Here is a 230,686-nt window from a genome sequence, read left to right as displayed (position 1 = left end):
TTGCCGACCTTGGAGATGTTGAAGATCTCCAGGATCGAAGCATTGCCCAGCATGGTTTCGCGCAAGGTCGGCGCGAGCAGACCGCTCATCGCCTTCTTCACGTCGTCCACGAGGTCGTAGATGATGTTGTAGTAGCGGATCTCGATGCCGTTGCGCTTGGCGGCCGCGGCAGCTTCCTTGTTCGCACGAACCGAGAAGCCGATGATCGCAGCGTTGAAGCCTTCCGCGAGCGTGACGTCGGACTCAGAGATGCCGCCGACGCCTGCATGCAGGATGCGGGCGGCGACTTCGTCGGTGCCGAGCTTCTCCAGCGAGCCGAGGATCGCTTCCAGCGAGCCCTGCACGTCGGCCTTGATGATCAGCGGGAATTCCTTGCGGCCCGCCGTCTTCAGCTGCGACATCATCTGCTCGAGCGAACCGCGCATGCCGGAGATCGAGGCTGCCGCGTTCTCGCGCTTCTGATGCGCGCGGTAGCTCGTGACCTGGCGGGCGCGGGCTTCGTTCTCGACGACGGCGAGGCGATCGCCGGCCTCCGGCGGTCCGTTGAAGCCGAGCACCTCGACCGGCACCGAGGGGCCTGCTTCCTGCACCGTCTCGCCCTGGTCCGAGATCAGCGCGCGGACGCGACCCATCTCGGCGCCGGCGACGATGATGTCGCCGACACGGAGCGTGCCGCGCTGGACCAGCACGGTCGCGACCGGACCACGGCCGCGATCGAGCTTGGCTTCGATCACGGTACCTTCGGCCGGACGCTCCGAATTGGTCTTCAGGTCGAGGATGTCGGCCTGCAGCGCGATCATCTCGAGCAGCTTGTCGAGATTGGTCTTGTTCTTGGCGGAGACTTCGACGTCGACGACGTCGCCGCCGAAGGATTCCACCTGCACTTCGTGCTGGAGCAGCTCGGTGCGGACGCGCTCGGGCTTGGCGTCGGGCTTGTCGATCTTGTTGATCGCAACGATGATCGGCACCCGCGCCGCCTTGGCGTGGTTGATGGCTTCAACCGTCTGCGGCATGACGCCGTCATCGGCCGCCACCACCAGCACGACGATATCGGTGACCTTGGCGCCGCGGGCGCGCATCGCGGTGAACGCGGCGTGGCCGGGCGTGTCGATGAAGGTGATCTTCTTGCCGCTCTCGGGCGACAGCACCTGATAGGCACCGATATGCTGGGTGATGCCGCCGGCTTCGCCGGACACCACGTTGGCATGGCGGAGGGCGTCGAGCAGCGAGGTCTTGCCGTGGTCGACGTGACCCATCACGGTCACCACAGGCGAGCGCGTCTCGGTGTCGGTGGAATCGTCGATGGCGTCGAACAGGCCTTCTTCAACGTCGGACGCGGCAACGCGCTTGACGGTGTGGCCGAGCTCTTCGGCGATCAGCTGCGCGGTGTCGGCATCGATCACGTCGGTGATCTTGTGCATCGCGCCCTGCTTCATCAGCATGCGGATGACATCGACCGCGCGCTCGGCCATGCGGTTGGCGAGTTCCTGGATGGTGATCGCTTCAGGAATGACCACCTCGCGGATCAGCTTCTCCTTCGGCTCGTTCGAGACGTGGCCCTTCAGGCGCTGGGTGCGGCGGCGGAACGAGGCGATCGAGCGCTCGCGCACTTCGTCGGCATTGAGCGCGGTGACGACGGTCAGTCGGCCGCGCTCCTTCTGCGGGCCAGGCTTGTGGGTCGGCTTGGGCGCCACCACAGGGCGCGCCGCGCCGCCGGGACCGCGACGGATCTGGCGCGGACCGTCGTCCTCGTCCGGTCCGGCCGCGACACCGGGGGCACGAGCCGCCGGGACACCCGGCCGCGGCGCGGTCGTTGCCGCGCGAGCGGTCGTCGTCGCTCCCGGTCGCGTCGTGGTCGGCGCGGGACGCGGAGCGCCGGTCGCCGGGGCGGCTGCCGCGGGACGCGCGGCCGATGCCGCCTGCTCGCCTTCACCAAAACGCTTCTTGGCTTCGGTCTCGGCCTTGCGCTTGGCCTCGTCCTCGTGACGGTGACGCTCTTCTTCGGCCTTGCGGCGGGATTCGGCAGCTTCGCGCTCGGCGCGTTCGGCGGCCTCGCGAACGGTGCGGCGCTGGGCCTCTTCCTCGGCCTGGCGGCGTTCCTCGACTTCGCGCACTTTGGCGTCGGCGAGCGCGCTGGCGCGAGCGGAACGTTCGTCCTCGGTCAGCGTCCGCAGCACGACGCCGGAGCCGGCGTTGCGCGGCGGCGCCGGGCGTGACGGGGCGGGCGCAGGTGCAGCGGGCGCCGGCTTCGCAACCACCGTGGGCGCCTGCGGCTCAGGGCTGCCGTCGATACGGCGCTTGCCGCGCTTCTCGACCACGACCTGCTTGCTGCGGCCATGGCTGAAGCTCTGGCGCACAGTGCCCGTTTCGACGCGCGGCTTGAGCGATAGCGTCTTGCTCGGAACGCTCAGCTTCTTGTCGTCAGGGGTCTTGGTATCAACCATTCAGCAGTCCTAATCCTGATTTGTCAGTGTTGTGCGTTGCCGCACCGTCTTATTGGGTCGTCGTTATCTTCAGAAATCCTGGCCGGGCTTTTCGGCAGTCTTGTCAGCGTCCGCCATCCGGTATCGGACCAGCATCTGGCTACGTGACAGGAATGACTTGCTCGCCGGGCCCGCGAGCAGGGCAGCATGTATCACATTTGACCGGGTAAGTGCCAAATCCAATTCTATCGATTTCAGGGCCGTGACGACGGGAATCGGCGGCTGGGAGCCGCGATTTCCGTCATTTTGACGCGCCAGCGTGTCCAATTTGCGGATTCCGTCCGCGGCCCCGTCGCTGGCATGGATCAGGACCTCGACCGTGCCTCCCCGCAGGGCGCTTTCGACCTTGCCGAAGCCGGCAACGATCTGGCCCGCCTTGGCGGCAATCCCAAGGGCTTCGGTCACGCTCCGAACCAGGAGCGCATCGATGTCGGTGGGAAGCGTCTGGGGAATGCGCAAGTCGCGCTTGAAGGCCTTGGTAAATTGGTGACGACGAACGGCTTCCGCAACCACCTGTCGCGATGCCGTGACCCACATGCCCCGGCCGGGCAGCTTGCGCTTGAGATCGGGAACTATGTCGCCTTGCGGCGATACGACGAAGCGGATCAGCTCGTCGATCGGCCGGATCTCGCGACTGACCGCGCACATGCGCATGGTGGCGGACCTTTCGGTCCGCGGCCCATGGTCAAGTTCGGGGTCAGTATCGGTGAGCATCCGGGCGACATTCTCCTTGCCCTTAAGCCGGCTGATCTTCGGTCGCTTCAGCCTCTTCGGGCTTGGCGAGGTCAGCCTCGGTGATCCAGCCGGCCTTGACGCGGGCCTGCATGATCATGGCTTCCGCATCGTCGCGGGAGACGCCGAGGCCGTCGAGCGCACCGGCGAATTTGGTCTGCTCGCCGCCTTCCTTGCGCTCGGTCCAGCCGACCAGATCGTCGGTGGCGCAGCCGGCGAGATCCTCGACCGACTTGATGTCGTTCTCGCCGAACTTCACCAGCATCTTCGAGGTCACGCCGGGCACGTCCTTCACGGCGTCCTCGACGCCGAGTTCCTTGCGGCGGGCCTCGATCTCGGCTTCCTGCTGATCGAGATATTCGCGGGCGCGGTTCTGGAGCTCCTGCGCTGTCTCTTCGTCGAAACCCTCGATCCCGGCGAGCTCCTTGAGGTCCACCATCGCGAGTTCCTCGACCGAGGTGAAGCCCTCGGACGCGAGCAGCTGGCCGACCACCTCGTCGACATTGAGCGATTCCATGAAGACGCGGGTGGAGTTCTCGAAGTCGGCCTGGCGGCGCTCCGATTCCTCCTGCTCGGTCAGGATGTCGATGTCCCAGCCGGTGAGCTGCGAGGCGAGACGGACGTTCTGGCCGCGCCGGCCGATCGCCAGCGAAAGCTGGTTATTGGTGTCGGGCACCACGACCTCGATGCGCTCGCGGTCTTCGTCGATGACGACCTTGGAGACTTCAGCCGGCGCCAGCGCGTTGACCACGAAGGTTGCAATGTCGGGCGACCAGGGAATGATGTCGATCTTCTCGCCCTGCAGTTCGTTCACGACGGCCTGCACGCGCGAGCCGCGCATACCGACGCAGGCGCCGACCGGATCGACCGAGGAATCGCGGGAAATCACGCCGATCTTCGCGCGCGAGCCCGGATCGCGGGCGACCGCCTTGATCTCGACGATGCCGTCATAGATCTCAGGCACTTCCTGGGCGAACAGCTTCGCCATGAACTGCGGATGGGTGCGGGACAGGAAGATCTGCGGACCGCGGGTCTCGCGGCGGACGTCGAAGATGTAGGCGCGGACGCGGTCGCCGTTGCGGAACACTTCGCGCGGCAGCATCTCGTCGCGGCGGATGATGGCTTCACCGCGGCCGAGATCGACGATCACGCTGCCATATTCGACGCGCTTGACGACGCCGTTGACGATGTCGCCGATGCGGTCCTTGAATTCCTGATATTGCCGGTCGCGCTCGGCCTCGCGCACCTTCTGCACGATCACCTGCTTGGCCGATTGCGCGGCGATGCGGCCGTATTCCAGCGGCGGCAGGGTGTCGGCGATGGTGTCGCCAACCTGGGCGCCGGGATTGGCGCGCTGCGCGTCGACCAGCGAAATCTGGTTGGAGTGGTTTTCGACCTTGTCGACGACCAGCATGTGGCGCGACAGCCGCAGCTCGCCCTTCTTCGGGTCGATCTCGGCGTGAACGTCAGTCTCGCTGCCGTAGCGGGCCCGCGCCGCCTTGGCGATGGCATCTTCCATCGCCGCGATGACGATGCCGCGGTCGATCGATTTCTCGCGGGCGACGGCGTCGGCGATCTGGAGCAATTCAAGTCGATTGGCGCTGACTGCCATGGCTAGTCTCCTTCGTCAGGCTCGATCTCGCCGCGCCGCGCACGTTCGGCAGCAAGGCGATGCTTCTTTGTATTGGTCGGGGCCGGCTTCTTTTGCGGCTTGGTGTTCTTGGTGGTCTTCGCGCTGATCTCCGCGTGCGGTGCCGGCGGCGGCGCGATGCCGAGATCGCGGCGCATCTGGCGCTCCTCGGCCTTGCCGCGGCGCATGGATTCCGCGATCAGCTCGTCGGTCAGGACCAGCCGCGCCTCGCCGATATCTTCCATGGTCAGGAGCACGTCGGCATCGGCGTCCGCCTTGGCATCGTCGCGATGCAGATGCACGCGATCACCTTCGACGGCACCGAGGGTGCCACGGAACCGCTTGCGCCCCTCATGGGCGACCGCCATGTCGATCTTCACCAGATGGCCGGAATAGCGCTCGAAATCGGAGCGGCGCACCAGCGGACGGTCGATCCCCGGCGATGAGATCTCCAGCCGATAGGCGCGATCGATGGGGTCGGCGACGTCGAGCACGGGCGACAGGGCTCGCGAGATCGCCTCGCAATCCTCGAGCTGCATCGAGCCGTCCGGCCGCTCGGCCATGATCTGCACGGTGCAGCCGGCGTCGCCGGAGATGCGGATCCGCACCAGCCGGTAACCCATGCCCTCGAGCACGGGAGCCGCGACCGCAGACACCCGCGCCGCCGCGCCCGGCTCGACCACGAGCCTCGGCTCGGCCAGCAACTCGGCCTCGGTGGAACCAGTGTTCGGTTCGGTCATATCAGGGGTCAAGGCGCTCGATAGTCTCGATGGTTAAGGCTTGGTCAAAACGTCGAAGCCCGCTTCGGAACTTTCCCGACGCTCAGTCGGGCCGCATCTTCCGCCAAGCCGCGTTCAGGTAATAAAAAAGAGCGGGTCCTTTCGGGCCCACTCTCACTACGCGGATCGTATGAGAAGATGAATTGGCGCTGATATAGCCCTTTCCGCCACTCCGGACAAGGCCCATCGCAGCCGGATGCGGGCTTTTTGCAGCCCGGCAGGCCCCCGGGAGCAACGCTTCTTTCACGAACCGGGCCTAAATTTCCCGGTTGTGGGGCGGCTTGAGGCTATGGCGCGCCCACGGCGTGCCAAATTCGAGTTGCGTTTCATGACCGTTGCCACGTCGCTCATTCCCGGACTGGACGATATCGTCAAACGCGGCGATCCCCGGCGTCGTGGCGAGATCGCGAGCGCCATTGCCGCGCTGTTCTTTCAGGACGCCTCAAAACTCCGTCCCGAGCTCGTCGATCTCTTCGACGATCTCCTGATCGATCTCGTCCCGCATGCGGAGCTTGCCTCGCGCGTCGATCTCGCCGAGCGCTTCTCGCGGCTGGATAATGCACCGCCTCATCTGGTCGGCCAGCTCGCGCGCGAAAACGAAATCCTGGTGGCGGGTCCGGTGTTGCGCCGTTCGCCCGTGCTCGATGAAGCCGCACTCGTCGAGATCGCCCGGCTGAAGGGCCAGGGCCATCTGCTGGCGATGACGGAACGGCCGACCCTGTCGACTGAGATCACCGACGTGCTGGTCGAGCGCGGCGATCGCGACGTGGTGCGTCGTGCCGCCGGCAATGCCGGTGCGTCCTTCTCAGCGGGCGGCTATTCGGAACTGATCAAGCGCGCGAGCCGGGATGGCGTGCTGACGCTCAAGATCGGCCAGCGCGACGATATCTCCGGCGAGCATCTTAAAGAACTCCTGGACGGCACGCTCGATGTCATTCGCCGTCGTCTCTCCAGCGTGGTCAATCCGACGCGCCAGGTCGAGATCAAACGCGCCATGGCCTCGATCGAGGACGCCGCGCTGCCGCCCGGCCCGCGGCGCGATTTCTCCGCCGCGCAACGTACGGTGCTTGATCTGCAGCGCGGCGGCCATCTCGGCGAAAGCGCGCTGCTTGGTTTTGCCAAGGCGCAGAAATACGAGGAATCGGTCGCCACGCTCTCGGCGATGGCTGGCGTCAGGCTATCGATGCTCGACCGCCTGATCGCAGGCGACCGCTACGATCCGATCCTGATCCTCGGCCGCGTCCTGAATCTCGGCTGGCCCACGGTGCGCGCGCTGATCCTGATGTGGTACGGGCCGCATCGCATGCCGGCCGATGCCGATCTCGAGCAGTCGCGGATCAATTTCACCCGCCTGATGCCGGCGACCGCCGAGCGCGTCGTGAATTTCTGGCGCAACCGGCGAGCGATCTAACGCCTGCGAAACCGCAAGTACGCCGCCTTGCGTCCCTCGCGCGCGGCCTTACGTCCATAGCGCGTCATGGTGTAGCCGGCCCAGGGCTGGCGAAAATCATCGGCGCGTTCCGCAAGCCACTGAAAATCCGGCGCGCGCGCAAGATGCGAGAGCGTCCAGGCGCAGTAATCGTCGATATCGCAGACGAAACGAAATTCACCGCCCGGCTTCAGCACGCGCGCCATGGCGACGATCGTCCGGTCCTGAACGAAGCGCCGCTTCCAGTGTCGCCGCTTCGGCCAGGGATCGGGATGGATCAGATCGATCCGCGACAGCGAGGCGTCCGGCAGCCAGGCCAGCAGTTCGGCGGCATCGCCGGCGAACAGGCGGATGTTGGTGATGTTGGCCGCCTCGATCTGCGCGAGGATTTTTGCCATGCCGTTGACATAGGGCTCGCAGCCGATGAAGCCCGTCGTCGTGAAGTTTTGCGCCTCCGCGGCGAGATGCTCGCCGCCACCGAAGCCGATCTCGAGCCGCAAGTCTTCGGCTGCGGGATCGAAGATCTCAGCGGCGCTCGCCGGCCTCTCGGTCGTGATGTCGAGCGCAAGATGCGGCAGCAGATGATCGACCAGCTCGGCCTGGTGCTGCCTGAGCTTATGTCCCTTGCGCCGTCCGAAGAAGGCACGCTCGCCGTCCGCGCGATCGGGATCTGATTTGCGTTCGCTCATCGCAGCGTCTGGTACAGGCGGTGGAGCAGCCGCGCGCGCGGCTCGAGCGAGGAGACGTAGAGCTGCTCATAATGGGTGTGTGCGCCCTTGCCGTCGACGCCGAGTCCGTCGAGCGTGCCGGTATGGGGCGCGGTGAAATTGCCGTCCGAGCCGCCGCCGGTGTGGGTGTCGATCAGCTCGAAACCGATCTCCGCGGCAATCGTCTTCGCGTGCTCGTACAGCGAGGCGCCGGCATTGCCTTTCTCGTAGGGAGGGCGATTGAGCTCGCCGGTGACGGTGACGGTGACGCCATCGGTCTTCGATGTCAGTCCGAGGATCTTGCCGACGAATTCTTCCGCATCGTTGAAGCCAGGCACGCGCAGATCGACTTCGGCATAGGCCTCCTCTGGCGTGACGTTGGGCCGCGTGCCGCCGCGCACCACGCCGACATTGACGGTGACGCCGCGCTTCAGGTCGTTCATCCCATCGAGCGTCTGGATGACGTTTGCGAGCTCGCGCACGGCGCTGCGGCCGTCTTCGGGGCGCGAGCCGGCATGTGCGGGCACGCCCTTGATGTAAATCTTGAAGCGCCCGACGCCCTTGCGCCCGGTGACGATCTTGCCGCCGTCGCGCGCCGGTTCCGTCACCAGCACGTATCTGGCCTTGCGCCCTTCGGCCTCGATGAGCGCGCGCGAGGTCGGGCTGCCGATCTCCTCGTCGGAGGTGAACATGTGGGTGATGCCGAGCGGCGGACGCTCGGGCGCAGCGCAAAGCTCTCGAAAGGCGTGATAGGCGATGTAGGCACCGCCCTTCATGTCGTAGATGCCGGGACCGAACGCGCTGTCGCCTTCGACCTTGAACGGCAGACGTTCGATGAAGCCCATGGGATGGACGGTATCGAGATGGCTGAGCACCAGGATACCGGGGCGGTCCTGACCCCAGGTCGAACGCACCACAAGATGATCGCCGCAGCCATCGACGCCGGCGACGCGGTCGAGCGTGACGGGCAGATCGCGGTAATGGTCGGCGACCACGGAGACCAGCCTGTTGACCTGGTCAGGCACCTCCGTCGGCGTCTCGATCTCCACCCAGCGGCGGATACCGGCGAGAATAGTTTGGGAATCGAACGAGTTGGAGTTCGCCATGAAAATATCTGTGCCTTCGAATCGCATCATCTCGGCGGAGGCGCGCTGAAGAGCGGCCGCAAATGACGACATAAGCCAGATTTGGCGCAGTCTCAAATCGGAATGAGTTGGCGCGTCAGCGCTTGTCAGGGCCTTCGCGGGCGGCGATCTGCTCGACGAGATCGACGATCGAACGGCGCAGCTTCGAATCGGTGATTCGGGTGAACGCCTTGGTCAGCGCGAGCCCTTCGGAGGTCGCGAGGAAGTCGGAGACATAAGAGGGCGATGCACCTTCCGCGAAGCCGTCGGGGCCGGCGACGCCGCTCGGTCCACCCTCGAACAGGAACGACACCGGCACCTGCAGAATCTCGGCGATCTGCTGGATTCGGCTTGCTCCAACGCGGTTCGTGCCCTTCTCGTACTTCTGAATCTGCTGGAAAGTCAGGCCCAAAGCTTCACCAAGCTTTTCCTGACTCATGCCCAACATGATGCGGCGCATGCGCACGCGACTGCCGACATATTTGTCAACAGGGTTGGGCGCTTTCGACATTTCCTCAGCCCTCCAAACACCACCGTCGGCGCAATGAAACTATTGCCTCGGGTGACAGCGACGTCAAAACTTCACCCTGATTGGGGAAACATTGCGGAGAAATTTAGCAATGCACCGCTGTCTTGTGCAGCGGGTGCAGAATGGGGAGCCCGCGAGCAGTATGTCAACCGTGGGACTGCGGTTGTCAAAAGTTTCCCGGCGCCTCGCCAGAAGCCGCTAGCTGCAGTGCGATCAGGGGTGCCGTTTGGCAACACGCCGTCGCACCGCCAAAATCACAGCCAGCGCGACCAGCATGGCTGCGGGGATGTCGCCGACTCTCGCATAGATGGTTGGCGGGATTGCGGTGGGCAGGGCTGCATCCAAAATGCCTTCGATTCCGAGACCGAGGCTCGCCACGGTGCGTCCCACCGGATCGATCACCGCCGAGATGCCGGTGTTTGCGGAGCGGACCAGCGGCAGTCCAAGCTCGATGGCGCGCATCCGCGCCTGCTCCAGATGCTGGTACGGACCGGTCGAGATGCCGAACCAGCCGTCATTGGTGAGATTTACCATCCAGCCCGGGCGCTCGTCACGCGTTCCGACCTCGCCGGGGAAAATCGCCTCGTAGCAGATCGACGGCAGCGCAGGCGGTGCGCCCGGCACCGGCAGCACGTGGCGCACCGTGCCGGCAATGAAGCCGCCGCGCATCCGCGTCAGTTGTTCGAAGCCGAGCTTCTCCATCAAATTCTGGTAGGGAAGAAACTCGCCGAACGGAACCAGATGCAGCTTGTCGTAGACCGCAAGCACGCTGCCGTCGTGATCGATCACGTAAATCGAATTGTAGGCCCGGGTGATCGGCGTGCCCGGCGGCAGATCGGGGGCGCGGACCGATCCTGTGATCAGCACCGTGCCCTTGGGCAGCAGCTCTGCGATTTGCGCCATCGCGTCCGCTTCGCGGGTCAGGAAAAACGGAAAGGCGGATTCCGGCCAGATCAAGATCGTGGCGGCGCTCACGCCGGTCGATTGCGGTCCGGAGGCGCGGTCCGACAGCGCGAGATATTTCTTCATCACCTCCGCCTTGGCGGAGTAGTTGAACTTTTGGTCTTGCTGCAGGTTCGGCTGCATCAGGCGCAGCTTCGCACCCGCAACCATCGTGGTCGGATGCAGCGCCATGCGGATGGCGCCGAAGATGCCCATCGCGACCAGCAGCGCAACGGCCCCGGCCGGCACGCGCCAGGCCGGGCGACGGTCGCGCGTGCGGTCGATCAGTACGGCGGGGCTCGCGAAGATCGCAACCGTGAGGAACGTCATGCCCCACTGACCGATCAGCGATGCGGTCTGCGCCAGCGCCAGCGGCTCCGACAGCGCATAGCCGAAAGCGTTCCATGGAAAGCCCGTGAGCACGTGCCCGCGCAACCATTCACTGACGGTGAGGCTCGCGGCGAGTGCGAGAACGCGGGTGGCATCCTTGGTCCAGAGCAGGCGGGCCAACGCGAAGCCGATCGCGGTGAAGATGGAGAGATAGGCCGGCAGGCCCAGCACGGCGAACGGCGTCAGCCAGGCGAACACATCCGCATCGACAAAGAAGGCGATGCCGATCCAGTAGAGGCCGGGGACGAAATAGCCGAGCCCGAACCAGTAGCCGGTCAGCGCTGCGGCAGGGACGCCGCGATAGCGTCCGGCCCCGGCGCCGTCGATCAGCCAGACCATGACGGGGAAGGTGATGAACAGCACCGGAAAGAAATTGAACGGGGCCAGCGCCAGCACCGACAGTGCACCGCACGCCATCGCAAGCAGCGCGCGCTTCCAACCCCAGGTCAGGATGATGGCAAGCGCAATCTGCCGAAGTCGCTGGAACGCGCTCACTGCGAGCCGGTCCCGTCGGCTGGCGGCGGGGTCGGCGTGTCGCCCGCAGGCGGCTGGCCACTCTCGGTCGGGGCCTCGCGGCGGCGGCTCTCGCGCTGGGTGCGCGGCGCGGGGCGTTCCTTTCGCGTCGAGATGCGCAGCCGCTTGACGCGGCGCGGATCGGCATCGAGCACCTCGACCTCGTAATTGCCGGGACCCGAGATCACCTCGCCGCGCACCGGAAGGCGCCCGACGAAGCTGACGAGATAGCCGCCGAGCGTCTCCACTTCCTCGCCGGCCTCGCCGGTGACGAAGTCCTCGCCGATCACGGTGCGCACGTCGTCGAGGCTGGCGCGGGCGTCGGCGATGAAGGCGTTGTCGGGCAGCCGCACGATCGACGGCGGCTCGTCGCTGTCGTGCTCGTCGTCGATTTCGCCGACGATCTGCTCGACGATATCTTCGAGCGAAACCAGCCCGTCGCTGCCGCCATATTCGTCGACGACGAGCGCCAGGTGAATGCGCGTCGCCTGCATCTGTGCGAGCAGGTCGATCGCCCGCATCGACGGCGGCACATAGAGCAGCTTGCGGATGATGCGGGCATCCCCGAGCGGCAGCGCCAGATCGACGGTGCGAAGGTCGAGCCCGGCCGGCAGCGGCTTCTTGCGCTTGGTCTTGGTGGCCTCCGACACGCGCGCACGCGCGGTCATGAAGGCGAGCAGGTCGCGGATGTGGACGATGCCGACGGGATCGTCGAGCGTCTCGTTGTAGACCACGAGGCGCGAATGGCCGGCGCTCTCGAAGCGATCCATCAATTCGCCGAGCGGGATGTCGCGTTTCACCGCGATGATGTCGGCACGATGCACCATGACATCGGCGATGCGGCGCTCGTGCAGGCCGAGGATGTTGCGCAGCATGGTGCGCTCGACCGCGGAGAAGCCGGTGTCGTCGGGCGTGCTCGCGTCGAGCACGACCTGGAGATCGTCGCGCACCGAGCCGGCCTTCCAGCCGAACAGCGTGCGGATGGCGCGCAGCAGCCAGCCATCCGCGGTCGGCCGCAGGACCTCGCCTGATGTCACCACGGCCGGGAGGTTGGCCGTGTTGCGCGGATTGTCGTGAGTAGGCTCTGAATCCGGCATCTCAGTGCGTCCCCGCGCGGTCTGCATAGGGATCGGGGATGCCGAGGTGAGCCAGGATCTCGGTTTCGAGCGCTTCCATCTCTTCCGCGTCGCCGTCGTTCTCGTGATCGTAGCCGATCAAGTGCAGGAAACCATGCACGGCGAGATGACTCAAATGATGATCGAACGGCTTGTGTTCCTCGTCCGCCTCGCGCCGCATGGTCTCGTAGGCGATCGCGATGTCGCCGAGCATGCGCGGTGCATCGCCCGGCTTCCATTCGCCCTCCGGCTGGAGTGCGGGAAACGACAGCACGTTGGTCGGCTTGTCGATGCCGCGCCAGTTGCCGTTGAGAGTGCGGATACCGGCGTCATCGGTCAGCATCACAGCCACTTCCGCCTCCGCGACATCTTCATCGACGGATTCGGCGGCGGCCGCAACGGCGCGCTGGATCACGGTTTCGGCGTCGGGCTCGCTTTGCCAGCAATCGGCGACGACGAGGACCTCGGTCATGGGAAGGTTGGGGTGTGACATGGTTTTGTTCGGGGCGAAAAGGCGCCGGATCCGCGCCCGTGTGGTCCCGCTGTTGTCTCGTCAGGATTTGTTGCCGGCGGGCGGCCGCTGCGGCTGCCCTTCGTAGGCGGAGACGATTCGTGCCACGAGCTCGTGGCGGATGACGTCCTCGGCTTTGAATTGAACTTGCGCAATGCCTTCGACTCCGCTCAGCAGACGCGTCGCCTCGGCCAGACCCGAGGTCTGGCCGTTCGGCAAGTCGATCTGCGAGGGATCGCCGGTTACGATCATGCGGCTATTCTCGCCGAGACGGGTCAGAAACATCTTCATCTGCATCGATGTCGTGTTCTGCGCCTCGTCCAGGATGATGGCTGCGTTGGTCAGCGTGCGGCCGCGCATGAAGGCGAGCGGCGCGATCTCGATCTCGCCGGTCTGCAGCGCGCGCTCGACGATGCGTGCATCCATCAGGTCGTAGAGCGCGTCGTAGATCGGACGCAGATACGGATCGACCTTCTCGCGGAGGTCGCCGGGCAGGAAGCCGAGTCGCTCGCCGGCTTCGACCGCCGGACGCGACAGGATGATCTTGTCGACCTCCTTGCGCTCGAACAATTGCGCGGCATGCGCGACCGCGAGCCAGGTCTTGCCGGTGCCGGCGGGGCCGATGCCGAACACCAGCTCATGGCGCTTCAGCGCGCGGATGTAAGAGTCTTGCGCAGCCGTGCGTGCGCGCACCGGGCGCTTGCGCAAGTTGATGCTGTCGAAGGCCGACTTCGCCGACTTGGCGTCGAACTCGAACAGCGACCCCTGTGCGATCACCGCGCGGATTGCGCCTTCGACCTCGCCCTGGTCGACTTCCTGCCCCTTCACGGCATGCTCATAGAGCGTCTCCAGCACCCGGCGTGCCGCGTCGCAGCCGTCGCGGGTGCCGCCGATGGTGATGTGGTTGCCCTTGGAGTCCACCACGACGCCGAGCCGCCGCTCGATCTGCGCCAGGTTCTGGCCGTAGGGGCCGACCAGCGCGGATGCGGCGCGGTTGTCGTCGAAGTCGATGACGACCTGGGTCTCGGGCGGAACTTGCATGTCGCGGTCAAATTTGCGGCTGGGAGCGATAGAAGACGAATCCGATGCGCTTTTTGGCAAGGGTTCAGGCTCCAGTGGCGATGGATGATAAAGCGGGCTCGCGCGTACGTGGCGTGGCGAGCTCGCCGAGGAAACTGTAGCGCTCGAGGCTGTCGATCCGTACCGGCAGGATTTGTCCGATGATGTCGGACGAGGCCATCACATGCGCAGGCTGGAGGAAGGCGGTGCGGCCGACGATCTGGCCGTCCTTGCGCGCCGGACGTTCGAACAGCACGTCGACCGTTGAGCCAATCGCAGCCTTGTTGAAGGCCGATTGCTGGCTGTCGATCAATTCCTGGAGCCGCTCCAATCGCTGGTCCATCTCGACGGGGGACACCGTCTCCTGCATATCCGCGGCCGGCGTTCCCGGCCGGGCGGAGTATTTGAACGAATATGCTGCAGCGTAGCCGATTTGCGTGACAAGCGCGAGTGTCGCGAGAAAATCTTGCTCGCTTTCCCCTGGGAAGCCCACGATGAAATCTGATGAAAAAGCAATGTCTTGGCGCGCGGACCGGAAACGGTCGATGACGCGCCGATAATCATCGGCGGTATGTTTCCGGTTCATGGCGGCCAGGATTCGGTCCGAACCCGACTGCACCGGCAGGTGCACGAACGGCATCAGCGCATCGAGATCGCGATGGGCTGCAATCAAGGTATCATCGACGTCGCGGGGGTGGCTGGTCGAGTAGCGCAGCCGTGCGATGCCGGGAATCTGCGCCAGGCGCTCCAGCAATTGGCCGAGCCCCCAGCTTTTTCCATCCGGTCCGTCGCCGTGATAGGCGTTGACGTTCTGGCCGATCAGCGTGAGCTCGCGCACGCCGTTGTCGGCGAGACGCTTCACGTCGTCGATGATCTTTGCGACGGGCCGCGAGACTTCGGCGCCGCGCGTGTAGGGCACGACGCAGAAGGTGCAGAACTTGTTGCAGCCTTCCTGCACGGTCACGAAAGCGGAAATACCGCGCGCGCGGATCGCCTCGGGCTTCGGCTGGGCAAGGAAGCCGAACTTGTCCGCGGCCGGAAACTCGGTCTCGATGGCGCGGCCTTCATGGCCGGCGCGCTTCAACAGCTCGGGCAGGTGATGATAGCTCTGTGGACCGACCACGACGTCGACCGCCGGTGCGCGGCGCACGATCTCCTCGCCTTCGGCCTGGGCGACGCAGCCTGCGACCGCGATCTGCATGGCGCGGCCCTCGCGCGCGGCCTCGTCCTTGGCGACGCGCAGGCGGCCGAGCTCGGAATAGACCTTTTCAGAGGCCTTTTCGCGGATGTGGCAGGTGTTGAGGATGACGAGATCGGCGTCCTCGGCGTTGGCCGTCTCCACGAATCCTTCCGGAGCCAGCGTGTCCACCATGCGCTGGGCATCGTAGACGTTCATCTGGCAGCCATATGATTTGATGTGCAGCTTGCGCGGCGGCTTCATGGAACCCGGAATTGAGGTGGAGGACGGCCCTCAGATATAGGCTGAGGGGCCGAAAATCCAGCGATTGGAGCCTGAAAGGGTCATTCCAGGGGTATGAAGCAGCCGCGAAGTGCGGAATCGAGAGGTTTGGCGCCGGATTCAGCCCGTCAGGGCGTCCGCTGCGATCCGCCGGACCAGTTCAGGCAATTGATGCATGTCCGAGAAGGTCAGGTCGGCACCGGCCTGGCGCAGGGTTTCGGCATGGCCGGCCCCGCAATGGCTGCCACCGTAAAAGCCGAACACTTTCATCCGGGCCGCCCGCGCACCGGCGATGCCGGCAAGGCTGTCCTCGATCACGACACAGCGCTCCGGCGGCACGCCCATTTCCTTCGCAGCAAACAGGAACAGGTCCGGTGCAGGCTTGCCGTTTGTCACCTGCGAGGACGAGAAGATGTTGGGGGCGAGGCGTTCATAGAGCCCAGTGCTTCCGAGACTCACCCGCATGCGCGGATGCGAACCGCTCGAGGCAACGCAGACCCGTTGCGTCACGACGTCGAGCACGTCGTGGATGCCGTGGATCGCTTCGAGATCGGCTTCGAACGCGCGAAACAGCTCGTCCTGCAGATCGCCGTGATAGGCCTCGGGCAGCTTGCGGCCGAGTTCGGCTTCGATCTCGAGATTGGCCTGTTTCGTCGAGCGGCCAAGGAAGCGCTCGGACACCTGCTCCGATGTGATCGGATAGCCGTGACGGGTCAGCACATCGGCATGCGCGCGACAGGAGATCGCCTCGCTGTCCACGAGCACGCCGTCGCAATCGAAGATGATGAGATCAACGGCCACGAGATCAGGACGTCGGCTTGTCGTCGTCGAGCGGGACGCAATAGAGCTCGAGCCGGTGATCGACCAGCTTGTAGCCGAGCTTGCGGGCGATCTCCGCCTGAAGCTTCTCGATCTCTTCGGAGGTGAACTCGATGACCTTGCCGTCGCGCAGATTGATGAGGTGGTCGTGATGGCTGTCGCGCATCGTCTCGTAGCGCGCGCGGCCCTCGCGGAAATCGTGACGCTCGATGATGCCGGCATCCTCGAACAGTTTGACGGTGCGATAGACGGTCGAGATCGAGATCTTGTCGTCGACGGCGACACAGCGCCGGTACAGTTCCTCGACGTCGGGATGATCGACCGCTTCCGCAAGCACGCGGGCGATGACGCGGCGTTGCTCGGTCATGCGCATGCCGGTGGCGGCACAGCGCGCCTCGATGCCGGACGCCTTGGATGCGGAAGAGGGTTTAAGTCCAGTCATGTGATGTCTGCCTGACGGGCGCTTTCTGCCATCGATACTACGACAAGTCACGTCGCATCAGAAGTGCGTTCAATTGTTCCCCGTTGGCCTGCTTATAGTAGCGTTCGCGGCGCCCGACCACCACGAATCCGCCTCGGTCATAGAGCCGTCGTGCCGGCTGATTGTTCTCCTCGACCTCCAGAAATATCGTGCGCACGCCTCGCCCCGCGAGGTGACCCAGATGGGTCATCAGCAGCGTTCGGGAGAGACCGCGGCCGCGATGGGACTGGTCGACCGCGACCGAGAGGATTTCGGCTTCGTCCGCGCCGATCCGCGATACGGCAAATCCGATGGTCTTGCGACCGAGCCGCAAGCGGTGGACGAGCGTGTTGCGCTCGCTGAGCATGACCTCGAACTCGCTTTCGCCCCAGCCGTGCGCGAAAGAGGCGGCGTGGAGCTGTGCCAACCGTGTCGCGTCGCGCACGGACGCCGGTTCGACGGCGGCGGTGCCGCCGCGCCACCATTCCGAAAACCATCTCATCATGACGTTGCGGCTTGAGCGGCGAGCAGGGGCTGGACCGCCGGCTTTGCATCGGGCGCCTTCAGATAGAACGGCCGCGCCGGATTGGTGTCGGCATTTGCCGCAGCGCCGAGCCAGGCGACCCAGCTGATGTCGGGTGCGGGCTGCGGGTCGACCGAAACAGGTTGCGACGCATCTTTCGGCCAGCGCTCGGCGAGAATCTTTGCGGCATTGCCGACCAGATGCGGCGCGCCGAATTGCGAGGCCGCGATCGCCTCGTCGACGGGAGCGACGGCCGGCCGCACCAGCAAACTGCCGTCGCCGGCGACGATCTGGAAATAGACGTGATCGTGCCGCGCATCGATCGCGGAGATCACCGGCACCGTTCCGCTCTGGCCGACAATGGCGGCTGCGTAGGCCGACAAGGTCGTCAGTCCGACGGCCGGCCGCTTGGCCGCGAGCGCGAGACCGCGGGCCGCCGAGATGCCGACGCGCAAGCCGGTGAAGCTGCCGGGGCCGACCGTGACCGCGATGCGGTCGAGCGCCGTGAAAGCGAGATCGGCCGACCGCATCACGCGCGCGATCATCGGCATCAGCGCCTCGGCATGGCCGCGCTTCATGAGCAGCAGCTCCTGCGCGAGGAGCTCACCGGCGTCGGTGTCGAGAACGGCAGCCGCACACGCTTCGAGCGCGGTATCGATGGCAAGGATCAGCATGAAAAAACGAGCAGTGAGTGGCGAACGGCGGACAGCTTAGCGAACCAGACGCCCATCCGCCATTCGTCATTCACTGTTCGTAGCCCCTGATATCGCCGCACTTCGTAGGGCGGGCAAAGGCGCTCTTGGGCCGTGCCCACCAGCTTTGCCTCTATGAAAGAAGGTGGTCACGCTTCGCTTTGCCCACCCTATGGCAGCTCGCTCACATCGGCCGGACTTCGACCACGTCAGGCACAAAGTGCTTCAGCAGATTCTGAATGCCGTGCTGGAGCGTCGCGGTCGATGACGGGCAGCCGGAGCAGGCGCCCTTCATGTTGAGATAGACGATACCGTCCTTGAAGCCGCGGAAAGTGATGTCGCCGCCGTCATTGGCGACCGCCGGCCGCACCCGCGTCTCGATCAGATCCTTGATCATGTCGACCGTCTCGGCATCGGACTCGTCGAAGAACTCGTCTTCGTCGTCGAGATCGACATCGGCTTGCGCAGCGCCGTCGGCGAGCAGCGGCGCGCCGGACATGTAGTGCTCCATGATGGCACCGAGGATCGCGGGCTTAAGCTGCTGCCATTCACCGTTCGCCTTGGTCACGGTGATGAAATCCGACCCATAGAACACGCCGGTGACGCCGGGCACCTCGAACAGCTTTTCCGCGAGCGGCGAACGCACAGCGGATTCGCGGCTAGCAAACTCCATCGGGCTGCCGTCGACGACGACGCGGCCGGGAATGAATTTCAACGTGGCGGGATTGGGGGTGGCTTCGGTTTGAATGAACATGGTTCTCTCCAGACGTCGCCGGTTCAAGGCCGGCGCGTGCTCCATCCAGTAGCAGATGGCGACGGGGAACGCACGGTCAAGGGGATAGACGGTCGTTTCGCTGTTATTTCAGCGGGTTAGGCCATTGCTTACCGTCCCATGGAGGGGTCGGAGCGGCTACGTCAGCGAATCCACGCTTTGATCGCTCAGCGCACCTGAAATGATGGTCACCGGCACCGGGAACGTGCCGAGTGCATGCGTGAGCAGCGCCACCCACGGTCCCGGCCCTTCCGCGCCGGGGCTGGCGGCGAGCACGAGCATGGCAATATCGGGGTCCTCGTCGATGACCGCGAGCAGCTGTTCCATCGCGGCGCCCTCGCGGATGAGCCGCTCCGGCGTGATCGCGGCAATGCCGTTGGCGCGGCCGGCGGCGCGGTCGAGCGCGGCTTCCGCCGCTTCATGGGCCTCGGCGCGCATAATGTCGGCGACACCCAGCCATTGCTGGTTCTGGTCCTCGATCTCGATGATGCGCAACATCACCACGCCGCCGCCGGCGCGGATCGCCCAGCGGCTGGCGTAATAGACCGCGCGATCCCATTCGGCGGTGTCGTCGACGATGACGAGGCATTTGGGCTTGTGACCCGGCTCGAAGCAAAGTCGCTTGCTGGTCATGCCTATCCCGGAATGTGCACGGGGAGCATGCTGCCACACTCGCTCGCGCTTGGGGAGAGGCGAAGCGGCCTGCGCCGCGGCGCAGGCCGGACTTCAGCGACGGCGAATGAAGCCGACGATGTCCTTGGAGAGGTTCATGGTCTCCTCGGCGATGGCGCGGGCCCGATCGGAACCATCGTTCAGGATGGCGTCGATATGGCTGGGCTCGGCCACCAGGCGCTTCATCTCGCCGGCGATCGGCGCGAGCTTGGTCACGCACAGCTCCGCCAGCGCGTTCTTGAAGCTGGAGAACTGGCCGCCGCCGAACTCGCCGAGCACGCTGGCCTTGGAACGGCCGGAGAGCGCGGCGAAAATGCCGACGAGATTGTCGGCCTCGGGACGTGCTTCCAAGCCCTTCTCTTCGCTCGGCAAGGGCTCCGGATCGGTCTTCGCCTTGCGGATCTTCTGCGCGATGGTGTCGGCGTCGTCGGTCAGATTGATGCGCGAATTGTCCGACGCATCTGATTTCGACATCTTCTTGGTGCCGTCGCGCAGGCTCATCACGCGCGTCGCCGGGCCCGTGATCAGGGGTTCCGGCAACGGGAAGAACAGGCCGTCATTGGTGCCATGGCTACGAATGGAATCGCCGAAATCATTGTTGAACTTCTGCGCGATGTCGCGCGAGAGCTCGAGATGCTGCTTCTGGTCCTCGCCGACCGGAACGTGGGTGGCGCGGTAAAGCAGAATGTCGGCGGCCATCAGCACGGGATAGTCGAACAGCCCGACCGAGGCGTTCTCGCGGTCCTTGCCGGCCTTCTCCTTGAACTGGGTCATGCGGCCGAGCCAGCCCATGCGCGCGACGCAGTTGAAGATCCAGGCGAGCTCGGCGTGGCCGGAGACCTGGCTCTGGTTGAACACGATGTGCTTCCTGGGATCGATGCCGCTTGCGATGAACGCCGCGGTCACCTCGCGGGTGTTGCGCGCGAGCTCGGCCGGGCCGCCCCAGACGTCCACGCCCTGCGTGATCGCGTGCATGTCGACGACGCAATAGATGCAGTTGTGGGTTTCCTGCATCTTCACGAAGTTGACAATCGCGCCGAGATAATTGCCGAGGTGCAGATTGCCCGTCGGCTGGACGCCCGAAAAAACCCGTTCAACGAATGGCATGGCAAGTGTTCCCAGAGGTATTCGGGCCGTCGTTTCCAACAGCGGCGCTGCCCCGTCAAGGGTAATTCGATCGACCCGCGTGGGCCGAGGTCGGTCAGGCGGGCCGCTTCAGGGCATTAACCGCCTCGCGCCAGGACGCCGCGCCGAGGATTTGCAGGAGCAGGCCATAGACGGCGATTCCGGCGCCAATCTGCAAGCCCAGCACAATGAAGCGGATGAGGCCGTGGGCCTCAACCGGCATCAGCCCCGTCGTCAGCCAGAGCAGGGCGCCCATGGCGGCGGCCGCAAGCACGATCCGCGGCAGCCGTTTTCGCGCGACAGCATCAACCGAGAAGCCGAATTCGCCGGTGCCTTTGCGAAGTAACGAGACGGCGCTGCTCCAGGCGCCGGCGGCGATGCTGGCCGCGATCCCGCTCGCGCCAAAGAAGTGCCCAAGCAGCACAGCGAGCGCGACCGCGACCACAAGGCCTTTGGCGGTGGCGAGCAGCGGCGTCATTGTGTCGCTGCGGGCAAAGAAGGCCGGCGACAGCGCCTTGATCAGCACGTGCGCCGGCAGGCCCAATGCCAGCCACATCAGCGCGTGTGCGGTCGCCGTACTGTCATCGGCGCCGAACGCGCCATGCTCGAACAAAAGCCGCACGATCGGTTCGGCCAGCACGGCAAGGCCGAGCGTGGCGGGCAGCGCCAGCCCGGTCGCGAGCTCCAGCGCGCGCGATTCCGCATGGGCCACCGCGTCGCGGTCGCCGCTCCCCACGGCGCGCGTCAGCTCCGGCACCAGCACCGTGCCCATGGCGACGCCGACAATGCCGAGCGGCAGCTCGATCAGGCGGTTGGCGAAATAGAGCCAGGACACGGCCGACGGCGTTGCGGAGGCGATGATCGCGCCGGCCACCATCAGCCATTGCGGGCCGGAGCTTGCGATCATGCCGGGGATCGCCTTGGCAAAGAAGCTGCGCATCTCCTTGTCTAAACTTGCGCGCAACGGTGTCGCGAGCTGCGCACCTCGCTGCGACACCAGCATCAGGAGTTGCAGCAGGCCGGCAATGCCGACGGTCGCCGCCAGCATCCATGCGGCGAGGGACGCATCGGCGTGCCAGACCAGCAGCATCGCGATCGTTGCAATCAACGCGATGTTGAACAGCAGCGGCGAGAACGCCGTGAGCGCAAATCTCCCTTGCGCATTCAGCAGCCCCATCAGCACCGTGACCGGGCCAGCAAAGGCCAGATAAGGCAGCATCAGCCGCGCGTTCTGAACGGCGAGATCGAGCGTGTGGCTGCCGACGAAGCCCGGCGCGATGATCGTGATGATCAGCGGCATCAACAGCGCGATCACGATGGAGATCACGATCAGGGCCGCGCTGACCGTGCCGAGCACGCGCCCCGCAAACGCGGAGGCGGCCACTTCCCCATCGCGCTCACGGACGCGCAGCCAGGCCGGAATCAGGGCCGCATTCAGCGCGCCTTCGCTGAGCAGGCGCCGTACCACGTTGACGAGCTGGAATGCGGCCAAAAACGCATCCGCCACGGCGCCGGTGCCGAGCAGCGCCGCGATCAGGGAATCGCGGGCAAAGCCCAGTAGCCGCGAGGCCAGTGTTCCCGTCGAAACTGTCAGGAAGGAGCGGATCATCGGACGTACATAATACCGTTGCTTGCCCGTAGAGGCCCGGTCGTGATAGGCCGCGAACCAGATTTCAGGCCGACAGGAAGCGGATTTCTCCGGCAATCGCAATCCGGCAAACAGGATCAAGGTGAATGGCTGACGTGAAATATGACGTTCTCGGCATCGGCAACGCGCTGTTCGACGTGCTGGTCCGGACCGATGAAGCCTTTTTGGTCAAGCACGGCATGACCAAGGGCGGCATGTCCCTGATCGACGAGGCGCGGGCTGCTGCGATCTATGCGGACATGGGTCCGGCGACGGAAGTCTCGGGCGGCTCGGCCGCCAACACGATCGTGGGCATCGGCAGCCTGGGCGCGCGTGCCGCTTATGTCGGCAAGGTCAAGGACGACCAGATCGGCAAGCTCTATGTCCACGACATCCGCGCCGCCGGCGTCGCCTTCAACACGCCGGCCGCGAAAGACGGCCCCGCGACCGGCTGCTCCTACATCCTGGTCACGGGCGACGGCGAGCGCACTATGAACACCTATCTCGGCGCGGCGCAGGATCTGTCGCCGGCTGACATCGATCCGGCCGAGATCGCGGCCGCCAAGATCGTCTATCTCGAAGGTTATCTTTGGGATCCGCCGGGCGCCAAGGAAGCCTTCCTGAAGGCCTCCAAGATTGCTCACGAGGCTGGCCGCAAGGTGGCGCTGACGCTGTCGGACTCCTTCTGCGTCGGCCGCTATCGCGACGAGTTTCTGGGGCTGATGCGGGGCGGCACCGCCGACATCGTGTTCGCCAACGAGTCCGAGCTGCACTCGCTCTACGAGACCTCCGACTTCGACACCGCGCTCAAGCAGCTGCGCAACGACGTCAAGCTCGGCGTGGTCACCCGCAGCGAGAAGGGCTGCGTGGTGGTGACGCCGACGGACGCCGTCGCCGCGCCGGCCTCGCCGATCACGCAGCTGGTGGACACCACCGGCGCCGGCGATCTGTTCGCGGCTGGCTTCCTGTACGGCCTCTCGCGCGATCTGTCGCACAAGCAGTGCGGCGAGCTCGGTGCGCTTGCCGCCGCCGAAGTGATCCAGCATATCGGCGCGCGCCCGCAGGTGTCGCTGAAGCAATTGGCGCAGCAGCGCGGGTTGACGGTTTAACTCCGCTCTCTCCCCGTCATTGCGAGGAGCGCAGCGACGAAGCAATCCAGATTCTCTCCGAGGAGGCAGTCTGGATTGCTTCGCTGCGCTCGCAATGACGGCGCGGGCTCACGCTGTCTTCGCCGCCTTCAGCCCCAGCCGCTGCTCGACCGCCTCTCGCATCACGAACTTCTGGATCTTTCCGGTCACGGTCATCGGAAATTCGTCGACGAACTCGACGTAGCGCGGGATCTTGTTGTGGGCGATCTGGCCATCGCAGAACGCGCGAACTTCCTCCGCCGTCAGCGTCTCGCCGGACCTGACGCGGACCCAGGCGCAGAGCTCCTCGCCACAGCGGGCGTCGGCTACGCCAAAAATCTGCACGTCCTGGATCTTCGGATGGCGGTAGAGAAACTCCTCGATCTCGCGCGGGTAAAGGTTCTCGCCGCCGCGGATCACCAGATCCTTGATGCGGCCGACGATGTTGCAATAGCCCTCGTCGTCGATGGTGGCGAGATCGCCGGTGTGCATCCAGCCGTTGGTATCCAGCACGTCGCCGGTCTTTTCCTTCTCCTCCCAATAGCCCAGCATGACGCTGTAGCCGCGGGTGCAGAGCTCGCCGCGTTCGCCGCGCCTGACGATCCTGCCTTCGAGATCGACGACCTTCACCTCGACATGCGGATGAATCCGGCCGACGGTGGAGACGCGTCGCTCGAGCGGGTCGTCCGTCGCGCTCTGGAAGCTGACCGGGCTGGTCTCGGTCATGCCATAGGCGATCGTGACCTCGCGCATGTTCATCTCGGTGTTGACGCGCTTCATCACCTCGATCGGGCAGGGCGCGCCCGCCATGATGCCGGTGCGCAATGATTTCAGATTGAACGTCGCGAACTCGGGATGGTCGAGCTCAGCGATGAACATGGTCGGTACGCCATACAGCGCGGTGCACTTTTCCTGCTCGATCGCGCGCAGCGTCGCGAGCGGATCAAAGCCCTCGCCGGGATAGACCATCGTGGTGCCGAGCGTGACGGAGGCGAGGTTGCCCATCACCATGCCGAAGCAATGATAGAGCGGTACCGGAATGCAGATGCGGTCCGCTTCCGTCAGGCGCATCGCACGCCCGGTGAAATAGCCGTTGTTGAGGATGTTGTGATGGGTCAGCGTCACCCCCTTGGGCGATCCAGTGGTGCCGCTGGTGAACTGGATGTTGACGGGATCGTCGAACTGAAGCGCCGCGCCGAGCGCCGCAAGCTGCTCGCGATGCTGGGCGCCGCCCATGCGCGCGACCTCCTCGAAGGGGATCGTGCCTGATGCGGCCGGGCCGCCGATCTGGATCACCATCCGCAGCGCGGGCAGCCGCGGCGCCTGCAGCTTCCCCGGCGTGGCGCTCGCCAATTCCGGCAGCAGCGTGTTGAGCATCTCCATATATTGGCTGGTCTTGAATGCCGTCGCGGTGACGATCGCCGCGCAGCCCACTTTCTTCAGCGCGAACTCGAGCTCGCTGAGCCGGTAGGCAGGATTGATCGTCACCAGGATCAGCCCGGCCTTGGCGGCGGCGAACTGGGTCAGCGTCCATTCCGGCCGGTTCAGCGACCAGATGCCGATCCGCTCACCGCGTTCGAGGCCGAGCGCGAGAAAGCCGGCAGCGAGCGCGTCGACGCGCTCCGAAAATTCCGTCCAGGTCCATCGTACGCCGTGGCTAGGCGAGACCAGTGCTTCACGACTGCCCCAGCGTCGCACGGCGTGGTCGAGACTGCGGCCAATGGTGTCGCCGAGCAGCGGCGTGTCCGAGATGCCGCAAACGTAACTGTCGCTCTTATCCGCCAAATCGGAATCCTCTCGTCAAAGATGATTGGCACGATGTCGTTTGGCCGTCATGCCCGGGCTTGACCCGTGCATCCACGATCTTTTTATTTTATGGCACCACGTGGTTGGCCGGGACAAGCCCGGCCATCCCGCTTGGTGCGAGTTGCGTGCGCTGCTAGGCCGCCTTCTTGCCGCTGCCCGCATCGAGCCCGGCATAGACGCCACGTTCGAATCCCGCGAACGCCTGCAGGCATTTCGCATCCGCAAACGGCAACAGCTGCATCAGGATCACGCCGGTGACGTCGCGCGCCGGGTCGATCCAATAGTAGGTGTTGGCGAGGCCGGCCCAGGCGAGACTGCCGGCGCTGCGACCCTCCGCGGTCTTGGCGGTGTTGATCATGAAGCTGAGGCCCCACTTCTTCACCTGATCCGGATAGAGATCAACGTCGTTGGTGTACATCGGCGCCGCGGTGGGCAGCCTGGTCATGTTGATATCGCCCATCTGGTTCTGGCTCATGCTGGCGATCGTCTCGGCCTTCAGCACCTGGTTGCCGTTGCCGCGGCCCTTGTTCAGGATCATCTGGGTGAACTTGATGTAGTCGGCCGCGGTCGAATAGAGGCCGCCGCCACCCATGTGGAATTCCGGATTCTGCTCGAGCTCGAACGGGATCGCGGCGAGCTGGCCGTCCTCGCCGCGGGCATGCATGCCGACCAGGCGCTTGCGCATGTCGTCGGTGATCTTGAAGCCGGTGTCGGACATGCCGAGTGGCGCGAAGAGATTGTCGCGCAGGTAAGCATCGAGACGCTTGCCGCTGACGGCTTCCACGGCTTTGCCGACGAAATCGATATTGGTGCCGTACTCCCAGCGCGTGCCGGGATCGGTCATGACAGGCGTCTTCAGCGCGGCATTCTGGCAGGTGGTGATCGCAGGGATGCCGGTCTTTTCCAGATAGACCGCGAGATCGCCGTTCCACATGTTGTAGGCGAAGCCGGCGGTGTGGGTCATCAGCTGGCGCAGCGTGATCGCGCTCGTCGCCGGCCGCAGTTTTGGTTCGCCCTTGGCGTCAAAGCCTTCCAGCACCTGCGGCTTGGCGAGATCGGGCAGCAGCGATCCGATCGGTGCATCGAGCGAGAGCTTGCCCTGCTCGACCAGCTGCATCGCGCCGGCACTCGTCACCGCCTTCGTCATCGAAGCGATCCAGAACACACTGTCCGCGGTCATCGCATCGGGCTTGGACAGATCGCGCTTGCCGAAGGCGCCCTGGTAAAGAACCTCGTTGCCGCTGGCGGCGATCGCAACAACGCCGGGAATCTCCTTGGCGTCGCTTGTCTTGCTCAGAATCCCGTCGATCTCAGCTTTGCTTTGCATACGCGTTTCCTCCGGTTTGATTATTGTTGGAAGCGATCGATTGTCCTCCCGCATCCGCTGCGCGGCAAGCGCGTCCGGATGTCCGCGTCGGTCGCGATGTCGTGACTTGACGGCCCAAGCCCTACGCGGGACGACTGATCTGCAACACTTCTTCACAATCTGCGGTGGATGGCCGCAACTCGCCGTGACCTTGGATGGGCTCAGGCGATATGTTTTGAGCGTTTGAAGCACTTGAAACATTTTGTGCGTTGCGGCGTTCAGCATCTGGCCCGATGGGCGGCTGACGTTAAGACTTGAAGCAATTTTGGCGGCCGCTTAACCGGCCGCGAGGGGACCTGAGATGATTTCGACCTGGAGCGAATGGAAGCGCTATCCCCGTCCCGGACGGGGCGACAATCTCGAAGCGCCGATCGCACCCGGGATTTACGAGGTCCGCATCGCCGGCACCGGCGCGCTCTATTCCTTCGGTGCGGTCGACAATCTGGCGCAGTCGCTGGCGCTGCTGCCGGTCGGCTCAAAATCCTGGTTCGGCCGCCGCGACACCTCCGATGCGCCCGATCTCGAATATCGGACGTGCGCAACCTCCTCGAAGGCCGACGCCAAGGCGGCCGCCGAGCGCATGATCGGCCGGCGCGAGACCTATCTGAGCGGCGCGGCGTAATCACGCTGGTCTTAGGTTAATTCCCATCAGCTGTGCGTTGCGGGACGGTGCATTGTGCGCCGTCTGTCCCTATATTCCGGGCCGATCGCCCCCAATGATCGTCCGAGGAGCAACGCCATGACGCCGACCGCCGCCGCACGCGCCCAGCACGCCACCGCCAACCTGCGTGACCGGTTGAAGGACCCCTCGCTCCTGAAGGAGGCCTGCTACATCGACGGCGCCTGGGTCGGCACGCCGGTCTTTGCCGTGAACAATCCCGCGACCGGTGTCGAGATCGCAAAGGTCCCGCAGCTTGGCGCGGACGACACCACCAAGGCGGTCGAAGCCGCTCAGCGCGCCTTCCCGGCCTGGGCCAAGCACACCGCCAAGCAGCGCTCCAACATCCTGCGTAAATGGTTCGAGCTGATCACCGCCAACCGCGAGGACCTCGCGCTGATTCTTACCTCCGAGCAGGGCAAGCCGCTGTCGGAGGCGCTCGGCGAGGTCGATATCGGCGCCGCCTATATCGAGTTCTTCGCGGAGGAAGCCCGCCGCGTCTATGGCGAGACTATTCCGTCACAGCGGCCCGATGCGCGGCTGCTCGCGATCAAGCAGCCGATCGGTGTCTGCGGCGCCATCACGCCGTGGAATTTTCCGAACTCGATGATCACACGCAAGGTGTCACCGGCGCTGGCCGCGGGCTGCACCGTGGTGCTGAAGCCCGCCAACGAGACGCCGCTGTCGGCGCTGGCGCTGGCCGTGCTCGCCGAGAAGGCCGGCATCCCCAAGGGCGTGCTCAACATCATCACCGGTGATGCGCCGCCGATCGGCAAGGTGCTGTGCGAGCATCCGGCGGTGCGCTTTGTCGGCTTCACCGGTTCGACCGCCGTCGGCAAGATTCTCTATCAGCAGGCTGCCGTCGGCGTGAAGCGGCTCGGCCTCGAGCTTGGTGGCAACGCGCCGTTCGTGGTGTTCGACGATGCTGACATCGACGCGGCCGTCGAGGGCGCGATCGTTTCGAAATACCGCAACATGGGCCAGACCTGCGTCTGCGCCAACCGCATCTATGCCCAGGACAAGATCTACGACGAGTTCGTCAAGAAGCTGTCGGCGAAGGTGGCGATCATGAAGATCGGCGATGGCACCGAAGCCGGCGTCACGCAGGGCCCGCTGATCAACATGAAGGCGATCGATAAGGTCGAGCGTCACATTGCGGACGCTGTCAAGCGCGGCGCCAAGGTCGTCACCGGCGGCAAGCGCAGCGAGCTCGGACGTTCCTTCTTCGAGCCGACCGTGCTTGCCGACGTCAAGCCGGACTCGCTGGTGTCGCAGGAAGAAACCTTCGGCCCGCTCGCGGCTGTGATCCGCTTCAAGGACGAGGCCGACGTGATCGCGATGTGCAACGCCTCGCCGTTCGGCCTTGCGTCCTACTTCTACTCCCGCGATCTCGGCCGCGTCTGGCGCGTCGCCGAGGCGCTGGAATCCGGCATGGTCGGCGTCAACACCGGCCTCATCACCACGGAAGTCGCGCCGTTCGGCGGCGTCAAGGAAAGCGGCTTGGGGCGCGAAGGCTCGCGTCACGGCATGGAAGAATATGTCGAGATCAAATACGTGATGATGGCGGGGGTGTGAGGCCGCCGTTATCCCTCGACGTCATTGCGAGCGAAGCGAAGCAATCCAGAATCTTTCCACGGAGACCGTCTGGATTGCTTCGTCGCAGCAGCACAAAATTGCTGCGCAATTTTGTCGCGGGCTCCTCGCAATGACGAAGGCCTCACCGTCGCAGCACCGCGATCGTCCTATTCGCAAATGCCAGCCGCTCCGCCATCACCGACACGAAATAAGTCAGCAGCTTCTGACTCAGCGCGGGGTCCTCTTCCCGGATCGCGTCGAACTGGAGCGTGTTCAGTACGTAGAGCACGCTGTCGACCTCGGCCTGGATGGTGGCGCTGCGCGGTGTCTGTGATACCAGGCCCATCTCGCCGATCGTGGTGTAGCGCCCCAGGCTGCGCACGCGCGTGGTGCGGTCGTCATCGGCGGGGACCATGATGCCGACGCGACCGTCGAGGATGAAGTGCATGGAATCGGCGGGATCGCCGGCCTGTACGATGACCTCGCCGGCCTCGACCTCGATGCGCTGGCAGCGGCGGATCAGCTCGTCGGCGTCATCCTCGCTGTCGAGAATGCTTGCGAACCAGTCGCGCAGGCTGGCCTCTTCCTGCGCTAGGCCCTGATGTTGCGAGATCAGCTCGTTCTCGCACCATTCCAGCGCATGATCGAGCTCGGGAATGATGGTGACGCTGTCGCCGACGAAATCGCTGGAGCGCAGCACCTTCTCGGCCGCCGCCGATAGATGCACCAGGATCAGTTCGACGCCGAGATCAGCTGCGCTGCGCTTGATCTGGGCGAAACTGTAGGCCGCGGAGGAATCGACGCCGGTGACGAGCTTGAAATCGAACAGCAGATAGCGGCATTCCGGGCGCTCACGAAGCAATTGCTTGACGTGCTGGTAGAGCCGGTTGGCGGAGCCGAAGAACAGATAGCTCTGCAGATTGAGCCCCTGGATCTTGCCGCCATGGGCCAGCAGCACCTCCTGGTCGTCGCGCGAGCGGTCGAGCGAGGAGCGATATTCGGAGCCGTCAAAACTGTACTTGATCGATTCGACCCGCGCCGCGCTGAACGCAAAGGTCGCACAGCCGATGATCACGCCGATCAGGATGCCCGGCACGAAACCCCAGGCCACGATGATGGCGATGATGGCGACCAGCGACAGATATTCGAGCTTCGAAAGCCGCTTGCGCGACTCGATGATCCATTTGTGCAGCTGGTCGGCGCCGAGATAGAGCAGCAAGCCGCCGAGCACGAATTTCGGAATGAAGCCGAGCAGCTCTGGCGCGATCGCGAGCATCAGCAGCGACAGCGCTGAGGCGGTGAGACCGGACAGCCGGCCGCGGCCGCCGCTGGAGAAATTGAGGATCGACCGGCTGATCGAGCTGCAGCCGGTATAGCCGCCGAGCACGCCGCTGAGAATGTTGGCCGCGCCGGTGACGTTCAGCTCACGCTCGAGATTGGCCTCGCGGTGTACCGCGACCTCGATGCCGGTGGTGTTGAACAGCGTGCTCGACGCGGCGACGAAGATGACGGCGACGAGATTGCCGAGCAGGTCCGGCACGGCAAACCAGGGATAGCGGGCGAGATCGTCGGTGTGCCAGGGCAGCATGAACGCGGCCTGCGGCGGCGGCTGAAACGTCCAACCGAGGGACCTGGCCTGGTCGAGCGAGACACCCGAGATCCAGAACGCCAGATGCGCCGTGATCACGCCGCCGACCAAGATGATCGGCAGCCCGAATGGATTCCGGGAGCGGTGCCAGGTCAGATACAGCACCAGCGCCATGGCGCAGGCTGCGCCGAGCTCCAGCAGTGTGGTGCCGTTGGCGAAGCGCGGCAGCGTCGCGAGCTGCAGCGGGGTGTTGGTGATGACCCTGATCGCACCGAGGGCGATGAGAAGTCCGGTGGCTCCGAGGAAGCCGCCGACAACGGGATAGGGCACGTAACGGATGGCGCGGCCCATCCGCGTCAGGCCCAGCCCGCACAGCACGACGCCGGTGAGCCCGGTCGACAGGCCGAGCGTGATCAGGACCGGCGAGAGCAGCGGTGCCGACAGACTGGCCGTTTCGATGTGCTCGACCAGCGAGGCCGCCAGAATTCCGGTCACGGCCACCGTCGAGCTGTCGGGGGCGGCGATCGCAAAGGGAAGCGAGCTACCGAGCCCGATGACGGCGGCCAGCACCGCCGAGCTGATGAAGGTCGCAGCGATGCCGTAGGACAGATAGGGCGAGAGCGGGCCGGCGAAAATCAGCAGCGAATAGGACAGCCCGAACGTCAAGGTGAGGATGCTCGCGGCACCTCCGCCCAGCATGTCATTCAGCGCGCGTTTGAAGGACGGGTTGACCGTCGTGACCGGATCGAAGCCAATTGCAGGATCTGTCACGCCGTGACACTCGCTCATGAAAATACCTGTCTGGAGAGGTAGACGAGTACGAGCCTAGCGCAACAGGATTCTTGCAAATATGAAGTATCCGACAGTTCTGCGGCGCTCCGCGTGTGAACGGTCAGCCATACGGCTGTGAGGAAAAGCCGAAATCGCCTGCACATACTCGGTGTCGGGCGGGCCCCTCCACGTCATTGCGAGCGCAGCGAAGCAATCCAGACTGTCTCGGCGGAAAGATTCTGGATTGCTTCGCTGCGCTCGCAATGACGGAGCGAGAGGTGATGTCGGCGCTAGAGCTTGAGTTCGCTGCCCGTCACGCGCCGATATGCTTCCAGATACCGCTTGCTGGTCGCCTCCACCACGCTCGGCGGCAGCGGCGGCGGCGGGGCGTCACCGTTCCAGCGGCCGGCGCGGCGCTCGACATCGAGATAGTCGCGTAGCGGCTGCTTGTCGAAGCTCGCCTGGGGCTGGCCGGGCTTGTAGGCATCGACCGCCCAGAACCGCGATGAATCCGGCGTCATGACTTCGTCGATCAGGATGATGCGGCCGTCCTTGTCGCGGCCGAACTCGAACTTGGTGTCGGCGATGATGATGCCCTGCTCGCGCGCCAGCTCCTCGCCGAGCGTGTAGATCGCGCGCGTCATGCTCTCGAGCGTGTAGGCGACGTCGTCGCCGACGACGGCGCGCATCCTGGCGATGGTGATGTTCTCGTCATGGCCGGTCTCGGCCTTGGTGGCGGGGCTGAAGATCGAGGGCTCGAGCTTCTCGCTCTCGACGAGGCCGGTCTTCAGTTTTTCGCCCGCAAGCGTGCCGTCCGACGCATATTCCTTCCAGGCCGAGCCCGACAGATAACCGCGGATCACGCATTCGATCGGGAACACTGTGGTGCGGCGGGACAGCATGGCGCGACCGAGGATCTCGGCGCGATGGGCTTTGAGCGCCGGCACGGCTGCAATGATCTCGTCGGTGTCGGCGCTGATCATGTGATGCGGCACCACGCCTTCGAGCTTGTTGAACCAGAACGCGCTGATCTGCGTCAGCACCGCGCCCTTCATCGGGATGGTCTCGCCCATCACGACGTCGAAGGCGCTGATGCGGTCGGTGGTCAGCAGCAGCAGGCGGTCGTCGTCGACGGCGTAGATATCGCGCACCTTGCCGCGGCCGATCTTGGTCAGCGGCAGGTCACTGGAGAGCATGGTGGTCATCGGCAGAGCCTTCAGGAAGTAAGTCCGGCCGCGCCTGATGGCGCGGCTGCAAACCCGATTAACCTATTCCGGCAGCGGAATGAACTCATGTTCCTGCGGAACCGCGGCGAAGCGGCCGGTTTTCCAGTCCTGCTTGGCCTGCTCGATCCGCTCCTTGCTGGAAGAGACGAAATTCCACCAGATGTGGCGCGGGCCCTCCAATGCGTCGCCGCCGAGAAACATCATCCGCGTGGCCCTGAGCGCCTTCACGGTGATGTGGTCGCCGGGGCGGAAGATCAGGAGCCGCGGCCCCTCATAGCGCTCGTTGGCGATCTCGACCTCGCCGTCGACCAGGTAGATCGCGCGCTCCTCGTGATCAGGGTCGAGCGGCACGGTCGCGCCCGCCACGGCCGTGACCTCGGTGTAGAACCACGGGGACACCATTTTCACCGGCGAGGTGATGCCGAAGGCGGATCCGGCGATCACCCGCGCGGTAAAATCGCGCTCGGAGATCATTGGCAGCTCGCCCGCCGCATAATGCTGGAACGAGGGGTCGATCTCTTCCGATCCGGCCGGCAGGGCGATCCAGCTTTGCAGGCCGAGCATCTGCTGCCCCGCTGCGCGCTGCGCGTCCGGCGTGCGCTCGGAATGCGCGATGCCGCGCCCGGCCGTCATCAGATTCATCGCGCCCGGCGCGATCTCCTGCACATTGCCCTCGCTGTCGCGATGCATGATCGACCCATCGAACAGATAGGTGACGGTGGCGAGCCCGATATGCGGATGCGGCCGCACGTCCATGCCCTTGCCGGACACGAATTGCACCGGACCGAAATGATCGAAGAAGATGAAGGGCCCGACCATCTGCCGCTTGCCATGCGGCAACGCGCGCCGCACCACGAATCCGTCGCCGAGATCGCGGGTGCGCGGCACAATGACGAGATCGAGCGCGTCGCAGGACATGGGATCGCCGAGCACGGGATCGTTGGAGGGTTGCCAGCTCATGGGGGTCTCCTTCTTTACACTCTCGAGATCGATGGTAGCAGGATTTTGCATTGCCGTCGCGATAATGGCCGGGCCACTGGTCCTTGAAAAAATGAGCGCAACGAACGATGTTCGGTCGACCTCAACCGTGATCGACCGCAGCATTCGATGACAACAGCCGCCCTCGACCTCGCCTTTCGCGCCGCCAGCGTCGCGCTGCTGCTGATGCTGGCGGTGTCGCTGTTACAGGACTTTCGCAACGTGCTCACAGCTCGTCTCGGCGTGGCCTTCGCACTGGGCTCGATCGCGCATGTGGTGAGCTACTCCATGGATGTCACGTCGCGGATTCCACTCTGGCATGCACCGCTGATCGCGTTGTCGACCGGCACCATCGTGGTGTTCTGGCTGTTCACCAGCGCCCTGTTCGACGACGAGTTTCGCCTCCGCTGGTGGCACGGTTTGATCTGGGCGTTGGTGGCGGCCTTCAGCTTCGCAGGCTGCGTCTGGATTGCACCCAGCGGCCATGTGCGGTTCTCGGTGACGATGGTCAACCTGATCGTGCTCGGTTTCATCGCCCTTGCGGTCGGGCAGATGATTGCCTCCTGGCCGGCCGACCTGGTCGAGCGCCGCCGCCGCGTTCGCGTCTTCATCGTCTGTGCAATCGCCCTTTACGGCGGGCTGAACGCGGTGCTCCAGATCGCCGTCGCCGGCCACCACGTCGGCGATGTCGCCGAAACCATCAATGCCGGCGTGCTCACCTGCACGGTCGCGGCGATCGTCTATGCCATGATGCGCGTCGATGGGGCGGATCTGTTTCCAGCCGCGGCGGAGCCCGCACCGCCGATTGTTTTCAGCCAGCCTGCGGCCGATGACGCCGCCGATCAAAAGCTCATCGACGCCTTGATGCGGCTGATGGCGGACGAGCGCATCTATCGCCAGGAGAATATCACCATTGGCGTGCTGGCGGGCCGGCTGAAGATTCCGGAATACCGCCTGCGCCGGCTGATCAACCAGCGGCTCGGCTATCGCAACTTCAATGTGTTCCTGAACAACCACCGGATCGAGGAGGCCAAGGCCGCGCTCGCCGATCCCACCCAGGCCGGGGTTCCCGTCATCACCATCGCGATGGACGCCGGCTTCCAGTCGCTGGGTCCGTTCAACCGCGCCTTCCGGGCTGTCACGGGCGTGACGCCGACGGAGTACCGGCGGCTCAAGGCCGATGTGGCCTAGATGTTAGGACTTTGAAATCACGTAAGAATTTCGGAATCGGCTAGTCCCGATCAGTTTCAACCAGATCGCTTTTCAAATCCGGCGAGCGCATGTCGCGCGCATCCGGCTTGTTCTCCGGCACTCGCCCCGAAGCCGGAGAAAGCCCGTGACCCGTCGCCGCAAGATCATCCTCGCTACCACCGCCATTGCCTGTGCCGGCCTCGCACTCAGCGCGGCGCGCGCCCGTGACGTGCCCAAGGTTGCCACCGGCTTCATCGCCCACACGCTCTGCTCGGAGACCTTCGTCTCCGGGCTCGATCCCAAACGCGACCTCGCCGAGACCACCGATGCAATGCCGGGAGCGGGTCTCCTGACCTGGGCAATGAATTTGCAGATCGATCGCGCGCGCAGGGATGTCACCGTGACGCTGTTCGGCATCGGCCGCAGCCATGCCGTCTATCGGGAGGGGCTCGGCTGCACGCTCGAGCACGGCCAGGGGGTCACCGGCGTGGCGCTGCCGCCCGTCGACAAGCAGCCAGCTTTGCTGCCCGAGATCGCTGGCCAGGGACTCGTGTCGCCGCAAAGCGAAAGCGAGGGCCTGTCCGCGGCGCTCGACCGCGCCTTCGCCGAGCCCGCGCAGCCGCCTTACCGCCGCACCCGCGCGATCGTCGTCATGAAGGCGGGCCGTATCATCGCCGAGCGCTATGCCGACGGCATCGGACCGGAGACGCAGCTGCTCGGCTTCTCCATGACGAAATCGGTGACCTCGGCGCTGACGGGCATCCTCGTGCGCCAGGGCAAGTTGAAAGTCGACGGGCCCGCGCCGGTTGCTGCCTGGCAAAATCCGGAAGATCCGCGCCACGCCATCACCGTCGACCAGCTGCTGCGGCATACCGCTGGCATCGCGCTCGGAAGTTCGTTGCAAGCCTCGCTCGGCTCCGTGCTCGAGCCGGTCAACGTCATGAAATACGTCGAGGACGACATGGCTAATTTTGCCGAGCGCGCGCCGCTCGCAACCGCGCCCGGCTCGGTCTGGAATTATCACGACGGCAACTTCATCATCCTCGCAGGGCTGATCCGCAACGCCGCCGGCGGTAAGCCCGCGGATGCGCTCGCCTTCGCGCGTCGCGAATTGTTCGCGCCGCTCGGCATGGTCAACGTCACGCTTCAGCCCGACGGCGCCGGCACGATCGAGGGCTCCGGCGAAATGATGGCGTCCGCACGCGACTGGGCGCGGTTTGGCCAGCTCTATCTCAATGACGGCGTCGCCGGCGGCAAGCGCATCCTGCCCGAAGGTTGGGTGAACTATTCCGCGTCGGCGACGCCACATGCGTGGGTTGGCATCGGTGCCGGTTTCTGGACCAACCAAGGCAACAGCTTTGGTGCGAAGTTTCGCATCGACCACGGCTGGCCGCGCGATGCGTTCTTCGCCAAGGGCACGATCGGGCAGTACACGATCGTGATCCCTTCGGAGCAGCTGGTGATCGTGCGCCTCGGCCGCTCGCCGAACGTCCCGCCGGAAGCGGACGGCGTGTTCGATCTCGTGCGCGATGTCGTTGCGACAACGCGGGAGAAGGGGAAGCTGGCGGGGGCGAATTGAGCGGCTACTGCCGTCCCAGTTCCGTCGCCTTCGCCACGCGGTCGAACCGCTCCAGCGTCATGATCGCATCGGCGAACTTGTCGGCTCGTGCGTTCAGCACGGGCCGCGCCAGCGTCAAAAACTTCTGCTGCATCGCTTGCGCATCCGGGAAGGATGTCGGCTCTCCGGACGGATCGGCGTAGAGGCGCTCGTGCACGCCGTCATCGGTGGTGATGCTGACGCGCGCGCCGAAGGGATGGGTGCGGCCGACCTCGAGCCGGTCGTCCTGCACCACGTCGAACTTGTTGGCGAGCGCGTCGATGGCGGCATCGCCGAGCCGGTTGTAGTCGTCCCAGCCGAACGAGCCCTGGTCGAGCGCGAGCGCCCCGGTGAAGAACATCGAGAACTGGCCCCCGACGATCGAGGTCGGATGCCGCTTGGTCGCGGCATCGCCGGTCAGCGTGATGCCGTTGCGATGCAGCCCGATCTCGACGCGCTTGACCTGGTCGGGCGTCAGATTGTGTTCGCGCCGCATCGCGATCAGCGCGTCGATCGCGGCATGGGTGTAGCGGCAGCTCGGATACGGCTTCACGCCGATCTTCATGGTCTCGTAGGTCTTGCCGAGCCCGGCGACCGCCTTGTCGGGATGCGCATCGTCGGTGTAGCCAGCGAGCAGGCCATGCTTGCCTTCGACCGATTCCGTCGCGCCGACGAAATCGTTGCGCGCCAGCGTCGCGGCGATCACGCCGTTCATTGCGGCAGCTCCAACCTGGTAGCGCTTGTTCCAGGCGCCGTTCATCAGGAATTGCAGCGATCCAGCCGCCTGGCTGCCGGCGACGCCGAAGGCGGCGATGAGCTGCGCCTCGGAGAGGCCGAACAGTTTTCCTGCGGCCGCCGCTGCGCCGTAGGTGCCGGCGGTCGCGGTCGGATGGAAGCCGCGCGCATAGTGCGAGGTCGGGTCGAGCGCGTTGCCGAGCCGGCAGCAGACCTCATAGCCCGCAACGATCGCCGTCAGCACGTCGCGCCCGGACGCACCGACCATTTCGCCGACGGCAAAGGCGGCCGGAACCACCGGCGCGCTCGGATGCAGCGAGGAATCCGCATGCGTGTCGTCGAAATCGAGGGAATGGCCGAGCGCCCCGTTGAGCAGGGCGGCCACCGCCGGTGTCCAGGTCTTGGCATCGCCGAACACGGTGGACTCGCCCTTGGTGTCGAGCGCGAGCGCTTCCAGCATCTTCAGGATCGACGGGGTCGATTCAGCCTCGCTTCTGGCGCGGATGGCGCTGCCGAGGAAATCCAGCGTCAGCACCTTGGCGCGATCCAGCACCTCCGCCGGAATATCCGCGAATTTCAGGTTGGCGACATAGGCGGCAAGCGTTGCGGTTTCGTGGGCCATCGTGTTTCCTCGTTTTGGCCGGCAAATTAGGCGGGCTGATTTGGCCTTTCAAGCGGCCTTGGAGCCGCGGGCATCAGCTATGCTTTTGGCTGGTTGTGAGGATCGGGACAGTCGACGATGGCATTCGCAGCAGAGCTGTTCGACCGGGTCTGGTCGCGAAAGACGCAATTGGGGCTCGCGGTCCGGGTCACGGTCGCGGCCACCGGCGCCTATGCGCTCGCGACCGCGCTGCACCTGTTGTTGCCGCTCTGGGCCGTCCTCACCTCGATCATCGTAACCCAGATGAGCGTCGGCCGCTCGCTGAAGGCGACGCGCGACTACATGCTCGGCACCATCGGCGGCGCGGTCTATGGCGGCGCGATTGCGATCCTGATCCCTTATTCCAGCGAACTGGGCCTGCTGGGTCTGCTGGTGCTGGCCGTGGCGCCGCTTGCCTTTGTCGCGTCGATCTATCCGAATTTGAGCTCTGCAACGGTGACCGCCGTGATCGTGCTCGTGCTTCCGTCGATGCATCACGCCGATCCCATGGCCTCGGCGATCGATCGCGTCAGCGAGGTCTCGGTCGGCGCGGTGACGGGGCTGCTCGTCTCCTTCCTGGTGCTGCCGTCGCGCGCGGTGCGCCAGATCCGCGCCAGCGCGGCAAAACTGCTCGAACTGATCGCCGACGCCTTCACCGAATTGCTCGCGGGCCTGACGCGCGGCCGCGACAACGATGCGTTGCATCGGATCCAGGACGGCATCGGCATCGCCATGGTGGGCATGAACACCATTGGTGCCGAAGCCGAGCGCGAGCGCTCGGCGCGATTGTCGGGCGGTCCGGACACAGGCCCGTTGTTGCGCACGATTCTACGGTTACGCCACGACGTTGTGATGATCGGTCGCGCCACCGTGGTACCGCTGCCGATAGAATTGCAGACGCGCCTCGCCGCGCCCTTGTCGGAGGTCGCGACTGCGATCGCCCTCTTCGTGCGCTCGGCGGCTAGCGCCTTGCGGGCGGGTGCCGGCGCCCCGACGATCCGCCCTGTGCATCTGGCGCTCGAGCGCTATGCCGATGAGGTCGCCGCCGTCCGCCGCGACGGCCTGATCCGCGGCCTGCCCGGCGAGATGGCGGAACGCTTCTACGCCATCGGCTTCTCGCTGGAGCAGATGCACCAGAATCTCTGCGACCTCGATCGCGTGGTCGGCGAATGGGCGGAATCTACGGCCGATAAGTCCGCGCGGATGGCGGAGTAATTATCGGGCCGGCTCCACGATGCGTCCCATCATGCCGCGCACGACGAGCTTGTGGAACGGGATGATCAGCGCGAGGTAGGTCCGCCCGAGGAGGTTGTTGGTCCGCACCAGCGTGGTCGAGGTGACGTGGCGCAGTGTTGCTTCGCCCGCGACGTCGACCACGAGGCGGAAGTCGAGATGGGAATCGTCGAAGCCGGCGATGAGCTGATCCGGCGTCTCGCTCAGCACTGGAAACAGGCCGATCAGGCCGCCGGGCGCGTAGGTGCCTTCGCCCGATTTTTTCAAGCCGAAGGGGGTCACCAGGATGTTGCGCAAGCGGGTCAGCGCATTGATCCAACGCGGCGCGTTCAGGACCATTCGGGTGCAGGCCTCGCGCGCACTCAATTGCGCCGCGCCGACCTCCACACGAAACGCGTCGATGAATTGCGCGCCTGATAGCACCGTGCCGGCATCGACGTTGGGGGTGATTTCGCGAACGGGTCCGATCATCCCGCCAGTTTGCGCGTCAGTATCCGGAATCGCAAGATCAAGAGTCCGGCATAGACGAATGATCCGATCGACAGTCCGATCCAGACACCGACCGCGCCGAAGCCGGCGTGGAAAGCGAGCGCCCAGGCAATGGGGAAGCCGACGCACCAATAGCCGATCGCCGCGAACACCAGTGTCATCCTCGTGTCATTGATGCCGCGCAGCGCGCCGCCCATGATGGTCTGCAGCGCATCGGCGATGAAGAAGGTGGCGCCGACCAAAAGCAGTGTTGCGGTCAGCTCGACGGTCGGCGCGCTGGTCTCGCTGCTGCCGAGGAATAGCCGCCCAAGCTCATAGCGGCCGAGGATGATGGCAATCGTCAAGGCTGCGACGAGTGCGACCCCGAGCACCGCTGCGACGAGGCCGGCGCGTCGGACGCCGGCCGGCTCGTTACGGCCAAAGGCATGGCCGACCCGCACCGTCGCGGCCATGCCGATGCCGAGCGGGACCATGAACAGCACGGCCGTGACCTGCAGCGCGATCTGGTGCGCGGCCAGCGCGGTGGTCGAGATCAGTCCCATCAACAGCGCGGCCGAAGAGAATAGGCCGTATTCGAGCAGGAGGGAGAACGAGATCGGTGCGCCGATCGCGATCAGCTGACGCATCAAAGGCCAGTCGATCCGCCACAGATGGGCCAGCAGATGACAGTCGGCGAACGGCTTGCGCCACGCCGCAATGGCGAGGGCCGCGATGAAGGTGCCGAGATTGACCAGCGTGGTCGCCAGTCCCGCGCCGAACAGGCCGAGCTCCGGCAGGCCGAGCAGGCCGTGGATCAGGCAGTAGACCAGCGCAAAATTCGCGGGGATCGCCGCGAGCGTGATCCACAGCGGCGCCTGCGGCCGGTTCACCGCGCTCATCATGCTGCGCAGCGCGATGAAGCCGAGCGCCGGCGCGATGCCCCAGGCCAGCCCGTTCAGGTAGCGCTGTGCGAGCGCGGCCGAATGCGGCGCCTGTCCGAGCGCAATCAGGATGTGCTCACCATAGAGCGGCGAAGCCATCATCGGCAGCGAGATCAGCAGCGCGACCCAGAGGCCGACGCGCAAGGAGAGGCGGATGCGTCTGACGTCGCCGGCGCCGAACGCTTGGGCTGCCAGCGGCGAGACCGCGGCCATCAATCCGAGTCCGAAGGTAAAGCTGACGAAATAGACGGTGTGCGCAAGTGCCGCAGCGGCGACGGCATCCTGGCCAAGCCTCCCGATCAGCGCGAGATCGCTCGTGATCATCGCGATCTGCCCGAGCTGCGTCAGCATCATCGGCACGGCCAGCCGCAGCGTCTCGACGAACTCCTGCGCGAGATGGCTTTGCACGCCCGCTTGCGGCTGCGATTGAGGTTCGACGGTGTCGAGCATGGCTATCCAATATCATCGCAGAGCGACGAAAACATGGCTCGGGCTTCTTACCCTCTCCCCTTGTGGGAGAGGGTGGCTCGCCGCGTAGCGGCGAGACGGGTGAGGGGTATCGCTCCGCGAACTCATTTGTGCGTGCGGAGAGAGACCCCTTGTCCGGCGCCAAAGCCGAAGCTTCGCGTCGGCGTTCCTGAGAACGGCGGCCGAAGGCCGCCTATGCCACCTTCTCCCACAAGGGGAGAAGGGAAGAAAGCAGCCTCAGCCCTTCCGTTCCGGCACGCGCCGGATCTTCGCCCCCAGCGCGTTCAGCCGTTCGTCGATGCGCTCGTAGCCGCGCTCGATCTGGTCGGCGTTGTTGATGGTGGAGGTCCCCTCGGCGCAGACGGCGGCGAGCAGCATCGCCATGCCGGCGCGGATGTCGGGCGAGCTCAGCGTCGCGCCATGCAGCCGGCTGGGGCCTGCGATGATGGCGCGATGCGGATCGCACAGCACGATGCGCGCGCCCATCCCGATCAGCTTGTCGACGAAGAACATTCGTGACTCGAACATCTTCTCGAACATCAGGATCACGCCTTCGCACTGCGTGGCGGTGACGATCGCGATCGACATCAGGTCGGCCGGGAAGGCCGGCCAGGGCTGGTCCTCCAGTTTCGGTACGTGGCCGCCAAAATCGTCCTGGATTTTCAGCGTCTGGTTCGACGGCACGATGAGATCGTCGCCCTCGACGCGGCAGACGATGCCGAGCCGCTCGAAGCCCATGCGGATCGAACGCAGATGCTCGACGCCGGCGCGCACGACCCGCAACGGCGAACGCGTCACGGCGGCGAGACCGATCAGCGAGCCGACCTCGATATGGTCGGGCTGGATCCGGTAGGTCGTTTCCCCCAGCGTCGCCGGACCATGCACGATCATGGTGTTGGTGCCGATGCCCTCGATCTTGGCGCCGAGCGCGACCAGGAAATTGGCGAGATCCTGCACATGCGGCTCGGACGCCACGTTGCGCAAATAGGTGACGCCGTCGGCCGCGACGGCGGCAATCAGCGCATTCTCGGTCGCGGTGACGCTCGGTTCGTCCAGGAACACGTCGGCGCCGGTGAGCTTTGGCGCGCGGAATTCGAGGCGGTCGGTCGCGGTGACCTTGGCGCCAAGCTGCTCCAGCGCGAGTACATGGGTGTCGAGCCTGCGCCGGCCGATGACGTCGCCGCCGGGCGGCGGCAGCATCACCTCACCGCAGCGCGCGAGCAGGGGGCCTGCGAGCAGGATCGAGGCACGGATGCGAACGCAGAGCTCGGGATCGAGATCGGCGGCGCGGATGCTCTTGGCGTGAATGTGAAGCGTGTTGCGGGCGGTCCATTCCGCGGCCGCGCCGACCGATCGGATCAGCTCGACCAGCGTCTCGGTGTCGCGGATCCGCGGCACGTTTTCCAGCGTCACCGGATGCTCGGTGAGCAGTGCGGCTGCGATGATCGGCAGCGCGGAATTCTTGTTGCCGGCCGGCTCGATCGAGCCCGAGAGCCGGTGACCGCCCTCGACGATGTATTGGATGGGCGCCACGGGTTCTCTCCGTCCTGTTGCGGTGGGGCGGGCTGCTTTGGAGGCGGAAACTATAGGGAATTGAGCGGGGTATCAATTCTGCACTTGCAGCTGCATGGAAGCGGTGAAGCTTCCGCAGCGTCATGGCCGGGCTTGTCCCGGCCGTCCACGCCTTCGTCGCGGCGCAAAGAGCGTAGATGCCCGGGACAAGCCCGGGCATGACGACCTGTTTTGGCGCCTCAGATATCGATCGTCGCGCTGAGCGAGTGTTCCTGGATGAAGTCGCGGCGTGGTTCGACCACGTCGCCCATCAGCTTGGTGAAGATGTCGTCGGCCTCGTCGACCTCCTTGACCTTCACCTGCAGCAGCGAACGCACGTCGGTGTCGAGCGTGGTTTCCCAGAGCTGCTCCGGGTTCATCTCGCCGAGACCTTTGTAGCGCTGCAGCGTGATGCCCTTGCGGCCGGCTTCGGTCACGGCCTCGAACAAATCGACCGGGCCGTGGACGGCGTGCTCGGTGTCCTTGCGCCGCAGCTTGCCGGAACGGGCATAGACGTCCTGCAGCTTGGTCGTGAATTCGTCGAGCTTGCGCGCCTCGGCCGAGCCGAGGAAGGCATCGTCGATCACAGCCGCTTCCTTGACGCCGCGGACCGTGCGCTCGAACAGGAAGCCCTGGCCCTCGACGAATTGCCCCACCCAGCCGCGCTCGACCTCCTCGGCCTGGTTGTCCAGCCGGCTCGCGATGTATTGCGCTGCCGCGGCCGCGTTCTCCGGATTACCGTAGATCGACTTGTTCAGCACGCCGGTGATGGCAGCTTGCTCGATCACCTTGCGATTATAGCGGCTGTGCAAATTGCGCAGGACGCTGCGGACCACGCGGGCGTCGTCGACCAGCTGGCGCAGGTCGCGGCCGGAGCGGTCGCCGCCAGTGCCGGGGATGTAGACGCAGTCATCGAGGCCGGCGTCGATCAGATAGTCTTCCAGCGCCCGCTCGTCCTTTAGGTACTGCTCGGACTTGCCTCTGGAGACCTTATAGAGCGGCGGCTGGGCGATATAGAGATAGCCGCCGTCGATGATGTCGCGCATCTGCCGGTAGAAGAAGGTCAGCAGCAGCGTGCGGATGTGGGCGCCGTCGACGTCGGCGTCCGTCATTACGATGATCTTGTGATAGCGCAGCTTCTCGACCGAAAATTCGTCGCCGATGCTCGTTCCGAGCGCGGTGATCAGCGTGCCGATCTGCTCGCTGCCCAGCATCTTGTCGGGGCGCACGCGCTCGACATTCAATATCTTGCCGCGGAGCGGCAAGACGGCCTGGAATTCGCGGTTGCGGCCCTGCTTGGCGCTGCCGCCTGCCGAGTCACCCTCGACGATGAAGAGTTCGGATTTGGCCGGATCCTTTTCCTGGCAGTCGGCGAGCTTGCCGGGCAGCGAGGAAACCGAGAGCGGGCTCTTGCGCGTCAGCTCGCGCGCCTTTCGCGCAGCTTCGCGCGCAGCCGCGGCCTGGATCACCTTGCCGACGATCATCTTGGCCTCGGCCGGATGCTCCTCGAACCAGGCCTGGAGCGCCTCGTTGAGGACGTTCTCGACCACGGGGCGCACTTCCGAGGACACCAGCTTGTCCTTGGTCTGCGACGAAAACTTCGGGTCCGGCACCTTCACCGACAGCACGGCCGTCAAGCCTTCGCGGCAGTCGTCGCCGGTCAGCGCGATCTTTTCCTTCTTGGCGTTGGCCTCGGCATAACCGTTGACCTGGCGCGTCAGCGCGCCGCGGAAACCGGCGAGATGGGTGCCGCCGTCGCGCTGCGGGATGTTGTTGGTGAAGCACAGCACGTTCTCGTGGTAGCTGTCGTTCCACCACAACGCGGCCTCGACGCCGATGCCGTTGGCTTCCGCGCGCACCATGATCGGTGCCGGCACGATCGCCTTCTTGTTGCGGTCGAGATATTTGACGAATTCCTCGACACCGCCGGAATAGTGCATCTCCTCGCGCTTCTCGACGGCGTGACGCATGTCGGAGAGAGCGATGTTGACACCGGAATTGAGGAAGGCGAGCTCGCGCAGCCGGTGCTCCAGCGTCGCGAAATCATACTCGATGTTCTTGAAGGTCTCGGGCGAGGCCTGGAATGTCACTTCGGTGCCGCGCTTGCCCGGCGCGTCGCCGACGACCGCCAGCGGAGCCACCGCGTCGCCATGGGCGAACTCGATGTAGTGTTCCTTGTTGTCGCGCCAGATGCGCAGGCCGAGCTTGCTCGACAGCGCGTTGACGACGGAGACGCCGACGCCATGCAGGCCGCCGGAAACCTTGTAGGAATTCTGGTCGAACTTTCCGCCGGCATGAAGCTGGGTCATGATGACCTCGGCCGCGGAAATGCCTTCGCCCTTGTGGATGTCGACGGGAATGCCGCGGCCGTCGTCGCGCACGGTGACGGAATTGTCGGCATTGAGCACGACGTCGACGCGCGAGGCGTGTCCTGCCAGCGCTTCGTCGATCGCGTTGTCGACGACCTCGTACACCATGTGGTGCAGGCCCGAGCCGTCATCGGTGTCGCCGATATACATGCCCGGACGCTTGCGGACGGCATCGAGCCCCTTGAGCACGCGGATCGATTCCGCCCCGTAATCGCTCGGATTTGAGGGCTCGTTTTCGGCAGGCGTCTGCCGAGCAGGTTCTGTCATGAGATGCCTTCGAGATGTCGCCCGAATCAGCCGCGCAAAAGGCGCTGATTTGCAGGCTATTTGTGCCATGAAAGACCGATCGCGCCTAGCGCAAAGTATCCTCCGGCAACCCTTTGATCAGATAGGATTTTTCAACGAGTTTTCAAGGCTTTTGAAGCCCGATTCGGAGCCTCGAAAAAAGTGCGATCGGGAGGGCTGTTTTGGGGCTCCGGAAGGCGTGGTTTTTGCGGGTCGGGGAGAGTGATTTTGGGTGCCTTGGACAGCATTCACAGGTGCCCGTCATGCCCGGGCTTGTCCCGGGCATCCACGTTCTTGGTGCTACGTGAGAGAAAGACGTGGATGGCCGGGACAAGCCCGGCCATGACGATGCGGAGGTAGCAGCGTCGTCAGAGCTCAATACATCTGCAGCGGGAGCACCTCGCCCGTTGGCCCCCACCGGTGGGAACCCGCGAGGTTCAAAAGGCTCAATAAAGCAAGAGCGGCGACCATTCCTCTCCGTCGCGTCCGACCGTGAGCTCCCAGGTGTCGCCGGCCGCGAAGTCCAGGACATGCGTGGTGGCGGGGTGGCCCGGTACGCTGACCGCGTAGGAATATTTGCCGGGCTGCAGATCCAGCGACACGGCGCGGGTGCCGGCGGCGCGCGTGATGGTCCGGTTATTGATCGTGAGCGCGGCTTCCGTCTCGCTGATGTTGGAGAACACCAGCTTGGCCTGGCCGGGTTCGGGCATGACATTCGCGTTGGCGGCGACAGACGCGTTCTTCTGCACGAGATTGACCGTGGTGCTGCTATCCCTGCGGTCGAGTGCCAGCATGCCGGGCCCAACCGGGGACACGAAGGCGAGCTGGGCGTGATCGGCCGAGACCACCGCACCATCGCGCTGTTCCTGCCAGCCGAGCTTTCCGAGCTCGGTGCGGTAGAAGGCGAGCACGTTGCCGAGCTCGGCCGGCACGGTCGCCTCCAGCCTGGTGCGGAGCGGCGTTTCAACGCCCTGCACGACGGTGGTGTGGATTCCCCTGTAGCTGTAACGGGTCGGCGCGGGCAGCTTGGCCTCGGGATCGGGTGTCAGCGCAGGCGAAATCAGCGTCGCGAGATGCGGCATCCAGACGCTGGCTGTGGCCGCGAGCATGCAGCTTGCGAGGAAGGCGAGGCCGCACGCAAACGCTCGCCATCGTGCCGGAACTTTCGCTCCGAGCCTTACCGTCCGCATGGTCACTCCTCAGGGACATCGCGCGCTGTGAGAGCGCCGCGATTGCAACGGCTGCGACACGGTCGGCGCGGCCTCAGGGAGCTAGTCGCGACGGGAAATAACCGGGTTCAACGACGGCCTCTATCGCCGGGCGGAAACGCGTCCGCTCTCGACGTCAAAGACTTCGCCGCCGGCGCCGATCTCGGCAAACGCGGCCGGGTCCGCGCCGGTCAGCCACACCTGCGCGCCGAGCTTGCGCAGCTCGTCGAACAGCGCGGCGCGCCGGTTCGGATCGAGGTGGGCGACGACCTCGTCGAGCAGCAGCAGCGGCACGATGCCGGTCATTTCGGCGACCAGCGTCGCATGCGCCAGCACGAGACCGATCAAGAGCGCCTTCTGCTCGCCGGTCGAGGCGTCGCGTGCGGGCATGCTCTTCGGCGCATAGATCACCTGCAGATCGGTCAGATGCGGGCCATCGGTGGTGCGGCCGGCAATCGCATCGCGCGGGCGGTTGTCGCGCAGGATCTGGCGGTAGCGGTCCTCGACCGAGGTCGCGGTCTCGGTCAGCAGCGCGTTCTCCATCCAGCCGTCGAGCGCGATCTGCGCTGAGGGAAATGCGGACTGCTGTGCGCGCGTGTTGAGCATGCCAGTGAGCCGCGCCGCGGTTTGGCCGCGCGTTGCGGCCACCGCGACCGCAAGCTCGGCGGTCTCGCGTTCGATCGCGTCACACCAATGGTCATCGTAATTGCGCGTCTCGAGCAGGCGGTTGCGCGAGCGCAGCGAACGTTCGAGCGCGTTGATGCGGCTGGAATGCTCGTTGTCGATCGCCAGCACCAGGCGGTCGAAGAAGCGCCGCCGCTCGGAAGCAGCGCCCATGAACAGCCCGTCCATCGCCGGCGTCAGCCACACCATGCGGATGTGGTCGCCGAAGGCGGCCGCCGAATTCACCGGCTCGCGGTCGATACGGACACGCCGGCTCACCGGGCTATCCGCGCGCGGTGCGTCGATGCCGGTGCCGAGCGTGGCGAGCCCCAGCGCGCCCTCGACCTGCGCGGACACCGCCCAGGAGCCGTCGCCCTGGTTGTCGGCGACGTCCTCCAGCGTGGCGCGCCTCAAGCCGCGTCCGGGCGACAGGAACGAGATCGCCTCGATGCAATTGGTCTTGCCCGCCCCGTTCGGCCCGACCAGCGCCACCATGTCGGCCGCCGTCTCGAGCCCCGCCGCCCGATAATTGCGAAAATGCGTCAACGTCAGGCGGTGAATGCGGGAGGGGGTCATGCGATATTCGTTATGGGCGCGCTTCTTCCCCTCTCCCCCTGTGGGAGAGGGTGGCGCCTCACGAAGTGAGGCGACGGGTGAGGGGTATCTTACCGCTGGGCAAGCTTTGCAAGGATATCCTCCAATACAGAAGCGGGCTGCTGTAGCACGTCGTTGTTCCAATAACGCGCTATCGAGAAACCTTCCGCGGAAATTGCGGCGTCCCTAGCTGCATCACGATGCGATTCCGCGTGCTGACTTCCGTCGATCTCGATCACGAGACGCTTGTCGAAACAGACGAAGTCGAGAATGTAGGTTTTGAACGGGACCTGCCGACGGAACTTGAAAGCGGAGAGTTGTCGATGCCTGAGCAGGCGCCACATCGCAGCTTCCGCATCCGTCGGTTTGTGCCGCATGTTCTTCGCGAATTGGCGGAGATGCTTGGAGACCGACCGATGGGACGGTTCTTGCGGCACTAACCCCTCACCCAAGTGAAGCCTTGGCCGATTGCGGAGATGCCCTCTCCCACAAGGGGAGAGGGCGCAACAATGCGCATCGCGCGTAGTTCAAGAAGGATTGCTTGGTGTCCGCGAGGGAGCACGCCCCTCACACCCGCATCGGCATCAGCACGTACAGCGCGCTCTTGTCGTCCTTGTCCTGCACCAGGGTGGGCGAGCCGGGGTCGGCGAGCTTGAGGGTGGCGACGTCGCCTTCGATCTGGGCGGCGATGTCGAGCAGATAGCGGGAGTTGAAGCCGATATCGAGCGCGTCGGAGGCGTACTCGACCTCGATCTCTTCGGTGGCGCTGCCGGAATCCGGATTGGTGACCGACAGCACCAGCTTGCCCGGCGACAGCGACAGCTTCACCGCGCGGCCGCGCTCGCTCGAGATCGTCGAGACGCGGTCGACCGCGTTCTCGAAGTCCTTCTTGTCGACCACCAGCTCCTTGTCATTGCCCTGCGGAATGACGCGGCCGTAATCCGGGAAGGTGCCGTCGATCAGTTTCGAGGTCAGCACCACATTGCCGATGGTGAAGCGGATTTTTGCCTGCGACAGCTCGATCGTGACCTCGGCCTCGTTGTCCTCGATCAGGCGCTGTACCTCGCCGACGGTTTTGCGCGGTACGATCACGCCGGGCATGCCCTCGGCGCCCTTGGGCTGGACCAGGTCGAGCTGGGCGAGGCGGTGGCCGTCGGTGGCAACGCCGCGCAAGGTCGCGGCGTTCGCCGTGCCGGCCGCATGCAGATAGATGCCGTTGAGATAATAGCGCGTCTCTTCCGTCGAGATCGCGAACTGGGTGCGGTCGATCAGCCGCTTGACGTCCTTGGCGGCGAGCGAGAACGAATGCGAGAGGTCACCGGTGGCGAGATCCGGGAAGTCGTTCTCCGGCAGGGTCTGCAGCGTGAAGCGCGAGCGGCCGGCGCGGATCGCCAGCACGGCGCGGTCGCCGTCGGCTTCCAGCACGATCTGCGAACCGTCGGGCAGCTTGCGCACGATGTCGTAGAACATGTGCGCCGGCACGGTGGTGGAACCGGCCGTGGCGGTTTCCGCCGGCAGCGTTTCGGTGACCTCGAGGTCGAGGTCGGTCGCCTTCAGCGACAATTTCGCATTCTCCGCGCGGACCAGCACGTTGCCCAGGATCGGAATCGTGTTGCGGCGCTCGACCACGCGGTGGACATGGCCCAGCGATTTCAGGAGTTGCGCGCGTTCGACCGTAACCTTCATTGCACTACTCGCCCGATCCCCAAAGATGGAAAAAGCCGGGCGGAGGAAAGCGCGCCGCGGCACCGAAGACCCCGGAAAGCCGGATCGTCCAGCCGATATGACCAAAGCCGTCAGGGTCGCGCAAGGTGGCGCGGATGGCCTCCGGATTCAAGGGATCGGGGCCAGTTCCCCACGATTTACCCGCAGAAACGCGACCGCCGCCCCGGGCGCGGCCGGGGCGGCGGGAGAATGGCAGGAGCGTCTTAGGCGTTTATTCCTGCAGCTGGCGCTTGAGCGACTCGACCTCCTCGGACAACGCATTGTCCTTGGACACCAGGGCCTCGATCTTGCGCACGGCGTGCAGCACCGTGGTGTGGTCGCGGCCTCCGAAGCGGCGGCCGATCTCGGGGAGCGAGCGCAGCGTCAGGGTCTTGGCGAGGTACATCGCCACCTGGCGCGGACGCACCACATTGGCGGTCCGGCGCGAGGACAGCAGGTCGGAGCGGCTGACATTATACTGCCGTGCCACCACGCGCTGGATGTCCTCGATCTTGATCCGCTTCGGCTCCTGCGGCCGGATCAGGTCGCGCACCTCGTGCTCGGCCATTTCCAGCGTCACCGGCCGGTTGTTCAACTTCGAGTGCGCCAACAGGCGGTTGATGGCGCCTTCGAGGTCGCGGCCGTTATGAGTGATGGTGCGGGCCAGATAAGTCAGCACCTCCTCCGGCACCTCGAATGTCGCATGATGGGCGCGGGCGGCTGCGACGCGCGACTTGAGAATGCCGTGGCGCAGCTCCTCGCCGAGCGAGGCCATCTCGACCACGAGACCCCCGGCCAGACGCGAGCGGACGCGGTCGTCCAGGCTTTCGAGATCGGACGGCGGACGGTCGGCCGCGATCACGACCTGACGGCCGGCATCGATCAGCGCGTTCAGCGTGTGACAGAACTCGGCCTGGGTCGACTTGCCCTGCAGGAACTGGAGATCGTCGATGACGAGCACGTCGATGCCGCGCAGCGCTTCCTTGAAGGCGAGCGCCGTCTGCGTCTTCAGCGCGGCGACGAAGCCGTACATGAATTTTTCCGCGGTGAGATAGAGCACCTTGCGCTCGTTGCCGGAATTGCCGGCCCAGGTCACCGCCTGCAGCAGATGCGTCTTGCCGAGGCCAACACCGGCATGGATGTAGAGCGGGTTGAACATCACGGGGTCGCCGCGGCGGCCTTCGGCGACCTGACGCGCGGCGGCATGCGCCAGCGTGTTGGAGCGGCCGACAACGAAGCTCGCAAAGGTCAGGCGCGGATCGAGCGGCGAGCCGCCGAGCGCATCGTGATTGGCCGAGACCGGAGCGGTCGCCGTCGAGCGCAGCTCAGGTGCCGGCGCACGGCGTGCTTCGACCTGCACCGGCGCTTCCTTCGGCTGCAGCACGGGGCGCACCGCGGAGCGAACGGTGAGATCGATGCGGTGCACTTCGGGCATCTCGGCCTGCCAGCACGACAGCACGCGCTCGGCATAATGGGCCTGGATCCAGCTCTTCAGGAAGCGGGTCGGCACCGAGAGACGCACGCTCTCTTCCTGCACGCCTTCGAGATCCATGCGCGCAAACCAGCTCGTATAAACGTCTTCGCCGACGTTCGAGCGCAGCCGGCTCTTCACGCGTGACCAGCGATCCTGTTCCGATGTCGTCATCATTTGAGAACTTTTCTTGAGAGATAAGGTTGCGTTGTGAGCGCCATGCAGAGTTCCTGGCATCAGGGTTTCTGCAATGACGCGACCTCAAGCGAGTCCATCGTCGGGCATAGCTCTGCCGATCGGCGCGAACGCCGCGGTCAGATCAGCGATGTCAGAGATGGAGTGTTCGCGAGGTCAGCGCGTACTCGGCGCCTCGTCACACGCGGGAGGCTGGATGTCCGGCAAATCCAGAACGGCATCGTTGGAAATGGAAATTGGTTTCAATACCGCGTTGAGTCCGTAAGACATGATACCTCCCCGTCCTGCCGTGATTGCTCACGGCAAGGTCCTGCGTGTCCTAGAAGACAACTGCGACTGAAGCCGCCGATGTCCCGCCCGTCTGCACTTTTCGTCCGCTCGGCTTCGCCATCACGCTTGTCGGGGCAGCTTCATGATGTCCCTCATTTGCGCCTGGCGCGAGCGAGACAAGAAAAAATCCCGCTTGGAGACATTCAGACAAAGAGCTACCGTCCCCACATTGCTGTGGGTGTTGATCCGACAATCGCTTGTTGAAGCGTCGCCTACGTGCACACCGCCGCCGATTTGCACGCTCGCCCCGTTTCCAAAACCGCGCTGGTCTCAAGATCGTGGGCGCCGCGAACGACTTAAGGAATACACCAAGCGGAAAGACTCGCAACGAAATTGATTCACACTTGAGGCGTTTAAAATCTTGACCAGCGTTAACGCCACGCACGAGTTGTTCACAGGCTTGAGACCAAGTTTTTGGATTCGTGCGCAGATTCGAAGACGCGGCGCGTCATGTGACAACAACTCCCCTGTCGCCAAAAAATTTTTACAAAAGCGTCACGCACGCACTGCGCGCATGAATTTTCCAAATGCTTGGCGCCGCTATGTCGATAAGTGATTAGCGAGACATCGTTTTTTGAGTCTCGTTTCACAGGGTAACCCCAGGGCGAAACCTATTCCGGTGAAACTACGGTGTGCAGAACTCTCGCGCGGGAGAATGCAACTTAGCCCCCGCAGAGGCTTTTCGCAGCGCAATGAAAGTTTCCGCTGTTGCCAAAGCACCGACTGGTAAAATCACGGACGCAGCATGGTGCACACGACCAAAGTCTTCCAACCAAAGATTGGTCGCCCAGCGACCGCGAGCGGGAATTGTGACAGGCAACAAAAAGCCCGGCGTGAGCCGGGCTGATTGAAAACGCGATATTCGAGGGCTTCGCCGATCGGACGAGACGATCGGGGCGCGTCGACGAGCTTACGTCGCGAACTTACTTGGCGAGATTACTTGGTAAGTCTACTTGGCGAGCTTGGCGATCTGCGCGGTGAGGCGCGAGACCTTGCGGCTGGCGTTGTTCTTGTGAACGATGTTGCGCTGCGCGGCCTGCATCAGGGCGGGCTCGGCGCTCGCCATCGCCTTCAGCGCGGCGGCGCGATCGCCGGTCGCGATGGCTTCCTCGACGTTACGCACGGCACCGCGCATCTGGGTGCGGCGCGACTTGTTGACGGCGGTGCGGCGGGCGATCTTGCGCGTCGCTTTCTTGGCGGAGGTGGTGTTGGCCATAGTCTCAATGTCCTTTGCGGGTACCGGTCGCGTCTTGGTCGGGTAGCGCCGGCAGCTTGACCGCGGAATCGACGCTCGGATTTAGGGTGTTCGGTTGCTGGGCCGTTCCAAGAACATGAGCGATAAGCCTTGCGGCCATCTCTGAGGCTCAAATCAAAAGAGCCTGCAACTGCTCAAAGAACAGCGGCGGCAGGATTGCGCCCGCCGCCAGTTGGCGCCCTTATAGAGGGGGTCTTTGGCACCGTCAACGCTTTAGGGGCTGGAAAAGCAGGCTCCAGGGTGTACCAAGGGGGCCGTAACGCCCTGATGAGGTTGAATTTCTGCCGTCTCCCGGCTATTGGCTGACGGCATTTCCAGGGGTCGTCCGATCGGGCGACCATAGAGGTAGGGCATGATCCGCGGCTTTTTCCGACTGATTGGCTTGTTGCTGCTCGCCGGCGGGTTCTTCTTCATGGTCTATGACGGCGCCCGCTGGGTCGCCGACCAGACCTTGCGCTTCACCCGGTTCGGCCAGTTCTGGAACGACATCAACCAGGCCAGCCAGTCCGCCGTCCGGACCTGGGTCGAGGCCAAGGCGCCCTGGCTCTGGACTTCGGTGATCCGCCTGGTGCTGGACCAGCCGGTTTTCGCGGTTCTCGGCTTGCTGGGCATTCTTCTGATGATCCTGTTCCGCCCGCGCAAACCGCTGATCGGCTATTCCCGGGACTGATGTTCCCGCCGGGACTGATCTTCAGTTCCCGCCGGGACCAAGCATCGCACCGGGCGCGGCGTAACAAACCTGCCCCTTCCTGCGTAAAGACCTATATTCCCACTCGATCGCGAGCACGCCGCCCGAGCACTTGGCTCGGGCGCGCGAGAGCTCGTTTTGCGGAGATCCATCATGGTGTTCATGCGCAAGACCACCGCACTGCCGAGTGCAGCTGACGCGCTGCCCGGCCGCGCGCAACCGATTCCGACCGCGAGCTTCCATTTCGTCAACGGCGAGAAGCTCGCGCCGCCTTATCCCGCAGGCCTCGAGCAGGCCGTGTTCGGGCTCGGCTGCTTCTGGGGCGCCGAGCGCAAATTCTGGGAGCTCGGCGATGGCATCTACGCGACCGCCGTCGGCTATGCCGGCGGTCACACGCCGAACCCGACCTATGAAGAGACCTGTTCGGGACGCACCGGCCACACCGAAGTGGTGCTGGTCGTGTTCGATCCGAAGAAGATCTCCTACGAGAAGCTTCTGAAGACGTTCTGGGAGAACCACAACCCGACGCAGGGCATGCGCCAGGGCAACGATGTCGGCACGCAGTACAGAAGCGCGATCTACACTTATTCGGATGCGCAGAAGAAAGCGGCCGACCAGTCGAAGGCACTCTATCAGAAGGCGCTCGCTGCAAAGGGCCTCGGCGCCATCACCACCGAGATCGCGCCAGCCGGCGAATTCTATTTCGCCGAGGACTATCATCAGCAATATCTGGCGAAGAATCCCGCCGGCTATTGCGGCTTAGGTGGCACGGGCGTGTCGTGTCCGATCGGTGTAGGGGTGAGCGCGTAAGTGCGCGTCTCTTACCTCCCCCTCCAAGGGAGGGTTGAGGTCCCCTCAACCCTTTATTAACCATAACGAGTGCATCACTGAAGCTGTCTCGTTTTCAGGGATGGTCCGGTGCCGGTTGCACGCGCGTTTCGATGGTCGATCTTGGCAGCGTCCGCCGCGCTGGCCCTGGGCGGCTGCATGCAGACCACCGGTCCCGTCGCGATGGTGCAGCCCCGCCCCGATCTCGACTCCATGGCCTATGGCCAGCCCTATGGCGCACCGCCGCCGGTCGTCGTTGCCGATAACGGCGGCGGCGCCATTGCCGCGCTCAGCAATTCCTTTGCGTCGGGTCCGGCTCCCGTGCCGGTGGCCTATGCAGCGCCGATGGTGGCTGCGCCCGTGCGCTACGACTCCTCCTATCACCTCGATGCCGGCGACAAGCTCCGCGTGGTGGTCTTCGGCCAGGAAGGGCTCACCAACAGCTACGCCATCGATGCCGGCGGATCCATCACCATGCCGCTGATCGGCGGAGTGCCGGCACGCGGCCGCACTCCGGCAGGGCTCGCCGGAGAAATCGCAGCGCGCCTGCGCAACGGCTTTATCCGCGATCCTTCAGTGGCGGTGGAGATCGAGTCCTACCGCCCGTTCTTCATTCTCGGCGAAGTCTCCGCGCCCGGCCAATATCCCTATGTGCCGAACATGACGGTCGAGAGCGCGGTCGCGATCGCCGGCGGTTTTTCGCCGCGCGCCAAACGCGATGTGGTCACCGTCACGCACACCGAAGCCGGCGGCTCGATGCGCGCCATCGTGCCGCTCGGCACGCCCGTCAGCCCCGGCGACACCGTGTTCGTCGGCGAGCGCTGGTTCTAGGAGCGTCGTCATTCCGGGTCCGCGCCTATCGGCGCGTCCCGGAATGACGGAGGAGCGCGACGTGCGCTACTTCGTCAAATGTTTCGCAAGAAACGCCATGCTGCGCGGCCAGGCGATGTCGGAGCTGGTCTTGTCATAGCTCGGCCGCTCGTCACAATGGAAGCCGTGCTGCGCGCCGGGATAGGTGAAGACCTCGACATCGGGCCGCTTCGTCTTGACGGTCTCGACATCGGTCAGCGGAATTCCGGCATCCTTTTCGCCGAAATGCAGTTGCGTCGGCACCTTCGGTTTCTCGTCGGCAAAGCGCACGACGGCACCGCCGTAATAGCCGATCGCGGCCTTCAGGCCGTTCAATCGCGTCGCCGCGACATAGGCAACGCTGCCGCCGAGGCAGAAGCCGATGATGCCGACCGGGCCGACGTTCGTCACCGCGTCGATCGCAGCCTGGGTGTCGCGCAGCATCGCGTCCCAATCGGGATTGGCGACGAATTTTCGCGCTTCGGCGATCTCATCGGGCGTATAGCCGGACTGGAAGCCCGGCGCGGTGCGGTCGAAGATCGACGGCGCGATCGCGACATAGCCTTCGCCGGCGAGGCGGTCGCAGACCGAGCGGATGTGATGATTGACGCCAAAAATCTCCTGGATCACCGCCACCGCGCCCTTCGGCGCGGCTGCGGGATCGGCGCGATAGGCGCCGAGCTGGAAATTATCCGACGCCGTCAGCTTGATGTCTTGTCCCACGCGGGTTGTCCTTCTTGCTTGTCGATCTGAAATTCAGCTCTCTCCCCTCATCCTGAGGAGCGCGTCAGCGCGTCTCGAAGGATGAAAGGGCGAGAAGCGAGAGCCGGGCCTTCATCCCTCGAGACGCTTGGGGAGACAGTGGCGCAGCCGCCCTCACTCCCACATCCAGTTCTCGCCGTAATCTTCCTTCCATCCTGCCAGCCGTCCATGACGGAATTGCAGGAACAGGCGGTGGCGGTAAGGGATCAGTCCGCTGCCGCCGACGTCGCGCAGCGCGAGATAGATCTCGTTGCCGGGACGCCCTTTGACGTATCGCAAGGGTTGTCCGAGGACGTGCGCGGCCTGCTCCGCATCCATCCCGAACGCCAGCGGCGTGTTGTTCGACAAGGTATCGACGAAGGGACGGCGCAGCGGCACTGTCCCGAACGGCTCGGCCTGCACGGACGTTGCCATCGAGAGAAGCGCTGCGCCCGCAGCCAAGATTGCCCGCTTCATTGCCGTGATCCCTGTATGACCGCCTATCCCGGCAAGTTCTTCAGGAAAGGCACCACGGCGTCAACAAAAGCCTTGGGCTGGTCGATGTTGACGGCGTGTCCGGCCGCGGGGATCACGACCTTTTGTGCGCCGGGGATTTTGGCCGCCATGTAGTCCGACGCCGCCAGGAACGGCGTGTCGTCGGCGCCGACCACGATCAGCGACGGCACCTTGATGTCGGGCAGCAGCTCCATCACCTTGGCATCGCGCTGGGTCAGCATGCCGCGCGCGGCTAGCGCCAGTCCCCTGGCGTTGCGATGGCTGGCGGTGGCGCGCTCGCGGGTGGCCGTTTTCAGCACGTCGAGGCCTTCACGATCGAGCTTGTCGGCGGTGGCGAGCGCACGCGCATTCCAGGCCTCGCGCGGCTCGTCCTTCTTGAAGCCGGGCCCGGTGTCGATGATCAGCAGCGCGCGAGCGGTTTGCGGATGGGCGCGATAGAATGCGAGCGACATGTAGCCGCCGAGCGAGAGCCCGCCGATGATGGCGCGCCTGGCATCGACCGCGTCGAGGATCGCCGCCATGTCGCCGACGGTCAGCGCTTCGCTGTAGGCTTTGGGATCATCGGGATAGTCGGACTGGCCGTGGCCGCGCATGTCCCACAGGATCAGCTTGTACTGCTTGGCGAGCGCCTCGACCTGCCCATGCCACATCGCCGAGGTCGAGGAATAGCCGTGGGTGAGCAGCAGCGGCGGTCCGTCGCCGTGAACTTCGTAATGGATCCCGACGCCGTCCCGATCGATCCTTGGCATTGTTTTCGCCCTTTGTTGTTCTTCATTCTAACCACGACACCGGTGCACCCTCGCCCCTTGCGGGAGAGGGTGGCTTCGCGAAGCGAAGCCGGGCTGTGTAGGAATTTTCTTCATTCCCTTTGTGATCAGGACTTTTTGCGCTGTGAGCCTGCTGGTGGGCCGGCAAGAAGGCAAAGCCAAAACGATCACGAGCCCGGGCATTCAGCAGCCGCGTTGCCTTTAGTCTAGGTGTCGAGCGACTCCTCCCACTCCGAGCCAAAGACCCAGGACAGCGCGGAAAGCTTGCCGCTTAGCAAACCCCACTCGAAGTCATCCCATCCCAAATTCTCCTTGCCGTATTTCCGCTCGATGCGTCGTGCCGCCTTGCGGGCAGTTGCCAGCATCGGCTTCTGAGCCTCAGTCAGGGTCTCTTCGCCGGTTTCGAGACGATAGAGCCAATTCTGGTGCCGATTCCACCAGACCTTTTCCCAGAACTCGTTGTAGGCGGCGAGGATCGCTTTATCCCCTCGGCGAAGGATCATCGGCCACAATTCGCCGTCGGTTTCATCCGACGGAATCCATTCGACTTTGTCGCCCTCTTTTGTGTATCCGATTTGGTGTCCGTTCGGTCCGGTCTCTCCTGGCTCGACCGGGTCGCGCACTTCCGCCTTGCTGCGCTTCTTCATTCCGAGCAATTCGTCGTAGCTCTTGAATTCGTCGATCGTTATCCCCTGCTGCTTATGTTGCCTGATGAGTTCGGTGATTTCTCGCGCCCGGTCGATTTTACCAGGGTGAGTGGGGGTGCCGGGCCGTAGCGCCCGAATTTGGCGCGTGAGGTCGCGAACAAGTATCCGCTTAAGCTCGGCCACGCTGGCAAACGACCCAACCAACGACTTTTTGTAAGTCGCCGCCTTGAATTTCTGGAGCTTAGCCGCTTGCTTGGGATCGACCTTGCCCTTCGCGGCTTTCCGTTGGGAGAAATAGAGCATGGCTGGCTTGCCCGCTGCGACGAAGCGGTCGATCTCTTCCACCGTCCCAGATGCAGCCACGCCAGTCGCCGTGCCAAGCTTTGTCCAGAACATTCCGATGAGAATATCGCAACGGTCGACGAGCTGATCGTTGATCGCCGACTGGGGTCTGACGCCTGACGTCGGCATTGCATGCGTTTCCCACATGACCGGCAACAACACCACGCTCTCAGCGTCTGCGTGCTGCGCGTTCCATTCGTTGACGGCAGCAGTCGCCGCTAGACGCTCTTCTGAGAGATCGGATGGAGAGCCGATCATCACGCGATAGACTTTGGAGCGGGTGGGCATGGATCGCCGGGGGCTGTTACATGTGTTTTTCTTCCGCATCCTGGCTCAATTGTCAAAGCAGCCGTTTCTCGTCCTGCCAGGCTTTGAGTGCAGGACCCGCCCCCGGCCTCACGATTACTTAGGGCGCAGATTCTTCGCGATCTGCGAGATACTCCCGGAATCCCTCCAAGGCGGAAGTCGCCTCGCGGTAGTCGCCCTCGGTGACGAAGTGTTCAGGTTCGAGTCCCGCTTCGTGCTTCATCGTGTTGACGCGTTGCCGCATAGGTTTTCGTCATCAGATCAATCCCGACGGATAGTGTCGTCATGTCGAGAAGCATCCGGTCGATATGAACGGTTGCCTCGCGTCCGTGCTCCAAAAGCTGTTGTTGAAGCGACAGATCACCGCGTTCTGCGGCAAGCAAATGTTGGCAAAATTCCGGAAATTCACGAGTTTGCGTCTCGTCGATCAACGGGCTTTGCGAGACCGCGGCGCGCCCTCCCAATCCGCAGATGTACTGCGTTCCCTTGAGTATCAGGACTTGGTTCGGATGCTGAGCAAGGATTCGGAGTCGGTCATAAATGCAGGCGAGCGTGTCTCCCTTGTAAGCCTCCATCGCGGCGTAGTCTGTTAGAATTACATAGTTGTCGATCGACGCCGAAAGATACGATCTTAATGCCTCGTCTTGCAGTTGGTTTGAGTCGACGACCTTTCTCGTTTTGCGAGGCTTGCCGGCGAAGAGTGAGTTGTACCAATCGGGAAGCAGCATGGAACGAAAGCAATCTTGCTTGCACTGAAGGGGAATCCAAACGGCAATAATCACAATAAAACCTTGGACCGAGAAATCCACGCCGGTCAATCGACAACGTCAGCGAAGCACGCGACAGGCAGATCGCGAAAGGAGGACCTGTAGGACAGTGCCGATAGGTCGCGTGATTGTCGCCCCGTCTATTAACATGCCAGCGTGACGCAATCACGAGCCGGAAGCAGCTGATAGGCAGATCCTTTCTATCATCGGGAATGAAATTTGCAGGCCGGCTGGTCCGAATGTCGGGCCTGGCGCACCGCTTTCATTTGATGAGGAAGCGGAAATGTCAGATCGCGCTTCAGTCTTAGCAGAGGTAGGAGGGCTTGAGGTGAAGGGAGCAGCGGCGCAAGCCGCCAAGTTACCTCGAAGAAACTGCCTCGCAGCGATCATATGCAGTCCCAACACGCTGCTTGTTGTGTCCAGTCGCTAACGTCAGCGCTGTTGTCGCAACGCACAACAATCAGATGCCGCGATAGTTTCGATCGATTCCAAATTGCATTTGCCACGACGCAGGAACCCGATCATTCTCCCGCGCAAGGCGGCCGCCGACCCGGTGGGTGTCCGCTACACAAGTTGCCGCCGTAAGCGGCTTCATTGCACCGGCAAGGGAAGACGCCTATGCCAACGCTCACCATCAACGGGCGGAGTATGTCCGTGGATGCGGCAAACGACACGCCGCTCCTTTGGGCCATCCGCGAACAATTGCAGATGACCGGCACGAAATTCGGCTGTGGTGCCGGCCTGTGCGGTGCCTGCACCGTGCACGTCAACGGCGAAGCCGTACGCTCGTGCCAGACCATGGTCGGCGACGTCGCCGGCAAGAAGATCACCACCATCGAAGGTCTTTCCGCCAAGGGTGATCACCCCCTGCAGAAGGCGTGGGTCGCCGAGCAGGTGCCGCAATGCGGCTACTGCCAGTCCGGGCAGATCATGCAGGCGGCTTCGCTGCTGGCGAAGAACGCCAATCCGACCAAGGAAGAGGTCGTGGCGCATATGGACGGCAATCTCTGCCGTTGCATGACCTATTCGCGGATCCAGAAAGCAATCATGCGCGCCGCCACCGAGATGCGCACTGCATCCGCCGCCGGCAACGAGCGGAGGCCCACATGAATCAGCACGTGAAGAACGTCACGTCAGAGACATCAGATCTCAGCCGCCGCTCCTTCCTGGTCGGCACCGCGGCCACCGGCCTGGTGCTCGGCTATGCCGGCGTGCCCGGTGTAGGCGAAGCGCTCGCTGCGGCTCCCGCCAATTTCGAGCCGAGCGTCTGGTACGCGATCTCGCCCGATGGCCTGGTCACCGTGACCTGCGGCAAGGCCGACATGGGCCAGCACATCGCCTCCACCATGGCGCAGATCGTCTGCGAGGAGCTGGGCGCGAAGTGGAGCGACATGCGGGTCAACCTCGCTTCCAACGATCCAAAGTTCAACGATCCCGTGCTGGGAGCGCAGATCACCGGCGGCAGCTGGTCGACCATGATGAACTTCGACGCGATGAGCCGGGCGGGTGCCGCCGGTCGCATGGCGTTGACCGAAGGTGCTGCCGCCGCGATGGGCGTGCCGGCAGGCGAGCTCGCAGTGCGCGATTCCATGATCGTGCATGCGAAGTCGAAGAAGCAGATGTCGTTCGCCGATGTCGTGAAGAGCGGCAAGGCGACAAAAACCTTCACGCCGGACGAGCTGAAGGCGATCAAGCTGAAGACGCAGGATCAATACACCATGATCGGTGTGTCGGTGCCGCAGCTCGACATCCCCTCCAAGACCAACGGCACGGCCAAATACGGCATCGACGTGATGATCCCGGGCATGGCCTATGGCGCGGTGGTGACGCCGCCGGTGCGCTACGGCGCCACGGTGAAATCGGTCGACGACTCCGCTGCGAAGAAGGTGCCGGGCTTCATCAAGGCCGTCACCCTCGACGACAAGACTCAGACCACGACCGGCTGGGTGGTTGCGGTCGCCAACACCTACGCCAACGCCAAGAAGGCGGCGGCGGCGCTGAAGGTCAGCTATGACGGCGGCCCGAATGCGAAAGTGTCGAGCGAGTCGCTGCTCGAGGAAGCCAAGCGGCTTCAGAAGCTGGACGATTCCGGCCAGTTCTTCGTCAAGGACGGCGATCCCGCGGCCGCACTCGGCACCGCGGCCAAGGTGCTGGAGGCGGAGTACACCACCAGCATCAACATCCACGCGCCGATGGAGCCGATGAACGCCACCGCGGAGTTCAAGGGCGACATCCTGCACATCTATTCCGGCAACCAGTTCGCGACGCGCTCCGGCGCGATTGCGGCCGGTGCTGCCGGGATCGATCCAAAGTTCGTGGTGATGCACCAGATGTGGCTCGGTGGCGGCTTCGGCCGCAGGCTCGACGCCGACATGATGGTGCCGGCGGTGCAGGCGGCCAAGGCCGTGGGCAAGCCGGTGAAGGTGATCTACACGCGCGAGAACGACATGACGATGGATTTCTCGCGTCCGCTTACCTACCAGAAAGTGAAAGCCGGCGTGGACGGCGACGGCAAGCTCGTCGCGCTCAGCCACGACGTGGTTTCGGCCTGGCCGACGCAGCGCTGGGGAATTCCTGATTTCCTCACGCCCTCGGTCGACAAGAAGGGTCCGCTCGACAGCTTCACGGTGAACGGATCGGACTTCTTCTACACGGTGCCCAACCATCACGTGCGGGCGATCAAGAACGAGATGGCGCACAACGCCACCCCGTCGGGTCAGCTCCGTTCGGTGGCGCCGGGTTGGACCTTCTGGGCGGTCGAAAGCATGATCGACGAGATCGCGGCTGCGGCCGGCAAGGATCCGGCGCAATACCGCATCTCGCTGCTCGACGGCGCCGGCAAGAACGACGGCGGCGCGCAGCGGCTGCGCAACACGCTGCTCGCGGCGATGGGCCTCGCCGGCTACGGCACCAAGAAACTCCCCAAGGGAGAAGGCATGGGCGTGGCCTGCGTGTCGTCGCAGGAACGTGCGACCGCAAGCTGGACCGCTTGCGTCGCGCATGTCGCCGTGGCGCCGTCAGGCGAAGTGACCGTGAAGAAGCTCACGGTCGCAACCGATGTCGGCACGCAGGTGCATCCCGACAACATCCGGGCCCAGGTCGAGGGTGCGGCGCTGTGGGGGCTGTCACTGGCGCTGTACGAGAAGGCGACGCTCAAGGATGGCGGCATCGAGCAGACCAACTTCGACAGCTACACGCCCCTGCGCATGAGCCAGGTGCCCGAGGTCGCCGTTGCCGTGATCGCCAATGGCGAGAAGGCCACCGGCGTCGGCGAGCCCGCGGTGACGGTGGTGGCGCCTGCCATCGGCAACGCCATCTTCAACGCCTCCGGCGCCCGCGTCCGGGCACTGCCGATCACGGCCGAAGCCGTGAAGGGGGCGATGAAGGCGTAAGGCCGGGCTTGCAAGTGCTGACCAGGATGATCCGCCGGAGGGCAGCCTCCGGCGGATTTTTTCTGGCTCAACAACCGCGCGCTTACGGCACCAGCGAATAGCTCGTACTGCGGCCACCGGCGGCGTCCCTCTGAAGGATGCCCTTGTCGATCAGGTCTTCGATGTCGCGGGCAGCGGTCGCTTGCGAGACCTTGACAAATTGGGCCCATTTCGAAGAGGTGAGCTTGCCCTCGAAGCCCTCGATCAAGCGGTTCAACATCAGCCGCTGGCGATCATTGAGGGAGCGCGTGCCATGGCGCTCCCAGAACCTTGCCTTGTCCAGCACGTTTCCCATGATCGTCTCGGCGCCGTCGAATGCGCGATCGAGGCAATCGAGAAACCATTGTAGCCAGTCGGTGATGTCGAGCGTTCCGCGCTGTGTCCTTTCGAGCATGTCGTAGTAGGCGTTGCGTTCTTTTCGGATCTGGGACGACATGCTGTAGAAGCGCTGCGTGGTCTCCTCCGAACGCGCCAGAGCGAGGTCCGCTATCACGCGCGCAATGCGGCCATTGCCGTCCTCGAACGGACGGATAGTCACAAACCAGAGATGCGCGACTGCTGCCTTGATGACAGGGTCCGCTTCCCGATCGGCGTTGAACCAGTCGAGGAATCTCCTCATTTCTTCGTCGAGTCGCTCGGCGGCTGGTGCTTCGAAATGAATATGTTCGCGGCCGACCGGCCCGGAGACGACCTGCATGGCGCCGGACTGTTCGGTGCGCCACCCGGCAACGACGATCTTCAACAGGCCGCTCCGGCCTGTCGGGAAGAGGGCGGCATGCCAGCCGAACAACCGCTCGGCGGTGATGGGTTGATCTGGTTTCTGGGTCGCGTCGAGCGTCATATCAACGACGCCCTCCACGTTTCTCTCTGCCGGCGTGAGTGCGCCAATATCGATGCCGAGCCGGCGGGCGATCGACGATCGAACCTGATTGCGATCGAGGGTTTCACCTTCGATCTCCCTCGATTTGACGACATCCTCGGTGAGCGCCTGAAGCGAGGCTTCCGCCCTCAAAGTGCAGCCAAGACTCTCCATTCGGCCAAGCAGGCGGCCCTGCTTGTGACGCACCTGGGCCAGTCGCGTCGCTAACCGGTCTGCGCTCCACTGAAAGGCCGGCCAGTCAGGCTTGTCGTGGATATAGATCATATTTTCTGCATTCTGTGACGAGAATATGGGGTCTGTTCTCGTTATGGTCAAGCCATTCTCGTCACTTTCCGACGAGAATGGCTTCTCCCGCCTACTGTGCATGGGGTTGTTTTCGCCTTTTGCTGGAACCGCCGCGGAGCACCCAGTCCGTAAAACTGTGCGCAATTCCGGCAGGTTCCGTTGAGCACGCCTCTTAAGGGCCGGAGAACCTGATCCGGCTTAGGCTGACGCCAAATACACTCCCGTGCTTTTGGGGAAGCCATGAACGCGCCAGCCAAATCCGCCGCCAAACGCCGGCTTCTGCTCGCCTCCGACCGGAGCGACGCCAGCACCGAGCTCGCCGGCATCTTGAAGGCGGTCGGCGATGTCTCGACGGTGACGACGCAGGAAATCCCCGAACAGCCGTCGCGCGATCTCTCCGGTCTCGTGGTCGACATCAACCTCCGCTCGCCCGAGAGTGTGCAGCGGGTGCGCAACAAGCTGCGCGCCGAGGGCTATCGTTCGATGCCGCGTTTGTTCGTGCTGGCGGATGCCCTGCACCACGGCACCATGCAGGCCTGGGCGCTCGGCGCCACCGACACCATCTCGCGGCCGCTGCAGCCCGAGGCGATCCTGCAGCGCATCCGCGCCGCGTTTCCCGATACGGCGAGCTATGACGCGACCGATCGCGGCAAGACGCTCAACCGCGGCGTCGAGGCGGCGCATGCGGTGCTGAAGAAGATGTTCGAGAAGCTGCCGCTCGGCGTGCCTCTGACCTTCGACGACGTCATCGCCGCCGAGAGCAGGATCTTGAAAGCGATCAAGCATTCCTCGCTGCGCGAATGGCTCACCACGGTCGGCTGCCACCATGTCGGCAGTTACCGTCACTGCCTGTTCGTGACCGGCTTCGCGGTGTCCTTTGCGCAGCATCTCGGCATGCGCGAGGACGATCAGCGCCGGTTGACCCGTGCCGCCCTGCTGCACGATGTCGGCAAGGCCTTCGTCCCCTCCGCGTTGCTCGACAAGCCCGGCAAGCTCACCGACGAGGAGATGGCCGAGGTCCGCCAGCATCCGCGCCGCGGCTACGACGCGCTCGCGGCGCAAGGCGGCTTCCCGCCGGAGATGCTGGATGTCGTGTTGCATCACCATGAATTCCTCGACGGCAGCGGCTATCCGAACGGGCTGTCGTCGAACCAGATCAGCGACATCGTGCGGCTGACGACCATCGTCGACATCTACGCCGCCCTGGTGGAGAAGCGCGCCTACCGCATGCCCTTCACCCACTCGCGTGCCTTCACGATGATGGAAGGCATGGGCGGCAAGCTGGATCAGCAGCTGCTGCAGGCGTTCCGGCCGGTGGCGCTCGGGTCATTCTGACGCGGCGCCGCTATCCCACCATCTTCCGCAACTCCGCTTTCGCCACCTTCTCCAGCGTCGAACGCGGCATGTCGTCGACAAGCCTGATCTCGCGCGGCACCTTGAAGTCGGCGAGACCCTTGCGGCAGGCCGCCATCACGCTGTCCTGCAGATCCGGCGCTGCGCCCGCGACACCGCCATGCGGGATGATGAAGACCACCGGCACCTCGTCCAGCATCGGATGCTTCTTCGCCACCACCGCGGCCTCGCGCACGCCGGGGACGATTGCGATCACCTGCTCGATCTCGGAGGCCGCGACGTTCTCGCCGCCGACCTTCAGCATGTCCTTGGCGCGGTCGCCGAACTTGATGAAGCCGTTCTCCAGCAGCGTGACTCGATCGCCGGTGATGAAGAAGCCGTGCTCGTCAAAGCTCTCGCGCGTGGCTTGCTCGTTGTGCAGATATTCGGCGAACAGCGACAGGCCGGGGATGCCCTTGATCGAGAGATTGCCGGTGTCGCCGACCGCGGTCGGCCGTCCATCATCTTCGGTGATTCGGATCTGATATTCCGGCGCGGCGCGGCCGATCGACATCGGGATGTTGGGCTGGTCGACCTCGCCGATGATGCCGTGGGTGATGGTCTCGGTCATGCCCCACCAGCCGATGATCTTGACGCCGAAGACGGCAAAGGGCGGCGGATCGTTCACCGCGGTGCCCCACAGGCGGAATTTGTGATCCCGCGGGATGTCCTGCTCGAGCAGTGCCTTCATGCAGAAGGGGATCGTCGAGGTCCAGGTCGAGCCGTGCTCGCGCGCGACGCCCCAGAACCGGCTCGCAGAGAAGCGCGGCTGGATCACGCAAGTCGCCCCGACCCACAGCGTCGCCAGCATGGAATAGGCCAGCGCATTGGTGTGGAACAGCGGCAGATAAGTCTGGTGCACGTCGCTGGCGTGAAGGTCCTCATGCGCGGCATTGATCTTGGCGCCCCAGAGCGCGTTGGCATGCGTCCAGAGCACCGCCTTCGGCCGCGATGTCGTGCCTGACGTGTACTGCACGCTGCAGGGCGCGAGCGGATCGGTCGTCCGCTTCGGCCGGTCGGCGCTGTCGGCGAACAGCTCCTCAAAACTGTCGCCGCGCGAGACAGCTTGCGCAGGCGGCGCGCCCGCATCGTGCGACGTCACCGCCATCCAGCGAATGTTGCGGCAGTTTCGGGCGACGATCTCCGCATAGGCCGGTTGCGTGATCGCAGCGACCGCGCCGCAATGACCGGCAAAGTATTCGATCTCCGCCGGCGCCGAGCGCGTGTTGGTGGTGACAGCGATGGCGCCGAGCTCCACGCAGGCAAACCAGGCCAGCAGCGCCTCGATGCAGTTATCGAGATGAATGAGCACGTACTCGCCCGGCTTCACGCCGCGCCTGGCGAGTCCCGCGGCGAGCGCGCCGACCCGCTCGTGAAACTCGCCATAGCTCCAGCGCCGCGCCGGGGCCTCGAACGGCGCCCAGATCAGGAACGGATGATCGCGGCGTACCTCGGCCCGCATCTTCAGCAGCCACGGCACGTCGAGCCCATCGAACGGGCCAACGATTCCGGCTGCAGTCTGTTGAATGGACATGGATCCTCCCGCGCAGCCTGCATCTTGATGGCGGCTGCTTTTTGATGATTGCGTCTTCCTGCCATCGGACGGCGTGGGGCGCAAATGGGCGGGAGGAAGCGCCGTGCGCCTACTAATCCTCGTACGACGAAATCTCGATCAGGCTGCCATCCGGATCCCGGCAATAGACCGAGCACAGCGTGCCGCGGGCGCCCTGCTTGGGAACCGGGCCTTCCTCGATCGCGACGCCGTGTGCCTTCAAATGCGCCACCACCTCGTCGGGCGTTGCGGAGGTGAGGAAGCACAGATCCTCGCTGCCCGCGGTCTGGTGGTCGGCGGTGAACCATTCCTCCTTGTCAGCATCGCGGGGCCGAACGTTGATCTTCTGTTGACCAAACCCTAGCGAGGTCCGCGGCGCTTTGCCGCCACCGGGGTCGAACACCTTGACTTCCATGCCGAGGATCTTGCGATACCACTCGGAGGTCACTGCGACGTCGGCGACGTTGATCACGAGGTGATCGAGGGCCTCGACCTTGACCGGCATGCCTTATCCTTTCGTCGCCATGAACGTTGCGTACTTTCCGCGCGTGGCAGGCTTTGTTACAACGCCGCTGACGCCACGATCAAGCTATCCGTCCCTTGAGAACAACGCCGCTTTTCAAGAACAACACTTGGGAGAACCCTTGAGATGATCACTCGCCGTTCCGCGCTCTGCCTGCTCGCCGCCACCCCGCTTGCAGCCAGCCCGCTGTCGAAGGCCTTTGCAGCGGATTATCCGTCCCGGCCGGTGAAATTCGTGGTCGGCTATCCGCCGGGCGGCGCCACCGACATCCTGGCGCGCCTGATCGGCCAGCGGCTGTCGGAGCGGCTCGGCCAGCAATTCGTGATCGAGAACAAGCCGGGCGCCGGCAACAATATCGGCACCGAATCCGTCGTGAACGCCGAGCCCGACGGCTACACCGTCTTCCTGGTCAATCCGGCGAACTACATCAACGCCACGCTCTATACCAATCTCAAGTTCAACTTCGTCCGCGACATCGCGCCGATCGCCGCGTTCCAGCGCGTGCCGAACGTGATGACCGTCAACAAGGACGTGCCGGCCAAGACCGTCGCCGAGTTCATCGAGTATGTGAAGGCCAATCCCGGCAAGGTGAACATGGCCTCCTCCGGCAACGGCACCTCGGTGCATCTGTCCGGCGAAATGTTCATGGCAATGACCGGCTGCAAGATGCAGCACGTGCCCTATCGGGGCGCGGCGCCGGCGATCACCGACATGCTCGGCGGACAGGTGCAGGTGATCTTCGACAACATGCCCTCGATCATCCAGCACATCCGCTCCGGCTCGCTTCGCGCGCTCGGCGTCACCACGGCGCAGCGCTCGCCGCAGCTGCCGGACGTGCCCGCGATCGGCGAGACCGTGAAGGACTACGAGGCGAGCGCGCTGTTCGGCATGGGTGCGCCGAAGAACATGCCTAAGGACATGATCGCCAAGCTCAACAACGAGATCAACACGCTCATGAAGGAGCCCGACATGACCAAGCGCCTGGTCGAGCTCGGCGGCGATCCGCTGGTCGAGACGCCGGAGGCGTTCGGCCAGGAGATCGGGGCCGAGACCGCGAAGTGGAAGAAGGTCGTCGAGTTCGCCGGCCTCAAGGTCGAGTAGCAACCTCCCGAATGACCGGACATGGAGCCCCGCCGCAAGGCGGGGCTTTTTTCTTGCGCGGTTCCCGCTTGACGGGACGGCGTCCACGTCTATACTAAACCTTATGGTTAAGTATCAAGACGAGACGCTTGATCGCACCTTTGCGGCGCTGTCCGATCCGACGCGGCGCGCGCTGCTCGCGCGTCTCGGCGAAAGGGACAGCCTGTCGGTGAGTGAGCTGGCAGCGCCGTTCTCGATCTCGCTGCCGGCGATCATGAAGCATCTCGACGTGCTCACGGATGCGGGCCTGATCGTGCGCGAGAAGACCGGGCGGACGGTCTCCTGCCGGCTCACCGCGCAGCCGATGGAACAGGCGATGAACTGGCTCAATCGCTACGCGCAATTCTGGTCCGAGAGTTTTGATCGCCTTGCCGCCTTTGTGGAGGACAAACCATGGTCAACGCAGCAGCCAACACCGCCGAACGCGCAACCGAAGGTCCAAGCCTCACGCTCACGCGCCGGCTCCGCGCGCGGCCGGAAAAGGTCTTCGCCGCCTGGACGCAAGCCGAGCAGCTAGTGCAATGGTTCGGGCCGCCGAATATGAAGCCGGCGACGTTGAGTGCCGAGCTCGACGTCCGCAGCGGTGGCCGCTACCGTATCTCTTTCACCCGCGAGGACGGCGAATATTTCGAGGCGGGCGGCCTCTATCGCGAGGTCGTGCCGAACGAGCGGCTGGTCTTCACCTGGGCCTGGCATTCAACGCCGGAGCGCGAATCGCTGGTGACGATCACGCTGAAGCCGGACAGCGCCGGCACGCTGATGGTCTTTCATCACGCCCAGTTCTTTGACGAGACCGCGCGCGACAACCATCAGCGTGGCTGGAATTCGTTCTTCGACAAGCTCGACACCTTCGTCGCCTGACCGCAAGGGGACCTCAAGGAGGACATCATGCAGCAACATCAGATCGTCTCGCGCGAGCAGTGGATCGCCGCCCGCAAAGCCCATCTGGCGCACGAGAAGGAGTTGAGCCAGGCCCGCGAGCGTCTTGCCGAGGAGCGCCGCGCATTGCCCTGGGTGAAGGTCGACAAGGGCTATGTGTTCGATGGCCCGAACGGCAAGGTCACGCTCGGCGATCTCTTCAAGGGTCGCCCGCAGCTCGTGGTGCAGCACGTGATGTTCTCGCCCGACTGGGAGGCTGCCTGCAAGAGCTGTTCGTTCTGGGCCGATGGTTTTGAGCGCATGGTGCCGCATCTGGCTGCGCGCGACACCACCATGGTCGCGATCTCGCTGGCATCCGTCGAAAAGCTCGAGGCGTTCAAGAAGCGCATGGGCTGGAGCTTTGACTGGGTGTCTTCAGGCCACAACGACTTCAACTATGATTACGAGGTCTCGTTCACACGCGAGCAGATCGATCGGGGCGTCCTGAGATACAATTTCGGCACCACGCCGTTCTATGGCCCGGAGCTACCCGGCATCAGCGTGTTTTATCGCAACGAGGCCGGCGAGATCTTTCACACCTATTCCTGCTTTGCCCGCGGCCTCGACATGATGAACGCAGCCTATCAATATCTCGACCTCACCCCGCTCGGCCGTCACGAGGAGGGGCTGCCGTATCCGATGGACTGGGTCCGCCTGCGCGACCAGTACGAGCCGCAGGCGAAAGGCGCTTGCTGCCACGGGTGAGGGAGCGCACAGGTATCGTCCTGGCGGAAAGCCAGGACGACGTCGGAGCGGGGCGGTACCGTCGAGGCCACCTCACTTCTTCGCGTCAGCCTCTTCCGTGCCTTTGCACGAGATCAGCATTGTATAGGCCCGCGCGTTGCCGGCGATCTCGGGGGTCTTTAGCTCACCCTTCGGCTCGGCCGTCTGGTACGGCACCACCGAATTGTCGAGGAAATCGCGCAGTGCGCCGGTCTTGATCGCGAAATTGATGTTTTCGGGAATGGTGCCGGTTGCCACGGCGACTCGCAATCCATCGAGCTTTCTCGTGACCACGCCGACGACCTGCCCGGTTGTGTCGAACAGCGGGCCGCCACTATTGCCGGGTTGTACCGGTGCGCTGATTTGCAGGAACCGCGTGTCGTTGCGCATGCCGCTGAGCGAGCTCACGATCCCGGTCGTCACGGTGAAGTCCGATGTGAGCAAGCCATGATAGGGAAATCCGATCGCGACGACGGAATCGCCGGAGTGGAACGAGCGATCGCGGATCCGGGCAAAGTCCTTGAATGTCGCCGTCGACGACGGCTGCAACAGGGCTAGATCGTTGTTCGCGTCGCTCGACACGACGCGCAACACCATCGCGGCCTCCCCGGTGAGATTGCCCTTGAGCTCGCTGCACCCGTCGATCACGTGGTTGTTGGTGACGATGTGTCCGCTGGCGCTGACCACGAAGCCGGTGCCAAAGCCGGAGCTGCTCTTGGCCCCTCTGCCGGGTTTGCTCGCTGGCGGTGCGCCTTGCTTGTCTGCCGTAGCTGCCGGCTTCGCGGCACCTTTGGTGAAATCGCCGGCCTTGTCGAGCCCGTCGGCTTTTACCTTCGTCACGCAATTCGCCAACGCTGCGATCACCGGCCCGGTCGAGGTCAGGTCGAAATTCAGGACGGCGCGGCCGGCCGTCGCGACCATCAGGCTCGCCTTCTGAAACGTACGCACGACATTGACCGGCATGATGGCCGTGAGCATGTTGGTCTGGTAGGCCGTCGCAAACAGCCTGGCTTGCTCCTGCCCGTCAAAGGTCACGTCAATCGCAGCGTTCTCGCCCTTGTTGAAGTGGTAGCTGGGACTCGCAAAGGCGAGTGACCATGTGCCGGCAGCATTTTGGCTCACGACGAGGATGACACCGTTCGCATAAGGCGTCGTTGCGGCGCAATGGGAGAAGGCGCCGGTCTGGTCGTTGCTAAAGGCGCCGCCGATCCAATTGCCGACATTGACGGAGCCGAACGGTCCTGCCGCATGCGACAGTCCGGCAAGATACAGCTGCAACAGAGACGCAACGACAAACGACTTTAACCACATAACTTTCCCCCGGAGCGCTTTGGCGGCATCTTATCTGTGCGGGCAGGTTTCGCGCAACCGACAGTTGTCCGATCGGGTCGCGTCCCCTGCGGACGACTTTCCGGCTTGCCTTTACTTTGTAGTGCGGTATGCTTTGCGTTACAAAGTGATCGGGCGGTGCCGGTCCGTGAGCTGGGTGGAGCGGAGTTTTGGCGTTGCCGATGCGCGATCTCGACAAGGCCCTGGCCGACATCGTGGCGATCCGCAGCCAGATCGCGGCCGGCACGGCGTTCCGTGGCTACGGTCCGGCGACGATGGCTGCGACCGGCGCGGTCGCGCTTGTCACTGCGATCCTGCAATTCTGGCTGCTCGGCGATCCCACCGGCGAGCCGCTCGGCTTCTTTCTCGGCTGGTTCGTTGCGGCTGCGCTGTCCGGCCTGATGATCTGGATCGAGATGCGCGCGCGTTCGCGCCGTCATCATTCGGGCCTCGCCGACGCCATGATCCATCAGGCGGTCGAGCAGTTCCTGCCCGCGGGCGTCGCCGGCATCCTGCTCGCGGTGGTGATGTGGAAGTTCGCAGCCGAGACGCTGTGGCTCCTGCCGGGGCTGTGGCAGATCCTGGTCTCGCTCGGCATTTTCGCGTCCGTTCGATCGCTGCCGCGCAGCGTGGCGTTCGCAGGGGCCTGGTACTTCATCTCGGGTTTTGCAGTGGTGGTGCTGGCGAGCCGGACTCACGTGCTGTCGCCTTGGACAATGGGACTGCCTTTCGTGTTCGGCCAGTCGATGATGGCGGCCATTCTGTATGTTGCGTCCGGAGAGAATGATGTCGAAGACTGACAGCGCGCCTTTCTCCTATGAAGGGCTCGACCGTGTGATCCACGAGAAGGCGAGGCTCGGGCTTCTGACCTCACTGATGGCGCACCCGAAGGGCCTTGCCTTCGCCGATCTCAAACAGCTCTGCGGCCTCACCGACGGCAATCTCAGCCGGCACCTCGCCGTGCTCCAGGAGGCTGGCCTCGTCGAGGTGACCAAGGGCTATGAGGGCAATCGCCCGCACACCACCTGCCGTCTGACCAAGACCGGACGCCGTCGCTTCCTCGACTATCTCGCCGTGCTCGAGCGTCTCGTGCGCGATGCCGCCAAGGCCGCCGGCCGCGAGGCACCGCCGCTTGGCCGCCTCGGCATTCTCCCGACCTGATCGTCCCCCCTTTTTGACTGGAGACTTTGCGATGCAAAGTGACGTCACGTCCCCCAACGAGAAACTTCATGTCGGTATCATCATGGACGGCAACGGACGATGGGCGACACGACGCGGCCTGTCGCGCGTGCGCGGCCATGAGGCCGGCGTCGAGGCGATCCGCCGCATCGTCGAGGTCGCGCCCAAACAGGGCGTCGGTACGCTGACGCTCTACGCGTTCTCGACCGACAATTGGCGCCGACCGAAGGCTGAGGTTGCAGCCCTGATGACGCTGCTGCGCTTCTATCTCGCCAATGAAGTGCAGAGCCTGGTGAAGAACGGCGTGCGGCTCACCGTGATCGGCCGTCGCGACCGCTTGCCGGACGGCATCGCCACGGCCATCGCGCGTGCGGAGGCGGCCACTGCCCGCGGCACCACGCTGCATCTGCGCATCGCCGTCGACTATTCCGCGCGCGACGCCATCCTCAATGCCGCGGCGAAGGCGGCCGCGCTGACCAGCCTCACCCGCGAAGCGTTCTCGCAATTGGTCACCGGGGAGGCCGGCTTGCGCGACGTCGATCTCATCATCCGCACGTCGGGCGAAAAGCGGCTGTCGGACTTCCTGCTCTGGGAAGGCGCCTATGCCGAGCTGCATTTCACCGAGCGGATGTGGCCCGAATTCGATGCCGGGGATCTGGCCGCGGCGCTCGCCTCGTTCCATGGCCGCGAGCGACGCTTCGGCGGCCTCCAGGCGATCATGCCTGAGGAGGTGCCTTCACTCTCTCGGGCGTGACGCAGAAGCGGAGCAGAAGAGTCTCCGCGGCAGTCACGCACGATGTCTTCGGGTTCAGTCGGGGGATTGGGCTTCTTCATAGAAGCGGGACGGACGATCACGCCAACCAAAGCGGGAGCGAAAGTCCATGCGTGTTCTTCTCGTCAACGTGCCTCATCCCTCGATCGGAAGCCGGATTCCGGACGATCATCTGCCGCCGCTCGGCTTGCTCGCGGTCGGCGGCCCACTGATCGACGACGGTCATACCGTGCGGCTGATCGATGCCGAGTTCGGACCAATGCCGGTCGCGGACATTGTTACCGAGACGAACCGCTTCGCTCCGGATGCCGTGTTGTTCGGCCATTCCGGCTCAACCTCCGGACATCCGGTTATTTCAGAAATTGCGCAGGCCCTGGTGAAAGCCATGCCGGGCGTGCTGATCGTCTATGGCGGCGTGTTCCCGACCTATCACTGGCGCGACGTCCTGCGCGATGAGCCCTATGTCAGCGCCATCGTCCGTGGCGAAGGCGAGGAGACTGCGCGGCGCCTGATGCGCGCGCTGGAAAATGGCCACGATCTCGGCGGTGTTGCCGGCATCGCGTTTCGCGATGCCACGGGTCCACGCGCGACCCTGCCTGCGCCCGTGATCGCGGACCTCGATGCCTATCGCATCGGCTGGGAACTGATCGATCACGCGCGCTACAGCTATTGGGGCGGCCTGCGCGCCGTGGTCGTACAGTTCTCGCGCGGCTGCCCGCATCTGTGCAACTATTGCGGCCAGCGCGGCTTCTGGACGCGATGGCGCCATCGCGATCCCGTCCGCTTCGCCAAAGAGCTGGCTCGCCTGCATCGTGAGCACGGTGTGAAGGTCATCAACTTCGCGGACGAAAATCCGACTGTATCCAAGAAGGCGTGGCGAGCCTTCCTCGACGCGCTGATCGCCGAGAATGTCGATCTCATCCTGGTGGGATCGACTCGCGCCGACGACATCGTGCGCGATGCCGACATCCTGCATCTCTACAAGCAGGCAGGCTGGCAGCGCTTCCTGCTCGGGCTGGAGAACACCGATGAGAAGACGCTGGAGCTGATCCGCAAGGGTGCGACGACCGCAACCGACCGCGAGGCCATTCGTCTGTTGCGGCAGCATGGCATCCTGTCGATGGCGACCTGGGTGGTCGGGTTCGAGGAAGAAACCGATCGCGACCACTGGCGTGGATTGAAGCAGCTGCTGGCCTACGATCCCGATCAGGTGCAGCTGCTCTACGTCACGCCGCATCGCTGGACACCGTACTTCCGGCTCGCTGCCGACCGCCGCGTGATCCAGCCGGATCGCCGCCGCTGGGATTACAAGCATGAGGTGCTGGCGACGCGCTACATGGCGCCGTGGCGCGTGCTGGTCTGGTTCAAATTCACGGAGATGGTGCTGCAATGTCGCCCCAAGGCGATCTGGCGCGTGCTGTTTCAGCGCGATGCCGGCCTACGGCACGCCATGCGCTGGTACACGCATATGGGCCGCAGGGTCTGGCCGCACGAGATCCTGGAATTCTTGCGCGCGCGACGGTTGAGATGGGGGCCCACGGTGCGGGAATTCTGGGGCGCGCCGCAGGACGCCGAAGAGCAGTCGATGACGGCAACACGGCCCGAACGGCATGTCGGCGCGCGCGAAGCTGCATGAGCGCGGCCCCCTTGTGATGTCCGGCACGGGACAACGCGCTGTTCGTTTCTGGCCGCAAGATTGGCAGCTCTGTCCAAGCGGCCAATGCGCGGCGTCGGTTAGATGTGCGGTTCACGCAATCTGCGGAGAGCTTCGCGCATGTCACAGCTATCTCTGGATGCCGCTGTCGAGCCGGATGAAACAAATGGTGCAGTCTGGATCAGGGCTGCCAATGCATCGGACGTGGAGAGCCTCTCGATCTATTTCACCGGCCTTTCCACGACAACGCGCGACAAGCGCTTTATGGGCGCGCGTGCCGATCTTGCCGTGGTCGCGGCCGAATGCGTCGCCAAGGTCAGCCATCCCGACTATTTCACTTTGCTTGCGGAGCTCAGGCTGGATCAAGGGCAAAGCACGATCATCGGCGAAGCGCGATACGCGTATGACGCGCTCGCCCGGCATGGCGATTTCGCTATCTCTGTTGCCGATGTCTTTCAGCGCAAGGGCGTCGGCCTGCAGATGATGACGGCGATGGAGCGACGCGCGAGCGGTCTCGGTCACGAGATGATCGCGGCCGAGACCGCACGAACCAATGCCGAGATGCGCTGCCTCGCGAAGAAGGCGGGGTTTGCGGATACCGGCCTTGGAGACTGGCAGTCGGTTCATCTCGCAAAACGGCTGTCGCGCTGAGCCCGGCCGCCAAAAGCCTGGGCAGGCCGGCGGCAGGGTCAAAAACCGCTGCATCTCCTTGCGGATCGTGCTCTACTATCTCCCAGGACGGGAGTATGCGGCCATGCGCGGGGTTCTGGATTATTGCACCGGTGGAACTGAGCGGCAGGTTGCGGCCGGCACGCATCTGGTGACCGAAGGCGGCGCCTCCGGCCATCTCTATGTGCTGATGAACGGCAAGCTCGAGGTGCTCAAGGGCGAGATGGTGGTCGCCACCATTGCCGAGCCCGGGGCGGTGCTGGGCGAGATGTCCGTGTTGCTGGGGCTGCCGCACACGGCGACAGTACGTGCCTGCTCCGACACGGTCGTCTACGAATTCCCAGATGCTGCCTCGCTCCTCAAGCGGGAGCCGGAGGTCGCGCTGCTGATCGCGCGCATGCTGGCGCAGCGGCTCAATGCCGCCAACACCTATCTCGCCGATCTCAAGCGGCAATATGCCGGTCACGGCACGCATCTCGCCATGGTCGGCGAGGTGCTCCAGAGCATGATCAACCTGCCACCGCTCGAGGTCTCGCCAGGTTCGGATCGGCAATCCGACCCAAGGATGTGAGCCAGTCCGGCGACTCCTCGATAGTGGATGCCGGCCGCTTCAGCGGCACACCGAGATCGATCCACTGCGCTTCGCCCGCCGCCAGCCAGAACGCCTTGTTCTCATCCAGGTCCAGCACGACGTGCGTCGGCGGCCGGCCGGGTTGCAGGCCGGCATTGAACACCCAGGTCTGGCCCAGCCGGTCGAACCACGAGCCGTCGGTGATGAAGGGGGATTGATGCACATGGCCCGAGATCACCATCGACGGCTGATACTGCATGATCCACTGCACCAGCTCGACATCGCCGAAGAACCGCTTGCCGCCCCAGCTCGTCGGTGAATTGGCCGGTGGTGCGTGATGCGCCCAGATCCATCGCCGCGAACGGTTGAGCGAGGCATCGCGCAGCTGATCGGCGATGCGCTGCTTGACCAGCGGTCCGTCCCACCACGGGCACACCGTGAACAGCGTGTCGCCGATGGTGAGATTGTCGCCGTCGCAGGCGATGCCCAACTCGCGCACCTCCGAGATCCAGCGCGAGATCTTCTCGCCCTCCGCATTGCGCTCGTCGAGGTCATGATTGCCGGAGCAGAGAATGACCCTCGCCTGCGCCGAGATCAGCGCGAGGTACTTCTTCACCACCACGATCTGGGCGCGGAAATCCACCGTCGATCCGATGTCCAGCGCATCGCCGGCGAAGATCACAAGGTCGAATTGCGGCGCAGCGCTGACCAGCCAGTCGAGCTGCGGCAGCGAGTAGTGCAGGTCGGCCACGACCAGGCAACGCATTGCGGATCCGCCGGAGAGAGTGCGAAAATGTCTGGGAATTCCAAATCGTTGTAAAGCAAGAAGCGGACCAGCGTAGCTGTGACAGGCGGGAGCGCGCAAGTGACGGTGCGTCGCAGGGCTGGACCGGATCGTCGGATTCTGGTGTCGTGGCGCGCCTTCAACGCGAGTGATCGCATGACCTCTTTCAAGACCATTCGTGCCCGTGCCGAGAAGCGCAAGGGCGGGCCCAAGGCGCTCGACAGACTGATGCCTGACACGCCCGACCTGAAGAGGCTTGCAAAACTCGGCGACGATCGCATCCTCGCCGAGATGACCAGGCGGGTGTTTTGCGCGGGCTTCGCCTGGAGCGTGATCGATGCGAAGTGGGATGGTTTTGAAGACGCTTTCCTTCGCTTCCAGCCGGCCAAGCTCGGCTTCCAGCCCGAAGATTATTGGGAAGCCCTGCTGCGCGATGCGCGGATCGTGCGCAATGGCGCCAAGATCATGTCGGTGCGCGATAACGCCGCCTTTGTGCAGGAGATCGCGAAAGAGCACGGCAGCTTCGGCAAGTTTCTGGCGAAATGGCCGCCGTCCAACGAGATCGGCCTGCTCGATCTCCTGACCAGACGCGGCTCTAGGCTGGGTGGCAACACGGGCCAGATGCTGCTGCGCTTCGTCGGCTGGGACGGCTTCGTCACGTCGAAGGATGTCGTCGCCTGCCTGCGCGATGCCGGCCTCGACATCGCCGAAGAGGTCAAGTCGAAGCGCGATCTCGCCAAGGTGCAGGCGCAGTTCAACGCCTGGGCGGAGGAGACGGGGCTGCCCTACACCTATCTGTCGCGCATCTGCGCGCTTTCGGTTGGCGAAAACCGGAGCGAGCACTAGCGCCGATCGATCAGATCGTGGACATCGTGTGGCGATCTCGCGCCGCCGGCGCGGCAGATGCGACGCGCGATCACGAAATACATTTTGCAGGAACATTTGTGCGCAGCACCCGTTCGGAAATTTGAGCCAGGCGACACAGGCGCAGGGAACACGCGCTCCGGCCAAACCTTGGTTCAAGCCATGAAACCAACACGACAGAACGGAGCAGCTCATGAAGCTCACATCCGAACAGGTGAAGCAGACCGTCAACCAGCTCGGCGCGCAGGTGCTGCCCGACGAGCATCCGGCCATGCCGCAGCTCAACAGCATGTTCGGGGAACACACCTTCTTCGTCGACGAGATGGGATTGAAAGTTCTTGAGCCAACGCCGTCGCTGAGTGCGGAACGTCAGACCGGTGAAGTCGTCAGCCTCGCCGACTGGAGCGATGCGGATCTGACGCGCCTGATGGCACACGAGCCCGAACCAACCGGCGTGATCGTGGTGTTCGAGCATGTCAGGCACTGAGATTGCGAGGACGAGAGCCGCGTACGGCCCCCGTCCGGATCGCAGTTGAGATCAGGGGCGGTTGAGCGGACGGCGAAGATCGCCGGCGCCGGCGAAGAGGTTGTGGAAGAGGTTGACAACACTGTCCCAGAAGCTGCCGCCGGCGATCGTCTCGAGCTCCGTCTCCGTCAATTCGCGAGCCTTGTTCTGCATGGCAGTCTCCTCATTTCAGTTCGCGCGGGCCGTTCCGCGCGATGCAGGAAGAATGATGCGAGCCGGCCGCGCGGCCGTGATGCGCGACACTGAAAAGAACAGCCGCCCTTCGGGGTACCGAAGGGTGGCTGGATCAGGCTTATGGTGCGTTGCTGATATCAGAGCCGGTCGTTGAGCAGGACGCCGGACAGCGAGGGGACGGGGAGTTCTGGTCGTTTGGCTATTCCGACCTTACGTCGCGACGACGGAGACGTTTCTGCTCGACCGGATAAATCCGACGTGGTTCATGTTCGTGGTCGCGACCGGCGGGTTGCATTTTCTCGCGCGATTTGGCGTGAGATCCTGAACCCGGCCTTCGGGCGGCGCCTGTTGGTGGGAAACCGCGTTCGGTATGCTCCGGCACGAAGAGGCGATGCCGCGGGACATTTCTGCGCAACGTCAATGAATGAGTAACCGTTTTTGTTAAGGCGAACGCGCGCTGCGAAGGTGCCGTGAGTTCATTAACGACAGCAGTGCTAATTGGCCTCTGCGGAAAGCCATCTATGATAAATTACGGGTATGAAGGCCCGTCGAGGCGTCTGGTAGCGGAATTCGACGTCATGGATCAGCATCTGCCGCGCCAAAAGCTGACCACGCACCCAACAGGCCGCTTCCCCTGAACGGCGAATTCGGGCGCGAGCTGTTCATGGACGTGATCAACCAGTTCGCTGGCAAGGAGAGATGAGATGCAGGTCGGATCCGCGCTTCAGATCAATTTGCATCCGCTGGACGTGCGCCATGCGGTCCACACACTTCCGCATCAGATCGACGTGTGGGGCGACCAGGTCGATCGTATCGTATTCACGGTTGACACCAGGCAGAGCAGGAGCGGCCGCTACAGCGGTCATGCTTACGAGGAGTACCGCGGACGCCTGTTTGCGCTCCTGGAGGCCATCGCGCTGAAGTCGCCGAAGGCGGAAATTTCCGAGGTCGACTATTCGCCGACGGCGCTCGAGTCCGTGCGGCAGCGTTATTTCTCGACAAGCCGCGCCTATCCGGAAAAGGCCTTCGATGGCGGACCGTTCCATGCCTATTTCTACGGCCTGCTGAAGGCGGACGCGGACTATGTGGTCCATATGGACAGCGACATGCTGTTCGGCGGTGGCAGCCAGGTCTGGCTGGAGGAGGCGATCGGCTGGCTGAGGGCGACGCCGGATGCGCTATTCGCCGGACCACTTCCTGGTCCGCCCCGCGCTGACGGCACACTCGCCGATCTACATGGAGGGTTCCCGGGTTTGACCGGCGTCCGGCCGCCCGAGCGGCTCGCCGCCGCCTACCCGGCTTACCGCTTTTGCAGCGTGAGCACGCGTATCTTCGTGCTCGATCAAAACAAGTTCGATGCATCGATCGGGGCGCTGGAGCTGGTGCGTCCGAATCTCCGGCGCCGGATCCGCGCCAGATTGTTTCGCCAGTCGCCGCTGACGATGCCGGCCGAGGAGATCATCTCGGCGGCCATGATGCGCAGGGGACTTTCCCGCATCGACTTTCTCGGTTCGGGAGCCGGGCTCTACTCGCTTCATCCACCGTATCGCACGGAAACATTCTATCGGGAATTGCCGCACCTGATCGCACGCATCGTGGCCGGTGCGATACCGGAAGCCCAGCGCGGCGAGTACGATGTCAATTCAAGCATGTTCGACTGGACGGAGGCACTGAGGCAGAAGACCACCGGTCGTCGTCTTGCCCGAGCCGCACGGGCGCTGTTGTCGAGCTAAGCATCGCGGTCGAAAGCTTGCGCAGACTAACAGGCCTTGCCGTTCGTAGCGGCCGCGGGTCTTGCTGAAGCGCACGACGACGCATATCGGGGACTTTTCGCCTTCACCCGGCGCGTCAGCAAGGCATCCCTTGCCGGCAGAAATTCGAGATCGTCGAGGCCAACGCAGCGCAGGCATGCCGGGCCGGGACTCTCCATCATCAGCAGGCCTCCGGTGCCGCCACACCGGTGGCATGTCCACTCCGCGTTCAATGGCCGGATAGCCACCAGCTCCGGGGCTCGGCTTGTCTTCTCCGACAGACGCTCACGCTTCTTTTCGGAAAGCGAAGGCGAGACCCGATGGGTGCGATATGACTCCTCGACAGCCGGATCTCCGCTGTGGCTGAAACGCAGGGTCTGGCGGTGCGGCGTACGTGCGACATACTCGGTCCGGCTTGCGAGCAATCCTTGCGCGGCCGACCAGGACAGGAAGGACCGCAGCGCGTCGGAGATTCGCGGCACGTCGATTCGGACGACTTCCTCCAGGCATTCGACTTGCCCGCGGCGCCAACGCTCCACCGCTTCAGGGTCAAGCCACCCAATCCCGACAAGGATGTCGACGGCGCTCACAAACTGCCTGGGGTCAAGCGCAGCTTCAGCCGCCCTGGCGACGCGATCGGCAAGCAGAACCTTATTCCTCCGGCCCATTGGCGCGCTCCGGAATTCTATCAACGCAAAAGACGGCAACCGAGGAGATCAACCAGCTCTCGATCGCTGGCCTTCCGATTGATCCGCGGTGTCGATGAAATGTGCCATAACAGGCCATCGCCGTCGAGGCAGGGAGCTTGCGACGACTTCCCTGGGCAGCCCCGCCATCTTTAGACCTTCACAGAAGCGATTGCGCTCCTGCCAGAATGCAGCGTTGCGCGAGGGGTCCCGATGCTCTCCGCCGCGACCGCGCAGGCGAAGGTCGGCCGCGTAGCGGCAAGGCCCACGCAATAGCGGAGCATTTTTCGGTTCTAGCGTACTGTGGCGAACAGCGGCGCACCATTCAGAACAAAGCCGCGAACTCATATATAATTGAAACTGCTATATAAATCCAAGCTCCTGGAAGAAGCGAAGCGCTGAAGGCCGCCACATCCCCCAACTGTTTCCGCCGAGCATATGATGGACGTGGTTTAGCGACCCGCGCAACGCCCGCGCTCAGGGCTGCCCAGCGCCAGAGCCAGCTGGGTTAGAGGCCAACTTCGAGACTGGCGTATGCCCAAGGGACGGCTCGTTGGCCGACCGCTAGGTAGCTTGTTCGCAGCTGTCCGCTTTTCCGGGAGAAGCGAAAGCGGACGCTAGCTCTGCTGGTTTACCGTGGGTAAGCTTATGCAATGAACGATGTCACCGCTCGAACGAACGCCGAAGCCTTGACCGAGAAAAGCCTCGCTCAAACAAAGACTCGAGAAAGCCCGCCACGCACGGATGTCGGGACGATAACGCTCCATTGGGCGACCGCGCTCGCTTTCGTCGTAAGCCTCGTTACCGGCATACGCATCGCAGCGGACGCGCTGCGCGCCCCTTTCTCGAAATGGCTTGCTCCGGTCCTGCCTCAGGGCGAGATCTTTTCCTGGCATTTCCTCGCGGGGCTCGCCGTCTTCTTCTGTGGGTCGGCCTACGTCGCCTACCTCGCGCGCAGCGGCCTCGTCGAGCGCAACACCCTCAAGAAGACGCGGATCCTCGCGATGCGCGCTCCGACTCGCCTCAAGTGGGGGGCCGTCAACATCATCCTGCACTGGTTCGTCTATGCGCTCGTGATCTTCCTCACGGGGACGGGCGTCATGATGTATCTCGGCTACGGCGGCTGGTGGGCTTATCTCCACTCGACCGCCGCCTTCGTCGCGCTCGTCTATATCTTCGCGCATGTCGTTGCGCATTATCTCTATGGTGGCTGGCTGCAGATTTTCCGCGTGTTTCGGCCGACGCCGCTCGCGATCACGAAGGCCGTGCGGCCGAGGCCTCTTCTCGTCGCCGCTGCAATCGGCGTGGCAGTCGCGTGCGGCGTTGCCGGGCTCGACTGGGCGACGCGCGATGCGCTCGTCGCCGCGCGGGTGAGCGACGCGCCCAAGCTGGACGGCGCCATGGGCGATCCCGCCTGGTCGCGCGCGCGCCCCGTCTTCATCCGCACGCAGCAGGGTGCCAATCTCGACGGATCGGGCGAATCGCTGGTGGAAGTGCGCGCCCTGCACGACGGGCAGAAGATCTATTTCGCCTTCCGGTGGGACGATCCCACGCGCTCCCTGCGCCGGATTCCGATCATTAAGAAGGAGGATGGCTGGCACGTTCTCGACGAGCGTGCGGGTCTGCAAGACGCCGTCGACTTCTATGAGGATAAACTGGCGGTCATTTTCTCCGATAATCCGTCGCTTGGCGGCGCAGGCGCGACGGATCTCGGCGCCAACCCGCTGCCCGGAAAACCGATCCCGATCAACGGCCGGGGCTTCCACTACACGACGGATGGCAGCTACATAGACATGTGGCAGTGGAAGGCGTCGCGCGGGGGCATGCTCGGGCGTGTCGATAGCCAATATATTGGTCCGCCCTACGCCCCGACCTTGGACGAGCAAAATTACGATGCCCGCTACCAGGGCGGCTATTGGAACAAGCCAGGTCGCTCTCTTTATTCGTATAACTTCAAGTTCATCCGTAGGGACGACAAAGGGCCCGTCACGGTTCTGCGGCTTCCCAAGGACTGGAAGGCGCAGGTCGCAGCCCTCGGCAAATTCGATCTCAATCCCAGCAGTAGCGATGACGAAAACGGCCGCTGGTACATGTTCGACCGGGAGAGCGAACCCTACACTCCAGAGGCCGACGCGAGGATTCCCGTTGGTACGATCCTGCCCGGCGTGATTATTGCCGGCGACAACGACGGAGAGCGGGCCAATGTCACTGGGGTTTCAAGATGGAGCAACGGACATTGGACGCTCGAGCTGACGCGCAACATGAAAAGCGATGGCAGATATGACAAAGCCTTCGTGCCAGGCCACGATCTCTACATGTGGGTCGCCGTCTTCGACCATGCACAGACGCGGCATGCGAGCCATAACCGCCCGGTGCTTGTCGTCATGCAGAAATAGGCATCTCACGGGCGGCGACGAGCTCGACCGGAGGCTACTACGGCGCGGCTGCGCCGAAGCATGCCTTCGCCCTCATCCGCGCATCGCATTCTGGCGCGGCGAGCAGCGGCCTGCTCGCAGAAATTCGCGGCGCCCAGAGGCCTCGCGATGAAGAGGCATTGTCGGCTCGTCCTCAATGGCAAGCTCGTCGAAGCCCGCGCCGGCGAAAGCCTGATCGACGCGGCGCTCGGCGGCTCGATCCTCATTCCACACGACTGCAGATCGGGACAATGTCAGAGCTGCCGCGTGACGGTCGTTTCGGGATCGGTCGATGACGGCGGCTCGGGCCATGGCCGCACTGTGCTCGCCTGCCAGGCCGCGGTCGCAGGCGATGCGGAGATCGAATTCGAAGAATTGCCGCTACCGATCAAGCGCGCGTGCGTCGTTACCGAGATCAACGAGCTCTCGCCAGAGATCGCCGAAGTCGTGCTGACGACCTCAGCGCCGCTCGAGTTTCGGCCGGGCCAATATGTGCGCGTCAAGTTTTCCGGCTATCCTGCGCGCGAGTTCAGCCCGACCTTCAGGCTCGATGGTTCCTTCAAGCAAGTCGAACTCGTCTTCCACATCCGGCGCCTGCCTGACGGCACCGTGTCGGGGCAGATCGCCAAGGCCATCAGGCCCGGCCATGCGGCGCATGTGCAAGGCCCCTTCGGACAAGCCTATCTACGACAGGGCCAGGGGCCGCTGGTGCTGGTCGCCGGCGGAGCAGGCTGGGCCCCGATCTGGGCGCTGGCCCGCTCGGCGCGCTCAACCCAGCGCAACCGCGAGATGGCGGTCGTCGCCGGCAGCCGGGATGCCGATAACCTCTATATGCTTCCCTCGTTGCAGTGGCTGATCGACGACGGTGTCCGCGACGTCATTGCGACGACAGAGGTCGGATCTACCCTGCCGATCAGGCCCGGGCGCCCATCGCACTACCTGCCCCTGCTCGGGCTGGAGGATACGGTTTACGTCGCCGGCCCCGTTGGTCTCGTCGATATCGTAAAGAACAAGGCGCGCTCGGCCAATGCGCAATGCTACGCCGATCCTTTCCTGCCGAGCTCTCAAACCTCATCGCTGATGGACAAGATCACCCATCTATGGCGAAGCCGGGAGCAGCCTCATCGCCCCGGTCCGTGAGCCGATGCCGAGCTCAGCAGCGCCGGCGGCTCACGGCTTGACGGGCAGACTACCGAGGCTAGTGATGACGTCGGCCGCCTTCTGCGTATCGGCAAAGCGTAGAAAGGCCAAGGCGTCCGGATCCTGCAACGTGTTCAAATAGATCAGCGCCAGCACCACGCTCGAGGGATAATCCGCGTCGGTCGGGTAGTGACCGTCCACGCGAAGCACTGTGAGCCCCTGTTCCAACGGCCGCGAGAAGGGACCGAAGCCGATCGCGCCTTGAACATCGCGAACCGTCTCGATCGCTTCCTGTGTTGTGGTTGCCGTCTTCGATTTCTCGGTGATCTCGAGATTATGCCAGCCGGGCATGCTGGCCCGTAGCACGGTGAGAGTGCTGTCCTGGTCCTCGCGCCGCACGACACGAATGCGCATATCGGCTCCGCCCAGCTCCTTCCAATTCGCGAGGCGGCCCGAATAGATCGCAACGAGCTGATCGCTTGTGACGGCACTCACTCCGCAGCCGGGATGGATGATGAAAGCCGAGGGCAGGCGGGCGATCGCCTTGTAGACGATTCCGGAGGCCGCTTCGGCGTCGGTTAGGCGGCGTGCGACGCGGCCCAGGATCGCTTTGCCGGATCCCACGGCCGCGATGCCTCCGCCAGAACCGATGCTCGGCGGGACCTCGACACGTGCCGATCCTTCCTGCTGCATGAAGCTCGCGGCGATGACACGGAGGACATCGATGCCGTCTCCGGTCCCGACGATGTCGAGCCGGCGTGTTTCGGCGCTGACGGCATTCACCCCCGCAATGCAGAGGCCCAAAATTGCTGCCGTGATCCTCGCAAATGCCATTGCAAACCCCTTCGAACCACGAGGTGGCCAATCTGGCAAAGAAACCTAAACCATCTGTTGTCGCAACACCGTGCCTTTGGAATTATCCGTGGCGGACGGAAAGCACAAAATTTGATGGTTTCGAAAAACCGTTTGCTAATTAGCCAGCCACAAATAGACGATAAATAGACGATATTGAATGGTTTGCTCGCCTAAGGTCGCCCTGGAACACGCTCAGTTGGGGGCCTCAGTGAGCGACATTGACCGGCCCCCGCAAGTTCAGGGTGCTGGCGGTGGTGGCAACTGACACGGATTCGGCAAAGGCATCGAGGGCGCCACCCCATTGGCGTCCTTGGCTCGTTCCGTCTGCGGTTCCGAGTTTCCCTTCGTCTATCGCCATGCGTCTTGTTGCCGTCGTGCTCGCGACCGGTGTCCTCGGGCTCGGCCTCATCGGTGGCTTGACGGCGCTGCGCCTGCAGCAGCAACTGAGCCAGCAGGCTGCGGCACTGGGTGAACTCTCGGAAGACCAGCTCGCTCATCGCCTTGATGGTGAGGCGCAGTTGGCGCGAGCGCGAATCGAGGTCCTGGGCGCGGAAACCGCATCTCGCCTGCGTCAGATCGCTCAGCGCGCCGATGTCGCCAAGGCGGTCGCCTCGAACAACGATGTGACTATCCGTGAGCTGCTCAGCATCGTTGCTTCGACCTCCGGATTCGAAAGGCTGATCGCCTTGGACGAAACCGGTCGCGTGATCGGCGCCAACACGTCCCTCGACCTCCTGGCGCTGAACCGGGCGCTCGAGGGTAGCGCCCTGTCTGGCAATCTCAGCGCGATCCTCAAGGACAACAGCCGCTCGCACCCGCAGGGTGAGGAAGGCACCTATGAACTCCAATTGCGTGAATTGTCGGCGCTCGGCCTGCCGCGGCGCCACACCATAGCGCACACCGCGATCGAGCCCGTGTTCGACGAGTTCGGCGATCTCATCGGCGCGCTTGCCGCCATCCGACCGCTCGGGCGCACGGAGCGGACTCTCGAGAACTTTACTTCGCTAGCCAATGCCGGCGTCGTCATCATCACGGGCGACAACGAGATCGTGTCCTCCGCGGGACCTGAAGGGGTGAGATTCAGCGGCACCAGGACGCGTTTGACCGGGCTGCAGCACTCGGCTGACGGCAACTACGTCGCGCGCTGTGTCGATTACGCGGCCACGCTCAAGGTGTGTACGTTCGCGAGCGCTTCGCTCGTGACGACGACACGTGATCAGATGTTCCAGATCGGTGCATCCCACACGCGTTCGCTGATGTGGCAGTTCCTGGCGTCCGCGGCGCTGGCGCTCGGTGCCTTGGTCGTCGCGCTATTGGCCGCCGTGAGGCACCTCACGAAAGGGCTCTCAGCGCTCGCCAAGACCGCCCAGGAAATCGCGGGTGGCAATCTCGACGTTCCGTTCCGCGCAACCGGCATCGGCGAGGTCAACAGCCTCGGCCTCGCATTCGAGCGAATGCTGACGCATTTGCGGGCCAGCACTCGAAAAATTCGTCAACTCGCGTTCTACGATACGGTGAGCCGCATTCCCAATCGGGAGAAGATGCGCATCGATGCGCCGGCGCTCATCGACGCAGAAGAGGGCGGAGCGCTGTTCTTCCTCGACCTCGATGGCTTCAAATCCATCAACGACACTTTCGGGCACAAGGCTGGCGACGAACTGCTCAGGATGGTTGCCGAGCGCTTGAGCAATTTGCTGACATCCAAGGGCGCTCCCGGCAAATGTCTGCTCGCCCGGGTCGGGGGCGACGAGTTCGTCGCCGTCATCGCTGGAGTGAAGACGGTCGAGGCCGCGAGCCTCAGTGCCCGCGAGATGATCGAGACGCTGCAGGTTTCCTTCAAGCTGCAGAGCAACCATGCGACCATCGGCGTCAGCATCGGAATCGCGATCTGTCCCACCCACGGCACAACCTACGACGATCTCCTGATCCGGGCCGACCTTGCGATGTACGCCGCGAAGAGCTCGGGACGCAATACCTACGCGTTCTTCACTCCGGATCTCGCAGAGGTCGCGCGAGCCCGCCATGCGCTCGAAACCGATCTTGCCTTGGCGATCCGCAATGAAGAGCTCTTTGTCCATTACCAGCCCAAGGTGTCCTGCGTGGATGGCCGCATCCTAGGTGTGGAGGCGCTGGCGCGCTGGCATCACCCGAAGGAGGGCGACATTCCTCCTCAGCGCTTCATCAAGATCGCGGAAGAGATCGGCCTCATCATGGAAATCGACCGCTTCGTGCTCCGGCGCGCGCTCGCCGAAATCGGGGGCCTGATCCGAGCCGGCGCGAACCTCGTGCTCGCTGTAAATGTCGCGGCGACGGAAATCGAGGACCCGCTGTTCATCAAGGATATCGTCACGGCCGTTCGCGAGGCCGACTTCCCGCCGCCACGCCTCGAGATCGAGGTCACAGAGTCGGTCGCGATGCGCAATCCAGATCTCGTGCGCGAGAGAATAAGCCTGCTCAGGCAGTTGGGCATACGCTTTGCAATGGACGATTTCGGAGCCGGCTATTCGAATCTTTCGACGATGGCGAGGCTCCCCTTCGACGCCGTGAAACTCGATCGCACGCTCGTGGCGGGTGTCGCGGAAGACCGCGAAAAGCAGACGATCCTTCGCCTGGCGCTCGGACTTGCGGACGAATTGGGGTTCGAAACGGTCGTAGAAGGCGTCGAAACGGCCGAAGACCTCCGGTTCGCGGCCGAAAACGGCGCGACCATGGCGCAAGGATATATTTTTTCTCCGCCACTATCGCTCGAAGAGTTCGCCGTCCTGCTCCAGCCGAGCCTTTTGGCTTCAGCTGTCGAGGTGGTGCCCAGGCGAGACGGAGCGGAGCGGCAGGCTGCGATCCGCTAACGCGTCGGCGACGACATCAACCTTTCCAATCAAGATCAAATAGGCACCGATCCATACGGGAGCCCTGCCGTAGTTCGCGGCTTTGTACTGAATGGTGGGAAAATGGCGCACCACACCGGGTGATGATGAGAACTATGTCTACGCCATAGCCCTATAAACGGAAAGCTGGGAATCGGTCATTAGCGACCAATGAGAGCCCTAGCAGATTTGCGGCTGTAGGGTGATAAATGGGCGACCAACTCGTCGCTGCTGAACGGCGGCTCGCGACCTCATTGCGGACGTTGGCGACAGTGCGACTAACACCGAAGAGCCGACTTTGACCGCGTTCATCGCGGCTCTTCCGGTATCTCTCAGGGATTAGGCGATACTGACGACAAGTGTTTGGCCGGATCAGAGCGACAGCCGGACCTGCAGGTCGTTAAGGAGCCACCGGCCGGCCGGGCCAGGTTCATGGTCCGCCATGCGGGCGGCGTAGATGGTCAGGGCGTCTGCCGGGTCACGGGCATCTTCGGCCAGTTCGAGCCGAACCAGATCGCTGGCTGCGAGATGATCGGCAATCAGATGCTCCGGCATCCGGCACCAGCCGAAGCCGGCCAGCAGGAAATCCAGTCTGCGGCCGAGGTCGACAAAGCGCCACCGCGTGGCGCTGGCCAGGCCGTAATTGTTCGCTTCCCGATCGACCGGATCGGACAGGACGAGCTGGATATGGCGCTCCAGGTCGTCGCGGGTTGCCGGACGACCAAGCGCTGCCAATGGGTGTTCGGCGCTGACCACGGGCGTCAGCGCCACGCGCAGCAGCGGCGAAGCCACGACGTCCTCAGGCACCACCGGCAGCAGCAGGCAGAAGGCCAGTGCGACGTCGCCGCTGCGCAAACGACGCAGCGCCCCGCCCAGGCCCTCGGTCGAGAAGCTGACGGCAAGATGCGGATAGGCCTGGTGCAACGCGCGCAGGCTTTCGATGAGCGGGGCGGTGGGCACCAGCGGATCTATGGCCAGGGCAAGCTCGGGCTCGACCCCGCCTCGCGCGCCGGTCGCGACGGCCTCGAAGCGTGCCGCGCTCGAAAGCACCAGCCGGGCTTGATCGACCAGAACCCGGCCCGTTTCAGTCAGGCGGGGGCGATGGGTGCTGCGGTCAAAGAGCTGGACGCCCTGCGCGGCTTCCAATGTCGCCACCGACTGGCTGATTGCCGATTGCGCACGGCGCAATTGCCGCCCGGCCGCCGAAAAGCTGCCTGCATCAGCAATGGTCACCAGGATGCGCAACTGGTCGAGGCTGAGACTGCCGATCATGATCCATCACATTAGTCGATAGATATGATCGCTTCATTATCGCTCCCGCCGCTAGATAGAAAGCCCTATATCGTCCGCATCTGTTCCGGCTGTTTAGCCCAAAACCTTGAGGACGCCATGCCCAACCTTCTCGTTGTCGAAACCAGCGCGCGCGGCGAGGCTTCGATTTCCCGTCAGCTGACCAAACGCCTTGTCGCCAATTGGCTCGAGGTGCACCCGGATGGCGCGGTCGTGCGGCGCGACCTGGCGGTGGATGCGCTGCCGCACGTGACCATGCCGTGGTTATCGGCCTATTTCACGCCACCGCATGCCCATACCTCGGACATGGCCGAGCAACTGCGTCTCTCGGACGCGCTGGTTGCCGAATTGCTGGCAACTGAGGAGCTTGTCATCGCCACGCCGGTCTACAACTACAATATCCCGGCCAGCCTCAAAGCCTGGATCGATCACATCGTGCGCAAGGGCGTAACGCTTGGCTTCGATGGCAAGGGACTGCTGATCGGCAAGAAAGCCACCGTGGTGCTGGCGTCCGGCGGCATCTATGGCGAGGCGTCGCCCATCGACCACCTCAATTTTGCCCCGCGATACCTCAAGGCCATTCTCAACGTCCTCGGCATCACCGACGTGAGGATTATCCATGGCGAAGGTGCCAAGGCCGTGGATATGGGTGAAGCAACGATGGACACGTTCATCGACGCCGTCGTTCCGAAACTCAATCGCGCTGCGGCAGCCTGATTGATCGGGAGTATGCGGCCCCCAGATGGAGCCCGCTTGCTTCCACCGAGTTCAGGTGTGCCGCAAGATCGCCGCTGCCCGTCGTCGCATCTTGCCTTCGGATCATTGTTCATGCCGAGAAGCAGAACATGGTCACGCTCGTCCGATTTGGCAGTCTTGCCTTGCAATAGCTGACCGTTCGCTTCCCACCCCCAAACAAGCTGCGCTCGCGGTACGTGCAGACCCCGACGAACCGGTCGCTCCCGACGCGCTCCAACACAAGAACGAGCTTCATGGCCCAGCAAGGCCGCATAGCTAGTCTTTGGCCCCCAACCCCCCGAAGATGAGCGCTATTATCCTCGCCGACTGAGAATCCCTTCCGGGATGGGACGGAAGCTGCCAAAGTACTCCAAGAAGCATCAAAACATCGTCGGCATTTGCACCGGTATCAATCGCACCCGCGGCCTCACATGCAGCGATGAGTGAACGCACCGCCAACACCATTTGCTCATAAGTCTCGCGTTTGTCATCCTCGGAAGTGGCCCCCTGCAGAAGCTTTGCCACGCCGCGTTTCATTGCACTGGAATTAGCCAGCTGGGCACACCAGAGACGAAACGCCTCCAGCGGCGGATGCTTCTGCAAAAGCGTGGATGCGAGAGCCGCAAGGGCGTTGATCTCCTCGCGATAAATGGCCAGGGCCAGAGCTTCCCGCGTCGGGAAGTGGCGATAGAGCGTGCCTTGCCCAACTCCGGCCGCCTTACCGATAGCGCTAAGCGGCGTTTCGGGATCGTGGGTCAGAGCCTTTCGTGCCACCTCAAGTATGCGGTCACGGTTGGCGCGGGCGTCCGCTCGCAATCCGTCCTCTTCTACAGCCATATCGCCTCTTGACTAAACGGACAATTGTCCGTTACTTAACTCTAAGCGGACATTTGTCCGAATATAGCGAATGTGGAGATGGACATGCAATATGCCAAGCTCGGCCGGACGGGCCTCGATATTTCGCCTATCTGTATTGGCTGCATGGGGTTCGGGGACCCGTCGCGAGGCTACCCTTCCTGGTCACTTGACGAGGAAGGAAGTCGACGCCTCATTCGCCACGCACTTGAGGCGGGCATCAATTTCTTCGATACCGCCAATCTGTATTCAAACGGTTCCAGCGAGGAGATCCTCGGGCGGGCACTGAAGGACTTCGCGCACCGTGAAAACGTCGTGATCGCCACCAAGCTCAGCGCACCAATGCGCGACGGACCCAATAGTATAGGGCTATCGCGCAAGGCGATCATGACCGAGGTCGATATGAGCCTCAAGCGCCTGGGCACGGACTATATCGATCTCTACCAGATCCACCGTCGTGACAGGACCACCCCTTGGGAAGAAACGCTCGAGGCCCTGAACGATGTCGTCAAGGCCGGCAAGGTCCGGTACCTCGGTGCATCGTCCATGATGGCCTGGGAATTCGGCAAGGCGCTACACCTGCAGAAATCCAACGGCTGGGCCCGCTTCGTGTCGATGCAGGATACTTACAATCTTCTCGACCGCGAAGAAGAGCGCGAGATGCATGCGCTTTGCATCGACGAAGGGGTGCAGACCATTATCTATAGCCCTCTCAACCGTGGTCGGCTGGCCCGACCGTGGGGAGCGACGACAGCAAGGGCGGAAACCGAAGCGGTCTACAATCTGGGTGCGGCCACTGCCGACAGCGACAAGCTGATTATCGATACGGTGGGGGCCATTGCGGAAGAACGGGGCGTCGGCCGGGCAATGATTGCGCTTGCCTGGTTGCGTCGCAATCCTGTGGTGGCTGCTCCGATCGTGGGTGCGCTGAAAGCAGAACATATTGACGACGCCGTGGCCTCCCTATCGACCAGCCTCACCGACGACGAAGCAGCAAGACTGGAAGCACCATATACGCCGCGGCTCGACCATCAGGGAGTGTCAGACCCGGCCAAGCTGCGTCGCGCAGCTGAAGCAGCCACAGGACACAGCATCAGCCGTCTTCCAGTCCGTGAGCTGAGCAAGGTGATATGAACCTTGCTAGTTCTGGCTACCTGCATGTCTATCGTCGAGGGCTGGTCTGCTTTCTGCATTTCACCGCCATGATGCGGCAGATCATGGCGCTGTTCGACGAATACCAGTCGAAGGAGAACGCCAAGCACGTCCTGCGCGCCATGAACGAAAACGCGCGGCAAGGCTTCTGGAATGGAGCACCGCCGCCGATCGGCTATCGCATTGTCGCGGCCGAGCAGCGCGGATCGAAGACCAAGAAGAAGCTGGAAATCGATCCCTTGCACGCCGACACCGTGCGGCTGATTTATCGGCTATTTCTTGAAGATGATGGCAATTCCGGCCCGTTGGGCGTCAAGGCCATCACCTGCCATCTCAACGAACGGCGCGGCGGCGCCATGACGCTCCGCACTGGAAGGGGAAGCGCAGGCGGGACATATCGCTATTACACCTGCTCGACGAAAGCCCGCCAAGGCAAGACCGGCTGCGAGGGCCGCATCTTCCCGATGGACAAGCTTGACGATTTGATCGCGAGCCATCTCGAAGAACGGTTGCTTCGACCCGATCGTTTAAAAACCATTCTTGCCAATCTCCTTGACCGTCGGGAGGAGCGCACAGAGCGCCGTCGTGAGCATCTGGCCGAACTCAATCGGCGAATCACGGAGACCGACCAGCGGCTCAACCGGCTTTACGATGCGATCGAAGCCGGGCTCGCGATGGATTGCGGCTTGAGGGCGGCGGCTATCGGCGGGATCACCTACGCGCTCTGGCGCAGCGCATAGAGGTCGCGGATAGCGAGGTTCGCATCATGGGATCGAAGTCGGAACTGCTGCGAACGCTCGTGGCCGCTTGGAGCGGGAAATCGGCGGTGTTTGGCGTTCATAGTTCTGTACTGAATGGCGCACCCGACACGATTCGAACGTGTGACCTTTGCCTTCGGAGGGCAACGCTCTATCCAGCTGAGCTACGGGTGCAGCGACGGTTGATGTAGCCGATTGGCGAGGGGCGGGCAACCGGTCTGGCCGCGACAATCGTCGCGCTTTAGGCCGATTTGCGCGGGGCCAGGCCAGGAACCCGACCACCAACCGGCATCGTGTCCCGGCGGAGGCCTGCGAATTCGGCCAGGATCCGCTCCGAGCAGACCACACGGTTGCGGCCGAGCCGTTTGGCCGCATAGAGCGCCTGGTCGGCCGCACCCAGCAGCCGGTCGGGGGCGCCGTCGGCTTCGCCGGGGATGTGACTGGCGACGCCGACACTGAGGGTGACGTGGTTGCCGGCCCCATGGGCGCCATGGGCGATGCGCAACGCCATGACGGCGCCGCGGATCTCCTCGGCGATGGCGCAGGCATCGTCGCAACTCGTCTCGGGCAGGATCAGCGCAAATTCCTCGCCGCCGTAGCGGCTGGCCAGGTCGAGCGGGCGCACCGCATGGCGGCTGACGACGCGCGCGACCTCGCGCAGGCATTCGTCGCCGGACTGATGGCCGTGCTCGTCGTTGAACAGCTTGAAGTGATCGACGTCTACGAACAGCAGCGCGAGCGGCTTCTGCGTCCGCTGCGCGCGCGTCCATTCGGTCATCAGCATCTGGTCGAAGGAGCGGCGGTTGGACAGCCCGGTCAGCCCGTCCTTGGTGGCGAGCTCCTTCAGCGCCATCTCGGCGCGCTTCTGGTCGGTGAGGTCGCGCAGCGTCTCCACCACCGCGATCAGGTTGCCAGCCTCGTCATGGATCGGACCGGCGTCGATCGCGAGATAAAGCTGGCTGCCGAGCTTTGGCATCACGCACCAGTTCTCCGCGCTGAAGCCAAGCCCGTTGTGGCCGCGTGCGGCATATTCCGAATAGAACTCCGGCAGTTGTTCGGGCTGGTCGAGCGCGACCAAATCGGCGAGGCAAGGGCGCCTGGTTTGGTAGAAGGCCTGCCAGTGCTTGCCGGTGCCGATCACCTCGGAGGCGGCAACGCCGGTCAGCCGCTCGCAGGCCCTGTTCCAGATCACGACGCGGCGCTTCGGGTCGATCACGAAGGTCGGCACCACCAAATGCTGCATCAGCCGCACCGCGTAGGAATCGGCAACGTCGACGGCTTTGGCGGGAGACTTGCTGAGCTTTGCCATATCAGGCCACCGCCGCCACAGGCATGGCATCGCCCGGGCCGAACAGCCCGCGCACCTCGGCCGCCGGTTTCGGCTTGCTGAACAGATAGCCCTGCATCTCCGTGCAGCCGAGCGCGCGCAGCATCTCGCGCTGGGCTTCGGTCTCGACGCCTTCGGCGACTGTCGTCATGTTGCTGGCGGAGGCGATGTTCACCACCGCCTGCACGATCACGGGCGACCCGCTGGAATCGGCGATGTCGACGACGAAGCAGCGGTCGATCTTGATCTTGTCGAACGGGAAGCGCTTCAGATAGCTCAGCGAGGAATAGCCGGTACCGAAATCGTCGAGCGCGATGCGTACGCCGATCGCGCGAAGCTGGTGCAGGATCGAGAGCGCCGCCTCGTCGTCGCGGATCAGCACGGCCTCGGTGATCTCGAGCTCGAGACGCCGCGGCTCGAGCCCGGAGGCGGCCAGCGCCCCCGCGATCCGCAGCGCCAGCGTGTCGCATTTGAGCTGCACCGGCGAGACGTTGACGGCGACGCGCACGTGGGCCGGCCAGGTCGCGGCCTCGTTGCAGGCCGTGCGCAGCACCCAGTCACCGAGCTCGTTGATCAGGCCGGTATCTTCGGCGATCGGAATGAATTCGACCGGCGAGACCATGCCGCGTTCGGGATGGCGCCAGCGCAGCAGCGCCTCGCAGCCGGAGACTTCGCCCGAGTGCAGATTGACCAGCGGCTGATAATGAATCTCGAAGCCGCCGTCGATCAGCGCCTGGCGCAGATCCTGCTCCAGGGTGAGGCGGGCCTTGGCGCTCGCATCCATCTCCGGCACGAAGAAGCGGTAGGTGCGCCGCCCTTCCGCCTTGGCGCCGTACATTGCGAGGTCGGCATTCTTGATGAGCTGGTCGAGGTCGGCACCGTCCTGCGGCGCCAGCGCGATGCCGATGCTGGCGTCGGTGGAGAGCTGGTGGCCGAGGCAGTGATAGGGGCGGCGGATCGCTTCATGGATCCGCGTCACGAAGGAGAGCACGTCGGCGGACGATTCGATTTTGGTCTGGATCACGGCGAACTCGTCGCCACCAAGCCGCGCGATCAGATCGCCCGGCTTGAGGCAGGCGCGGATGCGACCCGCGATCGCCTTCAGCAGCTCGTCGCCGACATGGTGGCCGAGTGAATCGTTGATGCCCTTGAACTCGTCGACGTCGATATAGAGCAGCGCGAACCGTTCGCCGCCGGCGACCTTCTCCAGCTCGCGCTCGATCTGCTCGCGGAATAGCGTGCGGTTGGGCAGGTCGGTCAGCGCATCGTAGTGCGCCATATGCGCGATCTTCTCGTCGGCGCGCCGCCGCTCGGTGACGTCATCGACGACATTGATGAGATAGCGCGGCTCGCCGGACTTGTCGCGGATCCCGATCCGGGTCGAGGTGATGTAGCGCAGCCCCATGGTCTGGCTCGGCCAGGCATGTTCGTCCTTGGACAATCCCTCGATCGTCTGCAGCGCTTTGCTGTCGTCTTCGGTGACGAGCTTCGCCGTGTCGATCGGGTAGATGTCGAACGGGGTCTTGCCGACGATGGCTTCGCGCGATTGCCCGAATTGCTCTGCGGCAGTGCTGTTGATCAGCAAATATTGCCGTGTCCGGGCGTCCTTCACCGTGATCTGCGACGGGATGTGATCGATGATCTCGCGGAGGAACGTGTAGTTGCGGTCGCGCTCCTGCTCCAGGTTGAGCCGCTCGGTGATCTCCTCGATCGTGGCGACCCATCCGCCCTGCGCGAGCGGGGTGTTGATGACCTGGAAGGCCCGGCCGTTGGGCAATTGATGTATCTTGGTGGCGACCTTGCCCTCGGCGACGCCCTTCATGACTCCGGCGCAAAACGCCTCGACGTCACCGCTGAACGCGTTGCGCTCCTTGCGATGGGCCATCGCCCCTGTGATGTGACAGCCGGGCTTGATGACGTCGTGGGAGAGGCCGAACATGTCGGCATAGCGGCGATTGCAGGTGACGATGTAGCCGTTGGCGTCGTACAGGATCAGCCCCTGCGACATGTTGTTCATGGCGGTGTCGAGCCGCTGCCGCTCCGCCTCGAGCCGCTGCTGGGCCTCGCGGTTCTGCCGGTTGATCTGGCGGATGATCATGAAGAGGATCAGCGCGATCACGGCCGCTGACAGCGTCGCTGTGGTGACCATGAAACCGGTCTGCTGCCGCCAGTCGGCAAGCGCGGCCGACGTGGTGTTGGTGGCGACGATGACCAGCGGGAAATGCGTGAGCGACGCAGCCGAGCCGAGCTTCTCCTCGCCGTCGACCGGGCTCTTGACCCGCAGCGTGTGCTGACCACCGCGGGTCAATACCTTCTGCATCAGCGGCGCGGTCTTGTAGCTGGTCCCGATCATCGATTCGACATTCGGGTAGCGCGCCAGCATCACGCCTTCGCGGTCGAACAGCGAGATGGCGGCGCCATCGGCCAGAGCGACCGAAGCGAAATAGCGCCGATAGCTGTCAGGATCGATCCGCCGGACCATCGCGCCGAGGAAAGTGCCGTCCGGCAGGGTCAGCCGGCGCGCCACGATCGTGGTCCATTTGCCGATCAGGTAGCTGCGCACGGATTCCAGCAGCACCGGCTCCGACATCGGATTCGATTTGAAGGTCTGGAAATAGGCGCGCGAGGAGACGTTGATCTTGGGGAGTGGCTCGGCGCGCGACCAGTTGATGATCTCGCCGTCGGCATCGTAGATCGCGATGTCGCCGAGATAGGACACGGCGCTGACCTTGCCCCGCAGCATCCGGTTCGCTTCGGGCCCCGACATGCGCTCGCGGAACATCTGCGGCGAGGTGATGTCCGACAGGTGCATCTGCCCGATCAGATCGGCAGCGACAACGTCGGAATCTTCAAATTGCTGATCGAAATGCCGAGCGATCAGCTGCACGGTGTTTTCCAGCTCGCGCTCGCGGTTGGTGAGTGTCTTCTCGCGAAACTCGCCGACGGCCATTGCGGTCACGGCGAAGATGCCGGCGACCAGCAACGCGCCCGAGAGCGTCAGCCACAGCACGGGGCCGCGCCGCATGGCAGCGTCCCAGCCGCTTTTCGTGGCCGAGAATATCGCAGCTGCCATCTGTACGAAAACCTGGCGCATCCCACTCCCCCGGAGGAACAGAATTACACCGGACAGGTGGCGCAATGCTTAGGAAAGCCGGTTACCCATGGCTTAAACCGGTTGCGGATTAATACGGATATCCACCCACGCGGGAACTGCGGGACATCGCGCCACGGTTGTACGCCGCCTGCACGGCGCGCTGCGCTGCATCGTTAATCGAAGCTTAATGCGAAGCGCCCGCGCTCTTGCCGCCGCCACCATTGCGCAGCCGTCCGACCACGCCGGTCGGGAAGAAATAGACGCTGGCAATGAAGAGCAGCCCGAGCCAGAGCAGCCAGCGGTCGGGATGGAGCAAGCCCGGCAGCAGCGGCAGGCCAGCCTCGGACGCTGCCTTGGAGGCAACGCCCATCAGCGATTGCAGATAGTTCTGCGCGAGGATGAAGATCGTCGCGCCGATGATCGCACCGTAGATCGTGCCCATGCCGCCGATCACCACCATCAGGAGAATGTCCAGCATGATGGAGAAGCTCAGCGAGGTGTCCGGGCCCGCGTAGCGCAGCCACAGCGCATTGAGGATGCCGGCGCCGGCGGCGACCAGCGCGGCGAGGCAGTTGGCATAGCTCAAATGGAACACGGTCCGGAAACCGAGAGCCTCGGCGCGAAAGCGGTTTTCGCGGATTGCCTGCAGCACGCGGCCGAACGGCGAGTTCACCACGCGCAACAGCGCGAGGATCATCAGGGCCGAGATGGCGAACACCAGGTAGAAGGTCAGGATGCGGCCGTTGATCTCGAAGCCGAACAGGTCTTTTGAGATCAGCACCGTGCCGGGGCGGAGCAGCTCGGGGAGCTGGAAACTGCGCCCGTCCTCGCCGCCGGTCAGCCATGAGAGTTGCGAGGCCAATACCTGGAAGGCGGAGGCGACCGCGAGCGTGATCATGGCGAAGAAGATCGCGGCGACCCGCAGCGAGAACAGGCCGATGGCGAGCGCGAGCAGCGCCGCCAGCGGCAGGCCGACGACGATGCCGGTTGCGACCGCGGCCCAGTTCGGGCCCATCCCGTACAGCGCAATCGCGATCGCGTAGCTGCCGATGCCGTAGAACATCGTGTGCGCGAACGACACCGAGCCGGTGTAGCCGAGCAGCAAATCGTAGGACGCCACCAGCGCGGCGAACACGCAGATCTTGGCCGCGACGTTCAGCGCTTTTGCCCCGGGGAACAGGAACGGCGTCGCCGCCAGCGCCAGGATGATGACGACGAGAACGAGCGTGAGTACGCGGCTCCGCGGCGGATCGCCCGACAGGATCATCATCGGCTGGTCACCGCATAGAGGCCGCGCGGCCGCCACATCAGAATGGCGACCATCAGCAGGATGTTGGAGACGAGGGCGAGTTTCGGCACCAGGAAGCCGCCGTAATTGGCGACCATCGCCACCAGGATCGCGCCGATGAAGCAGCCGCCGATCGAGCCCAATCCGCCGATGATGACGACGACGAAGATCAAGACCGTGAGCTCGTCGCTCATGGAGGCGTGGACCTGCTCGCGATAGAGCGCCCACATCACGCCGCCGAGGCCGGCCAGCGCCGAGCCCGTCATGAACACGCCGAGGAACAGCCGGCGGATGCGGTAACCGAGCGCCTCGACCATCTCGCGGTTCTCGACGCCGGCGCGGATCAGCAGGCCGAGCTTGGTGCGGTTGAGCACGAGCTGGATCGCGATGAAGACGGCAAGCCCGATCAGCGTCGCCAGCACGCGGTATTTGGCGATCGCGACGTCACCGAAGATGAAGGAGCCGCGCAGCGAGGTCGGCAGCGGCATCGGGATGATCTGCGGCCCCCACAGCGCATAGAGCGTCTGCTCGGCGACGATCAGGCCGCCAGTCGTCATCAGGATCTGCTTCAGATGCTGGCCGTACACGGGAAGGATCAGCACGCGCTCGACGACCAGGCCGAGGGCGCCTGATACCGCCATCGACAGCAGCGCTGCGGGCGCCAGCGCCGCAAGGTTCACCCACAGCGAATCCGCCTGCACGGAGGCTGCGAACGGCGCGAACACCAGCGTTGCAATGTAGGCGCCCACCGCGATGAAGGCGCCGTGGCCGAAATTCAGCACGTCCATCAGGCCGAACACCAGCGTCAAGCCAGAGGCCATGATGAAGATCATCATGCCCATCGCGAGGCTTGCCGCCGTCAGCGTCAGCCAGGTGCTGGGCGAGCCGATCAGGGGAATCGTGACAAGCGCGAGCGCGATTGGCAGCAGGATCGGCGCGATATCGCGCTTCGGCTTCGGCAGCGGATCGGTTGCGGCGAGGTCAGTCACTGATGCGCCTCCAGGCTCAGGCCGAGCAGCCGTTCCTGCAGCGGCACGTCAGAGGCCAAGGCCGCCATCTCGCCGCGGTGGACGATGGTGCCGTTGTCCATCACCAGCACGTTGTCGCCGAGCTCGCGGGCGGCAAAGAAATTCTGCTCGACCAGCAGGATCGTCGCGCCCTTGCGCTTGATCTCCTTCAGGCACTCGATCAGCGCCATGACGATGGCGGGCGCCAGTCCCTTGGTCGGTTCGTCGATCAGTAAGAGCTTGCGCGGCTCGATGATCGCGCGTGCGATCGACAACATCTGCTTCTGCCCGCCCGAGAGGCTTCCCGCGCGCGACAGCCAGAACCGGCGCAGCGCCGGGAAGTAACCAAAGATCCATTCCAGCTGCTTGTCGTCCATCGGACCGTCGCGGGCGGCGAGGACGAGATTCTCTTTCACCGTGAGGTCGGAAAACACCGCCATGCTCTCAGGCACATAGCCGACACCGCGTTGCGCGATATCTGGCGTGGCGCGACCCTCGATGCGTTCGCCGCCGAGCGTGATCTCGCCGGCAGAGGCCGGCCACAGACCCATGATCGTGCGCAGCGTCGTGGTCTTGCCGGCGCCGTTGCGGCCCAGCAGCATCGTGACCTGCCCCTGCGGCACGGCGAGGTCGATGCCCTGGAGAATGTGATAGCGGCCGATGTGGGTGTGCACGCCGGAGAGCTTCAGGAGATCGGTCATGCGGCCCCCTCTGCAATTGTCTTGGGTGCGACGCCGAGATAGGCTTCCTGCACGATCGGGGAGGCGATCACCTCGGCGGGCGGGCCATCTGCGACAAGCTGGCCGTTATGCAGCACGATGATGCGGTCGGCGAGCGAGCGCACCACGTCCATCTTGTGCTCGACCAGCAGGATGATCTTGCTCTTGTCCTGCTTGAGCTGCGCGATCAGGTTCAGCACGACCGGCACCTCATCGATGCTCATGCCGGCGGTCGGCTCGTCGAACATGAACACTTTCGGCTCCAGCGCGATCATCAGCGCCACCTCGAGCTTGCGCTGGTCGCCGTGCGACAGCGCGGTCGCGGCCACGCCGCGGCGGGTGCCGAGCGCGACCTGGTCGAGAATGGCGTCGGCGCGCGCGATCAGATCGCGGCGAACCATCCAGGGCCGCAGCATGTCGTAATGCGTGCCATTGGCCGCCTGCACCGCGAGGCGGACGTTCTCTTCCACTGACAGGTTCGGGAAGAGATTGGTGAGCTGGAACGCGCGTCCGAGACCCGCACGGGTCCGCAGCGGCGCGGAATGCTGGGTAATGTCGGTGCCGTCGAACAGGATGCTGCCGCTGGACGCGCGCAGCTGGCCCGAGATCAGGTTGAAATAGGTGGTCTTGCCGGCGCCGTTCGGCCCGACGATGGCGGTGAGCTCGCCCGGGCGGAACGTGCAGGTGACGTTGTTGACTGCGACATGGCCGCCGAAGCGGATGGTGAGGTCGCGGGTTTCGAGAGCGAGCGTCATTGAGAGTCTGATGAGTTTGGGATGTATCCGCGATCACGGAGCGCCCCCTCGCCCGCTTGCGGGGGAGGGTAGGGGAGAGGGTGCTTCCACGACGAAGACTCCCCGAGAGGTCAGAGCCCTCACCCGGCCTCTCCCGCAAGCGGGAGAGGTGAAGGAAGAAAGCTCAACGCTTGTTCTTGACCGGAACGTCCATGTCCTCGATCTTCAGCTCGCGCACCGGCTCGAGCACGGCCCAGGCGACGTTCGGATCGACCTTGACCTTGAAGTGATACATGCTCTGCAGCGCCTGGTGGTCTTCCTTGCGGAACACCATCTTGCCCTTCGGCGTGTCGAACTCCATGCCTTCCATCGCCGTGATCAGCTTCTCGGTGTCGGTCGACTTCGCCTTGGTGACGGCGGCGACGACGGACATCGCGGCCGCAAAGCCGCCCGCGGTGAAGAAGTCCGGCGGCGCGTTGAAGCGCTTCTTGTGCTCGGCGACGAGCCAGTCGTTCACCGGGTTCTTCGGGATGTCGTAGTAGTAATAGGTCGCGCCTTCCATGCCGGGCAGGCCTTTATAGGCCGCGAGTGCCGGCAGGATGTTGCCGCCGGTCGACAGCTCGATGCCGTAACGCTTCGGATCCATGTCCTGGAGTTTTGCCAGCGGATTGCCGGCGCCGGCCCAGATCACCCAGATCACCTTGCGGCCCGGCTTGTCCTTCAATGCGTCGAACAGGCGCTGGCCGACGGCGGTAAAATCAGTGGTGTTGGTCGGAGCATATTCTTCTGCGCCGAGCGTCGCGCCGGTCTTGGCCAGCGCCTCCTTGAAGGCGGCGACGCCGTCGCGGCCGAAGGCATAGTCCTGTGCCAGCGTAGCCACGGTGACGCCCTGCTTGCCGATCGCGACCGCGTTCGAGATCGCGTCCTGCGACGAATTGCGCGCCGTGCGGAAGATGTAGCGATTCCACTTCTCGCCGGTAATCTGGTCCGCGACCGCGGGCTCGACGATCAAAATCTTCTTGTTCTCCTCGGCGACGGGGAGAATGGCGAGCGCCGCAGCCGACGAGGTCGTGCCGATCGCGATGTCGGCCTTGTCGTCCTGATAGGCTTCGGCGAGCGCGGTCTTCGCAAGGTCCGGCTTGCCCTGGTCGTCCTTGGTGATGATGACGATCTTGCGGCCGTCGATCGTCATCGTGCCCTTGGTGGCGTATTCAAAGCCCATCTGCAGGCCGGTTTCGGTCTGCTTGGCATAGGCTTCGAGCGGGCCGGTCTTGCCGTAGATCAGCGCGACCTTGAGGTCATCGGCTCGCGCGGAGCTGCCCGCCGTCAAGCCGATGATGGCTGCTGTGAGAATGAGCGATCGACGCACGGTGTTCCTCCCAAAATATGGACTGCCTTGATCACAGCGATTTGCACACATGTGCAGACATTGCAATTCCACCTTACGGCGGAGCTAGCGTGAGATGCATGTGACAGCCTGTTGACGCGCGCGTGCCGGTATCGCGGTGTCAGGAATCCGAGACTTCGGACACGTCCAGTCTCGAAACTCAGACGGGCGGTGATCCCGAGGCCAGGCCGAACTTGGCGAGCTTCTTGTAGAAGGTCGCGCGCGAGATGCGCAGCATGCGCGCGGCTTCCGTGATCTGGCCGTTGCTGGCGGCGAGCGCATGTTCGAGCGTCTGCTTCTCGAATTCGGCCTCGGCTTCCGCATAGGGAACGACCGATCCCGTCATCCGCTGCGCCGCTGCGGGGTGCGCATCCGCGCCGACCGACAGGATGTGCACGAAATCGTCGCTCGTCAGGCGTCCGGAATCGCTCAGGATCAGCGCGCGCTCGAGGATGTTGCGGAGCTCGCGGACGTTGCCGGGCCAATCATAGCGCGCGAGCGCGGACAATCCGCTCGGCGTGATCCTGGCATTGACGAAATCTCCGGAGGCACCGATGTCCTCGATCAGCCGCGCGCAGATGTCCGGGAGGTCGTCGAGGCATTTGCGAAGCGGCGGCAGGTCGATCGACAGCACGTTGAGCCGGTAATAGAGATCGGCGCGGAATGCGCCGTCGCTGACGCGCTTGCGCAAATCGACATTGGTCGCCGCGATGACGCGCACATCGACCTTGGTGATCTTGTCCGAGCCGAGCGGCTCGATCTCGCGCTCCTGCAGCACGCGCAGCAGCTTGGCCTGCAATTGCAGCGGCATCTCGCCGATCTCGTCGAGGAACAACGTGCCGCCGTCGGCTAGGCGGAACTTGCCCTCGCGTCCCCTGCGGTCGACGCCGGTAGTGGCACCCGGCGCGGTACCGAAAAATTCGGACTCGATCAGCGTCTCCGGGATCGCCGCGACATTGACGCTGACGAACGGCTTTTCCGCGCGCGATGACGCGTTGTGGATGGCCTGCGCCAGCAGCTCCTTGCCGGTGCCGGTCTCGCCGGTGAGCAGCACGGTCACGCTCTGCCGCGCGGCGCGTTTGGCAAAATCCTTGGCTTGAGTGATTGCCGGCGTCGCGCCGACGAAATCGGCGAATGTGAATCGCGCCGCGCGGGCGTTGGACAATTGCCGCCGCGCCAGCCGCAGATCGCTCTCGAGCTGGGTGACGCGGGCAAGCAGGGGTTTCAGGCCTTCGACGTGGTCATAGAGCACGAAGCCGATCGCGCCGATGACGTTGCGCGTCTCGTCCTCGATCGGCATGCGCGTCACCACGAGCTGCTCGCCGCCGAGCTCCATGATGTCGAGCAGGATCGGCTCGCCGCTTTCGACGACATTCCGCATCAGGCTGTTCGGAATGATCTCCTCGATCGGGCGGCCGATTGCTTCCGCGGCCTGCTTGAGGCCGAGCGAGATGAGGTATTTCTCGTTGACGTAGATGACCTTCCCGCTGCGATCGATCGCGATCGCGCCCTCGCACAGATGCTCCAGCCGCTCGAACAGCGTCACCATTGCCCGTGCGCGGACATAGGCGGGATCGCTGACGTCGGAGGAAGCAGTGGACATAATGTGCCTCGGGGAGGTCCGCCTGCTTCTTACCAAAAGCGCAGCAATTTCAAAGGGAAATCGGTGTGACGGGGTTAACGCCGATGCCCGCTCGCGCGATCTATGTCCCCGTCACCCCTGCGCAACCGCGAAGCGGTTGTCGCTGGAGGTGGCCGCTTCTTCAGCGGCCCTCGAAGGGCGACGGCCCGGCTGGCAGCTCGGCCGTACATCCTTCGAGGCTCCCCATGCGTCGCGTTGCGCCGCACGGCTCGCACCTCAGGATGACGGCGCTATCTTGAATGCGGCGACGCAGATATTGGCGTCGCACTACCTTCGATACCCGTTCGCCCGCGAATAGCCCTGGCGGTTCTGCTGCATCGGGCGGGCTGAGACGCTGGCGCGGGACTCGCTCGAGGCGGGCGTGGCGAGCTTCAGCTCCTCCAGGAAGATCGGGCGAGCGAAATAATAGCCCTGTGCGTAGCGGATCTTGGTCGCGGCCTGGAGATAGGCGAGCTCCTCGAAGGATTCGAGGCCTTCGGCGATGACGGTCATACCGAGCGCTTCGCTCAGGGATTCGATCGCGCGCAGAATGCCCTGGCTGCGCGGGCGCTTATGGATGTCGGTGATGAAGGAGCGGTCGATCTTGATCTCGTCGGCGGTGATGTCGGCCAGCGCCGACAGCGACGAATAGCCGGTGCCGAAATCGTCGATCGAGATGCCGACACCGAGCTTGCGGAACATCGGCAGGATTTCCGACTGGAAGTGACTCTTGGCGACGAAGGCGTCTTCGGTCACCTCGATCATGAAGCGTTGGGGGAAGCCGGTATCGTCCAGCGCCTGCGCGAAGGTGCGCATGAATTCGGGATTGCCGGCCTGCTTGGCGGCGACGTTGATGCTGATGGTCGCTTCCGCGCCGAAAGTGTTGTTGATAAGGTCGATCGACTTGACGATCTCGGCCAGCACGAGATGGGTCAGCTCGTCGATCAGCCCGAGCTCGCCCGCCAGATTGATGAATGAGCCCGGCGCCTGGATCACGCCCTCGTCGTCGCGCAGGCGCACCAGCGCCTCGATGCCCGTCACGGTCTGGGTGCGGATGTCGACCTTGGACTGGAAAGCGCAGCAAAAGCGCTTTTCGAGGATGGCGAGCCGCAGCGACTGCTCGATCTTCATCCGCGCCAAGGCCTCGCGCTCCATGCCGGCGTCGAAGAACGCGGCCATTCCCTTGCCGTCATTCTTGATGCGGTACATCGCGATGTCGGCGTTCTGACGCAGTGTCTCGAAGCTGCGGCCGTGATCGGGGTAGAGGCTGATGCCGACCGAGGTAGAAGCGAAGACCTCCGAATTGTCGATGAAGAACGGTGCGGTCAGTCGCTCCAGCGTCGATTGCATGAATTCGGCGACTTCCTCCTGGCTCCGGATCGGCGAGAGCAGCAGCAGGAATTCGTCGCCGGAGATGCGCGACAACATGTCGGATTCGCGCAGGTCGCGGCCGAGCCGCTTCGACAGCTCGACCAGCAGCGCGTCGCCAGCGGTGTGGCCGTAATAATCGTTGATATGCTTGAAATTGTCGACATCGAGAAAGGCGAGTGCAAAACGCTCGCCGCCGCGGTCGCCTGCGAGCAGGCTGTTGACGCGATGTTCGATCACGCGCCGCGAGGGCAGTCCGGTCAGCTCGTCGAAATAGGCCGAGCGAAACAGCTGGTCCTCGAAATTCTTCTGCTCGGTGATATCCGCGGAGGCTGAGATCAGTAGCTCGCGGCCGTCGAGCTGGATCGGTCGATGGGTCGTCAGCAGCACCTGGCGTGCGGCGCCGTCCTGGAGCGCTTCTTCGGAGGTGACCGGCTGTCCGGCCCTCAGCGCGCGCTCGCAGGCCTCGCGGCGCTGCGCGAGGTCGGGCGACGGGCGGCTGCCGTCCATGCCGAGCTGCGCGGCCGCTACATCGTTAACCAGGAGAAGCTTGCCTTGCGCGTCCTGCACGGTCAGGCCGGCAGGCAGCATTCTAACGATTTCCTTGAGGAATCCGAGTTCGGCTTCGCTCGCGCTGCTATATGCATTGTCGTTCATAGAAGTCATGAATCTTGTTGTTTCAGCGCGCGTTTGCAATGCACGCGATCATGCGCAGTTCCCTCTTAGGTTTGGTTAAGGGGCCGGCAGAAATACGGGGGTGTCTTGCGAGAAACTTGTGGCGTTGCGAGGTGCGCCGCCGATCGTCATTAACAGAAGGTCAACAGCGCCTGCAAAAGCCCGAGCGGTGCGTGCGGTTCTGTTTCGCTTCTGGCACGACCAGTCGCAGCTCATTCGCTCTTGGGAATGCGACACTGCATGTTGCAATGCAGCCCGGTCTTCAAATAAGAGACTTCGGTCTTGCCGTCGAAGGCGGTTAGCGCCGACTTCAGCAGCTTGGTGCCGAAACCGGGCTCCGAGATCTTGTCGACGCTCGGGCCTTCGGTCTCATCCCAGGTGATGGCGAGACGATCGTCGCTGACGGTCCATGACACCTGCAGCAATCCGCGAGGTGAGGAGAACGCGCCGTATTTGCCGGCGTTGGTGGCGAGTTCGTGAAACATCAGTGACAGCGTCACCGCAAGCTTCGGCGGCAGGAACAGCCGGTCGCCGTTGAGGGTGAAGCGGACATGACCGTAAGGGCCGAGTTCGGAGATCAGCAGATCGCGAATGTCGCAGCCGGCTTTGTCGATCCGCGAAATCAGGTCGTCGGTCGCGGCCAGCGAGCGCAGCCGCGGGTCGATCCGGGCCCAGACGTGCGGCTGGTCGTGCAGCACCTGGTGCAGCACGGCGTGAACGGTCGACAGCTTGTTCTTCAGCCGGTGCTGGAGTTCGTCGACCAGGACCTTGCGATAGTCCTCTTCCTCGATCAGGCGCTTGGAGATCCGGCGCTGCTCCGCCAGCATGGTGCGATAATGCTCGACGCCCCAGATTGTCAGCGCGGAGACGCCCCAATAGAGCGTCAGCAGGGCGAACCGCGCGCGATCGGCGTAAGCATCGCCGAAATTCACGACGACGCCGAGCACGCCGCCGACCAGCGCAGTCACCACGCCGATCCGCAAGCCGCCGAAGGCGGCTGCGAAGAACACGGCCGGAAAGTACGGTGTGAAGAAGACGTCTGGGCGCACATGCGCGAGCCCCCAGCGCGCCACGGTCGCAACCAGCAGGCAGGCCAACGCGAACGCAATGCTGAGGCCGAGCGATGGCGGCGCCACGCCCTGCCAGGCTTTGCTGAATTCGTCGATCAGCTTCCTCATGCGCAGCCCGGTTGCGGTTCGAAAATCGAGAGACGGGACATGATGTTACGCATCTCGCATGCGCAAGCAAAGCTTGCCTTGTCGGGAGCCGGCGGGAATAGTGATTCCTGCGGCGCCGATTGTCGTCGTGACGTCATCGATCGGTGTCCGCCATTTGGCTTCAAATCAGTCGAAAACAGGGACATTCCATGGGCAGGCTTGACGGCAAAGTTGCGGTGATTACGGGGGCGACGAGCGGGATCGGGTTGCGTACCGCTGAAGTCTTCGTTGCCGAAGGTGCCAAAATTGTGATCGCAGGCCGGCGTATACCGGAAGGCGAGGCGCTGGCGAAGCAGCTCGGCGTTGCCTGCGTTTTCCGCCAGACAGATGTGACCGTCGAAGCGCAGATGCAGGCGCTGATCGCGCTCGCGGTGGAAAAATTCGGCCGGATTGACTGCCTCTTCAACAATGCCGGCGGCCCGGCGCAGACGGGCGGCATCGAAGGTCTCGAGGTCGAGCGCTTCGATACGGCGATGGCGACCCTGGTGCGCAGCGTCATGCTCGGCATGAAGCATGCTGCGCCCTATATGAAGAAGCAGGGGGCGGGCAGCATCATCAACAATGGCAGCATCGCCGGCCGTCTTGCCGGCTATTCTTCCTCGCTGGTTTACGGCGCGGCCAAAGCCGCTGTGATTCATCTGACGAAATGCGTGGCGATGGAGCTCGGGGAATCCAACGTGCGTGTTAACTCGATCTCGCCCGGCGCGATCGCGACCGGAATCTTCGGCAAGGCGTTGGGACTCTCGACCGATGCTGCCGAGCAGACCCCTGCCATGTTGCGCGACGTCTACAAGACCGCCCAACCGATCCCGCGCGCGGGTCTACCTGACGACATCGCCCACGCCGCGGTGTTCCTGGCAAGCGACGAATCCAGCTTCGTCAACGGCCACGATCTCGTCGTCGACGGCGCCGTCACCGGTGGCCGCAACTGGACCCAGCAGCAGCAGGGCCTGACGGCCCTGCGCAAGGCCTTCGATCAGGGCGCGTAGGCGCTCCGGCAGAGGTGCCGTAGGGTGGGCAAAGCGCAGCGTGCCCACGCAATTTCCGAGATCGAGACCGAGTTTCCGTCATTGCGAGGAGCGAAGCGACGAAGCAATCCAGACTGCTTCCGCGGAGACGGTCTGGATTGCTTCGCTTCGCTCGCAATGACGGCTGAGGCTCACGCCGCCTTCACCCTGACCTTCAGCCCATCCGTCGGCTTCGGGATCGGCCACATCTGCCAGTCCGGCTTGTAGCCGGGCTCCAGCGACACCTCGATGTTCTGCAGGAAGTGCCGGGCAAAGCATTTCGCCTGCATGTAGGCAAAGTGCAGGCCGAGGCACATATGCGCGCCGCCGCCGAACGGCACCCAGGCGAAGCGGTGGCGATTGCGCTGGGCTTCCTCGGTGAAGCGCAGGGGGTCGAAGCGATCCGGCTCGGGCCAGATGTCCTTCATGTGGTGGGTAAAGAGCGGATTGACGCCGACGGCCGTGCCGGCCGGGATCGTGTAGCCCTTGAAGGTGAAATCGCGCATCGCGCGGCGCGGCATCGAGGGCACCGGCGGCTTGATCCGCAGCGCTTCCTTGAAGGCCATCTCCGTCAGCGGCATTTTTTCGAGATCATCAAAACTGCTCGGCGCTCCGGGAGCGAGCCCGAGCGCGAGAACTTCCGCGCGCAGCCTGCTCTGCCAGTCGGGGTTGGCGGCGAGCTCTCCGATGAACGACGTCAGCGACGACGTCAGCGTATCGTGGGCGGCCATCATCAAAAAGCTCATGTGATCGATGATGTCCTGCTCGGAAAGCAGCGCGCCGTCCTCATGGGTGGCGCGGCAGAGCTGCGAGAACAGGTCGTCGCCGCCGTGGTTGCCGCGGCGGAGCGGAATCTGCTCGCGGAAATATGCGACGATGCGCTTGCGCCCGTTGACGCCGCGCGCCATCTGGGTGCCCGGCAGGGGCTTTCGGATCGGAGCAACGGCGGCCGCGACCATATCGACGAAAGCGCGGTTGATCTCGTCGACTTCCGGCCCGATATCGGCGCCGAGGAAAGACGCCGCAGCGAGATCGAGCGTGAGCTGCTTCATCGCCGGATAAAGCTGCATCTCGCCAGGCTTGGCCTTCCACTGCGCAACGCGCGCGGAGATGCCGCGATCGAGATCGCTCAGATAAGATTTCATCGGACCTGACTTGAACGCGACCGACAGCGCCTTGCGATGTAGCCGATGCTCGTCGAAATCGAGCAGCATCAATCCGCGCGGAAACAACAGGCCGAGCACATGGTTCCAGCCGTGCGTCGACGAAAACAGCTTTTGCTGGTCGAACATCACCAGCTCGTTGGCCTCGGGCCCGAGCAGCACAACATTGGTCTCGCCGAAAATGTGGGTGCGGTAAACCGGGCCGTATTTGGCGCCGCTTCGTTCGATGTGGCCCTTGGGATCGGCGAGCACCTGAAAGGTCTTGCCGATGATCGGCCAGCCTTCGTCACCGGGGATGTGCGTCAGCTGGTTGCGCTTGGGCGCGGTGTACTGAAGCGCAGGCGAGGCCACATTCTGCATCGACATGACGATTGCTCCGGTTGGCTGACCAGTCCAGCATAGCACAGGCCGAGATGTCTTGCCTGTGAACGTCGTTACAAGCGTGGCGCCAATAGGGCCTAGCGCTTGGCCGCTTCCTTCTGCAGATCTGGCGCATTGACGGCGGGAATCGCGACGCGGCCGGAGCCGGTCACCTTCAGCGCCTCGGCAGCCTTCTCGTTCTGCATGATCTTGGCCATCACGGCCTGACCGGCGCGCTCGAAAATCGCGCGGTTCTCGATCACGAACTTTTGCGACTTGCGGAGGCCGTCGATGTAGCCGTTGATCTCCGGCACGACGTAGCGCGCGACCATGTCCCAGCTCCGGCGCGTGGCTTCCGGATTGGCCCAGTCGTGCACGAAGCCGATGACGGCGCCGACGCCACCGGACACGTCCATCACGTTCTTGATGGTTTTGACGAGATCGTCGGGCGTGCCGATGGTGGACGCCGCGCCCTCGACGAAGGCGGTCTTGTCCACGGCCTCGTCGGGCGAGGAGAACGCCTCGAGGCCCGGCCGCTGCAGCGTGCCGACATTATATTCGTTGTGCCAGCGCATCAGCCCGGCGCCGGCTTCCTTGCGGGCCTGCTCGCGGCTCTCGGCGATGTGGAAGCTCAGCAGCACGCGCCAGTCGGCGCGGCTGACCGTGGTGCCGTGCGTCTTGGCGGCATCCTCGGCGAACTGCCATTGTTGTTGCAGCGACATCAGGCCCTGCGTCGTCATCGAGCCCAGCGAGATGATGCCGATGCCGTATTTGCCGGCGAGCGTCATGCCCGACGGTGAAATCTGCGACGCCACCACGAACGGCATTTCCTCCTGCAGCGGCAGGATCTGCAGCGCGGCGTCGTTCATGGTGAACCAGTCGCTCTTGGCGGTGACGCGCTCGCCGTTGAACAGCCGGCGGATCACGGCGATGGCTTCGTCCTGGCGGTCGCGCTGCGTCATCGGGTCGATGCCGAGCGTGTGCGCGTCCGACGCCAGCGCGCCGGGGCCGGAGCCGAAGATGGCGCGGCCGCCGGTCATGTGGTCGAGCTGCACCATGCGCTGGGCCACGTTGAAGGGATGATGATAGGGCAGCGACACCACGCCGGTGCCGAGCTTGATGCGCTTGGTGCGCTCGCCGGCCGCGGCCAGAAACATCTCGGGCGAGGCGATCATCTCCCAGCCGGAGGAGTGATGCTCGCCGCACCAGAATTCGTCATAGCCGAGCGCATCGAGCTGCTCGACCAGGTCGAGATCGCGCCGGAACTGAAGCATCGGATGCTCCCCGATCGGGTGATGCGGGGCAAGGAAGGCTCCAAACTTCAGGCGCGCCATGGCATTCTCTCCGGCTGTCATTTTCTGTTTGTTAGGTAGGCGGAGGCTACGTGGCAGACAGCACGAACGCAATCGCGCGATGTCCCGCAAGGCGGAATGCAGGCATGCGTTGAGACGGCGCGCTTTGGGACGGGCAAGCCCTACCTCCGAGGTAATCGCAGGGATAATGCCGATCTGCGAGTTTGAAGCGCAAATAAATCGCGGAAGGCTCGCGCGAAAATGCATCAAACCGTCACAAAGCCCGTCGATTCGACCCGCCGCTGGTGGGTGCTGGCGATCGTCGTCGCCGCGCAGTTCATGTTCGGCGTCGACGCCTTCATCGTGAACGTCGCGATTCCCACCATCGCGGTCGACCTGCACGCGACGCCGGCACAGATCGAATCCGTCATCGCGATCTATCTGATCGCCTATGCCACGCTGGTCGTCACCGGCGGTCGCCTCGGCGATATCCACGGCACGAAGAACGTCTTTCTTGCCGGCGTGCTCGGCTTCACCGCGACGTCGCTGTGGTGCGGGCTGGCGCAATCCGGTGCCGAGCTGATCATTGCCCGGCTGGCGCAGGGCGCGACTGCCGCGCTGATGGTGCCGCAGGTGCTGGCCACGCTGCATCTGCTGTTCACGGACGAGTCACGCAGCCGCGCTTTCGGTATCTACGGCATCGCGCTCGGGCTCGCGGGCGCGGCGGGCTTTGTGCTCGGCGGACTGTTGGTGACGATGGATATTGCCCATAGCGGCTGGCGTTCGGTATTTTTCGTCAACGTGCCCTGCGGCCTCGTCATTGCCGCGGCCGCCTGGCGTATCATGCCGTCGGTGCCGCGTCGGGCCGGCACCAGGCTCGACATCAAGGGCAGCGTGGTGCTGTTCGCGGGGTTGCTGTGCCTGATCGGCCCGTTGCTGTTCGGTCACGATGCCGGCTGGGCGCCGTGGCTGTGGGTGGTGATGCTGGGCGGCGGTGCGATCCTCGCAGGATTCCTGAAGCTCGAGCACGTCGTTGCGCGCGCGGGCATGCCGCTGATCGATCTGACGCTGCTGGCGGATGCCGTCTTCCTGCGCGGGCTCGGTGCGGCCTTCTTTTTCTTCGTCGCCAATCTCTCGTTCTATCTGGTGATGACGTTGTTCATGCAGCGCGGCCTGAAGATTGCGCCGCTCGCCGCCGGCTTCGCCCTCGTTCCGCTCGCACTCGCGTTCGTCGCGGCCTCGCGGCACAGCGCTGCGCGGGCGAAGCATCGCGGCACCAAGGTGTTGATCGAGGGCTGCGCGTTGCAGATCGGGGGTCTCGCCGCGCTCGCGCTTCTGGTCGGCTCTGTCGACATGCCGAGCCCGATCGCGCTTGCGTTCGTCATGCTCATCTTCGGCTACGGTCAGGGCATGGTGATGGCGCCGCTGTCGGGCGCGGTGCTCTCGACCGTCAAACCCGTCGCGGCAGGCTCGGCGTCGGGCATGTACGGCACCATTGCGCAGATCGGAAATGCGGCCGGAGTGGCCGCAATCGGCGCGGTGTTCTTCGCGATCGAAGCGCTGCAATCAACCCGCGCAGGATTTCTCGCCTCGCTCGCGCTGTTTGCGGCGTTAATCATGATCTGCGCCGCATTCCTGACGTGGATGCGCCACGCATCTGCACGAAGTTGAGGCAGTGCGGTCAATATGTGCGGAAATCCGCGGGATTTTGCGTGATTCCGGCATATCGACAGCACACGGTCTTTTCATTTTGCACTGCAGCAACTATCTGGTCTGGGTAAACGTTGAAAGCCGCCCACCAGGAATTTGCCGTGTCGTTAGCCCGTAATGTCGACCTCTTGAGACATCTGCCAAGGATGGATGGTCTGCGCTTGCCCGACTTTGGCGCAAGCGCTGATGCCTCCAGTCCGCTGCAGGAAGTCACCGGTTTCGGCGACAATCCCGGCAATCTGCGCATGTTCGCGTTCGTGCCCGCGCAATTGCAGAAGCCGCGCGCGCTCGTCGTCGTGCTGCACGGCTGCGGCCAGACGGCGGCTGGCTACGATCTCGGTGCGGGCTGGTCGACGCTCGCGCGCCACTATGGCTTCGCGCTGGCGATGCCGGAGCAGCAGCGCATCAACAACGGCAACACCTGCTTCAACTGGTTCAATTCGGAAGACACCGCGCGCGACGGCGGCGAGGCGCAATCGATCCGCGAGATGGTCGCGTATATGGTGCAGACGCACCGGATTGATCCCAGGCGGATCTACATCACCGGCCTGTCCGCCGGTGGCGGCATGACCTCGGTGATGCTCGCGACCTATCCGGAGGTGTTTTCAGCCGGCGCGATCATCGCAGGCCTTCCTTACGGCATCGCGTCGAATTTGCGCGAGGCGCTGGACGGCATGTTCCATTCCCCGGCGCGGCCTGAGCGTGAGCTCGGCGATTTCGTGCGGCGGGCGTCCAATCATCGCGGGCCCTGGCCGAAGGTGTCGGTCTGGCACGGCAGCGCCGACCGCACCGTCAACCCCGGCAATGCCAACGAGATCGTCAAGCAGTGGCTCGATTTGCACGATCTGCCGATGACGCCAATGGCCGAGACCAATGTCGATGGCTATCCGCGCCAGGCCTGGTGGAACAAGGACGGCGAGACGCTGGTCGAGTCCTACGCCATCACCGGCATGGCGCACGGAACGCCGCTGGGCCTTGCCGACAACGACCAGCGCTACGGCGTCGAAGGCGCGTTCCTGATCGAGGCCGGCATTTCGTCGTCCTACCACATCGCAAAGTTCTTTGGCCTCACCGGATGGATTCCGGATGCGGCCAAGAAGAAGGCCGAACCGAAATCACCGAAGCCTGCGCTGACCTCCGCCCCGCATCTCGCCCGCTCGATCCGGGCTGCGGTCGCCGACGAGCGGGCCGAGCCGAAGCGCGAGCATTCCCGCGGCTTCGATCTCGGCCAGGTCATCACGCGCGCGCTGACCGCCGCAGGTTTGATGAAGTAGGTCAGGCCGTCGCGCCGATCATCTCGATCGGCGTCACCGTCACCTCGCCGCCGGCCGCCACCTTCCGCGTCATCTCCGTATAGGCCTTGAAGAAGTCGCGCGATTGCAACGTCTTTTGCACGGTATCGTCCGTGACGCTGGCGAGATGGAAATAGTGGCCGTCGTCACGGTTCTTCAGGACGCGATAGCTGAGCCGCCCTTTCAGCTCGGGGTCACTGTCGATCGCCTTGATGAAGCGGCCGATCTCCTGGTGCCAGTCTTCCGTCGTGCCGTTCTTGAATTCGTACTTGATCACGAAGTGCTTCATGTGACGCTCCCGGTTCGCTGTGCACCATCATCTGCGGCTCGTGCGCCATCCTGCAAGTATGGACAAAATTGATAGTATGGACTTTTTCGGCGCTGCTCCTATCCTCCTCTTCACGGAGGAGACGACATGCCGAAGGCAGTTCCAGCACGCAGCTGTCCCGTCGCAGCCTTTCAAAAGATGATCAGCGGCAAGTACAAGCTGCGCATCGTCTGGGATCTGAAGGACGGCCCGCGCCGCTATGGCGAGATCAGGAGCGGCCTGTTGCGCGGTACATCAGGCAGCGCAGAGATCACGCCACGCGTGCTCAGCCGCGAATTGAAGGCGCTGACCGCGAGTGGCCTGATCGATCGCAAGGATTTCGGCGAGGTGCCGCCCAAGGTCGAGTATCGCCTGACGCGCAAGGGCAAGAGCTTCGTGCCGGTCGTTGCGGCCATCCGCGAATGGGGCGAGCGCAACCTTGCCGAGACGGCGGCGCTCGTCGACGCCGCCGAGTAATGCTCACATCTCGCCGGTGATGAACGGATTGGTCATCCGCTCCTGGCCGATGCTCGAGCCGGCGCCATGGCCGCAGATGAAGCCGACATCGTCGCCGAGCGGCAGCAGCTTTGTCATGATCGAGTTGATCAGCGTGGCGTGATTGCCGCCGGGCAAGTCCGTGCGCCCGACCGAGCCTGCGAACAAGACGTCGCCGACATGGGCAAAGCGCAAATCCTTGTTGAAGAACACCACGCTACCCGGCGAATGGCCGGGGCAATGGAAAATGTCGAACGTCAGACCGCCGATCGACACGGTGTCGCCTTCGTCGAGCCAGCGGTCCGGCTCGAAATTGCGCACCTCCGTCATGCCGAAGCGTGCGCCGCTCTCCACGACGTTGTCGAGTAGATGTTTGTCCGCGGCATGCGGGCCCTCGATCGGCACCTCGAGCGCATCGCGCAACTCGGCGGCGCCGCCGACATGGTCGATATGGCCGTGGGTCAGCCAGATCTTCTCGACCGTGACGCCGGTCTGCTTGATCGCCTCGAGGATCTTCGGCACGTCCCCGCCGGGGTCGATCACCACGGCCTTCTTGGAAGGTTCGTCCCAGATGATGGTGCAGTTCTGCTCGAACAGCGTCACGGGGACGATGATCGCGCCGGCCTTGGCCTGCGAGGATTGCTGGGTGTCGTTTTGCTCGGTCATGGCCTCACAATGCCGATTTTTGCTGCGCCGCCAAGCAAAATAGTCGTGGCCTGCAAGCGGAACAACCGTCCCCGCCGTCACACGGCCGTCCCAATTCGCGTGGCTGTTTGAACCGGGGCGTTGCTGCCGCGTTCTTTCGCGCAGGCAGATTTCCGGGTGGATCTCGAGATGGCTCAGGACGGCGAGAACTGGTGGCGCGACGGCATCTTCTATCAGATCTATCCACGCTCGTTTCAGGACAGTGACGGCGACGGCGTCGGCGATCTCGCCGGCATTTTGCGGCGTCTTCCTTACGTGAAATCGCTCGGCGTCGACGCGATCTGGCTGTCGCCGATCTTCCCTTCGCCGATGGCCGATTTCGGCTACGACATCTCCGACTATACCGGCATCGATCCGCTGTTCGGCACGATGGCGGATTTCGATGCGCTGCTCGCGGCCGCGCATGACCATGGCCTGAAGCTGATCCTCGATCTCGTCCCGAACCACACCTCCGATCAGCATCCCTGGTTCGTCGAGAGCCGCTCCTCGCGCGACAACCCCAAGCGCGACTGGTACATCTGGCGCGATCCGGCCGCCGATGGCGGCGTGCCGAACAATTGGCTGTCCGAATTCGGCGGCAGCGCATGGCAGGTCGACGCCGCGACCGGTCAATATTACTACCACGCCTTCCTCGCCCAGCAGCCGGACCTCAACTGGCGCAATCCCGAGGTCCGCGCCGCGATCTACGACGTGATGCGGTTCTGGCTGCACAAGGGCGTCGACGGCTTTCGCGTCGATGTCATCTGGCACCTGATCAAGGATGCCGAGTTTCGCGACAATCCGCCGAACCCGCATTATGTCGAGGGCCGGCCTCCGAACGAAAAGATCCTGACGCAATACTCCACCGACCAGCCGGAGGTGTTCGACGTTATCGCCGAGATGCGGCGTGTCACCGACGCCTTTGGTGCGCGGGTGCTGATCGGCGAGGTCTATCTGCCGCTGCATCGGTTGATGGCCTATTACGGCAACGATCTCACCGGCGCGCAAATGCCGTTCAATTTCGCGCTGCTCTCGACCTTCTGGAGCGCGCGTTCGATCGAGAATATCATCGACGACTATGAGAAGGCGCTGCCCAAGGGCGCGTGGCCGAACTGGGTGCTCGGCAATCACGATCGCCCGCGTGTCGCCAGCCGCGTCGGGCCCGAACAGGCCCGCGTTGCGGCGATGCTGCTGCTGACCCTGCGCGGCACGCCGACGCTTTATTACGGCGACGAGATCGGCATGCACCAGCTCGCGATCGCGCCGGAGGATGTGCGCGATCCCTTCGAGAAAAACGTGCCCGGCATCGGGGTGGGGCGCGACGGCTGCCGCACGCCGATGCAGTGGGATTCGTCCAATTTCTCCGGCTTCTCGCAAGCCAGGCCGTGGCTGCCGCTGCCGGAGGATCACGTGCACGAGAACGTCGTCAATCTCGACGCCGACACGCGCTCGATTCTCAGCCTGTACAAGCGCCTGATCGCGTTGCGCAAGAGCTGCCCGCCACTGGTCGCCGGCGACTATCATCCGATCGCCGCGCAGGGCGATCTGCTCGTCTATCGCCGCGAGGCCGAGGGCAGGGCGCTGATCGTCGTGCTCAATCTCGGGCCGGAGCCGATCGCGGTGACGACGAGCGCGATACGGTTTGGCAGCGAGATCTTGCTGTCGACATTCCTGGATCGCGCGGGCGAGCGGCTGGAGGGCGTGCTGGATCTGCGGGGGAATGAGGGCGTGGTGGTGCAGCCGCCCTCATAGCCGTAGTCGACATTCTGTCCCCGTCATTGCGAGCGTGGCGAAGCAATCCAGAATCGTTCCGCGGAGGCAGGCTGGATTGCTTCGCTGCGCTCGCAATGACGATCGTTGAAGCAGCGGAGCAGAGGCTGCATCGCTGACATCACCCCGGATGCTTGTTACCCGCGCTAGTCCCGCCGACATCACTCCGCTTCAGCAGATAATCCAACCCGCCGACGCGGTACCAGCGGTACCCATACGGCTCCAGCACGACGCGGTGCTGGCCGCGCTTGTCGGCGTGGCTGTGGTCCTCCGCGAGCAGATTGATCAGGTGCTCGCCGGCATCTCCGGGGAGCCCGGCCGAGAACGCCGTCTCGCGCGGCTTTTCGTCGAGATTATGCACGAACAGCACGGAATTGTTGCGCCAGTCATAGCGCATGATGAACACGGCGGGATCGCGGGTCGGTATCACTGCGAAATCGCCCCAGCCGATCTCGGGCACCTCCTTGCGCATGCGAATGATGCGTTCGGTCCAGTTCAGCATCGAATTGGGATCGCGCCGCTGTTTGGCGACGTTGACGTGCTCATAGCCGTATGGCCCCTTGTCGATGACGGGATTGGCCGGCTTGTTGTTCTTGGTGAAGCCGCCCTGCGGCTCGGTCGACCATTGCATCGGCGTCCGCGCGCAATTGCGCTCAGGCAGCGACAGATCGTCGCCCATCGCGATTTCGTCGCCGTAGCGGATCACGGGCGTTCCCGGCAGCGTGCACATCAAGCTGTAGGCAAGCTCGAGCCGCCTGCGGTCGCCGCCGAGCATCGGCGCAAGCCGGCGACGAATGCCGCGATCGTAGAGCTGCATGTCCTTGTCGGGGCCGAACGCTCCGAACACGGTGTCGCGCTGCGCCTTGGTCAGCCGTCCCAGATCGAGCTCGTCGTGATTGCGCAGGAACAGGCCCCATTGCGCCGAAGCTGGCCGCGGCTTGGTCGCCTTCAGCGCCTTGGCCAGCGGTCGCGAGTCGCTGGAGGCGAGCGCATAGAACAGATGCTGGTTGACGTGGAAGTTGAACATCATGTGCATGCGGTCGGCGTCCTTGCCGAAATATTCCAGGTCCGTTTCCGGCAGCACATTGGCTTCGGCCAGAATAATGGCGTCGCCCTCACGCCATTGCAGGAATTCGCGGAAGGTCCGCAGCATGTCGTATTGCTCGGTTGGCTTCTTCACCTTCGCGCCCTTGGTGGCGATGATGAAGGGCACGGCGTCCATGCGAAAGCCGGAGACGCCGAGCTGGATCCAGAAGCCCATGATCTTCAGAATCTCCGCCTGCACCTGCGGGTTCGAGGTGTTGAGATCGGGCTGGAAATCGTAAAAGCGGTGGAAGTAATACGCGCCGGCTTCCTTGTCGCGCGTCCAGGTCGATTTCTGCACGCCGGGAAACACCATGCCCTTGTTGGCGTTGGCCGGCTTCTTGTCCGACCAGACATACCAGTCGCGATAGGGTGAATTCTTGTCGCGTCGTGCCTCCTTGAACCAGCGATGCTGGTCGGAGGTGTGGTTCACGACGAGATCGATGATGACGCGGATGCCGCGCTGCTTGCAGCCATGGGCGAACTCAACGAAATCGCCGAGCGTGCCGTAGCGGGAATCGACACTGTAATAATCCGCGATGTCGTAGCCGTCATCGCGGCCCGGCGAGGTCTGGAACGGCATCAGCCAGATCGTGGTGATGCCCAGCCCGTGCAGATAGTCGAGCCGGCGCAACAGGCCCTTGAAGTCACCGACGCCGTCGCCATTGGCGTCCATATAGGTGCCGACGGAGAGACAATAGATGATGGCGTTCTTGTACCAGAGATCGTCGATCATGCGCGAACGCCCTCGATGCTCCCGCCGAGGTGCGGCGGCTGCGTGATAAGTGCGAGGTGGAGGGGAGGTTCCGCTTTCATCTTCGCCGGGACGACAGCGAGAATGGAATCGGCTATCCTCCTTTCCCATGGACAGCCCCGCCCGCATCGCCCTCGTGCCGCCGCCGGACCGCCGTCAATCCGAGACGGCGCTCGCGATCGCGCGCGGCACCGCGCGGCTGCTGCGGTCGCTCGGTTTTACCTGCATCAGCGAATTGCCGCTGCCGTCGGGCCGGCGCGCTGATCTCGTGGCGCTGAACGAGCGCGGCGAGATCTGGATCGTCGAGATCAAATCGTCGGTCGAGGATTTGCGTGCCGATCAGAAATGGCACGAGTACCGCGCCCATTGCGACCGGCTGTTCTTCGCCTTCACGCAGGATCTGCCGTGCGAGATTTTCCCCGAAGGCACCGGTCTGATCATCGCGGACGCCTATGGCGCGCACATGCATTGCGAAGCGCCCGAGCACAAGATCGCAGCCGCCACGCGCAAGCAGATGACGGTGCGGTTTGGAATGGCCGCTGCGTTGCGGATCAACCGCCTGGTCGATCCGCAAGGACATGCGGATTTTTGGGAATGAATTCGTAGTAGAGCGAAGCGAAACCCATCACTTTCAATGCAAACCGCGAAGATGGTGGGTTTCGCTTCGCTCTACCCACCCTACGCACCTTTACCTCGGCGCGCGCTTGGCCAGAATCCGCTGCAGCGTACGGCGGTGCATGTTCAGCCTCCGCGCCGTCTCCGAGACGTTGCGGTTGCACATTTCGTAGATGCGCTGGATGTGTTCCCAGCGGACGCGGTCGGCCGACATGGGGTTCGCCGGCAACTCGGATTTATCCGTGCTGGTCGAGAGCAGGGCTGCGACGACGTCGTCGGCATCCGCGGGCTTCGAGAGATAATCGATCGCGCCCATCTTCACCGCGGTGACGGCGGTGGCGATGTTGCCATAGCCGGTCAGCACGATGGCGCGCGCTTCGGGCCGCTTCTTCTTCAGCGCGGAGACGACGTCGAGACCGTTGCCATCACCGAGGCGAAGATCGACCACGGCGTAGGCCGGGGCGGACTTGCCGATCTGCGCAAGACCATCGGAGACCGTGTCACATGACGTCACCGCAAAGCCGCGTGTTTCCATGGCGCGCGACAGGCGCTCCAGGAACGGCTTGTCGTCCTCCACGATGAGAAGCGAGCGGTCGGTCTGTTCGTTCAGTTCGGCGATGGCGTTCAAGGTTTTGTCCTCTCTCCTGCACATCCACATATGGCGTCGCAATCAGGCGGTGCCAAGGCCGCCGATAGTCGATCGGCCCGCATGTGCGACGCAAGGTCGCGCCCTATCCTATTGTTTCTTCTAGGCTCTCGATAGCCTCAAAACGCTCCTTCGGCCACGCGATCTGTACCACTGCACCATGTTCCGGAAAGGTCCGATTGGTAAACGAGACCTTGGCGCCGGTGCGTTCGAGCAGCGTGCGGGCGATGAACACGCCGAGCCCCAGACCGCCGCCGGCATCCTGGGTGCGTCGCCGCGACAAATAAGGCTCGCCGATCCGGTTCATGAGATCGGGCGGAATGCCGGGGCCGTCGTCGGAGATCACGATCTCGATCGTCTCATTGTTCCACCACGCGTTGACCTCGACCGTGGAGTTGGCGAAGTCGACGGCGTTCTCGATGATGTTGCCGACGCCATAGAGCACCGCCGGATTGCGCGATCCGACCGGTTCGACCGTCGCGGCCACTGCGATCCGCACCTTGATGTCGACGCCGAAATCGCGGTGCGGCGCCACCACCTCTTCGATCAGCTCCGACAGCTTCATGCGGTCGAACGGTGCGCCGGTGGAGGACAGCTGGGTGATCTTGCTCAGAATGTCGCGGCAGCGTTGCGTCTGCTCGCGCAACGTCTTCAGGTCCGCCGCGAAGACCGGATCGGTCACGGTCTTTTCCAGCTCGCGCGAGATCAGGAAGATGGTCGCAAGCGGCGTGCCGAGCTCGTGCGCGGCGGCGGCGGCCAATCCGTCGAGCTGGGTCAGATGCTGCTCGCGCGTCAGCACCAGCTCGGTCGCGGCCAAGGCGTCGGCGAGCTTGCGCGCCTCCTCGGTCACCTGAAACGAGTAGAGGCTGGTGACGCCGATCGCGAGCACGATCGAAAGCCAGACGCCGAACAGATAGATCGGCGGCAGCACCACGGGATCTTCGGAGTCCCATGGCAGCGGGAAGTGAAAGAAGAACAGGATCGAGGCGCAGGCCACGGCCAGCAAGCCGAGAGCGAAGGTCAATCGGGCCGGCAGCGCGGTGGCCGAAATCAGGACAGGCGCGAGAAACAGGAACGAGAACGGGTTCTGCAATCCGCCGGTGAAGAACAACAGCCCGGCCAGTTCCACGATGTTCAATGCCAACAGCCCGGCCGCGTGAAGCGGCTCCAGCCGCTGCATCGGGTTGGCGGCGGTCTGCAGAGCCAGGTTGAGCGCCGCCGACAGGCCGATGATGCTGACACAGGGGACAATGGCGACATCGAACTCGAGTCCCTGCGCCACGATGAAGATCGCGGCCAGCTGGCCCAGCACGGCGAGCCAGCGCAGCCGCAGGATCGTGTCCAGGCGGATGTGTCGTTGCGACGGGCGAAAGTCGGAGGCGGCGGTCTCGGTCATGACAGGCCAATCTAGCGGTGCGCGTGTCCTATCACAAACACGCTGGCCCACTGCTTCCAACGAGTTACAAGCCTTTGGAGCTACAAGCCTTTGGAGTTACAAGCCTTGGAGTTACAAGCCTTGCACTCCACCGCGCAATGGCGGAAGAACGCCCTTAGCATGACTGAGAACTCGAAGGCTTCAAGTCGGCCGACTGTCGCGGACAGCACTTTGTCCGCGGCCATCGAGGTCGATCGCCTGGTCAAGCTCTACAAGCAGACCCGCGCGGTGGACGGCATCTCCTTCATGCTTCCTCGCGGCAGCATCACGGGGCTTTTGGGCGGCAACGGTGCCGGCAAGACCACCACCATCGCGATGATCATGGGATTGGTGCTGCCGACCTCCGGCCGTGTGCAGGTGCTTGGGCATCGGATGCCCGAGGAGAGCGCGGCCGTGCTTGGGCGGATGAACTTCGAGAGCCCCTATGTCGACATGCCGATGCGGCTCACGGTGCGGCAGAACCTCACCATTTTCGGCAAGCTTTATGCGGTCAAAAACCTCGCCGACCGCATCGCGAAGCTGGCCGATGATCTCGATCTCAACGATTTCATCGACCGCGCCAACGGCAAGCTCTCGGCCGGGCAGAAGACCCGCGTCGCGCTGGCGAAGGCGCTGATCAACGAGCCCGAGCTGTTGCTGCTGGACGAGCCGACCGCCTCGCTCGACCCCGACACGGCCGACTGGGTGCGCGCGCACCTGGAACGCTATCGCAAGGACAACAGAGCCACCATCCTGCTGGCGTCGCACAACATGCTCGAGGTCGAGCGGCTCTGTGACCGCGTCATCATCATGAAGCGCGGCCGCGTCGAGGACGACGACACGCCCGACGCCATCATGGCCCGCTATAACCGCACCACGCTGGAGGAGGTGTTTCTGGACGTCGCGCGCGGACGGACGAACGGTGCCAGAGAGGATGCGGCGCGATGAGCGAGCTTTTCCTCCACCGCGGCATCTCGGCGCAACGCATCGGCGCGATGATCCTGCGCTATTGGTATCTCCTGATGTCGTCCTGGCCGCGATTGCTGGAGCTGCTGTACTGGCCGGCGCTGCAGATCATCACCTGGGGCTTTCTTCAGCTCTACATCGCCCAGAACGCCAATTTCTTCGCGCGTGCCGGCGGCACGCTGATCGGCGCCGTCATCCTCTGGGACATCCTGTTCCGCGGCCAGCTCGGCTTCTCCATCTCCTTCCTGGAAGAGATGTGGGCGCGCAACCTCGGCAACCTCATGATGAGCCCGCTAAAGCCGATCGAGTTTCTGCTGTCGCTGATGGCGATGAGCCTGATCCGGCTGGCGATCGGCGTCATTCCGATGACGCTGCTCGCGATTGCGTTCTTTCACTTCAATGTCTACAGCCTCGGCCTGCCGCTGATCGCCTTCTTCTGCAACCTGATCTTCACCAGCTGGTCGGTCGGCATCTTCGTTTCCGGCCTGGTGCTGCGGAACGGCCTTGGCGCCGAGAGCATCGTCTGGACGTTGATGTTCGCGATCATGCCGCTCGCCTGCATCTATTATCCGGTCAGCGTGCTGCCCGCCTGGCTGCAATACGTCGCCTGGTCGCTGCCGCCGACCTACGTGTTCGAGGGGATGCGCGCGCTGTTGATCGAGAACACCTTCCGGACCGATTTGATGCTGGGCGCGTTGGCCATCAACGCAGGTCTTCTGGTTGCTTCCTTTTGGGCATTCCTTGCCCTTTTGCGCAGCGCCAAAAAGCACGGCTCGCTGCTCGCAGGCGGCGAATAACGTCACTTTCCCGTGGATTCAGGCGGATTTAACGGTCTACGCCACGTAGATGTACGGAAGCATGCATTGACGCAATATTACGCATTCGGCAGTATGCTGCGATGCGAAGAGGAATTTGATCATGCCGATTGGTGAGTTTGGCGGCGTACCGCTCCAGGCTAATGAAGGCAGCCCGGTCCTGACGACGCCGATGTACTGGATGTACGAGATGGCGCAGGCCTCTCTCAATCCGGCACGCGCCGTCACCGATGCGACCAAGCTGCTGTTTCAGAACCCGCTCAATCCCTGGGCGCGCACCGAGGTCGGCAAGTCGGTGGCTGCCGCCTGCGAACTGTTCGAGCGCACCACGCGCCGTTACGGCAAGCCGGAATGGGGTCTCAACGACACCGAGGTCAACGGCATCCGCGTCCCCGTCGAGGTCCGCCCGGTCTGGGAAAAGCCGTTCTGCAAGCTGCTCTATTTCGATCGCAAGTTCGCCCGTCCGCTGCGCAGCCCGCAGCCGCGCGTGCTGATCGTGGCGCCGATGTCCGGCCATTATGCGACGCTGCTCCGTGGCACGGTCGAGGCCTTCCTGCCGGCGCATGAGGTCTACATCACCGATTGGGCCGATGCCCGCATGGTGCCCTTGAGCGAAGGCCGCTTCGATCTCGACGATTACATCGACTACGTCATCGAGATGCTGCACGTCCTCGGCGGCAACACCCATGTGCTGGCGGTGTGCCAGCCCTCCGTGCCCGTGGTCGCCGGCGTCTCGATCATGGAAGCGCGCCGCGATCCTTTCGTGCCGACCTCGATGACGCTGATGGGTGGCCCGATCGACACCCGCCGCAATCCGACCGCGGTGAACCAGCTCGCGCAGGAACGCGGCATCGACTGGTTCCGCAACACCGTCATCACCAAGGTGCCGTTCCCGCATCCGGGCATGATGCGTGACGTCTATCCGGGCTTCCTGCAGCTGAACGGGTTCATCAGCATGAACCTCGACCGCCACATGGACGCTCACAAGCGCCTGTTCGCCAATCTGGTGAAGGGTGACGGCGACCTCGTCGACAAGCATCGCGACTTCTATGACGAATATCTCGCGGTCATGGACCTGTCGGCCGAGTACTACCTGCAGACGGTCGACACCGTGTTCGTGAAGCATTCGCTGCCGAAGGGCGAGATGATGCATCGTGGAACTCGGGTCGACCCCTCCAAGGTGACGCGCGTTGCGTTGATGACGGTCGAAGGCGAGAACGACGACATCTCGGGTCTCGGTCAGACCGAAGCAACGCACGGATTGTGCAGCTCGATTCCGGATCATCGCCGCGTTCATTACGTCCAGAAGGGCGTTGGACATTACGGCGTGTTCAACGGTTCGCGCTTCAAGTCGGAAATCGTGCCGCGCATCCATGATTTCATGGTCTCGGCAGCGACTCCGAACGCAACACAGGCGCTTGCGGCTGAATAGAGCTCCTCATTGTGAGGAGCGCGGAAGGCGCGTCTCGAACCATGAAGGCCGGGATCTCGCCTGTGGCCATCCTTCGAGACGCCCGCTGCGCGGGCTCCTCAGGATGAGGGCGGAGATAGCCGTTTTTCGGCTTTCCCGTCGAAAATTGAGGCCCTGCCGGAGGCTCCGGGAGGGCCTGGTTCCCCTCAGATTTGAGGTATTTAGGTAGTCTTATAGGAGTGAGTCACCCCTCACCCCTTGGGGGGGCCACATGCGTCCAGCGGGGGCGAAAAAAGCGGGTTCCAACCCCAGTCTGTAGGGTCTCCCGGACGCCAGACCCCTGTATATTGGGCAAATGATTTGTTTTTGCGCCGAGCGCTTTCCCTGGCGGCGGTTATGGCAGAATCCGGGCGAACTCTTGCCCCCCGGACTGACAGACATGGCCACACGCGCGCTCCTCTATCGTCGGCCCCACGAACCGAAGACCCTCGTCATCACTCATGGATCGCAATTCTTTGCGATTCGGCTGCGCAGGCACCGCCGAGCGCGCCGTTACACGCTCAGAATTCATCCGAGCGACCGCGAAGCGATCCTCACGATCCCGCCGCGCGGCACGCTCGCTGAAGCAAAAGACTTCGCGCAGCGTCACGGTGCGTGGATCGCGGCGCGTCTTGGTCGTTTGCCGAAAGCTGCACCGTTCCAGCCTGGCACAGTGATACCTCTCCGCGGCGTTTCCCATCGCATCGTGCATCGCGCCGGCACGCGCGGCACGGTGTGGACCGAAATTCGCGACAGCGGTGAACGCATTCTCTGCGTCGCCGGCGGCCTCGAGCATGTCGATCGCCGCGTCAGCGACTTCCTCAAGCGCGAGGCGCGCCACGATCTGCAGCGTTCAGCCCAGACCCACGCCGCCGAGCTCGGCGTCAAGGTGAAGCGGCTCTCGATCCGCGATCAGTCCAGCCGCTGGGGCTCGTGCACCTCGGCCGGCTCGCTGTCGTTCTCCTGGCGCCTGATCCTGGCGCCGCCCTACGTGCTCGACTACCTCGCCGCGCATGAAGTGGCGCATCTCGTCGAGATGAACCACTCCGCCCGCTTCTGGCGCGTCTGCGGCAAGATCTGCCCGTCGATGGAGCGCGCCAAGAAGTGGCTCGACACCTACGGCAACGATCTGCACCGGTACGGGGTCGAGGATTAGGGTGCGCCGTTGTTGCATTTGACGCTGGATCGCCCGCCTTGTGCGGGCGATTGCATTTTGCTCCATCACATCAAGGCTTTCGACCAATTCGCGACGCATCACGCCGCAACAGGCCGGCTACTGTGCATGGGGTTGTTTTCGCGTTTTTGAAATGAGGGCATCGGGACCTCGGGCCAAAGCTAGCGATTTCCGCCGAACAGCCGGTCCATCAGCCAGCCATCAAGCCCTGCGGCCGCTTCCGGCCGCGCATTGACGTTGGTGCGCGTCGGCGGTGGTGGGCGATAGCCGCCAGTGCCGACCGGCGCCGCTGCGGGGCCGGCTGCTGCCGTCTGTGTTGGCGGCGACACCTGCGAGGAGATCTGCACGAGGTTCGCCGGCCCCCAATTGCTTTGCAGGTTCGGCAGGGCGGCCACCTGCACGCCTTCGTGCGCGGTGCGCATGAAGCGGGTCCAGACTTCGACCGGCAAGCCGCCGCCGGTGGCCTTCTTGGTCGGCGAATTGTCGTCATTGCCGAGCCAGACGCCGGTGACGAGGTTCGACGTGTAGCCGATGAACCAGGCGTCGCGGTAATCCTGGCTGGTGCCGGTCTTGCCGGCCGCCTGCCAGCCCGGGATCTCGGCCTTCTTGGCCGTGCCGGAGATCAGCGTCTCCCGCATCATACTGTTCATCATGCCGACGTAACGCGGCTCGATCACCTGGTTATGTTCCTCGGGCTGGCGCATGTAGAGCAGCTTGCCGTCGAGTGTCCTGATCCGCGTCACCACATGCGGCGCGACGGCGAAGCCGCCATTGGCGAACGGCGCATAGGCGCCGACCAACTCGACCACGGAGACTTCCGAGGTGCCGAGCGCAATCGAGGCGTTGGGCTCGAGCTTCGAGGAAATGCCGAGCCGGTGCGCGGTGCGCACCACGTTCTTCGGCCCGACCTCGAGGCCGAGGCGGATGGCGACGGTATTGAGCGACATCGCCAGCGCCTGCGTCAGCGTCACCGCGCCGAAATATTCATGCGTGTAGTTCTCGGGCTTCCAGCCCTTGACCTCGATCGGCGCGTCCTGGCGGACGGTGTCCGGCGTCAGCCCCTGCTCCATCGCCGTCAGATAGACGAACGGCTTGAACGAGGAGCCCGGCTGGCGCTTCGCGGTCACCGCGCGGTTGTACTGGCTGTCGGAGTAGTTCCGGCCGCCGACCATGGCGCGCACCGCGCCGTCGGGCGTCATCGCCACCAGCGCGCCCTGGCTGACGTTGAACTTCACGCTCTTGGCCGCGAGCTCGTCGATGACGGCAGCCTCAGCCACGGCCTGGAGTTTCGGATCGATCGTGGTCTCGACCTTGATGCTGTCGTCGATCTGGCCGACGAGATCGTCCAGCACCTCGCCGATCCAATCGGCGACGTAGTTCACGGTGCCGGCGCCGACCGGCTTCACATTGTAGGAGGGATGGCCGATCGAAGCCTGGGCCTGCGCCTCGGTGATGAACTTGGCATCCGCCATTGCCGCGAGCACGATTTGCGCGCGCGCTTCCGCGCCTTCGGGATTGCGGTTCGGCGCAAGGCGCGAGGGCGATTTGACCAGGCCAGCCAGCATCGCGGCTTCCGCCACCGTCACGTTCTTGGCCGGCTTGCCGAAATATTTCTGCGCGGCGGCTTCGACGCCGTAGGCGCCGGAGCCGAAATAGACGCGGTTGAGATAGAGCTCCAGGATCTCGTTCTTGGAATGCTTGCGTTCCAGCCAGATCGCGAGCTCCGCCTCCTGCAGCTTGCGCGCCATGGTGCGTTCCTGGGTCAGGAACAGGTTTTTGGCGAGCTGCTGCGTTAGCGTCGAGCCGCCCTGCGACACGCCGCGATGGAGCACGTTGGTGACGAGGGCACGCAAAATGCCGACGGGGTCGATGCCGAAATGCGAATAGAAGCGGCGGTCTTCGATGGCGATGAACGCCTTGGGCAGGTAGGGCGGCAGGTCCTTCAGCGACACGTTGGCGCCGGCCATCTCGCCACGCTGCGCCAGCAGGCTGCCGTCCATGCCGACGATCTGGATCGTCGGCGGGCGTTTGGGAATTTCCAGCGACTGGATCGGCGGCAGATGGGCGCCGACCCAGATCACCACGCCGATCACGGCGATCACGCCCCACAGGCTCAGCACGGCGCCCCAATAGACGAGGCGGCCGAGGCCGGCGCTGAAGGATGATTTCGACCGGCGCTTGGCGCCGCTGCGGCTCGCTTGTGCCTTCCGCTCGCGCGGCGGCTCATCGTGGGACGTGTCGGCCTTGCGCTTGCCGGCGGACTTTTTCGGCTTGTCCTCGCCGCCGCCGGGAATGCGGTCCGCCGCCGTCAGGCGCAGATCGGCGAGCGCCGCGGGCAAGCCGAACAACGGCTCCTTCCGCCCACCCTTTTTCTTTCCCGACCCCATACGCAAACGCCTGGTCATCCCGCCCCGTCGCACGCTAGCGGTCGGGGTTTAAGGCCCCGTTACCCCGTGCTTAACGTCCGATTAGGAGGTGCGGCATTCCCAGGCCGCAGTTCCGCTCATTCCGCGACAGAGTTAGGATCGCGGCCATAAAAAAGAGGGAACTCGAATGAGCCACATCGATCCGACCAAGGAAATCTTCGCGCAATTCCGGGACAACAACCGCCCCGGCCCGATCCACATGCTCAACCTGGTGCGCTTGCGCAAAGAGGCGGCGTATCCCGACGGTCGGAAAGCTTCCGGCGCGGAGGCCTATGCGGCCTATGGTCGCGAAAGCGGCCCCGTGTTCGAGCGCCTCGGCGGCCGCATCGTCTGGCAAGGCAAGTTCGAGCTGATGCTGATCGGTCCGCAGGACGAGCGCTGGGACCACTGCTTCATCGCCGAATACCCCAGCGTCGCCGCCTTCGTCGAGATGATCCGCGACCCCGTCTATCGCGAGGCGGTCAAGCACCGCCAGGCCGCAGTGGAGGATTCGCGCCTGATCCGGCACGCGGTGCTGCCGGTCGGAAAAAACTTTGGGGAGATACCGACGTAGACGCTCCAAAAAAATCGGCGGCCCGCAGGCCGCCGATTGGATTTCAGAGCTCGGTGGCTAACCCGCCGGACCTGCGTCCTCCAGGATCGGCCCGAACAGCTCCCAGCGCTCGCCATTGAACTTCATCATCTGAAGCTGCTTGTTGACGCGGTAGTCGGTCGGCGAGGTGTTGGCCTTGATGCCGGGGAGCGCGGTGTCGCTGGTGACGTCCTTCAGCGAGGCCGCCTGCTTCATGACGTTCTCGCGGGTCAGGTCGTCGCCGCACTGCTTCAGCACATGCACCAGCAGCTGCGCCGTACTATAGCCGTAAGTGTTGAAGTTCGAGTCCCTGTCGCCATCAGGATAGTACTTGGCCATGAAGTCGAAATACTTCTTCAGACCGGCGTCGTCCTTCCAGGTCGGATCCAGCGGCTCCTTGCCGTAGTTGACGCTGATCAGGCCCTTGGCGGCATCGAGGCCTGCCGGCTTCAGCACCGCGCCGACGGAGGTGGCATTGATGTCGACGATCTGAACCGGATGCCAGCCCATCTCGGCGATCTTCTTGATCGCCTGCGCGGCCTGCTTCGGCGTCGTCGCGCTGAAGAACAGGTCGGCGCCGGCGTCCTTGATCTTGAGGATCTGCGAATCGACGGTCGGATCGGAGACTTCGTACGACGCTTCGGTCACGATCATCTTGGCGGCCTTGTCGCCGAGGCCGGCCTTGATGCCGTTCAGATAGTCCTTGCCGAGGTCGTCATTCTGATAGAGCACGCCGATCTTCGCGTTCGGATGCTCCTTCAGAATGTACTGGCCGTAGATGCGGCCCTCGACGAAGTAATTCGGATTGAAACCCATCGTCCACGGGAAGTTCTTCGGGTCGGTGAACCGCGAGGCGCCGGTGGCCGCGAACAGCTGCGGCACCTTCTTGGAGTTGAGATATTTCTGGACGGCCGCATTCACGGGCGTGCCGATGATCTGAAAGGTCAGCAGCACCTCGTCGCTCTCGACGAGCTTGCGGATCTGCTCCACGGCTTTCGGCGGCGAATAGGCGTCGTCATACTGGATCAGATTGATCTTGCGACCATTGACGCCGCCCTGGTCGTTGATCATCTTGAAATAGGCGGCCTGGGTCTTGCCGATCGACGAATAGGCCGACGCCGGTCCCGAAAACGGCATGGTCTGTCCGACCTTGATCTCGGTGTCGCTGGCGCCCGGATCATATTTCTTTTGGGCATTGGCCGCAGAGACCGACAGCGCCAGGGTCAGCGCCGTTGCCGTGGCCAGATGCAGAATTCCATTCCTCATTCGCAATTTCCTCGGTCTGTTATTGCAGATGGTCTGCCGGACGCACTGCGCGTCCGGTGCCGTCGCTGAGGGCGAGTGTGGCGGAGTGATTGTTGCAACGCAAGGCGGGGAAGCGCCCGCAGTTCGTAGGGGTGGGTTGGCGAACCCACCCCTACGAAGTTACTAACCTGCCGGCCCCGAGTCCTCGATGATCGGTCCGAACAGCTCCCAGCGTTCGCCGTTGAACTTCATCATCTGCATCTGCTTGTTGACGCGGTAGTCGTTCGGGCCGGTGTTGATCTTGATGCCGGGCAGTGCAAAGCTCGGGGTGAAGTCCTTGATGTTGGCGACCTGCTTCATCACGTTCTCTCGCGACAGGTCGTCGCCGCATTGCTTCAGGACCTGCACCAGCAGCTCGGCCACCGAGTAGCCATAGGTGTTTACAGTGTTGAGCTTGTCGCCCTCGGGGAAATACTTGTCCATGAAGGCGAAGAAGGCCTTCACGCCCGGGTCGTCCTTCCACTGCGGGTCGCTGGGCTCCTTGCCATATTGGGTCGAGATGATGCCCTTGGAGATGTCGAGGCCAGCCGGCTTCAACGTCGCCGAGATCGGGCTCGCATTGATGTCGACGATGTGCACCGGAGTCCAGCCGAGCTCGGCGACCTTCTTGATAGCCTGTGCCGCGAACTTCGGCGTCGAGGCATCGTAGAAAAGATCGGCACCCATCGTTTTCAGCTTGACCACCTGCGAGTCCACCGTCGGGTCGGTGACCTCGTAGGAAACTTCGCCGACAATCATGCTGGCGGCCTTGTCGCCGAGGCCGCTCTTCAGGCCGGCCAGATAGTCGCGGCCCATGTCGTCGTTCTGGTAGAGCACGCCGATCTTGGCGTTCGGATGCTCCTTGAGAATGTACTTGGCGTAGATGCGTCCCTCGGAGATGTAGTTGGGATTGTAGGCAATGGTCCAAGGGTAGTTCTGCGGATCGTTGAAGCGCGCTGCGCCAGTCGAGGCGAGGAGCTGCGGGATCTTCTTGCCGTTGAGATATTTTTGCACGGCAGCGTTGGCGGCCGTGCCGATGATCTGGAAGGTGAAGAGGACTTCGTCGCCTTCGACTAGCTTGCGCACCTGCTCGACGGTCTTCGGCGGCGAATAGGCGTCGTCGTATTGGATCAGGTTGATCTTGCGGCCGTTGATGCCGCCCTGATCGTTGATCATCTTGAAGTAGGCAGCCTGCGTCTTGCCGATATTGGCGTAGACGGAATAGGGGCCCGAGAACGGCACGGTCTGGCCGATCTTGATTTCGGTGTCGCTCGCGCCGGTGTCGTATTTCTTCTGGGCGAGAGCTTGGTTGGCGGAGAACACGAAGGCGAGCGCCGCCGTGGCAGCTATGAAGGCTCTGCGATTGCTCATGTTGGGTTGTTCCTCCTGACGGAATTTTCCGGTCGACGGTCTTTTCCCGTTGGTTGCAACGGTCGCCCTCGCTGCCGGAGAGTGTGGAGGAAGGGCAGGCGCCGCGCAAGGATCGCGGCGCCGCGCCGTAGCGTCTCAGGCTAAGGTCTTAGGCTTTCAGGCCAGGAACAATGCAGCCAGCGCGATCGCCGCCGGCAGCGCCTGCACGATCAGGATGCGCGTGCTGACGGTCGCCGCGCCATAGGCGCCGGCCACGATCACGCAGAGCAGAAAGAACACCTTGATCTGGAACGCGACGGCCGGATTGCCGTGGACGAGACCCCAGATCAGGCCGGCAGTGAGGAAGCCGTTATAGAGGCCCTGGTTGGCGGCCAGCACTTTCGTGATCTCGGCCTTCTCCGGCGTATTGCGGAAAACCTTCAAGCCCTGCGGCTTGTCCCAGAGGAACATCTCCAGGATCAGGAAATAGGCGTGCAGTGCGGCGACCAGCGCCACCAGGCTATTGGCGATCCAGATCAAGTTGAGCTCCCCGCCAAAAGCGTCAGCTTTCGGGTGGACGTTAGCATGGCCGGCATGGAAAGTGCGAAGCGTGTTCCGATGCAAGGTGACGCAATGGCCGCTCGATCAACCAGGACTCCCGAACGTTTCGGCCTCGATCGGCTGGCGACGCCGATCGGGATAGCGTTGCTTGTCACCGATGCCGACGGCGCGTTGCGCGCGCTCGACTGGGACGATTACGAGCACCGCATGCGCGAGCTCTTGCGCCTGCATCATGGCGCAGTGGACCTGGCGGATCAGGCTGCGCCGACGGCGATGAAGACGGCGCTGTCGGCTTATTTTGAGGGCGATCTCGGTCAACTCTCTCGCATCGCATGGCGGATCGCCGGCACGCCATTCCAGCAAAAGGTCTGGACCGCGCTGGCAAAAATCCCCGCCGGCACCACGATGAGCTACGGCGCGCTCGCGGCGAAGATCGGGATGCCCAAGGCCATTCGCGCCGTCGGCCACGCCAATGGCTCCAACCCGATCAGCGTGGTGCTGCCGTGCCACCGGCTGATCGGCGCTGATGGTTCGCTGGTGAAATATGGCGGCGGACTGGAGCGCAAACGCTGGCTGCTGCGGCATGAGGGCGTGGAGGTTTGAAAGATCTGATGGCAGCTCCGTAACAGAATCCCTCAGACTGTCGACGTCATCACTTTCTGCACGATCTTCCAGGTTCCGTTCACCCTTAAGCATGACAACAGGTCCGTGAAGGAACGCGGCGGAATGTGCAATTTCACCCTCAAGAGCGCGAGCTCTCCTTCAATGTCCATTGATAGGATCTGATCATTTCGCTCGAAGTCGTGTTGCTTCGGAGCTTTCATGTTACGGACCGCTGTTAGCCACGCCGCAATCGGCGTCACGCCCACATTGCCGTCCTCGGCGACCTTCGTCACCGAACTCAACGAGTGGAATATGGATGCAAATTTCTCAGCATCCATTTCATAGGCAGCATCGAAGTAGGTCTGCGCAAGCGAGCGCAAGGCGGGAACGTCTCTATCCATCGTCATCCTCAAGCTGTTACACCGAACTCATTCATGCAGCTCGGCCAGCCGTGCCGAGCGTCACCTGCTTGCCTATGGCTACGGCAAACTGGCTTATGAGACTAGACGTATTGCATGGCATGGGCTCATGAGCGATATTCATAAACGATGACAAATGAAATGAACGAACTCGCGACGTTTGCAGTCGTGGCCAGCGAACGAAGCTTTACACGCGCTGCGATAAAGCTGGGCGTGTCTCAGTCGGCCTTGAGCCACACGATCCGGAGGCTTGAACAACGGCTTGAGCTGCAGCTGCTCGCGCGAACAACCAAGAGCGTTGCACCAACCGCTGCGGGGGCGGCTCTTTTGGAAGACCTCTCTCCGGCGCTTGAGCAAATTCGGCATGCCCTCGACAAAGCCCGAAGCGTTCGGCACCGACCCGAAGGTCGCCTTCGAATTGTAATGTCGCGATCAGCTGCCGTGATGGTCTTGTTACCGCGGCTCAGAGCCTTCGCTGAGGCGTACCCTGACATCGTTTTGGATGTTGTCACCGTCACTGGCCCTGTGGACCTTGTTGCAGGCGAGTTCGATGCCGGTATTCAGCTTGGCGAGTACATTCAAAAGGACATGATCGCGGTTCGTGTCACGCCCGAACTGCGATTGGCGGTAGTAGGGTCGCCGCGCTATTTCGCTTCACGAGGCATCCCCGAGAAGCCAAAGGATCTCAACGATCATCGGTGCATTACCCTGCGTCTCGCAGGTGGTCCATATCGGTGGGAGTTTGAGCAGGGACGAAAGTCGGTCACGATCAACGTGAACGGCCCACTTATAATTGACGATACTCACCTGGTAATTCAGGCGGCGCTAGCTGGAGTTGGTATCGGACTCGCCTATGAAGAACAGGTCGCCGGAGATATTGCGAAGGGTCGCCTTGTTCGGGTGCTGGAGGATTGGACGCCGCCAATTCCTGGCTTCTTCATGTATTATCCCAGTCGCCAGCATCAACCAGCCGCGCTGTCTGCACTGGTGAGCGTGCTGCGACACTCCGAACAAAAGCCGGCGCGATGATGAGCAAGGCGGTCGCCGCAGGCGCGGAATGACGAAAGTCACGCCGCTGGAGCCGCAACCGCCTTGTCGCCGGCCATCACGTGGGTCAGCGCGCTCTTGATCGCCGCCTGGCGGGTCGGTGCGCTGATCTGCGCGCCGAGCAGATCGGTGACGTAGAACACGTCGCGGGCACGCTCGCCGAAGGTCGCGACATGGGCAGAGGCGATGTTGAGATTGAGCTTCGAGATCGCGGTGGTCAGCTCGTAGAGCAGGCCGGGGCGGTCGAGGCCGGAGACTTCGATCACGGTGTAGCGGTCGGACCATTGATTGTTGATGGTCACTTCCGGCTCGATCACGAAAGGCCGCGCCTTGCTGCGCACGGTGCGCCGCGCCACCACTTCGGGCAGGCGCAGCTTGCCTTCCAGCACGTCCTCGATCATCTCGCCGATGCGCGTGGCGCGCCGCCCCTCGTCCTCGTCGCGGTCGTATTCCCGGGAGATCGAGATCGTGTCGAGCGCGCGGCCGTCGGTCGTGGTGTAGATCTGGGCGTCGACGATGTTGGCGCCGGCCGAAGCGCAGGCGCCCGCAATGATCGACAGCAGCCAGGGATGGTCGGCGGCGAAGATGGTGAGCTCGGTGACGCCGCGCACCTCGTCGAAGCCGACATTGATCGCGAGCTTGTGGCCGGCCTGTTCGCTCGACCGCACGAAGCGGGCGTGGCGAATCTTGCGCGGCAGCTCGACCTTGAGCCAGTAGGCCGGGTAGTGCCGGCCGACATAGGCATCGAGCTCGTCGGCGGGCCATTCGGCGAAGGCATGCCGGAATTCGGCGTAGGCAGCCGTCAGGCGCTTGCCGCGGTCGACCTCCGAGAACCCGCCGGTCAGCACCGGTTCGGTCTCGTAATAAAGCGAGCGCAGCAGCTGCGCCTTCCAGCCGTTCCACACGCCCGGACCGACGCCACGGATGTCGGCGGTGGTCAGGATGGTGAGCAGCTTCATCTGCTCGACCGACTGCACCACGGCGGCGAAATTCTCGATGGTCTTGCGGTCGGAGAGGTCGCGCGACTGCGCGACCGTGGACATCGTGAGGTGCTCCTCGATCAGCCAGGCCACGAGCTCGGTGTCGGCGGCGCTGAAGCCGAGCCGCGGGCAGAGCCGGCGCGCGACCTTGGCGCCCGCGATCGAATGATCCTCGGGCCGTCCCTTGGCGATGTCGTGCAGCAGCGTCGTGATGTAGATCACCGAACGATGCTCGGGGCGAATCTTACGCATCAGGTCGCTGGCGAACGTGAACTCCTCGATGCCTCCGCGCTCGATGTCCTGGAGGAAGCCGACGCAGCGGATCAGATGTTCGTCGACCGTGTAGTGATGATACATGTTGAACTGCATCATCGAGACGATCTTGCCGAAGGCGCGGATGAAATGGCCGAGCACGCCGGTCTCGTTCATCCGACGCAGCACGATCTCGGCATTGTCGGAGGTCAGGATCTCCATGAACAGCCGGTTGGCCTCGGGATTCTCGCGCATCTGCGCGTTGATCAGGCCGAGCGAGCGCGTCACGTCGCGCATCGCGTCCGGATGGAAGGCGAGGTTGTTCTTCTGCGCCAGGCGGAAGATGCGGATCAGATTGACCGGATCGTGCTTGAAGACGTCGGGCGCGGCAACGTTGATGCGGTTGTTGTCGACGATGAAGTCGTCGCTGTCAGGCACGCGCCGCTTCACGGGCGTGGGGCGCAGCCGCGCCATCATTCGGCTCAGCACCGGTGCGGGCTTGGCCTGCTGGTCCTCGAGCTTGGCGCAGAGGATGGCGGTGAGATTGCCGACTTCCTTGGCGACCAGGAAGTAGTGCTTCATGAAGCGCTCGACGTCCTGCATGCCGGGATGCGAGGTGTAGCCGAGCCGGACCGCGATCTCGCGCTGGAGGTCGAAGGAGAGGCGCTCTTCGGCGCGGCCGGAGTAGAAATGCAGATTGCAGCGCACCGACCAGAGGAAGTCGGCGCAGCGGCGGAAGCTGCGATACTCCTGCGCGTCGAACACGCCGCGCTCGACCAGTTCGTCGGTGTCGCGGACGCGATAGACGTATTTCGCGATCCAGAACAGCGTGTGCAGGTCGCGTAGCGCGCCCTTGCCGTCCTTGACGTTGGGCTCGACCAGATAGCGCGACTGGCCGCCGCGGCGATGCCGCTCCTCGCGCTCGGCGAGTTTTGCGGTGACGAATTCGGACGCGGTGCCCTGCACCACTTCCTTGTCGAAACGTGCGACCAGTTCGTCATAGAGCGGCTGGTCGCCGGTGAGGAAGCGCGTCTCCAGGATCGCGGTGCGGATGGTCATGTCGCCGCGCGCCTGCCGGATCGATTCATCGACCGAGCGCGTGGCGTGGCCGACCTTCAGCCCCATGTCCCAGAGGCAATAGAGGATGGCTTCGGCGACCTGTTCGCCCCAGGCGGTCTGCTTGTAGGGCAGTATGAACAAGAGATCGATGTCGGACTCGGGTGCCATCAGGCCGCGGCCATAGCCGCCGGTCGCGACCACCGCCATGCGTTCCGCCCCGCTGGGGATCGGCGAGCGGTAGAGATGACGGGTCGCGGCTGAATAGAGGATGCGGATGATCTCATCCTGCACGTGGCACAGCCGCTCGGCGCAGCGGCGCCCGTGGCGGTCCTTCAGCAGGATTGCCTGTGCCGCGGCGCGCGCCGCAAGAAGCTCGGCCTTGAGCAATTGCGCGGTCGCGGTGCGGAACGTGTCCTCGCGGCCTTGATGCTTTTCGGCAAGCGCATCGACCGCGGCGGTGATCCGCGCGGTGTCGAAGCGATCATCCACCTGTGGCTTGTGCTCGGTCGCAACGCTGTCCATGTCTCACCGGATATAAGAGGTGACAGGCGCTGTCACCCGCCATTCTCTGGCAATAGTCGTTCCATGCTGGAAAAGGCCGGGATCGAGCAAAATTGTCCTCAGGCCGCACGCTTTCGAGGGTGGGATTTTCTCGTTGACCTCTAGATATAACTCATTGAAAAACAATGAAGTTTTGCAGGAGGCTGGGCATGACCAACTTGACACGACGTATTCTCTTGGCGGGGGCCGTCGCGCTCGCCGTGACCCCCGCGGCGCGGGCTGCCGATCCGCTCAAGGAAATCCGCATCGACTGGGCGACCTACAATCCAGTGTCGATGGTCCTGAAGCAGAAGGGGCTCTTGGAGAAGGAGTTTGCCAAGGACGGCATCACCATCACCTGGGTGCAGTCGGCCGGTTCGAACAAGGCGCTCGAATTCCTCAACGCCGGTTCGATCGATTTCGGCTCGACCGCGGGCTCGGCAGCGCTGGTCGCCCGCATCAACGGCAACCCGATCAAGTCGATCTATGTCTATTCGCGCCCCGAGTGGACCGCGCTCGTCACGGGCAAGGACTCCAAGATCGCAAGCGTCGCCGACCTCAAGGGCAAGCGCGTCGCGGTGACGCGCGGCACCGATCCGCACATCTTCCTGGTGCGCGCGCTGCTCGGCGCGGGCCTCACCGAAAAGGACATCACCCCGGTGCTGCTCCAGCACGCCGACGGCAAGACCGCGCTGATCCGCGGCGACGTCGATGCCTGGGCCGGTCTCGATCCCATGATGGCGCAGGCCGAGGTCGAGGAGGGCGCAAAGCTGTTCTATCGCAAGGCGGACGCCAACACCTGGGGCATCCTCAATGTGCGCGAGCAGTTCCTGAAGGACTATCCGGACGCCGTCCGCCGCGTGCTCGCGGTCTATGAAGAAGCGCGAAAATATTCGCTGGCGAATTACGACGAGCTGAAGAAGACCTTCATCGCGGTCACAAAACTTCCCGACGCCGTCGTCGACAAGCAGCTCAAGGAGCGCACCGAGCTCACCCACAGCCGCATCGGCGCCCCCCAGCGCGAGTCGATCCTTGCCGCGGGCCTTGCCCTGCAGCAGGCCGGCGTCGTCGATGCCAAGGTCGACGTGAAGGCGAACGTGGATGCCCTGATCGACGACCAGGTCCCGCTGCCGACGAATTGAGATGCTCTTACCTTCCCCTGGAGGGACCCTGCAGGGGAGGGTATGAGGCGCCCTTGCATTCCCCGGCCAGACGCGCTTCCTACCGGCCATGATCTCCGATGCTCCAGTCCTGCAGCAATCCTCGGAACCGGCCGAGCGCGCCGCCGCGCCCACGCGGCTGTCGCGTTATGCGCGACCGATGCTGGGGTTGTTGCTGCCGTTGGCGCTCGCGCTCGGCTGGGAGCTCGTGGTCTGGCGCGGCTGGTCCAACGGCCGGCTGGTGCCGCCGCCCTCGCGGGTTTTCGCCACCATCGCCGATCTCGCCCGCTCCGGTGAGCTGGTTCGCCACATCGCCGCGACGCTGTGGCGCGTCGGTCTTGGCTTCGCGTTCGGCGTGGTTGCAGGCACGGTGCTCGGCGCCATCTCCGGCTACTGGTCGCTGGCACGGCGGCTGCTCGATCCGACCGTGCAGGCCCTGCGTGCGATTCCGTCGCTGGCGTGGGTGCCGCTGTTCATCCTCTGGCTCGGCATTTTCGAGACGTCCAAGATCGCGCTGATCGCGGCCGGTGTGTTCTTCCCGGTCTATCTCGGCGTGATGGGCGCGATCCTCTCGGTCGATCGCAAGATCGTCGAGGTCGGCCGCACCTTCCGTCTCTCCGGGTTTGCGATGATCCGTCGCATCCTGCTGCCTGCGGTGCTGCCTGCTTACGTCGTGTCTCTGCGCGTCGGCCTCGGTCTCGGCTGGATGTTCGTGGTCGCGGCCGAGCTGATCGGTGCCTCCGAAGGCCTCGGCTATCTCCTGCTCGACGGCCAGCAGCTCGGCAAGCCCGCGCAGATCATGGCCGCGATCGTGATCTTCGCCATCCTCGGCAAGCTGACCGATTGGCTGATCGAACTTGCAGCGATGCCCTTCCTGCGCTGGCAGGACGCCTTCGGGCGCGCCAAAGAAACTTGATAAGGGAGCGTAACGCGATGCTGGCGCTCGACCGGGTCAGCAAGACCTATCCCAACGGCGTGCAGGCACTGGCGCGCTTCTCGGCCGAGATCAGCCAGGGCGAGATCCTCGCCATCATCGGCGGCTCCGGCTGCGGCAAATCAACATTGCTGCGCGCCATCGCCGGTCTTGACCGCGCCAGCTCCGGCACGGTGACGCTCGACAGTGAAGCGATCGCCTCGCCGCACGCCAAGATCGGCATCATCTTCCAGGAGCCGCGGCTGCTGCCCTGGCTCAGCGTCGCCGACAATATCGGCTTTGGGCTTGCGGACCTGCCTCCCGCTGAGCGACGCGAGAAGGTGGCGCGTGCGCTCGCCCGCGTCGGCCTCGCCGACAAGGCAGAGGCCTGGCCGCGCGAGCTCTCCGGCGGGCAGGCGCAGCGCGTCGCGATTGCGCGGGCGCTGGTGCCGCAGCCCGAGGTGCTCCTGCTCGACGAGCCGTTCTCGGCGCTCGACGCTTTCACCCGTCGCGACCTGCAGGATCATCTGCTCGACCTCTGGGCCGACACGCGGCCGACCTTGATCCTCGTCACACACGACGTCGACGAGGCCGTGGTGCTGGCCGATCGCGTGCTGGTGATGCGGCCGCGGCCGGGCCGGCTGTTCGACCAGATCGAGATCAATCTGGGCAGGCCGCGCGACCGCAATTCGCCGCTGTTCGAGAATTTCAAACGAAGTGTGCTGACGTCACTCGACCGTTCGCTCGACCGCAACGTGCCTGACCGTGACGCAACCCAGGGTCCCGGTCAGGCCATGTGGTGGTGACATTTTCTCTCCGAGCCGGTACATCGCAAGCAGGTACTTCGTGGAGACGATCTTTCCGGGAGAGAACAAGATGGACGCCGCAGAACTGCGCCAGATGCAGGCCCCGATCAAGGAACGCTACAAGACCGATCCCAAGACCGCGATGATCACGCTGAAGGCGAAGGGCTCGACCGACAGCGAAGGCATCGCCTGCAAGGTCGAGACCGGCCGCGCCATCGCGATGGCCGGCCTGCATCCGGCCACCGGCGGCTCCGGCCTCGAGCTCTGCTCGGGCGACATGCTCCTTGAGGCGCTGGTCGCCTGCGCCGGCGTTACGCTGAAGTCGGTCGCGACTGCGATCGAGATTCCGCTGAAGACCGGCAACATCTACGCCGAGGGCGATCTCGACTTCCGCGGCACGCTCGGCGTCGACAAGGAGACTCCGGTCGGCTTTGCCGAGATCCGCCTGCGCTTCGAAGTCGACACCGATGCGCCGCAGGACAAGCTTGATCTCCTGCTCAAACTCACCGAGCGTTATTGCGTGGTCTATCAGACCATCAAGAACGGCCCGAAGGTTTCGGTGTCGATGCAGCGGATGTGACTGCCACCTTCCCCCTTGAGGGGAAGGCAAGAAGAAAAAATGTCCGTCGACCTCTCTTACATCCTCTTCCTTCTTTTGCGCATGGCGGTTGCGGCGGCCTTCGTGGTGTCGGCATCTGTCATCACCGAGCGCTCCGGCCCGGTGATCGGCGCGCTGGTGGCGACCCTGCCGATCTCGGCGGGGCCTTCCTACGTCTTCCTCGCAATCGACCATGACGCCGCCTTCATCGCGCAGGGTGCGCTGTCGAGCCTTCCGGTCAACGCCGCGACGATCTTCCTGGGGCTGACCTACGTCGTGCTGGCGCAGCGGCACAGTTTTGCCGTGAGTGTCGGAAGCGCGGTCGGGGTGTGGATCGTGCTGGCGTCCATCATCCGTCTGTTCGACTGGACCCTGATGGCCGGGCTCGCCGTCAATCTGGTCGCCTTCGGGATCTGCATTCCGCTGCTTGCGCAGTACCGCCACGTAAAGATGCCGCTGGTGACGCGCCGCTGGTACGACATCCCGTTCCGTGCTTCGCTGGTCGCAACGCTCGTCGCGATCGTGATCTCGACCTCGGGCTGGGTCGGCCCGCGCGTCTCCGGCGTCATCGCGCTCTATCCGATCGTCTTCACCAGCATGATGGTCATCCTGCATCCGCGCATCGGCGGCCCGCCGACCGCCGCCGTGCTCGCCAACTCCGCCTGGGGCCTGCTCGGCTTCGGCATGGCGATTGCCGTGCTGCACGTCGCCGTCATGCAGTTCGGCTCGGCGATCGGCTTGAGTTGCGCACTCGCCACCTGCATCGGCTGGAACCTGACGCTGTGGTGGATGGGACGACGGAAGAGGGCGATGCATGAGCCGCGCCGCGCTTCGTAAGGTGAGGCACGCTTACGCTTGGGACCTCAGTCCTGCGTCAGGATAGTTAGTTACCGGGGCTGGCAGACCCGCTAAACTGGCAACAGAACAAGATCGGGGCGTGTGGTGGAGGGATTGTACAAGGTCGAATACGATATCAACGACGGCTCCGGCCGCAGCGTGCTGTACGCCCATGCCGGGAAAATGCTTGGCGGCAACACGGCCTTCGCCCACTTCGGCACCTACGAGATTGTGGACGGCGAAATCGTCGCCAGGCTCCGGACGAAGCGCCACAGCCGGTCGCCACAGCACAGGTCGCTGGTCAGTTCCGGCGCCGTTACAATCAGCATTCGCGGCCGACAGCAGGGCAAGCTCTACCGCTTCGAGGGAGAAGTGGTCGAGGACGTCTCGGTGTTTCGCGCCGTGATGACGCCGCTCGGCGACGATGACGTTCCCCCGCCCGGTGCGGTCGGCGAGGGCGGCATCGTCAGCGGACTCTATTCGATCGACATCCGGATGCTGGACGGAATTACCGGCGGCCATACCGGCGTGATGTTGCTGCGCGACGGCCGCATCCTCGGCGGCGATGCCTTCTTCTATTATCTCGGCGCCTATTCTTCGACGAACGGTCGCTGGAAAGGCGAATTCGTCAATCAGGAACACACGCCGGCGAAGAGCGAGCATCCCTTGTTCGGTGGCTATGCGGTGGGCATCGGCTTCTCCGGCCACTGCAATGACAAGGGCGCTGAAATGGAAGCGACCGCGCTAGCCGGCAAGCGCAGCATCCGCCTCGCCGCGACCTTGAAGCTGATCGAGCCGTTTGCCAGGGCGAGCCGCTGACGGCCGGTATGCCGGCGAACACGGCCATGCCGTCGCAATTCCGCTGCGGCACTCAGCCCGGCATCGCGGCGAAGGTTCGCTGGAACTACTTCGGTAGCCTGGCCTTCAACGCATACAGCGCATCGAGCGCCTCGCGCGGCGACATCTCGTCCGGGTGCAGCGCTTTCACGGCTTCCATGACCAGCTCGGCCTCGGTCGGCGGCGCGGCTTCGGCGGCGGCGCGCGAGGGCACCGCGAACAGCGGCAGATCGTCGGCGAGCGCGCGGGCGGTCTGGCCGCGGTCCTGGGCTTCGAGTTTTGCCAGCACGGATTTCGCGCGCGTGATCACGGCCGGCGGCAGGCCGGCGAGCTTGGCGACCTGGATGCCGTAGGAGCGGTCGGCCGAACCGGGCAGCACCTCGTGCAGGAACACGACATTGCCCTGCCACTCCTTCACCCGCACGGTCGCGTTGAACATACGCGGCAGTTTTGCCGAGAGTGCGGTCAGCTCGTGGTAATGCGTCGCGAACAGCGTGCGGCAGCGGTTGCTTTCGTGCAGATGCTCGATCGCGGCCCAGGCGATGGAAAGGCCGTCGAAGGTCGCGGTGCCGCGGCCGATCTCGTCGAGGATGACCAGCGCGCGCTCGCCAGCCTGGTTGAGGATCGCGGCGGTCTCGACCATCTCGACCATGAAGGTGGAGCGGCCGCGCGCGAGATCGTCGGCGGCGCCGACGCGCGAGAACAGGCGGTCGATGATGCCGATCCGCGCGCGGGTGGCCGGCACGAAACTTCCGATTTGAGCCAGCAGCGCAATCAGCGCGTTCTGGCGCAGGAAGGTCGATTTACCGGCCATGTTCGGGCCGGTCAGCAGCCAGAGCTGGCCGGATTTTTGCGCAGGACTTGGTGAGAGATCGCAGGCGTTGGCGATGAACGGCTCGCCATTGCGCTTCAGCGCCTGCTCGACCACGGGATGACGGCCGGCCTCGATGGCAAAGCCGAGGGAGCCATCGACCTCGGGCCGCACATAGTTCTCGTCGACCGCGAGCTTGGCCAGCGACGTCGCAACGTCGAGCAGCGCAAAGCCTTGCGCCGCCGCGCGCAGATCGTCGCTGATCTCGAGCGCCTTGGCGCAGAGCCGTTCGAAGATTTCGAGCTCGAGCCCGAGCGCGCGGTCGCCGGCGTTGGCGATCTTGGCTTCGATCTCTCCGAGCTCGGAGGTGGTGAAGCGCACCTGGCCCGCCAGCGTCTGGCGATGGATGAAGGTCGCGTTCAGCGGCGCCGACATCAGCTTGTCGCCGTGCTGCGCGGTAACCTCGACGAAATAGCCGAGCACGTTGTTGTGGCGGATCTTGAGACCCTTGACGGAGGTCGCGTCGGCGTAGCGCGCCTGCATCGAGGCGACTACGAGGCGCGAGGCGTCGCGCAGGTTTCGCGCTTCATCGAGGGCCGGCTCGTAGCCGGCACGAACGAAGCCGCCATCGCGCTTGATCAGCGGCAGCTGCTCGTCGAGCGCGCGGGCAAATTCGGCGGCAAGCTCGCGCGACGGACGCTGCAGGGCGGCCATCACTGCGGCGATCTCCAGCGGCGGCTGGTCGAGCTCGCCGAGCCGCGCCAGCACCTGGTCGGCCGCGACGATGCCGTCGCGCAAGCCGGCGAGGTCGCGCGGTCCGCCGCGGCCGACCGAGAGACGGGCGAGCGCGCGCGACATGTCGGGCGCACCGCGCAAGATGCTGCGGATGTCCTCGCGCGTGGCCGAATCCGCCACGAAGGCGCTGACGGCATCGAGCCGCCGCGCAATCGCGGGCGCATCGGTCAAGGGCGCCGCGAGCCGTTGCGCCAGCAGGCGCGAGCCGGCCGAGGTTACCGTGCAGTCGATGGCATCGAGCAGCGAGCCACGACGTTCGCCCGCGAGCGTCCGCGTCAGTTCAAGATTGGCGCGCGTGGCCGGATCGATCGCCATGGTCGCGCCGGAGGCTTCGCGTGCGGGCGGCGACAGCGGCGGGTGCTTGCCGACCTGGGTGCGATCGACATAGGTGACGGCGGCGGCCGCAGCCGTGGCCTCCAGCCGCGAGAGCTGTGCCAGCCCGTCCATGGTCGCGACGGCGAAATAATCGCACAGCCGCTTCTCGGCGGTGGCGCCGTCGAAGACGTCGCGGGTCACCGGCGTCACCGCCGGCAGCTCGCGAAAGGTCTGTCCGAGCTGGTTGTCGCCAAAAAGCGCGTCGGTGACGATCGCCTCGTTCGGATTGATGCGCGCCAGCGTCGCGGCGAGCTCGCCGTGAGAGCATTCCGTCACAGTGAATTCGGCGGTCGAGATATCGATCCAGGCAAGGCCGAAGCGGTCGCCGCCGGCCGACGAGCGCGCTCGCGCAATCGCCAGCAGATAGTTGTTGGCGCGCGCATCGAGCAGCGTGTCCTCGGTCAGCGTGCCTGGCGTGACCAGCCGCACCACGCCGCGGCGCACGACGCTCTTGTTGCCGCGCGCTTTCGCAGCGGCGGGATCCTCGGTCTGCTCGCACACGGCGACCCGGTGGCCGGCGCTGATCAGGCGATGCAGATAATCCTCGGAGCGTTCGACCGGCACGCCGCACATCGGGATGTCGTTGCCCTGATGCTTGCCGCGCTTGGTGAGCACGATGCCGAGCGTCTTCGAGGCGATCTCGGCGTCCTCGAAGAACAGCTCGTAGAAATCGCCCATCCGGTAGAACAGCAGCAGGCCCTGATGCGCCGCCTTGATCTCCAGGTACTGTTCCATCATCGGCGTGACGCGCGCGGCGGCCTCCGCCTGCGGCGCGGGCGTCGATTCAGGTTCTGGCGCGGGAATGGGCTGTTGCATGGTCATGGGCGGCGCAACCTACAAAATTTCGCCTGCTGCTCCTACCGGTTTGGCCAGAGGAGGCGGGTTTTCCACGTTGTCCGCACCGCGGCATGCGTTGGCAGCGTGCGCACCCCTCGGAACAAGCAAGAAACCGTCAATTGACCTGCCGCGGGCGCCCTCCTAAAACTCCGCCGACATTGAAGAATTTTCGCCGAACCGCGGCATTCAGGGAGAACAACGATGCGTGACGTCTTTATCTGCGATGCCGTGCGGACCCCGATCGGCCGTTTCGGCGGCTCGCTTGCCAAGGTGCGCGCCGACGACCTCGCGGCGGCCCCGATCAAGGCGCTGATGGCCAAGCACCCCAATCTCGACTGGGCGCAGGTCGACGAAGTGTTCTTCGGCTGCGCCAACCAGGCCGGCGAGGACAACCGCAATGTCGCGCGCATGGCGCTGCTGCTCGCCGGGCTCCCGGACTCGGTTCCCGGCCAGACCCTGAACCGGCTTTGTGCCTCCGGCCTCGATGCCGTTGGCGCGGCCGGTCGTGCCATCCGCTCCGGCGAGATCGAGCTTGCGATCGCCGGTGGCGTGGAATCCATGACCCGCGCGCCGTTCGTGATGGGCAAGGCGCAGGAGGCGTTCTCGCGCTCGGCCGAGATCTTCGACACCACGATCGGCTGGCGCTTCATCAATCCGCTGCTCAAGGCGCAATATGGCGTCGACGCGATGCCGGAGACCGGCGAAAACGTCGCCGAGGAATTCCAGGTCTCGCGCGCCGACCAGGATGCCTTCGCCATCCGCTCGCAGCAGCGCGCCGGTAAGGCGATCGCAGCCGGCTATTTCGCCGAAGAGATCATCCCGATCACCATTCCCGGCGGCAAGGCCGGCCCCGTTACCATCGACAAGGACGAGCATCCGCGTCCCGAGACCACGCTCGAAGCCCTGACGAAGCTGAGGCCGATCGTGCGCAATCCCGGCACGGTGACCGCAGGCAATGCGTCGGGCGTCAATGACGGCGCGGCTGCGATGATTCTGGCCTCGGAAGCCGCTGTGAAGAAGCATGGCCTCACGCCGCGCGCGCGCATCCTCGGCCTCGCCTCGGCCGGCGTGCCGCCGCGCATCATGGGCATCGGCCCGGTGCCGGCGACCCGCAAGCTGATGGAACGTCTGGGCAAGAAGATCACCGATTTCGACCTGATCGAGCTCAATGAAGCCTTCGCCTCGCAGGGCATCGCCTGCATGCGTCAGCTCGGCGTTGCCGACGATGCGGACTTCGTCAATCCGCATGGCGGCGCGATCGCGCTCGGCCATCCGCTCGGCATGAGCGGCGCGCGCCTCGCGCTCACCGCCGTCCACGGCATGGAGAAGCGCGGCGGCAAGCTCGCGCTCGCCACCATGTGCGTCGGCGTCGGCCAGGGCGTGGCGATGGCGATCGAGAAGCTGAATTAGGCTTTCTCCCTCTCCTCGCTTGCGGGGAGAGGGCCTTTAGGGGCCGTGCCATGATCATCGAGCGCGAGCAGGACGTCACGGCCGCCGCACTGGCGGTAATGGAGCGGACGTCCGATCCGCGGATGCGGCAGATCATGGTCTCGCTGGTCAAGCATCTGCACGGCTTCGTCCGTGACGTGCGCCTGACCGAGAAGGAGTTTCGCGACGCTACGGCTGTTATCGCCGAGCTTGGGAAGCTGACCACCGACACGCATAATGAAGTCGTGCTGATGGCGGGCTCGCTCGGCGTCTCGCCGCTGGTCTGCCTGCTCAACAACGGCGATCAGGGCAATACCGAAACCGACCAGTCGCTGCTCGGACCGTTCTGGCGGCTGAACTCGCCGCTTGTGGAGGAGGGCGGATCGATTGTCCGCTCCGAGACGCCGGGCGCGCCGTTGTTCGTCAACGGCCACGTCGTCGACAAAGACGGTCGGCCCATTGCCGGCGCGGAGGTCGATGTCTGGCATGCCTCGCCGGTCGGGCTCTATGAGAACCAGGACCCCGAGCAGGCCGACATGAACCTGCGCGGCAAGTTCACGACCGACCAGGATGGGCGTTTCTCGTTCCGCTCGGTGATGATGGTGGGCTATCCGATTCCGACCAATGGCGTGGTCGGCCGCCTCCTGGAGGCGCAGAGCCGCCATCCCTATCGTCCCGCGCATCTGCACGCCCTGATCTTCAAGCCGGGATTCAAGGTGCTGATCTCGCAGGTCTACGATCCCAACGACCCCCATATCGACAGCGACGTGCAGTTCGGCGTGACACAAGCGCTGATCGGCAAGTTCCTGCGCCACGAGACGCCGCATCCGACCGCGCGTGACGTTACGACGCCATGGTATTCGCTCGATCACACCTACCGGCTCGAGGCAGGCGAGGCTGTGCTGCCGCGTGCGCCGATCAAGTAAAGCTTGGTGACGGACGATGTCGGGTTGGCGGGAGCGCTAAACCCGCTTCCCTAGATTAGTTATATTCTATAATGATTGGCCGAAGCGTTGACCGGCTGGACCAAAATGGCCGGGGAGGAGTTCGCCAATGACATTCATCTATCCCACCGACAGCAACAAGGCGCATCCGCTGCCGCTGTCGCCCGAATACAAGAGCTCGATCAAGCGCGCGCCGAACAAGCCCTTGATCCCGATGCGCCACACGTTGTCGGAGCTGACCGGCCCGGTCTATGGCCACGAGACCGTGCGCGACGGCGACAGCGACCTCACCACCCAGCACACAGGCGAGCCGCTCGGCGAGCGCATCATCGTGCACGGCCATGTCCGTGACGAAGACGGCCGCGGCGTCCCGAACTCGCTGGTCGAGATCTGGCAGGCCAATGCCTGCGGTCGTTACGTCCATGTCCGCGACCAGCACCCGGCGCCGCTCGATCCGAATTTTACCGGAGCGGGCCGCACCCAGAGCGACGCCTCCGGCTACTATCGCTTCGTCACCATCAAGCCCGGCGCTTATCCCTGGGGCAATCACCACAATGCCTGGCGCCCTGCCCACATCCATCTCTCGGTGTTCGGCCATTCCTTCGTCACTCGCCTCGTGACGCAGATGTATTTCCCCGGCGACCCGCTGTTCCCGTTCGACCCGATCTTCAACTCGGTGCCGGACGAGAGGGCGCGGATGCGCATGGTCTCGTCGTTCGACCTTGAGAATACCAAGCCGGAATGGGCGCTGTGCTACCGCTTCGACATCGTGCTGCGCGGTAAGGATGCCACCCCCATGGAGAACCACTAACGTGCAGGACTCTGTGAAGCCCAACGGTATCACCCCGTCGCAGACCGTCGGCCCGTTCTTCAAATACGGCATGACTCCGACCGGCGAATACGCCTGGAATGACGCGTTCACCAATTCGACGCTGACGCCTGACGTCACGGGCGACCGTGTCCGCATCGAGGGCCGGGTGTTCGACGGCGACGGTGCCATCGTGCCTGACGCCATGCTGGAGATCTGGCAGGCGGACGCGCAGGGACGCTTCGCCGACCCGCAGGACAAGCGCGCGCTGCCGAACGCCAGCTTCCGCGGCTTTGCCCGCTGCGGCACGGACAAGGACGGCAATTATTCCTTCGACACCATCAAGCCGGGCGTCGTGCCCGATCCCGACGGCAAGCCGCAGGCGCCGCACATCGTCCTGGCGGTGTTCGCGCGCGGCATGCTGCGGCATCTCTATACCCGCATCTATTTCGGCGACGAGGCCGGCAACGCCGCCGATCCCGTGCTAGGACTGGTGCCGGCCGACCGCCGCGCCACGCTGATTGCGGTGCGCGAGGCCGGCAAGGCCGTCTATAAGCTCGACTTGCGCCTGCAGGGTGACACCGAAACGGTGTTCTTCGACGTCTGACGTCTCGCCGCCTTCCTGTGAAGGCGGCTGTCGCGCGCTGGCGCTTCCCCGAGTGTTCATGCAGTATGGCTGCGGCACCGGGGGGCGCGATTCATGACATCCTCACAATTGCCGGCGGTCGCTGAACCCGGGTACCTGACGGCTGCACTGCGCAAGGCCGGCGTGCTGGACGCCGGCGCCGTGCGCGAAGTGAAGGTGCTGCATGAGCGCGACACGTTGGTGTCGCACATCACGCGGCTCGGACTGCGTTATGTCGGGGAGTCCACGGGCGCACCGCAGACGCTGATCCTCAAGACGGCCCATGCCAATTTTGCCAAGACGCTTGCGCATGGCGGCCGGCACGAGGTGGCCTTCTACGCGAAGCTCGCGCCGAAAATGCCCTCGGGACTGGTGCCGCGCTGCTTCGACGGACGCTTCGACGAGGAAAGCCCCAGTTGGCATCTTCTGCTCGAGGATCTCACCGACAGCCATGAGGTCGCGACGCAGTGGCCCCTGCCGCCGTCGCGGGAACAGGCGATCGCGATCGTCACGACTCTCGCAAGCTGGCATGCGGCGTGGTGGGATCATCCCAGTCTCGGCGACACCGTCGGCACCTGGGTGAGCACCGAGGACAGTGCGCAGCACATGGAGACCTTCGCAGGCCACTACGATCGCTTCGCCGATCTGCTCGGCGACCGCCTCAGCGAGGAGCGTCGCATTATCTATCGCCGCCTGATCGACCAGTCGGCCCGGCTGTCCGAGCGCTACCACTCGCGGCGGCATCTCAGCATCACTCATGGCGACGCGCATAGCTGGAATTTCCTGCTGCCGCGTGCTGGCGTCGTCGACACCGTGCGCATTTTCGATTTCGACCAATGGCGCATCAACGTGCCGCCCACCGACCTCGCCTACATGATGGCGATCCAGTGGTATCCGGAGCGCCGGCAGGCGCTCGAACGTCAGTTGCTCAATCACTATCACGAGACGCTGCTCGCGCACGGGGTGGTCGGTTACACCCGCGGCGCGCTCGACCAGGACTATCGCCGGTCGGTGCTCTGGCACATCACCAAACCGGTCTGGCAATGGAGCATCAACATTCCGCCGCTGATCTGGTGGAACAATCTGGAGCGGGTGATGATGGCGGTCGATGATCTCGGCTGCGAGGAGCTGTTGTAGGGTGCTTGTGCTACAAGCCGTCATTGCGAGGAGCTCGCGACAAAATTGCGGAGCAATTTTGCGCTGATGCGACGAAGCAATCCAGACTGCCGCCGCGGAAAGATTCTGGATTGCTTCGCTGCGCTCGCAATGACGATGAGGCGCCGCCGCGTTGTTCGTCTTACTCCATCACCGCATGTTCCGGCGCTGCCGTCTGCTTGCGCAGCGTGGCCTTGGTCGAGCCGATCATCAGCGCCAGCGGGATGGTGCAGAGGATGAAGAACATCACCAGCTGGTAGTCGTGCGCGAAGGCGATGATCTGCGACTGCACGCCGACCATGCGGTCGGCCATGGCGCGGCCGGCGTCGGTGGAGAGGTCGATCATGCTGCGCACGTTCGGCATCTGGAGGGCGTGGTTGAAGGGGTTGATATACTCAGACAGGATCGCATAGGTCCCGCGCGTTCCCTGCGTCAGCTGGGCGATGACGATCGAGATGCCGACTGAGCTCGCGACGTTGCGCATCAGCGTCAGCATCGAGGTGCCGTCGGTGCGCAGATGGTTCGGCAGTGTCAGGAACGCCACCGTCGAGAGCGGCACGAAGACGAGGCCGAAGCCGAAGCCCTGGATCACGCTGACAACGACGATCTCCGGCACCTGGGTCTGGTCGGTCCAGCCGGTCATCTGGAACAGCGACGCGGCCGTCAGCGATAGGCCGCAGATGATCAGCGTGCGCGCCTCGATATAGCGCATGATGCGACCGACCATCATCATGGCAAAGAAGGTGCCGAAGCCGCGGCTTGCGAGCAGGCCGCCGGCGGTCATGATGGGATAGCCGATGACGTTTTGAAGGTAGGGCGAGGCCAGCGCCATGGTCGAATAGAGCACGAGGCCCATCACCGTCATGAAGATGCAGCCGGTGAGGAAGTTGCGATCCCGAAACAGCGCGAACTGGATGAAGGGGCGCGAGGTCGTGAACGAGTGGACGAAGAAGTAATAGAAGGCGATTCCCGAGACCACGAACTCGGTCACGATCTCGACCGATTCGAACCAGTCGAGTTGCTCGCCACGGTCAAGCGCGAGTTGCAGCGCGCCGATCCCGATCGCGAGCGCGGCAAAGCCGAACCAGTCGAACTTCAGGCTGAGATTCTTGTCCGTCTCGTCCATGAAGACGCCGAGCCCGAGCACGGTGATCGCGCCGAACGGCAGGTTGACGAAGAATACCCAGTGCCATGAATAGGTCTCGGTCAGCCAGGCGCCGAGCGACGGACCCATGATGGGGCCCATCATCACGCCCATGCCCCAGATCGACATGGCGGTGGCGCGTTCCTGCAGCGTGTAATAGTCGAGCATGACGGACTGCGACAGCGGCACCAGTGCGGCGCCGAACACGCCTTGCAGCAGGCGGAACAGCACCATCTGGTTGATGTCCTGCGCGAGGCCGCACAGCACGGAGGCGAACGTAAAGCCGGCGGCGCAGATGATGAAGATGCGCTTGCGGCCGTAGCGGTTGGAGATCCAACCGACCGGCGCGGTCATGATCGCGGCCGCAACGATGTAGGAGGTCAGCACCCAGTTGATCTGGTCCTGTGACGCCGACAGCGTGCCCTGCATGTAGGGCAGCGCGACGTTGGCGATCGTGGTGTCCAGCGCCTGCATGATGGTCGCCGTCATGGCGCAGATCGTCACCATGTTCCGGCGCAGGCCGGGGACCATCAGGGCGGGGTTGGACTCCGCCATCGGATCAGTCCTTGTCCTGGCCAGCCGTCGCCGACAGGCCGAGCAGGCCGGCGAGCGAGCGCTGGTGGCCGGTGTCGATGGTGGCATAGACGCTCATGCCGGCCTTCAGTTTCTTCACGTATTTGTCGCTCTCGTCGAAATAGATCCGGACCGGCACGCGCTGCACCACTTTGACGAAGTTGCCGGTAGCGTTCTGCGGCGGCAGGATCGCAAATTGCGCGCCGGTGCCGGGCGAGAGCGAACCGATCTTGCCCTTGAAGACATGGTTCGGGAACGCATCGACCTCGAGGGTAACAGGCTGGCCTTCGGTGACGTAGGTGAGGTCGCTCTCCTTCGGATTGGCGTCGACCCAGGGATGGGCGACGTCGATGATGGAGAACACCGGGGTGCCGGCGGTGACGTAGCGGCCGAGCTGGATCTGCTCGACCTGGGTTGCGATACCGCCCATCGATGCCCGCACCACGGAGTGGTCGAGATTGCGCTCGGCATTGTCGAGCTTGGACTTGGCCTCAACGTAGGGCGGGAATTTCTCCAGCGGCAGGTCGGTGTCGCCGAGCAGCTGCGTCTTGGCGGTCGAGATCTGCTGCTTGACGTATTGTGCGATCGAGCCCGACGTGACCAGCGCGTTCGAGGCGTTATCGAGATCGAGCTGCGAGCCGTAGCTGTTCTTCACCAGCGCCTGCTTGCGCTCGACGTCGCGCTGCTTCAGGTCGACGCCCTTCTGGGCGAGATCGAGCATGTCGCCGTAGATCTTGATGTTGGCGCGAAGATTGTCATAGGTCGTCTGCGCCTGCATCAGCTGCGCCTTGGCCTCGTCCACCGCGAGGCGAAACGGCACGGGATCGATCTCGAACAGTTCGTCGCCCTGCTTGACCAGCTGGCCCTCCTTGACGACGACCTTCTGGATCTTGCCGGAGATATCGGGCGTCACCAGCACCTTCTGCGCACCGACATAGGCGTCGTCGGTGCCGACATAGCGGCCGCCATTGAGATAGAAGGTCAGGCCGGCGATCACGGCCACGATCGGCAGCACCACCATCAGCAGGAAGCGGCGATAACGGCGCAGGCCTGCGACGAAGCGGCGGCGCGGATCGGTCCCGGCCTTCTTGGTCGGCTTGCCGCTGTCGATCTTCTGCTCGGGCTGGAATTTGAGGACCTGATCAGCCATAGCGCTGCTCCTTACGCGCTTGTTCCGCACCAGACGTCTGGATCGCGGTACGCACGTTTTCCTTGATGGTTTCGAGTTGGGTGAGGAGACGATGGGCGTCAGCCGGGCTGATCCCGTCGAGCGCGTTCGCCGTGAGTTCCGATTTCAGGCCGCTCATCTTGCCGAGCAGCGCACGGCCGGCCTTCTTCAGATAGAGGCGCTTGACGCGGCGGTCCGAGGCGTCGTTGCGGCGCTCGATCCAGTCGCTGTCGCAGAGCTTGTCGATCAGCCGCGTCAGCGTGATCGGCTGCATCTCCAGCAGCTCGGCGAGTTCCGACTGTTTCATGCCCTCGCTGCGCTCGACCTTGGCCAGCACCGCCCATTGCGCGCGGGTGATGCCGAAGCGCGAGGCCTCCTTGTCGGCATAGACCCGCAAGAGCCGGTAGAGCTCGCCGAGCGTGAACAGGAAGTTGTGGTCGACAGACCCGCGGGTCATGAGCTTCGCCTCCAATAAGCTTCCCTATAATAAGCAAGCTTATGATTATTTCATGGCGGATTGGCGCGATACTGTCCCGCAACAAAAGCATGGCTGACCGCCGCGGCGCCGGTCGTGCTTTGGGTTCCATGGCCGAAATGCTAGAAGGCGGGCCGAATGACCCTCGCAAAGCCGGCATTTCCGACGCCCGACCATGATCACGGCCGCTGCACCGCGGACGCGCTGGCGCATGCGGAAGCCGTTTGCGCGCAGCGGGCGCAGAAATTCACGCCGATACGCCGCCAGGTGCTGGGTGCGCTGCTGTCCAGCCATCGGCCGCTGGGCGCTTACGAGGTGATCGACGAACTGGCAAAATCGATGGCGCGGCCGGCGCCGATCACGGTCTACCGTGCCCTCGATTTTTTGATGGCGAACGGCCTCGTGCACCGCATCGAAAGCCGCAACGCCTATCTCGCCTGCGCCGCCCACGACCATGACGCGACCTCGGCAGTCGCGTTCCTGATCTGCGAGCGCTGCGGCCTTGTCGGCGAGATCCCGTCGGGGTCGTTTGCCAAGGAGCTGAATGCCGCGGCGCGCGCGTCAGGCTTCGCGCCAAAGCTGTCCGTGGTGGAGATCACGGGTGTCTGCACCCATTGTCAGAAAACGTCTTGAAGCAACAACGGCACAAAGCCGGATTCCAGGAAGAAATGTCCTCACCTCAAGCCAATCCGTCCGCCGCACGCCCCCTCAGTGCCGGCGCCATCGCCCTGATGCTCATGCTGTGCCTGACCTGGGCCTTCAACCAGATCGCGGTGAAGCTGGTGCTGCCGGATATTCCGCCGATGCTGCAGGCGATGATCCGCTCGATGGGCGCGCTGCCGGTGCTGTTCGTCATCGGCAGCTTGCGCGGCGTCAAATTCTTCGAGCGTGACGGCACGTGGAAGCCCGGCCTGATCGCCGGGCTGATGTTCGGCATCGAGTTCGTGCTGATCTTCCAGGGCCTGCGCCTGACCTCGGCATCCCGCGCGGTGGTGTTTCTCTACACCGCGCCGTTCTTCGTTGCGCTCGGCTCCTATCAAGTGCTCGGCGAACGCCTTGGCAGCACGCAATGGCTGGGACTTGCGATCAGCTTTGCCGGTGTGGCGCTCGCGATCGGCGTGCCGCAGGCCAATGTCGACTCACACGTCCTTCTCGGCGATCTCATGATCGTCGCCGGCGCTTCACTGTGGGCCGCGACCACGCTGGTCGCCAAGGGCACGCGGCTGCGCTTCGCCGCGCCTGAAAAGGCGCTCGGCTACCAGGTCGCGACCTCGATCCCCATCCTTGGCGCGGCTGCCTGGCTGTCCGGGGAGACCATCACCCACACCCCGTCGCCGCTCGCCCTCGGCCTGATGGCCTTCCAGGCGATCTGGGTGGTTGGAACCACGTTCACGCTTTGGTTCGCGCTGGTGAAGACCTATTCGGCCAGCAAATTGTCGGCTTTTACCTTCATCACCCCTTTGTTTGGCGTGGTGGGTAGCTATTTCATCATGCACGATCACCTGAGCCTGGCTTTTGGGGCGGCAGCCGTCCTTGTAATTGCTGGGCTTTTTCTGGTTAACCGTCCGAGCCAAACGGCCGCGGCGCCAGCTGATGCATTGCTGAACGTCACCAAAACCTGATATTTGGACCTCCATGAACAAGCTCGAAAACCCCATCGATTCCGATATCGCGGGCCCGGCGCCCCGGCATCAGACCACCCAGGTCAAGGTTGGCAACGTCGCCGTCGGCGGCGGTGCGCCGATCGTCGTTCAGTCGATGACCAACACCGACACGGCCGACATCGACGGCACCATCGCCCAGGTCGCAGCGCTGGCGCGCGCCGGCTCCGAAATGGTCCGCATCACCGTGGACCGCGAGGAAGCTGCTGCCGCCGTTCCGCACATCCGCGACGGCCTGGCCAAGCGTGGCATCACCACGCCGCTGATCGGCGATTTCCATTATATCGGCCACAAGCTGCTCGCGGCCTATCCGGCCTGCGCCGAAGCGCTCGCCAAGTACCGCATCAATCCCGGCAATGTCGGCTTCAAGGACAAGCGCGACACCCAGTTCGCCGACATCATCGAGATCGCGAACAAGAACAGCAAGCCGGTGCGCATCGGCGCCAATTGGGGTTCGCTCGACCAGGAGCTGCTGACCAGGCTGATGGACGAGAACGCCGCGTCCGCCGATCCGCGCGACGTGCGCGCGGTTACGCGCGAGGCGATGGTGCAGTCGGCGCTGCTCTCGGCTGCGCGCGCCGAAGAGCTCGGCATGCCCAAGGACCGCATCATCCTCTCCGCAAAGGTCTCGGCGGTGCAGGATCTCATCGCGGTCTATCAGGATCTCGCCAGCCGGTCCGACTACGCAATCCATCTTGGCCTCACCGAGGCCGGCATGGGCACCAAGGGCATCGTCGCATCCTCGGCCGCGCTCGGCATCCTGCTGCAGCAGGGTATCGGCGACACCATCCGCATCTCGCTGACGCCGGAGCCCGGCGGTGACCGCACCCGCGAAGTGCAGGTCGGCCAGGAGCTGCTTCAGACCATGGGCTTCCGCACCTTCGTGCCGCTGGTCGCGGCGTGCCCCGGCTGCGGCCGCACCACCTCGACCACATTCCAGGAGCTGGCCAGCTCGATCCAGAGTTTCATCCGCGACGAGATGCCGAACTGGAAGTCTAAATATCCGGGCGTCGAGGAGCTCAACGTTGCCGTCATGGGCTGCATCGTCAACGGCCCCGGCGAATCCAAGCATGCCAATATCGGCATCTCCTTGCCCGGCACCGGCGAGGCGCCGGCCGCGCCGGTGTTCGTCGACGGCAAGAAGTTCCGCACGCTGCGCGGCCCCACCATCTCCGCCGACTTCAAGGCGCTGGTGATCGACTACATCGACCAGCGCTACGGCCAGGGCGCCAAGGTGCCCGCGCCCGCGGCGGAGTAAACGTCTCTCAAATAGCAGAATCGTAGGGCGGATTAGCGAAGCGTAATCCGCCTTATTTTTTGCGGACGCGAAGTGGCGGGTTACGCTTCGCTAACCCGCCCTACATTGCTACCATGCTCCCAATCAAAACGATCGGGAGACACGCCATGAGCTCACTCGCCGGCAAGCAAGGCCCGCGTTACCGCCACATGGCGGAAGACGGCGCTCCTTACGAGACCATCGCGGTCGAGAAGCTCACGCCCATCATCGGCGCGGAGATCTCCGGCGTCGACATCGGCAAGCTGGTCTCCGACGATGCCCGTTCCAACCAGCAGATGGACGAGATCCACCGCGCGCTTGCCGAAAACCTCGTGATCTTCTTCCGCGACCAGACCATCACGCCGCAGCAACATCTCGCCTTCGGCCGCAAGTTCGGCGAGCTGCATTTTCATCCCGCCGCGCCGCATGAGGACGAAGATCCCGCGCTGATGAAGATCTATGCCGACAAGAACTCGCCGCGCGCCAACGGCGAGGGCTGGCATTCCGACGTCTCCTGCGATCTCGAGCCGCCGCTGGGGTCGATCCTCTACATCAAGCAATGTCCGCCGCGCGGCGGCGACACGCTGTTCGCCAACATGTACGCGGCTTACGAAGCGCTGTCAGACCGCATGAAGGCCTATCTCGACGGCGTGACCGCCCTGCACGACGGCGAGCCGATCTATCGCGGGCTCTACGCCAATTACGGCGTCGCCGATCGGCCGTCCTACCCGAACGCCGAGCACCCGGTGGTGCGCACCCATCCGGTCACGGGCAAGAAGGCGCTCTACGTCAACCGCGGCTTCACCCGCTGCATCAACGGCATCCCGCGCGACGAGAGCGACGCGATGCTCGCCTATCTCTACCAGCACGCGGAGAACCCGCTGTTCCAGTGCCGCTTCCGCTGGACCGAGAACGCCATCGCCTTCTGGGATAACCGCTGCACCCAGCACCGCGCGATGTGGGACTACTGGCCGCACACGCGCTCGGGCACGCGCGTGACCGTGAAGGGGGAACGGCCGGTGTGAAAATATCGTGGCGCATCACCGCCGCCATGGCCGTTTCGCTGATCCCGCTTTTGGTGCTGCCAGCTGACCATGGCGAGGCGGCCGGAGCGCGCAAGGCCGCGAGAGCCAGGATCAAGCCGCCTGCGCCCGAGCCATGCGAGCCGCGTAAATTCAGGATCATCCTCGATGTCGGACACACCTCGGAATCGCAAGGCGCGACCAGTGCGCGCAACGATGTGGAATTCGGCTTCAACCTGCATCTGGCGCGTCTGATCGGAGAGCGCCTGAAGTTGGCAGACTTTGCCGCGACCCGCGTGCTGGTGACCGAAGGCAAGGCGCGGGCAAGCCTGCTCAAGCGTGTCGGCACTGCCAACGCCGCACATGCCGATTTTTTCCTGTCGATCCACCACGATTCCGTGCCGGACAAGATGCTGGAGGATTGGGAGTTCGAAGGCGCCAGGAGCCATTTCAGCGATCGCTTCAGCGGCCATTCGCTGTTCGTGTCCGAGCGCAATCCGCGCTTCGCCGCCAGCCTCGCTTTCGCCCGGTTGCTGGGCCGGGAGCTGAAGGAAAAAGGCCTGCAATACGCGACCCAATACAGCCTGCCGCTGATGGGGCGCTACCGGCATCCCCTGCTCGACAAGGATGTCGGCGTTTACCGTTATGACGGGCTCGTCGTGCTCTCGCAGACCCGAAGCGCCGCGGTGCTGCTGGAGGCGGGCTCCATCATCAACCGCGACGAGGAGATGGCCGTGAATTCGCCGGAGCGGCAGGAGCTGGTTGCGACGGCCGTGGTGACGGCGATGCGGGCGTATTGCGAGAAGCGGTAGGTTGTCTTGCGGCCTCCGTCATTGCGAGCGCAGCGAAGCAATCCAGAATCGTTCAGCGGAGGCAGTCTGAATTGCTTCGTCGCTTCGCTCCTCGCAATGACGAGACGTTACAGCGGCGCCCCCTGATACTCCCGGTTCGCCAGGCTTGCCTCCTCCAGGTCCAGGTCGCGTTCGATCCTCCGTCGCGTTTCGTCGGTGATCTGACCGTCGCGCAAGAGGTCGTGGATGAACTTGCGCTCGGCGGCGATCAGCTCGCGGGTCAGTGCGGTGCCGGCGGCAGAGACGTCGTGGCGGGCGGGATCGAGTGAATCAGGAAGCTGGTTGACGCGGATCTCGTGGCGCGCGCGCAGGAGCCGCATCACTTCGTCCGAGACCTCTTTTTCTTCGGTCAATGCATCCAGCGATTTCAGCGCGGCGTCGAGCGCCTGGCGCCGTGCCGCGATCTCGGCCTCGTGCTCCGCGACATGTTCGTTGCGGCCGGCTTCCGCGATGCCGAGCCAGCGCACCACCGGCGGCAGCGTCAGGCCGACGCCGATCAGGGTGATGAAGATGACGCCGAAGGCCACGAACAGGATCAGGTCGCGATACGGGAAGGCAGCGCCATCGGGCAGCGTGAACGGGAGCGCCAGCGCGGCAGCCAGCGACACCGCGCCGCGCACGCCGGTGAAAGCGAGCGCGAACGGCCATTGCCAGGGCGGCGACGGATCGCGTTTGCGCAGCGATTTGCTGAGCATCCGCGGCAGATAGGTCGCGGGGTAGAGCCAGGCGAAGCGCGCCAGGACGATGATGACCATCACCACGGCGGTCGCGATCATGATGTCGTCGAGCGGGAACGCTTTCGATTTCTCGTAGAGCGCGCGCATCTGGAATCCGGTGAGCAGGAACAGCAAGCCCTCGATCAGATAGATGATGAGATCCCAGAAGAAGATGCCCTGCAGGCGCGTCGACGCCGAAATCAGCAGCGGTCCGTTCCAGCTCACATAGAGGCCGCAAGCGACGGTGGCGATCACGCCGGAGCCGCCGACATGCTCGGGCAGCCAGTAAGACACATAGGGCGTAATCAGCGACAGCGTCAGCTCGACCTGCGGATCGCAGGACCATTTGCGGAAGCGGAGGGAGAGCCAGCCGACGCCGATGCCGAAGGCGATTTCGCCCGCGACGATGACGGCAAATTCGCCGGCCGCCAGCGGCAGCGAGAAATGCCCGACCACGATCGCTGCGAGCGCGAAGCGGTAGAGGATCAGCGCGGTCGCGTCATTGGCGAGGCCCTCGCCCTCGAGGATGACCAGGAGCCGGCGCGGCATGTTCAGCCGGCGCGCAATCGCGAGCGGCGCCACCACGTCGGGCGGCGCGACGATGGCGCCCAGCAGGAAGCCGATGCTCCAGGGCAGACCGATCACGTAATGGGTGGCAGCCGCAACGAGCGCTGCCGTGAAGATCACGGCGCCGACCGCGAGCAGCACGATGGGGCGCAAATTGTTCCTGAACTCGCGCCAGCTCATCGCGACGCTCGCCGAGTAGATCAGCGGTGGCAGCACCATCAGCAGCACCAGTTCCGGCGGCAGTTCCACCGGCGGCATGCCTGGCACGAAAGCGAGGCCGACGCCGGAGAGCATCAGCAAAATGGCAGGCGCCATGTTGAAACGGCGGGCGACCAGCGCGGTGCCTGCCAGGACAGTGAGCAGGATGAGGAAGGTCTGGAATTTCGCTGCGATCATGGCCTGTCTTGGCCCGGAAGCGGCCAACAGGTCAATGCGAAGCGGCTTACACCAGTCGTTCGGCCACCATGCGCCCGATGCGGGCGAACGCCGCTTCGATCTGTGTTGGGTTCGGCGTGCCGCCCTGGGTGTAGGCCGCGATCAGGATTGGCGTATCCGGTTTGGCCCAGGCGACCGCGATATCGCCCGATGCATCCTTGCCGTTGTTGCCGGTCTTGTCGCCGATCTTCCAGCTGGCCGGCAGGCCGCCGCGCAGCCGGTTCGCGCCGGTCTTGCAGCCCACCATCCAGTCAGTGAGCCGGGTCCGTGAAGCCGGCGAGAGCGCTTCGCCCGTGACCAGCCGCTTCAGATTGCCGGCCATCGCCGCCGGCGTCGTGGTGTCATGGGGATCGCCGGGCGGCGAGCGGTTCAGCTCGGGCTCGTTGTGGTCGAGCCGCGAAATGGTGTCGCCGATCGACCGCCAGAACGCCGTGAGTGCGGCAGGGCCGCCGACCCGGGCGAGCAGCAGATTGGCGCAAGTGTTGTCGCTGAGCTCGACGATCGCCTTGCACATGTCGGCGACCGACATCGCGCCGGCCGAGAGGTTTTGCTTCGCGACCGGCGCGTACTCCAGCAGGTCGGTCTTGCCATAGGGAATCATCGCGGCCAGCTTCTCCTCGCCGCGATCGACCCGCGCCAGCACGCAAGCCGCGAGCGAAGCCTTGAAGGTCGAGCACATCACGAAGCGCTCGTCGGCCCGCCAGGTGAGCTTTGCGCCGGTGGCGAGATTCTCCGCATAGACCCCGATCCGTCCGCCGCTCTCGCGCTCATAGGATTGGAGCTCAGGCGGCGCGTCCACGGCGAGAGCGGGAGAAGCGGCCACCCAGCACAGAGAGGCGAGCAGGGAACGGCGGTCGAGCAGCATGGGGGGACCTTCGGGTGACACGGAGATGGAGAGAGATGTAATGGACGCGCTATCCGCGCCGTCATTGCGAGCGGAGCGAAGCAATCCAGAATCTCTCCGCGGAGGGACTCTGGATTGCGTCGTCGCAAGAGCTCCTCGCAATGACGTGTGGCTAGAGTTGGGCTCGCAACGACGGAGAATGGGGGCGAGTGCGCCCGATTTCGGGCAGTGGCACCCCTCACTCCTTCAGATCATACCGATAGGATTTCGACACGATCTGCCAGCCGTCGGCGAGCTTCATCGCCACCAGATAATCCGTGAAGAAGCGCGGCGGCAGCTGGCATTTGACCTTGATGAAGGCGGTCTTGTCATCCGAGCGGTCGATGGTGACGATGAAATCCTCGCGCGGTTTGCCCTCCGCCTTGGCCGAGGCCCGCTTGCGCACGCGGTCGAGCCAGTCGGGCACGGTGAGCACCTGCAGTTCGCCCTTTTCGACCCAGCGCAGATCGGCTGAGGGGTGGAAGATGGCACCGAGCTTTTCGGCGTCGCCCTCGTAAAGCCCGTCGAAATAGGATTGCACGACGGCATCGACGCTCGAACGATTTGGGCTCATGGGTCATCCCTTTGAATGATGGCGCGCCGCGAACTTAGTGGTACGCACCGGATTGCGCTATGGGTGTCTTCCGCCATTTGTGCGAGGGCACCGTCATGACCGGATCAGAGAAATCGAACGCTCGCATCCTTGCCGGCGAATGCTATTGCCGCGCCGTCCGCTACGAGGTGGCGGACGCGTTCTCCTATGCGCTGAACTGCCATTGTTCGAACTGCCGCCGGACCACCGGTTCCGCCTTCAAGCCGTTCGCGGGCATCGAATACAGCCGGCTTCGCCTCGTCAAGGGCGAGGAGCAGCGGATGATTTACGGGGACGACACCACCCATGACGCGCACTGCGCCCGTTGCGGTTCGCTGCTTTATTCGCGGGTCCGGGAAGGAAAATGGGTCCATGTCGCCATGGGAACCCTGGTCGATGCTCCTTCGATCCGCCCCCGCGCCCATATTTTCGTCGGCTCCAAGGCGCCGTGGCACGAGATCACGGACGATCTGCCGCAGCATCTGGGGCACATCGGGGGTGGCTAGGGAAAATCTGCCCGCGCGCTATCGGCAGCGAACCGCCAACGCGCTGGTGCGACTAACAAAAAGGGGGCCTTCGTCTGTTGTCGGCGCGGTCTTCGTGACCTCCATCACAGGCGTGAGCAGCCGATCTTGCTAAGGTCGTACCGAGGGTGTGAACTGCCACGAATTTTTGGAAAGCGTGTCATGCGCATTTTGTTCAGACTTTACCCGGTTCTCATCGCCGTCGCGCTGATGTTCGGCGCCGACCCCGCCTTCGCCGGAAAGCGCGTCGCGCTGGTGCTCGCCAACTCGGCCTATCAGCACGCGCCGCAGCTCACCAACCCCGTCAACGACGGTGCGGTGATGGCCAAGACGCTGAAGGATGCCGGCTTCGATGTCGTCGATTCCCGCCACGATCTGACCGCGCTCGATACGCGGCGGGTGCTGCGCGAGTTCGCCGACGCGACCCGCGATGCCGACATCGCCGTCGTCTACTATGCCGGCCACGGCATCGAGGTCGAAGGCTCCAACTATCTGATCCCGGTCGATGCCAAGCTCGAGCGCGACACCGACGTCTATGACGAGGCGCTCTCGCTCGATCGCGTCCTGGTCTCGGTCGAGCCGGCGAAGCAGCTTCGCCTGGTGATCCTCGATGCCTGCCGTGACAATCCGTTCGGCCGGACCATGAAGCGCACGCTCGCCTCGCGCGGCATCGGTCGTGGTCTGGCGCAGGTCGAGCCGGCCAGCTCAAACACGCTGATCGCCTATTCGGCCAAGGCCGGCTTTACGGCACAGGATGGCGACGGCGCCAACAGCCCGTTCACCATCGCGCTGTCGAAGCATCTGACGACGCCGGGCCTCGATGTCCGCCGCGCCTTCGGCTTCGTGCGCGACGACGTGCTCAAGTCGACCGGCAACAAGCAGGAGCCGTTCGTCTATGGTTCGCTTGGCGGCGAAGACGTGCCGCTGGTGCCGGTCAAGGCCGCGCCCGTGATCGCAGCGGCGGCGCCTGCGCCCGCGGTGAATCCGCAGGCCGACATGCGCCGCGACTATGAACTCGCGCTCCAGGTCGGTAACAAGCCGGCATGGGAAGCCTTCCTGGCCCAGCACCCCGACGGCTTCTATGCGAACCTTGCCAAGCTTCAGCTCGACAAGATCCAGGCCGAGCAGGTTCATGCGGCGGCGATCGAGAAGACGAAGCAGGCCGACGCCGAACGCGATCGTCTCGCTGCGGTCGGTGCGCAGAAGGACGCGCAGGCGAAGGCCGCGGCAGACGCGAAAGCGGCCGAGCAGGCCCAGCTTGCCGCGCAGAAGGCCAAGGAGCAGGCGCAGCAGCAAGCTGCGGCTGCAGAGCAGCAGCGCGTCAATCTCGCCGCTACAGCACCGAGCGCTGCGCCGGCCAGCACGGCGAGCCCTGCCGGCACCAATGTCGCTTCGCTGACGCCGGCAACCACGCCGGCCGATCTCAGCCGCTCGGTGCAGACCGAGCTCGGTCGCGTCGGCTGTTTCTCCGGACAGGCTGACGGCAACTGGAACACGTCCGCCCAGCGGTCGCTGTCGCAGTTCAACCGCTATGCCGGTACCAAGCTCGATGTGAAGGTCGCAAGCACGGATGCACTCGACACGGTCAAGTCAAAGCAGTCGCGCGTCTGCCCGCTGGTCTGCGATCACGGCTTCAAGGCCGACGGCGACAAATGCACCAAGATCGTCTGCGGCGACGGCTATGCGCTGAACGACGACAATGAATGCGAGAAGCAGCGTGCCGCCAAGCCGACCAAGCCTGCAACCGCCAAGCGCGACGACGGCGACGAGCGTCCCGCGCGGCAGCGTCGTCAGTCCGGTGGCGCGGCCGCGGGAGCGGCGGGCGGCATCGCTGCGGCCGGCGCGGGTCGCGCTTCGGGTGGCAGTGGTCAGATTTTTTGCAACGATCTGCTCTGCCGTCCGGTCCGGCGCGGCTGCCACCTCGAATATCGCGGTGGCGGCGGCCCGCACGTTGATGCCAATTACGAGGTCTGCAACTGAGGGGGCTGATTCCCGCGACAATGTCGCGGGGATCACGTCGCGATCGCGCTCGCCGCGATGTTCACCGTCAGCGCCAGCAGCGCCGTGTTGTAGATGAAGGACACGATGCCGTGCGCCGTGGCGGTGCGGCGGATGGTCTTGTCGGTGATGCCGACGTCGGAGACCTGCGCGGTCATGCCGATCACGAACGAGAAATAGACGAAGTCCCAATAGTCGGCGTGGTCTTCCTTGTCGCCGCTCGGAAACTGCAAGCCGCCCGGCGGATGCCGGTAATAGTCATGGGCGTAGTGCAGCGCGAAGGTCGTGTGCACGGCGGCCCAGGACAGCACGATGGTCGTGATGGCGATGGTCAGCTCCGCAGCGCCGCGATGAACACCGAGCTCCGAGACGATTGCTGCGATGCTCGCGAACGCGCCGATCGCCGTCACCAGCAGGATCACGAAGCGGCCGTCGTCCTGCATTGCGGCGCTACGGTGGATGTGCCGATGGTCGTTGCACAGCATCATGCTGTAGACCAGCACGAGATACACTGCGATCAGCGCATCCCAGCCGAGCACAAGCCGCGTCGTCAGCCGGAGCGAGCCCGGCGCAAGCAGGCAGACGAGGATGCCGATACCAAGCGAGATGAACGTCCGCGGCCGCGCATAGATCAGCCGCATCGGTCGCGACATCTGCCGGAAGCGGACGAGGACGGGATCTTCTTTTTCCATGCGGATCGTCCGGTGAGCCCTGAGCGGCATCGCAGGTGCGCTCCCTCCCCCGCTTGCGGGGGAGGGTTGGGGAGAGGGTGTCTCCGCAAGCGAGAACCCCCAAGAGGAGAGAGCCCTCACCCGGCGCGCGGGACGATGCTTCGCATCGCCCGGGACGCGCCGACCTCTCCCGCAAGCGGGAGAGGTGAGGGAGTTACTAGTTCTTGCGTTCGGCGACGAAGCGCGCGGCGGCCTGCAGCACCGCGGCGCGATCACCGAAGATCGACACCGCGCTGTCGGCGCGTGCCAGCAGATCGCGCACGCGCTGCTTGGCGCCTTCGATGCCGAGCTGGGTGACGAAAGTGGTCTTGCCGAGCACGGCGTCCTGGCCCGAGGGCTTGCCGAGCGCCGCCGCATCGCCTTCGACGTCGAGCAGATCGTCGGCGATCTGGAAGGCTTCGCCAAGTGCGCGGCCGTAGTCGTCGAGTGCCTGGTATTCCGCCTTCGAGGCCTGGCCGAGGATCGCGCCGGCGATGCAGCCGTAGCGCAGCAGCGCGCCGGTCTTCATCTGCTGGATACGGGCGACATCGATCGGTTCGTTGCCGCCAAAGCGGCCTTCGCCGGCGAGATCGAGGATCTGGCCGCCGACCATGCCGCCGATGCCGGCGCAGCGTGCCAGCGCCCGCGTCAGCAACAACCGTACATTGGCATCACGATGGATCTCGTCGCGGGTGACGATGTCGAAGGCGATGGTCAGAAGGCCGTCGCCGGCGAGGATCGCGGTGGCGTCATCGGTCTGCTTGTGCAGGGTGGGGCGGCCGCGGCGCAGGTCCGAATTGTCCATCGCCGGCAGATCGTCATGGATCAGCGAATAGCAGTGGATGCATTCGAGCGCGGCGCCCACGAGCAGCGCCGCTTCGCGCGGAACACCGAACACGGCCGCACTCTCGACCACCAGGAAGGGGCGCAGGCGCTTGCCGCCATTCAGGCTCGAATAGCGCATTGCGTCCATCAGTCGCTTGGGACGGGCGATCTCATCGTGCAGGATGTCGTCCGACAGCAGGCGCCCGAGCAGGGCTTCGGTGTCATCAGCGGTCTTGTCCAGACGTTTGGCGAAATCGGACGGGGACGTGCCGGTCATCAAGAAAGGCTCCAGAACTAAAATTCGGCGGGACAATCCTTTATGAGCCGGCCTCAGTCAATCGTTTGGAAGGCCTAAAAAGTGCTGGAAAAGACCCGAATTATCACAGACTTAATGGCGGGATCCGCGGCCAGGTTTCAGTTTGCGCCGGAAAGGTCGATTTGCGCATCGTTAAAATCCTGCTGGTGATGGCCGCGGTCGCGTTGCTGGCGCCCTATGTGATCGCGCCATTCTACCGCTCCGGCCATCCGGTTTCGACGCTGATGGCCTGGCGCTCGCTGACGGGCGCGCCGATGCACCGGGAATGGATCGATCTGGCGGCGATGTCTCCTTATGTGCCACGCTCGGTGGTGGCGGCCGAGGACGCCCATTTCTGCAAGCACCACGGCATCGACTGGGGCGCGCTGCGCGAGGCCATCGACGACGCCAAGGAGGACGGTACGCCGTTCCGCGGCGCCTCCACCATCACCCAGCAGGTCGCGAAAAACCTGTTCCTCTGGCAGGGGCGGGATTTCGTCCGCAAGGCGCTGGAATTCCCGCTGGCGCTCTGGATCGATTTCGTCCTGCCCAAGCACCGGATCCTGGAAATTTACCTCAACATTGCCGAGCTCGGCCCGCAGGGCCAGTTTGGGGTCGAAACGGGCAGCGCCTATGCCTTCGGCAAGTCGGCTGCCAACCTCTCCCCCCGGGAAGCGGCCCTTTTGGCGTCGATCCTGCCGAATCCGGTCAAACGCAGCGCCAGGACCCCCGGGCCAGGCGTGCGGCGGCTGGCCGGGACCTATGTAGCAAGGGGGCAGGCCTCCTCGCTTTTGACCTGCTGGCGGGAAAATCGCTGATTCCGGGCTCTTTTGGGGCGCATTTTCCGTCCCAGAACCCTAGATTTACGGCCAGCCTTCCTCTATAAGCCCGGCCTTGATCGGCATTCAGCTCGCCTCGGTTTGCGGGTGCTGAGCCGTCCCTTCGCGGACGATGCCCGGATGAACACCAATCCCTAGAGGATATTGAAATGGCCGTTCCGAGACGAAAAACTTCGCCGTCGCGCCGTGGCATGCGCCGCTCGGCAGATGCCATCAAGAAGCCGACCTATGTGGAAGACAAGGACTCCGGTGAGCTCCGTCGTCCGCATCATCTCGACCTCAAGACCGGCATGTACAAGGGCCGTCAGGTCCTGAAGAAGAAAGAGTCCTAAAGACTCTTCTCGGGCGGGTGTTCTCCTCAATCAGGATGACGTGACCTGCCTGATTTCGGCCAATCCATGAGATATGACGGTGTCGGCGGCGGAGCGTATGCTTCGCCGTCGCATTGTCTTGCCCGGACATCTTGATCGAGAAGGCGCTTTGCCGATGGTCGGTTTCCCGCTGCTTCTGATTCCGCTCGCCGTCTACAACATCATCGCCTTCCTGATGCCCAGCGTGTCCTTTTCGGACGTGCTGTTCAAGGTGCCGATGATCACCGGCGAGACCTGGCCGGTCACGCTCGCCGACCTCCTGCTCGCGCTCGGCGTGCTGCTGCTGCTGCTCGAAGTGGTCAAGGGCGCGCGCCCAGGCGCGAAATTCCTGATGGATCATCTGCTGTCGCTGATCCTGTTCGGCGCGGCCGCGGCCGAATTCGTGATGTGGCCCAAATTCGGCAATTCCACTTTTTTCCTGCTGGTGCTGCTTTCGATGGCCGATTTCCTCGGCGGCATCGCCCAACGCGCACGCCGCCGCATCGCCTATGTTGCCGCAGAGACGGTGGCGGTGCCGCGCAAGGCCAAACGCCAGGCCGAGGCGCCGCCGCCAGCAACAGCGTTTGAGCCGAAGCTCGATCCCGTGCCTGCACCGCAGCCTGAACCGCCGTCCGCGCCCTCGGCGCAATCGGTCGCCGAATCCGTTTTGATGGATCACCCCGCGCCGAAGCCGGGCGTCGTACCGTCGCCGGAAATTCCCTCGCCGCATTTGCAGCCGGGCAACGGCACGCCGTCCTCGCCCGAAGAGCCGCGCTGATCGGCGCTACGCCACCTGACGTGTGCGTGAGATGACGCTGGGAAGCGGGCCCTTGCCGCCATAGGCCATGCGTGCGTCCTCGGACGAGCCGCGGCGCAGCCGGTTTGCCTGAGGCAGGTGCTCGGCATTGGCGATCAGCTGGGTGACGAAGCTCGGATCCGGACGCGTCAGCGGCACCTTGTGGACCAACTGCAAAACGGGCGTCAGCGGTACCAGCGCGGTACTTGCTTCCCGCGTTGTCTCTTCGATCTGATCCGCATTCGCCATCGCAACACCGCTAATCCGGTTGAGCTGGCGCGTTTTGGGACGCTCGCGCCGGTGCATTCGATGGTCTCGCAAGGCCTATGCCGGTCGAGCCTATTCCGTTCCATGGCGCTCGGAAACGTGGTTTCCAAATTGTTTATGAACTTTGCCTAGGGTTGGAGGCGAATCTGGCCGTACTCTGTGCCGGCTCAGGACTCCCCGCTGTCCCGAAACGAGGCGCTTTTGACCCCAGCATTGCCGCAAGCCTCCGAAATCCTGGCCGCTCTCGGTCAGGCCGTGTTCGTCTGGGATATCGCGAGCGACGCCATCGTCTGGGGTGAACAGGCCGGCGTCATCTTCCCCGGCATTCCGGCCGAGCGCCTCGCGACCGGCGCCCAGTTCGCCAAGCTGATCGAGCCCGCGCAGACGCTGCGGAGCGCGGCGCTGGCGCAGACATCCGCCGTGCACGGCACCGACGGCACGCCCTACCGGGTCGAATATGGCGTGCGCATGAGCGCCTCCGACCCCGTGGTCTGGATCGAGGAGACCGGCCGCTGGTTCGCGGGTGCCGACGGCCGCCCAATGCGCGCGATCGGCTCCGTCCGCATCAACAATGAGCGGCACGCCCGCGACGAGGAGCTGACCAAGCTTGCCCGGCTTGATCCGCTGACCGGCGAGCTCAACCGCTCTCACCTGATCGCGGCGCTGGCCGAAGCGATCGAGGAGACGAGCCGCTTCCGCTCGACCGCAGCCTTCCTGCTGGTCGGCATCGATCATCTTGCCCGCGTCAACGACGCCTTCGGCTTTGACGTTGCCGATGCCGTGATCCTCGACGTCGCCAAGCGCATTCGCGCGCGCTTACGCGGCGGCGACGTGCTCGGGCGCTTCTCCGGCAACAAGTTCGGCCTCATCCTGAAGAACTGCACCGTCGACGACATGAACGTCGCCGCGGAGCGCTTTCTCGCCGGCGTCCGTGACGAGGTGGTGCCGACCAAATCCGGTCCGGTCTCGGTTACCGTCTCGATCGGCGCGGTCAGCCTGCCGCGCTATGCCCGCAATACCGACGAGGCCATCAACCGCGCTCACGAGACGCTGGATGCCGCCAAGCGCCGCCGCGCCGGTTCGTTCGCCGCCTGGCGCCCGAATGCCGAGCGCGACGCGCAGCGCCGCGTCAACATTCGCGTCACCGACGAGATCGTCACCGCGCTCAACGAGCGCCGCATCAAGCTCGCTTATGAGCCGGTGGTCTCGGTTGCCACGCGCGAAGGCGCGTTCCACGAATGCCTGGTGCGGATGGACCAGGGTGATGGCCAGGTCCTGCTCGCGCCGGACATCGTTCCGGTCGCCGAGCGGCTCGGCCTCATTCGGCTGGTCGATCACCGCGTGCTCGAGCTCGTGGTTGCCGAGCTCGCGGCCACGCCCGACATCCGCCTCAGCCTCAACATCTCGCCTGATACGACGATGGACCCCGATTGGTGGGCCGGTATAGAATCGCTGATGCTTGCCCATCCCGGCGTCGCCGAGCGGCTGATCGTCGAGATCACCGAGACGGTCGCGATCCAGGACATCGACGACGTCCGCGCCTTCGTCAGCCGTCTCAAGAACTTCGGCAGCAGCATCGCGATCGACGATTTCGGCGCCGGTTACACCTCGTTCCGCAATTTGCGCAAGCTCGGCGTGGATATCGTCAAGATCGACGGTGCGTTCGTGCAGAACATCACCCATTCCGCCGACGACCGCGCTTTCGTGCAGACCTTGATCGACCTCGCCCGCCGCCTCGACATCAAGACCGTCGCCGAATGGGTCCAGGACGAGGAGGCCGCCAACATGCTGCGCGAGTGGGGCTGCGACTACATCCAGGGCCGCCTGATCGGCCTCGCCTCCGTTGACCGCCCATGGGGTGCGGCGCCGGACAACGTGCTACCCGCGGCCGGCTGAGGCATCGTCGGGTGGATTAGCGCAGCGTCGCGATCGTCACGATTTCCCCTTTGAAATCAACGCCGTTCTACTTTGCATGGGGTTGTTTCACGAAATTCGTGCGGGGAGCAGGCAGCAAGCCCTTACGCCACGCGACGGACCGCGTTCAACGTCTCGATGGTGCGGCTGACTTCGGCTGCCGGACACGGCCTACCGAAATAGTATCCCTGCACGGCAGTGCAGCCGCATTCGCGGACGAATTCGAGCTGCTCCACCGTCTCGACGCCTTCCGCCGTGGTCTCGACGCCAAGCACGGAACCGAGGCTCGCGATGGTTCGGACGATGGCGACGCTCTCGGGGCTTTCGCCGAGTGTGCCGACGAAGGAGCGGTCGATCTTGATGCGGTCGAACGGAAACTTGCGCAAGTAACTCAGCGAAGAATAGCCGACGCCGAAATCGTCGAGGCTGACGCGCACGCCGAGGGCGCGGAGCTGATGCAGGATCTCGATCGTCGCTTCGCTGTCGTCGAGCAGCGCCGTCTCGGTGACCTCGAGCTCGAGCCGCTGCGGCGGCAGGCCGGCTTCTGCAAGCGCGCTCGTCACCATCGCCACCAGTCCGCGCGAGCGGAACTGGACCGGTGACAGATTGACCGCGACCGTGACATCCGGCCATGAGGCCGCCGTGGCGCAGGCCGAGCGCAGCACCCATTCGCCGATCGCGACGATCAGCCCGTTCTCTTCGGCGATCGGAATGAACTCGGCCGGCGAGACGAAGCCGCGCGACGGATGCTTCCAGCGCAGCAGCGCCTCGAAGCCGGTCAGCTCGGAGGTGTCGAGCCGCACCTGCGGCTGGAACACCAGATGGAATTGGTTGGCTTCCAGCGCGCCGCGCAGATCGTGCTCCAGCGCGTGCCGGCTGCGAGCCGCTTCTTCCATTTCGGGCTCGAACAGCTGGTAGGCGCCGCGTCCCTTGGCCTTGGCCTGGTACAGTGCGAGATCGGCGCATTTCATCAGCTCGTCGGCGTCGAGGCCGTGGTCGGGCGCGATCGCGATGCCGACGGAGACGCCGACATGGATCGACTGGCTCTCCAGCGGCGGCGGATGGCCGATGATCTCGACCAGCCGCCGCGCAAGCCGCTCCGCCGATTGCGGCTGCGGTCCGCGCTGGAGCACGGCAAACTCGTCGCCGCCGAGACGGGCGACGGTGTCGTGCTCGCCGACATTCTCCTTCAGCCGCGCCGCGACCCAGCGCAGCAGGCGGTCGCCGGCGGCGTGGCCGAGCCGGTCGTTGACGGTCTTGAAATTGTCGAGGTCGAAGCACAGCACCGCCATCGCGCCGCCGGCGATCGCGACCTGGTTCAACCCCTCTCCCATCTTCTCGCGGAACAGCGTGCGGTTGGGCAGGTCGGTGAGCGAATCGTGCTGCGCCATGTGCGCGACCCGGGCCTGGGCTTTGTGGCGCTCGGTGACGTCCTCATAGGTGACGACCCAGCCGCCATGCTCCATCCGCTTGTGGTTGAGCTTGATGATGCGGCCGTCGCTCAAATGGCGGTGCAGCGTGTGCTCGCCCTCGCGCAGCCGCTCGACGTAGTCGGCATAGATCTTGGCGGCGGTCGTGTTCGGATGGATGCCGAGATCGCAGCTGTGCTCCATGATCTCGCGCATCGAGACGCCGGGCTTCACAATGTCAGGCGACAGGCCGTACATCTCGATGTAGCGGCGGTTGCAAACGATCACGTGCAGACTCGTATCGAGCATGCACAGGCCCTGACTCATGTTGTTCAGCGCCGCGTCGAAGCGGCGATACTGCTCACTCAGCTCTTCGACCGCCCGTTCGCGCTCGGTGATGTCCTCATAGGTGGCGACGAAGCCGCCCTCGGGCAGCGCGCAATAGCGCACCGAGATCACCGTGTCGTTGGTCATGCTCCGCCGCATCGGCGAGGAATCGCGGCTCGCGATCCGGGTGCGGGCGGCCTCCAGGATCTGCTGCGGGCTGTATTCGGAGGAGAAGGCACCGTTCGCCATCGAGCGCTCGATCAGCTCGGCGAGATGCGTGCCGGGCTTGCTCTCCTCCGGCGGCAGCCGATAGATCTGCTGGTAGGTCGAATTGCAGATGCGCAGGCGCATGTCGCTGTCGTAGAACGCGAGCCCATGCGCCATGTTTTCGAGCGCCGCATCCAGCATGAGGTTCTGCTGCTTCAGCGTCTCTTCATGCCGGAGCCGTTCGGTGACGTCCTCGTGCACGGTGACCCAGCCGCCGTCGGGCATGAAGCGGGATACGGCTTGCACCTTGCGGCCGTCATAGCGCGTCACCAGAACGGTCTTCGGGTTCCTGGTCCGGACGTCGTTGATCCGGGCATCGCGGAACTCGTCTCCGGACATGTCCGCTCTGTTGCCGCGCGACAGCCAGTGGTCGATGGCCGTGCTGTGCGCGACACCCGGTTTCACGACGTTGGGGTCGAGGTCGTAGAATTGCAGGAACCGCTCGTTGCAGACGACGACGCGGGCGTCGGCATCGTACATGATGAGGCCGTGCGACATGTGCGCGAGCGCATGCTGGCTGCGTTCGGTCTGGAGTTGCAGCTCGGTCTCGAGCCGGGCGAGCCGGCTGACGTCGTCGCAGATCGTCATCCAGCCGCCAGCTGGAAGCGGCTTCAGTTCGAGCGTGATGACAAGGCCGCTTGCCAGCGTCTGCCGGGTCTGGAACGGCTTGCCGGCCGCAATCAATGCGATCCGCGCGGTGTAGAGCGCGTCGAGCTCACTTGCCGGGATATTGCCGAGCGCTACGCTGTGGGCGAGCACATCGCGGTAGCGCGTTCCGGGCTGGACGATCTCGGCCGACATGTTGAACAGCGTCAGGTAACGCGTGTTGACCAGCACGATCCGGTTGTCGGCGTCGTAGACGCAAACCCCCTGTTCCATGCCGTCGAGCGCAAGCTGGCTCAGCGAGAGCAGGGCCTGCTGGCCTTGCTCGCGGCGTACACCGAGCTCGTTGTCGCGGGTCGACGTCATGGGGGCAGTGGCATCTCGGCGGCAATAGACTTGACGCAACGCAATTCAGCCACCGAGCGTAGCGAAGAGGCGGGAAAATTCCCTTAAGCGCCGTAGTTTACGGAGGGTGACTGGGCACCGCAGCCTGCGCGAGGCGAGCTAAACCGTAGCCGCTTGCATTGCGATGGCTTGGCAGTGGCCCGGTACCGTGTCACGTTTGAGTTCCGGGATATCTTAAATGGAGGTGACTGCCGTGTATCGCCGCGCCGTCTTGCTGGGAGTTGTGATAGCCGCCTTCACCGCCGTTTCGCCGACCGCTGCCGCCGATGCCGTGCGCTGTCAGGAGTTGACCCGCCAGTTTCAGAGCACCAGAGCGCAGATCACGGCCATCGAGGTGTCGCTGTTGCTGTTCTCGGCTGCGGATTCCGGGTGCCTTGCACTGGAGACCGAACTCCTCGACGCCGGAGCCTCCGTCGATGCGCGCGACCGGCTGGGGGCACGGCCGCTCGGCCACGCGGCACGCTTTGGTAACCTTGATGTGGTCGACCTGCTTCTGGCGCGCGGCGCGCCGATCGACGCACGCAATCTCGCCGGCGCAACCGCGCTCTATGCCGCATCCGAACGCGGCCATGCCGCGGTGGTGGCGCGCCTGATCGAGCGCGGCGCCGACGTCAAGCTCGCCGGCCGCAGCGGCATCTCTCCCATAGCTGCGGCGGCCTATGCTGGCAGTGACGCGACCGTCGAAATCTTGCTCGCGCACGGTGCCGACGAGCGCGCCGCGGACGAAACCGGCAAGCCGCCGATCGTCTATGCCGCGGCCGGCGGTCGGCTCGACATCGTGAAGCGGCTGCTTGCGCGCAACATCGACGTCAATGCACGCTATCCGAACGAGTTGACGCTGCTGATGTGGGCGGCTGGCGCCGACGAGAAGGTCGAGCAGGCCGAGGTGGTGAAGGTCGTCAGCTTTCTGCTCGACGGCAGCGCGCATATCAATGACCGCGACGCGCGCGGTCGCACCGCGCTGATGATCGCTGTGGAGGGCGGCCGGGCTGACGTCGTGACAGTCTTGCTGGCGCGGGGCGCCGACCCATCGCTCCGCGACAACGCCGGCAAGCGCGCCGCCGATCTTACCACGCTGACAGCGCTGCGCGAGCGCCTGTTAACGCATTGAAGGAGAAGGCGCGGCCTCTCACAGCCCCGCCAAAAACTCTGCCAGCGCCGTCAGGTCGTTCTCCGGCGTCGCGATCATCAAGTCGGACATGCCGGGATTGTTGCCGCGGGCGCGGGTGCGGAGGTCTGCCATGGTCTTGGCGAGATATTCCCGGCTCTGGCCGGCGAGCCGCGGCGTGGTGCTGGTGCCTTGGAATTGCTCGAGATGGCAGCCGGTACAGCCGACCGAATGCTCGGCGTCGGTCGCCTTCTTCGAAACGTCCTTTGGCGCGCGGGGCTGCCCCAGGTCCGGCCACTTCTTCTGCGAAAAATATTCCGCGACCGCGAGCATATCGTCTCTCTCGAAGCCTGATGCGATAGGCTGCATGATCTCGCTCTTGCGATCACCTCGCTTGAAGTCGCGAAGCTGGATGTAGATGTAGCCGGTGAGCTGGCCCCAAATCACCGGAATCGTCTTGTCGACCGGCTTGCCGTCGGCGCCGTGACATCCGGCGCAGACCTCGACCTTCTCAGCGATGCTGTCTGCCACTGCGGGCCGGGCGCCTGCGCCGAGCGCTAGTCCGAGCAGAATGACTGAACACAATTTCATCGCCATGAGATCAATCCAATATGCTCTAACGAAAGCGGGGCCGCGTGCGGCCCCGCCTGGTTCACGATAGGACGGCTGTCGGCTCAATCAAGCGTAAAGGCGATGATGTTGTTGCCGCGCTTGAAATTGACTTGAGTATTGCCGCCGGCGCCGACCACGATGTACTGCTTGCCACCCACCATGTAGCTGGACGGCGGCGCGTTGACGCCTGCGCCGGCGCGGAAGCTCCATAGCTCCTTGCCGTCGGCGGAGTTGTAGGCGGCGAACTTACCGTTGCCTTCACCCGTGAAGACGAGCCCGCCCGCGGTTGCCAAGATGCCGCCGATCATCGGCTCCGGCGTTTTCACCTGCCATTTGATCTTGCCGGTGTCGTAGTTGACGGCGGTGATGTTGCCGGACTGCTTTTCGCTGGGAATAGCAGTGAAGGCGCCACCGAGCCACAGCTTGCCGTTGGGATAAGGCGAGCTCTCGACACGATACGTCATCGGCTGATGCAGATTGATGGCATAAGCCAACGACTGGCTCGGATCGGTCGCGATCGGCGACCATTCGACGCCGCCGTTCGCACCCGGCAGCATGCGGGCACCATCCTTGGTCGGCAGCACCCACATGTTCTCCTGCGGCACCATCGCCTCGGAGAAGCGGATCAGACTGCAGTCCTTGCGATCGTGCACATAGATGTGCCCGGTCTTGCCGGCATGGAGCACGCCGGGGACGGTCTTGCCGCTCTTGTCCTTCACATCGACCAGCACCGGCGGGCTCACCGCATCCAGATCCCAGACGTCGTGGGCGATATACTGGAAGTGGCAGACATACTTGCCGGTATCGAGGTCGAGCGCGACGAGCGAGTCCGTGTAGAGATTGTCACCGGGACGGGTCGAGCCGTCGAGATCGGGCGAGGGATTGCCGACCACGAAATAGATCCGGTTGGAGGCCAGATCGACGGCCGGATTCTGCCAGACGCCGCCGCCGAGTTTTGCGAAGGGATCGCCGTTCTTGGCGAGAGCGTCTTTTTCCGCAGCGATGTCGCGATGCATGTCGCGGCCGGTAGCATCCTTAGTGGCCCAGACGCCGACCGTGCTGTCCGGAATGGTGTTGAAGCTCCAGACCTGCTTGCCGGTCTTGGCATCATAGGCGCGAACAAAGCCGCGAATGCCGTACTCGCCGCCATTGGTGCCGATCAGCACCTTGTCCTTCACCACCGTCGGCGCCATCGTCTCGCTGTAGCCCATCTCGGGATCGGCGATATCGGTTTTCCAGACGACGTCGCCGGTCTTGGCACTCAACGCGATCAGCTTTGCATCGAGCGTTGCGAGGTAGACCATGTCGTTCAGGACCTGGACGCCGCGGTTGTTCGGGCCGCAGCAGTAGGTCGTGATCGGTCCCATCTTGTGATTGTAGTGCCAGAGCTCGCGTCCGGTCTTGGCGTCGAGCGCATAGACATGGCTGTAGGAAGTCGTCACGAACATCACGCCGTCGACCACGATGGGCGAGGTCTCCAACGATTCCTTGACGTCGGTCTGGTAGATCCAGGCGACGTGCAGGTTCTTCACGTTTTTCTGATTGATCTGCTTGGCCAGGTGAAACCGGGTCTGCGCGTAATTGCCATTGGTCAACAGGAAATTGGTCGCGCTCTTGTCGGCGGCATTGAGCATCGCCTGCGTCACCGGCGTGACGTTGGCCGTGCCCACCGGGCCGACGGAGTCCTGCTTCACTTCCTGTTGTGCGTAAGCGGTGGCTGGCAGGAAAAAAGCCAAGCCAAATAGCGCGGCGTAGCCGCCGATCGACAGTCTATTCATCCATCCGCCCCAATAATTGTTTTGTCTTAACCGGCCGAATATTGCGCGGTGTGACGGAACTCTGACTCCGCGACGGCCGCTTTGACAAGGAGAAAGAGTTTTCAGCTCTCGTCTCACGGGCACAAATTAAAACGTTCGCTGTTGCGGGATGAATTGTTGCTCTGCGATGGCGGAGCGAGCCGTGTCGGTGCCGACGGTCTTTCGGCGTGATTGCGAGGATCTTGCCGCAGGGGAGCAATGACCGCCCCGCGTCGCGTCGCGTCGGCCCTCAAGGCCCGTAGAGCACCAGCTCCGTGTCCGTGAGGTCGGCCAGCCGCGGGCGGTGTGGACCCTTGAAATATTTGCGGCCGCGCCGCTCGGTATAAATACCAACAAGGCCGGGGATGGGCTCGTTGGAATCGACGATCACCGAGATCTTGCCGAGCCGTAGCAGCAGCCGGCCGATGCGGCCGGCGCAAGCGGCGTATTCGGCGGCGCTGCGGCAGTAGATCAATTGCATCACCGGCGGCGCGATGAAACCACGGCGGATTCGCACCGGTTGCAAGATGAAGGGGAAGACGCCCTTCGGCGAGCGGCAGACCAGGCTGAGGCAATTGTAGCGCGCATGCCGCGTCAGCAGTTCGGTCTCGGCCGCGGAGAGGCCCTCGATCCGCTTGGTGTGCTGGGAGATGACCTCGATCTTGCTCCAGCGCGGGGCACGCGACAGCGCCGGCACCGAGACGAATAGGCCGCGGCAATAGGCGCGAAAGCCCTGCGTCTCGATCAGCGGCCAGGTCCACGGCGCCGGGCTGATGTTGAGGTAGGTCACGTTCTTGTGCCGTTGCGCGATCTTGGTCAGCAGCGGCGCGTAATTGCGATAGGCCGGCTCGACATACCAGCTCGACAGATTGCACTGGATGGCGGTTTCCTCGCCGTCCTTGCGCGTGGTGTAGAGCAGCAGCAGCACGCCGACCGGTTCGCCGTCATTGTCGAGCATGTAGCCGAAGCGCGGATAGCCGTCCGGCACCGGCCGGAAGGCCTGCCGGCGCAGGCCCTGGATCCAGTAGTTGCGCGAGCGGCCGCCGAAGCCGCGCGTCAACAGGTCCGCGACCGCATCGACGTCGGCTTCGGTGATCTCGCGGCATCGGACCTTGGTGTGGATCACGCTCGTCTTACCCGTGGAAATGGAAGGCCTCTTACCTTAGCGCCAGCCTTCGCCGTGGGCATCAACCGGAGCTAGCGGCTGCATGCCCAGAAGGCCTCGCACCTTGGCGGGCCAGGCGGAGAGATCGGTGCCGTGGGTGTGGAACATCGCGACAGCCAGGCGATCCATGCCGAAGGCGACGCAGCCGGTATGCGCGGGCTCGCCATTGGCGTCCTGGATGCCCCAGGTCGTGCCGAAATGTTCGCGGTGATAGTTGAAGCTCATGCAGGCGGTCGGCTGCTCTTCCGAACGCAGCGGGATCAGGAGCTCGAACTTGAGCTGCTGCTGCTTCTGGCTCACCGCCTTCATCTGGCCGACGCGGCCAAAGAACGGGTCGCTGGCATAGTCGACGCGGAAGGTCAGGCCGAGATCGGTTGCGATCGCCTGCGCCCGCACCATCCAGCGTTCGCGGAAATCGGCGACGTCATCGGGCGTGCCGATGCAGACATATTCGCGCATCCGGAACGATTGCAGCCGGTCGAGATGCTTTGACGGCTCGCGACGGAAGCAGTCGGCAGCGACGTCGAAGCGCAGGCCGCCCTTCGGCAGCTGGCCGCGGCTGGCCGCGATCGGATAGACGGGGTAGCAGGCCGCGGGCGACAGCACGAGATCGGCCGGCGACAGCGACGAGGTCCAGTCGCCGCCGGCATCGAAGCGGCTCACTGCGGCGTTGATCTCGCGTTCGGTGCCATGCAGGCCGCAGACGCAGCCGAGCAGGTTCGGAAAGCTCTTGAGGTAGCCGGATTTTTCAAGCTGGCTGCGGCTCATCACCGGCGGAAAGCGCATGACCTCGGTGCCGGCTTCGCGATTGCTGGTGATCAGCGCGGCGAGACGTTCGACAACGCCTTCATAGAGCGCGGTGCGAGCATAGACGCCGTCCGACCCCATCGGGTGGAACAGCTTGTTGGCGAGATGATCGAGCGGATCCGCGGCCTGCGGCGCGGTCTCGGGTGAATCGGGGAGAACGGCAATGTTCATTTTCGACTTCCTGTTATCTGCAATTATTCTTGTTGGTCTCTAAAGCGCGTCAGTCGCGAAGGCTTGTTAGTCCCGCAGGCTTGTCGGCACGCCGCTCATCAGCGTCGAGGTGGCGGCGTTGGCCAGAATGCGGTCGTTGTTGATCATGATTGGCGACGACAGCACGTCGCGAAGATGGCGCCCCATCGTGAACTCGCCGTCGTTACGGTAGCCGGACAGGCCCGCAGTTCGCATCGCGTGCATCACGGTCTCGACCGCGAGCTCCGAGGCCTGCACCTTCAACAGCGTGATCGAGGACTGGAAATCGAGCGAGCCGAGCGCGCGCTCGTCATGCTCGGCGCGGGCGAAGGCGTCGAGATTGGCCGATATCAATGCGCGCAGTTTGGCCAGCGACATTTTCGCGGCGGTGAAGTGCGCGGCCGCCGGCGGCATTTGACCACCGGAGCTGCGGGCCGCCTTGCGAACGAAAGCCTGCGCACGCGTGACCGAGGCGGCGGCAATGCCGGCCCAGGTCGACGACCAGCACAGGTGCGCGAACGGCGTCATGGTCTGGGCGTGGATCTTGTCATAGGCTTCCGGGAAGACGCGGTCGGCGGAGCAATCGACCTTCAGCTCGAAACCGGTCGAGCAGGTGCCGCGCATGCCGAGCGTTTCCCAGCCCTGCGTCTGCTTCAGCGAATAATCGTCCTTGGCGAGCGCCAGCAGCACCTGGTCGGAAGCAGCGGCCTCGGTGGCGCGGCGGGCGATGGTGACGAGCCCGTCGGCCTGGGCGCCATAGGAGATCACGGTGGCGTCGCGAACCAGCGAGACGATGTCGCCGGCATGGTCGACCGCGGCCGCGCTGGCGCGGATATTGCCGCCGTTCTGGCCCTCGGTGGTGGAAGAGGCGAGCAGCCACTGGTCGCGAGCGACCCGGCGCATCATGGTCTCCATCCAGGGGATGCCGTGGCCGTGCCTGATCACGCAGGCGACCTTGGTCGTATGCATCGCGTAGATCATCGCGGTGGAGGCGCAGGCGCGTCCGAGCGTGTAGCATATGTCCGTGACGTCGTAGACCGAGGCGCCGAAGCCGCCGAACTCGACCGGGATCATCACGCCGAGCAGCTTCTGCTCGCGCGCGGTATCGAACGCCTTATGAGGGAAGCGGGCGTCGCGATCGACGCCGTCAGCGTCGGCCGCCGCCACGCTGGCGGTGCGAGCCGCACGCTCGATCAAGGAAGGACCTTCGAAAAGGCTCGCTTGCGTCTCGTCGACAGTCAGGACTGCTTCACGCACGTTCATGCTCGTCCGCCTCCGTTTCGTCGTTCGAAACCGCAGACACCTTTTGCGATGCCGTTCGCGATCATCCGACCATCTTTGCTTGTGATTGGAGGCTACGGATTTAATTCAAATTCGTCGATGAAATAGAGGGTAAACGAACTGAAATTCCGAACGAACAGTTAAGGCCCGGTTGTTTGCATCGTCGAAAATCCCGGTGTCGTGTTAGGGATTTGGAAGAAGCCCGAATTCCAGACAATCTGAGTCATCGTTTACTAAGAAACGCGAAGTAATGGTGACGCCCATTGCGGGATCGGCCCGTCGTGCCCATCGTACCCGGCAACCGGCCGACCTTTTATAGACAGATGGGAATTTGCCGATGCAGGCCTTCGATACCGATTTGCGCAACCGCATCACCAAGCTGGTGAAGGGCATCCTCGCGCAGAACTCGCTCACCGCCGATGTCACGCCGTCGACGAAACTCGTCGATGCCGGCCTGACCTCGATGGACATGGTCAATCTGATGCTGGGCGTCGAAGCCGAATTCGACTTCACCATTCCGCAAACCGAGATCACGCCGGAGAATTTCCAGTCCGTCGAGACGCTGGAGCGCATGGTTGCGACCCAGCTGCAGCCCGCGACGGCGGCCTGAGTTAAGTATACCGCCGCGTCGCCGCGGGTCACCACCACCCCGTTCCAAAACCGCCGCAAAACTGGCATAGCTTAACCATGTCGCACGAGGCGAACGGGTGGAGCAGGCATGGCGCAGGCGGTATTGGGCATCATCGGCGGCTCCGGCATCTACGATTTGCCGGGACTCGAGGGCGCGCACGAAGAGGTGATCAAGAGCCCCTGGGGCGAGCCGTCGGCGCCCGTGCGCCGAGGCACGATCGCAGGCCTGCCGATCGTGTTCCTGCCGCGTCATGACAAGGGACATCGGCTGTCGCCCTCCGACATCAACTACCGCGCCAATATCGACGTGCTGAAGCGTGCCGGCGTCACCGACCTGATCTCGTTATCGGCCTGCGGTTCCTTCAAGGAGGAGATGCCGCCCGGTACCTTTGTCCTCGTTGACCAGTTCGTCGACCGCACCCACAAGCGCGAGAGCTCGTTCTTCGGCAAAGGCTGCGTTGCGCATGTCTCGATGGCACATCCGGTCTCGCCGCGGCTGCGCATCCACCTTGCCGCGGCGGCTGCAGCCGAGGGCATCGCGATCGCGCGCGGCGGCACCTATGTCTGCATGGAGGGGCCGCAGTTTTCCACTTATGCCGAAAGCATGACCTACAAGACGTTGGGCTATTCCGTGATCGGCATGACCAACATGCCCGAAGCAAAGCTCGCCCGCGAGGCCGAGATCTGCTACGCGACCGTCGCGATGGTGACCGATTTCGATTGCTGGCACCCCGATCACGACGCCGTCACCGTGCAGGATATCATCCGCGTGCTGACGTCAAACGCCGACAAGGCCAAGGCATTGGTCGCTCGCCTCGCCAAGGATTTTCCGCGCGAGCATGAGCCGTGTCCGATCGGTTCGGATCGCGCGCTCGACACCGCGCTGATCACCGCGCCCGAAGCGCGCGATCCCGAGCTTCTGAAGAAGCTCGATGCGGTGGCCGGGCGCATCCTGCGCGGTTGAGACGCACGACGAGGGACGAAAAGGCAGAATGCCATGAAGGTCGACGGCAAGCATTTCCGCAGCATCTGGCGCGAGCACGACGGTTGGTCGGTCGGCGCGATCGACCAGCGGCGGCTGCCGCATGAGTTCGTCGTTGCAAAACTGACCTCGTGCGAGGACGCGGCGGTTGCGATCCGCGACATGCTGGTGCGTGGCGCGCCGCTGATCGGCGCAACGGCAGCTTACGGCATGGCCCTTGCGATGCGCGAGGATGCCTCCGATGCGGGCCTGAAGCGCGCTTACGAGGCGCTGGTCGTGGCGCGGCCGACCGCGATCAATTTGAAATGGGCGCTGGACGAAATGCGCGCGACGCTCGCACCGATCGATCCGGTCGAACGTGCGGAAGCAGCGTACGCCAGGGCCGACGAGATCGTCGAGCAGGATGTCGAGATCAACCGCGGCATTGCCAGCAATGGCCTCGCGCTGATCGAGGCGATCGTCGCGAAGAAGAAGCCGGGCGAGACGGTCAACGTGCTGACCCATTGCAACGCAGGCTGGCTCGCCACCGTCGACTGGGGCACCGCGACCGCGCCGATCTATCTTGCACATGAGCGCGGTATCAGGATCCATGTCTGGGTCGACGAGACCCGGCCGCGCAATCAGGGTGCCTCGCTCACCGCCTGGGAGCTCGGTCATCACGGCGTGCCGCATACGGTGATCCCTGATAATACCGGCGGGCATCTGATGCAGCACGGCATGGTTGATCTCGCTATCGTCGGCACCGATCGCGTCGCCGCCAATGGCGACGTCTGCAACAAGATCGGTACCTACCTGAAGGCGCTCGCCGCGCATGACAACAACGTGCCGTTCTACGTGGCGCTGCCGTCGCCGACGATCGATTTCGCGGTCGATGACGGTATTCGCGACATTCCGATCGAGCAGCGTAGCGGCGCTGAGGTCACCGACATGACCGGTCGCACGGCCGATGGCCGCTTGGAAACGGTCCGCATCGTGCCGGAGGGATCGCCGGTCGCGAACTACGCGTTCGACGTCACCCCGGCGCGTCTTGTGACCGGTCTCATCACCGAACGCGGTGTGCTGAAGCCGGATCGTGCTGCGCTGGCGGCCGCGTTTCCTGAGCGAATCGCTGCTGCGGCGGAGTAAGTTCTCGTAGGGTGGGCAAAGGCGCATCGCGCCGTGCCCACCATATGCTTGTGGTGGGCACGCTTCGCTTGACGCAGTACGATTTGCCCACCCTACGGCTTCTTGCAACGAGGATGATAGACTACCCCAGCTTCAGCCCCGTCGCCGCCTCGAGCTCGGCAATCGCCTGCGCACCACTGGTGACCTTGATCGTGGCCATGCCCATCTCGCGCGCGGGCTTCAAATTGACGCCGAGGTCGTCGAGATAGACGCATCTCTTCGGATCGACCTTCAGCGTCTCGACCATCAGCTGGTAAATGCGCGGGTCGGGCTTGCGCAGGCCGATCTTGGCGGATTCGATGACGTGGTCGAACAGCACCATGACCTCCGCGACGTAGAGCGAGCGCCCGGTCATGCTGCCGATGGCGTTGGCCGGCAGATTGTTGGTGATGCAGCCGGTCTTGAATTGTGCCTTGATGCGCTTCAGGGCCTCGACCATCTCGGGACGCAGATCGCCCTGGAGCAGCGGCAGCACCTCGCGGCCGCGCACTTCGGCGCCGAGTGCGCGCGATTCCTCCGCGAATAGCTTGTCGAACATGTCGACATCGACCTCGGCGCGCTCGAACTTGGCCCAGGCGTTTTCCAGATGATTGGCGGCGTTGGTACGCCGGATGATGTCGACGGGCAGGCCGCGCTCGGTCTCGAACCGCGAAAAGGCCTCGAACGGCGAGCTCGTCAATACGCCGCCAAAATCAAAGATCACAGCCTCGATCGCCACTATCTTGCCCTCGTCATTCCCTTTCCAAGAGGGCTAGCATGCGCTATCGGCAAGGGCCAGTCCGAAGCAATCGCGTATCACCATCGATGCCGACGCTAGAAGCGTGTTCCCATGAAGAAGCTTGCAACTCTCGTCGTCTCAGCGCTGCTGCTCGCCACGCCCGCTCATGCCATCGTCGGCGGCGGTACGCCGCAGATCGATGGCGTCGCGCGCGCGGTCGTCACCATCGTGGGCTCGCGCGGCAATTTCTGCACCGGAAGTCTGGTCGCGCCGAAACTGGTGCTCACCGTCGCGCATTGCGTGCAGCCCGGTGCGGACTACAAGATCGTCGATCGCGGTGTCGACGGTGCGCCACAGCTGTTGAATGTGCGCACTGTTGCGATCCATCCCGGCTTCAACATGCAAGCCATGCAATCGCATCGCGCCACGGCTGACGTGGCATTGCTGCAACTGGAAATTCCACTCAAGGGAAAATCGACGATACCGGTCGGCATGCCAAATATTCCAATTCAGGTTGGCAGCCGCTTCACCATTGCCGGTATCGGCGTCACCGTGCGCGGCGACGGCAAGAGTGGCGGTGCGATTCGCGTTGCCAGTCTCGCTGCCACCGGCCAGCCCGGCACGTTCCAGATCCGCCTGGTCGATCCCGTAACCAACGGTGTTCGCGACGGAATCGGCGCCTGCACCGGCGATTCCGGCGGCCCCGTGTTCGAGGACAAGCCCAATGGCGCCGTGCTTGTCGGCGTCATCAGCTGGTCGACGGGGCCAAATGGCGCTGCCGGTTGCGGCGGATTGACCGGGGTCACGCCGCTGACGCTCTATCGCGACTGGATCTTGCAGACGGCGCGGAGCTGGGGCGCGGCGTTGTAGTTTGATCGCGACTTGATCTATGTCATTTTGCAGAGGAAGCGCGGTTGGCAACCTTGCCCGTCGCGGAGGAAACGCGTCGCCAGTCAAGGCGGCCAGAACAAGACAAGGCATAGAAGCAACAATGAATGTCGCTGTTCGCAGTCACGCCACGGCCAAACAGGCTTCAGAACATTTCGACGTGCTGATCGTCGGAGCCGGCATCTCCGGCATCGGCAGCGCCTATCACGTCACCAAGCAGCTTCCGGGCACGAGCTATGTCATCCTGGAGACGCAGGCGACGTTCGGCGGCACCTGGAGCACGCATCGCTATCCCGGCATTCGCTCGGATAGCGATCTCCATACTTTCGGCTACAGCTTCAAGCCCTGGGTCGGGCCGCCGATCGCCACCGCTGAGGAAATCCTCGCTTACATGAACGAGGTGATCGACGACAACGATATCGCCCGCCATATCCGCTACAAGCACAAGATCAATTCGGCGAGCTGGTCGAGCGAGCAGAATCTATGGACCATCGAGGCGGTGACGACCGACACGGGTGAAGCAAAGATCTTCACCGCCAATTTCCTCTGGATGTGCCAGGGCTACTATCGCCATTCCGAAGGCTACACGCCGGAATGGAAGGGGATGGATCACTTCAAGGGGCGCATCGTGCATCCGCAAGCCTGGCCGGATGACATCGACCTCGCGGGTAAGAAGGTCGTCGTGATCGGCTCGGGCGCGACCGCGGCGACGCTAGTGCCGAACATCGCTGATGAGTGCGCGCATGTCACCATGCTGCAGCGCTCGCCGACCTATTTCCGGCTCGGCCGCAATGCCATCGAGATCGCGGAGGAATTGCGCCGGCTCCAGGTCGACGAGGCCTGGATCCACGAGATCGTCCGCCGCAAGATTCTGTTGGAGCAGGATGCGTTCACCAAGCTCTGCTTGTCCAAGCCGGAGCAGGTGAAGAAGGAGCTGATCGGCCAGATCAGCGCGGTGCTCGGCGCCGACTACGACGTCGCGACGCATTTCACGCCGAGTTATCGGCCGTGGCGGCAGCGCATCGCCTTCGTGCCTGATGCCGACCTCTTCAAGGGCATTGCCAGCGGCAAGGCCTCGGTCGTCACCGACGAGATCGAATGCTTCGTCGAGAACGGCATCCAGCTCAAATCCGGCAAGCTGCTCGAGGCCGATGTCATCGTCACCGCGACCGGCTTCAACCTCTCGTCGCTCGGCGACATTGCCTTCGAGATCGACGGCAAGCCTCTCGCCTTCGGCGATACCGTGACCTATCGCGGCATGATGTTCACGGGCGTGCCGAACATGGTCTGGGTGTTCGGCTATTTCCGTGCGAGCTGGACGCTGCGTGTGGATCTCGTTGCGGACTTCGTCTGCCGGCTGCTCGGCCACATGAAGGCGAAGGGCAGCAGGAAGGTCGAGGTGAGCCTGCGCGCCGAAGACCACAACATGCCGATCCTGCCCTGGATCGATCCGGAGAACTTCAACCCCGGTTACATCATGCGCGACATGAACCTGTTGCCCAAGCGCGGCGACAAGCCGGAATGGCAGCACAGCCAGGATTACTGGACCGAGAAGGACGAGATCCCGAAGACGGATCTGGACGATAAGGCGTTTGTGTATGGGTGAGGGGGCGGTTCGTGTAAGGGGCGGTCGCAATCGCCCGCACTCCGCTGTCGTCCCTGCGAACGCACTAAGGCATGCACATAACTGGTTTGGCAAGAAGTTGCCCGGGGGGGATTCCCGAATCGGCAGTTTGTGTGATTCCTATTGCGACACTTCGGCTTTGGCGGAGGTGTTGGATGGTGTCAGGCATCGATTGGACCTTGGGTCGGTTCTGGGATTGTCGTCTCGATAAAGGGGGGCGGCGCTCGTCGAACGCATGGTTGCGAGCAAGACGGTCTGCCTGCGTCGGCTCTCCAGGGGAGATCGGGCCCTGGAAGTGCGGTTCAACCGCTTTCTCGGCCACGACAAGGTGACAGCGGAGCGGATCGTCGAAGGCTGGAGCGAACGCACGACCACGGCGGTAGAAGGCCGCCACGTGCTGGCCATCCAGGATACCAGCGAGATCCACTTCAACACGACGCCGCAACGACGGCGCGGGCTCGGAGAAATCGGCAAAGGCAATAATTACGGGGTGCTGTTGCATCCGCTGCTGGCGGTAGATGCCGACGATGGCGCGTCTTGGGCTTTTGAGCGGACAGATATGGACGCGCAAAGGCCGCCGTACGACCCCGCACGACGATCGGGAATTATCGGACAAGGAATCGCAGCGCTGGATATCCACCACCGTTGCGGCCAGGCCGCTGCTCACCAAGGCCTCGGCGGTGACAGTGCTGGGTGATCGCGAGAGCGATATCTTTGCCCTCTATGCCAGTTCGGCTGAGCAACACTTCCACGTCATCGCGCGCAGCATGCATGATCGCAAGCTTGCAGACCGCAACGGTTTATATGAGGCCAGCGATGCCATGGCCGCGGTGGATCGGCGTACGGTCCAACTGCCTGCGCGCGCCGCGCGGCCGGCACGTCTGGCCCAGCTCGAACTTCGCTTTGGCACGATCGAGCTTGCCGCCCACAGAGTAAGTTCCTGCGTGATCTGCCGAAAAGCCTGCCGCTGGCGGTGGTTGATGTGCGCGAGATCAATGCCGAAGTCGGCGTGGAGCCGCTGCACTGGCGGCTTCTGACCTCTCACGAGGTCGCCGGCATCGAAGATGCCTGGCGTATCGTGCGGTGGTACAGGCAGCGCTGGATTATCGAGCAGTTCTTCCGCGTCCTGAAGGCACAAGGCCTCAAGCTTGAAGACAGCCAGATCGGAACCGCCGATCGCCTTCTCAAGCTGGTCGCTATAGCCGCCAAGGCGGCTGTCATCACGATCCAGCTTCTGCAAGCGCGCGGTGGCGGTCAGCAGCCCCGTCGCGTTGCCTTCAACGACGGCGAAATCGGCGCGCTTGCTGCTCTCAACAAGCAACTCGAAGCCAAGAGCAAGCGACTCAAGAACCCGCACCCGCCCGACAGCCTCGCCTGGGCCGCATGGATCATCGGCCGCCTGGGCGGTTGGGACGGCTACCCATCGTCCAAGCCGCCGGGCCCGATCACCTTCAAGAACGGCCTCGAATACTTCCAAGCCGTCGCAGCAGGATGGAGCCTCAGAGATACGTGCATGCCTTAGTGCCTTCGCCGGGACGACACCGTTGTTGTTGTCGGCGACGTCCCAACTCACCCGCAGTCCCGCTACGAATTCCTTCGCGTCGCATTCGTGGCAATCGCTGCCGCGGCCGTCCGGTTCTCCACGCCCAGCTTGGCGTAAATCTGCTCCAGATGCTTGTCGACGGTGCGCGGACTCAATCCCAAGATCTGCGCGATGTCGCGATTGGTCTTGCCCTTGCTGAGCCAGGCCAGCACCTCGCCCTCGCGGGTGGTGAGGCCGAGCTCGCTGGTGAATTCGGGCGGCAGCGCGGTGCCGGACTCCTTGGACAGCCGCAGCAGGAATTCGTTCGGCGCGGTCTCGCCCATGTAATAGAACCGAAGTTGCGGATTGTCGGGCAGGGAAGCGGCCTGAGACTTCGCGCTGCCCTTGCCCTTCGTCTGCTCCAGCCATTGCAGCAGGGACGGCGGCAGGACGAAGTCGTCGGCCTGCGTGCCGTGATGATCCGCCAGCAGTTTTTGCGCCTGCGGAGTTGCCCACAGGATGTGGCCCTGGCGGTTGACTGCGAACAGGAAGCGGCCGGAGACGTCGAGCGCGGTACGCGCGCTCTGGGTCAGCCGCGCATTGCCGAGATGGACGCGGATGCGCGCCAGCATCTCCTCGATCACGATCGGCTTGGTCACGTAGTCGACGCCGCCGGCCTCCAGCCCGCGCACGATGTGCTCGGTCTCGGCGAGGCCCGTCATGAAGATCACGGGAACGTTGGCAAGGCCCGCGTCGCGCTTGAGCCGACGGCAGGTCTCGAAGCCGTCCAGCCCGGGCATCACGGCGTCGAGCAGCACGATGTCGGGCGTGATCTGGTCGACAATGCGCATCGCGCTGGCGCCGTCGAGCGCCACCATCACAGTCATTCCGGCGCCGTCGAGCGCGTCGGTCAGCAGCCGCAGCGTTTCGGGCGAGTCGTCGACGACGAGCGCGACGTCGCGCTTTTTCGGCTCAATGCTCATAAGCATGCAGTGTTTTCAATGTTGTCATGTATTGGTCGAGATCGAAGCGATCGACCAGCGATCGCATCTCCGCGACGAAGTCGGCATGCTCCGGATGCTCGCTGCCAATCTCGTCCAGTTTCAGTTGGATCGCCTTGACGTAGCCGATCTGGCCGAGTCCGATCAGCGCCTCGATGTGCCTGACCGGCGGCCGCGAGCCGCTGTCCGGCCGCCACAGTGGTACCACGATTTCGTCGGAGCCGTATTGCCATTCGATCTTGAGCAACTGGCGAATCGTTTCCTGCAGCCGTGGGATGTCGATCGGCTTCATCAGATAGCCGTCGTGGAAGGGCTGTGCGAGCGGCGCGCCGTGCGCCTCCAGTGCGCTCGCGGACACCATCAGGATGCGGGCCTGGTGATGGCCGTCGGCGCGCAGCTGTTCCGCCACGGTCCAGCCATCCATGCCCGGCATCGAGATGTCGAGCAGGAACAGGTCGGGTCGGCAATGCTGCGCCAGCGCGAGACAGCCTGGCCCGTCGGCGGCACTGAGCAGGATGAAGCCGAGCGGCGTCAGCACTTCGCGCAGGAGGTCGCGATGCACGGGATCGTCGTCGGTGACGAGAATGGTCTTGCGTGCCCCGTGATAGCCGGAGATCGGCGCTTCCACCGGCGCGATGCGCCTGGGGTTGCTGACCTCCGATAGCAGCATCTTCACCTTGAACGTACTGCCGCGTCCAACGGTGCTAGCGACCTTGATGTCGCCGCCCATCACACCGGCAAGCAGCCGGCTGATGGTGAGCCCCAGTCCCGTGCCCGTCTGCGGCTGCGACACCCCGAGCGCGCCACGCTCGAACGGCGCGAAGATGCGTTCGAGGTCGTCGCCCTGGATACCGGGGCCGGTGTCGGTCACCTCGAACTCGGCGACGGGACTGCGGTAGTGCACGATAAACTGCACACTGCCGGTCTGCGTGAACTTGATAGCGTTGGAGAGGAGGTTGATCAGCACCTGGCGCAGCCGCTTCTCGTCGGCATAGACCACCGTCGGCAATGTCGCGGGACGCCTGAACACGAAGTCGATGCCCTTGGCGCCGGCCTGGAGACGGAACATGCCGACGAGCTGATCGAGGAATTCGCTCAAGCGGACTTCGTCGCGGGACAGGTAAAGCCGTCCCGCCTCGATCTTGGAGATGTCCAGAATGCCGTCGATCAGGCCGGAGAGGTGATCGGCACTGCGGCGGACGACGCGGACCTGGTCACGCGGCTTGGTGTTGAGCGTCGCATCCTGCTCCAGCAGTTGGGCATAGCCGCTGATCGCATTCAGTGGCGAGCGAAGCTCATGGCTCAGCCCCACCACATAGCGGCTCTTTGCGAGATTGGCGGACTCGGCAACTTCCTTGGCGCGCTGGAGTTCGGCGTCGGTGCGCTTGTGCGCGTCGATCTCCTGGATCAGCAGCGTGGTCTGCCGCCGTGTCTCGGCCTCCGCGGCGCGGCGGCTCTGCTGCGCCAGCACGAACAGCCAGGCGACCACGCCGATGATGATGCTGAGCGAGAAGAACACCTTCCACAGCACGTTGGAGACAAGCGAGTTCTCGCCATGCACGCTCGCCGAGGTCTGGAGATAGATCAGCCCGAGCACCAATGCGACGAGGCCGGCGGAAACGACGAACACGCCGATATAGTGGCCGAACTGCGAGTTGATCCGCTGATAGATCGGTTGCGGCAGGATTTTGCCGAGCGCATCGGAAAATTGCACCTGCGCCCGCGCGTGCGGTTTGCAGAGGTCGTGGCAGCGTGCATCGAGTGAACAGCACAAGGAGCAGATCGGACCGGCGTAAGCGGGGCAGGACGTCATGTCCTCCGGTTCAAAACTATGCTCGCAGATACAGCACTGGATCGCCTCGATGTTGGCCCAGCTCCGCTTCGGCTTGCGCGCGATGTAGAATTTTCCGTCGGTCAGCCAGGCAATGATCGGGGCGGTGACGAAAGCCACCGTCAGCGCGACGAAGGCGGCAAGCGCCTTCATGGTCGGGCCGAACAGGCCGTAGAACGCCGCGATCGACACGATGATCGCGAGCGTCATGGCACCGACGCCGACGGGATTGATGTCGTAGAGATGCGCGCGCTTGAACTCCATCTGCGGGGGACGGAGCCCGAGCGGCTTGTTGATGACGAGATCGGCCACCAGCGCGCCGACCCAGGCAATCGCGACGTTGGAGTACAGCGCGAGCGTCTGCTCCAGCGCCTTGTAGACGCCGATCTCCATCAGCAGCAGCGCCACCATCACGTTGAACACCAGCCAGACCACGCGTCCGGGATGGCTGTGCGTCAGGCGGGAGAAGAAATTCGACCAGGCGATCGAGCCTGCATAGGCGTTGGTGACGTTGATCTTGATCTGCGACAGCACCACGAAGAAGCCGGTCAGCGCCAGCGCGAGGTCCGGATCCGACAGCACGTAGCGGAAGGCCACGAGATACATATGGGCGGGCTCGGCCGCCTCTTCGGGCGGCACGCCGTGGCTGAGCGCAAAGAAGGCGAGGAACGAGCCGGCCAGAAGTTTCAGTGCGCCGAGCACGATCCAGCCGGGCCCTGCGCTCATCAGCGCAATCCACCAGGAGGCCCTGGAGGTGCGGCGGTCCCGCGGCAGAAATCGCAGGAAGTCGACCTGCTCGCCGATCTGCGCCACCAGCGAGAACACCACGGAGGATGCGACACCGAACTGCAACAGATCGAAATGGCCACCGAGGTCGCCGTGCTCCCCGGCGAATTTGTGCCATTCCGTGAAGGAGTGCGGGCTGGCCCAGGCGATCGCGGCAAAGGGCAGGATGTGCAGGACTATCCAGAGCGGCTGCGTCCAGAGCTGGAAGCGGCTGATCAGCGTGATGCCGTAGGTCACGAGCGGAATGATCGCGACGGCGCTGATGAGGTAGCCGATCGGGCGCGGGATGCCGAGGCACATCTCCAGCGCGGTCGCCAGGATCACCGCCTCGACCGCAAAGAAGATGAAGGTGAAGGAGGCGTAGATCAGCGAGGTGACGGTCGAACCGATATAGCCGAAGCCGGCGCCGCGCGTGAGGAGGTCAATGTCGATGCCGCATTTGGCTGCATAATAGGCAATCGGTACGCCGCAGCAGAAGATGATGGTGGAGACGACGAGGATCGCGGCCGCGGCGTTGGTGACGCCGTAATTGAGGGTGATGGTGCCGCCGATCGCCTCCAGCACCAGGAAGGAGATTGCACCGATTGCGGTGTTGGCGACGCGAGCGGCGGACCAGCGCCGCGCGCTCTTGGCGGTGAAGCGCAGCGCGTAGTCTTCCAGCGTCTGGTTGGCGACCCATTGATTGTACTGGCGCCTGACGCGGTCTATTCGCTGCCGCCCTGCCACTCGAACCCCACTCCCGAACTCGTCCGAACCTCTCGCGACCTCGCAAATCCCGTACCAAAAGCCTACGTCGGTATTTTGCGGTGCAGTATACGCGATCTTGCGTATGCTTGCGGTGCACAAATTCGAGCCATCCTCACGACACCAATCGCGTGTCCTCGAACAAACAGTGGGGTGCTCATGTCAGACGAAACCAACAAGGGCCTGTTGTCGCCGCTCCGGCGCAAACTATTGATGGGAATGGCGGCCATACCGGCCGTCACGATGCTGCCGCGGGCGTCGTTTGCGCAGGCCCCGGCGACCTCGGCGGTCAACACCACCGGCCTTGCGGTCACCGACACTGAGGTGACGGTCGGCATCCTGCATTCGGCGACCGGCACCATGGCGATCTCCGAAACCGGCTCGATCGAGGCCGAAAAGCTTGCCATCGAGCAGATCAACGCCGCCGGCGGCGTGCTCGGCCGCAAGATCAAGTTCATCCAGGAAGACGGCGCCAGCGACTGGCCGACCTTTGCGGAGAAGGCCAAGAAGCTGCTGGTCAACGACAAGGTCGCGGCGATCATGGGCTGCTGGACCTCGGCCTCGCGCAAGGCGGTGCTGCCGGTCGTCGAGCAGTACAACGGCATGCTGTACTACCCGACCTTCTATGAAGGTCTCGAGCAGTCCAAGAACGTGATCTACACCGGCCAGGAGGCGACCCAGCAGATCCTCGCCGGCCTGAACTGGATCGCCAAGGAGAAGGGCGCGAAGTCGTTCTTCTTCATCGGCTCCGACTACATCTGGCCTCGCACTTCCAACAAGATCGCGCGCAAGCACGTCGAGAACGTGCTGAAGGGCAAGGTCGTCGGCGAGGAGTACTATCCGCTCGGCAACACCCAGTTCAACTCGGTCATCAACAAGATCAAGCTGACCAAGCCCGACGTGATTTTCACCGACGTGGTCGGCGGCTCCAACGTCGCCTTCTACAAGCAGCTCAAGGCCGCCGGCATCGACCTCTCCAAGCAGGCGCTGCTGACGATCTCGGTCACCGAGGACGAAATCGACGGCATCGGCGGTGAGAACATCGCGGGCGCCTATGCCTGCATGAAGTACTTCCAGTCGCTCGACAACGCGAACAACAAGGCCTTCGTGCCCGCGTTCAAGAAGATGTGGGGCGAAAAGACCGTGATCGGAGACGTCACCCAGGCTGCCTATCTCGGCCCGTGGCTGTGGAAGTTGACCGTCGAGAAGGCGGGCTCCTTCGACGTCGACAAGATTGCGGCGGCTTCTCCCGGCGTCGAGTTCAAGGGCGCGCCGGAAGGCTATGTGCGCATCCACGAGAACCATCACCTCTGGTCGAAGACCCGGGTGGGACGCGCCAAGCTCGATGGCCAGTTCGAACTGATCTACGAGACCGCCGATCTCGTCGAACCGGATCCGTTCCCCAAGGGCTACCAGTAAGAGCCCCGGCGTTCGTCGCCGGTCCCCTCGCCACCAAGCCTCTCCCTGGCGTGGATTGCAAGTCCACGCCCAAGACCCCCGCGTCGCGAATCTGTTCGTGACGCGGGACCTCATCCCTGACGGAGGACATCGATGTTCGGCGACTACTCGCTTGGTGACCTTGGCTCCATCTTCGTCATGCAGGGTTTTGCAGGACTGATCCTGTTCTCTGTCTATGTGCTGATGGCGCTCGGACTTGCGATCATCTTCGGCCAGATGGGCGTCATCAACATGGCCCATGGCGAGTTCATGATCCTCGGGGCCTACGTCACCTGGATGACCTCGAATTTCTTTCAGGCCTATTTGCCGAGCCTGTTCAGCGGCTACTTCTTCCTCGCGATGATCCTCGCCTTTGTCGCATCCGGCGCGCTGGGAATGCTGGTGGAATGGGTGCTGATACGGCATCTCTACAAGCGCCCGCTCGACACGCTGCTTGCAACCTGGGGGCTCAGCTTGATGTTGCAGCAGGCTTATCGTTCCGTATTCGGCGCGCGCGAGGTCGGCGTCGAGCTGCCGCAATGGATGCTCGGCTCGCTTCACGTCACCGATAGCATCGAAGTGCCGATCAACGGCGTCTTCGTGATGTGCCTGACAGTCCTGATTACCATCAGCGTCGCATACGTGATGTACAAGTCGCGCTGGGGCCGCCAGGTCCGGGCCGTCGTGCAGAACCGCATCATGGCCGGTGCCGTCGGCATCAACACCGAAAAGGTCGATCGTTACACCTACGGTCTCGGCTGCGGCATCGCCGGCGTCGCGGGCTCAGCCTTCACCATGATCGGCTCGACCGGCCCGACCTCAGGACAGCTCTACATCGTCGACACGTTCCTCGTGGTCGTGTTCGGCGGCGCCGCGAGCCTGCTCGGCACCATCGCCTCGGCCTTCTCGATCTCGCAGACGCAATCCACCCTCGAGTTCTTCATGTCGGGCTCGATGGCCAAGGTGCTGACGCTGCTCGCCGTTGTCGGAATCCTGATGCTGCGGCCGCAGGGGCTGTTCGCCCTCAAGGTCCGCAAGTGAGAAACGGAAGGCTGATGCAATGACCGACAATCGGTTCGTCAATCGATCGGAGCTGATCGGAATTCTGGTGCTCGCGGTCTTCCTGGTGGTGGTGCTTCCGCTCACGCTCGACGTCTTTAGGCTCAATCTGGTGGCAAAGTACCTGACCTACGCCTTCGTCGCACTGGGGTTGGTGATTTGCTGGGGCTATGGCGGCATTCTCAGCCTCGGCCAGGGCGTGTTCTTCGGGCTCGGTGGTTACTGCATGGCGATGTTCCTCAAGCTCGAGGCATCGAGCGTGGAGAACACCAAGATCCAGTCGACCCCCGGCATTCCGGATTTCATGGACTGGAATCAGATCACGGCGCTGCCGTTGTTCTGGAAACCCTTCAACAGCCTGACCTTCACGATTGCGGCCATCATTCTCGTGCCCGGCATCTTCGCCCTGATCATCGGCACCGCGATGTTCAAGCGCCGGGTCGGCGGCACCTATTTCGCCATCATCACCCAGGCGGTTGCGGCCATCCTCACCATCCTGATCGTGGGCCAGCAAGGCTACACCGGCGGCATCAACGGCATGACCGATCTGCGCACCCTGAAGGGTTGGGACATCAGGCCCGACCACGCCAAGGTCGTGCTGTACTTCTTTGAGGTCGGCTGCCTGTTCGTCTGCATCATGATTGCGCAGTTCGTCCGGCACTCCAAGCTGGGACGTATTCTGGTTGCGATGCGCGAGAAGGAGGACCGGGTTCGATTCTCCGGCTACAGCGTTGCGAACTTCAAGATCTTCGCCTTCTGCATCGCCGCCGTGTTCGCCGCGATCGGCGGCGCCATGTTCGCCCTCAATGTCGGCTTCATGTCACCGTCCTTCGTCGGCATCGTGCCGTCGATCGAAATGGTGATCTACACCGCCGTCGGCGGCCGGCTGTCGATCCTCGGCGCCATCTACGGCACGCTGCTGGTCAATTTCGCCAAGACCAGCCTGTCGGAGACATTTCCGGAATTGTGGCTGTTCGGGCTCGGCGGTCTGTTCATCGCTGTGGTTCTCGCATTCCCGAACGGTCTTGCCGGGATCTGGGGCGACTATGTGCAGCCGCGCATCGATCGCCTGATCTCGTCGCGCAAACCCAAACCTGAAGGCTGGACCGACGGCTCGGTCGCCGACGGCGCCCCGGCCGAGTGAGGAGATAGATCATGCTCGTCGGTCATCACGATGCCGATGCCACGCTGGCAGTGAGGAGATAGATCATGCTCGTCGGTCATCAGCCCAAGGAATTCCTGCTCGCTGTCGAAGCCCTGACCGTCTCTTTCGACGGGTTCAAGGCGGTCAACGATCTCTCCTTCTATGTCGACGAGAACGAGATCCGCGTCATCATCGGGCCCAATGGCGCCGGCAAGACCACGGTGCTCGACCTGATCTGCGGCAAGACCAAAGCGACGTCAGGCTCGATCCAGTTCCGCGGCAAGGAGCTGACGCGGATGAAGGAGAACGAGATCGTCAAGACCGGGGTCGGCCGCAAGTTCCAGAACCCGTCGATCTACGACGATCTCACAGTGTTCGAGAATCTGGAGATCTCCTACCCGCGCGGCCGCTCGGTGTTCGGTGCGCTGACCTTTACCCGCGACGCCGCCGTGCGCGACCGCGTGCACGAAGTCGCGGAGATGATCTTCCTGAAGGATCGGCTGAACATGAGCGCCGATCTGCTCAGCCATGGCCAGAAGCAGTGGCTCGAGATCGGCATGCTGCTGATCCAGGACCCGGATCTCCTGATGCTCGACGAGCCCGTTGCCGGCATGAGCGTCTCCGAGCGGACCAAGACTGCGGAGCTGCTCAACCGCATCATCAAGAACCGTTCGGTGCTGGTGATCGAGCACGACATGAAGTTCGTCGAAGACATCGCGCACAAGGTCACTGTGCTGCACCAGGGCCAGATCCTCTCCGAAGGGACCATGGAGAAGGTGCAGAACGATCCCAAGGTCATCGAAGTCTATCTGGGCCATTAAGGAGGCGTGACGATGCTGGCTATTTCGGATCTCCACGTCGCCTACGGCCAGAGTGAGGTGCTGCACGGGCTCAACGTCAAGGTCGCGCCCAACGAGATCGTTGCGATCATGGGCCGCAACGGCATGGGCAAGACCACGCTGATGAAATCGCTGATGGGCATCCTGCCGGCGAAAAGCGGATCGGTGACGATGGACGGCGCGGAACTCGGCGGCCTGCCGAGCTATGAGCGCGTGGCCAAGGGCCTCGCCTATGTGCCGCAGGGTCGCATGATCTTCTCGACCATGACGGTGAAGGAGAACATCGAGACCGGCCTCGTCGTGTCCGGCGGGACCGAAGTGCCCGCCGATATCTACGAATTGTTCCCGGTGCTGCTGGAGATGAAAGGCCGCCGTGGTGGCAATCTTTCCGGCGGGCAGCAACAACAATTGGCGATTGCCCGCGCGCTCGCGACCAAGCCGAAGGTTCTGCTGCTCGACGAGCCGACTGAAGGCATCCAGCCGTCGATCATCAAGGACATGGCACGCACGCTGAAACGCATCCGCGACGAAAAGGGCCTGTCGATCGTCGTGTCCGAGCAGGTCCTAAGCTTCGCGCTTGATATCGCCGACCGTGTGCTGGTCATCGAGAACGGCGCGATCGTGCGCGACGACCCGCGCGACAGCGTCGATGCCGCGCAGGTCTCAAAATATCTGTCCGTCTAACCAACCGTAGTAACAGGGGAGCCTCTCTATGCCAGAGACACTGATCAAGGTCGATCTCACCAAGTCGGCCTACGAAAATGACATGGTGCACAACCGCTGGCACCCCGACATCCCGATCGTGGCCTGGGTCAATCCCGGCGACGATTTCATCATCGAGACCTATGATTGGACCGGCGGCTTCATCAAGAACAACGATTCCGCCGACGACGTGCGCGACATCGATCTCTCGATCGTGCACTTCCTCTCCGGCCCGATCGGCGTCAAGGGCGCGGAGCCCGGCGACCTCCTGGTCGTCGACCTGCTCGACGTCGGTCCCATGAAGGAGAGCCTTTGGGGCTTCAACGGCTTCTTCTCCAAGCAGAACGGCGGCGGCTTCCTCACTGATCATTTCCCGCTGGCGCAGAAGTCGATCTGGGACATCAAGGGCCTCTACACCTCGTCGCGTCACATTCCCGGCGTCAACTTCGCCGGCCTGATCCATCCCGGCCTGATCGGCTGCTTGCCCGATCCGAAGATGCTGGAGACCTGGAACAAGCGCGAGGCCGAGCTGATCTCGACCAACCCGACCCGTGTGCCTGGTCTTGCCAACCCGCCATTCGCGGCGACCGCCCATGGCGGCCGTGCCAAGGGTGACGTGAAAGCCAAGATCGGTGCGGAAGGTGCGCGCACCGTGCCGCCGCGTGAGCATGGCGGCAATTGCGACATCAAGGACCTGTCGCGCGGCTCAAAAATCTACTTCCCGGTCTATGTGCCCGGCGCCGGTCTCTCGATGGGCGACCTGCACTTCAGTCAGGGCGACGGCGAGATCACCTTCTGCGGCGCCATCGAGATGGCCGGCTGGCTGCATCTGAAGGTCGAGGTGATCAAGGATGGCATGTCGAAATACGGCATCAAGAACCCGATCTTCAAGCCGTCGCCGATCACGCCGAACTACAAGGACTATCTGATCTTCGAAGGCATCTCGGTCGACGAGGCCGGCAAGCAGCATTATCTCGACGTCCACATCGCCTACCGGCAAGCCTGTTTGAATGCGATCGAGTACCTGAAGAAGTTCGGCTACTCCGGCGCCCAGGCCTATTCGATCCTCGGCACCGCGCCATGCCAGGGGCACATCTCCGGCGTGGTCGACGTGCCCAATGCCTGCGCCACGTTGTGGTTGCCGACCGAGATCTTCGACTTCGACGTGATGCCGTCGGTGGCCGGACCCATCAAGCACATCACCGGCGATATCCAGATGCCGATCTCGCCGGACAAATGACGCTGCGCTCCCTCTCCCCGTTCTTACGGGGAGAGGTGAAGCGGACATCACTGAGCGCGAAGGGATACAAGATGCCGGTCTATGAATATCTCTGTGACGATTGCGGTCCGTTCAAGGATCTGCGTCCGATGGCGGAATGCGACGATCCGCAAGACTGCCCGCATTGCGAGGCATCGGCGCCGCGCGTGATCCTGACCGCGCCGAATTTCTTCTGCATGCCGGCGGAAAAGCGCAAGGCGCACGCCGTTAACGAGCGCAGCACGTACGCACCGCAGACGCTCGCGCAATACAAGGCCTCGCACGGCCCCGGTTGCGGCTGCTGCTCATCGGGCAAGACGGTCAAGGACAAGAACGCGACGGACAAGAAGAAGCCGGCGCGGCTGGTGACCAAGACCAAGAGCGGCGCCAAGGGCTTTCCCACCGCGCGGCCCTGGATGATCAGCCACTAACGCCACGCGATGACCTCAAACGAATAAAAGACAGGAGCGGCCCAAATGCTTCACGGCGATATTTCCAGCAGCAACGACACCGTCGGCGTCGCGGTGGTCAATTACAAGATGCCGCGCCTGCACACCAAGGCCGAGGTGCTCGACAACGCTCGCAAGATCGCCGACATGCTGGTGGGCATGAAGGCCGGTCTGCCCGGCATGGATCTGGTGATCTTCCCGGAATACTCCACGCAAGGCATCATGTACGACTCCAAGGAGATGTACGAGACCGCCTCCGCAGTGCCCGGCGAGGAGACCGCGATCTTCGCGGAGGCCTGTCGCAAGGCCAAAGTGTGGGGTGTGTTCTCGCTGACCGGCGAGCGGCACGAGGAACATCCACACAAGGCGCCCTACAACACCCTGATCCTGATGAACGACAAGGGCGAGATCGTGCAGAAGTATCGCAAGATCATGCCGTGGGTGCCGATCGAGGGCTGGTATCCCGGCAATTGCACCTACGTCTCCGAAGGCCCGAAGGGCATGAAGGTCAGCCTGATCATCTGCGACGACGGCAACTTCCCCGAGATCTGGCGCGACTGCGCCATGAAGGGCGCTGAGCTGATCGTGCGCTGCCAGGGCTATATGTATCCGGCCAAGGAGCAGCAGGTTCTGATTTCAAAGGCGATGGCGTGGGCCAACAACGTCTATGTCGCGGTCGCCAACGCGGCCGGTTTCGACGGCGTCTATTCCTATTTCGGCCACTCCGCGATCATCGGCTTCGACGGCCGCACGCTCGGCGAGTGCGGCGAGGAGGAGTACGGCATCCAATACGCCCAACTCTCGAAGCATCTGATCCGCGATGCCCGCCGCAACGGCCAGTCGCAGAACCACCTCTATAAGCTGGTCCACCGTGGCTATACCGGCATGATCAATTCCGGCGAGAGCCCGCGCGGCGTCGCGGCCTGCCCCTATGATTTCTACAAGAACTGGATCGCGGATCCCGAAGGCACGCGCGACATGGTCGAGGCGATGACGCGTTCGACACCGGGGACTGCCGAATGCCCGATCGACGGCATCCCGAATGAGGCGGCGCCGAGCAATTACTAGGCGGTCGCGGCCGACGCGCGGCTTGGCCGGGGCGTGCTTTTGTGCGGAATGGTAGCTCCGCCGAGCAAAACCGTGGCGCGATTGCAACATAGCTGTCGGATTCTGCACGGGTTGTGCGCTAAACCGACGCATTCGTGGCGAGCGTAGTTCTACGGAAACTTCTCATGGCCTAAGTTCTGCGGCGGAATAGCATGGCTTGAGGTGTGACGTGAGGGGCGCGGGACTATCGAGGCCGCAGGGTGGCCTGCGCCGTAATGGCGCCGTGGCATCCGCTGGCGCATCGGCAATCCTGACGCTCTTGTTCGGCCTCGTCCTTTCGACGACCTCGGCTAACGCACAATGTGCACCCGATCCGGCTGCGAGCGGCCAGACCGTCACCTGTAGTGGCAACGATGCCGATGGCTTTCAGGCCGGCGTCGGCGTCAACAGTCTCAGCGTCAACGTGCTGTCGGGCGTGACGGTGAACGACAACGGCTCGGTCTCGATCGGCGTCAACGACTCCAATTCCGTCACCAACAATGGAACGCTGTCGGCAGGCTCGGGCCTGACCGGTATCAGCGTGGGCAATTCGAACATCGTCGCCAACAACGGCACCATCACGGTGCTCGGCAACGGCCTCGGCATCCTTGCGATCGATCACAATGTCATCGCCAATGCCGGAACGGTCACGACGGGCGACCATGGCGCCGCGATCTCAGTCGGCGACAACAATACCGTCACCAATAGTGGCGGTCTGACGGTTGGGATATTGGCGACAGGTATCTTATCGGGGCAGGCCAACACGATCACCAATGCCGCGACGGGCACGATCACCGGGGGCGGCGATTCGACCGGAATCTCCGTCTTTGGCGGCGGGTTCGTGACCAATGCAGGCGCGATCATGGTCGGCGGTTTCTCCAGCGGCATTGTGGCGAGCGCCGACGGCAATACGGTCACCAACACAGCGACCGGCACGATCTCGGTGGGCCAGGGCGCCGTCGGCGTCCTCATGCAAGGCGCTTTTGAGACCGTCAGCAATTTCGGCACCATCACGGCCGTCGGTTTCGGCATGGGCATTTCGGTGCTGGGCGATGACGCCAAGGTGACCAACGGCGGCAAGATCACCGCGGGCGACGGCGGCGGGGTGGGGATTTCGGTGCAGGGCGACCGGGGCGTGATCAGCCAAAACGGGACGATCAGTGTCGGCTTCTACGGAGTGGCCGTTGGCTATTCCGGCCTGTCCGGCACGGTCACGAACAGCGGACGGATCACCGGAGCCGATTCTGCCGAAGGCATCTTCGTCGCCGGCGACTCCAACCTCGTCACCAACAATGGCACGATCACCGTTGGCGCTTCCGGCTTCGGCATCGACGTGTACACGGCGAGTACGACCAATCAGGTCGTCAATACCGGCACCATCACCGTCGGCGCCAACGGTATCGGCATCAGCGTGAATGGCGGCGCGAGCGTCTTCAATTCGGGCACCATCAACGCCGCGACCGGCTTTGCCGCGATCGAGTTTTGTAGCTGCGGCCCGAATACGCTTACGCTCGGGCCCGGCAGCGTCATCAACGGCCTCGTGCTCGGCACCGGCACCGATACCTTCCAGCTTGGCGGGACCGGCAAGGATACGTTCAATCTCGACCTGATCGGCACCGGCCTCCAGTACGACGGCTTCTCGACCTTCAACAAGGTCGACAGCTCGACCTGGACGGTGACGGGCACCGGCAATCAGGACTGGAACGTGCTCGGCGGCACGCTGATGCTCGCCGGCACCATCAACGGCAATGTGAGCGTCGCGGCGGGCGGCACGTTTGGCGGCGCCGGCACGGTCGGAAGCTCCATCTCCGTCAACGGCGGCGCGCTGGCGCCGGGCAGCCCAACCGGCACGCTCACCGTGTCAGGGAATCTCTCGTTCACATCGACGTCGAGCTACGTGGTGCAGTTGTCTGGCACGAGCAATGGCATCGCGGTCGTGGTGGGAACGGCAACGCTCGGCGGCGCCACGGTCGTGGCCGTTCCGACCGGATTGATCGCGAAGCATTACACGATCCTGACTGCGGGCACGTTGCCCGACAAGTTCAACCCGGTCGTGGCGGGGCTCTCGTCGAATCTCCAGGCCAGCCTGAGCTACGACCCGAGCAATGTATTTCTCGATCTCGCGCTGAATTATGGTGGCGGTCTCAATATCAATCAGCAGAACGTTGCCAATGCTTTGACACGCTACTTCAACACCACGGGTAGCCTTCCCGTGGCGCTGGCGAACCTCTCGCCCGCCGGCCTTACGCAGGCCTCCGGCGAGCCGGCAACGGGATCGCAGCAGACGACGTTCAATGCGATGAACCTGTTCATGAGCCTGTTGACCGACGTGTACGGCGCGGGGCGCAGCGGCACTTCAGGCGCGACGCCTTACGTCGACGAAACGAGCGCGGCTGCTTCCGGCAAGCGCCCCGGCGACGCCTTTGCCTCGATCCAGCGCAAGGCGCCATCGCCGACATTCGAGCAGCGCTGGGATGTCTGGGCTGCCGGCTACGGCGGCTCGCAGACCACTGACGGCAATGCGGCGCTCGGTTCGAACAACACGACCAGCAGCGTCTACGGCACGGCGGTCGGTCTCGACTATCGCTTCTCACCCTCGACGGTCGCGGGCTTCGCGCTCGCCGGCGGCGGCACCGGCTTCGGCGTCAACGGCCTCGGTTGGGGCCACTCGGATCTGTTCCAGGCCGGCGCGTTCGTTCGCTACAATGCAGGGCCTGCCTATGTCACGGCCGCGCTGGCCTATGGCTGGCAGGATGTCACCACCAACCGCATCGTCACAGTCGCCGGCACCGATCAGCTGCGTGCGCAGTTCAATGCCAACGCCGTTTCAGGTCGTATCGAGGGCGGCTATCGCCAGGCGACGCCGTGGATCGGGCTGACGCCCTATGCCGCGCTCCAGGCCACGATGTTCAGCCTGCCGAGCTATTCGGAATTCACCGTGGTCGGCAACAATAATTTCGCGCTCAACTATGCCGCCAGGGACGTGACCAGCACCCGCACCGAGCTCGGCCTGCGCGCCGACAGATCGTTTGCTGCCGCGGGCGGCGTGCTGACGCTGCGCGGCCGCGCGGCCTGGGCGCATGATTTCAATCCGGATCGCGCGGTCGGCGCAGTGTTCCAGACGCTGCCGGGATCGGCCTTCGTCGTGAACGGTGCCGCGCTGGCACGCGATTCTGCGCTGACCACGGCGTCGGTCCAGATGAACTGGATGAACGGCTGGTCCGCGTCGGCAACCTTCGAGGGCGAGTTCTCGAACGTCACGCGCTCCTACGCTGGCAAGGGTGTCGTGCGCTACACCTGGTAGGCTCTACCGCTTCTGCTGCGCCGGCTTGCGCGGCGGACGCGGGGCGGCGGCAGGCGCGGGTGTCCCGCTCATCTTGTTGGCGGCTTCGCTGACATCGAGCAGCGAGCGGCGCGTGTCCTCCAGGAAGCTTGCGGATTTCTTCTTCATGGTGTCGGCGAGCTCGTGCAGCCCCTTCACCTTCTCGAACAACTCGTCGGCCTTGCCGTCGACGAAGCCGGGGACCACGCCCTCGATCTTCGTGACCGTCTTGTCGAAGCCCGCGAACGCATTGTCGACCTTGAGCATCACCGCGTCGATCTCGTCGCCCTTGCCTTTGAGGTCGGCGGTATGGTTTTCGAACGTACGGAGGCCGTCCTTGATCGCGGGTGCGTTGCTGACGATGGTGCGATCGACGCTGTGGAGCGTGTCGACGATGGATTCGGCGTCGCTGAGATCGGCGGTCAGCACGGGAATGCCGTCCGAGTCCAGCGGCACCGGCGGCGCGGACGGGGCACCGCCGATCAGCGAGACCGCAGCGACACCGGTGAGGCCCTGGAACTCGATGCCGGCGACCGTGTCCTTGCGGATCGGCGCGGTGTTATCGAGCGAGACCAGCGCCACGACCTTGCGCGGACTGTCCAGCTTGATCGAGAGGATCTGGCCGGCGGGCACGCCGTCGAAATTGACCGGGCCGCCGCGGCGCAGGCCGCTCGCGGAACCGCCTTCGAATACGACGCGCAACTGGCTGCGGCTCTGGATCGTGCGCCATTTCTGCACGCCGAGCATGCCGCCGAACGCCACGGCGATCACCGTCAGCGTCGTCGTTCCGATCAAGAGATTGCTCGCGCGTGCCATCGGGTGGCGATTTTACGACCAAAGCGGGGAAGTTGGAAGGAGCCGGGATGGCCGCAATGTTAACGGGGTCGGGTTAACGACTTGTCCGCCGTAGCTCGAAGAGCGAAGCGGAAGCGTAACCCGCCACTTTTCCGTCAAGCGCTACGCAAATCGGCGGATTGCGCTTCGCTCATCCGCCCCACGCGACATCAATGCTCCGTGGCGCGCTTTGCCGCGGCATTGTTCAGCACGATCAGCGCATCGACCGCGACTCCTGTTTTGGCATTGATCAGGAACGGATTGACGTCGATTGAGGCGATCCGGTCGCCGGCATCCGCGATCAAACTGGACAGGCCGACCAGCGCCTTCACGGCGGAGGCCTCGTGCAGCGCCGGCTTGCCGCGATAGCCGCGCATCTTGATGCCGGCTTTGGTGCGGCCGATCAGGAGCCGCGCCTCGGCCTCGTCCAGCGGCGCGCCGGCCAGCGCCACGTCCTTCATCAGCTCGATATCGATGCCGCCGGTGCCGAACAGCACGACCGGCCCCATCTCGGCGTCGAGCGACGCGCCGACCACGAGCTCGAGGTCGGCCTTGACCTGCTGCGCGATCAGGATGCCGTCGAGCCTTGGCTTGCCCTTCAGCTTCTTCACCCGCGCGGTGATGTCGGAAAAAGCTTTCTTCACCTCGGCGGCGCTGTTGAGGTTCAGCACCACGCCGCCGATATCGGATTTGTGCAGGATCTCGGCGCTGACGACTTTGGCCACGACCGGAAAGCCGATCTGCTTGGCGATCTTCACGGCGTCCGCAGCCGTCTGCGTAATTCCTTCCTTCGAGACAGGAATGCCATAGGCCTTCAGCAGCTTCTTCGAGGCGACCTCGTCGAGTGCAGCGCCGCTCGCCGATGCCAGCGCTTTCTCCAGCACGGTGCGGGCGGCGGGCTTCGAGCTCGAGACGATGTCGGGCACTTCCTTGCGCAGCCTGGCATAAGCGAGCAGGGATTTGATCGCGGTCACCGCGCGGTCCATGCCCTGCATCACCGCGAGGTGCGGCAGCGATTTGCGCAGGCCCTTGGTGAACTCGGTGAAGCCGATCGACATCGCGCTGATATAGATCACGGGCTTTGCGGCCCGGCTCGCCATCTCGTCGACGATGCGCAGATTGCGTTCGCGCTGCTCGTGCGGCGCTTTTGGAAACTCGGCGTCGATGATGACGATATCGATCTCGGGATCGTCGATCATCAGCTTGATCGACTTCATGTAGACGGAGGGATCGACCACCGCGGCAAAGCCGGCATCGAGCGGATTGCCGACGATCGAACCCGGGCCGAGCATCTTTGCCAGCTCCGAGCCGACATGCGGGCTCAGCGGCGCGAAGTTCAGGCCCTCGGCATGGAAGGCGTCGAGCAGCATGCCGCGCTTGCCGCCGGACAGCGTCACCGCCGCGAGCCGGTCGCCCTTGGGCACGGCGGCGTGGACGAAGCATTCGGTGGTCTCGATCAGCTCGTCGAGCCCGGCCACGCGGATCACGCCTTCGCGGGTTGCGATCGCGTCGAACGTTTCGATCGAACCCGCCAACGCACCTGTGTGCGCCATGGCCGCGGCGCGGCCGCCTTCCGATGATCCGAGCTTGAGCGCGATCACCGGCTTGCTCGCGGCACGCGCGGCCTTGCAGGCGTCGCGAAACGCTTTGGTGTTGCGCACGCCTTCGAGATAGACCACGATCACCTTGACGCTCGGATCTTCGGCAAAATAGCGCATCAGGTCCGGTGTCTCGAGCCCCGTCTCGTTGCCTGTTGTCACCATGTAGCCGACGCCGACGCCGCGATCCTCCAGCGCCTGCCGGATTGCCATGACGATGGCGCCGGATTGACCCGCGATCGCCACCGCGCCTTGTTCCATGGTGACGATGCGGTCGTCGATATTGGTGAAGAGCTTCTCGCCGGCGCTCAAATTTCCAAGGCAGTTCGGCCCGGTGACGGCGAGCCCGGTCTCGCGCACTGCCGCTTGCAATTCGGCAGCGAGCTGCTGGCTCGCCTCGTCCTGCAACTCGCTGAAGCCCGAGGTGACGATGGTGGCGGAGCGCGCGCCGGCCGCAGCCGCGTCGCGGATCACCTGCACGGCGAAGCGCGCGGGCACCAGCACCAGAACGTGATCAGGCTTCTCGGGGAGGCTCGCAAAATCCTTGTAGCAGGGCACGCCCCAGATGGTTTCGCGCTTGGCGTTGACCGGATAGAGCCCGCCCTCGAAGCCGTATCTGACCAGATTGTTCCAGATGCGCTCGGCGTAATTGCCCGGCTTGTCGGTTGCGCCCACCAGCACGATGTTGTGCGGATGCAGCATGGCGTGGATGCCCTTGACGATGTCACTGGCATCGGGCGGCGGCGACCATGGACGCGAAGAAACTGACGCAGCAGACACCTGGGCTTCCATGGCGTGACCTCACCCTTTGTTCTTTTTGGCCTTGTGTCGTTCTGTTTTATGGCGAGTTCTTCAGGGTAGCAACCGGCAGCATTGCATGCCGTGTCACGGAATAGTTTGATGGACGGCTGGCACCCTTATCTTCCGGATCCATGCAGTGCGCCGTGCAGCTTTTCGATCAGGGCGAGACGTTCATCGCAAACGCGCTTGAGCTCGTCGATCACCGCCAGTCGGTCGTCGCACACCCGCTGGAGTTCCGCATTGCGCCGTTCGAGTTCGGACAATCGCGCCTGCTCATCCGCAATCGGCGGCCATCGCAGAAGGTCCGCGGACTCGGTCGCCGATGTCCCATTGCTCGTGAATGTCCTGGCGAACAGATCGAGCACGAAATCGACGACGTGGTCATAGATGTGCCGATTGTCCGGCAGGAATGGATCGCCAATCATGGACGTGACCAGCTCATAACCCGGAAAATAGAAATAGATCCGATTGAGATCTTCGCCGCGACTGCGAAAGAACTCATCTAGGGCGCCGCGCACGATCGCCTTTGATGCGGCATTGGCCGTCACCGCGGACACGGGGCGGAACGTTGCTCCCAGGGGTTGGGGCGAGACCGTGTAAATGATCTTGAGCTTTGGAAGCCATTGCGCGCGGATTCGCTCGATCGTCTCGAGCGCCTCGATATTTTCCGCGAAGCTCATGACTTTAAATGCGTGACGTTCGGGGTCATGCCATTTTGGCGGCATCACACGCCACAGCGGCTCCCCGGTCAGTCTGTCGTACCAGATTTCCGACAGGGAAAGCGTTGCGATGAAGACGTCAGCCTCCATCAATGCCTGGCGCATCGCCAGACGTTTTTCTTCCGTGGCATAATTTCGCTGCTTGCTCTTGTCCGCCCACAGCAAGTCCCCCGGGTCGGCCTCTCCGAATGCCCAGCGAAACTGTTGCGCTATCACGGCAATATTCTCGAACGGATTGCGTGCAAGCACCAGGAACGGCTCGCCGCCCGGTTGTTCGTACCCGTTTTTCGCCAACCATTCGATGAAGTGGCCGGCAAAGCAACTTCCGAGCGCCATCACCCTCGTGCCGGGGCGGATGAGTGGCTCGGCCGGCAGCCAGCCCTTGAGCGCCGCCGCGGGACCGCTATCCCTCAACTCGTCCTTGTTCGGAAAACGCGTATGGGGCGTGCCGAGATACCAGGTGCGCTCGGTCGCGTCATCCTTGGCGAGAGCCACCCAATCGTCCCATTCGCCGGCGTCGAGATCCCGTCTTCCTCCATGTTCCCATATCCAGCCACGAGGAGACGACATGCTTGCACCGGCTGCAGGGGAGTTCGGGTTGTGCTCGCGCGAAGGGTAGCATTGCCGTCGGTCCGGTGAAAGTGCCAAACCGCCAGCCAGTATGCTACGATTGATTCATGCCGCTTCTATCCGTCGTTGTCCCCACCCTCAACCGTCCCGACACGCTGCGTCACGCACTGGCGACGTTGGCCCAGCAGTCGCGCCTGGCCAATTGCGAGTTCATCGTCCAGAACAACGGCGGCAATCCTGAGATCGCGGAGCTGGTCGCGGGCTTCGACGACACGCGCTTCAAGCATTTTGCAAGCGACGCCGTTCTCACCATGACCGACAATTGGGAGGCCGCACTCGACCATGCCTCGGGCGAGTACGTTACCTTCATCGGCGATGACGACGGCCTGATGCCCTATGCCTGCGCCACGGCGGAGAAGATCCTCGGCGATGGCAGGATCGATCTCCTGAGCTGGGACGCCTACAGCTACTATTGGCCGGATTTCTATCATCCGGCTTTCCGCAACCGTCTGCTCGCCGAGATCGACTTCACCTCGACGGCAAAGCGCGTCGCCTCGCGCGGCGAGTTGGAGCGCGTCTACGGCTTCCAGGCGCATTATGCGCGGCTGCCGATGATCTACAACTCGTTCGTCCACCGACGCGTCATCGAGCGGATGCGCGCGATCGGCGGCCGCTATTTCATAGGGCTTTCGCCCGACGTAGCGTCCGGTATCGTCAATGCGGCGTTGACCGACAGCTTTGTTCGCCTGTCGCGGCCGCTCGGCATGGCCGGGTTTTCGGGACACAGCACCGGCCATCTGCTGTTCTTCGAGACGACGGATGTGCTCGAATCCTCGCGAGGGGTCCGAGATTTCGGACCCGTCGACAGCGATCCTCAATTGCCGGGTCTCAACGCGCTCCAGCTTTTCATCGCTCAGGACATGCTCGACCTGAAACGTTTGCTGCTGGCGGGTGACAGCGAGATGCGGGTCGATTTCAAGGCACTGGCGCAGGCTCTTGCGAGCGACGTCAACAATCGGCCGCCGCTCTATGATTGGACCGTACAGACGATCGGCGAGCTGGCGCGCCTGCATGGCTTCGACGCCGCCGACATCATCATTCCAGCGCGCCTTGCGGATCGTCCGCCACCCCTTGTCGGCGTTCGTGCAACCGGGCCTAATCGCGTGCTGTATGAACTCGACGGCTCTGCGCTTGGGCTCAGTTCGATCGCGGATGCGGTTCGTGTGATCGCGCAATTCGTTCCGGATCAGGCGCCGCTCGATCCGGAGAATTGTGAAGCATCCGCTGCGGTGCGATATTGGGCGCGGATGCGCTCGACTTCACGCGCGATGGGGTCGGCGTTGCTGCGTTGATCGAAGGATGGAGTGAGCCGGAAGAATGGGGTACATGGTCCGTCGCCAGGAGTTGCGTGCTTCGCTTCGAGGTCCGTCCTGCTCCGTCACGACCGGTCGAGGTTGTCTTGGCATGCCGGGCCTTCGTCTCGGACAGGAATCCACAACTACGAGCCGTCTGCCGCGTCGGCAACGGAGAGCTACAGCAATTGATGTTCTCGGTGGATGCATTCACCGGCCTGCGCAGGCTGAGGCTCGATCCAGCCGCGATTGCCGCCGACGGGACGTTGACGATCAGCTTGGCGCTGTCCAATCCGCGCTCGCCCGCAGATCTGGCATTGAGTTCCGACGTGCGGCCGCTTGGCATCGGTATCGAGCGGGTGTGGCTCGAGGGCGACATCCACGCCTCATCAGGTCCGTGATCGCCGCGTGTTCAGTACTGTAGCAGGCCTAGCTTGCAGCCATAATGATAGGCCAATTGCTGTACGAGATAGGGGGCGATGGCACGCCGGATCTGCATCTGCGTCGGGTCGAAACCGAGGACACGGCGCCTCAAGATGCCCATTTCCCTGACGCCGATCGAATAGGTCGCCGCGGTCTTCTGCGCGTCATGAATGCGGAAGCAGGCGAGGAATCGCGGCAAGCGCACGAACTTGAATCCGGCGGCCTGCGCCCGCAGGATGAAATCCCAGTCCATTGCGTAGTGGAAGCTTTCGTCGATCGGCCCGATCCTGTCCCAGACGCGCTTGCGCCAGAACATCGTCTCCTGTGGAATGTAGTCGGCATATTGCAGCGCCTTGCCATCATGGCGCGGCAGCACGGCGCGGCCGACCTCGAGGCCTTCGCGATCGATGAAGACGCGGTGACCGTAGATGATGTCGACGTCGGGGTGTTCCATGAAATAGTTGGCGACATAGGCGAGCGTCCCGGGCAGCAGCATGTCGTCGCTGTTGAGATAAGCCATGATCTCGCAGTCGACGCCGGCAAAGCCGAGATTGATTGCGTTGGATTGGCCCTCATCCGGTTCGCTTTTCCAGCTGATGCTGTCGCCGCGGCTCTTCAGGAGCTCGAGCGTGCTGTCGATCGAGGCGCCGTCCTGCACGTGATAGTAGAGGTTCGGGTAAGCCTGACTGACGATGCTGTCGATCGTCGCGCCGAGATATTGCGCGTGATTGTAGCTCGGCGTGACCATTGCGATCCGCGGCGCATTGGCGGGAATCGCGGGTGCGGGCTTGAACGCGTTCAGGTTGAGAAGTCGCGGCGGATATTGCTCGAAGGTCCACATCGGCGGTCGCCTCCAGAAGCTGCGAAGGGAGGCGCGTCTCTGCCCGGCTGCAATGAGATGCTGGTTCCTCTCCAGTAGCGCGACGCGGTTTTCGAGGTGCTCGAGACGCTGCTTGAATTCTTCGTCCATCAACGACTTCTTCTTCCTGCTCATTGCAGAATAGGAAACCAACTGGCCATTCTTATAGGTCTACGATCGGCGGCGCCAGTTGAGCGGTCCGTCAAACGTGATTGTCAGGCATGTCATGCGCGGTCTGGGAAGGGTCGGCAGACCCCGGGCGGGCCGAGTGTGAACCCTTATCCATCGGTTCCAATCAAGGTGGCGTGCAGGATGTAACGCTCCGGACCCGATGTGACCGAGTCGAACGGCCAACAGGTCGCAAGCACGAGTTCGAAGCCATGTGTCGTCGGATCGATGCCCGATGCGTCAAAATGAACCACGCTTGAGGCGTCTGCGCGATAGCGAAAGCGTTTGCCGTCACTGCGTGTGACATCGATCACGTCACCAGTGGCAACATCCCGCAGGAAGCGGAAATGTGTATCGCGATGTGCGGCATATACGGCAACGCCGCGCTCGCCTGCATCAACCGTTTGGTGGATGTGGCCGGGTCCGAAAGCGAGCGCCTGGCCGCTCGTGCCTTCCAGCACGATGGCGCTGGCGCCGATCCGTTTCACCTCGATCCGCGCCACCGGCCAGGTATCAGCCCAGGACCATGGCTTGAACGGCTGGCCGGTCGCAACGCTGTGGTCGAACGCACGCTCCAGGAGGACCTGCGCGAGCCACGCTTTGGCGTGGATGTAGGCGCCGTCGCCGAACAAGATCGTTCCGACAAGTGCGAGAACCAGAGGCGAGATGAAGCGGGGCATTGTTTCCACAACCATCATTGCGAGCGAAGCGAAGCAATCCAGGGTCTTTCGGCGGAGGCAGTCTGGATTGCTCGCTGCGCTCGCAATGGCGAGAAGAAAAAGGGCGCGCGCGGCCGTTGGTATCGGGACGGGCAGCCGCGCGCGCCAAGCAAGAGGAGTCGGGGGCTCCTCTCTCAAGCGACGTCAGTGAGCAAGCGCTGACGTCGGTTGAACACGAACAGGATCAGAGCGAGAACGATCATGATCAGGCCTGCGATCATCTTCAGCGCGGCCGAGGTCGCGGTCTTGGGCAGGCGGATCGCATCGGGTGTGACGGGAGCCGGACGCCTTGCTGCAGGCTGGCCTGCATCGGCGCGGCGCTCGCGCAACTGTGTCGGCGTCAGCTGCGGCCGTTCGCCGAACACCTTCGCGAAGTCCCAACCCGCCGGCAGGTTGATCGGAAGCTCGCTGACCTTGAGCGGTTGGCCTTCGGGGCGGCTCGGCGTCTTGTCGACCGCGACGAGACTGGTCAGTCGCGTGACGATCTGATGGTCGAGCGCCAGCGCGAGGATCGTCTTGTCCGTGTCCTCCGGTGTCATCTCGCGGAGCGTCCGCGCCACCTCGGCATCGCCGATCTTGCGCCTGGCCCAGAGCTTTGACAGGCCTTTGCCCTCGGCAGCGTTTTGCAGCGGCAGTGTCACCGACCACGGCCGGTCGCCGACGCGACCCTTGATCTCCAGCGAACCCGCAAGCTTGTCGAGCTTTGCTGCGAGCACGAGCGGCTCGTCGCGATAGATGTCGGGAATGATCGCGGGGGTGACGTCGACCTTGGCTTCCGAGAATTTTGCGGTGAGGCCGGTCACGGCAGGGTTCTCCAGCTTGGCGAACAGGCCGCGCATGCGCTCATCGACCTGCTCGACGGAGCCGATGTGGGTGAAGGCACCGCGGCCGAGTTCGGAAGCCCGCGTCATCAGATAGGTGTTGGGCGCGGAGCCGATGCCGACCATGAAGATGCGCGAGCGGCCGCGCATCGCGGTGATCGTCTCGAACAATTGCTGCTCGTTGCCGATCGCGCCGTCGGTCAGAAACACGATCTGGCGAACCGTGTTGGTGTCACCGAGCTTGTCGGTCAGGGCCGCACGCATCGCCGGCACCATCTCGGTGCCGCCGCGCGCTTGTAATGCGCTGACGAATGACGTCGCCTCACTGACATGCGTGGTATCGGCTGGCACCGGGGTCGGAAACAGCACGTCCATGGTGTCGTCAAAACGGATCACGTTGAAGCGGTCGTTCGGCTGGAGGCGCCCGAGCGCATAGAGCAGGCTCGCCTTGGCCTGCTCGATCGAGGTGCCGCCCATCGAGCCGGAATTGTCGATCACGAACAGCACTTCGCGCGGCAGCGGCTTCTGCGTTGTTTGCTCGGCGGCCGGCGGTGTGACGAAGGCGAGCAGATAGTCCGCATCGCCGACATGCTCGCGGAACAGGCCGACCGACGGCGCCTTCTCGGCGGTCGGCTTCCAGGTCAGCTCGAAGTCACGGTCGGCCGGCACGTTGCCGTCGGCAAGCGTCACGACGCGCGTCGCGTTGTCCGGGCTCGCGATCTTGACGTTGTGATGGTGGCTCTTCACCTCGCCGAGCGCAAAACCGGCTTTCAGGTGCACCGTGATGCTGGTCGGATTGATCGGCGCGTTGTTGGCGGGATCGAGCACCGGGGGCGAGATGCGGTCACGGTCGGGCACCGGGTCTGAATGGGTAGCGCCCCAGCCGGAGCCGTCCTTGCGGAAATCGACGCTCTGCACGATCGGCGCCGGATTGTAGCGTGGCCCGACCACGAGCGGCACGCGCAGCGAATATTCGTTGCCGGACTGATGCACCGGCTCTTGGTATTCGATCTGCACCAGCACGGTTTCGCCGGGACCGATATTGGCGACGGAGTTGGTGAAGATGTTGGGCCGCTCCTGCTCGGTGAGCGCGGCCCTTTGTCCGTTGCGGCGCGCCTGCTCGTAAATTGCGCGTGCCTGCTGACGCGCCTTGATGTCGCCGACGATGACGCGGTCGCCGACCACCATCTTGAGCGTGTCGACGGCGCCGTCGGCGGCCAGCGGGTAGACATAGGTCGCCTCGACCCAGTCCTTGGTCGGGTTGCGGAAGATCTGGGTGACGCGGGTGCGCAGCGTCGGGCCGCTCACCGTGATGTCGACATCGATCCCAAGGCGAATGGCCTCCGTGTAAGCGCTGTCCTCCTTCAGGAGGAGGCTGCCGGACTTGGCATCGCCGGGCTGGAGCAGGCTTGCCTGCTCGGTCGTCGCCGACCAGCCCGGCGCGAAGCTCACCAGCAGGGCCACGAAGCTGACCAGGAGCACGGCAATGCTCTGTGCCAGGAGGAACAGTCCGACCTTGACCACCCTGCCGAGCCAAGGATGCTCGTTGCTGTCGACCGCGTCGCAATTGCTCATTTGCCTGCTCCCGAAAGGTGTTTGACGACGCCGAGCATCGGCCGGGAGGGGGCGATTTCGCGAGCAGAATGATCGGCAATGTTCCGCCACGGCTGGCCTTGCCGGGCCACCGCTTTGGCGGCCATGTCCGGTTTTGTGCTGACTTGTCCGCCCTGCTAGACTGGCGGCCGTGGAGCAGGGTTAACGATGCAGACGCCGGATAAACTCAACGACGGGCAGCTTTCGGACGACCAAAGCCGGGAGGTCGCGGAGACGATTCGCGAGGAGATCGCCAGGCGCAGGATTTCGCGGCAGGCGCTGGCCGAGCAGGCCAAGCTCAGCCTGTCGACGCTGGAGAAAGCGCTCGGCGGCCGCCGCCCGTTCACGTTGGCGACCACGGTCCGGCTCGAGCAGGCCCTGGGCGTGTCCCTGCGCAGGAGCACGGCTGCGCTGTCGCCCGCGGCCGGCAACGATGTGGCGCCTGACAGCCTCGGCTCCTATTCGCATCGCGCGGTGACCTGGATCGAGGACGTCTACATCACGCTGCGGCCGTCGTTTGGCGACAAGGATGCGATCTTCGCCTATCGCACCGAGATCGTCTGGGAGCCGAAGGTTTCTTCGCTGGTTTTCCGCGAGGGCGAGCGGACCGATGCGGCCTATGAGCACACCGGCGAAGTTGCAGTGCCGCACCAGTCGGGGTTCATCTATCTTGTCATCAACAAACACGGCCAGCATCGCGTGATCACGGTATCGCGGCCAACTGTGTCTGGCGCAATGTACGGCATTATCTCGACGCTGCGCGCCGGTGCCGGCTCGCAGCTGACGCCGGTCGCAGCACCCATAGCCTATGTGCCGGCACGGAATATCGTCGATCCGGCAGTGGGCCGGATCGCACCCGACCACGCGAATTACAAGCTGTATCGCGATCACCTTAGGCGCACTGTCGACGAGTCTTTTGCGCTCTTTTTGCCTGCCTGAACCCGCGCCCGAATCGGCGTCTTGAGCGATCAGGTTGAGGAGTGAAATCCAGCATGACATCCGGCTTGATATCCGGCTTGGGCCCCGACCGGCCGCTGTTCTCCGTGATCATCCCGCTCGAATATCACCGCGGTCGGTGGGAGCAATCCTGGCTCGGTTGGACATCGCAGACGGCGGACCGGTCTCTCTATGAGATCATTCTGGTCGTGCCGCCTGACTTCACCGCGCTCACGGAGCTGAAGGCGCTCGCTGGGGACAAAGCCCACCTCGAATTCGCCGATTCCGTTCACGATATCGGGCTCAGCGCAATCGGCGCCGCCAGGGCGCGTGGCCGCTATCTGTTCTTCACGGAATCGCATTGCCGGCCCGAGCCGGACGTGATCGCGCTCTGCATCCGCGCGATCGACGAGCACCCCGATTGGGCGGGGTTTTCCTGTCGCTCAGTCCCGATCTGCCACAACCGCCTGTCGGAGGCGGAAGCTGCGATGTACCAGGCGGACATCGAGTTTGGCATGAAGCAGCATCCCTGGCGCAAGGTGCTCGACCAGTGCTTTGTGACGCGGCGCGACGTTTACGAGGAGTGCGGGGGCCTGCGCGAAGAGCTCGGTCATTTCGCCGAATGGGTGCTCGCCGCCGGATATTTTGCGCGGGGCTACACCATCGGTTATCTCGAAGCGGCGTGCTTCCATCACTATTACGTCGGCCGGATCGGTGAGCTGAAGACATTCACGCTCGATTTCGTGCAGGGCGAGATCCGCTATCTGAGTGAGGCTCGGCGCGATCCGGGCTGTGAGCTGCTCGAGATTCCCCGCGAATGGAGCGAGCCGGACAATTTCGATGGTGCGCTTGCCCTCCAAACGCTGAATGCGCTGATGCGCTACACGGGCTGGAGGAGGAGGCCGGGCGAGAAGCTGCGAGCCTTGTGGCGCTGGAGCGCGCCGGCGCTGTTTGGCGATCTCCATGCGCGTGTCGTCGCGCGCCTCGCCGTCGCACATGCGCGGTCGGTGCTCACAGCACTGATCGTGATCGGGTCGAGCGACGCCATCGCCCACTGGATGAAGCGCTACATCGCATCGCTGATCCGCCTACAACGGCTCGCATGCATCCGTCGCCTTCGTGACCATGCCAAGCCTACGCCTAAATTGCTGGGCGATCATGTCCTCGCGCAGCTCGGATTTCACGACGTGGAGACCGCGGCCGGCTATACCTTTCGCTGGAGCGAGCCGCAGGCTGCCATCCGCATCAAAGGCTGGCCCGGGCGCAACATTGTTTGCATCCGAAGCCCGGCGCTGCGTGCGCCGCTGGATAAAATCGGCACGCAATTCTACCTCGACGGGGCGCATGTCGACCCCGCCGCGATCGATATCGGTTGTGACCGCTATACGCTGAGCTTGGATCTGCCAAAATCAGGCGTCGCGACCCTGGCATGGGCCTGTCCCGTGCTCAGAGGTGTCGGCGATTTGCGCCATCTCGGCCTTTCCGTCGTCGCCATCGAAGTGAATCAGGAGGCGTGCAACGGCGATCAAAAAGATAGCGGCCTTTCGGCCGCTATCCCGCACGTAGTGGCGATCTCCGATCGAAGCTAGCCGCTCGGCTCGGCGCTGATGATGGGGCCGAACAGCTCCCATTGGCCGCTCTTGAACCGCCACATCTTGAGCTGCTCGATCGGCGCGAAGTCGGTGGCCGAGGTGTTGATCGTGATCCCCGGGATCAGCGTGTCGGGGGTGAAGTCCTTCAGGCTGGCGGCCTGCTTCATCACGTTCTCGCGGGTGAGGTTGTCACCTGCCTGCTTCAGCACCTGCACCATGGTCTGGGCGGCGGCGTAGCCGTAAACCAGATTGGCGTCGGAGATGTTCGCGCCAGGCATGTACTTTTCGATGAAAGTCATGAATTTCTTCATGCCGGCATCGTCCTTCCACTGCGGATCCGAGGCGTCCTTGAGGTAGCCGGCCGAGAGCACGCCCTCGGAGGCTTCGAGGCCCGCCGGCTTCATCACCGCGCCGATCGAAACCGAGACGTCGGTCATCAGGTGCATCGGTTTCCAGCCGAGCTCGGCCATCTTCTTGATGGCCTGCGCCGCGAATTTCGGGGTCGAAATGTTCACGAAAACGTCGGCGCCGGTGTCCTTGAGCTTGACGATATGGGCGTCGATCGACGGTTCCGACGTTTCGTAGCTTTCTTCAGCCACGATCAGCTTCGATGCCTTGTCGCCGAACACGTCCTTGATGCCGGCAAGGTAGTCTTTGCCGAAATCGTCGTTGGCATAGAAGATCGCGACCTTCGCGTCCGGCTTCTCCTTCAGAATGTATTTTGCGAAGATCCGTGCCTCGACCCGGTAGCTCGGCTGGAAGCCCATGGTCCAGGGGAAGTTGTGCGGATCGTTCCACTTGCTGGCGCCGGTGGCGAGGAAGAGCTGCGGCACTTTCTTGGAGTTGTGATATTTCTGCACGGCGGTCTGGGTCGGCGTGCCCAGCGCGTTGAACACCAGGAAAACCTCGTCGCTCTCGATCAGCTTGCGGATCTGCTCCACCGTCTTCGGCGGCGAGTAACCGTCGTCATAGGAGATCCAGTTGATCTTGCGGCCGTTGATGCCGCCCTGGTCGTTGATCATCTTGAAATAGGCTTCTTCGGTCTTGCCGATGACGCCGTAGGCGGAAGCAGGTCCTGAATAGGCCTCGACATTGCCGATCTTGATCTCGGTGTCGGTGACGCCGGCGTCGTATGCCTTTTGTGCCTGGGCGCCCTGGGTCGTGAGCAATGCCAGGGCCGCTGTAGCGGCGAGCAGGGAGAGTTTCCTCTTCATAAAATTTCCTTGGGTTTCTTGGTTGGAGACAGGCACGTCAGAAACAAGGAAGCGCCCACACGAGGGCGCTTTGATCAGGCGTTGGCGACTTTCTTGTCGACCTCGGAAGCGACCGAGAATTCCTTGCGCAGGGTCGGCTTGTGGATCTTGCCGGTGGCGTTGCGCGGCAGCGCATCGACGAAGCGAACCTGGCGCGGACATTTGAAGCGCGCGAGATTGGCCGCGCAATGCGCGAAGACATCCGCCTCGGTCAGCCGCTGGCCCTGTTTGACCGCGACGATGGCGAGGCCGACCTCGCCCCATTGCGGATCGGCAATGCCGATCACGGCCGCTTCGGCGATTGCGGTGAGCTGGTGCAGGACATTCTCCACTTCAGCCGGATAGACGTTCTCGCCGCCGGAGATGTACATGTCCTTCCAGCGGTCGACGATGTAATAAAAACCTTCTTCATCGACGCGCGTCGCATCGCCGGTGTGCAGCCAGCCGTCGGTGAAGGAGGATTTGTTGGCCTCCGGCCTGTTCCAATAGCCCGGCGTGATGTTCGGTCCCTTGACCCAGAGTTCGCCGAGCTCGCCGACATCGGCATCGCTGCCGTCGGGGCGGACGATGCGGACCTCGGTGTGGAGCACCGGCTTGCCGGCGGAGCCGGCCTTGCGTGCCGCGTCCTCGCGATCGAGCACCAGCACGGCCGGCGACGTCTCGGTCATGCCGTAACCCTGTTGGAGCGCGACGCCGCGCCCCTCCCACACCTTGAGCAGCGGTACTGGCATCGGAGCGCCGCCGACACCGCAGACGATCAGCCGGGAAAGGTCAGTCGTTGCGAAGGCCGGCTGCTGCGCCATGAATTGGTAGATCGCAGGCACGCCGAAGAACACGTTGATGCCTTGCGCGGGATCGTTGATCAGGCCAAGCGCCGTGCCGGGATCGAATGCGCGCATGATCATCACGGTGCCGCCGGCATGCAGCACGGGATTGGTGTAGCAATTCAGTCCGCCGGTGTGGAACAGCGGCAGCACGGTAAGCAGCACCGAGGACGGTCCGATACAGGCGGGACCGCCGAGATTGACGCAATTCCAGAATGTCATGCCGTGGGTGATGGTCGCACCCTTCGGATGGCCCGTGGTGCCCGACGTGTACATGATGGTCGAGACGTCATCGAGCGTGACGTCCTCGGCGCGCTCCAGCCGCTTGGCGGATGCGATCCCGGCCTCATAGACGCCGCCGGCGCCGAGCAGCAGGCTGGTCGCGACGTTGCAGAGCTTGGCCACAGCGAGCGCCGTCTCGGCCAGATCGGTGTCGTGGATCATCACCTTCGGCGCGCAATCACCGGTGATGAACTGAAGCTCGGGAACGGTGAGGCGGGTGTTCAGCGGCACGAAGACGGCGCCCAACCGTCCGCAGGCGAACTGCACCTCCAGCGTATCGGTCGTGTTCAGCGCCAGCACCGCGACGCGGTCGCCGCGTGAGATTTTCAGCGTGTGGCGGAAGAACCAGGCGAGGCGCGAGACGCGAGCGTCGAGCTCCGCATAGGTGAAGCGGCGCTCGCTCGCGAGGTCGATGGCCGCGACCTTGCCAGGCGCGCGGCGCGCATGATGAGCGATCCAGTCGTAGTAACGAACGGCCAACAATCCCTCCCTCGGCGGTCGTGTGCCGCCTGCATTTTTATTGCTGTGCACCATGCCCGGCGTGGCCCTGGGAGGCCAGCCGGAGTTTTGTGCAGCAGTCTTTTTTGATTTGGAGTTGGCCTGCGAGGGATGAAAACCGTCTTGCGTTGAGTTGCTAGGTCTTGGGCCGGCGAGGTGCCACGCCCCACCCAGCCACTCGGCGCAAGTGGGCCGCCAATGTTCCGGCCATGGTGGAACGAGAAGAGAACCGTCAAAGGCGCGCATGCAATGAAGAGCCCGTTCTATACCGCCGAGCACGACGCCTTCCGGGACGTGATGCGCCGCTTCGTCGAGAGGGAGATCGCGCCGTTCGCCCATGAGTGGGACGAGGCCGGTGAATTCCCCCGCGCGCTCTATCGCAAGGCGGCCGAGATCGGCCTGTTGGGGCTCGGATTTCCCGAGGAATATGGCGGGATCGCCGCCGACCAGTTCATGAAGATCGTGGCCAGCCAGGAGCTGGCGCGGGCCGGCGCCGGCGGCATCAGCGCGAGCCTGATGAGCCACACCATCGGCTCGCCGCCGATCGCACGCGCAGCGCGGCTTGAGGTCAAGGCACGCGTGCTGCCGCAGGTGCTCTCCGGTGAGAAGATCTCCGCGCTCGCAATCACCGAGCCAGGCGGCGGATCTGACGTCGCAAACCTCCGCACCAAAGCGCGGCGCGACGGAGATCACTACGTCGTGAGCGGCGAAAAGACCTTCATCACCTCGGGCGTGCGCGCCGATTATCTGACCGTTGCGGTGCGCACGGGCGGCGAAGGCGCCGGCGGGGTCAGCCTGCTCCTGATCGAGGGCGATACGCCCGGCCTGTCGCGGACGAAATTGAAGAAGATGGGCTGGTGGGCCTCCGACACTGCGGCGCTGCATTTCGACGATTGCCGCGTGCCGGCCGAAAACCTGATCGGCGAGGAGGGCCAGGGCTTCAAGATCATCATGCGGAATTTCAACAGCGAGCGCATGGGCATGGCCGCCGGCTGCACCGCCTTCGCCCGCGTCTGCCTCGATGAAGCGGTCGCCTATGCCAAGGAACGCAAGACCTTCGGCAAGCCGCTCGCCCAGCACCAGGTCATCCGCCACAAGATCGTCGACATGGCGCAGAAGGTCGCAGCATCGCAAGCGATGCTGGAAATGCTGGCCTGGCGGCTCGAGCAGGGCGAGAGCCCGGTTGCGGAAATCTGCATGATGAAGAACCAGGCGACGCAGACCATGGCGTTCTGCGCCTCGGAAGCCGTGCAGATTTTTGGCGGCGCCGGCTTCATGCGCGGCATCAAGGCCGAGCGCATCTACCGCGAGGTCAAGGTCAACGCCATCGGCGGCGGCACCGAGGAGATCATGAAGGATCTCGCCAGCCGGCAGATGGGGTTGTAGCCGTGTTCTCCGTCGTGCCCGGGCTTGTCCCGGGCATCCACGTTCTTGGTGCCGAGCGACGAAGGCGTGGATGGCCGGGACAAGCCCGGCCCTGACGAGCACATTAGAGATACCGAGAGTTGAGCTGACAAAGATGCTGTTTACCGCCGATCACGACGACGTCCGCCGGAGCTTGCAGAAATTCATCGCCAACGAGATCAATCCGCGTGTCGACGAATGGGAGAAGGCCGGCATCTTCCCGGCGCATGAGCTGTTCAAGAAGATGGGCGGCCTCGGCTTCCTCGGTCTGAACAAGCCGGTCGAGTTCGGCGGCTCAGGCCTCGATTATTCCTACGCCTTGATGATGGCCGAAGAGCTCGGCGCCATCACCTGCGGCGGCGTGCCGATGGCGATCGGCGTGCAGACCGACATGGCGACGCCGGCGCTGGCGCGGTTCGGCTCGGACGAGGTGCGGCGCGAATTCCTGGTGCCCTCGATCTCCGGCGACTTCGTCGCCTGCATCGGCGTCTCCGAGCCCGGCGCAGGTTCGGACGTCGCCTCGATCAAGACCGGCGCGCGGTCCGACGGCGACGACTACGTCATCGACGGTGGCAAGATGTGGATCACCAACGGCACCCAGGCCGACTGGATCTGCCTGCTGGCGAACACCGGCGATGGCCCCGTTCACCGCAACAAATCGCTGATCTGCGTCCCCATGAAGGCCAAAGGCGTAACCGTCGCGCGAAAACTCGACAAGATGGGAATGCGCTCCTCGGACACCGCGCAAATATTCTTCGACAATGTCCGCGTGCCCAAGCGCAACCGGATCGGCGAGGAGGGCAAGGGCTTTACCTACCAGATGATCCAGTTCCAGGAGGAGCGGCTCTGGGGCGCGGCGGCCTGCCTGAAGGCGCACGAATACATCATCGATCAGACCATCGAATACACCCGCAACCGCAAGGCTTTCGGCCAGAGCATCCTCGACAACCAAATTGTGCACTTCAAGCTCGCGGAGATGCAGACCGAGGTCGAGCTGCTGCGCGCGCTGATCTATCGCGCCGCCGAGCAGCTGGTCGCGGGCGAGGACGTCACCAAGCTTGCAACCATGGCCAAGCTCAAGGCAGGCCGGCTCGGCCGCGAGCTCACCGATGCCTGCTTGCAATATTGGGGTGGAATGGGCTTTACCAACGAGACGCCGGTCAGCCGCGCCTATCGCGACAGCCGCCTGACCTCGATCGGCGGTGGCGCCGACGAGGTCATGCTGATGGTCCTGTGCAAGATGATGGGCACGCTGCCCGGCAGTAAAGGGAAGGCATCATGATCACGCTCTATCACTGCGACGCCGCGCGCTCGTTCCGCCCGCTCTGGATGCTGGAGGAGATGGGGCTGCCGTATGAGCTGAAGATGCTGCCGTTCCCGCCGCGGGTCTTCGCCAAGGAATACCTCGCGCTCAATCCGTTGGGCACGATTCCCTTCATGGTCGATGGCGAGGCCAAGATGACGGAGTCCTCCGGCATCTGCCACTATCTCGGCGTCAAATATGGTCCGACGCCGCTGATGGTCGGCCCCGAGGATCCCGCCTATGGCGCCTTCCTGAACTGGATGTATTTCAGCGATGCCACGTTAACCTTCCCGCAAACGCTGGTGCTGCGCTACACCCAGCTCGAGCCGGAGGAGCGCCGCAATCCGCAGGTCGCCACCGACTACGCCAAATGGTTCCTGGGCCGGCTGCGCGCCGTCGAGGCGGCAACCGCGAATGCTGAGGCCTTGTGCGCCGGCCGTTTCACCGCCGCTGACATTGTCATTGGTTATGCGCTGCGGTTGGCCAGCAGTATCGGTCTTGCCAAGGATTTTGGGCCGAATGTCGCAGCCTATTGGACGCGTCTGCAGCAACGCGATGGTTTCAAGCGCGCGGTTGCTGCGGAGCAGAAGGCCGGCGCCGAGCAGAATGTTGCGCCGCGCGTGAGGGCGTAAGCATTCCGCAGGATGGGACTACGGTCTCATCGCGGTTCCGGGATGACTGATCGTCGTCCCGGAATGGTAATCTTTTGCGCGTCATGACAGCGCTATCCCGTCGTGACAGCGCCCAAATTTCCGCTAAGGTGACCTCCGTCCGCAGCGGCCCAAGAGCCGCGCGAGGAGGATCCCAATGGAAGATAAAGGTCGCGAATCCGACCATCTGATGCTGATCACGCCGGAGCGGGTCTTCTATGCCGGCTTGCTCGGCAGGCCCCGCAAGCGGACTCCAGGTTGCTGCCACGTCTATGTCGCCGTGAAGGGCAGCCTGCATCTGACCATCGATGACGTTCTCGCCACCGCCGAACTGTTCGTCACCCTGCCGAACCAGCGGCATTCCATTGCCAGCGACTACCGCACCGCAATCAGCGTCACGCTCGAGCCGGAAAGCATGCCGGATGGCGTGATCGAGGCTTTGGCCCAGCGGCTGATGGGTCCAGACCGCGCGATCTATGCCCGCAAAATCCTCGCCGCCTACGCGCTGCTGCGCCAGCGTCGCTATGGCGACATCAACACCGCTGAATTCGACGAGATGTGCTTTGGCGAGGCGCTGCCGCGCCGCGTGCTCGACCCGCGCGTGACGCGTGCCGTCGCCCGCATCGAGCGTTTCTCGGGTGAGCCGGTGACGGCGGATACCTGCGCTGCGGAAGCTGGGCTCTCCGCCTCGCGCTTCCTGCATCTGTTCAAGGAAGAGACCGGCATCTCGTTCCGCTCCTTCCGGGCCTGGAAGCGTGCGCGGCATCTGCTGCACTTCGCCAACCAGGACCTCAACCTCGCCCATCTCGCGCAGGATATCGGCTATCCTGACTCGACCCATTTCAGCCACTCGATCCGCCGCTTCTATGGATTGAAGCCGCGCGCGATCTTCGTCGGCTCGCGCGATCTTGCGATCTATCGCAGCAGCGAGACGGTGAGGCTCGCGGAGGCGAGCTAGGCTCGCTCTCGTAGGGTGGGCGAAGCGAAGCGTGCCCACGATCTTTCTCAATCGCCGAAATAGCGTGGGCACGGCGCAAGCGCCTTTGCCCACCCTACGAAAGCTCGCCCTTCTTCAGCTTCTCCGCGCAAGAAGCCTCATTCCGCGCATCACATGATCGCAGCCGTTGAATTCTCAACTTGCGAGACATCTGTGGTATGAGCGACAAGGCCGTGATCACCTGCGCGCTGAACGGCGTGCTCACCGACCCGAAGCAGCACAACGTGCCTGTGACGCCCGAGCAGATGGCGCGCGAGGCCAAGGCTGCGTTCGATGCGGGCGCGTCCATCATGCACATCCATTTGCGGCAACAGGCGCCGAACAAGGGGCATCTGCCGTCCTGGGAGGTCGCCGTCAGCAAGGAGATCCAGCAGGCGATTCGCGAAGCCTGCCCTGGCGTCATCATCAATCACACCTCGGGCGTCTCAGGGCCGAACTATTCTGGCGCGCTGGACTGCATCCGCGAGACCAGGCCGGAGATCGCCGCCTGCAACGCCGGTTCGCTGAATTACCTGAAGGTCAAGGCCGACAACAGTTGGGCCTGGCCGCCGATGATGTTCGACAATGCGGTCGAGAAGGTGAAGGACTATCTCGACGTCATGAACGCGGTCGGCACCATCCCCGAGTTCGAATGTTTTGACGTCGGTATCGTCCGTTGCGTCGGCATGTACCATCAGGTCGGCATGTACAAAGGTCCGCTCGAATACAATTTTGTGATGGGCGTCGCTTCGGGGATGCCGTCGGATCCCGATCTGCTGCCGATCCTGATCAAGCTGAAGCGGCCCGAGGCGCATTTTCAGGTCACCGCCATCGGCCGCGAGGAAATCTGGCCTCTGCACCAGCGTTGCGCCGAGCTCGGTGGTCACCTGCGCACCGGTCTCGAGGACGCCTTCTATCTCGCCGACGGCAACAAGGTGACGTCAAACGGCCAGCTGATCGAGGCCATCGCCGCCTGCGCCCGCCGTGCCGGTCGCGAGATCGCGAGCCCCGCCGAGGCGCGGAAGATCTTTGGGACGAACAGGTAAGGTATCGCCTCACCCGTCATTGCGAGCGAAGCGAAGCAATCCAGAGTGTATCCGCGGAAACGGACTGGATTGCTTCGTCGCTTCGCTCCTCGCAATGACGAGCAGGATCAAATTATGTCCATTCTCGAAAACACCATTTCCCCCGGCAGCGCCGCCTATCACGCCAATCGTGACGGCATGCTCGGCCTGATCGACCGCATGCGCGCCCTGGAAGAGCGCACGCGCGCCGCGTCCGCCGCAGCAAAGGATCGCTTCCACAAGCGCGGCCAGCTCCTGCCCCGCGAGCGCGTCGCGCTGGTGCTCGATCCCGGTGCGCCCTTCATCGAGCTGTCGACGCTCGCCGGCTACATGTTCGACGTGCCGGACGCGGACAAGAGCGTGCCTGGCGGCGGCGTCATCGCCGGCATCGGCTTCGTCTCGGGCATCCGCTGCATGGTCAGCGCCAATGACGCCGGCATCGATGCCGGCGCGCTGCAGCCCTACGGCCTCGACAAGACGATCCGGGTGCAGGAGCTCGCGCTGGAGAACAAGCTGCCTTACGTGCAACTCGTCGAGAGCGCGGGCGCCAATCTGTTGCGCTACCGCGTCGAGGATTTTGTCCGTGGCGGCAATATCTTTCGCAATCTCGCGCGGCTCTCGGCCGCAGGACTTCCGGTCGTCACCGTCACGCACGGCTCGTCCACCGCCGGCGGCGCTTATCAGACCGGCCTGTCCGACTATATCGTCATGGTCCGCGGCCGCACCCGCGCCTTCCTCGCCGGCCCGCCGCTGCTGAAGGCCGCGACCGGCGAGATCGCCACCGAGGAAGAACTCGGCGGCGCCGAGATGCATACGCAAATCTCCGGTCTCGGCGACTATCTCGCCGAGGACGACCGTGACGCCCTGCGCATCGCGCGCGAGATCATGGCGGCGCTGGAGTGGGAGCGGCCGGGCAGGGCGGCTCCACTGGTCAAGCCGCCGCGCTACGACCAGGACGAGCTGCTCGGCATCATGCCGATGGACCACAAGCGTCCCGTGGACATGAAGCAGGTGATCGCGCGCATCATCGACGACTCCGATTTCACCGAGATGGCGCCGAATTACGGCCCCGCCACCATCTGCGGCCATGCCCGCATCGAGGGCCAGGCGATCGGCATCATCACCAACAACGGTCCGCTCGATCCCGCCGGCGCCAACAAGGCGACGCATTTCATCCTGGCCTGCTGCCAGACCCGCACGCCGATCCTCTATCTCAACAACACCACCGGTTACATGGTCGGTAAAGCCTATGAAGAAGCCGGCATGATCAAGCACGGCTCGAAGATGATCCAGGCGGTGACCTCGGCGACGGTGCCGCAGATCACCATCTATTGCGGGGCCTCGTTCGGCGCGGGCAATTACGGCATGTGCGGCCGTGGCTTCCATCCGCGTTTCTGCTTCTCCTGGCCCAACGCCAAGACCGCTGTGATGGGCGGCGAGCAGGCCGCCGAAACCATGGCGATCGTGACCGAGGCCGCCGCAGCACGGCGCGGCAAGCCGGTCGAGAAAGAAAAGCTGGAGGCCATGAAGGCGCAGATCGTCGGCGTGTTCGACGGCCAGATGGATGTGTTCTCGACTAGCGCGCGTGTGCTCGACGACGGCGTGATCGATCCGCGCGACACCCGTGCGGTCCTGTCCGAGGTGCTGGCGATCTGCCGCGAGGGCGACGCGCGGAACCCCCAGCGCATGCAATTCTCGGTGGCGCGGCCATGAGGAACGGATCAGTGCAGCACCGGCCGTTCTTCAAGGTTTTGGTCGCCAATCGCGGCGAGATCGCGCTGCGCGTGATGCGCAGTGCGCGGCAGCTCGGCCTCGGCGTCGTTGCGGTCTATTCGGATGCCGATCGCGACACACTTCACGTCAAGCAAGCCGATCAGGCGGTGCGTATCGGCGAAGCCTTGCCGGCGCAATCCTATCTCGACATTCCAGCGATCATTGCCGCGGCCAAGGCGAGCGGCGCGGATGCGGTGCATCCCGGCTACGGCTTCCTCGCCGAGAACGAGGACTTTGCGCAGGCTTGCAAGGATGCTGGCCTCGTCTTCATCGGCCCATCGCCGCAGGCGATCGAGGCTATGGGCAACAAGGCCGGCGCCAAGGAGATGATGAAGAAGGCCGGCGTACCTATCGTGCCCGGCTACCAAGGTGGCGACCAGGGCGACGAGGTGATGCTCGCGGAGGCCCGGAAGATCGGCTTCCCCGTGATGATCAAGGCGGTGGCTGGCGGCGGCGGGCGCGGCATGCGGTTGGTCGCTGACGCCGGATCATTCCCCGATGCGCTGCGCAGCGCACGGTCGGAGGCGAAAGCCGCGTTCGGCGATCCCGCGGTGATCCTCGAACGCGCGATCCAAAATCCCCGCCACATTGAGATCCAGGTGTTCGGCGACAGCCACGGCAACGCCATCCATCTCGGCGAGCGCGACTGCTCGGTGCAACGGCGTCACCAGAAGCTGATCGAGGAGGCGCCATCGCCCGCGGTGACGCCCGAGCTGCGCGCGAAAATGGGCGAGGTCGCGGTCGCGGCGGTGAAGGCGTTGCGTTACGAGGGCGCCGGTACGCTGGAATTCCTGCTCGATGCCAGCGGCGAGTTCTACTTCATGGAGATGAACACGCGCCTGCAGGTCGAGCATCCCGTGACCGAGGCGATCACCGGGCTCGATCTGGTCGAGCTGCAACTGCGCGTCGCGCGCGGCGAGCCCTTGCCTGTGAAGCAGCAGGACATCCGGTTCTCAGGCCACGCCATCGAGGTGCGGCTCTGCTCGGAAGATGCCGCGCAGGATTTCATGCCGCAATCCGGCCGCATGGCGCGCTGGCAGGTGCCCGATGGCATCCGTGTCGAGCACGCGCTGCAATCGGGCTCGGAGATTCCGCCGTTCTACGATTCCATGATCGCCAAGGTGATCAGCCATGGCGCCACGCGCGACGAGGCGAGAGGGCGGCTGATCGTCGGCCTGGAGCAGCTCACCGCGCTTGGCGTGACCACCAATCAGGCGTTCCTGATGTCATGCCTGCGTCATCCCGGCTTTGCCAGGGGCGAGGCGACGACGGCGTTCATCGGCGCACACCGCGATGAACTATTGGCGCCGCGCGCGGATGCCGCGTTCGATACGGCGCTGGCGGGCCTGCTGCTCTACGTGACGAATCCGCGCGCGCCGGCGTGGCGCAGTGGCCGGAGCTTGTCGGCAACGTTTCCGCTACCTGCGAAACTCGAAGTCGCAGGCCACGCGCTAGAGCTCGACGTCACGCGTGAGCGCGATGGCAGCTACACCGTCGTCACCGGCGGGCGCCAGGACAAGTTCGAGATCGAGCAACTCGATCCCGACTCCATCCGCTTCCGCCATGACGGTGTGATGGACAGCGCAGAGTTCCTGCGCGACGGCGATCGGCTCTACCTCCAGCACCGCGGCATCCCGCTAGCGGTCACCGATCTCACCCTCGCCGCGCCGAAGGCCGCAGCAAGCAATGGCGGCGACGGCAAAGTCCGTGCCGCCATGAACGGCCGCGTCGTCGCCGTCTTGGTCAAGCCGGGCGATCGCGTCACCGCCGGTCAGCCGGTGCTGACGCTGGAGGCGATGAAGATGGAGCACGTCCACAAGGCCGGCATCGACGGCGTGGTGGCGGCGATCGACGTCGCCGAGGGCGAACAGGTGACGACGGGCAGGATCGTGGCGGAGATCGGGACAGGGTAACCGCGGCGCGCCCGCCTCGCTTTGTCTGCCCTACGACACCTGCGCTGGTCGTCCCGTCCCGTCGTTGAGCAAGCATGCCACCTGATGCCCGTCGCCTGCATCCATCAGCACCGGCCGCTCCGTCTTGCATCGCTCCATCGCAAACCGGCAGCGCGTGTGAAACGCGCAGCCGGGCGGCGGATTGACCGGACTCGGCACGTCGCCGTCGACCAGCGGCGCCAGCTTCTTCGCAAGCGGATTGGCGATCGGAACCGAGGCGAGCAGGGCCTGCGTGTAGGGATGCCGCGGGTTACGGAACAGTTCGTCCTTGTCGGCGATCTCGACGATGCGGCCGAGATACATTACGGCCACGCGGTGGCTGATATGCGCGACCACGGCGAGGTCATGGGCGATGAAGAGATAGGAGAAGCCGTGCTGCTTTTGCAGGTCGATCAGCAGATTGATCACCTGCGCCTGGATCGAGACGTCGAGTGCGGAGACCGGCTCGTCGCAGACGATCAGGCGCGGCTCCAGCGCGAGTGCCCGCGCGATGCAGATGCGCTGGCGTTGGCCACCGGAAAATTGATGCGGAAAATTGCGCATCTGGTCGGGCCGGAGGCCCACCTGCTCGAACAGTTTTGCGACGCGCGCCTCCAGCATCTTGCCGGTCGCGAGCCCGTGCACGGCCAGCGGCTCGCCGACGATATCACCTGCGGTCATGCGCGGATTGAGTGAGGCGAACGGGTCCTGAAACACGATCTGCATCGAACGGCGATGCCGGCGCAGCGCAGTCTTGGACAGATGCGTGATGTCCTCACCGTCGAGCCGGATCTGTCCCGAGGTCGGCTCGACCAGCCGGAGCACGCTGCGCGCCACGGTTGACTTGCCGCAGCCGGATTCGCCGACCAGGCCCAGCGTCTCGCCCTCGCCAAGCGAAAACGAGACACCGTCGACCGAGTGCACGGTGCCGACCTGCCGGCGCAGCACGCCGGCGCGCACCGGATAATGCTTCTTGAGGTCGGTGACTTCGAGAAGTCGCTCGGTCATGCTCCCTCCGCCACTTCAGCCGCGCGCCAGCAAGCCGCGAGATGGCCGCCGCCCCAATCGGTCAGCGGCGGATATTCGGCCTCGCAGCGCTTGATCGCGAGCTTGCAGCGCGGCGCGAAAGCGCAGCCTTTCGGCAGTCGCACCAGCGACGGCACGGTACCGGGAATTTCGTTCAGCCGTTCCTGTGCGGCGACGCCGGACGCGGGCACCGCAGGGATCGAGGCCATCAGCCCACGCGTGTAGGGATGTTTCGGCGCGGCGAACAATGCCTCGACGCTGGCCTCCTCGACCTTCCGGCCCGCATACATCACGATCACGCGCTGCGCAGTCTGTGCGACGACGCCGAGATCGTGCGTGATCAGCACGAGGCCAGTGCCGAGCTCCTTCTGGAGATCGAGGATCAGCGCCAGGATCTGCGCCTGGATGGTGACGTCGAGCGCGGTGGTCGGCTCGTCCGCGATCAGCAGCGCCGGCCGGCACGCCAGCGCCATCGCGATCATCGCCCGCTGGCGCATGCCGCCGGAGAGCTGGTGCGGATACTCGCTTGCGCGCCGCGCCGGCTCGGGGATGCGCACCAGCCGCAGCATCTCGACGGCGATGTTGTGCGCCTCCTTTGTCGACAGGTTCCGGTGCAGCCGCACCGCTTCGACGATCTGGTCGCCGATCCGCATCACCGGATTGAGCGAGGTCATCGGTTCCTGAAAGATCATGGAGATGCGGTTGCCCCGGATCTTGCGCATCTCGGCCTCGCTCAGCGCCAGGAGATCGGTGCCTTCGAGCGAGACCGAACCCCCGACGATCCGGCCGGGCGGATCGGGCACCAGCCGCATCAGCGACAGCGCGGTAACGCTCTTTCCGCAACCGGATTCGCCGACGATTGCGAGCGTCTCGCCCCGGCTCACGGTGAAGGAGACGTCGTCGACCGCCCTGAACAGGCCGGAGTTCGTGAAGAACACCGTCTTCAGGTTCTTTACGTCGAGCACGAGATCGGAGGTGTCAGCCATCAGCCGCGCTGCCGGGGATCGAGGATGTCGCGCAAGGCGTCGCCGAACAGGTTTGCGCCGAACACGGCGAGGCTGATCGCGATGCCCGGGAAGATCACCAGCCACGGCGCGGTGCGGACATATTCGGCGGCGGACTCGGAGAGCATGCGGCCCCAGGACGGGTAAGGCTCGGGAATGCCGAGGCCGAGGAAGGACAGCGAGGCTTCGGTCAAAATGGTCGAGCCGAGCTGGGCGGTCGCGAGCACGATCAGCGGCGCCAGCGTGTTGGGCAGCACGTGGCGCAGCGCGATGCGCACCTCGCTCATGCCGATCGATTTCGCCGCTTCCACGAACGGCTGCTCGCGTAGCGCCAGCGTGTTGGCACGGGTGACGCGTGAGACGGTCGGGATCAGCGGAATGGCAATCGCCAGGATGACATTTGGCAACGACGGGCCGAGCGCCGCCGTCATGATCAGGGCCAGGACCAGCAGTGGCAGCGCCTGCAGGATGTCGGAGACGCGCTGGAACACGAGATCGACCCAGCCGGAGAGATAGCCGGAGGTGAGGCCGACGATGACGCCGATCGTGCCGCCGAGCGCGGTCGAGCCGATGCCGACCGCAAGCGAAATCCGCGCGCCGTGGATGATGCGGCTGAACACGTCACGGCCGAAAGAATCCGTGCCCATCCAGTGCGCCAGGCTCGGCCGCATCAGCGCGTGGGCGGAATCGACGCTCAGCGGGTCATAGCGGGCGATGAGGTCGGCGAAGATCGCGGTCAACACGAACATGATCATGATGACGAGCCCGGCAGCGCCGAGCACATGCCGCTGCGCCAAAAACAGCACGCGCCGCCAGCCGC

Annotated in this window: 199 protein-coding genes, 1 tRNA gene and 1 pseudogene (2 of these 201 only partly in view); 96 read left to right on the top strand and 105 right to left on the bottom strand. The window is 63.9% G+C overall.

All coding sequences use genetic code 11. From position 1 onward, the window contains the following. The 4 genes from infB to rimP all read right to left on the bottom strand — a co-directional run. Positions 1-2,444, bottom strand: partial view of a translation initiation factor IF-2 gene (infB, locus tag K3F49_RS18745; RefSeq protein ID WP_234682421.1) — the 5' portion only. The gene continues 238 nt to the left of window position 1, outside the view; 2,444 of the gene's 2,682 nt are visible here — the first part of the coding sequence; it begins with the start codon at positions 2,442-2,444; its stop codon lies off the left edge, out of view. A gap of 69 nt (positions 2,445-2,513) precedes the next feature. Continuing rightward, positions 2,514-3,197, bottom strand: a complete 684-nt coding sequence (locus K3F49_RS18740; RefSeq protein ID WP_234682420.1) for an RNA-binding protein — start codon at positions 3,195-3,197, stop codon at positions 2,514-2,516. Positions 3,198-3,219: 22 nt separating this feature from the next. After that, positions 3,220-4,827, bottom strand: coding sequence for a transcription termination factor NusA (gene nusA / locus K3F49_RS18735; protein ID WP_234682419.1), 1,608 nt, complete (start codon positions 4,825-4,827; stop codon positions 3,220-3,222). A gap of 2 nt (positions 4,828-4,829) precedes the next feature. Continuing rightward, on the bottom strand, positions 4,830-5,585 hold the full coding sequence (rimP, locus tag K3F49_RS18730; RefSeq protein ID WP_234682418.1) for a ribosome maturation factor RimP: 756 nt from the start codon (positions 5,583-5,585) through the stop codon (positions 4,830-4,832). Positions 5,586-5,952: 367 nt separating this feature from the next. Between rimP and K3F49_RS18725 the strand changes: the two genes are divergently transcribed. Then, positions 5,953-7,035, top strand: a complete 1,083-nt coding sequence (locus K3F49_RS18725) for a DUF2336 domain-containing protein (protein ID WP_234682417.1) — start codon at positions 5,953-5,955, stop codon at positions 7,033-7,035. Here the strand turns inward: K3F49_RS18725 and trmB are convergent. From trmB to murJ, 16 genes are all read right to left on the bottom strand, one after another. Further along, entirely contained in the window at positions 7,032-7,742 is a 711-nt protein-coding gene (gene trmB / locus K3F49_RS18720; RefSeq protein WP_234682416.1) for a tRNA (guanosine(46)-N7)-methyltransferase TrmB, read from the bottom strand. The genes K3F49_RS18725 and trmB overlap by 4 nt on opposite strands. Further along, positions 7,739-8,896, bottom strand: coding sequence for a M20 family metallopeptidase (locus tag K3F49_RS18715; RefSeq protein WP_234682523.1), 1,158 nt, complete (start codon positions 8,894-8,896; stop codon positions 7,739-7,741). The genes trmB and K3F49_RS18715 overlap by 4 nt, the downstream gene beginning before the upstream one ends. 85 nt (positions 8,897-8,981) lie before the next feature. After that, on the bottom strand, positions 8,982-9,395 hold the full coding sequence (locus K3F49_RS18710; protein WP_057746952.1) for a helix-turn-helix domain-containing protein: 414 nt from the start codon (positions 9,393-9,395) through the stop codon (positions 8,982-8,984). Between the two features lie 231 nt (positions 9,396-9,626). After that, positions 9,627-11,240 carry an apolipoprotein N-acyltransferase gene (gene lnt, locus K3F49_RS18705; RefSeq protein WP_234682415.1) on the bottom strand — a complete coding sequence of 538 codons (1,614 nt, stop codon included), beginning with the start codon at positions 11,238-11,240 and terminating at the stop codon, positions 9,627-9,629. After that, a complete protein-coding gene (locus K3F49_RS18700; RefSeq protein WP_234682414.1) occupies positions 11,237-12,355 on the bottom strand; it encodes a hemolysin family protein in 1,119 nt (372 codons plus the stop codon). The genes lnt and K3F49_RS18700 overlap by 4 nt, the downstream gene beginning before the upstream one ends. Before the next feature lies 1 nt (position 12,356). Then, positions 12,357-12,866: an rRNA maturation RNase YbeY gene (gene ybeY / locus K3F49_RS18695; RefSeq protein ID WP_234682413.1), complete on the bottom strand. Its 510-nt coding sequence runs from the start codon at positions 12,864-12,866 to the stop codon at positions 12,357-12,359. Positions 12,867-12,926: 60 nt separating this feature from the next. Next, positions 12,927-13,925: a PhoH family protein gene (locus K3F49_RS18690; protein ID WP_234682412.1), complete on the bottom strand. Its 999-nt coding sequence runs from the start codon at positions 13,923-13,925 to the stop codon at positions 12,927-12,929. A 64-nt stretch (positions 13,926-13,989) separates the two neighbouring features. Then, entirely contained in the window at positions 13,990-15,384 is a 1,395-nt protein-coding gene (gene miaB, locus K3F49_RS18685) for a tRNA (N6-isopentenyl adenosine(37)-C2)-methylthiotransferase MiaB (protein WP_234682411.1), read from the bottom strand. 138 nt (positions 15,385-15,522) lie between these two features. Next, positions 15,523-16,203 (bottom strand): HAD family hydrolase, encoded by a 681-nt coding sequence (locus tag K3F49_RS18680; RefSeq protein WP_234682410.1) that lies wholly within the window; start codon positions 16,201-16,203, stop codon positions 15,523-15,525. A gap of 4 nt (positions 16,204-16,207) precedes the next feature. Then, on the bottom strand, positions 16,208-16,663 hold the full coding sequence (locus tag K3F49_RS18675) for a Fur family transcriptional regulator (protein ID WP_200470780.1): 456 nt from the start codon (positions 16,661-16,663) through the stop codon (positions 16,208-16,210). Positions 16,664-16,700: 37 nt separating this feature from the next. After that, positions 16,701-17,186: a ribosomal protein S18-alanine N-acetyltransferase gene (rimI, locus tag K3F49_RS18670; protein WP_234682409.1), complete on the bottom strand. Its 486-nt coding sequence runs from the start codon at positions 17,184-17,186 to the stop codon at positions 16,701-16,703. Then, complete coding sequence (tsaB, locus tag K3F49_RS18665) at positions 17,183-17,878, bottom strand: tRNA (adenosine(37)-N6)-threonylcarbamoyltransferase complex dimerization subunit type 1 TsaB (RefSeq protein WP_234682408.1); 696 nt, start codon at positions 17,876-17,878, stop codon at positions 17,183-17,185. Before tsaB ends, rimI begins: the two co-directional genes overlap by 4 nt. 202 nt (positions 17,879-18,080) lie before the next feature. Next, positions 18,081-18,650 carry a NifU family protein gene (locus K3F49_RS18660; RefSeq protein WP_234682407.1) on the bottom strand — a complete coding sequence of 190 codons (570 nt, stop codon included), beginning with the start codon at positions 18,648-18,650 and terminating at the stop codon, positions 18,081-18,083. Between the two features lie 156 nt (positions 18,651-18,806). Further along, on the bottom strand, positions 18,807-19,301 hold the full coding sequence (locus K3F49_RS18655; protein WP_234682406.1) for a universal stress protein: 495 nt from the start codon (positions 19,299-19,301) through the stop codon (positions 18,807-18,809). Between the two features lie 93 nt (positions 19,302-19,394). Further along, positions 19,395-20,447, bottom strand: a complete 1,053-nt coding sequence (gene trpS, locus K3F49_RS18650; RefSeq protein WP_234682405.1) for a tryptophan--tRNA ligase — start codon at positions 20,445-20,447, stop codon at positions 19,395-19,397. 94 nt (positions 20,448-20,541) lie between these two features. Then, complete coding sequence (gene murJ, locus K3F49_RS18645; protein WP_234682404.1) at positions 20,542-22,074, bottom strand: murein biosynthesis integral membrane protein MurJ; 1,533 nt, start codon at positions 22,072-22,074, stop codon at positions 20,542-20,544. Between the two features lie 125 nt (positions 22,075-22,199). Between murJ and K3F49_RS18640 the strand changes: the two genes are divergently transcribed. Beyond that, entirely contained in the window at positions 22,200-23,201 is a 1,002-nt protein-coding gene (locus tag K3F49_RS18640; RefSeq protein WP_234682403.1) for an adenosine kinase, read from the top strand. A gap of 108 nt (positions 23,202-23,309) precedes the next feature. Here K3F49_RS18640 and K3F49_RS18635 read toward each other — a convergent pair whose 3' ends face one another. Together K3F49_RS18635 and K3F49_RS18630 are read right to left on the bottom strand one after the other, a co-directional pair. Further along, positions 23,310-25,004, bottom strand: a complete 1,695-nt coding sequence (locus K3F49_RS18635; RefSeq protein WP_234682402.1) for an AMP-binding protein — start codon at positions 25,002-25,004, stop codon at positions 23,310-23,312. A 154-nt stretch (positions 25,005-25,158) separates the two neighbouring features. Beyond that, on the bottom strand, positions 25,159-26,352 hold the full coding sequence (locus tag K3F49_RS18630) for a serine hydrolase domain-containing protein (protein WP_234682401.1): 1,194 nt from the start codon (positions 26,350-26,352) through the stop codon (positions 25,159-25,161). A gap of 340 nt (positions 26,353-26,692) precedes the next feature. On the opposite strand from K3F49_RS18630, the gene K3F49_RS18625 reads away from it, so the two are divergent. After that, on the top strand, positions 26,693-27,013 hold the full coding sequence (locus K3F49_RS18625) for a hypothetical protein (RefSeq protein ID WP_234682400.1): 321 nt from the start codon (positions 26,693-26,695) through the stop codon (positions 27,011-27,013). A 117-nt stretch (positions 27,014-27,130) separates the two neighbouring features. Beyond that, positions 27,131-28,624, top strand: coding sequence for an NAD-dependent succinate-semialdehyde dehydrogenase (locus K3F49_RS18620; RefSeq protein WP_234682399.1), 1,494 nt, complete (start codon positions 27,131-27,133; stop codon positions 28,622-28,624). 142 nt (positions 28,625-28,766) lie between these two features. Here the strand turns inward: K3F49_RS18620 and K3F49_RS18615 are convergent, their stop codons facing one another. The 3 genes from K3F49_RS18615 to K3F49_RS18605 all read right to left on the bottom strand — a co-directional run bounded on the left by K3F49_RS18615 (position 28,767) and on the right by K3F49_RS18605 (position 33,169). After that, on the bottom strand, positions 28,767-30,983 hold the full coding sequence (locus K3F49_RS18615; protein ID WP_234682398.1) for an SLC26A/SulP transporter family protein: 2,217 nt from the start codon (positions 30,981-30,983) through the stop codon (positions 28,767-28,769). 290 nt (positions 30,984-31,273) lie between these two features. After that, on the bottom strand, positions 31,274-32,188 hold the full coding sequence (locus K3F49_RS18610; protein ID WP_234682397.1) for a phosphoribosylaminoimidazolesuccinocarboxamide synthase: 915 nt from the start codon (positions 32,186-32,188) through the stop codon (positions 31,274-31,276). Positions 32,189-32,251: 63 nt separating this feature from the next. After that, positions 32,252-33,169 carry a pirin family protein gene (locus K3F49_RS18605; protein ID WP_234682396.1) on the bottom strand — a complete coding sequence of 306 codons (918 nt, stop codon included), beginning with the start codon at positions 33,167-33,169 and terminating at the stop codon, positions 32,252-32,254. Between the two features lie 147 nt (positions 33,170-33,316). Between K3F49_RS18605 and K3F49_RS18600 the strand changes: the two genes are divergently transcribed. Both K3F49_RS18600 and K3F49_RS18595 read left to right on the top strand, forming a co-directional pair. Then, on the top strand, positions 33,317-34,378 hold the full coding sequence (locus tag K3F49_RS18600; protein WP_234682395.1) for an AraC family transcriptional regulator: 1,062 nt from the start codon (positions 33,317-33,319) through the stop codon (positions 34,376-34,378). 145 nt (positions 34,379-34,523) lie between these two features. Continuing rightward, the gene (locus tag K3F49_RS18595) at positions 34,524-35,957 is read left to right on the top strand and encodes a serine hydrolase domain-containing protein (protein ID WP_234682394.1); all 1,434 of its coding nucleotides are present in this window, start codon (positions 34,524-34,526) and stop codon (positions 35,955-35,957) included. A 4-nt stretch (positions 35,958-35,961) separates the two neighbouring features. On the opposite strand, the gene K3F49_RS18590 is transcribed toward K3F49_RS18595, so the two are convergent. Beyond that, positions 35,962-37,332, bottom strand: a complete 1,371-nt coding sequence (locus K3F49_RS18590; protein WP_234682393.1) for an MmgE/PrpD family protein — start codon at positions 37,330-37,332, stop codon at positions 35,962-35,964. A gap of 117 nt (positions 37,333-37,449) precedes the next feature. On the opposite strand from K3F49_RS18590, the gene K3F49_RS18585 reads away from it, so the two are divergent. Continuing rightward, the gene (locus K3F49_RS18585) at positions 37,450-38,565 is read left to right on the top strand and encodes an FUSC family protein (RefSeq protein ID WP_234682392.1); all 1,116 of its coding nucleotides are present in this window, start codon (positions 37,450-37,452) and stop codon (positions 38,563-38,565) included. Here the strand turns inward: K3F49_RS18585 and K3F49_RS18580 are convergent, their stop codons facing one another. The 10 genes from K3F49_RS18580 to rpsT form a co-directional block, all read right to left on the bottom strand. Beyond that, positions 38,566-39,054, bottom strand: coding sequence for a DUF2867 domain-containing protein (locus K3F49_RS18580; RefSeq protein ID WP_234682391.1), 489 nt, complete (start codon positions 39,052-39,054; stop codon positions 38,566-38,568). It abuts the gene before it with no gap. Further along, entirely contained in the window at positions 39,051-40,442 is a 1,392-nt protein-coding gene (locus tag K3F49_RS18575) for an MATE family efflux transporter (RefSeq protein WP_234682390.1), read from the bottom strand. The genes K3F49_RS18580 and K3F49_RS18575 overlap by 4 nt, the downstream gene beginning before the upstream one ends. 255 nt (positions 40,443-40,697) lie before the next feature. Next, the gene (gene murA, locus K3F49_RS18570; protein WP_234682389.1) at positions 40,698-41,993 is read right to left on the bottom strand and encodes a UDP-N-acetylglucosamine 1-carboxyvinyltransferase; all 1,296 of its coding nucleotides are present in this window, start codon (positions 41,991-41,993) and stop codon (positions 40,698-40,700) included. A 218-nt stretch (positions 41,994-42,211) separates the two neighbouring features. Continuing rightward, a complete protein-coding gene (gyrB, locus tag K3F49_RS18565) occupies positions 42,212-44,647 on the bottom strand; it encodes a DNA topoisomerase (ATP-hydrolyzing) subunit B (RefSeq protein ID WP_234682388.1) in 2,436 nt (811 codons plus the stop codon). A 464-nt stretch (positions 44,648-45,111) separates the two neighbouring features. Then, complete coding sequence (locus K3F49_RS18560; RefSeq protein WP_234682387.1) at positions 45,112-45,855, bottom strand: hypothetical protein; 744 nt, start codon at positions 45,853-45,855, stop codon at positions 45,112-45,114. Between the two features lie 120 nt (positions 45,856-45,975). Next, positions 45,976-47,112, bottom strand: coding sequence for a DNA replication/repair protein RecF (gene recF / locus K3F49_RS18555; protein ID WP_234682386.1), 1,137 nt, complete (start codon positions 47,110-47,112; stop codon positions 45,976-45,978). Between the two features lie 89 nt (positions 47,113-47,201). Further along, a complete protein-coding gene (locus K3F49_RS18550; protein ID WP_234682385.1) occupies positions 47,202-47,567 on the bottom strand; it encodes an endonuclease domain-containing protein in 366 nt (121 codons plus the stop codon). Positions 47,568-47,697: 130 nt separating this feature from the next. Next, positions 47,698-48,816, bottom strand: a complete 1,119-nt coding sequence (gene dnaN / locus K3F49_RS18545) for a DNA polymerase III subunit beta (protein ID WP_234682384.1) — start codon at positions 48,814-48,816, stop codon at positions 47,698-47,700. Positions 48,817-49,066: 250 nt separating this feature from the next. After that, a complete protein-coding gene (gene dnaA, locus K3F49_RS18540) occupies positions 49,067-50,479 on the bottom strand; it encodes a chromosomal replication initiator protein DnaA (protein ID WP_234682522.1) in 1,413 nt (470 codons plus the stop codon). Between the two features lie 1,300 nt (positions 50,480-51,779). Beyond that, positions 51,780-52,046 carry a 30S ribosomal protein S20 gene (gene rpsT / locus K3F49_RS18535; protein WP_234682383.1) on the bottom strand — a complete coding sequence of 89 codons (267 nt, stop codon included), beginning with the start codon at positions 52,044-52,046 and terminating at the stop codon, positions 51,780-51,782. Positions 52,047-52,437: 391 nt separating this feature from the next. Here rpsT and K3F49_RS18530 point away from each other — a divergent pair, with 391 nt between their 5' ends. The 3 genes from K3F49_RS18530 to K3F49_RS18520 all read left to right on the top strand — a co-directional run bounded on the left by K3F49_RS18530 (position 52,438) and on the right by K3F49_RS18520 (position 54,432). After that, on the top strand, positions 52,438-52,755 hold the full coding sequence (locus K3F49_RS18530) for a hypothetical protein (protein WP_234682382.1): 318 nt from the start codon (positions 52,438-52,440) through the stop codon (positions 52,753-52,755). Positions 52,756-52,926: 171 nt separating this feature from the next. Further along, positions 52,927-53,583 carry a peptide-methionine (S)-S-oxide reductase MsrA gene (gene msrA / locus K3F49_RS18525; protein WP_234682381.1) on the top strand — a complete coding sequence of 219 codons (657 nt, stop codon included), beginning with the start codon at positions 52,927-52,929 and terminating at the stop codon, positions 53,581-53,583. Positions 53,584-53,691: 108 nt separating this feature from the next. After that, positions 53,692-54,432: a polysaccharide biosynthesis/export family protein gene (locus tag K3F49_RS18520; RefSeq protein WP_234682380.1), complete on the top strand. Its 741-nt coding sequence runs from the start codon at positions 53,692-53,694 to the stop codon at positions 54,430-54,432. Positions 54,433-54,498: 66 nt separating this feature from the next. Here the strand turns inward: K3F49_RS18520 and K3F49_RS18515 are convergent, their stop codons facing one another. The 5 genes from K3F49_RS18515 to K3F49_RS18495 all read right to left on the bottom strand — a co-directional run bounded on the left by K3F49_RS18515 (position 54,499) and on the right by K3F49_RS18495 (position 58,578). Continuing rightward, entirely contained in the window at positions 54,499-55,173 is a 675-nt protein-coding gene (locus K3F49_RS18515; protein WP_234682379.1) for a dienelactone hydrolase family protein, read from the bottom strand. Positions 55,174-55,326: 153 nt separating this feature from the next. Continuing rightward, positions 55,327-55,668 carry a hypothetical protein gene (locus K3F49_RS18510; RefSeq protein ID WP_234682378.1) on the bottom strand — a complete coding sequence of 114 codons (342 nt, stop codon included), beginning with the start codon at positions 55,666-55,668 and terminating at the stop codon, positions 55,327-55,329. Positions 55,669-55,691: 23 nt separating this feature from the next. Further along, positions 55,692-56,456 (bottom strand): alpha/beta fold hydrolase, encoded by a 765-nt coding sequence (locus K3F49_RS18505; protein WP_234682377.1) that lies wholly within the window; start codon positions 56,454-56,456, stop codon positions 55,692-55,694. Positions 56,457-56,680: 224 nt separating this feature from the next. Further along, positions 56,681-57,751 (bottom strand): DUF4062 domain-containing protein, encoded by a 1,071-nt coding sequence (locus tag K3F49_RS18500; RefSeq protein WP_234682376.1) that lies wholly within the window; start codon positions 57,749-57,751, stop codon positions 56,681-56,683. Between the two features lie 212 nt (positions 57,752-57,963). Then, positions 57,964-58,578: a hypothetical protein gene (locus tag K3F49_RS18495; RefSeq protein ID WP_234682375.1), complete on the bottom strand. Its 615-nt coding sequence runs from the start codon at positions 58,576-58,578 to the stop codon at positions 57,964-57,966. A gap of 576 nt (positions 58,579-59,154) precedes the next feature. Here K3F49_RS18495 and K3F49_RS18490 point away from each other — a divergent pair. After that, on the top strand, positions 59,155-59,646 hold the full coding sequence (locus K3F49_RS18490; protein ID WP_148777577.1) for a (2Fe-2S)-binding protein: 492 nt from the start codon (positions 59,155-59,157) through the stop codon (positions 59,644-59,646). After that, on the top strand, positions 59,643-61,928 hold the full coding sequence (locus K3F49_RS18485) for a xanthine dehydrogenase family protein molybdopterin-binding subunit (protein WP_234682374.1): 2,286 nt from the start codon (positions 59,643-59,645) through the stop codon (positions 61,926-61,928). Before K3F49_RS18490 ends, K3F49_RS18485 begins: the two co-directional genes overlap by 4 nt. Before the next feature lie 82 nt (positions 61,929-62,010). Here the strand turns inward: K3F49_RS18485 and K3F49_RS18480 are convergent, their stop codons facing one another. After that, the gene (locus K3F49_RS18480) at positions 62,011-63,111 is read right to left on the bottom strand and encodes a Fic family protein (RefSeq protein ID WP_234682373.1); all 1,101 of its coding nucleotides are present in this window, start codon (positions 63,109-63,111) and stop codon (positions 62,011-62,013) included. Between the two features lie 261 nt (positions 63,112-63,372). On the opposite strand from K3F49_RS18480, the gene K3F49_RS18475 reads away from it, so the two are divergent. Further along, positions 63,373-64,467, top strand: a complete 1,095-nt coding sequence (locus tag K3F49_RS18475; RefSeq protein ID WP_234682372.1) for an HD-GYP domain-containing protein — start codon at positions 63,373-63,375, stop codon at positions 64,465-64,467. A gap of 10 nt (positions 64,468-64,477) precedes the next feature. Here the strand turns inward: K3F49_RS18475 and K3F49_RS18470 are convergent, their stop codons facing one another. Together K3F49_RS18470 and K3F49_RS18465 are read right to left on the bottom strand one after the other, a co-directional pair. Further along, on the bottom strand, positions 64,478-66,058 hold the full coding sequence (locus K3F49_RS18470) for an AMP-binding protein (protein ID WP_234682371.1): 1,581 nt from the start codon (positions 66,056-66,058) through the stop codon (positions 64,478-64,480). A gap of 112 nt (positions 66,059-66,170) precedes the next feature. After that, positions 66,171-66,581 carry a VOC family protein gene (locus K3F49_RS18465; protein WP_234682370.1) on the bottom strand — a complete coding sequence of 137 codons (411 nt, stop codon included), beginning with the start codon at positions 66,579-66,581 and terminating at the stop codon, positions 66,171-66,173. Between the two features lie 144 nt (positions 66,582-66,725). Here K3F49_RS18465 and K3F49_RS18460 point away from each other — a divergent pair, with 144 nt between their 5' ends. The 4 genes from K3F49_RS18460 (at position 66,726) to K3F49_RS18445 (ending at position 69,362) form a co-directional block, all read left to right on the top strand. Beyond that, positions 66,726-67,700 (top strand): Bug family tripartite tricarboxylate transporter substrate binding protein, encoded by a 975-nt coding sequence (locus tag K3F49_RS18460; RefSeq protein WP_234682369.1) that lies wholly within the window; start codon positions 66,726-66,728, stop codon positions 67,698-67,700. 103 nt (positions 67,701-67,803) lie between these two features. Next, positions 67,804-68,256, top strand: a complete 453-nt coding sequence (locus tag K3F49_RS18455) for an ArsR/SmtB family transcription factor (protein ID WP_234682368.1) — start codon at positions 67,804-67,806, stop codon at positions 68,254-68,256. Continuing rightward, the gene (locus tag K3F49_RS18450; protein WP_234682521.1) at positions 68,256-68,600 is read left to right on the top strand and encodes an SRPBCC family protein; all 345 of its coding nucleotides are present in this window, start codon (positions 68,256-68,258) and stop codon (positions 68,598-68,600) included. The genes K3F49_RS18455 and K3F49_RS18450 overlap by 1 nt, the downstream gene beginning before the upstream one ends. A gap of 27 nt (positions 68,601-68,627) precedes the next feature. Then, positions 68,628-69,362 carry a DUF899 domain-containing protein gene (locus K3F49_RS18445; protein ID WP_234682367.1) on the top strand — a complete coding sequence of 245 codons (735 nt, stop codon included), beginning with the start codon at positions 68,628-68,630 and terminating at the stop codon, positions 69,360-69,362. 72 nt (positions 69,363-69,434) lie between these two features. Here the strand turns inward: K3F49_RS18445 and K3F49_RS18440 are convergent, their stop codons facing one another. Beyond that, positions 69,435-70,691 carry a S1C family serine protease gene (locus tag K3F49_RS18440; RefSeq protein WP_234682366.1) on the bottom strand — a complete coding sequence of 419 codons (1,257 nt, stop codon included), beginning with the start codon at positions 70,689-70,691 and terminating at the stop codon, positions 69,435-69,437. Positions 70,692-70,891: 200 nt separating this feature from the next. Here K3F49_RS18440 and K3F49_RS18435 point away from each other — a divergent pair, with 200 nt between their 5' ends. The 6 genes from K3F49_RS18435 to K3F49_RS18410 all read left to right on the top strand — a co-directional run bounded on the left by K3F49_RS18435 (position 70,892) and on the right by K3F49_RS18410 (position 75,554). Then, positions 70,892-71,509: a hypothetical protein gene (locus K3F49_RS18435; protein WP_234682365.1), complete on the top strand. Its 618-nt coding sequence runs from the start codon at positions 70,892-70,894 to the stop codon at positions 71,507-71,509. Beyond that, the gene (locus K3F49_RS18430; RefSeq protein WP_194465100.1) at positions 71,496-71,870 is read left to right on the top strand and encodes a transcriptional regulator; all 375 of its coding nucleotides are present in this window, start codon (positions 71,496-71,498) and stop codon (positions 71,868-71,870) included. Before K3F49_RS18435 ends, K3F49_RS18430 begins: the two co-directional genes overlap by 14 nt. Positions 71,871-71,901: 31 nt before the next feature. Further along, positions 71,902-72,642 carry a di-trans,poly-cis-decaprenylcistransferase gene (locus K3F49_RS18425; protein WP_234682364.1) on the top strand — a complete coding sequence of 247 codons (741 nt, stop codon included), beginning with the start codon at positions 71,902-71,904 and terminating at the stop codon, positions 72,640-72,642. 127 nt (positions 72,643-72,769) lie between these two features. Further along, the gene (gene bchE, locus K3F49_RS18420) at positions 72,770-74,296 is read left to right on the top strand and encodes a magnesium-protoporphyrin IX monomethyl ester anaerobic oxidative cyclase (RefSeq protein WP_234682363.1); all 1,527 of its coding nucleotides are present in this window, start codon (positions 72,770-72,772) and stop codon (positions 74,294-74,296) included. Between the two features lie 138 nt (positions 74,297-74,434). Continuing rightward, on the top strand, positions 74,435-74,965 hold the full coding sequence (locus tag K3F49_RS18415; RefSeq protein ID WP_234682362.1) for a GNAT family N-acetyltransferase: 531 nt from the start codon (positions 74,435-74,437) through the stop codon (positions 74,963-74,965). A 103-nt stretch (positions 74,966-75,068) separates the two neighbouring features. Beyond that, positions 75,069-75,554 (top strand): Crp/Fnr family transcriptional regulator, encoded by a 486-nt coding sequence (locus tag K3F49_RS18410; RefSeq protein WP_234682361.1) that lies wholly within the window; start codon positions 75,069-75,071, stop codon positions 75,552-75,554. Here the strand turns inward: K3F49_RS18410 and K3F49_RS18405 are convergent. Continuing rightward, entirely contained in the window at positions 75,493-76,320 is an 828-nt protein-coding gene (locus tag K3F49_RS18405) for a metallophosphoesterase family protein (protein WP_234682360.1), read from the bottom strand. The two genes, K3F49_RS18410 and K3F49_RS18405, sit on opposite strands and share 62 nt — an antisense overlap. 174 nt (positions 76,321-76,494) lie before the next feature. Between K3F49_RS18405 and K3F49_RS18400 the strand changes: the two genes are divergently transcribed. Together K3F49_RS18400 and K3F49_RS18395 are read left to right on the top strand one after the other, a co-directional pair. Then, positions 76,495-77,184, top strand: a complete 690-nt coding sequence (locus K3F49_RS18400; protein ID WP_234682359.1) for a DNA-3-methyladenine glycosylase I — start codon at positions 76,495-76,497, stop codon at positions 77,182-77,184. A gap of 211 nt (positions 77,185-77,395) precedes the next feature. Next, positions 77,396-77,689 carry a hypothetical protein gene (locus K3F49_RS18395; RefSeq protein WP_194465094.1) on the top strand — a complete coding sequence of 98 codons (294 nt, stop codon included), beginning with the start codon at positions 77,396-77,398 and terminating at the stop codon, positions 77,687-77,689. Positions 77,690-77,740: 51 nt separating this feature from the next. Here K3F49_RS18395 and K3F49_RS18390 read toward each other — a convergent pair whose 3' ends face one another. Continuing rightward, a complete protein-coding gene (locus K3F49_RS18390; RefSeq protein WP_234682358.1) occupies positions 77,741-77,881 on the bottom strand; it encodes a ComC/BlpC family leader-containing pheromone/bacteriocin in 141 nt (46 codons plus the stop codon). A 725-nt stretch (positions 77,882-78,606) separates the two neighbouring features. Here K3F49_RS18390 and K3F49_RS18380 point away from each other — a divergent pair. Next, positions 78,607-79,635 (top strand): glycosyltransferase family 2 protein, encoded by a 1,029-nt coding sequence (locus tag K3F49_RS18380; protein WP_234682357.1) that lies wholly within the window; start codon positions 78,607-78,609, stop codon positions 79,633-79,635. A gap of 26 nt (positions 79,636-79,661) precedes the next feature. Here K3F49_RS18380 and K3F49_RS18375 read toward each other — a convergent pair whose 3' ends face one another. Further along, positions 79,662-80,321, bottom strand: a complete 660-nt coding sequence (locus K3F49_RS18375; RefSeq protein WP_234682356.1) for a hypothetical protein — start codon at positions 80,319-80,321, stop codon at positions 79,662-79,664. Between the two features lie 671 nt (positions 80,322-80,992). On the opposite strand from K3F49_RS18375, the gene K3F49_RS18370 reads away from it, so the two are divergent. Both K3F49_RS18370 and K3F49_RS18365 read left to right on the top strand, forming a co-directional pair. Then, complete coding sequence (locus K3F49_RS18370; protein ID WP_234682355.1) at positions 80,993-82,735, top strand: ethylbenzene dehydrogenase-related protein; 1,743 nt, start codon at positions 80,993-80,995, stop codon at positions 82,733-82,735. Positions 82,736-82,882: 147 nt separating this feature from the next. Beyond that, a complete protein-coding gene (locus tag K3F49_RS18365) occupies positions 82,883-83,893 on the top strand; it encodes a 2Fe-2S iron-sulfur cluster-binding protein (RefSeq protein ID WP_234682354.1) in 1,011 nt (336 codons plus the stop codon). 30 nt (positions 83,894-83,923) lie between these two features. Here K3F49_RS18365 and K3F49_RS18360 read toward each other — a convergent pair whose 3' ends face one another. Further along, positions 83,924-84,727: a substrate-binding domain-containing protein gene (locus K3F49_RS18360; RefSeq protein ID WP_234682353.1), complete on the bottom strand. Its 804-nt coding sequence runs from the start codon at positions 84,725-84,727 to the stop codon at positions 83,924-83,926. A 377-nt stretch (positions 84,728-85,104) separates the two neighbouring features. Between K3F49_RS18360 and K3F49_RS18355 the strand changes: the two genes are divergently transcribed. After that, positions 85,105-87,594 (top strand): putative bifunctional diguanylate cyclase/phosphodiesterase, encoded by a 2,490-nt coding sequence (locus K3F49_RS18355; protein WP_234682352.1) that lies wholly within the window; start codon positions 85,105-85,107, stop codon positions 87,592-87,594. Positions 87,595-87,984: 390 nt separating this feature from the next. On the opposite strand, the gene K3F49_RS18350 is transcribed toward K3F49_RS18355, so the two are convergent. Next, the gene (locus K3F49_RS18350) at positions 87,985-88,884 is read right to left on the bottom strand and encodes a LysR family transcriptional regulator (RefSeq protein ID WP_234682351.1); all 900 of its coding nucleotides are present in this window, start codon (positions 88,882-88,884) and stop codon (positions 87,985-87,987) included. Between the two features lie 117 nt (positions 88,885-89,001). Between K3F49_RS18350 and K3F49_RS18345 the strand changes: the two genes are divergently transcribed. Next, positions 89,002-89,619, top strand: a complete 618-nt coding sequence (locus K3F49_RS18345) for an FMN-dependent NADH-azoreductase (protein ID WP_234682350.1) — start codon at positions 89,002-89,004, stop codon at positions 89,617-89,619. A 294-nt stretch (positions 89,620-89,913) separates the two neighbouring features. Here the strand turns inward: K3F49_RS18345 and K3F49_RS18340 are convergent, their stop codons facing one another. Further along, on the bottom strand, positions 89,914-90,474 hold the full coding sequence (locus tag K3F49_RS18340) for a TetR/AcrR family transcriptional regulator (protein ID WP_234682349.1): 561 nt from the start codon (positions 90,472-90,474) through the stop codon (positions 89,914-89,916). Between the two features lie 84 nt (positions 90,475-90,558). Here K3F49_RS18340 and K3F49_RS18335 point away from each other — a divergent pair. Then, positions 90,559-91,512, top strand: a pseudogene (locus K3F49_RS18335) (aldo/keto reductase); the annotation flags it as partial. 110 nt (positions 91,513-91,622) lie between these two features. After that, complete coding sequence (locus tag K3F49_RS18330) at positions 91,623-92,384, top strand: recombinase zinc beta ribbon domain-containing protein (protein ID WP_234682348.1); 762 nt, start codon at positions 91,623-91,625, stop codon at positions 92,382-92,384. 115 nt (positions 92,385-92,499) lie between these two features. Here the strand turns inward: K3F49_RS18330 and K3F49_RS18325 are convergent. The 11 genes from K3F49_RS18325 to K3F49_RS18275 all read right to left on the bottom strand — a co-directional run bounded on the left by K3F49_RS18325 (position 92,500) and on the right by K3F49_RS18275 (position 106,800). Then, positions 92,500-92,576 (bottom strand) — tRNA-Arg (locus K3F49_RS18325). Between the two features lie 67 nt (positions 92,577-92,643). Then, positions 92,644-93,711, bottom strand: coding sequence for a sensor domain-containing diguanylate cyclase (locus tag K3F49_RS18320; RefSeq protein ID WP_234682347.1), 1,068 nt, complete (start codon positions 93,709-93,711; stop codon positions 92,644-92,646). Position 93,712: 1 nt separating this feature from the next. Further along, complete coding sequence (locus tag K3F49_RS18315) at positions 93,713-96,823, bottom strand: EAL domain-containing protein (protein ID WP_234682346.1); 3,111 nt, start codon at positions 96,821-96,823, stop codon at positions 93,713-93,715. Between the two features lie 184 nt (positions 96,824-97,007). After that, the gene (locus K3F49_RS18310; protein ID WP_234682345.1) at positions 97,008-98,093 is read right to left on the bottom strand and encodes a branched-chain amino acid ABC transporter permease; all 1,086 of its coding nucleotides are present in this window, start codon (positions 98,091-98,093) and stop codon (positions 97,008-97,010) included. Next, a complete protein-coding gene (locus K3F49_RS18305) occupies positions 98,090-99,100 on the bottom strand; it encodes a branched-chain amino acid ABC transporter permease (protein WP_234682344.1) in 1,011 nt (336 codons plus the stop codon). Before K3F49_RS18305 ends, K3F49_RS18310 begins: the two co-directional genes overlap by 4 nt. Further along, complete coding sequence (locus K3F49_RS18300; protein WP_234682343.1) at positions 99,097-99,819, bottom strand: ABC transporter ATP-binding protein; 723 nt, start codon at positions 99,817-99,819, stop codon at positions 99,097-99,099. Before K3F49_RS18300 ends, K3F49_RS18305 begins: the two co-directional genes overlap by 4 nt. After that, entirely contained in the window at positions 99,816-100,592 is a 777-nt protein-coding gene (locus K3F49_RS18295; protein ID WP_234682342.1) for an ABC transporter ATP-binding protein, read from the bottom strand. The genes K3F49_RS18300 and K3F49_RS18295 overlap by 4 nt, the downstream gene beginning before the upstream one ends. A 163-nt stretch (positions 100,593-100,755) precedes the next feature. Further along, positions 100,756-101,940, bottom strand: coding sequence for a substrate-binding domain-containing protein (locus K3F49_RS18290; RefSeq protein ID WP_234682341.1), 1,185 nt, complete (start codon positions 101,938-101,940; stop codon positions 100,756-100,758). Positions 101,941-102,118: 178 nt separating this feature from the next. Continuing rightward, positions 102,119-103,561 (bottom strand): sigma-54 interaction domain-containing protein, encoded by a 1,443-nt coding sequence (locus K3F49_RS18285; RefSeq protein ID WP_234682340.1) that lies wholly within the window; start codon positions 103,559-103,561, stop codon positions 102,119-102,121. Between the two features lie 306 nt (positions 103,562-103,867). Then, the gene (locus K3F49_RS18280) at positions 103,868-105,604 is read right to left on the bottom strand and encodes a putative bifunctional diguanylate cyclase/phosphodiesterase (RefSeq protein ID WP_234682339.1); all 1,737 of its coding nucleotides are present in this window, start codon (positions 105,602-105,604) and stop codon (positions 103,868-103,870) included. A 230-nt stretch (positions 105,605-105,834) separates the two neighbouring features. After that, positions 105,835-106,800 (bottom strand): sensor histidine kinase, encoded by a 966-nt coding sequence (locus tag K3F49_RS18275; RefSeq protein ID WP_234682338.1) that lies wholly within the window; start codon positions 106,798-106,800, stop codon positions 105,835-105,837. Positions 106,801-106,988: 188 nt separating this feature from the next. Here K3F49_RS18275 and K3F49_RS18270 point away from each other — a divergent pair, with 188 nt between their 5' ends. Next, the gene (locus K3F49_RS18270) at positions 106,989-107,828 is read left to right on the top strand and encodes an SDR family NAD(P)-dependent oxidoreductase (protein ID WP_234682337.1); all 840 of its coding nucleotides are present in this window, start codon (positions 106,989-106,991) and stop codon (positions 107,826-107,828) included. A gap of 170 nt (positions 107,829-107,998) precedes the next feature. Here K3F49_RS18270 and K3F49_RS18265 read toward each other — a convergent pair whose 3' ends face one another. Both K3F49_RS18265 and K3F49_RS18260 read right to left on the bottom strand, forming a co-directional pair. Further along, the gene (locus tag K3F49_RS18265; RefSeq protein ID WP_234682336.1) at positions 107,999-109,375 is read right to left on the bottom strand and encodes a cytochrome P450; all 1,377 of its coding nucleotides are present in this window, start codon (positions 109,373-109,375) and stop codon (positions 107,999-108,001) included. Positions 109,376-109,467: 92 nt separating this feature from the next. Continuing rightward, the gene (locus tag K3F49_RS18260; RefSeq protein WP_234682335.1) at positions 109,468-110,703 is read right to left on the bottom strand and encodes an LLM class flavin-dependent oxidoreductase; all 1,236 of its coding nucleotides are present in this window, start codon (positions 110,701-110,703) and stop codon (positions 109,468-109,470) included. Positions 110,704-110,922: 219 nt separating this feature from the next. Here K3F49_RS18260 and K3F49_RS18255 point away from each other — a divergent pair, with 219 nt between their 5' ends. Both K3F49_RS18255 and K3F49_RS18250 read left to right on the top strand, forming a co-directional pair. Then, complete coding sequence (locus K3F49_RS18255; protein WP_234682334.1) at positions 110,923-112,332, top strand: MFS transporter; 1,410 nt, start codon at positions 110,923-110,925, stop codon at positions 112,330-112,332. A gap of 140 nt (positions 112,333-112,472) precedes the next feature. Next, the gene (locus K3F49_RS18250; RefSeq protein WP_234682333.1) at positions 112,473-113,645 is read left to right on the top strand and encodes an extracellular catalytic domain type 1 short-chain-length polyhydroxyalkanoate depolymerase; all 1,173 of its coding nucleotides are present in this window, start codon (positions 112,473-112,475) and stop codon (positions 113,643-113,645) included. Between the two features lies 1 nt (position 113,646). On the opposite strand, the gene K3F49_RS18245 is transcribed toward K3F49_RS18250, so the two are convergent. Further along, entirely contained in the window at positions 113,647-113,952 is a 306-nt protein-coding gene (locus K3F49_RS18245; protein WP_234682332.1) for a hypothetical protein, read from the bottom strand. A gap of 126 nt (positions 113,953-114,078) precedes the next feature. Here K3F49_RS18245 and K3F49_RS18240 point away from each other — a divergent pair, with 126 nt between their 5' ends. Further along, positions 114,079-114,447: a winged helix-turn-helix transcriptional regulator gene (locus K3F49_RS18240; RefSeq protein WP_234682331.1), complete on the top strand. Its 369-nt coding sequence runs from the start codon at positions 114,079-114,081 to the stop codon at positions 114,445-114,447. A 3-nt stretch (positions 114,448-114,450) separates the two neighbouring features. Here K3F49_RS18240 and K3F49_RS18235 read toward each other — a convergent pair whose 3' ends face one another. After that, positions 114,451-115,131: an MBL fold metallo-hydrolase gene (locus K3F49_RS18235; protein WP_234682330.1), complete on the bottom strand. Its 681-nt coding sequence runs from the start codon at positions 115,129-115,131 to the stop codon at positions 114,451-114,453. A 168-nt stretch (positions 115,132-115,299) separates the two neighbouring features. Here K3F49_RS18235 and K3F49_RS18230 point away from each other — a divergent pair, with 168 nt between their 5' ends. Then, positions 115,300-116,901, top strand: coding sequence for an alpha-amylase family glycosyl hydrolase (locus tag K3F49_RS18230; RefSeq protein ID WP_234682329.1), 1,602 nt, complete (start codon positions 115,300-115,302; stop codon positions 116,899-116,901). 139 nt (positions 116,902-117,040) lie between these two features. Here K3F49_RS18230 and K3F49_RS18225 read toward each other — a convergent pair whose 3' ends face one another. Then, on the bottom strand, positions 117,041-118,738 hold the full coding sequence (locus tag K3F49_RS18225) for an alpha-amylase family protein (RefSeq protein WP_234682328.1): 1,698 nt from the start codon (positions 118,736-118,738) through the stop codon (positions 117,041-117,043). A 127-nt stretch (positions 118,739-118,865) separates the two neighbouring features. Here K3F49_RS18225 and K3F49_RS18220 point away from each other — a divergent pair, with 127 nt between their 5' ends. After that, positions 118,866-119,354, top strand: a complete 489-nt coding sequence (locus tag K3F49_RS18220) for an MmcB family DNA repair protein (protein ID WP_234682327.1) — start codon at positions 118,866-118,868, stop codon at positions 119,352-119,354. Between the two features lie 90 nt (positions 119,355-119,444). Here K3F49_RS18220 and K3F49_RS18215 read toward each other — a convergent pair whose 3' ends face one another. Together K3F49_RS18215 and K3F49_RS18210 are read right to left on the bottom strand one after the other, a co-directional pair. After that, the gene (locus K3F49_RS18215; RefSeq protein ID WP_276575394.1) at positions 119,445-119,999 is read right to left on the bottom strand and encodes an ActR/PrrA/RegA family redox response regulator transcription factor; all 555 of its coding nucleotides are present in this window, start codon (positions 119,997-119,999) and stop codon (positions 119,445-119,447) included. Between the two features lie 103 nt (positions 120,000-120,102). Next, positions 120,103-121,413, bottom strand: a complete 1,311-nt coding sequence (locus K3F49_RS18210) for an ActS/PrrB/RegB family redox-sensitive histidine kinase (RefSeq protein ID WP_234682325.1) — start codon at positions 121,411-121,413, stop codon at positions 120,103-120,105. Between the two features lie 159 nt (positions 121,414-121,572). Here K3F49_RS18210 and K3F49_RS18205 point away from each other — a divergent pair, with 159 nt between their 5' ends. The 4 genes from K3F49_RS18205 to K3F49_RS18190 all read left to right on the top strand — a co-directional run bounded on the left by K3F49_RS18205 (position 121,573) and on the right by K3F49_RS18190 (position 125,818). Continuing rightward, positions 121,573-122,379 (top strand): ABC transporter ATP-binding protein, encoded by an 807-nt coding sequence (locus K3F49_RS18205; RefSeq protein WP_234682324.1) that lies wholly within the window; start codon positions 121,573-121,575, stop codon positions 122,377-122,379. Next, positions 122,376-123,194 carry an ABC transporter permease gene (locus tag K3F49_RS18200; protein WP_234682323.1) on the top strand — a complete coding sequence of 273 codons (819 nt, stop codon included), beginning with the start codon at positions 122,376-122,378 and terminating at the stop codon, positions 123,192-123,194. Before K3F49_RS18205 ends, K3F49_RS18200 begins: the two co-directional genes overlap by 4 nt. 121 nt (positions 123,195-123,315) lie before the next feature. Continuing rightward, a complete protein-coding gene (locus K3F49_RS18195; RefSeq protein WP_234682322.1) occupies positions 123,316-124,644 on the top strand; it encodes a polyhydroxyalkanoate depolymerase in 1,329 nt (442 codons plus the stop codon). A 334-nt stretch (positions 124,645-124,978) separates the two neighbouring features. Further along, positions 124,979-125,818, top strand: a complete 840-nt coding sequence (locus K3F49_RS18190) for a M48 family metallopeptidase (RefSeq protein ID WP_234682321.1) — start codon at positions 124,979-124,981, stop codon at positions 125,816-125,818. Between the two features lie 179 nt (positions 125,819-125,997). Here the strand turns inward: K3F49_RS18190 and K3F49_RS18185 are convergent, their stop codons facing one another. After that, positions 125,998-128,223 carry a transglycosylase domain-containing protein gene (locus K3F49_RS18185; protein WP_234682320.1) on the bottom strand — a complete coding sequence of 742 codons (2,226 nt, stop codon included), beginning with the start codon at positions 128,221-128,223 and terminating at the stop codon, positions 125,998-126,000. A 166-nt stretch (positions 128,224-128,389) separates the two neighbouring features. Between K3F49_RS18185 and K3F49_RS18180 the strand changes: the two genes are divergently transcribed. Further along, positions 128,390-128,815 (top strand): DUF1330 domain-containing protein, encoded by a 426-nt coding sequence (locus tag K3F49_RS18180; RefSeq protein ID WP_234682319.1) that lies wholly within the window; start codon positions 128,390-128,392, stop codon positions 128,813-128,815. Positions 128,816-128,872: 57 nt separating this feature from the next. On the opposite strand, the gene K3F49_RS18175 is transcribed toward K3F49_RS18180, so the two are convergent. From K3F49_RS18175 to K3F49_RS18165, 3 genes are all read right to left on the bottom strand, one after another. Beyond that, positions 128,873-130,099 (bottom strand): ABC transporter substrate-binding protein, encoded by a 1,227-nt coding sequence (locus tag K3F49_RS18175; RefSeq protein WP_234682318.1) that lies wholly within the window; start codon positions 130,097-130,099, stop codon positions 128,873-128,875. Positions 130,100-130,261: 162 nt separating this feature from the next. Then, the gene (locus K3F49_RS18170; RefSeq protein ID WP_234682317.1) at positions 130,262-131,488 is read right to left on the bottom strand and encodes an ABC transporter substrate-binding protein; all 1,227 of its coding nucleotides are present in this window, start codon (positions 131,486-131,488) and stop codon (positions 130,262-130,264) included. 156 nt (positions 131,489-131,644) lie between these two features. Then, a complete protein-coding gene (locus K3F49_RS18165; protein WP_234682520.1) occupies positions 131,645-131,938 on the bottom strand; it encodes a DUF1304 domain-containing protein in 294 nt (97 codons plus the stop codon). Between the two features lie 162 nt (positions 131,939-132,100). Here K3F49_RS18165 and K3F49_RS18160 point away from each other — a divergent pair, with 162 nt between their 5' ends. After that, positions 132,101-132,631, top strand: coding sequence for a methylated-DNA--[protein]-cysteine S-methyltransferase (locus K3F49_RS18160; RefSeq protein ID WP_234682316.1), 531 nt, complete (start codon positions 132,101-132,103; stop codon positions 132,629-132,631). 32 nt (positions 132,632-132,663) lie between these two features. Here the strand turns inward: K3F49_RS18160 and K3F49_RS18155 are convergent, their stop codons facing one another. Beyond that, positions 132,664-133,032: a nuclear transport factor 2 family protein gene (locus K3F49_RS18155; RefSeq protein ID WP_234682315.1), complete on the bottom strand. Its 369-nt coding sequence runs from the start codon at positions 133,030-133,032 to the stop codon at positions 132,664-132,666. 159 nt (positions 133,033-133,191) lie between these two features. On the opposite strand from K3F49_RS18155, the gene K3F49_RS18150 reads away from it, so the two are divergent. Beyond that, on the top strand, positions 133,192-134,079 hold the full coding sequence (locus K3F49_RS18150; RefSeq protein WP_234682314.1) for a LysR family transcriptional regulator: 888 nt from the start codon (positions 133,192-133,194) through the stop codon (positions 134,077-134,079). A gap of 38 nt (positions 134,080-134,117) precedes the next feature. On the opposite strand, the gene K3F49_RS18145 is transcribed toward K3F49_RS18150, so the two are convergent. Continuing rightward, entirely contained in the window at positions 134,118-136,910 is a 2,793-nt protein-coding gene (locus K3F49_RS18145; RefSeq protein ID WP_234682313.1) for a [protein-PII] uridylyltransferase, read from the bottom strand. Positions 136,911-137,098: 188 nt separating this feature from the next. Here K3F49_RS18145 and K3F49_RS18140 point away from each other — a divergent pair, with 188 nt between their 5' ends. The 6 genes from K3F49_RS18140 to K3F49_RS18115 all read left to right on the top strand — a co-directional run bounded on the left by K3F49_RS18140 (position 137,099) and on the right by K3F49_RS18115 (position 142,061). Beyond that, entirely contained in the window at positions 137,099-138,070 is a 972-nt protein-coding gene (locus K3F49_RS18140; RefSeq protein WP_234682312.1) for an aliphatic sulfonate ABC transporter substrate-binding protein, read from the top strand. An 88-nt stretch (positions 138,071-138,158) separates the two neighbouring features. After that, the gene (locus K3F49_RS18135) at positions 138,159-139,004 is read left to right on the top strand and encodes an ABC transporter permease (protein WP_234682311.1); all 846 of its coding nucleotides are present in this window, start codon (positions 138,159-138,161) and stop codon (positions 139,002-139,004) included. 17 nt (positions 139,005-139,021) lie between these two features. Beyond that, positions 139,022-139,807 carry an ABC transporter ATP-binding protein gene (locus K3F49_RS18130; RefSeq protein WP_234682310.1) on the top strand — a complete coding sequence of 262 codons (786 nt, stop codon included), beginning with the start codon at positions 139,022-139,024 and terminating at the stop codon, positions 139,805-139,807. A 70-nt stretch (positions 139,808-139,877) separates the two neighbouring features. Continuing rightward, positions 139,878-140,387 (top strand): OsmC family protein, encoded by a 510-nt coding sequence (locus K3F49_RS18125; protein ID WP_234682309.1) that lies wholly within the window; start codon positions 139,878-139,880, stop codon positions 140,385-140,387. 39 nt (positions 140,388-140,426) lie between these two features. After that, positions 140,427-141,242 carry a hypothetical protein gene (locus K3F49_RS18120; protein WP_234682308.1) on the top strand — a complete coding sequence of 272 codons (816 nt, stop codon included), beginning with the start codon at positions 140,427-140,429 and terminating at the stop codon, positions 141,240-141,242. 102 nt (positions 141,243-141,344) lie between these two features. After that, positions 141,345-142,061 carry a hypothetical protein gene (locus K3F49_RS18115; protein ID WP_234682307.1) on the top strand — a complete coding sequence of 239 codons (717 nt, stop codon included), beginning with the start codon at positions 141,345-141,347 and terminating at the stop codon, positions 142,059-142,061. 85 nt (positions 142,062-142,146) lie between these two features. Here K3F49_RS18115 and mutS read toward each other — a convergent pair whose 3' ends face one another. Continuing rightward, positions 142,147-144,882, bottom strand: a complete 2,736-nt coding sequence (mutS, locus tag K3F49_RS18110; protein ID WP_234682306.1) for a DNA mismatch repair protein MutS — start codon at positions 144,880-144,882, stop codon at positions 142,147-142,149. Positions 144,883-145,098: 216 nt separating this feature from the next. On the opposite strand from mutS, the gene pcaF reads away from it, so the two are divergent. From pcaF to K3F49_RS18085, 5 genes are all read left to right on the top strand, one after another. Continuing rightward, positions 145,099-146,307 carry a 3-oxoadipyl-CoA thiolase gene (gene pcaF, locus K3F49_RS18105; protein WP_234682305.1) on the top strand — a complete coding sequence of 403 codons (1,209 nt, stop codon included), beginning with the start codon at positions 145,099-145,101 and terminating at the stop codon, positions 146,305-146,307. A 50-nt stretch (positions 146,308-146,357) separates the two neighbouring features. Next, on the top strand, positions 146,358-147,251 hold the full coding sequence (locus K3F49_RS18100; RefSeq protein WP_234682304.1) for a dioxygenase family protein: 894 nt from the start codon (positions 146,358-146,360) through the stop codon (positions 147,249-147,251). A gap of 127 nt (positions 147,252-147,378) precedes the next feature. Then, positions 147,379-148,080: a protocatechuate 3,4-dioxygenase subunit beta gene (gene pcaH, locus K3F49_RS18095; RefSeq protein ID WP_234682303.1), complete on the top strand. Its 702-nt coding sequence runs from the start codon at positions 147,379-147,381 to the stop codon at positions 148,078-148,080. Position 148,081: 1 nt separating this feature from the next. Then, positions 148,082-148,684: a protocatechuate 3,4-dioxygenase subunit alpha gene (pcaG, locus tag K3F49_RS18090; RefSeq protein ID WP_234682302.1), complete on the top strand. Its 603-nt coding sequence runs from the start codon at positions 148,082-148,084 to the stop codon at positions 148,682-148,684. Positions 148,685-148,777: 93 nt separating this feature from the next. Continuing rightward, positions 148,778-149,839 carry an ecdysteroid 22-kinase family protein gene (locus K3F49_RS18085; RefSeq protein ID WP_234682301.1) on the top strand — a complete coding sequence of 354 codons (1,062 nt, stop codon included), beginning with the start codon at positions 148,778-148,780 and terminating at the stop codon, positions 149,837-149,839. A gap of 160 nt (positions 149,840-149,999) precedes the next feature. Here the strand turns inward: K3F49_RS18085 and K3F49_RS18080 are convergent, their stop codons facing one another. Genes K3F49_RS18080 through K3F49_RS18070 form a run of 3 tightly spaced genes read right to left on the bottom strand, consistent with a single transcriptional unit; the run spans position 150,000 to position 153,199 of the window. Beyond that, positions 150,000-151,556, bottom strand: a complete 1,557-nt coding sequence (locus K3F49_RS18080) for an MDR family MFS transporter (protein WP_234682300.1) — start codon at positions 151,554-151,556, stop codon at positions 150,000-150,002. Between the two features lie 4 nt (positions 151,557-151,560). Then, the gene (locus K3F49_RS18075; RefSeq protein WP_234682299.1) at positions 151,561-152,724 is read right to left on the bottom strand and encodes an HlyD family secretion protein; all 1,164 of its coding nucleotides are present in this window, start codon (positions 152,722-152,724) and stop codon (positions 151,561-151,563) included. Further along, positions 152,717-153,199 carry a MarR family winged helix-turn-helix transcriptional regulator gene (locus K3F49_RS18070; protein WP_234682298.1) on the bottom strand — a complete coding sequence of 161 codons (483 nt, stop codon included), beginning with the start codon at positions 153,197-153,199 and terminating at the stop codon, positions 152,717-152,719. The genes K3F49_RS18075 and K3F49_RS18070 overlap by 8 nt, the downstream gene beginning before the upstream one ends. Positions 153,200-153,355: 156 nt before the next feature. On the opposite strand from K3F49_RS18070, the gene K3F49_RS18065 reads away from it, so the two are divergent. The 5 genes from K3F49_RS18065 (at position 153,356) to K3F49_RS18045 (ending at position 157,988) form a co-directional block, all read left to right on the top strand. Beyond that, positions 153,356-153,850, top strand: a complete 495-nt coding sequence (locus K3F49_RS18065; RefSeq protein WP_234682297.1) for a Fur family transcriptional regulator — start codon at positions 153,356-153,358, stop codon at positions 153,848-153,850. A 35-nt stretch (positions 153,851-153,885) separates the two neighbouring features. Further along, a complete protein-coding gene (locus K3F49_RS18060) occupies positions 153,886-154,839 on the top strand; it encodes a DMT family transporter (protein ID WP_234682296.1) in 954 nt (317 codons plus the stop codon). Positions 154,840-154,852: 13 nt separating this feature from the next. Then, on the top strand, positions 154,853-156,136 hold the full coding sequence (ispG, locus tag K3F49_RS18055; RefSeq protein WP_234682295.1) for a flavodoxin-dependent (E)-4-hydroxy-3-methylbut-2-enyl-diphosphate synthase: 1,284 nt from the start codon (positions 154,853-154,855) through the stop codon (positions 156,134-156,136). A gap of 146 nt (positions 156,137-156,282) precedes the next feature. Then, the gene (locus K3F49_RS18050) at positions 156,283-157,179 is read left to right on the top strand and encodes a TauD/TfdA dioxygenase family protein (protein ID WP_234682294.1); all 897 of its coding nucleotides are present in this window, start codon (positions 156,283-156,285) and stop codon (positions 157,177-157,179) included. Continuing rightward, positions 157,176-157,988: an N-acetylmuramoyl-L-alanine amidase gene (locus K3F49_RS18045; RefSeq protein WP_452101107.1), complete on the top strand. Its 813-nt coding sequence runs from the start codon at positions 157,176-157,178 to the stop codon at positions 157,986-157,988. The genes K3F49_RS18050 and K3F49_RS18045 overlap by 4 nt, the downstream gene beginning before the upstream one ends. A gap of 107 nt (positions 157,989-158,095) precedes the next feature. On the opposite strand, the gene K3F49_RS18040 is transcribed toward K3F49_RS18045, so the two are convergent. The 3 genes from K3F49_RS18040 to K3F49_RS18030 all read right to left on the bottom strand — a co-directional run bounded on the left by K3F49_RS18040 (position 158,096) and on the right by K3F49_RS18030 (position 161,202). Next, a complete protein-coding gene (locus tag K3F49_RS18040) occupies positions 158,096-159,706 on the bottom strand; it encodes a Na+/H+ antiporter (RefSeq protein WP_234682293.1) in 1,611 nt (536 codons plus the stop codon). A 46-nt stretch (positions 159,707-159,752) separates the two neighbouring features. Continuing rightward, positions 159,753-160,610 carry a class A beta-lactamase gene (gene bla, locus K3F49_RS18035; RefSeq protein ID WP_234682292.1) on the bottom strand — a complete coding sequence of 286 codons (858 nt, stop codon included), beginning with the start codon at positions 160,608-160,610 and terminating at the stop codon, positions 159,753-159,755. 217 nt (positions 160,611-160,827) lie between these two features. Further along, entirely contained in the window at positions 160,828-161,202 is a 375-nt protein-coding gene (locus K3F49_RS18030; protein WP_234682291.1) for a nuclear transport factor 2 family protein, read from the bottom strand. Between the two features lie 95 nt (positions 161,203-161,297). On the opposite strand from K3F49_RS18030, the gene K3F49_RS18025 reads away from it, so the two are divergent. Further along, complete coding sequence (locus K3F49_RS18025; protein WP_234682290.1) at positions 161,298-161,726, top strand: GFA family protein; 429 nt, start codon at positions 161,298-161,300, stop codon at positions 161,724-161,726. Positions 161,727-161,906: 180 nt separating this feature from the next. Beyond that, complete coding sequence (locus K3F49_RS18020; protein WP_234682289.1) at positions 161,907-163,724, top strand: caspase family protein; 1,818 nt, start codon at positions 161,907-161,909, stop codon at positions 163,722-163,724. Between the two features lie 32 nt (positions 163,725-163,756). On the opposite strand, the gene K3F49_RS18015 is transcribed toward K3F49_RS18020, so the two are convergent. Then, complete coding sequence (locus K3F49_RS18015; RefSeq protein WP_234682288.1) at positions 163,757-164,434, bottom strand: DUF1345 domain-containing protein; 678 nt, start codon at positions 164,432-164,434, stop codon at positions 163,757-163,759. A 196-nt stretch (positions 164,435-164,630) separates the two neighbouring features. Next, on the bottom strand, positions 164,631-165,554 hold the full coding sequence (locus K3F49_RS18010; protein ID WP_234682287.1) for a polyprenyl synthetase family protein: 924 nt from the start codon (positions 165,552-165,554) through the stop codon (positions 164,631-164,633). 161 nt (positions 165,555-165,715) lie between these two features. On the opposite strand from K3F49_RS18010, the gene mtgA reads away from it, so the two are divergent. From mtgA to K3F49_RS17995, 3 genes are all read left to right on the top strand, one after another. Further along, positions 165,716-166,390, top strand: a complete 675-nt coding sequence (mtgA, locus tag K3F49_RS18005) for a monofunctional biosynthetic peptidoglycan transglycosylase (RefSeq protein WP_234682286.1) — start codon at positions 165,716-165,718, stop codon at positions 166,388-166,390. A 170-nt stretch (positions 166,391-166,560) separates the two neighbouring features. Further along, positions 166,561-166,743: a 50S ribosomal protein L32 gene (rpmF, locus tag K3F49_RS18000; RefSeq protein WP_007598106.1), complete on the top strand. Its 183-nt coding sequence runs from the start codon at positions 166,561-166,563 to the stop codon at positions 166,741-166,743. A 154-nt stretch (positions 166,744-166,897) separates the two neighbouring features. Beyond that, positions 166,898-167,539, top strand: coding sequence for a hypothetical protein (locus tag K3F49_RS17995; RefSeq protein WP_234682285.1), 642 nt, complete (start codon positions 166,898-166,900; stop codon positions 167,537-167,539). A 6-nt stretch (positions 167,540-167,545) separates the two neighbouring features. On the opposite strand, the gene K3F49_RS17990 is transcribed toward K3F49_RS17995, so the two are convergent. Beyond that, positions 167,546-167,806 (bottom strand): hypothetical protein, encoded by a 261-nt coding sequence (locus K3F49_RS17990; protein WP_234682518.1) that lies wholly within the window; start codon positions 167,804-167,806, stop codon positions 167,546-167,548. A gap of 219 nt (positions 167,807-168,025) precedes the next feature. Here K3F49_RS17990 and K3F49_RS17985 point away from each other — a divergent pair, with 219 nt between their 5' ends. Next, complete coding sequence (locus K3F49_RS17985; protein WP_234682284.1) at positions 168,026-169,720, top strand: putative bifunctional diguanylate cyclase/phosphodiesterase; 1,695 nt, start codon at positions 168,026-168,028, stop codon at positions 169,718-169,720. A 122-nt stretch (positions 169,721-169,842) separates the two neighbouring features. Here the strand turns inward: K3F49_RS17985 and K3F49_RS17980 are convergent, their stop codons facing one another. Then, complete coding sequence (locus K3F49_RS17980) at positions 169,843-172,710, bottom strand: PAS-domain containing protein (protein ID WP_234682283.1); 2,868 nt, start codon at positions 172,708-172,710, stop codon at positions 169,843-169,845. A 217-nt stretch (positions 172,711-172,927) separates the two neighbouring features. Between K3F49_RS17980 and K3F49_RS17975 the strand changes: the two genes are divergently transcribed. Next, on the top strand, positions 172,928-173,860 hold the full coding sequence (locus K3F49_RS17975) for an ankyrin repeat domain-containing protein (protein WP_234682282.1): 933 nt from the start codon (positions 172,928-172,930) through the stop codon (positions 173,858-173,860). A gap of 18 nt (positions 173,861-173,878) precedes the next feature. Here the strand turns inward: K3F49_RS17975 and K3F49_RS17970 are convergent, their stop codons facing one another. The 5 genes from K3F49_RS17970 to K3F49_RS17950 all read right to left on the bottom strand — a co-directional run bounded on the left by K3F49_RS17970 (position 173,879) and on the right by K3F49_RS17950 (position 179,689). Then, positions 173,879-174,454 carry a c-type cytochrome gene (locus tag K3F49_RS17970; RefSeq protein ID WP_234682281.1) on the bottom strand — a complete coding sequence of 192 codons (576 nt, stop codon included), beginning with the start codon at positions 174,452-174,454 and terminating at the stop codon, positions 173,879-173,881. Between the two features lie 77 nt (positions 174,455-174,531). Beyond that, positions 174,532-176,247, bottom strand: coding sequence for a pyrroloquinoline quinone-dependent dehydrogenase (locus K3F49_RS17965; protein ID WP_234682280.1), 1,716 nt, complete (start codon positions 176,245-176,247; stop codon positions 174,532-174,534). A gap of 268 nt (positions 176,248-176,515) precedes the next feature. Then, positions 176,516-177,391 (bottom strand): acyl-CoA acyltransferase, encoded by an 876-nt coding sequence (locus tag K3F49_RS17960; RefSeq protein ID WP_234682279.1) that lies wholly within the window; start codon positions 177,389-177,391, stop codon positions 176,516-176,518. 36 nt (positions 177,392-177,427) lie between these two features. Beyond that, complete coding sequence (locus K3F49_RS17955; protein ID WP_234682278.1) at positions 177,428-178,408, bottom strand: amino acid--[acyl-carrier-protein] ligase; 981 nt, start codon at positions 178,406-178,408, stop codon at positions 177,428-177,430. A 66-nt stretch (positions 178,409-178,474) separates the two neighbouring features. Next, complete coding sequence (locus K3F49_RS17950; protein ID WP_234682277.1) at positions 178,475-179,689, bottom strand: acyl-CoA dehydrogenase family protein; 1,215 nt, start codon at positions 179,687-179,689, stop codon at positions 178,475-178,477. 355 nt (positions 179,690-180,044) lie between these two features. Here K3F49_RS17950 and K3F49_RS17945 point away from each other — a divergent pair, with 355 nt between their 5' ends. From K3F49_RS17945 to mtnA, 3 genes are all read left to right on the top strand, one after another. Then, entirely contained in the window at positions 180,045-180,317 is a 273-nt protein-coding gene (locus K3F49_RS17945; RefSeq protein WP_148777482.1) for a phosphopantetheine-binding protein, read from the top strand. A 108-nt stretch (positions 180,318-180,425) separates the two neighbouring features. Beyond that, positions 180,426-181,301, top strand: a complete 876-nt coding sequence (locus K3F49_RS17940) for an S-methyl-5'-thioadenosine phosphorylase (RefSeq protein WP_234682276.1) — start codon at positions 180,426-180,428, stop codon at positions 181,299-181,301. A gap of 33 nt (positions 181,302-181,334) precedes the next feature. After that, positions 181,335-182,444, top strand: coding sequence for an S-methyl-5-thioribose-1-phosphate isomerase (gene mtnA / locus K3F49_RS17935; RefSeq protein ID WP_234682275.1), 1,110 nt, complete (start codon positions 181,335-181,337; stop codon positions 182,442-182,444). A 121-nt stretch (positions 182,445-182,565) separates the two neighbouring features. On the opposite strand, the gene K3F49_RS17930 is transcribed toward mtnA, so the two are convergent. Beyond that, a complete protein-coding gene (locus K3F49_RS17930) occupies positions 182,566-183,201 on the bottom strand; it encodes an HAD-IA family hydrolase (protein WP_234682274.1) in 636 nt (211 codons plus the stop codon). Positions 183,202-183,312: 111 nt separating this feature from the next. Between K3F49_RS17930 and K3F49_RS17925 the strand changes: the two genes are divergently transcribed. The 5 genes from K3F49_RS17925 to K3F49_RS17905 all read left to right on the top strand — a co-directional run bounded on the left by K3F49_RS17925 (position 183,313) and on the right by K3F49_RS17905 (position 187,235). Next, positions 183,313-184,071 carry a S1 family peptidase gene (locus K3F49_RS17925; RefSeq protein ID WP_234682273.1) on the top strand — a complete coding sequence of 253 codons (759 nt, stop codon included), beginning with the start codon at positions 183,313-183,315 and terminating at the stop codon, positions 184,069-184,071. A 121-nt stretch (positions 184,072-184,192) separates the two neighbouring features. Then, positions 184,193-185,695: a flavin-containing monooxygenase gene (locus K3F49_RS17920; protein WP_234682272.1), complete on the top strand. Its 1,503-nt coding sequence runs from the start codon at positions 184,193-184,195 to the stop codon at positions 185,693-185,695. 253 nt (positions 185,696-185,948) lie between these two features. Further along, a complete protein-coding gene (locus tag K3F49_RS17915) occupies positions 185,949-186,410 on the top strand; it encodes a hypothetical protein (RefSeq protein WP_234682271.1) in 462 nt (153 codons plus the stop codon). Then, entirely contained in the window at positions 186,400-186,750 is a 351-nt protein-coding gene (locus K3F49_RS17910) for a hypothetical protein (RefSeq protein ID WP_234682270.1), read from the top strand. Before K3F49_RS17915 ends, K3F49_RS17910 begins: the two co-directional genes overlap by 11 nt. Continuing rightward, positions 186,696-187,235 carry a transposase gene (locus K3F49_RS17905; RefSeq protein ID WP_234682269.1) on the top strand — a complete coding sequence of 180 codons (540 nt, stop codon included), beginning with the start codon at positions 186,696-186,698 and terminating at the stop codon, positions 187,233-187,235. Before K3F49_RS17910 ends, K3F49_RS17905 begins: the two co-directional genes overlap by 55 nt. A gap of 62 nt (positions 187,236-187,297) precedes the next feature. Here K3F49_RS17905 and K3F49_RS17900 read toward each other — a convergent pair whose 3' ends face one another. Next, a complete protein-coding gene (locus K3F49_RS17900; RefSeq protein ID WP_234682268.1) occupies positions 187,298-188,224 on the bottom strand; it encodes a response regulator in 927 nt (308 codons plus the stop codon). Then, positions 188,208-191,579, bottom strand: a complete 3,372-nt coding sequence (locus K3F49_RS17895; protein ID WP_234682267.1) for a hybrid sensor histidine kinase/response regulator — start codon at positions 191,577-191,579, stop codon at positions 188,208-188,210. The genes K3F49_RS17900 and K3F49_RS17895 overlap by 17 nt, the downstream gene beginning before the upstream one ends. 177 nt (positions 191,580-191,756) lie before the next feature. Between K3F49_RS17895 and urtA the strand changes: the two genes are divergently transcribed. The 9 genes from urtA to K3F49_RS17850 all read left to right on the top strand — a co-directional run bounded on the left by urtA (position 191,757) and on the right by K3F49_RS17850 (position 202,875). Next, a complete protein-coding gene (urtA, locus tag K3F49_RS17890) occupies positions 191,757-193,016 on the top strand; it encodes an urea ABC transporter substrate-binding protein (protein ID WP_234682266.1) in 1,260 nt (419 codons plus the stop codon). 132 nt (positions 193,017-193,148) lie between these two features. Then, the gene (urtB, locus tag K3F49_RS17885) at positions 193,149-194,075 is read left to right on the top strand and encodes an urea ABC transporter permease subunit UrtB (RefSeq protein WP_234682265.1); all 927 of its coding nucleotides are present in this window, start codon (positions 193,149-193,151) and stop codon (positions 194,073-194,075) included. Positions 194,076-194,094: 19 nt separating this feature from the next. After that, on the top strand, positions 194,095-195,237 hold the full coding sequence (gene urtC / locus K3F49_RS17880; protein WP_234682264.1) for an urea ABC transporter permease subunit UrtC: 1,143 nt from the start codon (positions 194,095-194,097) through the stop codon (positions 195,235-195,237). 65 nt (positions 195,238-195,302) lie between these two features. Further along, positions 195,303-196,058: an urea ABC transporter ATP-binding protein UrtD gene (gene urtD, locus K3F49_RS17875; RefSeq protein ID WP_027531396.1), complete on the top strand. Its 756-nt coding sequence runs from the start codon at positions 195,303-195,305 to the stop codon at positions 196,056-196,058. A 12-nt stretch (positions 196,059-196,070) separates the two neighbouring features. Then, positions 196,071-196,760 (top strand): urea ABC transporter ATP-binding subunit UrtE, encoded by a 690-nt coding sequence (urtE, locus tag K3F49_RS17870; protein ID WP_148777473.1) that lies wholly within the window; start codon positions 196,071-196,073, stop codon positions 196,758-196,760. Between the two features lie 28 nt (positions 196,761-196,788). Next, on the top strand, positions 196,789-198,018 hold the full coding sequence (gene fmdA, locus K3F49_RS17865) for a formamidase (RefSeq protein ID WP_234682263.1): 1,230 nt from the start codon (positions 196,789-196,791) through the stop codon (positions 198,016-198,018). A 71-nt stretch (positions 198,019-198,089) separates the two neighbouring features. Continuing rightward, a complete protein-coding gene (locus tag K3F49_RS17860) occupies positions 198,090-198,467 on the top strand; it encodes an FmdB family zinc ribbon protein (protein WP_234682262.1) in 378 nt (125 codons plus the stop codon). A 45-nt stretch (positions 198,468-198,512) separates the two neighbouring features. Then, positions 198,513-199,553 carry an aliphatic amidase gene (locus K3F49_RS17855; RefSeq protein ID WP_234682261.1) on the top strand — a complete coding sequence of 347 codons (1,041 nt, stop codon included), beginning with the start codon at positions 198,513-198,515 and terminating at the stop codon, positions 199,551-199,553. 208 nt (positions 199,554-199,761) lie between these two features. After that, positions 199,762-202,875 (top strand): autotransporter outer membrane beta-barrel domain-containing protein, encoded by a 3,114-nt coding sequence (locus tag K3F49_RS17850; RefSeq protein WP_452101106.1) that lies wholly within the window; start codon positions 199,762-199,764, stop codon positions 202,873-202,875. 3 nt (positions 202,876-202,878) lie between these two features. Here the strand turns inward: K3F49_RS17850 and K3F49_RS17845 are convergent, their stop codons facing one another. From K3F49_RS17845 to K3F49_RS17835, 3 genes are all read right to left on the bottom strand, one after another. Further along, entirely contained in the window at positions 202,879-203,709 is an 831-nt protein-coding gene (locus K3F49_RS17845) for an MlaD family protein (protein WP_234682259.1), read from the bottom strand. 188 nt (positions 203,710-203,897) lie between these two features. Then, positions 203,898-206,117 carry an acetate--CoA ligase family protein gene (locus tag K3F49_RS17840; RefSeq protein ID WP_234682258.1) on the bottom strand — a complete coding sequence of 740 codons (2,220 nt, stop codon included), beginning with the start codon at positions 206,115-206,117 and terminating at the stop codon, positions 203,898-203,900. Positions 206,118-206,242: 125 nt separating this feature from the next. Next, positions 206,243-207,340: a GSCFA domain-containing protein gene (locus tag K3F49_RS17835; RefSeq protein WP_234682257.1), complete on the bottom strand. Its 1,098-nt coding sequence runs from the start codon at positions 207,338-207,340 to the stop codon at positions 206,243-206,245. A gap of 182 nt (positions 207,341-207,522) precedes the next feature. On the opposite strand from K3F49_RS17835, the gene K3F49_RS17830 reads away from it, so the two are divergent. Next, complete coding sequence (locus K3F49_RS17830; RefSeq protein WP_234682256.1) at positions 207,523-208,767, top strand: glycosyltransferase family 2 protein; 1,245 nt, start codon at positions 207,523-207,525, stop codon at positions 208,765-208,767. Next, positions 208,713-209,168 carry a DUF7024 domain-containing protein gene (locus K3F49_RS17825; RefSeq protein ID WP_452101105.1) on the top strand — a complete coding sequence of 152 codons (456 nt, stop codon included), beginning with the start codon at positions 208,713-208,715 and terminating at the stop codon, positions 209,166-209,168. Before K3F49_RS17830 ends, K3F49_RS17825 begins: the two co-directional genes overlap by 55 nt. Positions 209,169-209,179: 11 nt before the next feature. Here the strand turns inward: K3F49_RS17825 and K3F49_RS17820 are convergent, their stop codons facing one another. The 3 genes from K3F49_RS17820 to K3F49_RS17810 form a co-directional block, all read right to left on the bottom strand. Further along, complete coding sequence (locus tag K3F49_RS17820; protein WP_234682254.1) at positions 209,180-210,160, bottom strand: glycosyltransferase family 2 protein; 981 nt, start codon at positions 210,158-210,160, stop codon at positions 209,180-209,182. Positions 210,161-210,327: 167 nt separating this feature from the next. Next, positions 210,328-210,897 carry a class GN sortase gene (locus K3F49_RS17815; protein WP_234682253.1) on the bottom strand — a complete coding sequence of 190 codons (570 nt, stop codon included), beginning with the start codon at positions 210,895-210,897 and terminating at the stop codon, positions 210,328-210,330. Between the two features lie 173 nt (positions 210,898-211,070). Then, entirely contained in the window at positions 211,071-213,332 is a 2,262-nt protein-coding gene (locus K3F49_RS17810; protein WP_234682252.1) for a marine proteobacterial sortase target protein, read from the bottom strand. Between the two features lie 186 nt (positions 213,333-213,518). Between K3F49_RS17810 and K3F49_RS17805 the strand changes: the two genes are divergently transcribed. Together K3F49_RS17805 and K3F49_RS17800 are read left to right on the top strand one after the other, a co-directional pair. Then, positions 213,519-214,289 (top strand): helix-turn-helix domain-containing protein, encoded by a 771-nt coding sequence (locus tag K3F49_RS17805; protein WP_234682251.1) that lies wholly within the window; start codon positions 213,519-213,521, stop codon positions 214,287-214,289. A 377-nt stretch (positions 214,290-214,666) separates the two neighbouring features. Continuing rightward, positions 214,667-215,875, top strand: coding sequence for a hypothetical protein (locus tag K3F49_RS17800; RefSeq protein ID WP_346657326.1), 1,209 nt, complete (start codon positions 214,667-214,669; stop codon positions 215,873-215,875). Here K3F49_RS17800 and K3F49_RS17795 read toward each other — a convergent pair. Together K3F49_RS17795 and K3F49_RS17790 are read right to left on the bottom strand one after the other, a co-directional pair. Continuing rightward, positions 215,872-217,092: an ABC transporter substrate-binding protein gene (locus tag K3F49_RS17795; RefSeq protein WP_234682249.1), complete on the bottom strand. Its 1,221-nt coding sequence runs from the start codon at positions 217,090-217,092 to the stop codon at positions 215,872-215,874. The two genes, K3F49_RS17800 and K3F49_RS17795, sit on opposite strands and share 4 nt — an antisense overlap. A gap of 74 nt (positions 217,093-217,166) precedes the next feature. Next, the gene (locus K3F49_RS17790) at positions 217,167-218,717 is read right to left on the bottom strand and encodes an acyl-CoA synthetase (RefSeq protein ID WP_234682248.1); all 1,551 of its coding nucleotides are present in this window, start codon (positions 218,715-218,717) and stop codon (positions 217,167-217,169) included. A 267-nt stretch (positions 218,718-218,984) separates the two neighbouring features. On the opposite strand from K3F49_RS17790, the gene K3F49_RS17785 reads away from it, so the two are divergent. The 7 genes from K3F49_RS17785 (at position 218,985) to K3F49_RS17755 (ending at position 227,818) form a co-directional block, all read left to right on the top strand. Beyond that, a complete protein-coding gene (locus tag K3F49_RS17785; RefSeq protein ID WP_234682247.1) occupies positions 218,985-220,121 on the top strand; it encodes an acyl-CoA dehydrogenase family protein in 1,137 nt (378 codons plus the stop codon). A 133-nt stretch (positions 220,122-220,254) separates the two neighbouring features. Then, a complete protein-coding gene (locus tag K3F49_RS17780) occupies positions 220,255-221,421 on the top strand; it encodes an acyl-CoA dehydrogenase family protein (protein ID WP_234682246.1) in 1,167 nt (388 codons plus the stop codon). Next, positions 221,418-222,074 carry a glutathione S-transferase family protein gene (locus K3F49_RS17775; protein ID WP_234682245.1) on the top strand — a complete coding sequence of 219 codons (657 nt, stop codon included), beginning with the start codon at positions 221,418-221,420 and terminating at the stop codon, positions 222,072-222,074. Before K3F49_RS17780 ends, K3F49_RS17775 begins: the two co-directional genes overlap by 4 nt. Before the next feature lie 175 nt (positions 222,075-222,249). Then, positions 222,250-223,050 (top strand): helix-turn-helix domain-containing protein, encoded by an 801-nt coding sequence (locus K3F49_RS17770; RefSeq protein WP_234682244.1) that lies wholly within the window; start codon positions 222,250-222,252, stop codon positions 223,048-223,050. 197 nt (positions 223,051-223,247) lie between these two features. After that, the gene (locus tag K3F49_RS17765) at positions 223,248-224,114 is read left to right on the top strand and encodes a BKACE family enzyme (protein WP_234682243.1); all 867 of its coding nucleotides are present in this window, start codon (positions 223,248-223,250) and stop codon (positions 224,112-224,114) included. Between the two features lie 114 nt (positions 224,115-224,228). Continuing rightward, positions 224,229-225,845: an acyl-CoA carboxylase subunit beta gene (locus K3F49_RS17760; protein ID WP_234682242.1), complete on the top strand. Its 1,617-nt coding sequence runs from the start codon at positions 224,229-224,231 to the stop codon at positions 225,843-225,845. Beyond that, positions 225,842-227,818 carry an acetyl-CoA carboxylase biotin carboxylase subunit gene (locus K3F49_RS17755; RefSeq protein ID WP_234682241.1) on the top strand — a complete coding sequence of 659 codons (1,977 nt, stop codon included), beginning with the start codon at positions 225,842-225,844 and terminating at the stop codon, positions 227,816-227,818. Before K3F49_RS17760 ends, K3F49_RS17755 begins: the two co-directional genes overlap by 4 nt. Positions 227,819-227,848: 30 nt before the next feature. Here K3F49_RS17755 and K3F49_RS17750 read toward each other — a convergent pair whose 3' ends face one another. The 3 genes in view from K3F49_RS17750 to K3F49_RS17740 are tightly spaced (each overlapping or abutting the next) and all read right to left on the bottom strand, a layout consistent with a single transcriptional unit that may run on beyond the window. Next, the gene (locus K3F49_RS17750) at positions 227,849-228,844 is read right to left on the bottom strand and encodes an ABC transporter ATP-binding protein (protein ID WP_234682240.1); all 996 of its coding nucleotides are present in this window, start codon (positions 228,842-228,844) and stop codon (positions 227,849-227,851) included. Next, the gene (locus K3F49_RS17745; RefSeq protein ID WP_234682239.1) at positions 228,841-229,848 is read right to left on the bottom strand and encodes an ABC transporter ATP-binding protein; all 1,008 of its coding nucleotides are present in this window, start codon (positions 229,846-229,848) and stop codon (positions 228,841-228,843) included. The genes K3F49_RS17750 and K3F49_RS17745 overlap by 4 nt, the downstream gene beginning before the upstream one ends. Next, positions 229,848-230,686 carry the 3' portion of an ABC transporter permease gene (locus K3F49_RS17740; protein WP_234682238.1) on the bottom strand. 55 nt of this gene lie beyond the right edge of the window, so 839 of the gene's 894 nt are visible here — the last part of the coding sequence; its start codon lies beyond the right edge, outside the window; it ends in the stop codon at positions 229,848-229,850. The genes K3F49_RS17745 and K3F49_RS17740 overlap by 1 nt, the downstream gene beginning before the upstream one ends.

Origin of the sequence: Bradyrhizobium monzae (assembly GCF_021458635.1) — a bacterium.
In the GTDB taxonomy this organism is placed as follows: Bacteria; Pseudomonadota; Alphaproteobacteria; order Rhizobiales; family Xanthobacteraceae; genus Bradyrhizobium.
This window is presented reverse-complemented; position numbering and strand designations above follow the sequence as displayed.

Coding starts and splice junctions, on each gene's coding strand:
- K3F49_RS18195 (WP_234682322.1), top strand. CDS start 123,316: ATGCCGATTGGTGAGTTTGGCGGCGTACCGCTCCAGGCTAATGAAGGC.
- mutS (WP_234682306.1), bottom strand. CDS start 144,882: ATGACCATGCAACAGCCCATTCCCGCGCCAGAACCTGAATCGACGCCC.
- nusA (WP_234682419.1), bottom strand. CDS start 4,827: ATGGCAGTCAGCGCCAATCGACTTGAATTGCTCCAGATCGCCGACGCC.
- K3F49_RS18700 (WP_234682414.1), bottom strand. CDS start 12,355: ATGCCGGATTCAGAGCCTACTCACGACAATCCGCGCAACACGGCCAAC.
- K3F49_RS18605 (WP_234682396.1), bottom strand. CDS start 33,169: ATGAGCTGGCAACCCTCCAACGATCCCGTGCTCGGCGATCCCATGTCC.
- K3F49_RS18630 (WP_234682401.1), bottom strand. CDS start 26,352: ATGCAAAGCAAAGCTGAGATCGACGGGATTCTGAGCAAGACAAGCGAC.
- dnaA (WP_234682522.1), bottom strand. CDS start 50,479: ATGACGACATCGGAACAGGATCGCTGGTCACGCGTGAAGAGCCGGCTG.
- K3F49_RS18015 (WP_234682288.1), bottom strand. CDS start 164,434: ATGGAAAAAGAAGATCCCGTCCTCGTCCGCTTCCGGCAGATGTCGCGA.
- K3F49_RS18425 (WP_234682364.1), top strand. CDS start 71,902: ATGCAAAGTGACGTCACGTCCCCCAACGAGAAACTTCATGTCGGTATC.
- K3F49_RS18075 (WP_234682299.1), bottom strand. CDS start 152,724: ATGGCTGATCAGGTCCTCAAATTCCAGCCCGAGCAGAAGATCGACAGC.
- K3F49_RS18655 (WP_234682406.1), bottom strand. CDS start 19,301: ATGACCAGCAAGCGACTTTGCTTCGAGCCGGGTCACAAGCCCAAATGC.
- K3F49_RS18300 (WP_234682343.1), bottom strand. CDS start 99,819: ATGACCGATCTCCTGAAGCTCTCCGGCGTGCACACCCACATCGGCCGC.
- K3F49_RS18600 (WP_234682395.1), top strand. CDS start 33,317: ATGACAACAGCCGCCCTCGACCTCGCCTTTCGCGCCGCCAGCGTCGCG.
- K3F49_RS18370 (WP_234682355.1), top strand. CDS start 80,993: ATGAACGATGTCACCGCTCGAACGAACGCCGAAGCCTTGACCGAGAAA.
- K3F49_RS18455 (WP_234682368.1), top strand. CDS start 67,804: ATGGTTAAGTATCAAGACGAGACGCTTGATCGCACCTTTGCGGCGCTG.
- K3F49_RS18445 (WP_234682367.1), top strand. CDS start 68,628: ATGCAGCAACATCAGATCGTCTCGCGCGAGCAGTGGATCGCCGCCCGC.
- K3F49_RS18465 (WP_234682370.1), bottom strand. CDS start 66,581: ATGCCGGTCAAGGTCGAGGCCCTCGATCACCTCGTGATCAACGTCGCC.
- K3F49_RS18145 (WP_234682313.1), bottom strand. CDS start 136,910: ATGGACAGCGTTGCGACCGAGCACAAGCCACAGGTGGATGATCGCTTC.
- urtE (WP_148777473.1), top strand. CDS start 196,071: ATGCTGGCTATTTCGGATCTCCACGTCGCCTACGGCCAGAGTGAGGTG.
- K3F49_RS18355 (WP_234682352.1), top strand. CDS start 85,105: ATGCGTCTTGTTGCCGTCGTGCTCGCGACCGGTGTCCTCGGGCTCGGC.
- urtD (WP_027531396.1), top strand. CDS start 195,303: ATGCTCGTCGGTCATCAGCCCAAGGAATTCCTGCTCGCTGTCGAAGCC.
- K3F49_RS18490 (WP_148777577.1), top strand. CDS start 59,155: ATGCCAACGCTCACCATCAACGGGCGGAGTATGTCCGTGGATGCGGCA.
- K3F49_RS18340 (WP_234682349.1), bottom strand. CDS start 90,474: ATGGCTGTAGAAGAGGACGGATTGCGAGCGGACGCCCGCGCCAACCGT.
- K3F49_RS18205 (WP_234682324.1), top strand. CDS start 121,573: ATGACTGAGAACTCGAAGGCTTCAAGTCGGCCGACTGTCGCGGACAGC.
- murJ (WP_234682404.1), bottom strand. CDS start 22,074: ATGATCCGCTCCTTCCTGACAGTTTCGACGGGAACACTGGCCTCGCGG.
- K3F49_RS18150 (WP_234682314.1), top strand. CDS start 133,192: ATGAACGAACTCGCGACGTTTGCAGTCGTGGCCAGCGAACGAAGCTTT.
- K3F49_RS18350 (WP_234682351.1), bottom strand. CDS start 88,884: ATGATCGGCAGTCTCAGCCTCGACCAGTTGCGCATCCTGGTGACCATT.
- K3F49_RS18025 (WP_234682290.1), top strand. CDS start 161,298: ATGACCGGATCAGAGAAATCGAACGCTCGCATCCTTGCCGGCGAATGC.
- K3F49_RS18260 (WP_234682335.1), bottom strand. CDS start 110,703: ATGGCGCGCCTGAAGTTTGGAGCCTTCCTTGCCCCGCATCACCCGATC.
- pcaF (WP_234682305.1), top strand. CDS start 145,099: ATGCGTGACGTCTTTATCTGCGATGCCGTGCGGACCCCGATCGGCCGT.
- K3F49_RS18505 (WP_234682377.1), bottom strand. CDS start 56,456: ATGCCAAGGATCGATCGGGACGGCGTCGGGATCCATTACGAAGTTCAC.
- K3F49_RS17755 (WP_234682241.1), top strand. CDS start 225,842: ATGAGGAACGGATCAGTGCAGCACCGGCCGTTCTTCAAGGTTTTGGTC.
- K3F49_RS18160 (WP_234682316.1), top strand. CDS start 132,101: ATGGCCGCTCGATCAACCAGGACTCCCGAACGTTTCGGCCTCGATCGG.
- K3F49_RS18620 (WP_234682399.1), top strand. CDS start 27,131: ATGACGCCGACCGCCGCCGCACGCGCCCAGCACGCCACCGCCAACCTG.
- K3F49_RS18715 (WP_234682523.1), bottom strand. CDS start 8,896: ATGATGCGATTCGAAGGCACAGATATTTTCATGGCGAACTCCAACTCG.
- K3F49_RS17840 (WP_234682258.1), bottom strand. CDS start 206,117: ATGGAAGCCCAGGTGTCTGCTGCGTCAGTTTCTTCGCGTCCATGGTCG.
- K3F49_RS18080 (WP_234682300.1), bottom strand. CDS start 151,556: ATGGCGGAGTCCAACCCCGCCCTGATGGTCCCCGGCCTGCGCCGGAAC.
- K3F49_RS17945 (WP_148777482.1), top strand. CDS start 180,045: ATGCAGGCCTTCGATACCGATTTGCGCAACCGCATCACCAAGCTGGTG.
- K3F49_RS17815 (WP_234682253.1), bottom strand. CDS start 210,897: ATGCCCCGCTTCATCTCGCCTCTGGTTCTCGCACTTGTCGGAACGATC.
- K3F49_RS18710 (WP_057746952.1), bottom strand. CDS start 9,395: ATGTCGAAAGCGCCCAACCCTGTTGACAAATATGTCGGCAGTCGCGTG.
- K3F49_RS18315 (WP_234682346.1), bottom strand. CDS start 96,823: ATGCGCCAGGTTTTCGTACAGATGGCAGCTGCGATATTCTCGGCCACG.
- K3F49_RS18065 (WP_234682297.1), top strand. CDS start 153,356: ATGACCCTCGCAAAGCCGGCATTTCCGACGCCCGACCATGATCACGGC.
- rpsT (WP_234682383.1), bottom strand. CDS start 52,046: ATGGCCAACACCACCTCCGCCAAGAAAGCGACGCGCAAGATCGCCCGC.
- K3F49_RS18580 (WP_234682391.1), bottom strand. CDS start 39,054: ATGATCGGACCCGTTCGCGAAATCACCCCCAACGTCGATGCCGGCACG.
- trpS (WP_234682405.1), bottom strand. CDS start 20,447: ATGCCATTCGTTGAACGGGTTTTTTCGGGCGTCCAGCCGACGGGCAAT.
- K3F49_RS17920 (WP_234682272.1), top strand. CDS start 184,193: ATGAATGTCGCTGTTCGCAGTCACGCCACGGCCAAACAGGCTTCAGAA.
- K3F49_RS18640 (WP_234682403.1), top strand. CDS start 22,200: ATGGCTGACGTGAAATATGACGTTCTCGGCATCGGCAACGCGCTGTTC.
- recF (WP_234682386.1), bottom strand. CDS start 47,112: ATGACCCCCTCCCGCATTCACCGCCTGACGTTGACGCATTTTCGCAAT.
- K3F49_RS18310 (WP_234682345.1), bottom strand. CDS start 98,093: ATGATGATCCTGTCGGGCGATCCGCCGCGGAGCCGCGTACTCACGCTC.
- K3F49_RS17855 (WP_234682261.1), top strand. CDS start 198,513: ATGCTTCACGGCGATATTTCCAGCAGCAACGACACCGTCGGCGTCGCG.
- K3F49_RS18070 (WP_234682298.1), bottom strand. CDS start 153,199: ATGACCCGCGGGTCTGTCGACCACAACTTCCTGTTCACGCTCGGCGAG.
- K3F49_RS18345 (WP_234682350.1), top strand. CDS start 89,002: ATGCCCAACCTTCTCGTTGTCGAAACCAGCGCGCGCGGCGAGGCTTCG.
- urtC (WP_234682264.1), top strand. CDS start 194,095: ATGACCGACAATCGGTTCGTCAATCGATCGGAGCTGATCGGAATTCTG.
- K3F49_RS18575 (WP_234682390.1), bottom strand. CDS start 40,442: ATGCTCGACACCGTCGAACCTCAATCGCAGCCGCAAGCGGGCGTGCAA.
- K3F49_RS18010 (WP_234682287.1), bottom strand. CDS start 165,554: ATGACCGGCACGTCCCCGTCCGATTTCGCCAAACGTCTGGACAAGACC.
- K3F49_RS17830 (WP_234682256.1), top strand. CDS start 207,523: ATGCCGCTTCTATCCGTCGTTGTCCCCACCCTCAACCGTCCCGACACG.
- K3F49_RS18235 (WP_234682330.1), bottom strand. CDS start 115,131: ATGACCGAGCAAAACGACACCCAGCAATCCTCGCAGGCCAAGGCCGGC.
- K3F49_RS18405 (WP_234682360.1), bottom strand. CDS start 76,320: ATGCGTTGCCTGGTCGTGGCCGACCTGCACTACTCGCTGCCGCAGCTC.
- msrA (WP_234682381.1), top strand. CDS start 52,927: ATGGTGTTCATGCGCAAGACCACCGCACTGCCGAGTGCAGCTGACGCG.
- K3F49_RS18585 (WP_234682392.1), top strand. CDS start 37,450: ATGGCATTCGCAGCAGAGCTGTTCGACCGGGTCTGGTCGCGAAAGACG.
- K3F49_RS18275 (WP_234682338.1), bottom strand. CDS start 106,800: ATGAGGAAGCTGATCGACGAATTCAGCAAAGCCTGGCAGGGCGTGGCG.
- K3F49_RS17950 (WP_234682277.1), bottom strand. CDS start 179,689: ATGAACGTGCGTGAAGCAGTCCTGACTGTCGACGAGACGCAAGCGAGC.
- urtB (WP_234682265.1), top strand. CDS start 193,149: ATGTTCGGCGACTACTCGCTTGGTGACCTTGGCTCCATCTTCGTCATG.
- trmB (WP_234682416.1), bottom strand. CDS start 7,742: ATGAGCGAACGCAAATCAGATCCCGATCGCGCGGACGGCGAGCGTGCC.
- pcaH (WP_234682303.1), top strand. CDS start 147,379: ATGACATTCATCTATCCCACCGACAGCAACAAGGCGCATCCGCTGCCG.
- bchE (WP_234682363.1), top strand. CDS start 72,770: ATGCGTGTTCTTCTCGTCAACGTGCCTCATCCCTCGATCGGAAGCCGG.
- K3F49_RS17775 (WP_234682245.1), top strand. CDS start 221,418: ATGATCACGCTCTATCACTGCGACGCCGCGCGCTCGTTCCGCCCGCTC.
- K3F49_RS18085 (WP_234682301.1), top strand. CDS start 148,778: ATGACATCCTCACAATTGCCGGCGGTCGCTGAACCCGGGTACCTGACG.
- K3F49_RS18240 (WP_234682331.1), top strand. CDS start 114,079: ATGCCGAAGGCAGTTCCAGCACGCAGCTGTCCCGTCGCAGCCTTTCAA.
- K3F49_RS18390 (WP_234682358.1), bottom strand. CDS start 77,881: ATGCAGAACAAGGCTCGCGAATTGACGGAGACGGAGCTCGAGACGATC.
- K3F49_RS17970 (WP_234682281.1), bottom strand. CDS start 174,454: ATGGCGATGAAATTGTGTTCAGTCATTCTGCTCGGACTAGCGCTCGGC.
- K3F49_RS18280 (WP_234682339.1), bottom strand. CDS start 105,604: ATGAACGACAATGCATATAGCAGCGCGAGCGAAGCCGAACTCGGATTC.
- K3F49_RS18270 (WP_234682337.1), top strand. CDS start 106,989: ATGGGCAGGCTTGACGGCAAAGTTGCGGTGATTACGGGGGCGACGAGC.
- K3F49_RS18245 (WP_234682332.1), bottom strand. CDS start 113,952: ATGAAGCACTTCGTGATCAAGTACGAATTCAAGAACGGCACGACGGAA.
- fmdA (WP_234682263.1), top strand. CDS start 196,789: ATGCCAGAGACACTGATCAAGGTCGATCTCACCAAGTCGGCCTACGAA.
- ybeY (WP_234682413.1), bottom strand. CDS start 12,866: ATGTCACACCCCAACCTTCCCATGACCGAGGTCCTCGTCGTCGCCGAT.
- K3F49_RS18210 (WP_234682325.1), bottom strand. CDS start 121,413: ATGACCGAGACCGCCGCCTCCGACTTTCGCCCGTCGCAACGACACATC.
- K3F49_RS18225 (WP_234682328.1), bottom strand. CDS start 118,738: ATGATCGACGATCTCTGGTACAAGAACGCCATCATCTATTGTCTCTCC.
- rimP (WP_234682418.1), bottom strand. CDS start 5,585: ATGACCGAACCGAACACTGGTTCCACCGAGGCCGAGTTGCTGGCCGAG.
- K3F49_RS18030 (WP_234682291.1), bottom strand. CDS start 161,202: ATGAGCCCAAATCGTTCGAGCGTCGATGCCGTCGTGCAATCCTATTTC.
- K3F49_RS17750 (WP_234682240.1), bottom strand. CDS start 228,844: ATGACCGAGCGACTTCTCGAAGTCACCGACCTCAAGAAGCATTATCCG.
- K3F49_RS18410 (WP_234682361.1), top strand. CDS start 75,069: ATGCGCGGGGTTCTGGATTATTGCACCGGTGGAACTGAGCGGCAGGTT.
- K3F49_RS18430 (WP_194465100.1), top strand. CDS start 71,496: ATGTCGAAGACTGACAGCGCGCCTTTCTCCTATGAAGGGCTCGACCGT.
- K3F49_RS17860 (WP_234682262.1), top strand. CDS start 198,090: ATGCCGGTCTATGAATATCTCTGTGACGATTGCGGTCCGTTCAAGGAT.
- K3F49_RS18230 (WP_234682329.1), top strand. CDS start 115,300: ATGGCTCAGGACGGCGAGAACTGGTGGCGCGACGGCATCTTCTATCAG.
- K3F49_RS18265 (WP_234682336.1), bottom strand. CDS start 109,375: ATGTCGATGCAGAATGTGGCCTCGCCTGCGCTTCAGTACACCGCGCCC.
- K3F49_RS18060 (WP_234682296.1), top strand. CDS start 153,886: ATGTCCTCACCTCAAGCCAATCCGTCCGCCGCACGCCCCCTCAGTGCC.
- K3F49_RS18170 (WP_234682317.1), bottom strand. CDS start 131,488: ATGAGCAATCGCAGAGCCTTCATAGCTGCCACGGCGGCGCTCGCCTTC.
- urtA (WP_234682266.1), top strand. CDS start 191,757: ATGTCAGACGAAACCAACAAGGGCCTGTTGTCGCCGCTCCGGCGCAAA.
- K3F49_RS17940 (WP_234682276.1), top strand. CDS start 180,426: ATGGCGCAGGCGGTATTGGGCATCATCGGCGGCTCCGGCATCTACGAT.
- K3F49_RS17745 (WP_234682239.1), bottom strand. CDS start 229,848: ATGGCTGACACCTCCGATCTCGTGCTCGACGTAAAGAACCTGAAGACG.
- K3F49_RS17990 (WP_234682518.1), bottom strand. CDS start 167,806: ATGGCGAATGCGGATCAGATCGAAGAGACAACGCGGGAAGCAAGTACC.
- K3F49_RS18135 (WP_234682311.1), top strand. CDS start 138,159: ATGATCTCCGATGCTCCAGTCCTGCAGCAATCCTCGGAACCGGCCGAG.
- K3F49_RS18140 (WP_234682312.1), top strand. CDS start 137,099: ATGACCAACTTGACACGACGTATTCTCTTGGCGGGGGCCGTCGCGCTC.
- K3F49_RS18180 (WP_234682319.1), top strand. CDS start 128,390: ATGAGCCACATCGATCCGACCAAGGAAATCTTCGCGCAATTCCGGGAC.
- K3F49_RS18020 (WP_234682289.1), top strand. CDS start 161,907: ATGCGCATTTTGTTCAGACTTTACCCGGTTCTCATCGCCGTCGCGCTG.
- K3F49_RS17995 (WP_234682285.1), top strand. CDS start 166,898: ATGGTCGGTTTCCCGCTGCTTCTGATTCCGCTCGCCGTCTACAACATC.
- K3F49_RS18660 (WP_234682407.1), bottom strand. CDS start 18,650: ATGTTCATTCAAACCGAAGCCACCCCCAATCCCGCCACGTTGAAATTC.
- K3F49_RS18255 (WP_234682334.1), top strand. CDS start 110,923: ATGCATCAAACCGTCACAAAGCCCGTCGATTCGACCCGCCGCTGGTGG.
- K3F49_RS17795 (WP_234682249.1), bottom strand. CDS start 217,092: ATGAAGAGGAAACTCTCCCTGCTCGCCGCTACAGCGGCCCTGGCATTG.
- K3F49_RS18500 (WP_234682376.1), bottom strand. CDS start 57,751: ATGCCCACCCGCTCCAAAGTCTATCGCGTGATGATCGGCTCTCCATCC.
- K3F49_RS17765 (WP_234682243.1), top strand. CDS start 223,248: ATGAGCGACAAGGCCGTGATCACCTGCGCGCTGAACGGCGTGCTCACC.
- K3F49_RS18380 (WP_234682357.1), top strand. CDS start 78,607: ATGCAGGTCGGATCCGCGCTTCAGATCAATTTGCATCCGCTGGACGTG.
- K3F49_RS17900 (WP_234682268.1), bottom strand. CDS start 188,224: ATGCTTATGAGCATTGAGCCGAAAAAGCGCGACGTCGCGCTCGTCGTC.
- K3F49_RS18610 (WP_234682397.1), bottom strand. CDS start 32,188: ATGACCACCATGCTCTCCAGTGACCTGCCGCTGACCAAGATCGGCCGC.
- K3F49_RS18365 (WP_234682354.1), top strand. CDS start 82,883: ATGAAGAGGCATTGTCGGCTCGTCCTCAATGGCAAGCTCGTCGAAGCC.
- K3F49_RS18130 (WP_234682310.1), top strand. CDS start 139,022: ATGCTGGCGCTCGACCGGGTCAGCAAGACCTATCCCAACGGCGTGCAG.
- K3F49_RS18040 (WP_234682293.1), bottom strand. CDS start 159,706: ATGATCGCAGCGAAATTCCAGACCTTCCTCATCCTGCTCACTGTCCTG.
- K3F49_RS18415 (WP_234682362.1), top strand. CDS start 74,435: ATGTCACAGCTATCTCTGGATGCCGCTGTCGAGCCGGATGAAACAAAT.
- K3F49_RS17760 (WP_234682242.1), top strand. CDS start 224,229: ATGTCCATTCTCGAAAACACCATTTCCCCCGGCAGCGCCGCCTATCAC.
- K3F49_RS17955 (WP_234682278.1), bottom strand. CDS start 178,408: ATGAACATTGCCGTTCTCCCCGATTCACCCGAGACCGCGCCGCAGGCC.
- K3F49_RS18190 (WP_234682321.1), top strand. CDS start 124,979: ATGATTTGTTTTTGCGCCGAGCGCTTTCCCTGGCGGCGGTTATGGCAG.
- K3F49_RS18625 (WP_234682400.1), top strand. CDS start 26,693: ATGATTTCGACCTGGAGCGAATGGAAGCGCTATCCCCGTCCCGGACGG.
- K3F49_RS18375 (WP_234682356.1), bottom strand. CDS start 80,321: ATGGGCCGGAGGAATAAGGTTCTGCTTGCCGATCGCGTCGCCAGGGCG.
- ispG (WP_234682295.1), top strand. CDS start 154,853: ATGAACAAGCTCGAAAACCCCATCGATTCCGATATCGCGGGCCCGGCG.
- K3F49_RS18185 (WP_234682320.1), bottom strand. CDS start 128,223: ATGGGGTCGGGAAAGAAAAAGGGTGGGCGGAAGGAGCCGTTGTTCGGC.
- K3F49_RS18120 (WP_234682308.1), top strand. CDS start 140,427: ATGTCCGTCGACCTCTCTTACATCCTCTTCCTTCTTTTGCGCATGGCG.
- miaB (WP_234682411.1), bottom strand. CDS start 15,384: ATGAAGCCGCCGCGCAAGCTGCACATCAAATCATATGGCTGCCAGATG.
- K3F49_RS17925 (WP_234682273.1), top strand. CDS start 183,313: ATGAAGAAGCTTGCAACTCTCGTCGTCTCAGCGCTGCTGCTCGCCACG.
- K3F49_RS18470 (WP_234682371.1), bottom strand. CDS start 66,058: ATGTCCATTCAACAGACTGCAGCCGGAATCGTTGGCCCGTTCGATGGG.
- K3F49_RS17965 (WP_234682280.1), bottom strand. CDS start 176,247: ATGAATAGACTGTCGATCGGCGGCTACGCCGCGCTATTTGGCTTGGCT.
- K3F49_RS18440 (WP_234682366.1), bottom strand. CDS start 70,691: ATGTGGTTAAAGTCGTTTGTCGTTGCGTCTCTGTTGCAGCTGTATCTT.
- K3F49_RS18295 (WP_234682342.1), bottom strand. CDS start 100,592: ATGACGCTCGCTCTCGAAACCCGCGACCTCACCATCCGCTTCGGCGGC.
- K3F49_RS18320 (WP_234682347.1), bottom strand. CDS start 93,711: ATGGCAAAGCTCAGCAAGTCTCCCGCCAAAGCCGTCGACGTTGCCGAT.
- K3F49_RS18155 (WP_234682315.1), bottom strand. CDS start 133,032: ATGGATAGAGACGTTCCCGCCTTGCGCTCGCTTGCGCAGACCTACTTC.
- K3F49_RS18285 (WP_234682340.1), bottom strand. CDS start 103,561: ATGTCCACTGCTTCCTCCGACGTCAGCGATCCCGCCTATGTCCGCGCA.
- K3F49_RS17770 (WP_234682244.1), top strand. CDS start 222,250: ATGGAAGATAAAGGTCGCGAATCCGACCATCTGATGCTGATCACGCCG.
- K3F49_RS18740 (WP_234682420.1), bottom strand. CDS start 3,197: ATGCTCACCGATACTGACCCCGAACTTGACCATGGGCCGCGGACCGAA.
- K3F49_RS18480 (WP_234682373.1), bottom strand. CDS start 63,111: ATGATCTATATCCACGACAAGCCTGACTGGCCGGCCTTTCAGTGGAGC.
- K3F49_RS18690 (WP_234682412.1), bottom strand. CDS start 13,925: ATGCAAGTTCCGCCCGAGACCCAGGTCGTCATCGACTTCGACGACAAC.
- K3F49_RS17975 (WP_234682282.1), top strand. CDS start 172,928: ATGGAGGTGACTGCCGTGTATCGCCGCGCCGTCTTGCTGGGAGTTGTG.
- tsaB (WP_234682408.1), bottom strand. CDS start 17,878: ATGCTGATCCTTGCCATCGATACCGCGCTCGAAGCGTGTGCGGCTGCC.
- K3F49_RS18165 (WP_234682520.1), bottom strand. CDS start 131,938: ATGTTCCTCTGGGACAAGCCGCAGGGCTTGAAGGTTTTCCGCAATACG.
- K3F49_RS18475 (WP_234682372.1), top strand. CDS start 63,373: ATGAACGCGCCAGCCAAATCCGCCGCCAAACGCCGGCTTCTGCTCGCC.
- mtnA (WP_234682275.1), top strand. CDS start 181,335: ATGAAGGTCGACGGCAAGCATTTCCGCAGCATCTGGCGCGAGCACGAC.
- K3F49_RS17785 (WP_234682247.1), top strand. CDS start 218,985: ATGAAGAGCCCGTTCTATACCGCCGAGCACGACGCCTTCCGGGACGTG.
- K3F49_RS17915 (WP_234682271.1), top strand. CDS start 185,949: ATGGTTGCGAGCAAGACGGTCTGCCTGCGTCGGCTCTCCAGGGGAGAT.
- K3F49_RS17820 (WP_234682254.1), bottom strand. CDS start 210,160: ATGGACGAAGAATTCAAGCAGCGTCTCGAGCACCTCGAAAACCGCGTC.
- K3F49_RS18530 (WP_234682382.1), top strand. CDS start 52,438: ATGATCCGCGGCTTTTTCCGACTGATTGGCTTGTTGCTGCTCGCCGGC.
- K3F49_RS18510 (WP_234682378.1), bottom strand. CDS start 55,668: ATGAAGCGGGCAATCTTGGCTGCGGGCGCAGCGCTTCTCTCGATGGCA.
- K3F49_RS18485 (WP_234682374.1), top strand. CDS start 59,643: ATGAATCAGCACGTGAAGAACGTCACGTCAGAGACATCAGATCTCAGC.
- K3F49_RS18590 (WP_234682393.1), bottom strand. CDS start 37,332: ATGGCCCACGAAACCGCAACGCTTGCCGCCTATGTCGCCAACCTGAAA.
- K3F49_RS18400 (WP_234682359.1), top strand. CDS start 76,495: ATGACCTCTTTCAAGACCATTCGTGCCCGTGCCGAGAAGCGCAAGGGC.
- K3F49_RS18175 (WP_234682318.1), bottom strand. CDS start 130,099: ATGAGGAATGGAATTCTGCATCTGGCCACGGCAACGGCGCTGACCCTG.
- rpmF (WP_007598106.1), top strand. CDS start 166,561: ATGGCCGTTCCGAGACGAAAAACTTCGCCGTCGCGCCGTGGCATGCGC.
- dnaN (WP_234682384.1), bottom strand. CDS start 48,816: ATGAAGGTTACGGTCGAACGCGCGCAACTCCTGAAATCGCTGGGCCAT.
- K3F49_RS18360 (WP_234682353.1), bottom strand. CDS start 84,727: ATGGCATTTGCGAGGATCACGGCAGCAATTTTGGGCCTCTGCATTGCG.
- K3F49_RS18125 (WP_234682309.1), top strand. CDS start 139,878: ATGGACGCCGCAGAACTGCGCCAGATGCAGGCCCCGATCAAGGAACGC.
- K3F49_RS17780 (WP_234682246.1), top strand. CDS start 220,255: ATGCTGTTTACCGCCGATCACGACGACGTCCGCCGGAGCTTGCAGAAA.
- K3F49_RS18220 (WP_234682327.1), top strand. CDS start 118,866: ATGGACAGCCCCGCCCGCATCGCCCTCGTGCCGCCGCCGGACCGCCGT.
- K3F49_RS18395 (WP_194465094.1), top strand. CDS start 77,396: ATGAAGCTCACATCCGAACAGGTGAAGCAGACCGTCAACCAGCTCGGC.
- K3F49_RS17980 (WP_234682283.1), bottom strand. CDS start 172,710: ATGACGTCGACCCGCGACAACGAGCTCGGTGTACGCCGCGAGCAAGGC.
- K3F49_RS18460 (WP_234682369.1), top strand. CDS start 66,726: ATGATCACTCGCCGTTCCGCGCTCTGCCTGCTCGCCGCCACCCCGCTT.
- K3F49_RS18725 (WP_234682417.1), top strand. CDS start 5,953: ATGACCGTTGCCACGTCGCTCATTCCCGGACTGGACGATATCGTCAAA.
- K3F49_RS17805 (WP_234682251.1), top strand. CDS start 213,519: ATGCAGACGCCGGATAAACTCAACGACGGGCAGCTTTCGGACGACCAA.
- rimI (WP_234682409.1), bottom strand. CDS start 17,186: ATGATGAGATGGTTTTCGGAATGGTGGCGCGGCGGCACCGCCGCCGTC.
- K3F49_RS17810 (WP_234682252.1), bottom strand. CDS start 213,332: ATGAGCAATTGCGACGCGGTCGACAGCAACGAGCATCCTTGGCTCGGC.
- K3F49_RS17845 (WP_234682259.1), bottom strand. CDS start 203,709: ATGGCACGCGCGAGCAATCTCTTGATCGGAACGACGACGCTGACGGTG.
- K3F49_RS18560 (WP_234682387.1), bottom strand. CDS start 45,855: ATGCGGACGGTAAGGCTCGGAGCGAAAGTTCCGGCACGATGGCGAGCG.
- gyrB (WP_234682388.1), bottom strand. CDS start 44,647: ATGACAGAACCTGCTCGGCAGACGCCTGCCGAAAACGAGCCCTCAAAT.
- K3F49_RS18200 (WP_234682323.1), top strand. CDS start 122,376: ATGAGCGAGCTTTTCCTCCACCGCGGCATCTCGGCGCAACGCATCGGC.
- K3F49_RS18050 (WP_234682294.1), top strand. CDS start 156,283: ATGAGCTCACTCGCCGGCAAGCAAGGCCCGCGTTACCGCCACATGGCG.
- bla (WP_234682292.1), bottom strand. CDS start 160,610: ATGCTGCTCGACCGCCGTTCCCTGCTCGCCTCTCTGTGCTGGGTGGCC.
- K3F49_RS18435 (WP_234682365.1), top strand. CDS start 70,892: ATGCGCGATCTCGACAAGGCCCTGGCCGACATCGTGGCGATCCGCAGC.
- K3F49_RS18330 (WP_234682348.1), top strand. CDS start 91,623: ATGAACCTTGCTAGTTCTGGCTACCTGCATGTCTATCGTCGAGGGCTG.
- K3F49_RS18100 (WP_234682304.1), top strand. CDS start 146,358: ATGATCATCGAGCGCGAGCAGGACGTCACGGCCGCCGCACTGGCGGTA.
- K3F49_RS18675 (WP_200470780.1), bottom strand. CDS start 16,663: ATGACTGGACTTAAACCCTCTTCCGCATCCAAGGCGTCCGGCATCGAG.